Raw genomic sequence first — 227343 nt, 5'->3', positions numbered from 1 at the left:
GACCATCGGCAGCCAGGCGCACGAGGCCGCCGCCCTCACGGGGGAACGGGATGCCGCGCGCCGCCGGGCCGCCATCCTCGAGGTCTTCGAACGCGTGGGCCTCGCCGATCCGGAGCGCGTGTACCGGTCCTACCCGCACCAGCTCTCCGGGGGCATGCTGCAGCGCGTGCTGATCGGGCTCGCCGTGCTCCCCGCGCCCGCGCTCCTCGTCGCCGACGAGCCCACGAGCGCGCTGGACGTCACGATCCAGAAGCGCATCCTCGACCTGCTCACGGAGCTGCGGACGTCGCTGGGAATCGGGCTGCTGCTCATCACCCACGACCTCGCGCTCGCCGCCGAACGCGCCGACGAGCTGGTCGTGCTGCGCGACGGCGTCATCCAGGAGGCGGGTCCCGTGGCGGAGGTGTTCGCCTCCCCCCGGTCCGAGTACGCCGCCGCGCTGCGCGCCGACGTCCCCGCGCTGTCCCCCGACCGATATCGGGCCGTGCTCGCGGAACGGCGGATCGACCCCGCCCGTCCCGCCGTGCAGGTGTCGGACGTCGTGAAGACCTTCCGCGTCGGCGGGGAGGAGCTGCGCGCGGTCGACGACGTCTCGTTCGAGGTGGCGGCCGGCAGCACCCACGCGCTCGTCGGCGAATCCGGGTCGGGCAAGACGACGACCGTGCGGCTCCTCCTGGGGCTCGAGACTCCGGATGCCGGCGACCTCCGCGTCGCGGGGGAGCCGGTGCACGGGCGTTCCCGCACGGACCTGCGCACCGTGCGGCGACACCTGCAGCTGGTGTATCAGAACCCGTTCACGTCGCTGGATCCGTCGTGGCACGTCGAGAGCCTCGTCCGCGAGCCCCTCGACCGCTATCGGGTCGGCGACCGCCGTGCCCGCCGCGCGGCGGCCCGAGCCGCCCTGGTCGCGGTCGGACTGCGCGAGCACCTGTGGCGGCGCCGCGCGGCGGCCCTCTCCGGCGGCCAGCGCCAGCGCGTCGCGATCGCCCGCGCCCTCGTGCTCGAGCCCGATGTCCTCGTGCTCGACGAACCCACCAGCGCGCTCGACGTCACCGTGCAGGCCGAGATCCTCGACGTGCTCGCGCGGCTGCAGGTCGAGCGGGGGCTGACCTACCTGTTCGTCTCCCACGACCTCGCGCTCGTCCGGCAGATCGCGGACACCGTGACCGTCCTCCGTCACGGACGGGTCGTCGAGCACGGTCCCGCCACCGAGGTGCTCGAGAACCCGCAGCACCCGTACACCCGCTCCCTGGTCGCCGCGGTCCCCGATCCGCGCGGCATCCGACCCGCCGTGCCCGTCACGGCCTGACCCCTCCGTCTCCCGCGAAAGGAACTCCCATGCCCGTCGAATTCGTCAACATGGTCGGCAGCCGTCCCCCGGGATCCGTCGCTGCCGGCGGCAGCACCTTCACCACGCCCATCGACGTGGACTGGCTCCGCCACTACGCCCGCACGATCGAGGCCTACGGCTTCGACTACACGCTCATCCCGTACGCATCGGCCAGTGCCGACCAGTACGCGCTCGCCGCGACGGTCCTCGCGGCGACGCGGCGACTCAAGACCGTGGTGGCGGTCCGACCCAACTCGGCGTTCCCGACCGTCGCCGCGCAGGGGCTGTCCACGCTCGACCAGCTGTCGGGCGGGCGCGCGCTCGTCCACATCATCTCCGGCGGCAGCGACCAGGAGCAGGCCCGCCAGGGCGACTACCTCGACAAGGAGCAGCGCTACCGCCGCTCGTCCGAGTTCATCCAGCTGTTGCGGCGCGTGTGGACCGAGAAGGAGCCGTTCTCCCACGACGGCGAGTTCTACCGTTTCGACGGTTTCGGCCCGGGGTACGCGACCCACTCGGGCGGGGCGTTGCCGGTGTCGCTCGGCGGATCGAGCGAGTTCGCCTACTCCTCCGGTGGCGCGCACGCCGACATCTTCGCGCTGTGGGGCGAGCCCCTCGCGCAGACCGCGGAGCAGATCGACCGGGTCTACGCCCACGCCCGCGCGGCGGGACGCACCGACCGCATCCGGTTCTGGGTGACGTTCCGGCCGGTGGTCGCGGCCACCGACGCGCTCGCGCGCGAGAAGGCGCGCGGCATCCTGGAGGCGGCCCGTCCGTTCTACGAGAAGGTCAAGGACATCAACAGCACGAACGTCGGGTCGGTGCGGCTCCGCGAGATCTCGGAGCAGTCCGAGGAGCACGACGGCGGTGTGCTGTGGACGCCCCGCGGCGTCGCCGGATCGGGCGGCGCGTCCTCGCTCCTGGTCGGTTCGCCCGAGACGGTGGCCGAGGCGATCGTCCGGTACGTCGAGCTCGGCGCCGACATCGTCTCGCTCCCGACCCTCGGCGACCTGAACGACGCGGTGGATGCCGGCCGACTCGTCATCCCGCTGGTCCGTGAAGAGGTCGCGCGCCGCGGCATCGATCCCGAGGTCGTGTTCGGGCGGCGGAACGTCGCGTGAGCAGACGTCGACTGATCGTCGGGGCGGGCGCCCTCGGTGCGCTCCTCGCCGCGCAGTGGCGGGCCGCCGGGGTCCCGGCCGTGCTGATCGCCCGAGGCGCCGCACTCGAGGTGATCCGTGAGCGCGGTGTGACCGTCCGACGCCCGCACGGGGACGAGACGGTGCCGGTGGACGTCGTCGGCGCGATCGACGAGACCGAGCCGGCGGTGGGCGACTCCGTCGTGCTCGCGGTGAAGGCGCAGGATGCCGAGCAGGCCCTCGCCGCGATCGCGTGGCGCCCGCTCGCCGGGGGCGGCGCGGTGGCGGACCTGCCCGTGGTGACGCTGCAGAACGGCCTCTCCGCGGAAGCCGTCGCGACGCGACGGTCGGCCGCCGTCGTGGGGGTCTCGGTCGGGATCGCGGCGAGCCACCTGCGTCCGGGCGAGGTCGTCTCGCCGTCGTGGCCGACCATCGGTGTCGCACGGGTGGGCGCGGCGACGGGGGCGGGCGCGCCGTTCGTCGAGGCCGTGCGGGAGGATCTCGCCCGCGCGGGCTTCGCGGCATCCGCGGTGGACGACATCGCCGCCACGAAACGGCGGAAGCTCCTCGGAAACCTCCGCAACGTCGTCGAGGTCTTCGCCGTCGACGCGGCGGAGCGGGATGCCGCGACGGACGCGCTGCGCCGTGAGGCGGAGGCGCTCTTCGCACGGCTCGCCCTGCCCGTCGCTCCGGCGGAGCAGGGGTTCCTCCCGGTCGAGGACGTCCCGGGCCACGTGCCCGGGCGGCTGTCGACGTGGCAGAGCCTCGAGCGCGGAACGAGCGTCGAGAGCGACTACCTCGTCGGCGAACTCGTGCTGCTCGCCCGGCAGGCCGGGACCGCCGCGCCGCTGGCGGAGGCGATCCAGCGCACCCTCGGCATCCTTGCCGCCCGGGGCGGTCGTCCCGGGAGCGCGCCCCTGCCGGCCGAGATCATCCGCGCCGAACGAAAGGTCCGCGCATGACGCTTCCCCCGACCGAGGTCGACCGGGCCCTCGACCGCTCGGGACTCCAGCCGCAGGGGCGGCCCGCCGAGATCGTCCTGGCCCGGGATGTCACGGATGTGCAGGAGACGGTGCGCCGGGCCTCGGCATCCGGTGTTCCCCTCATCACGCGCGGCGCGGGATCGGGCCTGGCCGGAGGGGCGGTGGCGGGGGAGGGGGCGATCGTGCTCGACCTGTCGCAGCTGAACCGCATCCGGGCGATCGACCCGGTCGACGGCACCGCCGAGGTGGAGGCCGGGGTCATCACCGCGGATCTGGATGCCGCGGCTCGCGCGCACGGCCTCCTGTACGCGCCCGACCCGGGCAGCGTCGGCATCTCGACGATCGGCGGCAACATCGCCACCAACGCCGGGGGACTGCGCGGGGCGAAGTACGGGGTGACACGGGATGCGGTGCTGTCCGTCGACGTGGTCCTCGCCGACGGCTCGCTCGTGCGCCTCGGCCGTCCCACGATCAAGGGCGTCACCGGGTACGACCTCGCGGGCCTCGTGGTGGGGTCGGAGGGGACGCTCGGGATCGTGGTCGCGGCCCGCGTGCGCCTGCTGCCGGCGCCGCAGCGGGTGGCGACGGCCTCCGCGTTCTTCGCGACGCTGGAGGACGCCGCGCACGCGGTCGCGGCGATCGCGGTGAGCGGGGCTCGCCCCGCGGTGCTGGAGATCCTCGACGGTGCGACGCTCGCCGCGATCGACGACGCCTCGGGCACGACGCTCCGTGCGCAGGGGGAGGCGCTGCTGCTCGCGCAGACCGACGGGTTCGGTGCCGCGGAGGAGATGGCCGTGGTCCTCGCGGCGGTCGCCCCGACGGCGACCCACCACGAGTGGACCGAGGATGCCGAGCGCGCCGCCGATCTCCTGTCCGCGCGGCGGCAGGCGCTCCCGGCGCTGGAGCGAACCGGTCGACCGCTGATCGAGGACATCGCGGTTCCGCGGAGCCGGCTGGCGGAGGCGATCAGCGGCATCCGGCTCATCGCCGATCGGCACGGGGTGCCGATCTTCGTCTTCGGTCATGCCGGCGACGGCAATCTGCATCCGATCATCGTGGTCGAGCCGGGCGACGGAGACCTGCCCGAGACCGCCGTGCGCGCCGCCGACGACATCTTCGCCCTCGCCCTGTCGCTCGGCGGCACGGTCACCGCGGAGCACGGCGTCGGACGTCTCAAGCGCGAGTGGGCGCGGCGCGAACTGGGAGACGACGTGGTGCGGCTGCACGACGAGATCAAGCGGGTGTTCGACCCCCGCGGCATCCTGAACCCGGGCAGCGCCTACTGAGCGGGCTCGACCGGCGGGCGTGCGCTGGTGCGCCCGTCGGCCGCGCGCGCCGCCGCCCGGTCGTGTCGTGAGCCCACCGGAACGATCTCGGTCGCCTTCGGCAGTCCCATCGGCGGGGTCGCCACGAAGATCGACTCGGCACGGTCGACGAGGTACGTCTCGTGCCAGATGCCCACGGCGCCCGCGGCCTTGCGCGCGCGCCTGTTGAAACGGGTCCAGGCCGGGCGGTGCGCCTGCGCGGGGGCCGACGCGTAGGCGTAGAGCTTCTCCAGCGAGGACCAGTACTGCACGATATAGGGGCCCCGGGCGCCGAAGAGCATCGTGAACCCGAGCAGGCCCGAGTCGGGATCGCTGCTGAGCTCGCGCAGCATCGGCCCCATCTCGGCGGAGATGGGCAGCCAGAGGTCGGGCCGCCACCACCGGTTGATGGTCATGCCGATGTGGAAGACGACGAGTTCGCCGTCGTGTCGGTGGGTCATGCGACCCGGGTGGAGGGATGCCATGGGCTCGTCCTAACTGGATAGTGTCACTATCTAGTGTTGGATAGTAGTGCTATCCAGTCAAGGGGGAATCCATGCGCATCTCGGAACTGTCCGCTCGCAGCGGCGTCTCCGTGGCGACGATCAAGTACTACCTCCGCGAGCGCGTCCTCCCCGAGGGGGAGCGGACGTCGCCGACCCAGGCGACCTACGGCGAACCGCATCTGCGCCGGCTCGGCGTCATCCGGGCCCTCGTGGATGCCGGTGTCGGCATCGCCGGGGTGCGCAACGTCATCTCCGTGCTGGAGAACCCACCCGAGAGCCCCGGTGCCCTCCTCGGCGCCGCGAGCACCGCCGTGAACCCCGACACGGACGACGCACACCTCGACCTGGAGCCGGCGTGCGCGCTCGTCGCCCGCTTCGGGGGCGCGGCGGACGACTGCGCGCCCGGGCAGGTCGCCGCCGTCGCGCGGGCCCTCGCCTCGCTCGACCGTGCGGGGTTCGCTGTCCCCGAGCCGGTGCTCGCCGCCTACGTCGAGCATCTCGCCGCCATCGGGGAGGCGGAGCTCCAGGCCACGCCCGCGGACTCCGCCGAGGAAGCCGTCCGCTATGTCGTCCTCGGCACCGTGCTGGTCGAACCGCTCATCCTCGCCCTCCGGCGCATCGCGGAGCAGACGGCCGCTTCGCGCCGGTTCGGGAGCGGCTGAGCCGTCCGGTCAGCCGTGGGGATTCGTGGCGGCGCCGTCGAGCCAGAGCGTGTCCGTCGGGTCGCTGTGCGTTCCGCCGGAACCGACGTGGGCGGCGCTGATCCGCGGCCCCTTCGTGATGACGTGCACGAGGGCCATCCCGTGCCCGCGTCCGAGGTCGTAGTCCGTCTTCAGCCACTCCAGGATCGGAGTGGCCTTCGTGTCGGGGCCGAACCCCCGTTCCGCCGCGAGGTCGACGAGCTGGCGCGGAGTCAGTCCGGTCTTCTTCTCGACCGCGTCGAGGTAGGCCTGGAAGGACATCGGGTCTCCTTTCTCGGGGGCGGGCGTCGGGGCCGGCGGGCGACCGGCGCTCGGGCTCAGGCTAGCGACACGGCGCGATAGCGTCGAGGGATGGCCGTCACGTTCCATCGCGCGCCCGTCGCCGAGATCGCCCCGCTCACCCTCTACCGCCTGCTCTGGCTGCGCGTGTCGGTGTTCGTGGTCGAACAGGAGGCTGCGTACCCCGAGATCGACGGCCGCGACATCGAGCCCGGCGCCGAACTCCTGTGGGCGCAGGACGAGGCCGGAGCCGTGCTCGCGACCCTGCGCCTGCTGCGCGAGGAGCGCAACACCCGCATCGGGCGGGTCGCGACGGCCGCTTCCGCGCGCGGGCGGGGACTCGCCGCAGACCTCATGCGCGCGGCCGTCGCGATCCTGGACGCCGAGGCTCCCGGCATCCCGATCCTCCTCGACGCGCAGGCGCAGCTCGCCGACTGGTACGGCCGATTCGGGTTCGCCGTGTCCGGAGAACCCTTCTCCGAGGACGGCATTCCGCACCTGCCGATGCGGCGGACGCACCTGACCACGGCGCGGCTGGTCCTGCGGGAGTGGACCCGCGCCGATGACGACCGGGCGTTCCTGTTCGACATGTATCGCCGACCCGAGGTCCGTCGATACATCGGCGACGGTCGGACGATGACGGATGCCACCGAGGTCGACGCCCTGCTCGATCGGTGGAGCAGTCGCGGCGACGGGGTCCTCGGCGTCCGGGCCGTGACCCGCGCCGACGGGGAGCGCCTGGGCGCGATCCTGCTGAAGCCGATCCCGTGGTCGGCGGGGGTCGGCGGCGACCGGGCCGACGACATCGAGATCGGCTGGCACTTCCACCCCGACGCCCACGGGGAGGGATACGCGACCGAGGCGGCCGCCGCGATGCTCGCCCTCGCGCACGCGGCGGGGATCTCGCGCGTGGTCGCGGTGACCCACCCCGACAACCGCGCCTCGCAGGCCGTCGCCGAGCGCATCGGCATGCGTGCTGCGGGAGAGACCGACGCCTACTACGACACGACCTGTGCGCTGTTCGTCTCGGATCGGTCCTCGTGAGACGTATCGCCGCGGCGGCCGCCGCGCTCGTCCCGCTCCTCGTCCTCTCGGGGTGCGGGCTCCAGTTCTCGCTCGGCTTCGGCATCGGGTCGGACGGCCGGTTCGAGGGCAGCGAGATCACCGTGCCCGTGCTGTACGCGAGCGGGAAGAAGGGCGTGCTCGCCAGCCAGCGCATCACCGCGGCCTCGGCCGACGGCGGCGGCCTCAGCGTCGACATCACCGAGAACGACGTCAGCGGTGTCGATCCGGTCACGCAGTCCGCGACCTGGACGGCGGTCACCGCCGCGACCCTGCTCACCGGGGCGCGGCCGGACACCGCGTACACCTTCGGGTTCGACACCCGCCTGGCGACCCCGGCAGCGGGCGCCGTCACCGCGGTCGGCGTGCTCGCGCTCTACTACGGCACCGAGGTCCAGTCGGGAGTCGCCCTGTCCGGCGCCGTCACCCCGTTCGGTGCGATCCGGCCCGTGTCCGGGCTCGCCGAGCAGGTCGCGGCCGCCGTCGACGCCGGGGGGATCGACACGATCCTCGTTCCCGCCGGGCAGCGGACGGTGCGCAACGCCCAGGGCGAGACGGTCGACCTCGACCAGCTCGCCGCGACCGGCGGCATGACCGTGACCGAGGTCGCGGACGTCGCCGGAGCGTACGCGGTGATGACGGGGGAGGAACTGCCCGAGGCCGCATTCCCCACCCCTCCGCCCTCGCCGTCGCCCCTCGCGACGGTGGACGGCGACCCCGCACCCGACGACCCGCTCGGCGTCGCCGCGGGCGACGTCATCGAGACCGCATCCTCCGCCCTGGACGCGGCCGCCGACCCGGCGGTCGCCGACGCGGCCCGGGACGCGCTCGAGCGCGCTTCCGCCCTCCGCTCGGACGGAGTCGCCGGTGCGGCGTTCGCCGCCGCGACGACCGCCGCCGATCGGGTGGCCCTCGCGGTGGCCCCGCAGATCTCCCCCGACGAGGCCGGCGCGGATCCCGCGCGGGTGCGCGATGCCGCCGCGGCGCTGCTCGACGACCTCGACCGCCGTTCGCCCGAGACCCTCGACGACCTCGACGCGGTCCTCCGCGCCGCGACCGCCGCGACCGAGGCCTTCGCCCTCGCCCGCTACGCGGAGGACATGTCCGCCGACCCCGCGGACGACGACTCCGACTCCGTGGCGACGACCGCGGTCGCGCTCGCACGGTCCGCGCTCCGAACGGCCGAGGCCCTCGGCGACCTGCCCGCGGGCGGCGGGGGGCGGCTCGACGGCGAGGCGGACCTCGCCGGGGTGGCCTCGCTGCTCCGACGGGCCGGCATCGCCGCGAGCGACGCCTACCGGTCGCGGGTGATCGCCGCCCGGGCCGACGCCGACGACATCTCCGCCGACGCCGCCGAGGCGCGGGTCGCGGCAGCCGACCCGGCGGCACTCCGCGCGCTCGCCCTCGACCACGCGCGCGACGAGCTCGCCGAACGAGCGCCCGACGACCGCGGATGGGCCGCACTCGGTCTGGCTCTCTCCGGCTACACCCACGTGTCGCCCGTGCTCGCGGCGACGCAGGCCGTGCGCCCGCCCTCGGACGCGGATGCCGCGGACGCGGCGACGCGACGGATCGCCGTGGCCGACGAGTACACGGTGTCCGCCGTCGACGCGCTCCTGGCCACGGGGGCGGCGGTCCCGATCGTCCGCGGCGCACTCGCGGAGGCGGCGACGGATGCGGAGGCCGCGCCCGCCGCGGGGGCGGCCGGCTACGTCACGCCTTTCGTGACCGCCCGCGTCCTGGCCTTCGCCGCCGGGGTCGAGCGTTCCTGAGCCGGAACGCGCGTCAGAGCTCGATGCCGTTGTCCGGGTCGTCGACGCCCACGTTGCGACCGCGGTTCGACTCGAACGCGATGAGCCACCCGAGCGAGATCACCGCGGCCAGCAGCAGACCCAGCCACACGTTCTGCCAGACCAGCCCGAACAGGATGCCGGCGCCCAGCAGCACCGCGCTCCCGAGGAGCCAGTACGTGCGTCCGCGGGGCCAGCCCGTGCCGGGGTTCGTCATCCGGCCAGCCTAGGCGGTCCGCGATCCGCGGTCGGCGACGGTGCTCGACCGCATCCGGGTCGCGATGGCGCAGGGCTGCACCTCACGCCGCGCTGACACCCCGCACGAGCACAGGAGATCGTTCGGAGACAGGATGCCACTGCCGCGGCGGCTCCTGTCCGCGAACGATCTCCTGTGCTCGAACGGCGCGTGGACTCAGCCGAACAGCGCGAGCGGTACAGGGGCACGCTGTTCAGCTCGGCGAGGGCGTCGGCGAACGGCGCACGGGTGATGTCGGTGCCGCGCATCGCGACCATCTGGCCCCCCGCGCCGTCGGCGAGGGCGTCGGCGGCGTGCAGCCTAGGCGGTCGGCGGTCCGCGATCGGGGCCCGGGATCAGCGGTCGCGATGGTCTTCGGGCGCGAGCCGCGGGCCGCGCCGCGGTTCGAGTCCGGCCCCGGCGTAGATGAGACGGATGACGCGCTGGCGGTGCCCGGCGAAGGGCTCGAGCAGCTCGAGCATGCCGTCGTCGTCGGTGCGGTGCCCGGTCAGGGCGTAGCCGACCTGGTGGGCCAGGTGGTAGTCGCCGATGCTCACGGCGTCCGGATCGCCGAACGCGCGGATGCGCGTCTCGGCGCTCGTCCAGACGCCGACTCCGCGGAGGCTGATGAAGACCCGATCGCGGGACTCGCCGTCGGCGGCGTCGGCCGCGGCCCGTGCGATCGACACGCCTCGGCGAGCGGCCTCGACGATCGTGCGGGACTGCGGCGGCTCGAGGCCCGCGCGGTGCCAGGCCCACGACGGGACGTGCCGCCAGCCTTCGATGTCGGGTGGGGCGAACATCGGGCGCGGTGTCGGACCGGGGGCGCGTTCGCCGTACCAGGTGACGATGCTGCGCCAGGCCGAGAACGCCTGGAGGCTCGTGACCTTCTGCTCCATGATCGCGCTCACGAGCGCGTCGAACACCAGGTCGGTGCGCCCGATGCGGAGGTCGGGGAACCGTCGATGCCACTCCGCGACCGAGGGGTGCCGCGTCGCGTCGAAACCGTCCGGCTCGTCACGCGCGCCGCAGAGGGAGGGCAGCTGATCCAGCGCCCACCCGGCGCCCGTCCCCCACGCCGCGGCGTGGACCGCGCCGTCGGCGGTGCGGCGGAGCGCGAGCGTCGCGACGCCCGAGGGGGTGCGACTCGCCCGCCAGATCACGCCCCCCGAGCGGAGCGGGCCGGTAGCCGTGAAGGTCGGGTCGTGGCGTCCGTGGCGTTGCGCACCGACGGCGCGATCGACGTCGACGGGGGACGGCGGGCGGTACTCCGTGCGGAGGGGCTCGACGTCCGGCGGGCGCGGGTCGCGCGACGACGGACGCGCGGGCACCCGGGTCGACCTCATGCCGACACCCTACGTCGCCCCGCCGACATGACGCTCAGCGGGGCCGTCCGCTCAGAAGCGGTCGGGCGAGGGGGTGCCGTGGCCGTAGCGGATGGACACGTCGGCGTGCCGATCGAACCGGTAGCCGACGCCGCGCACGGTGCGGACGATGTCCTCGTAGACCCCGAGCTTCGCGCGCAGGCGACGAACGTGCACGTCGATCGTGCGCTCTCCGGGCGCCTCGTCGTCGGTCGCCCCCTCCCACAGCGACGAGACGAGCTCGGTGCGCTCGATCGTGCGACCCTCGCGGAGCACGAGGTACTGCAGCAGCTCGAACTCCTTGAAGGTGAAGGCGGCGGACTCGCCGTCGATGAGGACGCGCTTGCGCGAGATGTCGACCACGACGCCGCGGGGGGCGCGGTCCTCCTCGGCCGGCTCCTCCTTCGTCCGTGCGACGGCCGAGGGTTCGTGCAGCGCGAGCCGCACCACGTCGACGTCGCGGCCGCCGGCACCGGCCGGAGCGAGCGCGACCGTCGCGTAGGTCTCGGCGGCGGGGGCCAGTTCCCCGAGGGTGCGGCGCAGCGCCTCGACGAGCGTGCCGAGGCTGACACCGGCTTCGGCGGCCTTGGCCTCGTCGATGCCGACGTAGAGGGCGAAGCCGCGGGGAGCGGTTCCGGCGGGCAGCGCCGGACGCGCGGCGGGGGCGGCGGGTGTCGCGGGGGCGGAAGCCGGGGCGGCCGGCCGCACGGCGGCGGCGCGGTGCGCGGGCCGGGGGCCGGCGGCGGTGGTCGAGGCGGCGGTGGCGGGGCGGTCGAGAACGGCGGAGATCGACATGAGGGAGGTGTCCTTCAGTGGTGAACCCGGGCGTCCGAGAGAGCGGGGTTCAGCGGGAGGTGTGTGGCCGAGGGGCCGGAGCACGGTGTCCGGGTGCGCGTGATCGACGCGGAAGGCGGACGACCGGGCGACGATGCCGGCGTTCAGAAGCGCGGGATCGTCGGAGCGAGGGTCGCTGTTAGCGGCACATTCGACAACACAGGACAACGCGGCCGGGCATCATGATGCCGGCAGTTCCGTTCGCCTCCCGGGCGGACAGAGCAAGCGCGTTGACAGTCATGGGGCCGATTATGACCCACTGTGGCGGATCGCGTCAAATCATGACCGCCCGGGATGTGGCATCCTGCTCTGTTTTCGAGAGATCACCGCCCTTCGACCGAGCACTTTGCGTCCTCGGAGCCCGATCCCGGGAAGCGGCGTACCGTGAATGGCATGACCGACCTGCGTTTCGCCGACGATCGCGCCGCCTCGCGGTACACCCTGCACGACGGCGATGATCTGGTGTCCGTGCTCGACTATCGCGACGACGGGAAGACGATCGCGCTCACGCGCGCGTTCACCATCCCCACGTTCCGCGGGCGAGGTTACGCCGCCGTGGTCGTGGAGCGGGCGGTCGATGCCATCGCGCAGGCGGGCGATCGCGAGATCCTTCCGGTCTGCTGGTACGTCGGGGAGTGGTTCGAAGCCCATCCCGAGCGTGCGGACCTCCTGCGCGCCCGCCGCTGAGCGTCCGATAACGACGCCCCCCGCGCCCGTCAACCCCCGGAGGCCGAGGGGGATCGGCGACGAAGCTGGGTGCGTCGAAAGGGGATGCCATGACCGACGACCGCGACCTTCCCGAGGGCGTCATCGATGCCAACCCTCCCGGTGGCTGGGTGAGCGGCGATGTCGCCGACGGCGAGACCGCCGAACAGAACGACCGGGCGAAGGGCTCACCGCGTCTGAACGACGCCAAGCCGTCGGACCCGATCGAGGGCGACGCGGCCGGACAGGGCATCGATCCCGACCTGAGCACGGAGGACTGACATGACCGACCACTCCCACAGCCCGGAGCCCGCGGACGCCCCGCAGGGCGGTGCGGACCCCGCCGATTCCGTCGGCGGTTCGCTGCACGCCGAGGGCAGAGTCCCGCGTCCGGACGAGCAGTCCACCCCCGCGATGGACACGCACCCCACCGACGACGCGGCGCGGATCGCGGGTGTCGTGGCGCAGACCCGCGCCGACGTGGGGGATGCCTCGTCGGAGCGCATCGCCGACGTGCTGCGCCAGCGCTTCGCCGACGTCGGCCTCGACCTCGGCGACGACCGCATCCGTGCCCTCGCCGCGGAGGTGGCCGCCGGCTGACCCGCCGGGATGTGCCGGCGCGGGCGACCCGCGCGCGGGCTGAACGCCGATGTCGGAGGCCCGACGTACCGTGTGAACATGCGGATCCTGCACACCTCCGACTGGCACATCGGGCGCTCGTTCCACGGTCACTCGACGCTCGGCGCCCTGGCCGATGTGCTCGCCGCGCTCGTCGATCAGGTGCGCACGCACGAGGTCGATGTCGTCGTCGTCGCGGGTGACGTGTTCGACTCGGCGGCTCCCGCCGCAGCCTGCTATCCGATCCTGAGCGACACGTTGGCCGCGCTCGCCGACACGGGGGCACGGGTGATCGTGACCTCCGGCAATCACGACTCCGCGGCGCGCCTGGGCTTCCAGTCGGCGCTCCTCCGCGAAGACATCGCCGTCGTCACCGACCCGCTGACCGTCGGTACGCCCGTGACCGTCACGGACGCGCACGGACCCGTCCACTTCTACGGCATCCCATACCTCGAGCCCGCGATCGTGCGTCACCTGTGGGAGGGGGTCGAACTGCGCAGCCAGGCGCAGACCATCGGCCACGCAATGAACCTGGTGCGTCGCGATCTCTCGGCGCGGGGCGGTCGCTCGGTCGCGATCGCGCATTGCTTCGCCGCCGGCGTCGAGGCCACGCCCGGTGTGGAGCGCGAGATCCGGCAGGGCGGCCTCGACAACGTGCCCCTCCCGGTCTTCGACGGTCCCGACTACGTCGCGCTCGGGCACATCCACGGGCGCCAGCAGCTGTCCGACCGCGTGCGCTATGCGGGGGCGCCGCTGCACTACAGCTTCGGCGAGGCCGGCAAGCCGCGCGGGTCCTGGCTCGTCGAGCTGGATGCCACGGGCCTGGCCTCCGTCGAGTGGCTCGCGCTGCCGGTTCCGCGCCCGCTGGTCACGCTCCGGGCCCCCTTCGACGACCTGCTCGGCGATCCCGTGTACGACGCCCACGTCGACCAGTGGGTGCGGGCCGAGTACACCGACGCCACGCCCCAGATCGACCCGATGCGCCGTTTGCAGGCCCGGTTCCCGTGGTGCGCGACGGTCGCGCACACGCCTGCCGAGTCGCGCATCGACGACGGTCTCGGCTACGCCCGACGCGTGCGCGCCGCGCGTGACGAGACCGAGATCATCGACGCGTTCCTCACGCACGTCCGCGAGGGCGAAGGCGCCTCCGACGCCGAGCGCGCCCTGATCCGCGAGGTGCTCGACGCCCGCGCGGTGGCGGAGGCGCACTCGTGAAGCTCCATCGCCTGGAACTGGAGGGCTTCGGGCCCTTCCTCGAGCGGCAGGTCGTCGATTTCGACGCCTTCGCCGACGACGGCATCTTCCTCATCACGGGCCGCACGGGCGCGGGGAAGTCGAGCGTGCTCGACGGAGTCTGCTACGCGCTCTACGGCGGAGTCCCCCGGTACGACGGGGCCGAGCGGCGTCTGCGCAGCGATCACTGCGGACTCGACGACCCCACGACCGTGACGGTCGAGTTCAGCGCCGAGGGGCGTCGGTGGCGGGTCACCCGATCGCCCGAGTACGAGCGCCCCAAGCGCTCCGGCACGGGGACGACGAAAGAGCCCCACCGCGCCGCTCTCGAGGTGCTCGAAGCCGAAGGCTGGACGGGGGTCGCGGCACGACCGGTCGACGTGGCCGCCCACCTGGACGAGATCCTCGGACTCACCCAGCAGCAGTTCCTCCAGGTGATCCTGCTGGCCCAGAATCGGTTCGCGCGGTTCCTCCTCGCCAAGAACGACGAGCGACAGGCGCTCCTGCGCACGCTCTTCGGCACCCGCTCGTTCGAGCAGTACGCGGCGGCGCTCGACGAACGCCGCAAGCGCGCGGCCGAACGTCTCGCGGCCGAGGGCACCGAGGTGTCGACGCTGGTGGACGAGGCCGAGCGCATGGTCGCGGCGTTCGACGCGGCGCGGGCGGGCGACGCCGACGACGACACGGCACCGCCCGCCGTCGCCGCCGGCGCGCCCTCCGACGGCCCCGCCCCGACGATCCACGAGCGACTCGCGCACGTCGTGCGCGGCGTCGAGCGCATGGAGTACCGGGTCGAGGCAGCCGCCCACGAACGCGAGACGGCGAAGCGCGGACTGGATGCCGCACTCGCGGCCGAACGTGAGGCGACGGCGCTCCACGGCCGCCAGGTCGAGCGCCGCGCCACCCGCGAGCGACTCGCGGTCCTCGAGTCCGACACCGAACGGATCGACGCCGCGCGTGCCGAGCTCGGGACGGCGACCGCGGCGGAGGCGCTGCGCGCGCCGCTCGAGGCGGTCGCGCGGGCGGAGCGGTCGCTCGCTCCCGCGGAGGCGGCGCGCGACGACGCGGTGGCCGCGGCCGAGCGACTCGGCGAGACGGGTCTCGACTCGACGCTCACTCTCACCGCACGCGATGACGATCTCACGACCCTGCTCGCCCACGTCGACGAAGCGTTCGCGCTCGAGGACGACCTCGCGGCGATCGACGCGGACATCCGCGCGCGCCAGGTGCAGCTCGACGAGGCGGTCCGTCGGGCGGACGACGTCGCCGCCCGGCTCGCCGACGTTCCCGCGGCGCGCGTCGCCCTCGAGGAACGACTCGCCGAGCTGGCCGACGCGACGGCGCGGCGCGACCTCGCCACCGCCGAACGGGCGGAGGTCGACCGACGCCTCGAAGCGGCGCTCGAGGCGGAGCGTCTTGCCGAGGAGCGCGACACGGCGGATCTCGCGGCCGTCGTCCGGGCCGATGAGCTGCAGCGTGCGGTCGAGGCGTGGAGCGGACTGCTCCGACGCCGGTTGGCCGGAGCCGCGGGCGAACTCGCGCACGCGCTCGTCGAGGGCGAACCGTGCGCGGTGTGCGGATCGACGGAACACCCCGCCCCGGCCGTCGGCGCGGACGACCCCGTCACCGACGCCGAGATCGCGGCGGCGGAGGACCGCAAGAACGCCGCGACCGAGCAGGACCGCCTCGCGTCCGATGCCGCGCGCATCACGCGGGACGCGCACGCGCTGGCTGCCGCGCGCGCCGGCGGCGAGACCGTCGTCGAGCTGCGCCGGCGCCGCGATCGGATCGACGCCGATCTCGCCCGAGCGCAGGCCGATGCGGCCGAACGCGACCGCCGCGCCGCAGAACGGGTGGCCCTCCTCGAGCGAGAGGCGACGGACGCCGCGGAGAGCGAGCGTCTCGGCCGCGAACTCGCCGATGCCCGCCAAGAACTCGCCCTGCGTCGGCAGAGCGCCGAGGCAGCGCGCGCCGCGTTGGTCGAGGCCCGCGCGGAGTTCCCGACGGTCCGCGACCGTCGCCGCGACCTGCGCGCGCGGCGCGACGGCGTGCGGGCGGTCATCGCCGCGCGCGCCGAGCACGAGACGCGCGTGCGTGCCGTCGTCGAGGCGCGCGTCGCGCTCGACGAGGTGCTGGCCGACAGCACCTTCGCGGACGCATCCGAGGTCCGCGCGGCCCTGCGCGAACCCGATGTACGGCGACGGCTGGAAGCCGCGGTCGCCGATCACGACGCCACCCTGGCCGCCACCCGCCGTCGTCTGCTGGAGCTCGAACTCCACCTCGTCGACGCCCCCGACGCGCCGATCGACCTCGCCCCGGTGGCCGCCGCGGTCCTCGAAGCGCGGGGCGCCGTCGAGTCCGCGGCTGCCACGCACGCTGCGGCCGCCGCGGCCGCCACACACGTGCGCGCCCTCGCCGAGCGCGCCGACGCCGGCAGCGCGGCGGTCGCGGAGCTGGCCGACGCGCATGCCGTCGTCGCGCGTCTGGCCGACACGATGGCCGGGCGCGCCCCGAACACGCGTCGCATGACGCTCGAGACCTTCGTCCTCGCGGCCGAGCTGGAGGAGATCGTGGATGCCGCGAACCTCCGTCTCGACCACATGTCCGCCGGGCGCTACCGCTTGCAGCACACCGACGCCCTGGCAGCCCGCGGCGCGGCCAGCGGACTCGGTCTCGAGATCATGGACGCCTTCACCGGCCAGTGCCGGCCGCCGCAGTCGCTGTCGGGCGGCGAGACGTTCCTCGCCTCGCTGGCCCTGGCGCTCGGGCTCGCCGAAGTCGTGACGGCGCGGGCAGGTGGCATCCGTCTCGACACCCTGTTCATCGACGAGGGGTTCGGTTCCCTCGACGACGAGACCCTCGACCTGGCGATGCGCACCCTCGACGAGCTGCGTCAGGGCGGCCGCACTGTCGGCGTCATCAGTCACGTCGCATCGATGAAGGATCAGCTGCCGGCCCAGGTGCGGGTGACGGCGACCCCGCGCGGACCGAGTGTGATCCGTCAGGACTCCGCGGCCGTGGGCGCCCTCGCCTAGGCTGGAGCCATGCGTACGAGCACCCTGTGGACCGTTCTCGGCGTGATCGCGGCCGTGATCATCGCCTGGCTGCTGGTCAACGTGCTCCTGTGGTTCATCGGGTTCGTCTTCCGGCTGCTGCTCATCGCCGTGGTGGCGGTCGTCGTGTTCTTCGTGCTCCGTGCGGTGTTCGCCCGGCGCGACGCGGACTGAGCGGCAGACGCCGCGACGCGGATCGGTCCGCGGGCGCAAGCCCGCCCGCGGTGTCCGCGTCCGCGAGTAGCGTGAGCCGCGATGCCTGAAGAACGCACGTCCCCCCACCCGCCCACGCGCGACATCCAGCTGTCCCCGCGCCATCGCTGGCGCGCCTACTGGATCGCCGTCTCGGTCGCAGCCCTCACCATCCTCGACCTCACCAAGGTCAATGTCGCGCTGCCCTCCATCGAGGCCGCGCTGAATGCCGGACCCACCGAGCTGCAGCTGGTGGTGTCGGGGTACATCCTGACGTTCGGTCTGGTTCTGGTCCCGGCGGGCCGTCTGGGCGATCTGCGGTCGCGGCGGGTGCTCTTCCTCGTCGGGCTCTCGCTGTTCCTCGTCACCAGTCTGGCGTGTGCGCTCGCGCCCAACACCGCCGTGCTCCTGACCGCCCGCCTCCTGCAGGGCGTGGCAGCCGGCATCCAGATGCCCCAGGTCCTCGGACTCGTGCAGCAGTTGTTCCAGGGCAAGGAGCGCGGCCGCGCGTTCGGTCTGTTCGGTGCGACGATCGGCATCGCGACGGCGTTCGGCCCGACGCTCGGCGGACTGCTCATCGCGCTCGGCGGTCAGACCGACGGGTGGCGGCTCATCTTCTGGATCAACATCCCGCTGGTCGCGATCGTGATCGTGCTGGCCGCGTGGCTCCTCCCGAGCACGCGGACGAAGTCGCATCGTGCCCTCGACCTCGATCCGATCGGCGTGCTGCTCTTCGGACTCACGATCGTCGCGCTGATGTGGCCGTTCCTCTTCACGACCGGTTCCCCCGACGACGACCCGCGGCGCTGGTGGCTCCTCGTGGCATCGGTGGTCTTCGCCGCCGCCTTCGTCTTCTGGGAACGTCGCTACGCCGACCGCGGGCGGATGCCGCTCATGCCGTTCGCGATCTTCGCCCTCGGTTCCTACCGCAACGGTGTGCTGATCTCGACCGCCTACTTCGCGGCCGTTCCGGCCATGTTCCTCCTTGGAACGCTCTACCTGCAGGGCGGCCTCGGCCTTCCGCCGGTGTTCGCGGGCATGGTGACGATCGGCTTCGCGGTGGCCTCGGCCTGCAGCGCATGGATCGGCGGCAACCTGGTGACCCGGCTCGGACGCCCGCTCGTCGTGGGCGGGATCCTCGGAATGGTCGCCGCTGCGGGGGCCCTGGCGCTGGTCGCCGTCGTGACGCCGCCCGAATGGACGCCGTGGGCGATGGCCGCGGTCATGGCCGTGGGAGGGTTCGCGGGGGGACTCGTCGTCTCTCCGAACCAGACGCTCACCCTCGCCGACATCCCCGTCTCGCGTGGCGGCGTCGCGGGATCGATCGGTCAGTTGGGGCAGCGCATCGGAACGGCGGTGGGGACCGCGATCGCGCTCGCGCTCTTCTATGCCACCGTCTACCGCGAGCAGGGCGATCGCGAGCAACTCGCGGTGTTCCACGACGCCTACGCCAGCGGGATGATCGCCGTGGGCGTCTTCCTCGGGCTCGCCCTCATCGTGGGCGTCGCCGATCTCGCCGGACGCGCACGTCACGGGTCGCAGACCCCCTGACGCCCGCGGCCGGGCGAGCCGAGGGGGCGGTGGTCAGACGCCGTAGAGTTCGCGGATCTTCGCGCGCAGTTCGTGGCTGCAGCGCTCGACGACGTCGTCCCACAGTTCGGTCGCACCGTCCTGGGCGCGGTCGGACACGGCCCGCAGGATGCGGATCGGCACGTCGAACTGCTGCGCGACCCACGCCAGCGCATACGACTCCATGTCGACCATGCGCGCGTCGAGACCACGGATGAGGGCGACCGCGTCGGCGTCGTCCACGAAGTGGTCGCCGGTGGCGATGACCACACCCTCGGTGGCGATGTCGACCCGCGCGGGCAGCCACACGTGCTGGCCGAACGCGCCGTCCAGGCCCTTCACATCGTGCTGGATCGTCGCGGAGATGTCGTAGATGCCGCCCTCGAGGTCGGGATCGATGGCGCCGGCGGTCCCCACGACGACGATCTCGTCGTAGGTGCTCTCGCAGAGGGCGCGCGTCAGCGCGTAGGCGGCGGGGATCTTGCCGACGCCCGTCAGCAGCCGGTCGAAACCGGGGATGTCGGGCTCGAAGGCGACGAATTCGGACGCGTGGGCGGCGACGAGGAGCTTCACCTCCCCATTCTGACCGACCGCGGGGCCGCGCGACGATGCGCGACCCCGGGTCGGGTGGAGCGATCAGTCCTGCGCGGCCGCGGAGACCTCGTCGAGTCGTGCACGCTCCTCGGCCGACAGCTCCAACGACATGCCGGCGATCAGGTCGGGGACCTGCTCCAGGCGCGACGCGCTCGCCAACGGAGCGACCACGGTCGGCTGCGTGCGCAGCCACGCGAGGGCGGTGCTGGCGATCGACGCGTCGTGGGCGCGGCCGATGTCCTCCAGCGCGTCGATGACCGCGAGACCCGCGGGGGTCGCGAGCTTCGCGGCGCCGCCCGCGCGGGGGGAGTCGCCCGCGGCATCCGTCGTCCGGTACTTGCCGGTGAGGAAGCCGCTCGCGAGGGCGTAGTACGGCACGAGCGACAGGCCGTACTGCTCGGCGACGGGCACGATCTCGCTCTCGACGGCGGTGCGGTGGACGAGGTTGTAGTGCGGCTGAACGGCGACCGGGAGGTCGGCTCCGGCGGCCTCGGCGAGGGAGATCCACTCGCGGATGCGGTCCGCGCTGTAGTTCGAGACGCCGACGTAGCGCACGAGACCGTCCGAGACGAGGTCGGCGAAGGCGCCGACGGTCTCTTCGAGCGGAGTCTCGGGGTCGTCGAAGTGGGCGTAGTACAGGTCGATCGCGTCCACGCCCAGCCGGGTCAGCGACGCTTCGGCCGCGGCACGCACGTTGGCGGCGGCGAGGCCGCGGAACTGGGGGTGGGTGCTGACCTTCGTGGCGACCACCACGTTCTCCGGCTTGCGGCTCGCGAGCCACTCGCCGATGATCGTCTCGCTCTCGCCGCCGGAGTTGCCCGGCGCCCACGCGCTGTACCCGTCGGCGGTGTCGATGAAGTCGCCGCCGCCGGCGTGGAAGGCATCCAGCACGGCGAACGAGGTGTCCCGGTCGGCGGTCCAGCCGAAGACGTTGCCGCCCAGGGAGAGGGGACGGATGTAGAGGTCGCTGCGTCCGATGCGCGCCATGATGCCCTTTCGTTCGGTGATCGATGCCCTCAGGACAACGGCACGGACCGTGGGGAATTCCCGGCGGGCGTCAGTTTCCGGAGCCCCCGGTGAGGATGCCGATGAGGCCGCTGCCGAGCAGCCAGAGTCCCACCGCCGACACGGCGATCCAGATGACGACCTGACCGCGCGGATACTTGCGGGGCTTCTCGCCCTGACCGCCCTCGTCGGGGGCGGTCATGAGCGCACCATCATCACGATCGACACGATGATCACGGACAGGCCTCCGATTCCGGCGATGGCGGCGATCACGGGGCCGCCGCCCGCGAGGAGCGCGGCGATGCCGAGCCCGAGGAACAGCACGCCGAGGACGATCCCGCCCACCTGGTAGACGCGGAACCGTCGACCGGTACCGGTGCCGTGTTCGCCGCTCACTCGTGCCCCTCCTCCGCCCAGGCTATCGAACCGTCGCGCACCCCCGTGCCACGCTTCGATCACGGCCGACCCTCGCGGTGCCGGCGCGGCGTACCGTTGATCCATGGCGCGCCCCGTACCCGACCCCGTCCGTCCCGGCCAGGAATCCGTGTGGGACTACCCCCGGCCGCCGCGCGTGGAGCGCGTTCCGAAGCGCGTGCAGATCGACTTCGGCGGCGTCCGGATCGTCGACACCGACGACGTCGTGCGCGTGCTCGAGACGAGCCACCCGCCGGTGTACTACCTGCCGATCGCCGCGTTCGGCGACGCGCTGACCCCGGGGCAGGGCGCCTCGTTCTGCGAGTTCAAGGGCGGAGCGCGGTACTTCGACGTGCACGGTGGTGACGGTGTCGTCGCCGAACGTGCGGCGTGGAACTACCCGAACCCGATGCCCGGCTACGAGGTGCTCGCCGATCGGGTCGCCGTGTACGCGGCGCCCATGGACCGGTGCGTCGTCGCCGGCGAGACCGTCGAGCCGCAGCCGGGCGGCTTCTACGGCGGCTGGGTGACACGCGATCTCGCGGGGCCGTTCAAGGGCGTCCCCGGCTCGATGGGGTGGTGACGGCGCCGCACCGCGCCTGCGCGCGCCTCAGTCCCCGACGAACGCCTCCGGGAGGGCGGCGTGCAGCTCGGCCAGCCAGGCGCGGGCGTTGCCGTCCGACGGTGCGCGCCAGTCTCCGCGCGGTGACAGCGACCCGGCGGGCGACACCTTCGGTCCGTTCGGGATGGCGGTGCGCTTGAACTGCGCGAAGCCGAAGAAGCGCTGGAGGAAGACCTCCATCCACCGGGCGACGGTGATGAGGTCGTACGACGGCCGCGCGCCCTCGGGGTAGCCCGCGGGCCAGGATCCGGCATCCGGGTCTCCCCACGCGTTCACGGCGAGGAACGCGATCTTCGACGGCCGGAAGCCGAAGCGCAGGACGTGGTACAGCGTGAAGTCGTGCAGGTTGTACGGGCCGATGCGGTCCTCGGTGGACTGCATCCTGCCGTCTTGCCCTGCCGGCACCAGCTCGGGGCTGATCTCGGTGTCGAGGACGGCCTGCAGCACCTCGATCGTGGCCGCGCTGAGCTCGCCCGACGAGATCACCCACCGGATGACGTGCTGGATCAGGGTCTTCGGCACCCCCGGGTTCACCGAGTAGTGGCTCATCTGATCGCCCACACCGTACGTCGACCAGCCCAGCGCGATCTCGGACAGATCGCCCGTGCCGATCACGATCCCGTTGTTCTGGTTCGCCAGACGGAACAGGTAATCGGTGCGGAGTCCCGCCTGGACGTTCTCGAACGTGACGTCGTGCACGGGCTCGCCCGAGGCGAACGGGTGGTCCATCCGGGAGAGCATCTCGGATGCCGCGGGGCGGATGTCGATCTCCTGGATCGTCGCACCGACCGCTTCGGCCAGGGCGATCGCGTTGCGCTTGGTCTTCTCGCTCGTCGCGAACCCCGGCAGCGTGTACGCCAGGATGTCGCTGCGCGGGCGTCCCATCCGGTCCATCGCGCGGGCGATCACGAGGAGGGCGTGCGTCGAGTCGAGCCCGCCGCTCACACCGAGGACCGGTCGCGGTCCGCCGATCGCCTCGAGCCGCTGCACGAGCCCCGACACCTGGATGTTGAACGCCTCGTAGCAGTCCTGCGCCAGACGCGCCGGGTCGTCGGGGACGAAGGGGAACCGGTCGAGCGCGCGCCGGAGGCCCAGGTCTACGGCCGGGGGCGCGAGTTCGAACGGCACCGTGCGGAACGGCGTCCCGGCCGTGCGGCGGTTGTCCTCGAACGTGCCCTGGCGCAGGCGGTCCTGGCGCAGGCGGTCGAGGTCGACGTCGGCGACGCTGCGGCGCGGACCGTCGGGGAACCGTTCGGTCGTGGCGAGGAGCTGACCGCCCTCGTAGATCATCGTCTGGCCGTCCCACGACACGTCGTTGGTCGACTCGCCCTGTCCCGCGGCGGCGTAGACGTAGGCCGCGAGACAGCGGAGCGACTGCGACTGGCACAGCAGGCTGCGGTCGTCGGCGCGTCCGATGGTGATGGGGCTGCCCGAGAGGTTGGCGAGCACCGTGGCCCCGGCCAGGGCCGCGGGGGAGGAGGGCGGGATCGGCACCCACACGTCCTCGCAGACCTCGGCGTGCAGCGTCAGCCCGGGCACGTCGACGGCGTCGAACAGCAGGTCGGTGCCGAACGGCACGGTCTCGCCGGCCACGGCGATGTGCTGGCCGGCCGTGTCGTCGCCGCGCGCGTACCAGCGGTGCTCGTAGAACTCGCGGTACGTCGGCAGGTACGACTTCGGCGCGACGCCCAGGATGCGCCCCCGGTGCACGACGACGGCGCAGTTGTAAAGGCGGTTCCCGTGGCGCAGCGGCGCCCCGACGAGCAGCACGGGCAGGAGATCGACGGATGCCGCGACCACGCGCGCGACGGCGGCCTCCACCGCATCCAGCAGGGGGTCCTGCATCACGAGATCGTCGATCGCGTATCCCGACAGGCACAGCTCGGGGAAGACGGCGATCGCGACCCCCTCGGCGTCGCACTCGCGCGCCGAGACCAGCACCGCTTCGGCGTTGGTCGCGGGGTCGGCGACGGCGACGGGGATCGTGCACGCCGCCACGCGCGCGAAGCCGTGCCGGTAGACGTTCTCGAACGGCAGCTCGGTGATCACCGCTCCAGTCTGTCAGGTGGCGTCGACACTGCGGGGGACGGCTGTGGGACGCGGAGTCCTGTGGACGGGCGACCGGCGATGTCGGCGGCCCCGGTTAGCGTTGACCATCATGCGGTACATCGAGCAAGAGGCCCGGATCGTCTGGAGCGCCAGCGACCTCAAAGCGGCAGCCGAGTGCGAGTTCGCGTGGCTCCGGGCAATCGATGCGAAGATCGGCCGCATCGAGGCCGTGCCCGATCCCGAGGATGCCACGCTCGAACGCGCCGCAGCCCTCGGCACCGCGCATGAGCTGCGCGTGCTCGACGACTACCGCCGCGATTTCGGTGCGGCCGTCCGCGAGATCCCCGCCGCCCGATCCTCGGACGCCGAGGCGCTCGCCGAGGCCGTCCGCCTCACCGACGAGGCGCTGGCCGACCCGACCGCCGAGGTCGTCTACCAGGCGGCCTTCGCGACCGATGAGTTCGTCGGTTTCGCCGACTTCCTCGTGCGCGAGCCCGACAGGGGCGACGGCGGCCCGCGGCCGTGGATCGTGCAGGACACCAAGCTCGCACGCCGTGCCCGCGTCACGGCCCTCATGCAGCTCGCGGCCTACGTCGACCAGCTCGACCGCCTCGGCGTCGCGCGTTCCGACGAGGTCCAGCTGCTGCTCGGCGACGGCGGCACCAGCACTCATCGCGTCGACGATCTGCTGCCGGTGTTCGCCCTGCGGCGTGCGCGCCTGCGCGCCCTCATCGCCGATCGCCGGGTCGGGCTCGGCGTCGCCGGACCCGTGATCCCGTGGGGCGACCCGCGCGGCGAGCTCGCCGTCCTCGCGTGCGGTCGCTGCCCGACCTGCGAGATCGAGGTCGTCGCCCACCGCGACCTGCTCCTGGTGGCCGGCATGCGCCCCGTCCAGCGCGACCGTCTGCGGGCCGGAGGGATCGACACGATCGACGCGCTGGCATCCTCGCCCGTCGCCCCCGCGGGCATGAGCGCCGACACCTTCGCGTCGCTCCGGACGCAGGCCCGCCTGCAGCTCGAGAGCCCGGCCGGAGACGGGGCGGCGGGCGATCACGTCGTGCCGACGTTCGAAGTCGTCGAACCCCGCGCCCTGGGTGTGCTCCCGCGCCCCGACCACGGCGACCTGTTCTTCGACTTCGAGGGCGACCCGCTGTACACCGAGGGCGACCGGGAGCAGTGGGGCATCGACTACCTGTTCGGCTGGGTCGACACGCGCGAACGGTACGGAGCCCTCTGGGCGCACTCGTTCGATGACGAGAGGGCGGCCCTGGAGCGGTTCCTCGACATGGTGGCCGTGCGGCGCGAGCAGTTCCCCGGCATGCACATCTACCACTACGCACCCTACGAACCGACGCACCTGCTGACGATGGCGGCGCGGTACGGGGTGCGCGAGGCCGACGTCGACCGGCTGCTGCGCGACGGCGTCTTCGTCGACCTGTACCCGGTGGTGCGCCGCGCTCTGCGCGTGGGATCCCGGTCCTACTCGATCAAGAAGCTAGAGCCGTTGTACATGGGCGACGAGGTGCGCACCAGTGACGTCCAGCGCGGAGACGACTCGATCGTGAAGTACGTCGAGGCCCGTGCGCTCGCCGCCGACGGCGAGGTCGAGGCCGCTCAGCGGGTGCTCGACGACCTGGCCGATTACAACCGCTACGACTGCGTCTCCACCCGGCGCCTGCGCGACTGGCTCGTCGACCGGGCGCGCGAGGGCGGGGCGATGCCCGCCCGCGGTGCCGAGCCCGACGAGCAGGCCTACGAGCCGTCCCCCCGCGCGACCGCGCTGCAGCGCTGGGCGGTCGACGCCGACGAGCCCGACGCGACGGCCCTGCGTCTCGCGGCGGCCGCGATCGACTACTACCCGCGCGAAGAGAAGACGTACTGGGCGACGCACTTCCTGCGTCTGCGCGAGCCGGTCTCGATCTGGGAGGACACGCGCGACGTCATCGTCGTCGACGCGGCGCGCTCGCGGGTGGTCGCCGACTGGCACATCGCGGAGTCGGGCCGCGGCGCCGAGCGGCGGCTCGTCGAGGTGCGCGGCGAGGTCGCCCCCGGCAGCCGGTTGTCGGTGGATGCCGAGCCCTTCGCCGTCTACGACCTGCCGGCGCCGTTCCCCCTCGATGTCCGTCCCCGCTGGATCCACGGTGCGCGTCGCGTGACGGTGCGCGACGTGCTCGATGACGGCGCCGTGATCGAGGAGATCGCGGTCGACGGGGTCACGTGGGACACGCTCCCGCTCGCCTTGACGCCGTCGGCGCCACCGCGCGCCGGCAACCAGCAGAAGGCGATCGACGCGTGGGCCGACGCGTTGCTGGCCGCGGCTCCCGCGCTTCCCGACGGCCCGGCGGCCGACATCCTCCGGCGGCGCCCCCCGCGCACCCGCTCCGGTGCGCTGGTTCCGGTGACCTCGATCGACGGGGGCGCCGGAGACGACGAGGTGGCCGCGATCGCCCGCAGCGTCGCCGACCTCGACCGCAGCTATCTCGCGGTGCAGGGCCCCCCGGGCACGGGCAAGACCTACGTCGGATCGCACGTCATCGCCCGATTGGTGGCGGAGCGCGGCTACCGCGTCGGAGTCGTGGCGCAGTCGCACGCGACGGTCGAGCACATGCTCGACCGCGTCATCGCCGCCGGCGTCCCCGCGGGGCGGGTCGGCAAGGCTCCGAAAGACCCGGGTGCCGACCATTCGTTCACCGTCCTGCCGAAGAACGGCGTCCCGGCCTTCGCGGCCGAGAACGCCGCTCACGGCTACGTGGTCGGCGGGACGGCGTGGGACTTCAGCCACGAGGGGCGGATTCCGCGCGGGAGCCTCGACCTCCTCGTGATCGACGAGGCCGGGCAGTTCTCGCTGGCATCCACGATCGCGGTGTCCCTCTCCTCCCCGCGCCTGCTCCTGCTCGGCGATCCGCAGCAGTTGCCGCAGGTCAGTCAGGGAACCCACCCCGAGCCGGTCGACACGTCGGCACTGGGGTGGGTGATCGACGGCGCCGAGGTGGTGCCGCCCGAGTTCGGTTACTTCCTCGCCCGAACGCGCCGCATGCACCCGGCGGTCGCGGGCCCGGTGTCGCGGCTCTCGTACGAGGGGCGCCTCGCCGCCCACCCGTCGACGGCGCTGCGATCGCTGGCCGGAGTCGAGCCCGGGCTCCGTGCTGTTCCGGTCCGGCACCACGGCAACACGACGTCCTCGCCCGAGGAGGCTGCGGCCGTGGTCGCGCTGGTCGCCGACCTCGTCGGTCGCGAGTGGACGGGTGCCGAGGGCGGCGTCGGCGACGCCGCCGTGATCCACCCACCGCGTCCGCTCCGCGCCGACGACATCATCGTGATCACGCCGTACAACGCGCAGCAGGTCGAGGTGGAGGAAGCCCTCGCCGCGGCGGGGTTCGCCGATGTCCCGGTCGGGACGGTCGACCGTTTCCAGGGCAAGGAGGCGGTGGTCGCGATCCTCACGCTCGCGGCCTCATCCGGGCGCGAGGCCCCGCGAGGCCTGGAGTTCCTGCTCCTGCGCAACCGCATCAACGTCGCGATCTCGCGGGCCATGCAGGCCGCGTTCGTCCTGTTCTCTCCCGCGCTGTTCGACGACCTGCCCCGCACTCCCGAAGGCGTCGCACGTCTCAGCGCTTTCGCGCGACTGGTCGGTGCCGACGCCTGAGAGTCCGGCGAAGACTCGGCGTCAGGCCGTGCCGTAGAGGCGGTCGCCCGCGTCGCCGAGCCCGGGCACGATGTAGCCCTTCTCGTTCAGACGCTCGTCGAGGGCGCCGAGCACGAGGGTGACGTCGTGTCCCTCGACCTGCTTCTCGATCGCGGCGACGCCCTCCGGCGCGCCGAGCAGGCAGATCGCGGTCACATCCTGCGCGCCGCGGTTGAAGAGGAAGGTGATCGCCGCGCCGAGCGAGCCGCCGGTCGCGAGCATCGGGTCGAGCACGAAGCACTGGCGGTCGCTGAGGTCGTCGGGCAGCCGCTCGGCGTACGTGGTCGGCTGGAAGGTCTCCTCGTCGCGGACCATGCCGAGGAATCCGACCTCGGCGGTGGGCAGGAGCTTCACCATCCCCTCCAGCATCCCGAGACCCGCGCGCAGGATCGGCACGACGATCGGTCGCGGCTCGCTGATCTTCACGCCCTGGGTGGTCGTCACCGGGGTCTGGATATCGATGGGGTCCACCCGCACGTTGCGGGTGGCCTCGTACGCGAGCAGCGTCACCAGTTCCTCGGTGAGCTGACGGAAGACCGGCGACGACGTCTGCCGGTCGCGCAGCACCGTGAGCTTGTGGGTGATGAGGGGGTGGTCGGCGACGTGGACACGCATAGGCTCAAGGCTAGCCGCTCGACCCCGAGACTCCGCCCTCGTCTTTTCGGAGCACCGTGACCCCCACCGCCGCCGACCTCGCCGCGATGCGCCGCGCGCTCGCGCTCGCCGGCGACGCCTCCGCGCACGAGGACGTGCCCGTCGGGGCGGTCGTGCTCGGGCCGACCGGCGAGGTCATCGGCGAGGGCCGCAACCTCCGCGAGATCACGAACGACCCGACGGCGCACGCCGAGGTCGTCGCCCTGCGCGAAGCCGCCGCGCACCTCGGCACGTGGCACCTCGCCGGGTGCACGCTCGTGGTCACCCTCGAACCGTGCGTCATGTGCGCGGGGGCGATCCTGCAGGCGCGTGTGCCGCGCGTGGTGTTCGGATCATGGGATGCCAAGGCGGGTGCCGCGGGCTCCCTCTACGACGTTCTGCGCGATCGGCGTCTGCCGCACCGCGTCGAGGTGGTCGGCGGGGTCGCCGAGGCGGAGGCATCCGCTCTGCTGCGGGACTTCTTCGAGAGCCGTCGCGACTGACCCGGGTCAGCGGGGGAGGAGCGGCAGCAGCTCGGCGCCGACCTCGTCCGCGTGGTCGATGTCGCGCAGGTCGAGGAGTTGGAAGTACACCCGCTCGGCGCCGAGATCCCGCAGCCGCTCGACCTTCGCCGCGATCTCTTCGGGACGCCCGATGAGATTGGCGCCGTTGTCGAACTGCGCGCGCGTCTGGCCGATCGCGGCCGCACGGCGTTCGATCGCGGCGTCGTCGGCGCCGACGATCGTGGGAAGCGCGACCGAGAGCTTCAGCGTCGCGGGGTCGCGACCGATGTCCTCGCACGCCGCGCGCACGACAGCGAACTTCTCGGCGACGACGTCCTCCGGGACGAACCCGATGTTGAACTCGGTCGCGAAGCGCGCGGCGAGGGCGGGCGTCCGCTTCGGGCCACCGCCGCCGACGATGACCGGCAACGGCGACTGGACGGGTTTCGGCAGCGCCGGTGCGGCATCCAGGCGGTAGTTCGCGCCCTCGAACGAGAACGTCTCACCCACCGGCGTGGACCACAGCCCGGTGACGATCGCGAGCTGCTCCTCGAGCAGGTCGAACCGCTTCGGCGGGAACGGGATGCCGTAGGCGGCGTGCTCCGCTTCGAACCAGCCCGTGCCGAGACCGAGTTCCGCGCGGCCGCCCGACATCGCGTCGACCTGCGCGACCTGGATCGCGAGGATGCCGGGGACGCGATAGGTCACCGACGAGACCAGCGTGCCGAGACGGATGCGCGAGGTCTCGCGGGCCAGGCCGGCGAGCGTCGTCCAGGCGTCGGTGGGGCCGGGGAGCGGGTCGCCGTCGCCCATCCGCAGGTAGTGATCGGAACGGAAGAAGCCGTCCAGACCGTGTGCTTCGGCCGATCGCGCGAACGCGAGCTGGTCGTCGTACGTGAATCCCTGCTGGGGCTCGGTGAAGAGGCAGTACTCCATGGCGTACCCCTCAGTCGGCCGAACGCAGGATGATCGCCTCGGTGGGCGGGGCCGGATCGGCGGGGCGACCGACGTAGCCGATCACCGTCAGCAGCGCCTGGCGGAACTGCGCGGGTCGTTCGAGGTGCGGGGCGTGCCCGGCGCCCTCCACGGCGATCTCGGTGACCTCGCCCCCCGCGGCGGCGTAGGCGTCCAGCACGTCGCGCGTCTGCGACACCATGGGCTGGGCGGGGGCGAGCTCTTCACCCGGCCAGCCGGGCACGATGCCGAGCGCGCCGAGGTGGTTGAAGTCGTAGAACGAGGCGTCGGAGACGATGGCGTCGGCCGTCCCGTGGATCCACAGGATCGGGGGCTTCTCGGCGAGGCCGACGATGCCGGAGACGTCGAAGTGCTTCGGCGCCATGGTGTTGAGCACGCCCAGGTTGCCGGCGGCGAACCCCGGCCAGTTCGGCGAGGCGACGGAATCCCCGGGGTAGTTCCCGCCGGCCGTGGAGGTCGTCAGCATCGACTCGACCCAGACGTCCTCGTGCTCGCTCGTGTAGCCGGGGGCGACGTAGCCGGACCGGAAGACCGAGCGCGGAGAGGTGGGGGCCTCGTCGGTGGTGTCGTGGTCGATGAGGCGCTGCACGAAGTCGGGGTTCGCGCCGCCGGCCCCGGCTCCGGCGTCGTCGTCGGTGAGGCGCGACCCGTCGCGGCGTGTTCCGCCGAATCCGTAGGGCGAGACCGGCGCCTGCAGGGTCAGCGAGAGGACGGGGTGGTCGAGGGCGTACTGCAGGACGACGCCGCCGCCCATCGACCAGCCCACGAGGTGTGCGGTCGGGATGCCGAGGGCCTCGAGGGTCGCGTGGAGGTCGTCGCTGAAGTCGCGTACGCCGCGGGTGGCGTCGATCGGGGCGTGCTCGGTGCCGCCGAAGCCGCGGAGGTCGACCGCGAGCACCCGCAGGTCGCTCGGGAGGTCCTGCATGATCTCCTGCCAGAACAGCGACGACGAGACGTTGCCGTGGACGAAGACCACGGTCTGCTCGGGTCCGGTGGCGGAGTCGTCGGCCGCGCGTTGGAGCACGTTGACGCTCAGCCGACCGGTTTCGATCAGGCGCGAGGTGATGCCGTCGAAGAGAGTCATGGGGGTCCTCCGTGTCACTCGCATCCGCTCCGGTACGGACGCGCTCCGACTCTAACGCGCGCCACTATCGGCCGCACTCAGGGTTCGTAGACTTGCCTGCATGACGGATGCCACCCCCTCCCTGCCCCCGCTCGCGTTCCTCGGCGCCGGTTCCATGGGGGGCGCGATCCTGCGGGGGCTCGTCGCCGCCGGCCTCACCGGCGGGGGAGTGACCGCCACCAACCGCTCGGCGGCCAAGGCGGCTGAACTCGCCGAGCTCGAGGGTGTCACCAGCGTCGCGCTGGAGACCGCGCCGGACGCCAACGTCGCGGCCGCGGCATCCGCCGATGTCGTCCTCATCGGGGTCAAGCCCGCCATGGTGCCCGACCTGCTCGACGAGATCGCGCCGCACCTGCGCCCGGGCGCGGTGGTGGTGAGTCTCGCGGCCGGCGTGACCCTGGCGACGTTCGCGAAGCACCTGGGCGAGGGCGTCGCGACGCTGCGCTCGATGCCGAACACCCCTTCCCTCGTCGGCAAGGGCGTCACGGGGCTCGCGGCCGGGGCCGCCGCGACCGCGGACGACGTCGCGCTCGTGCGCGCGCTCTTCGAGACGGTCGGTCAGGTCGTCGAGGTTCCGGAGTCCCGGATCGACGCGCTCTCCACCATCTCGGGCTCGGGCCCCGCGTACGTCTTCCTCCTCATCGAGGAGTTCACGAAGGCCGCCGTCCGCATGGGCTTCGACGTCGACGCCGCGCGCCTGCTGGCGGAACAGACGTTCATCGGGGCGACGGCGCTCCTGGCATCCGCGGACGTCGACCCGGCCGAACTCCGTCGCCGCGTCACGAGCCCGAAGGGCACGACCGAGCGCGCGGTCGCGGTGCTGCAGGCCGCCCGCCTCGACGACACGTTCACCGCGGCGGCCGAAGCCGCCCTCGCCCGCGCGAAGGAACTCGCCGCCGGGGCCTGACATGCGGCTGCGGTTCGAGGGGCCGATCTGGTACTGGCGCGGACCCGCGCCGTACCACTTCGTCACCGTCCCGCCCGCTGAGGCCGCGGCCATCGCCGAGGTGGCTCCCGTCGTCACCTACGGGTGGGGCATGATCCCGGCGGCCGTCACGATCGGCGCGACGCGGGTGACCACGGCCCTCTGGCCGAAGGACGGTGCCTACGTCGTGCCGATCAAGAAGGCGCTCCAGGATGCCGAGCACCTCGGCGTGGACGACGTCGTCGCGGTCGAGCTGGAGATCGCGGTCTGACGGCATCCCCTCCGCCCCCGCCTGCCCGCGATAAACGCCGTCGGCGGCGAGAAACGTGCTGTGCACCCGTGTCTCGCCGTGGATCGCGTTTATCGGCGGAAGGGAGGACGCGCGGACGACGCATCCGGGGGCGGCGCGACGCGGCGCGGGTGTCAGCGATCCAGCGCCGCGAACCGTTCGATGTCGCTGTTCGTGCCCGACACGATGATGAGGTCGTGGTTGGTGACCACGGTGTTCGCCTCCGCGTAGCGGAACGGGCGGCCCGGGCTCTTCACCCCGACCACGGTGACGTTGTACTTCGTGCGCACGCCCGACTCGTTCAGGCCGACCCCCCGCACCAGCTTCGGCGGGTACATCTTGGCGAGCACGAAGTCGTCGTCGAAGCGGATGAAGTCGAGCATGCGTCCGCTCACCAGGTGCGCGACGCGCTCGCCGGCCTCGGCCTCGGGGTAGATGACGTGGTTCGCGCCGACGCGGGCGAGGATCTTCCCGTGCGACTGCGACACCGCCTTCGCCCAGATCTGCGGCACCTTCAGGTCGACGAGGTTCGCGGTGATGAGGACGGATGCCTCGATGAGCGAGCCGACTGCGACGACCGCGACCTGGAAGTCCTGCGCACCGATCTGGCGCAGGGCGTCGATGTTGCGGGCATCGGCCTGCACCGCGTGGGTGACGCGCTCGGACCACTTCTGGACGAGGTCGAGGTTGCCGTCGACGGCGAGCACTTCGCGGTCGAGTCGGTCCAGCTCGCCGGCGCACGCCGCGCCGAAACGCCCGAGGCCGATGACGAGGACGGGCGCGTCGCTGCGGATCCGTTCAACCAACGATCGGCCTTTCGACGGGCAGCGCGTAGAGCTGCGAACGGGAGGACGCCGCGACGGCCGCGGCGAGTGTCACAGTACCAATGCGCCCCATGAACATCGTGAGAGCCAGCACGTAGACGGCGGGGTCGGGCAGCTCGGCGGTGAGCCCCGTGGACAGACCCACCGTGGCGAAACCCGAGATGACGTCGAACAGCACGTGCTCGATCGGTGCGTCGGTGATCCGGCTGATGGTCACGGTCGACAGCGCGACGATCGTGGCGCCCCACGCCACCACGGAGAGCGCCACACGCTGCACGTCGCTCGGGATACGGCGGCCGAACGCCTGCACCGAGGGACGTCCCTTCGCCTCGGACCACACGGCGAGAGCGAGGACCGCGAGGGTCGTGACCTTGATTCCGCCGGCGGTGGATGCCGAGCCCCCGCCGACGAACATGAGCATCGAGCCGACGATGAGCGTCGCGCCGTTCAGGTCCCCGATGTTCACGACCGAGAATCCGCCCGATCGCGTCATGGCCGACAGGAAGAACGCCTGGAACGTCGTGTCCCACGCGTCCATGCTCCCGAAGGTCAGGGGGTTGTCGTATTCCAGCAGCAGAATGACGCCGGCGCCCGCGAAGAAGAGGACGACGGTCGTGATGATCGTCAGCTTCGCGTGCAGCGACCACAGCCGGAACCGCCACCAGTGCCGCCACAGCGTGAAGATCACGGGGAACCCGATCGAGCCGAGGAACACGCCGATCATGAGCACCGTCAGCAGGAAGTAGTCCTGCGCGAACGGGGTGAGACCGTCGGCGTTGGGCACGAAGCCGGTGTTCGTGAACGCCATGGCGGCGTAGTACGGCGCCTCCCAGAGCGCGACGAGCGGGTGGATGCCGCCGATCACCAGGGACGGGTAGATCAGGATCGTGAGACCCGCCTCGATGACGAGGGTGGACAGTGCGACGGTGCGCAGCAGCTGACCGACTTCGCCGAGCCGGATCGTCTGGCCCTCGTTGACCGGTCCGCCGTGCGCGCGGAGCGGGTTGCTGTCGCCCGCGGCGATGAGCTTGGCCCGCAGTCCCAGGCGCTTGGAGATGACGAGCCCCAGGATCGAGGCGAGCGTCAGCACGCCGAGGGCGCCGACGTTGACCCCCAGGTAGGTGATGACGTGTCCGAGCGGCGACCAGTGGCTGTACATGTTGACCGTCGACAGGCCCGTGACGCAGATGGTCGACACCGCCGTGAACAACGCGTCGGCGAGGGGCGTCCGCTGTCCGTCCGCGGCGGCGGCGGGGAGGGAGAACAGCGCCGTGAACAGCAGGATCAGGATGACGAACACCAGCACGGCGAACCGGGCGGGGGATGCCGTGGTCAGGTCACGCAATCCATCCCATGCCCGGAAGGCGATGCGGCGTACGCGCATCGACATACGCGCCTCGTCGGGAGTCGCGGCCATGCGGGACTCCCTTCGCCGACGAACCCGAATCATGGTACTCGGGCGGGCTCGCGGCTAACCTAATGCCATGGCGGACATCTTCGACGTGATCGCTGACGGCACGCGTCGCGACATCCTTCAGCTGCTCCTGGAACGTGCGACCGGCGGTGAGCGGGGCACGAGCGTCTCGCAGATCGTGCACGCGCTCGGAGTCAGCCAGCCCACCGTCTCCAAGCACCTGAAGGTCCTGAGGGAGGCGGAACTGGTCTCGGTGCGGGAAGAGGGGCAGCATCGCTACTACAGCCTCGCCGTCGCCCCGCTCGACCAGGTCGACGACTGGCTCGTGCCCTTCTTCTCGGTGGACGTCGACAACGAGCCGGCACTGCCCGAATCCGCCGTCCACGCGGCCGAGGTCGTCGGACGCGCGGCTGCTTCGGTGAAGCACTCGGTCACGTCGGCATTCCGCAAGCTCCCCGGCCGCTGAGCGCCCGTCGAGCCCGAGGAACACCGCTCCCTCATCTCACTTTCGTCACAGAAGCCCCATAGGTTTACACGCGTCGCGGGCAGACCCTAGAGTGTGTCCACATCAATGGGTGACGGACACCCGCGGCGAAGGGTGATCGATGGCAGAGCTGCCCGACGTGCGTTTCCTGACGGTCGCCGAGGTCGCCGAGCTGATGCGGGTCTCGAAGATGACCGTCTACCGTCTCGTGCACGCGGGCGAGCTGCCCGCCGTGCGGTTCGGACGCAGCTATCGGGTGCCCGAATCTGCCGTCGCCGAGGCCGTGCAGCGGCCGGTGTCCGACGTCGGCTAGACTAGTCCGAGGCCTTTTTCCAACGCCTGCCCGTTCCCGGGAGCCGACATCGGCACCCAGACCCCGACTTAGTGAGGTTTTCCGTGGGTTCTGTCATCAAGAAGCGCCGTAAGCGCATGGCGAAGAAGAAGCACCGCAAGCTGCTTCGCAAGACTCGTCACCAGCGTCGCAACAAGAAGTAACGCGACCACCACACCGAGCGCCTGTCATCCGACGGGCGCTTCGTGTATGCGGCACCCGATCACCGACGTCCTCTCGAGGAGCACACATGCAGTCCATCTCGGTCCACGACCTGCACGCCGGACGCGATCGTCCGCTGATCGACGTGCGCGAGGTCGACGAGTTCGTCGGAGGACACGTCCCCGGCGCCGTCAACCTGCCGATGTCGACCATCGGCGAGAACCTGGACCAGCTGCCCGAAGGGGCGTTCGACGTGATCTGCCAGGCCGGCGGTCGCTCGGCGCGCGTCGTCGAGGCGCTCACGGCCCGCGGTCACGACGCGACCAACGTCGAGGGTGGCACCGGCGAGTGGATCGCCTCGGGCTACGACGTCGAGTCCTGACGCCCCGACGCGCCCTCCTAGGATGGGTGAGGTGACGACCCTCACGCTCATCGGCAAGCCCGACTGCCATCTCTGCGACGTCGCCGAGCAGATCGTCGATGCCGTCGTCGCCGAGCTTCCGGCCGAGGTCGCCGACCGCCTCGTCATCGAGCAGGCGTCGATCGCCGAGGACACCGGCCTGTACGAGCGGTGGTGGGAGAAGATCCCGGTCGTCCTGATCGACGGCGAACTGCACGCGCACTGGCGCGTCTCCGCCGATCGCCTCCGCGCCGCACTTCTCGCGGCCGACCCCGAAGGAGCCTCCGCGTGAGCATCCGTCACATCGTCCTGTGGAAGCTCGCGGCGGACGACGCCGACACCCGCGCGCTGCACGCCGAGCAGATCGCCGAGCGGCTGCTCTCGCTCCGCGGCCGGATCCCCGAGATCGAGCACCTCGACGTGGGGCGCAACGTCGCCTACCCGCAGACCAACTGGGATGTGGCGCTCGTCAGCGAGTTCGCCGACGTGGAGGCCCTCGAGCGGTACCAGGTGCACCCGGCGCATCAGGAGGTCGCGGCGTTCGTCCGCTCGGTCGTCACCGATCGGGCCGGAATCGACTTCCCCGCCTGACCCGCTCCACCGCCTCGGCCACCGACGCCATCTGCGGCGTGGTGACGCGGGAGCCACGGCTCAGCCGAGCGGCCGCACCGTCACGGCGGACGTGGCCAGGGCGATGCGCACCGGCGCCTGCGGGGCGACGCGGTCCTCGACCGAGTGCTCGATCTGCACCACGCTGCCGTCCTGCGCGCGCACCTGCGTGAGACGCATGTTGCCCAGGAACCTGGTCTCCTGCACCACGGCGTCGACGCCGGGTTCCGTCGGGCCGACCAGCACGACCTGATCGGGGCGCACGATCACCTCGCAATGCCCGTCGGGACCGGCTTCCGCGAGGGGGACGTCCTGGCCCCAGACGTCGACCGTGACGTCCTCGACGATCCCGGGCACGGTGCTGACCGGACCGAGCACCGCGGCGACGGCCGGATCGCCCATGTGCCGGAACAGGTCCTCAGGGCTCCCCGAGGCGGCGATCCGCCCCCGCACCATGACGGCGATGCGATCGGCGACGGCCGCGGCCTCGCTGGTCTCCCTGGTCACCCAGACCGCGGTGATCCGCCGATCGCGCAGGTGCTCGACGAGCCGATCGCGCAGGACCGCGCGCTCGTAGTTCTGGAGTCCGTCGAGAGGATCGTCGAGCAGGAGGATGCGCGCTTCCGACGCCAGAGCCCGCGCGAGGAGGACTCGGCGGCGATCGCCCCGGGCCAGGCGATGGGTCGCGGCCTCCGGGTCCGACAGCCCCAGGAGCCCGCACAGTTCGCGTGCGCGTGCGTCGGGATCGGGGTGGCCGGCGCGGCGGGAGACGATGGCCACGGCCTCACCGACCCGGCCGAATCGCGGCACCGCCGTGTGGGCGAAGACCGCCGCCGTGGACAGACCGTCGGCGATGCTCACGGTTCCCGTGTCGGCGCGTTCCAGCCCGGCGATCACGCGGAGGGCCGTCGTCGCGCCACACCCCGACGGTCCGACGATCGCGACGATCTCCCCGACGGCGACCGTGAGATCGAACCCGTCGAGCACACGCTCCCCGGCGCGGGTGCGGCCGACGGCGGCGACCCGGACGCTCCACCCCGCGCTCGATCGGCCGTCCGCAGGGACGGTCACCGCGACGCTGCCTTCGACCATGACGACACGCTAGAGGTCACGGATGACCTCGCCCGGCCCGGTGAGTGAACCTCGGGCGTCGGGCGGAGGAACTCAGGGAGCCAGGCGCGTGGGGCCGCGGAAGAGGTAGGTGACCTCGCGGATCGACGACTCGCCGAGGAGCAGCATCAGCACGCGCGCGAGGCCCATGCCGAAGCCGCCGTGGGGCGGAGCGCCGAAGCGGAAGAAGTCCAGGTAGAAGTCGAGGTGAGCGGGGTCGAGCCCCTTCTCCTTCGCCTGCTCGACCAGGACGTCGACGCGGTGCTCGCGCTGTGCGCCGGTGGTGATCTCGACGCCGTTGAACAGGAGATCGTACGACTTCGTGAGCCCGGTCTCGGGGTCGCGCATGTGGTAGAACGCGCGGATCTCGGGGTGGTAATCGGTCACGAAGACGAACTGGTGACCGAACGCCTCGCGCACGTGCGCGGCGATCTGGCGCTCTCCCTCGGGGTCGAGGTCGCCGTCGGTGCGGGGGATGTCGTAGCCGCGGGCCGCGACGATCTCGCGGGCCTCCGCGAGCGGGATGCGGGGGAAGGGCACCGCGGGCACCTGCACCTCGACGCCGAACAGCTCCTGGATCTCGTCGCCGTGCTTGTCCTTGACCGCCTGGAACGCCGTCTGCAGCAGTTCCTCCTGCATGCGGGCGACGTCTTCGTGCGAGTCGATCCAGCTGATCTCGGCGTCGATCGAGGTGAACTCGGTCGCGTGGCGGCTGGTGAAGGAGGGGTCGGCGCGGAACGCGGGGGCGATCTCGAAGATCTTGCCGAACCCGGCGACCTGCGCCATCTGCTTGAAGAACTGCGGGCTCTGCGCGAGGTAGGCGGTCTTGTCCTCGAAGTAGGGCACCTCGAACAGCTCGGCGTTGGACTCCGAGGGGGATGCCATGAGCTTGGGGGAGTGCACCTCGATGTAGTCGCGCTCGACCCAGTAGGTGCGCATGGCGTGCTCGAGGGTGGTCTGCACGCGGAAGATGAGGTTGTTGCGACGCTGGCGGAGATCGAGGAAGCGCCAGTCCATGCGCTTGTCCAGACCGCTGTCGGCCGCGATCGGGGTCTCGGGGTTCGCCGCCGCGGCGATCTCGAGCTCGCCGATCTTGATCTCGACGCCGCCGAGCTTGACGCGCTCGTCGTGCTTGAGCTCACCGCGGACGGTGAGGAACGTGCCGTTGGCCAGCCCGCCGATCGTCTCGGTGAGGGCCAGGGCCACGGCATCCTGGTCGCCCGCCTCTTCGGAGGGGCGCGTCGCGGGGTTCACCAGCTGTACGGCACCGGTCTCGTCGCGCAGGACGACGAACTGGACCTTCTTCTGATCGCGGACGGTCTCGACCCACCCCGACACCGAGACGGGGCCGGCGGGAAGGGACTTCAACTGCTGGACGAGGACGCGTTCGCTCACGAGGAACCAGTCTACGTGCGGGGCGGGCGCCGCCCGCGCGTCAGCGTCCGGCGCCGGCGCTGAGCCCCGCCTTGACGTGCCGCTGCGCGGCGAGGATCACCGCGAGTGCCGGAACGCTGGCGATGAGGGATGCCGCCATGGTCGCGGCCCACGTGTTCAGGTTCGAGTTCGCCAGGGCCAGGATCAGCACCGACATGGGGTACATCTCGTTGCGGTTGACGAGCGTCAGCCCGAACAGCAGATCGCCCCAGCTGAACAGGAACGCGAAGACCCCGGCCGTGACGATCGCGTTGCGCGAGAGCGGGACGACGATGCGCCACAGCGTGCCGATCGGCCCGAGTCCGTCGACCGTCGCCGCCTCGATGACCTCGGGGTCCAGCCGCAGCATGAACGCCCGCATCACGATCACCGCGAAGGGGACTCCCGCGGTCGCGTTCGCCAGGATCAGTCCGATGAACGTGTTCAGCAGCCCCCACGAGTTGAACATCGCGTAGAACGAGGTGGCGAGGACGACGCTGGGGATCATCTGGGCCAGCAGCAGGAGGATGAGCGCGATGCTCACCGCGCGCGAGCGGAGCCGGCTGAGGGCGTACGCGGCGGGGACGGCCACGAGGAGCGTCACGAGCACCGATCCGAGCGACACCAGGATCGAGACGCGCAAGCCGCCGATGCCGGCGTCGTCGAGCGCTTGCTCGAAGCCCCCGAGCCCGGGGGAGACGGGGAACCAGGCGGTGTCCGCGGAGTTGGCGGACGGCTGCAGCGAGGCCGAGATCATCCAGTAGACGGGGAAGAGGTACACCGCGAGCACGACGACCGTCACGATCGTCCAGGTCCAGCCGCGGCGGCGGCGGCGTTCGGCGATCGGCGCGACCGCCGGTTCGGCGGTCACCGTCGCCGAGGCGGCGGGCAGGGTCGCGGTCATTCGTCACGCTCCTGACGCATCGACATCACGGTGTACACGATCGCGAACAGGATGCTGATTCCCAGCAGCAGCATCCCGTAGGCGCCGCCGAGTCCGAACTGGAACTGTTGGAAGGCCTGGCGGTACGACAGCAGGCCCAGGGTCACGGTGCTGTTGGCGGGGCCGCCGGCGGTGAGCACCAGCACGAGGTCGACGATGAGGAGCGTGTAGACGACGCTCATCACGACGAGCACCGAGATCACCGGCCAGATCGTGGGGATCACGATCGAGACGAGGCGGCGCCACGCCCCGGCGCCGTCGAGCTGTGCGGCTTCGAGCTGTTCCGCGGGAACCTGCTTGAGGGCCGCGCCGAGGATCGTGGCCCAGTACGGCAGGCTCGCCCAGACCGCGACGACGATGACGGCGGGAAGGGCGGTCGCGGGATTGGCGAGCCACGCCTCGACGGGGAGGCCGATCGCCCCGAGGACGTCGTTGATGGGGCCGTCGCCGGCGAGGAGCGACTTCCAGACGGTGGCCACGACGACCGCGGGGAGCAGCCACGGCAGGAGGATCAGGGTCGGGAGCCACCGGCTGCCGGGGAATCGCTTGGCGAAGAGGAGCGCGAGGAGGAGCCCGAGCACCAGCTCGACGACGACCGAGACGACGGTGATCGTGACCGTGTTCGCGAGGGCGCGGAAGGTGATCGGCTCGGAGAGGATCGCCTCGAAGTTCGCGGTCCCGACGAAGGGTGCCCGGCCGGTGATGAAGGTCCCCGTGGTGAAGTTCGTCGTGCTCATGTACACGCCGTACCCGAGGGGGAAGAGGAAGAAGACGACGAAGAACACGATGGCCGGGGTCAGGAAGCCCCACAGCTCGCCGCGCTGGCGCGCCGCCAGAGAACGCCGGAACCGGCCGGGGGTGCGTGCCCCCGGCCGGCCGGTCGTCGTCAGCGTGTCCGCCGTCACTTGCCGCCGGCCTGCTCCAGCGCGGCCTGTGCCGTCTGCCCGCCGACCGTCGCACCCTGGATGGCGTCGACGTACTGCTGCTGCAGCGTGTTCCACTCGGTGCCCAGCTGCGCGGAGTTGTACGCACCGTCGACGGCGTCGACGAACGGGGCCGCGGCGGGCACCTTCTCGACGAAGGCCGCCTGCGCGCTCTTCAGCGCGGGGATGTACCCGCCCTGGACCGCGGTGTCGATCTGGTTCTCCTCCGAGGCGCGGCACTTGATGAGGGCGGCGGCGGCCGCTTCCTTCTTGGCATCCGCGTTCGCGGCGGCGCCGTAGGCGTACCCGAGCAGGTTCACCTTGGGCGACTCGCCCGACGTCGCGGTCGGGAAGGGGAACGTGCCCCATTCGAACGGGATCGAGGTGTCGACGAGGTTCCACGGGCCCGACACCGTCAGCGCGGCCTTCTGCGAGGTCCACTGGTCGATCGACTCCCAGCCCCAGTTGACGAACTCGGGCGAGAGCGAACCGTTGTCGACGAGCTTCTTGTAGAGGTCGACCGCCTCGACGGCGCCGGTGCCGGTCGGGTCGGCGGGGTCGCCCCCGGCCGAGAGGAGGAACGGCAGGAAGTACACGGGCGTCGATCCGTCGCCGCCGATACCGGGGAGCACGATGCCCTTCTGGTCGGCGGTCGTGAGGGACGCGGCGAGCTTCACGAGGTCGTCGAAGGTCTTCGGTGCGGTCTCGGACACCCCGGCGGCGGCGAACGCGGCCTTGTTGTAGAAGATCGCGTAGTCCTCGACCTGCACGGGCAGACCGTAGAGCGTGCCGTCGTAGCGGCCGAGGTCGGCGGCGCTGTCGGCGAGACCGTCCGTGGTGACGTCGTACTGGCTGAGGTCGGCGAGCACGCCCTGCGAGGCGAGCTGCGGCAGCTGGGTGTCGGTGGACAGCAGCGCCACGTCGGGAAGGGCCTTGGCGCCCGCGGCCTGCAGGAGCTTGGTGGTGTAGTCGCCCGACTGGGTCTGGACGTCGACGGTGATGCCGAGGTCGGCGGCGCAGGACTCGAAGTACTGCTTCTGCAGACCCTGGTAGGGCTCGAAGTCGATGTTGTTCCACACGGTCAGGCTGACGCCGTCGAACCCGTCGGTCTGGGCGGGGGCCGCCTGGCCGCCGGCGCAGGCGGTGAGGGCGAGGGCGGCGGTGAGGCCGACCGCGGGGAGTGCGACGCGCCGGAGCCGCTGAGCTGTGGATGCCATGGGGTGTGTCCGTTCCCGACGGCGCCGACGGCGCCGATCGACATGTGCTGTGAGGACACGGGTCGGGGCCGCCCGTGTCATCCCTCACTCTGGGGTCTCCTCGTGACGAACAGGGAACGAACGCGTCACGCGGTGTAACACCGCGCCGTGTCGCGGCGTCCCACCGGGCAGGGTGAGTGCATGGCATCCCCTTCTTCTTCCGCCGTCCGCCGTGTCCTCGTGGACACCGACACCGGACTGGACGACGCGCACTCCCTGATGTACCTGCTGGCCCAGCCCGACGTCGAGATCGAGGCCATCACGACGATCTACGGGAACACCCCCGTGGAGGACTCGGCCCGCAACGTCCGGACCGTCCTGCGGCTCGCCGGCCGCGAGGACATCCCGGTGCACCTGGGCGAGGCGGCGCCGATCGAGGGCGAGGCCTCCATCGCGGACTTCGTGCACGGCACCGACGGTCTCGGTGACCGGTTCGACCGCGCGGAGCTGCGCGTGGAGGACGAGGGAGCAGTGGATGCCATCCTGCGCATCGCCGCGCAGCACCCCGGCGAGGTGGACCTGCACCCGCTCGGACCGCTCACCAACATCGCCCGTGCGCTCGAGCGCGACCCCGACCTGTTCCTGAAGTTCCGGTCGGTGGTCATCATGGGCGGGGCGGGGCCGTACCCGGCGCCGGGCGGCGCGACGCTGACGGATGCCAACACCGCCAACGACCGCCGCGCCGCGGAGATCGTCTTCGGCGCGCGCAACAGCGGCAACGTCGTCATGGTCGGCGTGAACGTCACCGCCACCGCGATCCTCGACGAGCACGTGCTCGCCGTGCTGCGCGGAGCCGGGACCCCGTGGGCGACGTTCGCGGGCGAGGTGCTCGACGCGTACAACGACTTCTACCAGTACAAGTGGGGCCGCCGGATCTCTTCCGCCCACGACGGCCTGGCGACCGTCATCCTCCACCGGCCCGAGATCGTCACCGGCTGGATCGAGGGTCCCGTGGACTACACGCCGTACGCGGACTCCCTCGCGACCCGCATCGCGCTCACGCACGACGGTCTGCCGCTGGTGTGGGGGACGCCCGAGGGCCCGACGATCCGCGCGGTCACGTCGTTCGACGGCACCGAGTTCCTGCGACGGTTCGTCCAGGCGCTCTCGACGGGACCCGCAGCTCAGGGCTGACCGCGGCGCCGCATCCTCACCGGGCGCCGGAGCGGGCCGGGTGGTCGTCGCCGAGACGGTCGCGGCGGTCGCTGCGCAGGCGCGAGCGGAACGTGCCGTCCTGCGGGAAACCGCCGTACAGCCCGCGCTCGCGCAGCGCCGGGACGAGGAGCTCGGCGAAGTCGTCGACGGAGCCGGGCGACAGGAACGGGTGCAGCAGGAAGCCATCCACCCCCGATTCCTCGACGAAGGCGCCGATGGCATCGGCCACGGTGTCGGGGGTGCCGAGGAAACGGTCGTCCGCGAACGCGGTCACTTTCGAGAACTGGCGGCGCACGTCCCCGGCGGTCAGCACGGGCGCGTCGCTCCGGGTCTCCTTCGTCTGGGTGGCGTTCGTCGCGCGCTTGACGAGCGGCTCGTCGTCGGCGTACTGCGAGAAGTCGATCCCGCCCCACCCGGCGTAGGCGGCCAGCTGGGCCTCCGCGGCGTAATGCGCCTGGAGCGAGTCGATCTTCTCCTGCACGGCGATGTCGGTCGGGGCCACGACGAGGTTCATCCCGACGACGGCGCGGATCTGCGAGGCATCCCGTCCGAGCTCCTCGGCGCGGCGACGGATGCCGGCCAGCCCCTCCCGCACGGCGACCGGGTCGGAGTCGCCCACGAAGATCAGCTCGGCGTGCCGGGCGGCGAACTCCCGGCCGCGCGGCGACCATCCGGCCTGGATGATGACCGGGGTGCGCTGCGGCGACGGCGTCACCAGGTGGGGCCCCGCCACGCGGAAGTGCTCGCCGACGTGATCGATGCGATGCACCTTCGCGGGGTCGGCGAAGACCCCGGATGCCTTGTCGCCGAGGAACGCGTCGTCCTCCCAGCTGCGCTCCCACAGGGCGTAGGCGACCTCGAGGAACTCGTCGGCGCGGTCGTAGCGGCTGTCGTGCGCCATCACGTCGAGGCCGAAGTTGGCCGCCGCGCCCGGCAGGTACGACGTCACCACGTTCCAGCCGATGCGACCCGCGGTGAGGTGGTCGAGCGTGGAGAAGCGGCGCGCGTGGGCGAACGGGTGCTCGTAGGTGGTCGACACGGTCGTGCCGAACGCGATCCGGTCGGTGACGGCGGCGAGCGCCGGGATGTGCAGCATCGGGTCGAGCGCCGGGATCTCCACGCCGTGCCGGATCGCCGTCTCGGCTCCACCCCGGTACGTGTCGTAGAGGCCGAGGACGTCGCCGAAGAAGAACAGGTCCATCCCGGCGTCCTCGACGCGGCGTGCCTGGTCGGTCCAGTAGCGCAGCGACGTCGCCGACAACCGGTCGTCCGCGGGGTGGGTCCACAGGCTCGCGGCCGAGGAGCCGTTGCCGACGCAGGCCTGCTCGTAGAGGCCGAAGAGCAGCGGGCGGGGGTCAGACATGGGCGGTGATCCGTTCGTGGTCGGGAGCGGTCGTCCAGCGGACGCGTCCGCCGACGACGGTGAGGGATGCCTCGGCGGGGCCGTTCTCGACGAGCTCGGCGAGCGCGTCGCGGGGCGTGGCCGAGGCGACGGGGAAGACGGCGAGGTCGGCGCGGCTGCCCGCGCGGAGCGCACCGGTGTCGGCCTCCAGGCCCAGCGCGCGAGCGCCCCCGACCGCGGCGGCCGCGAACAGGCGGGCGTGCAGATCCTCGTCGGCGTATCCCTGCGCGCGGGCGATGCCGAAGAGCGCGGCGACGTCCTGCCAGGGGGAGAGGCTCGGCGACGACGAGAGCGAGTCCGTGCCGACGGCGATCGCGTTGCCTTCGCGCAGGTATGCCGCCACGGGGGGCGGGTCCAGGCCGATCACGGCGTTGGAGCGCGGGCACAGCGCCACGCTCACACCCCGGGTGCGCAGGAGCGCCCGGTCGTCGGCATCCACGTAGATCCCGTGCGCGAGATGCGTCGTCGGGGTGAGGGCGCCGAGGTCGTCGAGGTACCGGATGACACCCGTGCCCGCTCCGCCGTCGCGCAGCAGCGCGAACTCGCCGCGGCCGTTCGCCCGCCACCGCTCGGCGAGATCGCCCGTGCCGGAGCGCACGTACGCGTCCTCCCACGCCGATTCGGCCGCGTGGATGTGCTGGCGGACGCCCAGGGTCCGCGCGAGGCTCGAGAGCGCGCGGAGCACGGCCGTGTCGAGCGAGTAGACCGCGTGGGGCGACAGGCCGGTCGCGGGCGGTCCGGGGAGCGCGGCGAGCTCGGCGCGCACGGTACGCTCGCCGTCTTCGGCCCACGCGCGCTCGGTCCACCCGAGCACCTCCCAGAACGTGATGCCGTGCAGGCCCGCGTCGTGGACGGCGGACCCTGCGGCGGCGTCCGTGACGATCTCGGCGACGGCCGTCGTGCCCGAGCGCAGCGCCAGCGCGGCGCCCGCCGCGGCCGACGCGCCCCAGTCGCGGGGCAGGGGGTAGAGCTCCATGAAGGCGCTCATCCACGCCTCGAAGCCGGTGTGCTCGGCGAGCCCGACGGCGGCCATGTCGCTGTACTGCAGGTGGGTGTGCGCGTTGACGAGGCCGGGGGTCAGCGCACCGTCCCACTCGTGCAGCTCGGCGCCGACGCCGGCGGTGGCCAGGACCTCGTCGGCGGGACCCACCGCGCGGATGCGACCCTCCGCGATCGCCACGGCTCCGTCGGTCAGGGGCGCGGAACCGGGCGAGAGGAGGATCGGGGCGCGGTGGACGACGACGGTCACTCCTCGCCCTCCTCGGGATTCCACGCCGCGAGGAACGCCTGCTGCGCCGCCGACGGGGCGTCCAACGACCCGCCGAACGACGACAGGGCGATGGCGGCGACCTCGTCGTCGGCGGCGCGGGGCAGCTCGTGCACCCCGGGCGCGAGATCGGGCGTCGACAGGACGTGGGCGACGGAGGCGAGCTGCACACCGAAGGAGAGGTCCATGATCTCCACCGGGTTCCCCTCGGCGGCGCTGACGTTGAGGCAGTTGCCGTCGTCGAGCACGCGGACCTCCGCACCGCTCGGCATCCGGAGCACCGACACGGGTCCGGTGCGGGCGATCTCGACGGCCCCGGCCGCGCGGGCGGCGTCGAGGGCGATCTCCTGCCCCACGCCGCCGCCGACCGCGACGACCGCCCCGCTGCGGAGCGCGTCGAGGTGCCCGACGTCGATCGTGTGGCGGATGCCGGTGGCCGAGATGACGATGTCGGCGAACCGCACGGCCTCGGCGAGGGTGCGCACCTCGAACCCCGCGAAGGCCGCCTGGAGCGCGGCGACCGGATCGGTCTCGGTCACGACGACGCGCGCGCCGAGGGCGGCGGCGTGCTGCGCGATGCCGGTGCCGACCCGGCCGAACCCGACGACGGCGACGGTCGCGCCGCGGAAGGAGCGGTCCGCGACGTCGGCGACGGCGAACACGACCGACTGCCCGGTGCCGTGCATGTTGTCGAACAGCGACTTCGACCGCGCGTCGTTGGCCGCGACGACCGGGATCCGCAGCGCCCCCTCGGCCTCCATGCGGCGCAGCGGCCGCACTCCCGAGGTCGTCTGCTCGGTGGCCCCGAGCATCCCGGCGACCACGTCGGGGCGCTCGAGGTGGGCCAGGCGGATCGTGGAGGCCCCGTCGTCGACGATCACGTGCGGGCGGTGGTCGAGGAGGGCGAGGGCGTTCGCGCGGTCCTCGGCGCGGTCGGCGGCCGCGCGGGCGTAGGTCGGGATGCCGGCATGGGCCAGCGCCGCGGCCACGGCGTCGTCGGTGTTGCGCCCGGCGGAGGTGACCGTCACCTCGGCCCCGGCCTCGGCGAGGGCCAGCGCGACCGTCGCGGTCTTGGGCTCGAGCACGTCGGAGACGCCGATGCGGACGCCGGCGACGGTGCCGTCGCGGGACAGCCGCGCGGCCAGTGCCGTCGTCACCGGCATGTGGGTCCGTGCCCACTCGATCCGGTCGTGCCCCGCACGCCACAGCCCGGGGTCGGCGATCCGGCCGGTCACGGGGTCACCGCCGAGGCGAACGGGGCGTCGGCGCCGCTGATCAGGGCCGCGATCAGGGCGTCGGCGAGCCGCAGCTGTGCCGCGGTGGGCGGTTCCCCCTCCACCGGGAGGGACGGGGGGATCTCCACGAGCGATCCGTTCAGGGTCGTGCGCACGTGCGGGCGCGAGGAGGGGAGATCGGTGGCATCCACCGGCCGGGGGGAGGCGTCGGCGACGAGGCCCTGCACGTCGAACGCCGTGACGCCGTCGTGGCCCACTCCCGTGAGGACCGTGAGGGGCGCCGCGCCGACGGCTGCGACGGCCTCGACGCGGACGCCGTCGAGACGGGCGGCGAGCCGTTCGGTCGGATCGTCGGTCGCGCGCACGACGGCGGCTCCCAATCGGCGCAGGACCGTCGTCAGCGCGGCGGCGAGGGGGCCGTCGCCGACGATCCGCACGGTTCCGCCGGCGAGCGTCAGGTTCGTGCGGGCGGACAGCGCCAGGACGACCTGCTCGGCGCGCAGGTGGCCGTAGAGGATGCCGAACGCCCGCGACGCGAGCGGGTCCGGCGCTGCGGGCTCGTGGACGACGTCGAGGTTCCAGGCCGAACGGAGATCGGCGCGGAGGGCGGCGGACACGGGGGGAAGAGCGCCGCCGTAGGGGAGCGCGACGGGGTCGGCCGGGCGCGCGTCGAGGAACCCCCGCGCGATCGGGAACACGGCGTCGAGCCCGACGGGGGCGGCGGACGAGGAGGACGACACGGCTCGAACGTAGGGCGCGACGGCCGTTCGACGCGAATCGATGACGCCGCATCTCTAGGATGGCGCGCGTGACCTATTCCCTCTCCCCGGACTCGTACCGGACGCTGCGGCCCGAACAGCCGCCGCGTCCCGCGCGCCGGGGCTGGGACCTCGTGATCACGGTCGTGCTGCTCGTGCTGCTGCCCCTCGCCGCGCTCGCCGGCTCGTACGCCGGTTTCTTCCTCGCGTTCGCGTCGGACGCGTGCGGATCGGTGACCTGCGACTACGGCGTGATGAACGTCGGCCTCTGGTTCGCCGTCGTCGCCCCCTGGGTCGTCCTGTTGCTGACCGTCGTGGTCGCCATCATCCGGTTGGTGCGGCACCGCGTCGCCTTCTGGGTGCCGCTGGCGGGCATCGTGCTCATGGGTGCGATGTGGTTCGTCGCCGCGGCGATCGTCAGCGCCGGGGTCTCGGCATCCTGACCCCCTCCTCCCAGGTGTCACCGAGGCGGCGGCCCTAGGCTTCGGGCGGGCGTCCGGACGGGCGGCCGATCACCGAGCGCGAAGGCACCCGATGACCGACAGCACCCTGACCCTCCGCGGCGCGTCCGCGGACTCCTCCTCCGGCGACGAGTCCTGGCTCACGTCGCTGGCCGACTGGACGGTCTCCCTGATGGAGATCATCGGACCGGTCGGCGCGGGCATCGCCATCGCCCTGGAGAACCTCTTCCCGCCGCTCCCGAGCGAGGTCGTGCTGCCGATGGCGGGCCTCACCGCCAGCCGCGGCTCGTTCACGCTCTTCGAAGCGCTGCTGTGGACCACCCTCGGATCCGTCGTGGGCGCGTTCGCGCTGTACGGGCTCGGCCGCTGGCTCGGCGCCGCCCGGCTGCGTGCGATCGCGGCGAAGGTGCCGCTCCTGCACCCCGAGGACGTGGACCGCACGGTCGCGTGGTTCGAGCGGCACGGCGGCAAAGCCGTGTTCTTCGGCCGCATGGTGCCGATCTTCCGGAGTCTCATCTCCATCCCCGCCGGCGTCGCGAAGATGCCGCTGTGGCGCTTCGGTCTGCTGACCGCCGCCGGCAGTCTCATCTGGAACACGATCTTCGTGCTGGCCGGGTATCTGCTCGGTGAGAACTGGCACGTGATCGAGCAGTACGCCGACATCCTGCAGTACGTCGTGATCGCCGGCGTCGCCGCGGGGATCGCGTGGTTCCTGTACGCCCGCGTGCGGGCGCTGCTGGCGTCGCGCCGCCTGAGCGAGGCCGGCGAATAGGTCGCCGTCGAACCAACGGGGTCCTTCGCTCAGCGCGCCCACAAGACCCGACCGTAGACTGGAGACCGTGCCCGCCGACCGCCTCCATCTCGTGCGCCACGGGGAAGTCCACAACCCGCGCCGCGTGCTCTACGGTCGGCTCCCCGGATTCGGTCTGAGCGTCGACGGTCGCCGCATGGCGCGGCAGGCCGCGGAGTACGTGCACGGGCTCGACCGTCCGGTCGGAGCGCTCGTCGTCTCGCCGCTGCAGCGCACGCGCGAGTCCGCCGAACCGTTCGTGGGGCTCTTCGGCATCGAGCCGTTCATCGACGATCGGGTCATCGAGCCGACCAACGTGTTCGAGGGCCGACGCATGAAGAAGGCCCTCGCCAACCCGCTGAACTGGCGGCATCTCTCGCGCCCCGCGGTGCCGAGTTGGGGCGAACCGTACGAACGCATCGTCGCGCGCATGACCGAGGCGATGACCGACGCCTGGGACCGCGTGCCCTCGGGCGATGTCGTCGTCGTCTCCCACCAGCTTCCCATCTGGGTGACGCACCTCGCGCTCTCCCAGCAGCCCACCCGCCACGACCCCCGCAAGCGCCGGTGCGCGTTGTCGAGCGTGACGAGCTTCGAGCGGCGAGACGGCGCCGCCGGGTCGTCGCGCTGGATCGAGGTGGCGTACGCCGAGCCGGCCGCGACCGCCGGAGCCGTCGACGTAGGAGCCGTGTGATGCGCCGAATCCTCTCCGCCGCCGCCGCCCTCATGCTGGTCGCGGGCCTGGCCTCGTGCAGTGCCGACCCGCTCGCCGAGCAGTACCGGGCGGGAGACAACAAGGGGTACATCGCCGCCAACGGGTTCCAGACGCAGGAGATCGCTCCGGAGAACCGCGGCGAACCCGTCGACTTCGCGGGGACGCTCGACAACGGCTCCGCCGTCTCCAGCGCCGACTACGCCGGCAAGGTGCTCGTGGTGAACTTCTGGTACGCCACCTGCGGCCCCTGCATCATCGAGGCGCCGCGCCTGGAGCAGGCCTACCAGGCGTTCGAAGGCCAGGACGTGTCGTTCCTCGGCGTCAACACCTACGACCAGCCGGCCACCGCGCTGTCGTTCGCGCGCGACAACGGCGTCTCCTACTCGTCGGTCATGGCGGTCGACGATGCCGAGCTCAAGCTCGCGTTCGCCGACAAGACGCCCATCAACGCCACCCCCACCACGCTCGTGCTCGACCGGCAGGGCCGCGTCGCCGCGCGCGTCATCGGCGAGCTGCCCGAGGCATCCATCCTCGAGGCCATGGTGCGCACCGTGGTCGCGGAGAGCGCGTGAACCCGGGCGCCCTCGTCTTCGACGGCGCGCTCTGGCTCGCGATCCCCATCGCCCTGGCCGCGGGGCTGATCTCGTTCCTCTCCCCGTGCGTGCTGCCGCTGGTCCCGGGCTATCTCGGCTACATCGGGGGCGCCGTATCGCCGCGCGGGGGATCGGCATCCGCTCCCGGGCGTTCGCGGCTGGTGTTCGGCACGCTGCTGTTCATCGCCGGATTCACGCTCGTGTTCATGGCGGTCAACGTCTTCAGCGGCACCGTGGGGATGTTCTTCCTGCGCTACGCCGACGTGATCACGCGCGTCATGGGCGTGGTCATCATCCTGCTGGGTCTGGTCTTCATCGGGCTGTTCGGCCTCGCCCAGCGCTCGGTGCGCCTGCAGGCCCGGGGCAACCTGGGCCTGATCGGCGCCCCGCTGCTGGGCATCGCGCTGGGCGTCGGATGGACCCCGTGCATCGGCCCGACCCTCGCCGCGATCCTCTCGGTGTCCTACAACCTGGGAGACCCCGGTCGAGCGGCCCTCCTGGGCCTGGCGTACTCGCTGGGCCTCGGCATCCCCTTCCTGCTCCTCGCCCTCGGCTTCGGGTGGGCGACGCGTTCCGTGGCGTTCGTGCGGCGACACATCCGCGTCGTCAACCTCCTCGGCGGCGCCCTGCTGATCGTGCTGGGCCTGCTGATGGTGACCGGGCTCTGGGGATCGTGGATGTCCACCCTGCAGGGGGTGATGCAGGGTGTCCAACTCCCGCTCTGACCTCTCGCCCGACCGGAAGAAGATCGTGACCGACCCGCTGCGCCCGTCCGACCACGCCGACTCGGCACCCGCCGCGGACGAAGGCCGAGACGACATCACCTCGCCCCGTCTCGGACCCGTCGAGTGGCTGCGATGGGGATGGCGTCAGCTCACGAGCATGCGCACCGCGCTCGTGCTGCTGCTCCTCCTCGCGATCGCCGCCGTCCCGGGATCGCTCGTCCCGCAGCGCGGAGCCGACCCCAACGGCGTCACGCAGTACTTCACCGACAACCCCGACCTGGCTCCCGTGCTCGACAAGCTGAGCCTGTTCGACGTGTACTCCTCGCCCTGGTTCTCGGCGATCTACATCCTGCTGTTCGTCTCGCTGATCGGCTGCGTCCTGCCGCGCACCAAGCACCACTGGAAAGCCCTGCGGGCGCAGCCGCCGCGGACGCCCGCGCGCCTCACGCGCTTGGACGACCACCGCGACGTGACGGTGTCGGTCCCCGGGGGACAGGATGCCTCCGCGGTCGCGGCATCCGCCGTCGAGACCGCCGCCGCGCAGCTGCGCAAGAGCGGCTACCGCGTCGCCCGGTACGACGGACGCGGCGCGTTCTCGGTCTCGGCCGAGCGCGGATACCTGCGCGAGACCGGCAACCTCGTCTTCCACATCGCACTCGTCGGCGTGCTCATCGCCGTCGGCGTGGGCGGCGGCTTCACCTACACCGGACAGCGCGTCCTCGTGGAGGGGCAGGCGTTCACCAACAGCCTGCTCGACTACTCCTCGTTCAACCCCGGGCGTTTCGTGAACACCGACACGCTCGCGCCGTACTCGATGACGCTCGACCGCTTCGACGTCAGCTACGTCCCGCCCGGTCAGCCCGGCTCGGGGCAGGCGGGCGACTTCGCCGCGAACGTCACCACCCTCACCCCCGACGGGCAGCGCCAGGACGGGCAGGTGCGCGTCAACCATCCCCTCGACGTGCAGGGCGATCGCGTCTACCTGCTCGGCAACGGCTATGCGCCCACGGTCACCATCCGCAATGCCGAAGGCGTGGAGGTGTTCCACGACTCCGTCGCCTTCCTCCCGCAGGATGCCAACATGACCTCGCTCGGCGTCATCAAGGTCGCCGACGGCATGCCCGAGCAGCTGGGCCTCATCGGGTTCTTCTACCCGACGATGGACACGCTCACCTCGGGGGCGCTCACGTCCACCTACGGTGACCTCGAATACCCCGTGCTGACCCTGCGCGTCTACGCGGGCGACCTGGGGATCGACGACGGCACCCCGCGCTCGGTCTACACCCTCGACCCCACGGGTATGACCCAGATCGCCGGCGGCGACAGCGGCACCCCGGCCCTCCGCCTGATGCCCGGCGAGACGCAGGAGCTGCCGAACGGTCTCGGCACGATCACGTTCGAGAACGAAGCACCCGCCGGGACGACCGGATACGCGGGGTCGGTCAAGCGGTTCGCCTCCCTGTCGATCCACCGCGACCTCGCCGGCCCGTGGGTGCTCGGCTTCGCCACGCTCGCGACCCTCGGTCTGCTCGCCGCGCTGTTCGTGCCCCGTCGGCGCATGTGGGTGAAGGCGACGCCGCACGGCGACACCGTCCGCGTCGAGTACGCCGGACTCGCGCGAGGTGAGGACCCCACACTCGCCGCCGCGCTCGACCAGGTCGTCGAACGCCACCGCCCCACGCTGCCGGCCCCGACCGACCAGAGCCCTCCCTCCCGCCCGGCTTCCGACGACCAGAGCCGCCCCGACACCGGAAAAGTAGACTGACACCATGCCCGGAACCGATCCGCTCCTCCTCGACGAGATCTCCCTCCTCCTCGTGTGGACGGCCGTCGCGATCTACGTCCTGGCCTTCATCGCGTACGCGATCGACCTGGCCCGACGTTCGGACCTCGCGATCAAGGCCAAAGACGAGGTCGTCGCACGCGAACTCGTCACGGCCGGTGGGGGCGGCGTCATCGACGCATCGCCGCGGCCCGCGGCATCCGGAACCTCCTCCGCGACACCCCGCTACCTGTGGGCGCGCATGGGGACGGCCCTCGTCGCGCTGGGCTTCCTCTTCCACCTCGCCGGCGACGTGCTGCGCGGCGTCGCCGCGGGACGCGTGCCGTGGTCGAACATGTACGAGTTCGCGCTGACCGGCACGCTGCTGGTCGTCGCGGTGTACCTCGTCGTGTTGACGCGCTTCGACCTGCGCTTCCTCGGCGCGCTGATCACCGGCCTCGCCGTCGTGCTGCTCGGGGGTGCCACGCTCGCGTTCCACGTCGAGGTCGTGCCCCTGGCGGATCCGCTCAAGTCCGTGTGGCTCGTCATCCACGTCTTCGTCGCATCGCTGGCCACGGCGCTTTTCGCCCTCGCCTTCGGACTGTCGGTGATGCAGCTGCTGCAGACCCGTCGGGAGCGCAAGCTCGTCCTCGCGGCATCCTCGGACGCCCCCGCTCCGCGCCGCAACTTCCTGCAGACCCTGCCGAACGCCGACGCGCTGGAGTCGCTCGCCTACCGCTTCGCGATCGTCGGCTTCATCTTCTGGACCTTCACCCTCATCGCGGGGTCCATCTGGGCCAACGACGCGTGGGGCCGGTTCTGGGGCTTCGACACCAAGGAAGTCTGGACCTTCGTCATCTGGGTGCTCTACGCCGGGTACATCCACGCCCGCGCCACCCGCGGCTGGCGCGGCACCCGCTCGGCCTGGCTGTCGATCATCGGCTTCGCCGCCGTGCTGTTCAACTTCACGATCGTCAACGTCTTCTTCAAGGGCCTGCACGCCTACTCCGGCCTGACGACCTGACGCCGCGCGCGGACTCGGCAGGGGGTTGAGTGTCCAAGACACGCGGATGCTTTCCTGCGGCATCCGCGTGTTCTGGACACTGAGCCACAAGCCCTCGTTCTGGATCGCAGCCCATGGGGTGAGTGTCTACGACACGCGGATGTGCCGTCTGCGCGTCCGCGTGTTCTGGACACCGGATCGTCGGCGAACGCCGAGGAAGCGCGCGGGAACTCACGCGTCGGGGCGCCAACCCCGAGAGAGCAGCGCGACGCGAACGGGTGCGACGACGTCTCGTTCGGGGTTCCGCATGTGGTGGTCCAGCACTCGGACCAGGATCCACCCCGCGCTCGCGATGGCCGGCCACCGGTCGGCGTCCCGCCGGAACTGCTCCATCGAGGCGTGCTGACGCCCGTCGTACTCGACCGCGACCCGGTACCGGCGGTAGGCGAGGTCGAGGCGCGCGATGAAGCGGCCGCCGTGGATGAGGTCGCCGTTGAGTTCTGGTTCGGGAAACCCCGCCCGCTGCAGGACAAGACGCAGGTCGGTCTCGCGCGGAGACTCCGACCCGGGACGAGCGAGCCCGAGGGCCGCGTCGAGGTCGGCGGCGCCTCGTCGACGCAGCCGCTCGATGGCCGTTCGAAGGTCTTCCGCGTCCGCGTCGCCGCGTGTCAGGATCGCGTCGGCTGCGGTCACGAGCGCGCCGACCGGAACCATCCCGCCGAGCTGCGCCCAGGTCTCGGCGGCAGTGGGAACCGGGAGCCCCGAGCGGAGCGTGAGTCCCGCGGCATCCATCCGTATCCGGTGACCGATGACTCCGGACGTGCGCGGCTCCCTCGCGGGCGGGCTGGCCGAGACGTGGAGATCGCGCGTCGCGTGGAGCGGCAGCGGCAGCTCCCACACGGCGGCCGCCGTGGTGTGACTGAAGAACTGCGGACCTCGCAACCGAGGCGCGTACGCGCGGCATCTCTGGAGAAGGGTCGTGCACTCCTCATCGGCACGCACCCGGATGCCGTGGAAGGGTGCCGCGAGGTCTCTCGCGAACAGCCGGCCCGAGGTCACCCCCGCTCGCCGGGCGCTCGCGACGTCGAAGGCGACCCCGAGGTCGGAGGGAAGCGGTGAGCGGCGCACCGCCTCAGGGAACCCCATTCACGCGGCGCCGCGGGGGTATCGGTGACCGTTCAGAGGAGAACTGCGCCGATCTGGCCCTTGGGGAGGACATGTCTTCCGGCGCCCACCGGCTCCGCCTCCCCAAGTTCACTGTCCACGACACGCGGATGGAGTCGCCGCTCCTCCGCGTGTCTTGGACACTCGACCGGGGCAGCGGCCCGCCCGCTACGCGGGGAGGGCGGCGGCGCGGACCGACGCCGTGCGGCGACGAACCACGATGAGCGTCGTGACCACGAGCGCGAGCACGGCCCACACCGCCAGCGCCACGACCCCGGCCCCGACGCCGCCCGACGAGGCGAGGGCGCCCAGCATGGCGGAGTATGCCGGAGACGTCGGCAGCAGCGTGGCGAAGCCGGCGAGCACGGGCGGCACCGTCGAGACGATGTTGGCCGCGACCGCCAGCGCCCCCACGATCGCGGCGATCCAGCGGCCGGCCCCGCCGAACACCGCGACGAGCGCCTGGTTCACGGCGGCGAACGCGATCCCGGCGGCGATGCACACCAGCGCGAACAGCGCCCAGTCGCTCCAGTCGTACTGGGATGCCACCTGCACGACGCCGGCGACGAGCAGACCCTGCACGGCGCCGATGATCGCCGCCGGAGCGAAGCCGCGGAGGGCGACGAGCCCCGACGCGCGCCGACTGGTCAGCGCCCGCGCCGACACGGCCTGGAACACCACGAACGAGGCGAGACCGCCGAACCACAGCACCGCCATGGCCAGCAGCGGGACCGCCGCGATGCCGAACAGCGAGTCGCTCACCCCGGTGGCCGACACCGGGTCGGCGACGACGTTCGCGAGACTCGTGGCCTCGGCGTCGGTGTAGGTGGGCAGCTGGGCGACCGCGGTGTCGAGTCCGTCCGCGAGCGACGAGGTTCCGGATGCCACCTGCTGTACGCCGTCGGCGAGTTGTCCGGCGCCGTCCTCGGACTGGGACACCCCGGATGCCACCTGAGCGGCGCCCGAGCTGAGCGTCGCGGCGCCCGCCCCCAGCTGGCGCGTGCCGTCGGCGACCTGGCTCGCGCCGCTGCCGAGGCCGTCGATGCCGCCCGCGATCGTGTAGAGGCCGGTCGCGGCCTTCGTCGCGCCCCCGGCGAGGCCTCGGGCGCCGTCCGCGAGCTGCTGGTTCGCGTCGGCGATGGACCGGATGCCGTCGGGCAGCTTCGCGGCTTCCCCGGCGAGGTCGCCGATCTGCGTGACGGTGGCCGTCGCCTGCGGGAGTGCGGCATTGGCGTCGGCCGCCGCCTGGCGCAGGGCGTCGCACTGCGCGGGTGTCCCGGTGCAGTCGTCGGCGGCCGTCTGCAGGGCCGCGGCAGCTCGGGTGAGAGCGTCGTTCACCTGCGGAGCGGCCTTCGAGAGGTCGGTGGCCACCTGCGCGAACTCCGGCGGGATCTGATCGGCGATCTTGTTGACGTTGTCGGCGAGGGCCTGGTTGCCGTCGGCGATGCCGTTCGCGCCCTGTGCGAGGTCGCCGACGCCGGCGGCGGCCTCCCGCGTGCCTCCGGCCAGCGCGGTGGCGCCGCCCGCGACCTGCGACGCGCCTTCGGCGAGCGGAGTCGTGCCCGCGGCCAGCTGCTGCGCACCGGACGCGACCTGATCGGCGCCGTCCGAGAGCTGCCCCAGGCCGTCGGTGAGCGTGGTCGCGCCGGTCGCCGCCTGCCCCGCGCCGTCGGCGAGCTGGTGTGCGCCGCTGGCCGCGTCGCCGAGGTTCTTGCTGAGCGTCGTGAAGCCGAGGAACACGTTGGTCAGGTACTGCGACGACAGTTCGGTGCCGAACACGGACGACGCGGTGGATGCCAGCTGCGCGGTGATCGCGCCGTCGACCACGCGCGCGTCGGGTGCCGTCTGCACGCCGATCGTCGCGCGTTCGGGGGTTTCGCCGGGACGGGTGGACAACGCCGCCGACGTGAAGTTCTCGGGGATCGTGACGACGGCGGTGTAGGTGCCGTCCTTGAGGCCCGCCGCGGCATCCTCGTCGTTGGAGATGACCCAGTCGATGTTGCTCGGCTGATCGTCCGCGCCCTTGACGAGGCCGCCGGTGAGCTGGCGGCCGAGGGGGACGAGCTGACCGTTCAGTTCGACGGCCTTGTCGTCGTTGACGATCGCGGCGGTGATGTTGTCGAGACGGTCGGTCGGGTTGTAGAGCGCTCCGACCAGGATGCCGCCGATGACGGCCGGCAGGAGGAGCACGCCGATGAGGGTCAGCCAGGTCACGGGGCGGCGCGAGCGGGAGCGCTCGACGGGGACGGTCATGCGAACACCTCGGAGAGATCGGTGGAGGACTCGGGGGCCGGGCGGTGCCGGTGGGGGGCGGGCAGCGCCAGCGAGGTCACGTCGGGGCGGTGGGCGTCGGCGAGGAGGGCGAGCGCGCGGCGTTCGTCCCGGGCCGACACCACGAGGGTGAACGCCGATCCGGCGTCGCCGTCGCGCTCGCGCGCCGCGACGGCGGCGCGCCGCAGCTCTTCGGCGACGTCGGCGCGCGCGTCGGCGTCGAGCCGGTCGACGTCGCAGAGCACGGCGAGACGCGTGGGGCCTGCGAGAGCCCGGGCGACCTCGTCGGCCGCGGTGTCGGGATCGTCCAGGAGCGCCAGTCCCACGCGGGATCGGACGGCACCGGCCCGCTCGGGGAGCAGGAGGCCGTCGACGCGGAGGCGCCCCTCGACCGCGGAGAGTCGACCGGCCAGGGCCAGCAGCAGGGGGCGGGTGACCCGCGTCTCACCGGTCACGAGCAGCGTTCCGCCGTAGCCGACCCGCAGCCGCACATCGGCGAACGCCGGATCCTCGTCGTCCGAGGGCGTGGCGGCACGCAGGTCGTCGGCGGCCACGGCGATGGCGGGCTCCGTCGGCCAGTCGCGCAGGCCGATCTCGCGTTCGACGGCTTCCCCCTCGACGTCGAGCTTGGGCAGCAGACGGTCGAGCCATCGTGGCATCCACCACGCCTTGTCTCCGAGGAGCGCCAGGATCGCGGGGACCAGGGTCATGCGCACGAGGAACGCGTCGACGGCGACACCGACGGCGAGACCCAGGGCGATGGGCTTGAGGCTCGAGTCGCCTTCCGGCACGAAGGCGACGAAGACCGAGAACATGATGACCGCGGCGGCCACGACCACACGGGCCGAGCCCATGAAGCCGCTGCGCACGGCCCCGAGCGCGACCTCGCGGGGCGTGCGCCCCTGGCGGTCGGCGTGCACGTAGTCCTCGCGCATGCGCGACACGAGGAACACCTGATAGTCCATCGCGAGGCCGAACAGCACGCCCATGAGCACGATCGGCATGAAGCTGATGATCGGTCCGACCTTCGCCACGTGGAGCGCGTCGGCGAACCACCCCCACTCGAACACGGCGGCGACGACGCCGAAGGAGGCGGCCACCGACAGCAGATACCCGCCCGCGGCGGTGAGCGGCACCCAGATCGAGCGGAACACGATCATCAGGAGGATCAGCGACAGCCCGACGACGAACAGACCGAACGGCAGCAGGGCGGCGCCGAGCTGGTCGGAGATGTCGATGGTGACGGCGGTGTACCCGGTGACGAGCAGACGGACGCCGAACTGGTCGTACAGGCGGTCTTCGGCGGCACGGAGCTCGCGCACGAGGTCGGCGGTGCGGGGGTCTTCGGGACCCGTCTCCGGCACGATCTGCACGATCCCGGTGTCGGCGGTCTCGTTCGGGGTCGCGAGCGCGACCTCCGCGACGCCGGGGATCTTGGCGACCTCGTCACCGATGTCGGTCATGAGGGTCAGCGGATCGTTGGAGGTGACGATCGTGCCGGTCATGATGAGCGGGCCGTTGGCTCCGGGGCCGAAGTACTCGTCGGTCAGCTCGTAGGCGGTGCGCGCCTCGTTGCCGGGGGGCAGCTGGCCCGCGGTGGGGAGGGTGAGGGCGAGGCTCCCGGCGGGGATGGCGGTGACGCCGAGCAGGCCGATCACGGCGACGGAGGTGATCACGGGATGCCGGGTGACCAGGCCCACCCACCGCTTGGCGGGGCCGCTGCGTTCGGTGCGGGCTTTGCGGGCGGCCACCTTCTCGGTGCGTGCGGCCTCCGCCGCAGCGGCGGCGTCGGCGCCCTCCGGCGTCGCCATCGCGCGGCGTCGACGTGCGGACGTCCGCTTGCGGCCGAAGCCCCAGCCCACCACGCGGCCCTTCGCGAATCCGAGGAGAGCGGGGGTGAGGGTCAGCCCGATGCACACCGCGATGGCGACGGCGACGGACGCGGCGACCCCCATGGTGGTCAGGAACGGGATGCCGGCGAAGCCGAGGCCGATCAGGGCGATGAGAACCGTGATGCCGGCGAACACGACCGCGGAGCCGGCCGTGCCGGTGGCGCGGGCGGCGGACTCCTCGGGGTCCATGCCGCCGCGCACCTGATCTTGATGTCGGGACACGATGAACAGGGCGTAGTCGATGCCCACGGCGAGTCCCAGCATGACCGCCAGCAGCGGGGTCGTCGTCGACACCGTCGCGAAACCGGTGGCGATGAAGATGAGGGCGACCGAGAGCGCCACCCCGAGGAGCGCGGTGGCCAGCGGCATCCCGGCCACGAGGAACGAGCGGAACGTCAGCATGAGGACGATCGCCGCGATCACCACGCCGAGCGCTTCGGTGATGCTCGCCCCGGGGATCTCGGTGGCGAAGAGCTGACCGCCGAGCACCGCCTGCGACCCGGCGGGGAGGGCGGCGCCGAGCGCGGTGGTGTCCTCCCGGAGTGCGTCCTCGGTGGCGGTGGGCACTTCGGTGGCCTCGCCCGAGAACTGGATGCGGATGATGGCCGCCCTGTCGTCGTCGGAGACGCCGCCCGAGATGCGTTCGTCGAAGGGGTCGGTCACCGCCTCGACGAAGTCGAGCTTGCCGATGTCGGTGACGGTGGTCTGGATGGTGTCCTGGTAGTCCTGGTCGCGCACGGTCGCGCCGTCGGCGGCGACCACGACGATGTCGGCGCTGGCCCCGCTGACCTGCGGGAAGGTGCGCCCGAGCATCTCGAGCCCGGCCTGGGACTCGGTGCCGGGGATCGCGAAGGTGTTGTCGGTGCCCTTCGCGAAGAGCGCGACCCCGCCTCCGGCGAGCACGAGGATGAGGATCCACGCCGAGAGGACGCGCCACGGGTGGCGGAACGACCAACGGCCCAGGGTGTACAGGAAAGTGGACACGGTGGCTGCTCCCGAGGTCGGCGGTGGGTCGATACAGCACCGTATCGGATACAACAATGTATCGTAGTTGTCCGGGGGAGGCGCCAACCTGAGTCTCGCCCGTGAAGCCAGAGGAGCGCCGCATGACCGACACGGCACCGGCGCCGTCACGACGACGCGAGAACACCCGCACCCGACTGATGGATGCCGCGGCCCAGCTGTTCGCGGAGGAGGGCATCGACGCGACGTCGGTGGAGGCCGTCTGCGAGCGCGCCGGGTTCACCCGCGGCGCGTTCTACTCGAACTTCGCCTCGAAGGAGGAGCTGTTCCTCGCGCTGTGCGAGCGTTCCGCGAACACGACGCTCGCGGCGCTGCGCGAGCGCATCGCCTCTCTCGAGGCCCACGACCTCGACGCGCACACGGAACTGCACAATCTCGTTCAGCAGGTGCTGGAGATCGCGGCGCAGGACCGGCTCGACGTGCTGCTCAACGCGGAGATCCGCACGCAGGCCCTCCGCAACGCGGACTTCGCGGTGGCGTATCGCGCGCTGGACCGGGGGCTGTCCGAGAGCGTCACGCACCTGGTCAGCGACATCGCCGCAGCGCGGGGACTGCGTCTCCGGATCCCCCCCGAGGCGGCCACCGAACTCCTGCTGTCGATGTGGGTGTCGGCGACCGAGCATGCGCTCATCGCCGGCCGCGACCCGCGTGCGGCTCAGCCCGAGCTGGCCGCGCGGCTCTCGCACATCCTGACGCTCATCCTCGAGTGAGGTCGCCCTCCAGCAACCGGTAGCACCGGGTCAGGCGCTGAAGCCACCAGTCGCACCGGTCTTCGGCGGCCTCCACGCGGTCGAGCGACGCCGTGGTCGGCGACACCCGCGTCGGCGTGAGTGCGCCGTCGCGGGGGCGCAGGGGTGCGGGGACGACGTCCGCGGTGAACAGTGCCGCGGTGCCGAGGCCGCAGTCGAACTCCAGCTCCGGCAGAGCGGACGCGAGGGCGAGACCCATCGACAGCCCCACCGACGTGTCGAGGGCGCTGGACACCACCGCCGGGAGTCCCGCTTCCGCGACGATCGCCAGGGCGGCGCGCACGCCCCCGAGCGGTTGCGCCTTGATCACGAGCAGGTCGGCCGCTCCCGCGCGCGCGACGCGGAGCGGGTCGCTCGCCTTGCGGACGCTCTCGTCCGCGGCGACGGGGATGTCGAGGTAGCCGATGCGCTCCCGGAGCTCGGCGAGCTCCTCGACCTCGGCGCAGGGCTGCTCGATGTACTCGAGGTCGAACTCGGCGAGGGCGTGGACGGCGCGCTCGGCCTCGTCGACGTTCCATCCGCCGTTGGCGTCGATGCGCACGCGCCCCTCGGGCCCCATCGCCCCACGCACCGCGCGCACCCTCGCCACGTCGTCGGCGAGCACCTGCCCCGACTCGGCGACCTTCACCTTGGCCGTCCGGCATCCGTCGTAGCGGGCGAGCACGCCCTCGACCTCGGATGCGGGCACCGCGGGGACGGTCGCGTTGACCGCGACGCTCGAGCGCACGGGGGCGGGGGTGGGATGCCAGCCGAACTCGAGCGCGGCAGCGAGCCACGTCGCGGCCTCGGCGTCGCCGTACTCGGTGAACGGCGAGAACTCCGTCCATCCCTCGGGCCCCTCGAACACGACCGCCTCGCGCGTCCGGATGCCGCGGAACCGGGTGGCGAGGGGGAGGGCGACGACGCGGGCCGTGGCGAGGACGTCGGTGAGGGGCGGCAGGGGACTCATCCCCCCATCCTGGCCTCGGTGTCGGACGCCGGGAATAGGCTGGCCGCATGCTCTTCGACACCCCGGTGCGTCTCGGCGTCCAGATCCAGCCGCAGCACGTGCAGTACTCCGACATCCGCGACGCCGTCTTCCGTCTGGAAGAGATGGGCGTCGACGTCCTGTTCAACTGGGACCACTTCTTCCCCCTCTACGGCGACCCCGACGGCGAGCACTTCGAGTCGTGGACGATGCTCGCCGCCTGGGCCGAACAGACCGAGCGCGTCGAGTTCGGCGCTCTGGTCAACTGCAACAGCTACCGAGGCGCCGACCTGCAGGCGGACATGGCCCGGACGATCGACCACATCAGCAAGAAGGGCGGCGACACCGGGCGCTTCATCTTCGGCACCGGCTCGGGCTGGTTCCAGCGCGATTACGACGAGTACGGCTACGAATTCGGAACGGCCGGTTCGCGACTGAACGCGCTCGCGAGCGACCTCGACCGCATCGTCGACCGCTGGGGCAAGCTCAACCCCGCGCCCACCCGCAAGATCCCGGTGATGATCGGCGGCAAGGGCGAGCAGAAGACGCTGCGCATCGTCGCCCGTCACGCCGACATCTGGCACAGCTTCGTCACGCCCGACGAGCTGCCGCACAAGTTCGAGGTCATCGAGCGCTGGGCCGAGACCGAGGGGCGCGACCTCTCGGGCCTCATCGTCTCGAACGAGCTGAAGGACCGCGACGAGACCGTCGCCGACGCGCTGTACGACGCCGGCACCCGCCTGTTCACGCTCGGATTCTCGGGTCCGGACTGGGACTACTCGATCATCGAGCGGTGGCTCGCCTGGCGAAACAGCAAGAACGCCTGAGTCCCGTGAACGTCTCCGACATCTTCGATCCGGCCGAGTGGACCCTCGCTCCCGGCGCCGAGGACTACACCGACATCACCGCCCACGTCACCCATGACGGCCGAGTGGCCCGCATCGCGTTCGATCGGCCGGAGGTGCGCAACGCGTTCCGCCCCCACACCGTCGACGAGCTGTACCGCGCGCTCGACATCGCCCGGCAGGACCACCGCATCGGCGTGGTGCTGCTCACCGGCAACGGGCCGAGCCCGAAGGACGGCGGTTGGGCGTTCTGCTCGGGCGGCGACCAACGCATCCGGGGACGCGACGGGTACAAGTACTCCGACGACGAGACGGCGGTCGCCGACCACGGCCGGGCGGGGCGCCTGCACATCCTCGAGGTGCAGCGCCTGATCCGGTTCATGCCGAAGGTCGTCATCGCGGTGGTGCCCGGGTGGGCGGCCGGCGGCGGGCATTCGCTCAACGTCGTGTGCGATCTCTCGATCGCGAGCGCCGAGCACGGCCGTTTCAAGCAGACGGATGCCGACGTGGGCTCGTTCGACGCCGGTTACGGGTCGGCCTACTTCGCACGGCAGATCGGGCAGAAGTTCGCGCGCGAGGTCTTCTTCCTCGCCGAGGAGTACTCGGCCCAGCGCGCGTACGAGATGGGTGCGGTCAACCGCGTCGTCCCGCACGCCGAGCTCGAGCGCGAGGCGCTGGCCATGGCGCGGACGATCCTGACGAAATCGCCGACGGCGATCCGCATGCTGAAGTTCGCGTTCAACGCGGTCGACGACGGACTCGTCGGTCAGCAGCTGTTCGCGGGCGAGGCGACGCGTCTCGCGTACGGCACCGACGAGGCGGCCGAGGGGCGCGATTCGTTCCTCCAGAAGCGCGACCCCGACTGGTCGGGCGTCCCGTGGCACTACTGATCCCCGGATGCACCCCCTCGGGCGACGCCCCGGTGCGGTCGTGAAGCTGGAGGCGGTGGCATCCGACGATCCCCGCGATGTGCTGCGCGCGCTGCGGCACGCCGTCCTGGGGGCGGGACCCGCGGTCGCCCTGGGCGGTGACGGGCTGCCGGACGAGGTACCGGCCGGGACGGGCGTGGTGATCACGACGTCGGGGTCGACGGGGGTGCCGAAGTCGGTGGCGCTCGGCCGCAACGCGTTGATCGCGAGCGCCTTCGCCACCTCGGCACGGATCGGGGAGGGGGCGTGGCTGCTCGCCGTGCCCGCGACGTACGTCGCCGGGGCGCAGGTGCTCGTCCGCGCGCTGGTGAACGGCCGGGAACCGGCGATCCTCGCGGGACCCTTCCGCCCCGAACCCTTCGCGGCGGCGGCCCTCGGGATGGCGTCGCACGAGAACGGCGAGCGGATTCCCACGTACACGTCCCTCGTTCCCGCACAGCTGCAACGTCTGCTCGACGCCGCAGACGACGACCCCGAGGTGCGGCGGGCGCTGCGTTCGTTCGAGCGCATCCTCATCGGCGGGCAGTCGCTTCCCGTGTCCCTGCGGGAACGCGCGGCGGCCGTCGGCGCGCGGATCGTCCGCACGTACGGCTCGACCGAGACCAGCGGCGGCTGCGTGTACGACGGGGTCCCGCTCGACGGCGTGACGCTCTCGATCGTCGACGGCGAAGTGCGTATCTCGGGCCCGACCCTCGCCGACGGCTACCTCGGTGATCCGGGTCGCACGGCCGAGGTCTTCCCCACGGATGCTTCCGGCACCCGGTGGTACCGCACCGGTGACGGCGGCGAGCTCGCCGACGGGGTGCTGCGGATCACCGGGCGCCTCGACAACGTCATCGTCTCGGGGGGCGTGAACGTCTCGCTCGACCGGGTCGAGGCGGCGGTGCGCGGCATCCCGGGTCTGGAGTCCGCGGTCGTGATCCCCACGGACGATCCGCGCTGGGGGCAGGGCTCCGTCGTCGTGGCGGCCGCCCTGGGGCTCGACGAGCGGGAGACGCTCGAGCGCGTCCGCGCGGAGGTCGCCGCGGCGATCGGTCCGGTCGCGCGGCCCGCCCGCGTCGTCCTCGTCGACCGACTGCCGCTGCTGGCATCCGGGAAGCCCGACCGCGCCGCCCTGCGGCAGCGGTTCGGCTCCGCGAAGAATTAGGCTTTCCCTCCGTGGCAGCACAGTCTCGCAAGCGCTCGCGTCCGGCCCCGAAGCGGCGTCCCGGCGGCAACCCCCAGAAGGCGCACCGACCGGCTCCGCGCGCGGCGACCCGGGCGACCGCGCGCGATTGGATCGGAGCGGCCCGCCTCCGGACGCTGCCGCTCGCGATCACCCCGGTGCTCATCGGGACCGGCGCCGCGACGCTGGTGGACGATCGGTTCCACTGGGTCATCGCCCTCGCGTGCCTCGCGGTCGCCTTCGCGCTGCAGATCGGCGTCAACTACGCCAACGACTACAGCGACGGCATCCGGGGGACCGACGACGTCCGCGTCGGTCCCGGGCGACTGACCGGCGGCCGGAAGGCGAAGCCGCGCACCGTGCTCATCGTGGCGCTGGCGTTCTTCGCGCTCGCCGCGGTCATCGGCCTCGCGCTCGTGATCCGCACCGGGCAGTGGTGGCTCATCGTGGTGGGTGCGGCGTGCATCGTCGCCGCGTGGTTCTACACCGGGGGGAAGCGCCCCTACGGCTACAACGCGCTGGGCGAGGTGTTCGTCTTCGTGTTCTTCGGCCTCGTCGCCACCCTCGGCACGACGTGGCTGCAGGTGCAGGCGCTGCCGCAGGAGGCGTGGTTCGGCGCCGTGGCCGCGGGTCTCCTCGCGTGCGCGGTGCTCCTCGCCAACAACCTCCGCGACATCGACCAGGACCGGCTCGCGCGCAAGCGCACGCTGTCGGTGCTCATCGGCCGCCGGGCGACGCAGGTGCTGTTCACCGTGTTCGTGCTGGTGCCGTTCGGCATCGCGGTGTTCCTCGCGCCGGTGTACCCGATCGCCTGGCTGACGCTCATCGCGCTGCTCGGGGCTCTGTCGGCGATCCTCATCGTCTGGACCTACCGGGCGCCGCGCGAACTCATCGTGGCGTTGCAGGTGACGAGCTTCACGTCCGTCGCGTACGGCGCGGTGCTGTTCTGGGCGTTTCTCGCCTGAGTTCAGCGCTCGCCGTCGGGCCGTTCGTCGCGCGCGGCGTCGACGACCGCGTCCTCGACGTCGGCGTCGCGTTCCGCGGCGGTGCGGCGGTCGGCCGCGCGACGCGTCGTCCGTCGCTCGGCCAGATCGCCCGTGACCCGGTCGAGCGGGCGACGCAGGAACAGCAGAGACAGGCTCAGCCCGATCAGGGCCGCGAACACCGCGGCCAGCCACGGCAGCTCCTGGAAGACGGGGAACAGCAGCAGGATGCCGAGCGGCACCACGAAAGCGAGGAGACGCAGCACCGTGTAGACCAGGGCGGAACGGGCACGCATGCCTCCACTCTACGACCGCGTCGGGGTGACCCGGTGCCCGGCCGCTGCCCAGGCAGCGCCGGTAGAATCACTGCATGGCACGCCTGCTGCTGATCCTGGCGCTCGTGGCGACCGCGTTCTGGGTCTACACGATCGTCGATTGCGCCGTTCAACCGGCGACCCGCCACCGCGGGGTCAGCAAACCCGCGTGGATGGTCATCGTGATCCTGTTGCCCGTGCTGGGCGGCATCCTCTGGTTCGTGATCGGTCGTGGCCGGGCCGGCGGCCCGGTGCTGCGCCGGGCTCCGGACGACGACCCCGAGTTCCTCGGCGGTCTCTCGGCTCGCGCCCGCGCCGATCAGGACGAGCGCATCCGCCGCCTCGAGGAGGAGCTCGCGCAGCTCGACTCCGAGGGGGACGACCCGCGCGACGCGCGGCCGGCGCCCCAGCCGGACACGGACGAGCCCGGCGGCAAACCGGGCGACGACGACACCCGCGGTCAGCGCGGCGCCGTCGGCTGACCGTGGCACCGGCGGAAGGGGGCGCTTCGGCGCCGGCGACGGACGCGGCTGCGGCGCTGCTGGCCGGACTGGTGTCCCGGGGCGTGCGGCACCTCGTCGTGAGCCCCGGGTCGAGGTCGCAGGCGTTGGCCCTCGTGGCGGCAGAGCTGGAGCGCACCGGACTCGTGCGACTGCACGTGCGCATCGACGAACGCGTCGCCGGGTTCACGGCCCTGGGCATCGGGCGCGAGACCGGGATGCCCGCGGCCGTGATCTGCACTTCGGGCACGGCGGTCGCGAACCTGCTGCCCGCGGCACTCGAAGCGCACCACTCCGGCGTCCCTCTCCTGCTCCTCACCGGTGACCGTCCCCCGGAGCTCCGGGGCGTCGGTGCGAACCAGACGACGCGGCAGCCCGGGCTCTTCCACTCGGCGACCCGATTCGAGGCCGATCTCTCCGTTCCCGAGACCGTCGACCCGGATGCCACCGACCCCCAGACCGCCGCGTTCGACGCGGTCGCGGCGACGGCGCTCGCCGCGGCGCTCGGGGAGGGCGCGCGTCCGGCCGGCCCCGTGCACCTCAACGTCCCGCTGCGGGAGCCTCTCGCGGGCGCCGTGCCCGCGTGGCTCACGGATCGTGCGACCCGACGCGCCCCGTCCGGTGATCCCGGCGACGTCGAGGCATCCGGGGCCCTGTACCAGGGCGGTGGGGGGATCGGAGTCGCGGACGTGGCCCCCGAGCCCGAGGCTGCCCTGGTGCTCGAACCGGGGCCGCGGACGATCGTGGTGGCCGGCGCGGATGCCGGTGCCGCCGCCGAGGAGCTCGCCCACCGCGGCGGATTCCCGCTCGTCGCCGAGATCGTCAGCGGCGCGCGGTTCGGCCGCCACGTCGTGCACGCGTATCGCGCTCTCCTGCGCGACCCCGGCCTCGGTGGTCGCGTCGAACGGGTCGTCGTGTTCGGGCATCCGACCCTGAGCCGTGAGATCACGCGTCTGCTCGGCCGCGAGGACGTCGAGGTGATCGCGGTACGGGGTCCGGGCGAGCCCATCAACCTCAACGGCGCGACCCGGGCGGCGGACGCCGTGGATGCCGACGGCCCCGGGGACCGCGCGTGGCTCGGGGAGTGGATGCGCGCGTCGCGTGCCGCCGCGGTCGACCTGAGCCCGCCCGCTCCGGACGCCGACGGGCTGGCATCCGCTGTTCCGCAGGAGCGTCTCGGCGCGATCAACGCCGAGGTCGCGGTCATCCGCGCCCCCGTCGACCGTGCCGCTCTCGTCGATGCCCTGTGGCGCGCGACCTGGCCCCACGACCGGCTCGTGTTCGGCTCGTCGCGTCTCGTGCGCGTCGCCGACGAACTGCTCGGGGGCAAGAAGGTGGCCGTGCACGCGAACCGTGGACTCGCCGGCATCGACGGCACCATCGCGACCGCGACCGGTGTGGCGCTCGCCAGCCAGGACGCCGAACGCCCGGGCGTCACGCGGGTGCTGCTCGGCGACCTCGCGTTCCTGCACGACGTGGGGGCGCTCCTCCTCCCTCCGGGGGAGCACGAACCGCGCCTCCAGGTGATCGTCGGCAACGACGGCGGCGGCACGATCTTCGACGGCCTCGAGGTCGCCGGTGTCGCCGGCGCCGACGCGATGGAGCGCGTGCAGTACACGCCCCAGGACGTCCGGCTCGAGCAGCTCGCCCTCGCGTACGGCTGGGAGTACCGCCGTGTGACGACCCGCGTCGCCCTCGATCAGGCGCTCACCTCGCCCGCGGGCGGTCGCCAGCTGATCGAGGTTCCGCTCGAGCGCTGAGCGGAGTCCGTCAACCTCTTGGCGCGCGCCGCGCGCGCACGGCACGATGTGTCGATGAGTTCGCACACCCACTGGACCACGCCCGCCGCCGAAGCCCTCCGCGTGGGGCCGGGTTTTCGCCTCGCCGACGTCGACCCTCGGTCGACCCCGGGTTACGACGGCGACAAGGCCCGCGGCACAGCCGACCTCGAGTCCGGCATCGCGCCGCTCGCCGACCTGCAGGAGCGTCTCTTCGCGCAGAGCGTCGCGGGTACGGCGACCGGGTCGGTGCTGCTGGTGCTGCAGGCCATGGACACCGCGGGCAAGGGCGGCATCGTCAAGCACGTCGTCGGCGCGGTCGACCCGCAGGGCGTGGAGCTGGCCTCGTTCAAGAAGCCCACCGCCGAAGAGCTGTCGCACGACTTCCTCTGGCGCATCCGCAAGCGGCTCCCCGACGCCGGGCGCCTCGGCGTCTTCGACCGGTCGCACTACGAGGATGTGCTCATCGGGCGCGTCCGTTCCCTCGCCCCCGCCGACGAGATCGAGCGCCGGTACGGGGCGATCGTCGCGTTCGAGACCGAGGCGGCGGACCTCGGCATCCGGGTCGTGAAGGTCATGCTGCACATCTCGAAGGAGGAGCAGCGCGAGCGCCTGGCATCCCGTCTGGATCGGCCCGACAAGCACTGGAAGTACAACCCGTCCGACGTGGATGAGCGCGCGCTCTGGGACGAGTACATGGATGCCTACCAGGTGGCGTTCGAACGGACCTCGACACCCCTCGCCCCGTGGCACGTCGTGCCCGCGGATCGCAAGTGGTACGCGCGGCTGGCGGTGCAGCGTCTGCTCATCGACGCGCTCGCCGGTCTCGACCCGCAGTGGCCCGCGGCCGACTACGACGTCGCCACCGAGCGTCGGCGGCTCGCGGAGTCCTAAGCCAGCGCCTCCACGATCGGGCGGAATTTCACGCGGGTCTCCAGCAGTTCGGATTCGGGCACGCTCTCGGCGACGATCCCCGCCCCGGCGTACGCGGTGATCGTGGCGGTGGGGGCGGTCGGGGCCGCCGGATCGATCTGCGCGCAGCGCAGCGCGATCGCCCACTCGCCGTCGCCCGATGCGCCGATCCAGCCGACGGCCCCGGCGTAGCGCCCGCGGTCGAAGGGCTCGAGGCGGCGGATGACGTCCATCGCGACGGCGGTCGGGGTGCCGGCGACGGCGGCCGTGGGGTGCAGCACCGTGAGGAGGTCGAGGGAGGATGCCGCTTCCGACAGCTCGCCCTCGACGTCGGTGGCGAGATGCCAGACGTTCGGGAGCTTCAGCGTGAAGGGCTGCTCGGCGGCCGCGAGGGCCGAGGTGTGCGGGCGGAGGGCGGCGAGCACGCTCTGCACGGCGAACCGGTGCTCTTCCTGGTCTTTCGCGCTCTCGGTGAGGGCGAGGGCCGCGGCGACGTCGCTGTCGGCATCGCCGCCGCGCGCGGTGGTGCCGGCCAGGACCCGGGCGGTGACCGTGCCGCGGGAGACCGTGACGAGCGTCTCGGGGCTGGCGCCGATGAGGCCGTCGACCGCGAAGACCCAGCAGTCCGGGTACCCCTCGAGGAGCGAGCGGACCAGGCGGCGTCGATCGGATCCGGCGGGGATCGTGCCGATGATGTCGCGCGCCAGCACGACCTTGCGGACGTCGCCCATCCGGATCGCCTCGACCGCCCGGTGCACGGCCTCCTGATATCCCTCCGCGGTCTGCCGCCCGGGACCGAGCGTGGCCGACCAGTGCGGGCCGAAGGGGGAGCGGGGCGGCAGATCGGGTTCGGGTTCGTCGGGGGTGTCGGCGAAGGCCAGTCGCGTGACCCAGGCCCGGCCGCCGTGACGTCCCACGATCGTGCCGGGCACCCGGAGGATGCTCTCGCGCTCCGAGCGGGGGTCGAAGACGAACGAGCCGAAGGCCACGAGTCCCGTGCCGGGCAGGCCCAGCGGGTCGTCGATCTCGGCGGCGGCGGCGATCCGGCGCCACCGGTCGGCGATGCTCGCGTCGCCCGGTCGGGGACCGGTGTAGCGGATCGTCAGCAGATCGCCGAAGCCGGCGAGCGACTCGCCACGTCGGCTCCAGAACAGGGGGTCGTAGCCCGTCGTGTAGTCGAGCACATCGTCCATGGGCGCCAGTTCCCGGGTGACGACGCGCAGACGGGGCACGAGGTCGTCCACCGGTTGCTGCACCTTTCCACAGTAGACCGCCACTGAGACTCGCGGCAGGGAAGCGCCAGGACGCCGGCACCGTCACCTGTCGGGCATGCGCCGCGACGGAGACTCGCGGCAGGGAAGCGCCAGGACGCCGGCACCGTCACCTGTCGGGCATGCCGCGACGGAGACTCGCGGCAGGGAAGCGCCAGGACGCCGGCACCGTCACCTGTCCGGCGTGCGCCGCGACTTAGACTCGCGGCATGACCTCCCGTCCCGCACCCGGCACCCGGCTCGTGTTCCGCTGGCGCAAGTGGGACGGGTCGCCGCACTGGGAGCAGGACTGCGTCTACCTGGGCTCCGACAGCTGGGGGGACTGGTTCGGGCAGCAGGTCGGGTGGCGGAGCGTCCGCCCGGGCCGCGAGTTCGTGTGCCGCGAGCCCAACGTCACGCTCGTGCCGGCCAGCGGCGACTGGGCGTTCACGCACAACGCCGCACCGCATCCGGTGGCCGTCTACATCGATCTCGCGTGGAACGTCGGGTGGGACGACGACGGCACCCCGGTCGGGATCGACATGGACCTCGACGTCGTGCGCCGCACCGACGATCGCGGCACGTGGATCGACGACCGCGACGAATGGGACGAGCATCGCGTGCAGTACGGCTACCCCGCCGACATCCAGACGCACCTCGAGACCGTCGCCGCCGATCTCGAGCAGCGCGTGCGCGACCGGGAGGCGCCGTTCTCGGACGACGTCACCGGCCCGTGGCTGCGACACCTGGCCGACCTCGCGCAAGCCGGGGACGACGGCGCGGCCCGCGCCTAGACTCGACGGGTGAGCAGCGACCCCAACCGCGCCGATCTCGGCAAGGACCCCCAGCGCGTCAGCGGAATGTTCGACCAGGTGGCCGCGGCCTACGACCGCACCAACTCGGTGCTGAGCCTCGGCAACGACCGGTTCTGGCGCGTCGCGACCCTGAAGGCCGTCGCCCCGAAGCGGGGCGAGCGCATCCTCGACCTCGCCGCCGGCACGGGGACGTCGTCGATGGCGTTCGTACCCAGCGGCGCCCACGTCGTCGCGGCGGATTTCTCCCGCGGCATGATCGCCGAGGGGCGCCGCCGCCACGGGAACGTCCCGAACCTCGAGTTCGTCCAGGCGGATGCCACCGACCTGCCGTTCGAGGACGGCGAGTTCGACGCGGTGACGATGTCGTTCGGTCTGCGGAACGTCAACGACCCGCGGCGTGCCCTGCGGGAGCTGCGCCGGGTGACGAAGCCCGGGGGGCGCATCGTGGTGTGCGAGTTCTCGCATCCCCCGTCCCGCGCGTTCAACGGCCTCTACCGCTTCTACAACGACCGGGTGCTGCCGGTGGTGGCCAAGGCCGTGAGCTCGAACGCCGAGGCGTACGACTACCTCAACGAATCCATCCGCGACTGGCCGAACCAGCCGACGCTCGCGTCGTGGATGCGGGATGCCGGCTGGACGGACGTGGCGTACCGCAACCTCACGTTCGGCATCGTGGCCCTCCATCGCGGAGTGAATCCCGGCGCGTGAGGATGTGCGCGCTGTCAACCGTCGAGATACCGTCGGCTGCCCCGGACCGCGCCAGGATAGGCTGAAACCGTGACCCCGAGACCGCCCGCGGCCGGCACCCGCCTGTCGGGCAAGCTGGGCCTGAGTGACCGCATCTTCGGCGGGCTGCGCGCGCGCACCCTGCTGTCCACCGTCGAGGCAGGCCTCGACCTCGTCGAGAGCACCCTCGAACGCGAGGTGCGCAGCGCCGACCGACTCGCCGACGTCACCGCCCGATACCTGTACGAAGCGGGCGGGAAGCGCGTGCGCCCGATGCTCGCCATCCTCACCGCTCAGCTCGGCCGGGGCACGACGCCCGAGGTCGTCGAGGTGGCGACGGCCCTCGAACTGACGCACCTCGGCTCGCTGTATCACGACGACGTCATGGACGGCGCCGACAAGCGCCGCGGCGTCCCCAGCGCGCAGACGGTGTGGGGCAACAACATCGCCATCCTCACCGGCGACCTTCTCTTCTCGCGCGCCAGCCAGCTCATGGCCCGCCGCGGTGAACGGGCGATCCAGCTGCAGGCCGACACCTTCGAACGACTCGTCCTCGGGCAGATGCACGAGACCGTGGGCCCTGCGGAGGGCGACGAGCCCGTCGAGTTCTACCTGCGTGTGCTGGCCGACAAGACCGGTTCGCTCATCGCCGCCGCCGCCCAGTCCGGTGTGATCTACTCGGGCGCTCCCGAGGAGTTCGAAGCTCCGATGGTCGTCTTCGGCGAGAAGGCGGGCGTGGCCTTCCAGCTGCTCGACGACGTCATCGACCTGTCGCCCGATCCGTCCGAGACGGGCAAGGTTCCCGGCACCGATCTGCGTGCGGGCGTGCCGACCATGCCGTATCTGCTGCTCGGTCACCGGTCGGATCAGGCCTCGGCCGACCTGCGGGCGCGCATCGACGAGGGGCAGGATCGGATCGCCGCGGGCGCCGACCCCGCGATCCTCGACGATCCGCTCGCGGAGTTGCGCGAGCACGAGACCACGCGGGAGACGCTCGACCTGGCCCACCGCTGGTCGCAAGAGGCGATCGACGCGCTCGCGCCCCTTCCGGACGGGGCCGTCCGCGAGGCCCTGACGCGGTTCGCCCGCGCCGTGGCCGACCGCTCCGCCTGACCTTTCCCCCCCCCCCCCCCGATCACGATCGAGAGGACCCCCATGACGAAGCTGCGCCTTGCCATCGTCGGCGCCGGCCCCGCCGGCATCTACGCCGCCGACATCCTGTTGAAGGCCGAGCGCGAGTTCGACGTGTCGATCGACCTGTTCGAGCAGCTCCCCGCCCCCTACGGCCTGGTCCGTTACGGGGTGGCCCCCGACCACCCGCGCATCAAGGGCGTCATCACGGCGCTCCGCGAGGTGCTCGACCGGGGTGACATCCGCATCTTCGGCAACGTGAACTTCGGCACCGACATCACGCTCGACGACCTGAAGCAGCACTACAACGCCGTCATCTTCGCCACCGGCGCGATCCGCGACGCCGACCTCGACATCCCCGGCATCGACGCGCACGGCTCCTACGGCGCCGCCGACTTCGTGAGCTGGTTCGACGGGCATCCCGACGTCCCGCGCGAGTGGCCGCTGGAGGCCGAGTCGGTCGCCGTCATCGGCAACGGCAACGTCGCCCTCGACATCACGCGCATGCTCGCCAAGCACGCCGACGACCTCCTTCCCACCGAGGTGCCCGACAACGTCTACCAGGGGCTCAAGGCTTCCCCGGTCACCGACGTGCACGTGTTCGGCCGTCGCGGCCCCGCCCAGGTGAAGTTCACCCCGCTGGAGCTGCGCGAGCTCGGCGAGCTGCGCGACGTCGACATGGTCGTCTACGACGAGGACTTCGACTACGACGAGGCCTCCCGCACCGCGATCGAGACCAACAAGCAGGTCAAGGTCATCGACCGCGTGCTGCAGCAGTGGCGTACCCGCCCGGGCGTCAACAACGCCGGGGGCGAGGCTTCGCGCCGTCTGCACCTGCACTTCTGGGCGAAGCCGCTCGAGGTCGTGACGGATGCCGACGGCCGCGTGGCCGCGTTGAAGTACGAGCGCACGAAGCCCGACGCCGAAGGCGGCGTGGTCGGCACCGGCGAGATCCGCGAGGTGCCGATCCAGGCGATCTACCGCGCGGTCGGCTACTTCGGCTCCCCGCTCACCGACGTGCCGTTCGACGAGCGTCACGGCGTCATCCCCAACCACGAGGGCCAGGTCCTGGCATCCGACTCGAACGAGCGGATCCCGGGCCTCTACGCGACCGGCTGGATCAAGCGCGGTCCCGTCGGCCTGATCGGGCACACCAAGTCGGATGCCATGGAGACGGTGCGCCACGTCATCAACGACCAGGCCGAGTGGTGGCGTCCCGCCCACCCCGAGGAGGAGGCGATCCCCGCCCTGCTCGAGGAGCGCGGCGTCCGGTGGACCGACCTCGACGGCTGGCACCGCCTCGACGAGCACGAGATCGCCCTCGGTGCGCCGCACGAGCGTGCGCGCATCAAGGTCGTGCCGCGCGACGAGATGATCGCGATCTCGCGCGGCGAGTGAGTTTCGGCCCCAGCGGGGCCGGCGAGAAGATCTCGTGCCGCGCGACGAGATGATCCGGATCTCGCGCGGCGAGTGAGCGCCACCGAATCGCCCCGTCTCCGGACGGGGCGATTCGTCGTTCGCGCGAGTATCATCCCCCGATCGGCGGGGGCAACCCTCGTGCCCGGATCCGGCCCTCATCGACAGGATGGAGGTCACGACGCCGGGCATCGATGCTCGCGCACCGAGGCGAGGGGGCCGGATGCGAAACCTGAAACGGATCGTGGCCGGGGCTTCGGCCCTCGCGCTCGCGGGGACGCTCGGTGCTTGCTCGGCGGGCGACGGAGTACCCACCCTCACCTGGTACATCAACCCCGACGACGGTGGCCAGGCCGAGATCGCGGCATCCTGCACCGAAGCCGCTGACGGGGCGTACCGCATCGAGACCTCGCTGCTGCCGCGCGATGCCGCCTCGCAGCGCGAACAGCTCGCCCGGCGGCTCGCCGCGAGCGACCGGTCGCTCGACATCATGAGTCTTGATCCGCCGTTCATCCCCGAGCTGGCCGAGCCCGGATTCCTGGCACCCGTGCCCGACGACCTGCGGAACACCGACGGCGTGGTGCAGGGCGCGGTGCAGTCGGCGAGCTGGAACGACGAACTGGTGACGGTGCCGTTCTGGGCCAACACGCAGCTGCTCTGGTACCGCAAGTCCGTCGCCGAAGCGGCGGGCCTGGACATGACCCAGCCCGTGACGTGGGACCAGATCATCCAGGTCGCCGAGGAACAGGACAAGAAGCTCGGTGTGCAGGGCGCGCTGGCGGAGTCGCTGACGGTGTGGATCAATGCCCTCGTCGCCTCGGCCGGCGGGAAGATCCTCGAGGATCCGGACGCCAAGCCCGACGAGATGCAGCTCGGACTCGACACCGACGCGGGTCGCGCCGCAGCCGACATCATCGGCCGGATCGGCTCCTCGGGCCTCGGCGGCTCGGGCCTTCCCACCGCCGATGAGAACGCGAGCATGAACCTCTTCCAGGGCGAGGAGGGGTCGTTCATGGTCAACTGGCCGTTCGTCTACCCGGCCATGCAGGGGGCGGCGCCCGAGGTGGTCGACGACCTCGGGTGGGCCGTCTATCCGCGCGTGGATGCCGGGACCCCGGCGGCCCCGCCCGTCGGTGGCATCAACCTCGGTGTCGGCGCGTACAGCGCGCACACCGACCTCGCCTGGCAGGCGGTCGCGTGCATCGTGAGCCCCGAGAACCAGGCGCAGTACTTCGTCACCAACGGCAACCCGCCCTCGAACGCCGCGGCCTACGACGACCCGCAGGTGCAGGAGAAGTTCCCCATGGCCGACACCATCAAGGAGTCGCTGGATCTCGGCGCGCCCCGCCCCCAGACGCCGTACTACAACGAGATCTCCATCGGACTCCAGCGCACCTGGCATCCGCCGAACGCCGTGAACCCCGACACGACGCCGCAGGACTCCACCGACTTCATCCTCGCGGTCCTGAGAGGGGAGAGGCTCCTGTGACGACGGTCGAGAACACACCGGTGAAGAGGAAGCGCCGCTCCGACCGGGCTCGCGCGGAAGCGCGACTGGGGTGGATGCTGGCGGGGCCGGCATTCGGGATCATGCTTCTGGTCACGCTGTATCCGATCGTGCAGGCGCTGTGGGACTCGCTGTTCAGCCTGAGGCTCACCGCCCCCGACGACCGCGAGTTCATCTGGTTCCGCAACTACCAGGTGATCCTGGGCGACCCGGCGTTCTGGCAGTCGATGGGCGTGACCCTGTTCATCACGGTCATCACCGTGCTTCTCGAGCTCATCATCGGCTTCGGGTTCGCCCTCGTCATGCACCGGGCGATCAAGAAGCTCCGCGGCTTCGCGCGCACGGCCATCCTCGTGCCGTACGGCATCATCACCGTCGTCTCGGCGTTCGCCTTCTTCTACGCCTTCGACATCAACTCCGGCGGATACGTCAACAACTGGCTGGCGTGGATCCCCGGGTTCGATGAGAACCTCAACTGGTTCGCCTCTCAGGGCACGTCGCTGACCGTGATCATCTTGAGCGAGGTGTGGAAGACGACACCGTTCATCTCGCTCCTGCTGCTGTCGGGTCTCGCGCAGGTGCCGGGAGACCTCGAAGAGGCGGCGAAGGTCGACGGAGCCACCGCGTGGGAGGTTCTCCGCCGCGTGATCCTGCCCAACATGAAGGCCGCGATCATGGTCGCCGTGCTCTTCCGCACGCTCGAGGCGTTCCGCATCTTCGACAACATCTTCATCATGACCGCCGGTGCCAACGACACCGAGGCGCTGTCGCTGCTGGCGTACAACACCTCGATCGGGCGCTTGGAGATCGGTCTCGGGTCGGCGATCTCGGTGCTGCTGTTCCTGAGCGTCCTGATCATCGCGGGCATCTTCATCAAGGGCTTCAAGGTGGATCTGTCCGCCGGGAGGAATGGGTAAATGCGCGCGATGACCTGGCCCCAGCGGATCACCTGGATCGTGATCATCGCGGTCGTCCTCGTGTGGTCGCTCTTCCCGGTCTTCTCGATCGCGATGACGTCGTTCAAGACCCCGGCGGGCCTGTTCTCCGGGACGCTGCTGCCCGAGGAGTGGACGCTCGACAACTACGCCACGATCCTCGCCCCCGGTGGCAGCGCCCAGGACCTCTTCCTGCCGGCGTTGCGCAACTCGATCGGCATCTCGCTTATCGCGACGTTCATCGCCGTGGTGCTCGCGACACTCTGCGCTTACGCGATCGCCCGGCTCGATTTCCCCGGCAAGCGCATCATCCTCACGACGGCGCTTGCGGTGTCGGTCTTCCCGATCGTGTCGATCGTCACTCCGCTGTTCAATCTGTGGCGTGTGGTCGGCCTGTACGACACGTGGCTCGGTCTGATCATCCCGTACCTGTCCCTCACGCTGCCGATCTCGATCTGGACGCTTGCGGCCTTCTTCCGCCAGATTCCGTGGGAGCTCGAGCAGGCCGCCCAGGTCGACGGGGCGACGCCGTTCGAGGCGTTCCGCAAGACCGTCGTGCCGCTCGCTGCGCCGGGGGTGTTCACCACCGCGATCATCGCGTTCTTCATCGCGTGGAACGACTTCGTCTACGGCATCTCGTTGACGTCGACGGATGCCGCCCGCCCGGTGCCGGCGGCCCTGTCCTTCTTCACCGGGGCTTCGCAGTTCGAGGAACCCACGGGTGCGATCTCGGCGGCGGCCATCGTCGTCACCATCCCCATCGTCATCGTCGTCGTGATCTTCCAGCGCCGGATCGTGTCCGGTCTCACGCAGGGCGCCGTCAAAGGCTAAGGAGCGAGTCCATGGCATCCATCACCCTCAACCGGATCGTCAAGACGTACGACGACGGTTTCACCGCGGTCAAAGGCGTCGATCTCGACATCGCCGACGGGGAGTTCGTGATCCTCGTGGGACCGTCGGGCTGCGGCAAGTCGACACTGCTGCGCATGATCGTCGGACTCGAAGACATCTCGGACGGCGAACTGAAGATCGACGACGAGGTGGTCAACGACAAGGCCCCGAAGGACCGCAACCTCGCGATGGTGTTCCAGAACTACGCGCTGTACCCGCACCTGACGGTGTACGAGAACATCGCGTTCCCGATGCGGCTGAAATCCAGTGACCTGGACGACAAGGAGATCGACGAGCGGGTACGGAAGGCCTCGAAACTGCTCGAACTCGACGAGCACCTCGAGCGCAAGCCCGCGAATCTCTCGGGCGGTCAGCGGCAGCGCGTGGCCATGGGACGCGCGATCGTGCGCAACGCCAGCGCTTTCCTGTTCGATGAGCCGCTGTCCAACCTCGACGCGAAGCTGCGCGGACAGATGCGCACCGAGATCGCCCGCCTGCAGCGTTCGCTCGGCATCACCACCGTCTACGTCACGCACGACCAGACCGAGGCGATGACCCTCGGCGACCGTGTGGCGGTGCTCCGTCGCGGCGAGTTGCAGCAGGTCGCAAGCCCGCGCGGACTGTACGACCAGCCGGTGAACCTCTTCGTCGCCGGCTTCATCGGCTCCCCGCCGATGAATTTCCTCAGCGGCACCGTCGACGGAGACATGCTGCGTCTGCCGATCGCCGACGTCCCGCTGGACGACCGACTGCGCGCGGCCGTCGAAGGTCGCGACCTCGTCATCGTCGGCATCCGTCCCGACGCTTTCGAAGACGCGGACGCCACGGAGCGCGACCTCGTGGGGGGAGTGACCGCCGAGCTCGACATCGAGATGACCGAGTGGCTCGGCGAGGTGCTGTACGCGTACGTGCCGTACGACACCGACGAGACCGTGAAGGACAAGCTCTCCGAGCTCGACCGCGACCTCGACGGCGAGAGCCTGCGCACCGAACTCGTCGTGGCCTTGGATGCCATGAGCGCCATCCGCGCCGGGGATGCCGCGCGCCTGTGGTTCTCGCCGGACTCGCTGCACCTGTTCGATCCGGAGTCGGGCGTCAACCTCACGCGCGATGAGACCAAGGCCGAGAAGCTCGAGGAGGACGCCCGCGCGGCGCGTAAGCGTGCGCTGGAACGGGCGAAGGAGCGTCAGGCGAAGGAGCAGCAGCGCGCCTGACGCCGCGTGCCTGTGCCGGAGGCGCCGCCGGTCCTCAGCAGGGTGGGGCGGTGCTGGACGTGGCGAGGATGACGTTCACGTTCTTCTTCTCCGAGCCGTTCACGGTCGTCTGGGTCAGGGCGGTGGCGAAGTCGGCCTTGTTGTTCCACCACTCTCCAGCGGCGGGCATGCCGCAGGCGGTGAACCGGACCTTGACGCTCGCACCGCGGAGACCCTCCACGAGGTACGTGCCATCGGGCCGGACGGCCGCGGTGCCCATCGGCGTGGTGGCATCCTCGGCGGCGAAGACGGCAGCCTCGACACGTCCCTGATCGAAGCTCGCCCCGGGGGGAAGGGTGACGGTGCCGGAGAGTGACGCCGCCCTCTCGAGAACCGCATCGACCCCCTCGCGTGCTTCCCGGACCCCGAGGACGAGGTCCGACGCGCTGGCGAAGCTCGGCCGGTCCTGCCACCACTCGTACGCCACGGGGAGATCGTCGGCGCGGAAGAGTAGGCGGTAGGTCCCCGGCATCAGCCCGCGGATCGCGTACGTGCCGTCCGCCCGGACCGCGGCGGTCCCCACCACTTCACGTGCGGGACTGTAGGCGTCCACGTGGATCTGCCCGGCACCGGCGACGACGCCCGGCGGCAGCGTGACCCGGCCGGAGATCGACGACGGGCGATCGAGATAGGCGTTGAACCCGCTGCGGACCTGCAACACGCGCACCGCGATCGGCGCCGCCGAGGCGTAATCGGCCGCGTTGTTCCACCACTCCGCCGCAACGGGCAATGTGTCGGACGAGAATCGGAGCCGGTACGCGCCGGCGGGGAGCCCGGTGACGGTATACGTCCCGTCCGCGGCGGTGGCGGTGGTGCGGGCCACCGTGTTCGCGGCCGAGTAGGCCGTCACGGTGACCCCCGCGGCGGTGGAGCCGAGACCACTGGGGATCCACACTCGTCCGGAGATGGACGCGGCGGGCGCGAGCGTGGCATCCAGGGCTCGGTCCTCTCCGACCGCGAGCGTGACCGGTGTCGACGAGGCCTCGTCGGGCGCATCCTCCCACCATTCGTCGAGGACGGGGAGGCGCTGCGCGACGAACGCGACACGGTAGGCGATGGGGCGCAGTGAACCGAAGGAATAGGTGCCATCGGGCAGGACGGTCGTCGCCGCGACGCCCCCGCCATCGCTGGCGCGCGTGAGCCGCACTTGGACGGTCCCGTCGGAGAGGCTGACCCCGGCGGGCAGGGTGACCTTCCCGTGGATGCTGGGGGCCTTCGCGTAGGTGACATTCACCCCGGTCCGTTTCTCCCCTGCGACGACGGTGATCGGGGTGGCGGACGCGAAGTCGGGCTTGTCGTCCCACCACTCCGGAAGGATGGGCAGCGATCCGCTTCCGAAGGAGACCCGGTAGGTTCCCGGAGCGACGTTCGGGATGCGGTAGGTCCCGTCGCCGTCGACCAACGCGCTGATCGGGTACCAACTCCCGTCCTCGCGATAGAGCTGCACCGAGGGATTGTTCTCGCCGGGGCGTACTCCCGCCGGCAATCTGAACCGTCCGGAGATGGTGGCGGCCGCGACCATGGTGACGTCGTAACAGGTGGCCACTTCGCCCGCTCCGAGGGCGATCCTGTCCGCGCTTGCGTAGTCCGGCTTCCCGCTCCACCACTGTTCGACGACCGGCAGCTGGTTGCTGAAGAACTGCAGCGAGTACGACCCCTCCGCCAACCCCGTGATGATGAAGCCGCCGTTCCCGGTCGATCGCGCGTTTCCGCGCGGTTGACCGGAGCCGAGGAAGGCGCGGACCGTCACCTCTCCCCGGATGCCGGCGGGGAGGGTGATCTTGCCGGAGATCGAGCCGCTCCGTCGCAGGGTCGCGTCGATGCCGGTCGCCGAGCCGCCGTCGGCGATCACGATCGGCGTGGCCTCGGTTTCGTCCTCCTTGCCCTCCCACCATTCGCCCAGGACGGGGGCGTCGGAGGGGACGGCGAACTTCACCCGGAACGAGCCGCCCTTCGCGGCCGTGATGAGGTAGGAGCCATCCGCAGCCACCGGCGAGGACCCGGCCTGCACCCCCTGCGCATAGGCCTGCACCGCGAACCGGCTCAGATCGACCGTGACACCGTCCGGGATGATCACGCGCCCCGAGATGGTCACCGTCTGGTCCACTCGTTGCTGCGGAGCGGGGGTGAGGGGGGTGGGCTCCGCCGTGGGAGTCGGAGCCAGGGTCGGGTCCGACGGCTCTGCGGGTTCCGCGCTCGGTGTGGGGCTGGCGGCCTCGGATGGGGGCGCACTGGGGTCAGCCGTGATCCCCGGCGTGGGGCTGGCGCTGTCCGCGGGGGTCGCGACCGGTGACGAGGACGGAGTGGATGCCGGATCCTCCGTCGCGGCGGCGGAGGCGGCGCCTGCACCGCTCAGGAGCGACGTCACGAGAAGCGCCGTGACCCCCCAGCCGCTCACGCGACGGACGTGCGATGACAGGACTTTCGCGAACATAGACCGACCCCCGGGTCTCGTCGTGGACAGAGCGCGGACCCATTCCCCCTGGCCCGTCGATGCACCGCTCGAACTGTGTTCACAGACCTATCACAGAATGACAGAAACAATCGAGAAACTTCGCGAATCGTCTCGAGGTCGATCTGCTCTTCAGGGCGCCGGGCGAGGTGTGGGACGGGAGGTCTGAATAGGCTGTGCCCATGGGGGACGCGGGGGAGTGGCATCCGGACATCCTCGGTCCGGGCTTCGAGCAGCGAACTCTGCCGCTGGGCGCGGACGACGAGGGCGAGGTCGTCGCCACCCTGGTGCGCGCGATGCCGCACCCGGGCGCGCGCCTGTTCGGGGCGTGGCGCGATGTCGACGTGCTGTACGTGCACGGGTGGTCGGACTACTTCTTCCAGGCGGACCTCGCGCGGTTCTTCACCGACCGCGGTGCGCGTTTCCACGCGCTGGATCTGCGCAAGTACGGGCGCAGCATCCGGCCCGGGCAGACGCGCGGCTATATCGCCGCGCTCGACGTGTACGACGCCGACATCGAGGCGGCGCTCGAGGCCATGGGGACGCAGGCGCGCGGGCGGCGGCTCGTGCTCCTCGGTCACAGCACCGGCGGACTCACGCTGACGCTGTGGGCGGCACGGCATCCGGGACGCGCGCACGCCGTCGTGCTCAACAGCCCGTGGCTGGAGTTGCAGCTCGGCCCGCTCGGACGTCAGGCCCTGGCCCCGATCCTCAACGCGCGCGCCCGCATCGACCCGCTGGGCACGCACCCGGTCGTCGATCTCGGGTTCTACACGCGGGCCCAACGCGAGGTGGGGACGCTTCCCGACAGCCCGGACGGGTGGCGCCCCGAGCGCGGATTCCCGACCCATCCGGGGTGGCTCGCCGCGGTCGTTGCGGGCCACGCGCGGGTGGCATCCGGGGTCGATGTCGGGTGCCCGGCGCTGGTGCTGTTGTCGGCCCGGTCGACCTCGGCGCTGTCCTGGAGCGATGCGATGCGCGAGACCGACTCGGTGCTCGCCGTGGACGACATCGCCCGCGCGGCGACCCGTATCGCGCGGGAGGTCACGATCTCGCGCATCGACGGCGCGCTGCACGACGTCTTCCTGTCGCAGCGGAACGTCCGGGACGAGGCGTTCGCCGCCCTCGACCGATGGTCGGGGTGGCTAGCCTAGAGGGCTGAGCGAAGGAGCCTCATGACCTCGACCACCCCCACCGAGCAGTACCGCGCCGCCCGCGACCTCCTCCTCGCCGCCCGCACCGACCCGGACCGCGCGGCGGCGTTCGAATGGCCGAGGATCGAGGGGCCGTTCAACTGGGCGATCGACTGGTTCGACCCGATGGCGCGAGGCAACGACGCACCGGCTCTCATCGTGGTCGACGATGACGAGACCCACCACGAGCGGACGTTCGACGAGCTGGCGCGCCGCTCGGATCAGCTGGCCGCCTGGCTGGCATCCCGGGGTGTGCGCGCGGGGCACGCGGTCCTGCTGATGCTCGGCAACCAGGTCGAGCTGTGGGAGTCGATGCTGGCGATCATGAAGCTCGGCGGCGTCATCGCGCCGACCACGACGGCGCTCGGGCCGGGCGATCTGGCCGACCGCATCGATCGGGCCGAGATCCGGCACGTCATCGTCGGATCCGCGGATGCCGACAAGTTCGACGGTGCCGGCCGGGACCTGGGCCGCATCGTGGTCGGCGAAGCGCTGCCGGGGTGGGCCCGCTACGACGACGCGTTCCTCGCGGCGGCGGAACCCGCCCGGCACCCCGGAACCACCGCCGACGACCGCCTGCTGCTCTACTTCACCTCCGGGACGACGTCGAAGCCGAAGCTCGTCGAGCACACGCACGCCTCCTACCCGGTCGGACATCTGTCGACGATGTACTGGCTCGGGCTCGAGCCCGGCGACGTGCACCTCGCCATCAGCTCGCCGGGGTGGGCGAAGCACGCGTGGAGCTGCTTCTTCGCCCCGTGGATCGCCGAGGCGACTGTTCTCGCGCTGAACTACTCCCGGTTCTCGGCCGACCGGTTGCTGTCGGAGCTCGAACGCGATCGCGTGACGACGTTCTGTGCTCCGCCGACGGTCTGGCGCATGCTCATCCAGGCCGACCTGACGGGGCGGCGCGGGGCGCTGCGCGAAGTCGTCTCGGCGGGGGAACCTCTGAACCCCGAGGTGATCGCCCACGTGCAGCGCGCGTGGCAGCTCGACATCCGCGACGGATACGGCCAGACGGAGATGACGGCGATCGTCGCGAACACCCCGGGCGCGGGTCTCGTGCCCGGCTCGATGGGGCGGCCGCTGCCCGGCTGTCCCGTCGTCATCGTCGACCCGCTCACCGGCGAGCGTGCGGACGAGGGCGAGATCTGCCTCGATCTCACGGAGCGGCCGCTCAACCTCATGACCGGGTACGTCGCGGATCCGGAGCGCAACGCGGATGCCTTCGCCGACGGGCTCTTCCACACCGGCGACGTCGCCCGGCGCGACGAGACCGGCAGCATCACCTACATCGGTCGCACCGACGACGTCTTCAAGTCGTCGGACTACAAGATCAGCCCGTTCGAGCTGGAGAGCGTGCTCATCGAGCACCCCGCCGTGGTCGAGGCGGCCGTCGTGCCCGCGCCGGACGCGCTGCGCCTGTCGGTTCCGAAGGCGTACGTCGTCCTGGCATCCGGTCACGAGCCGGGCGAGGAGGTCGCGCTGGAGATCCTGCGCTTCGCGCGGGAGAATCTCGCGCCCTTCCAGCGGTTGCGGCGCATCGAGTTCGCCGAGCTGCCGAAGACGATCTCGGGCAAGATCCGCCGCGTCGAGCTGCGCGAGCGCGAGGAGCGCGCCGCCCGCGGCGAGATCGTCGTCGTGGAGTGGCGCGACGACCGCCTGCGCGGCTGAGAGGAGAACTGATGGAAACCGGCCCCTTCTTCCACGGAACGAGAGCGGACCTCCGGGTCGGCGACCTCCTCACGCCCGGCTTCCGGTCGAACTACCGGCCGGAGGTGGTCATGAACCACATCTACTTCACGGCGCTCCTGGACGGAGCCGGGCTGGCGGCCGAGATCATCCCCGGCGACGGTCCGCCGCGGGTCTACGAGGTCGAGCCGACGGGGGAGTGGGAGGACGACCCCAACGTCACCGACAAGAAGTTCCCCGGGAACCCGACGCGGTCCTACCGCAGCGCCGCCCCGTTGCGCGTCGTGGCCGAGCGTGACGACTGGACCCGGCTGAGTCCCGAGGCGCTCGCCGAGTGGCGCACGCGCCTCACCCGGATGCGCGACGAGAACGCCGAGATCATCAACTGAGGGATCAGCTCGCCGAGTGGCGGATCCGACTCGCCCGCCTGCGCGACGAGAACGCCGAGATCATCAACTGAACTCCTAGCTCGGTTCCGTGGTGCGGATCAGCCCGCAGGTCACGCACGACCACGCCACGAGGAAACGCTCGTCGTCGAGCACCTCGAACCGCAACGGATCGCCGCACGTCGGGCAGGTCGGGAGACCCTCGGGCGTCCTCACCGCTCGAACGTCACGTGAACGACGCCGCTCTCGGCGACTTCCGACGTGACGCGGTAGTCCGTGTGCAGGTGCTCCAGGTCGTCCCACAGGCGGGTGCCGCGCCCCAGGACCACGGGGCGGATGGCGACGTGCAGCCGGTCGACGAGGCCCGCGGCGAGGGCGGAGCGCGCGGTCGAGACGCCGCCGCCCACGCGCACGTCGGCGTCACCGGCGAGTCCGGTCGCCCGGCGCACGGCATCCTCGATCCCCGTCCGGACGAACTCGAATCGCGTGCCGTTCGCGAACTCGATCGGCGCGCGTTCCCGGTGCGTCAGCACGAGTACCGGCACGCGGAACGGCGGCTCGTCGCCCCACCATCCACGCCAGTCCGGGTCGTCGGGGAACGAGTGGATGCCGAACATCCCCGCGCCCAGGACCTCGGCGCCGACGCCCTCGAAGTAGGCGGCGGCGTACCGGTCGTCGATTCCGGTCGTCCCCGCGCCGGAGGTGTCGCCGAACACCCGCGCGCGGAACGTGCGCGTGGCCATGTAGTCCTCGACGAGCAGGCCCCAGTCGGCCCCCATCGGGTTCTCGGGCGAGATGTCGGCGGGCGCGGCGACCCCGTCGAGCGAGATGTTCAGATCGACACGGACGGCCATGGCATCCCCGGAATGTTCTCTTACCGGTAGTTCGTGAACTGCAGGTCGACGTCGAGGTCGGCGGCCTTGAGGAGGCGCTGGACCTCCTGCAGGTCGTCGCGGGACTTCGACTGCACGCGCAGCTCGTCGCCCTGGATCTGCGATTTCACGCTCTTGGGGCCCTCGTCGCGGATGATCTTGCCGATCTTCTTGGCGTTCTCCTGCGAGATGCCTTCCTTGAGCGTCGAGGTGATGCGGTATTCCTTGCCGCCGGCGACCGGGTCACCCGTCTCGAGGCTCTTCAGCGAGATGCCGCGCTTGATGAGCTTGGTCTGGAAGACGTCGAGCACGGCTTTCGCCCGCTCCTCGGAGTTCGCCTTGATGAGGATCGCCTCACCGCTCCACTCGATGGAGGCGTCGGTGCCCTTGAAGTCGTAGCGCTGTTCGACCTCTTTGCGGGCCTGGTTCAGGGCGTTGTCGGCTTCCTGGCGGTCGATCTTGGAGACGATGTCGAATGAGCTGTCGGCCATTCCGTGATTCTAGCGAGCGTCGACGGGCCCGGCCCGGCGCGCCCGGGTCGCTCGTAGACTCGGATGCCATGCGAGCACTCACCGAGAACGAGGTGCGCGATGCGTTCGTCAACGCCGCGCCGGAGGAGTTGCGGGTCGTGGCGCTGCCGCACGACTTCCTTCTCACCGACTGGGATCATCTCGATTTCTTCGCGTGGCGCGACCCGCGCACTCGGGGGCGCGGGTACCTCGTGACCGAGCGCGACGGTGAGCCCACGGGGATCGTGCTGCGGGCTGCGGACGGGCAGTCGCGCGCCCGTGCGGCCATGTGCAACCTCTGCCACACGATGCAACCGGGTGACCAAGTGGCGTTGTTCACGGCGCGGAAAGCCGGGGCGGCGGGGGAACACGGCGATACGGTCGGAACGTACATGTGTGCCGACCTGTCGTGCCACGAGAACGTGCGCCTCGCGATGCCGCTGGCGCCGAGTGAGATCCGCGGGAGTGTGGACATGAAGATCGACGGCACCAAGCGCCGTACCGAGGCTTTCGTCGAGCGAGTGCTCGAGACGGCCGGGGTGCAGCGGTGAGCGGCCGGGTCGTCGTCATCGGCGACGCCCTCATCGACGAACTGCGTGACGACGCCGGTGTGCGCGAGTTCGTGGGCGGGGCCGCTCTGAACGTCGCGGTGGGACTGTCGCGCCTCGGCGTCCCCACCTCGCTCATCGCCATGGTCGGCGACGACGCGGCGGGTGAGCAGATCCGCGACTACCTCGCCGAGTACGACGTCGACCTGCTGCAGAGCCCGTCGGAGCACGGGTCGTCGCGGGCGGTGAGCACGCGATCGGCCGGCGGTGAGCCGGAATACGCCTTCAACGAGGCCGCGCAGAACCGCCGTGTGCGCTACGGCGACGCCGAGCGCGCCGCGCTGGCCGACGCGCCCCTCGTCGTGGTGAGCTGTTTCCCGTTCGACGATGCGGAGCAGACCGAGGCGCTGCTGGATGCCGTGGGGGCGACCTCGCTCGCGATCGACCCGAACCCCCGGGCCGGCATGCTCCATGACCGCGAGGCTTTCGTGCGCGGGTTCGAGAAGGCTGCTGCTCGCGCGCAGCTCGTGAAGGTCGGCGAGGACGACGCGCAGCTCCTGTACGGCGGACCGCTCGAGGACCTCCGCGAGAAGCTCTCGGCCCTGGGCGTCGAGGCCGTGCTGGCCACGTACGGCGCCGGGGGAGCGGCCATCGACGCGCACGGGCTCACCGTCTCGCGCCCGATCGTGGAGCTTCCCGAGCCCATCGTCGACACGATGGGCGGTGGCGACGCCGTGCTCTCGACGACGGCGGCGCTCGTGCGCGGGGGTCTGCCCGAGGACGAGGCGGGCTGGGGCTTCGTGCTCGATCGCGCCATGGAGGTGGCCGCCGTCACCTGTCGCAGCGAGGGCGCGCTGCTCCGCATCCCCGAGTGATCCCGGCCTGAACCGACCCGTGGGGGACGGCTCCGACGGAGGAGGTGCGTGTCACCCCCGGCCCGTGTTGGAACCACCCCCTCGGGGAGGGTAAGGTAGGTGATCGCGCCTCCGGTCGACTGAGAAAGCCGGGCGGGTGCGCACCTGGCGAGTTACCCAAGCGGCCAAAGGGATCTGACTGTAAATCAGACTGCATTGCATTCGGGGGTTCGAATCCCTCACTCGCCACCGAACATCATCGCGAAAGCCCCGGGCAACCGGGGCTTTCTCGTTTCTCACGCCGATTCGCGCCAGACGATGGGGCTCTCTAGCAGGATCGGGGCCGTGAAGGTCTGCCCGTCGAGCTGCGCGAGGACGGCGCGCGCGGCGGCGCTGCCGAGCTGGTCGGCGGGTTGGTGCACGGTCGACAGCGGGGGGTCGCAGCGCAGCGCCCAGGAGCTGTCGTCGAATCCGACGATGCCGACGTCGTCGGGCACCCGGCGCCCCGCCTCGCGGAGCGCTTCGAGCGCGCCGGCGGCGACGGCGTCGCTGGAGGCGAAGACGCCGTCGATGTCGGGGACGCGGTCGAGGAGGCGCTTCATGCCGGCCTTGCCGTCGGAGAACGAGTAGAACGGCACGCGCTCGACGAGCTGCGGGTCGAAGTCGCCGCCGAGCGCGTCGACGAACCCCGCGAGGCGGTCGGCGCCGGAATCGCGGTCGAGGGCGGCGGCGACCATGCCGACGCGACGGCGTCCCGTGCCGACGAGACGTTTCGTGATCTCGCGCGCCGAGCCGCGGTTGTCGATCGCGACGTGGGCGGCGTCCCCGATGTCGCGCGGGTTGCCGACGAAGGCGGCGGGGAGGCCCAGTTCCACGACCGCCCGGGTGATGGGGTCGCCGACGCGGGCCGAGACGATGATCACGCCGTCGATGAGGCCGCCACTGAGGTAGCGCGCGAGTCGGTCCACGTCGCGCGAGGTGTCGGCGATCAGGCACGAGAGCTGGTAGTCGGCCTCGGAGAGCGCGCTGTTGGCGCCCAGGAGGATCGAGGCGATGTTGGGGTCTTCGACGAACAGCGAGTGCGGCTCGTGCACGATCAGACCGATCGCCTGCGAGCTCTGCATCACCAGACTGCGCGCGGCGCGATTGGGGACGAACCCCACTTTCGCGATCGCCGCTTCGATCGCCGCGCGCGCGTCTTCCGAGACGTACGGCTGCCCGTTCAGTACGCGGCTGACCGTCCCCCGCGAGACCCCCGCCTCGAGGGCGACGTCTTTCACGGTGGCGCGACGCCGACGCTCCGTTTCCACGTTCCCGATCCTAGGGGCGACGACCCTGATGTGTGAACGAGCACAGATTGATAACGGTGACTTGACGAGCAAAACAGGGGATGCCACTCTGTGTACGTTCACAGAACCTCGACGGGGAGGCATCCGCTCGAGACTGTGCACGTTCACAGAACGAGGAGCAGGATGACCGGCCGGACCCCCTTCACCCACGAGGGCATCGCCTTCGGGTGCGACTACAACCCCGAGCAGTGGTCGCCCGAGGTGTGGGACGAGGACATCCGCCTCATGCGGGAGGCCGGAGTCGACCTCGTCGCCCTCAACATCTTCGGCTGGTCCCACCTGCAGCCCGGACCCGACGCGTTCGACTTCGTCGCTCTCGACGACATCATCGAACGGCTGCACGCCGCCGGCATCCGCATCAATCTCGGAACCGGCACCGCCTCGGCGCCCGCGTGGCTCAGCCGCGCGTACCCCGAGGTGCTTCCCATGGCCGAGGACGGCACGCGCCGCTACCCGGGCGGTCGTCAGGCGTGGTGCCCGAGTTCACCGATCTTCCGCACGGCATCCCTCCGACTCGTCGAAGCGGTCGCGGCGCGGTACGGGTCGCACCCGGCGGTGGCGCTCTGGCACGTCTCGAACGAACTCGGATGCCACAACGCCCTCTGCTACTGCGACGAGAGCGCCGCCGCCTTCCGGGTGTGGCTGCGCGAGCGGTACGGATCGGTCGCGGAGCTCAACCGGGCATGGGGCACGGCGTTCTGGAGCCAGTCGTACTTCGACTGGGAGGAGATCCTCCCCCCGCGGGCGGCCCTGTCGGCCCGGAACCCGGGGCAGTTGCTCGACTTCCACCGCTTCAGTTCGGACGCGGTCTTCGCGCAGTACCGGGCGGAGGCCGAGGTGCTCCGACGTCTCAGCGACCGCCCGGTGACGACGAACTTCATGGTCACCGCGCACATCGAGAACATGGACTACTGGTCGTGGGCTGACCAGATGGACGTCATCGCCAACGACCACTACCTCGATCACCGGCTCGGCGATCCGCTCAGCGAACTGGCCTTCGCCGCCGACCTCAGCCGCGGGCTGGCCGCCGGGGATCCGTGGATCCTCATGGAGCACTCGACGGGGGCCGTCAACTGGCAGCCGTTGAACCTGGCCAAGGAACCCGGTCAGCTGCTGCGGAACTCGCTCACGCACGTCGCGCGGGGTGCCGACGGCGTGTGCTTCTTCCAGTGGCGCGCCTCGTTGCAGGGCGCCGAGAAATTCCACTCGGCGATGCTTCCCCACGCCGGTACCGACTCCGCCGTGTGGCGCGAGGTGGTCGAACTCGGCGGGATCGTGGACCGGCTCGGCGAGGTCGCAGGTTCCCGCGTCGTGGCCGACGCCGCGGTGATCTTCTCGTGGGAAGCCTGGTGGGCCACCGACACCGAATGCCGCCCCAGCCAGTCGGTCGGCTACCTCACTCAGGTGCACGCCACGTACGCGGCGCTGCACGCCCAGGGGCTGACCGTGGACATCGTGCGCCCGGGGGCCGACCTCGCCGCGTATCGCTTCGTCGTGGTTCCGGGACTGCATCTGCTCCGCGCCGACGAGGCCGCCGTGCTCACCGACTGGATCGCCGCGGGCGGGACCGCAGTCGTCACCTACAACTCGGGCATCGTCGACGAGAACGACCGCATCTGGGCGGGCGGGTACACCGGCCCGCTGCGGGACGCCCTCGGCATCCACGTCGAAGAGTTCGCGCCCGTGCGGCCGGGGGAGACGATCGCCCTCGACGACGGGACCGGCGCCTCCCTCTGGAGCGAGCGTCTGCGCGCGACCACCGCCGAGACCGTCGCGTCGTTCGTCGACGGGCCGTCCGTGGGGTCGCCCGCCGTGACCCGCAACGCCCACGGGCGGGGGAGCGCGTGGTACCTCGCCACGCAGCTCGCGCCCGCGGCGCTGGCCGACCGTCTGGGCGCCATCGCCCGGGAGGCGGGGGTGCGCCCGGCCGCGGACGTCGAGGCCCGGGGCCCGTTCGAGATCGTGCGGCGCCGGGGAGCGGATGCGTCCTACGTCTTCGTCGTCAACCACGGCGACACCGACCTCGTGGCCGACGTGCGCGGCACCGAGCTCATCACGGGAACCGCGGTCGATGACCGACTGCGCGTCCCTTCCGGCGCCGTGCGCGTCGTCCGAGAGGAGAACCACTCATGACCGCTCCCGCCGCCACGGCGCGAACCACCGGAGCGCCGTCCGGGGCAGTGACGCCCCGGGTGCGTCGACGCATCCCCCACAAGAGGGCCATCGCGGCCTTCATCGCGCCCTTCGTGGTGCTCTTCGTGCTCTTCTACCTGGTGCCGATCGGCTACGCGATCTGGAAGTCGTTGCTCGTCGTCGAGCGCGAGGGCACTTTCGGCCAGGCCCGCGAGGTGTTCGGCGGCCTCGCACAGTACGCGCTGGTGTTCCAGAACACCGCGTTCTGGACCTCGGTCGGCCGCGTGCTGCTGTTCGGCGTCGTGCAGGTGCCGGTGATGCTCGGTCTCGCGCTGCTGTTCGCCCTGCTGCTGGACTCGCCGTTGCTGCGCGGCAAACGCTTCTTCCGCCTGGCGTTCTTCGTGCCGTACGCCGTCCCGGGCGTGATCGCCGCCATCATGTGGGGCTTCCTGTACTCGCCCAACCTGTCGCCCTTCCCCGGCATCACCTCGAACGTCGACCTGCTGTCCGCGGATCTCGTGCTGTGGTCGATCGCCAACGTCGTGACCTGGGTGTTCGTCGGCTACAACATGCTGATCATCTACTCGACGCTCCTCGCGATCCCGCAGGAGATCTACGAGGCGGCCCGCATCGACGGCGCCGGCCAGGCCCGCATCGCGTGGTCGATCAAGATCCCGCTCATCCGGCCGGCCCTCGTGCTCACCGGGGTCCTCTCGATCATCGGGACGCTCCAGCTCCTCGCCGAGCCCCAGACGTTCCGCTCGTTCAGCTCGGCGGTGACGAGCACCTTCACCCCCAACATGACGATCTACGCGACCAGCTCGATCCCCAACGTCTCGCTCGCGGCGGCGTTCTCGGTCGTGCTCGCCCTGGCGACGTTCGTGCTGTCGTTCACCTTCCTCCGTCTCAGCCGTCGTGGAGCCCAGTCATGAGCGCGATCGCCCCCACCCCCACCGACACCCGCACGCTCACCACCGGACGCCGCGCCGGCCGGGCACGACCGGCGGCGACCGGCCCCCGCGAGAGCATCGTGTCGCGCACGACCGCCATGGTCGTGATGGGCATCTTCACGCTGTACTTCCTCATCCCGCTGTGGTGGCTCGTCGTGGCTTCCACGAAGGACCGCGGGCAGCTGTTCAGCACCAACGCGCTCTGGTTCGCCGACTTCCGGTTCTTCGAGAACGTCGGGCAGCTCTTCGCCTACCGCGACGGCGTCTACCTGAAGTGGCTCGGCAACAGCGTGCTGTACGCCGGCGTCGGCGGCGTGATCGCGACGGTCATCGCCGCGATGTGCGGCTACGCGCTGGCGAAGTACCGCTTCCCGGGTCGCGAGGCCATCTTCAACACCGTGCTCGGCGGTGTCCTCGTGCCCGCGACGGCTCTCGCGCTCCCGCTGTTCCTGCTGTTCAGCCAGGTGCAGCTCACCGACACGTACTGGGCCGTCCTGCTGCCGAGCGTCGTCAGCCCCTTCGGCGTCTACCTGACGCGCGTGTTCGCCGAGGCATCCGTGCCCGACGAACTCCTCGAGGCCAGCCGCCTCGACGGCGCGGGGGAGGTGCGGACGTTCTTCACGGTGTCGATCCGCCTGATGTTCCCGGCGCTGGTGACGGTGTTCCTCTTCCAGTTCGTCTCGATCTGGAACAACTTCTTCCTGCCGCTGATCATGCTGCGCAGCGAAGAGCTCTTCCCCGTCACGTACGGCCTCTACGCGTGGAACTCCACGATCAACCAGTTCCCCGAACTGCGCACCTACGTGCTGGTCGGGTCCCTCATCTCCATCGTCCCGCTCATCGTGACGTTCCTGCTGCTCCAGAGGTACTGGCGCACCGGGCTCGGCACGGGGGCCATCAAGTAACACACCTCCCGCCGGCACGACCGGCGGGCCAACCGAGAGAAGGAATCATGCAGCACAAGAAGAGAGCGGTCAGCGTCGCCCTGCTCGCCGCGGGCGCCCTGGTCATGGCGGGATGCTCGTCGTCGAGCACCGGCAGCGCCGACGCGGCGTCGTGCGCCCCCGCCGGCGAGAACGTGACCCTCACGTTCACGTCGTGGATCCCCGGCATCGAGGATGCCGTGGCGATCTGGAACGAGAAGAACCCCGACATCAAGGTCGAGGTGCAGACGGGCCCCTCGGGCAACGCCGGCACCTACCAGAACTTCTTCAACCAGCTGCAGGCCGGGAACGCCCCCGACCTCGGCCAGATCGAGTACGACGCGCTGCCGAACTTCCGGGTGCAGGACGGCCTCGCGAACCTCGGTGCGTGCGAGGACGTCGTCAAGGCCAAGGACCAGTTCGTCGACTGGACGTGGAAGCAGGTCACGCTCGGCACCGAGAACGAGGTCTACGGCGTGCCGCAGGACGCCGGCCCCATGGCGCTGTTCTACCGCAAGGACCTGTTCGAGCAGAACGGCATCGCGATCCCGACGACGTGGGACGAGTACCGCGAGGCCGCCAAGAAGATCCGCGCGCTCGGCGGCTACATCACCAACTTCTCGCAGAGCGACATCAACCAGTTCGCCGGCTTCGTGTGGCAGGCGGGCGGCCAGTGGTTCTCCAACGACGGCGACGCCTGGAAGGTCGACCTCACCAGCGACGCCTCGACGAAGGTCGCCGACTATTGGCAGGGCCTGATCGCGGACGACCTGGTCTCGTCGTACCCGGCGTGGACCGACGAGTGGAACAACGCGTACAACACCGGTGAGGTGTGGTCGTGGAACTCGGCCGTGTGGGGTGCCAACTCCATCTCCAGCGGTGCTCCCGACACGTCCGGCAAGTGGGCCGTCGCCGAGGCCCCGCAGTGGCAGGCCGGGCAGTCGTCCGCCGGCAACTGGGGCGGTTCCTCGATCGCCGTGTTCAAGTCCACGAAGCACCTCTACGAGGCGGCGAAGTTCGCACTGTGGCTGAACACCTCCGAGGAGGCGCTGACGTCGCTCAACAAGACCGCGGCGATCTACCCCGCCACGAAGGACGGGCTGAAGCTCCCCGCTCTGCAGGAGGGCGTGCCCTTCTACGGCGACCAGAAGATCTACGACGTCTTCGCCAAGGCCTCCGGCGAGGTCGACCCGAACTTCGTGTGGGGTCCGACGATGACGCAGGTCTACGCGGACGTGTCCGACGGCTTCAAGTCGGCCGTGGCGGGCTCGGGGACGCTGACCGAGGCCCTGGCATCCGCGCAGGACAAGACGATCGCGACCCTCGAGGCGCAGTCGATCCCGGTCGCGAAGTAACCTCCATCGCATGATCCATCACCTCCGCGCCGCGGGCGTCGACTTCATCCTCGACGCCCGCGGCCCGGCGGCGCCGGTCGTGGTGCACTGGGGGCGCGCCCTCGGTGACCTCGACGCCGCCGCCCTCACCGCCCTGGCCGACGCCGCCGCACCGGCCGTCGCTCCGAGCTCGATCGATCGTCCTTTCCGGGTCGGTGTCGTGCCCCTCCTCACGGAAGGCTGGACCGGCCGTCCCCCCGTCGAGATCTCCCCCTTCTCCCCGGTGCTGCGCCACCTCGGCACCCGACGCGACGGCGACGCCGTCGTCGTGACGCTCGCCCTCGGCGACGCGGGGCTCGAGCTGCGGTACGCCCTCACTCCGCAGGGCGTCCTCCTCGTCGACCGTCGCGTGCGCAACGACGGTGCCGCGGATCTCGAGGTGCGCGCCCTGTCCGCGCTCCTGCCCGTGCCCCCTCGCGCCCGCGAGGTGCTCGACTTCACCGGCCGCTGGGCGGGGGAACGCGAACCGCAGCGCTCGCGGCCCGGCCACGGCGTGTGGGCGCGCGACACCCGCCACGGCCGCGGCGGCCACGACGATCCGTTCCTCTTCGCCGTCGGAACGCCGGAGTTCGGGTTCCGTCACGGCGAGGTGTGGGCCACCCACGTCGCCTGGAGCGGCGACCGCTCGGTCTGGTTCGAGCGCGGCGACATGGGTCTCTCGGTCATCGGTGCGGGCGAACGCCTCGACGGCCACACCCTCGCCGCGGGCGACACGTACGAGGCGCCCACCGTGGTCGCCGTGTGGTCGGACGTCGGGCTCGACGGTCTCTCGGCGCGCCTGCACCCGTGGGTGCGGTCGTGGGCGACGCCCCGCGGTCCTCGTCCCGTGACACTGAACACGTGGGAGGCGGTCTACTTCGACCAATCGCTCGAACGGCTCACCCCGCTGGTCGACGCCGCCGCGCGGGTCGGCGCGGAGCGCCTGGTGCTGGACGACGGCTGGTTCCACGGCCGCACCGATGACCGGCGTGCGCTCGGCGACTGGACGGTCGACGAGCGGGTGTGGCCTGACGGCCTCGGCCCCCTCATCTCCCGGGTGAACGGCGACGGTCTCGAGTTCGGCCTCTGGGTCGAGCCCGAGATGGTCAGCGCCGACTCCGACCTCGCCCGGGCGCATCCCGAGTGGATGCTCACGCCGGCGGATGCCGTCTCCTGGCGGTTCCAGCACGTGCTCGATCTCACGAACCCCGACGCCTGGCGGCACATCTTCGACCGTCTCGACGCGTTGCTGACGCAGTACCCGATCGCGGCGCTGAAGTGGGACCACAACCGCGACCTGCTCGTGCCGCGGACCGGGGGTCAGGTGCGGGCGCTGTACCGGCTCCTCGACGCCCTGCGCGCCGCGCACCCGGACGTGGAGATCGAGTCGTGCGCGTCCGGCGGTGCCCGGATCGACCTCGGCATCCTGCGTCGCGTCGACCGGTTCTGGACCAGCGACACCAACGATCCGCTCGCCCGCCAGCGGATCCAGCGGTGGACGGGCATCCTGATCCCCCCGGAGTTCCTCGGCTCGCACGTGGGAGACGAGCGCGCGCACACGACGGGGCGGACGGCGTCGGCGGCCTTCCGCATGACGACGGCGCTGTTCCTGCACGCGGGGATCGAGTCCGACATCTCGCGCCTCGACGACGCGCAGCTCGCGGCGCTCGCCGGGTGGACGGCCCTCTACCGCGCGCACCGAGCGCTGCTCCACGGCGGCACGACCGTGCGCGTCGACGACGCCGACCCGGCTGTGCTGCAGCACGGTGTCGTCGCCCCCGACCTCGGCGAAGGGCTGTTCGCGTACGTCGCACTGGACCGGTTCGATGCGGCCCTCCCGTCGCCGATCGTGCTGCCGGGCCTCGATCCGGATCGGCGCTACCGCGTGAGGGTGCTCGAGGTGGGCGCGCCGGTGCGAGCGATCCAGGATGCCGACCCCGCCTGGGTCACCGCCGGCGGCGTGGTTCTGCCGGGCTCGGTGCTCGCCGAAGGTGTTCTGCCGGCGCCCCTGCTGGTGCCGGGTGAGGCGCTGCTGCTGCACGTCACCGCGGAATGAGATGACAGCGAAAACCCCGCCCCGAAGATGGGGCGGGGTTTTCCTGATCCTGGTTCAGTCCTCGTCGGCCGTGAAGGGCACGCTCCCGGCGCTGCAGTACGAGCCGGGGGAGTGCACGAGGTGCGCGATGCGCAGTTCGGCCTCGGCGTCGTCGGACATCTCCGGTCGCACCTGCGGGGAGGCGTTCCACCGGAACTGCTCCTGCTCGGGGAAGCGGCGGGCGTGCGCCTCGAGTCCGAGCGGCAGCAGCCGCATGCGACGGTCGACCCACTCGGCATCCCACGGGCCCTCCGCCTGGATCTGCTCGGCGGCACGGAATTCGTAGTAGATGGTGCGGCGCAGGCGGTTGCCGGTGACGGCCTCGGAGCCGTGCACCACCATGACGTCGTGGACGAGCACGTCGCCGGGTTCGAGCTCGACCTGCACGACGCCGGGTGCGTCCCACCCGTACTCGTCCTGCAGCTGGCAGACGTCGACGGGGGCGAGGTGCGAACCGGGCGCGACGCGGAGGGCGCCTTCGCCGGCCCTGGAGGCGTCCAGGTACACGTCGACGTTGAAGATCCGGTGCGTGCGGGGGTGCACGGCATCCTGATGCCAGTCGATCGCGGCACCGTCGCCGGCGTCCTTGAAGACGAGTGACTCGTAGGTCGGGACCAGGTCGGCGCCGGCGAGGCTCTCGGCGATCCCGAGGACCGCGGGTGAACCCAGCAGTTCGAGGGAGGCGGGCGAGCCCTTGCCGTGGAGGTAGTCGACGCGGAACATGCGTCGCGCGCCGCCGCGGGTGGCCCACTGGTAGTCGGGGCCCTCCGGGCTGTCGGGGCCGAGCGCGCGACCGGTGGCGATCCACTCGTCGGCGGCCTTCTGCAGGCGGGCCAGCAGGTCCGCGGGGATGCGCCCCGGCAGCACGACGTAGCCGTGCGCGTCGAAGTGCGCGATCTGCTCGGGGGTCAGGTGGTACGGGGCGGTGGACACCGAGGCCGGTGTCGAGGTGAGGGTGCTCATGCCCTCACCGTACGATCGGACGAAGGGCGATCTCATCGTGCTGAGACGGGCGTTCTTCCGGGATACTCGGATCATGGATGCCACCTCCTCGTCGTTCGACCTCGCCTGCTGGCGAGGGGCCGTTCCGCGCATGTCGGTGGCGCACACGCACGACGATCTGGAGTTCAACACCGCGCCGGTGGAGCTGGAGTACCTCGTCGACGGTCGGCAGGTCGTCATCCCGGCGGGGGCGCTCGCGGTGTTCTGGGCCGCCCGACCCCACCAGCTCGTGCGGGACTCCGGCGGCCGGGAGCTCGCGTGGCTCACGGTGCCGCTCGCCGAAGCCCGGGGGTGGCGGCTGCCGGGGGAGTTCCTCGCGCGGATGTTCGCCGGTGACATCGCGGTGTCGCCGGCCGCGAAGGGGCCGCTCGACCTGGCCGAGCGGGTCGGTGCCTGGGGCGAGGAGCTGCGCCCGGGCCATCCGCTCCGCCGCGCGGCGGTGGGGGAGGTGCAGGCGTTCGTGCTGCGCGCCGCGCACGCGACCGCCGCGGTGGCGGCGATGCCGCAGCGCGGGCGAGGGTTGCGGGCGGATGTGGCGGACATGGCCGCCTGGATCGCGGAGCATGCGGCCGAGGACGTCTCGGTCGCCGCGGTCGCCGATCACGTGCATCTGCACCCGCACCACGCGATGGCGGTTTTCCGAGGGGCGCTGGGCGTCACGATCGGCGATTACCTCGCGCAGTGCCGGATCGCGCGTGCACGGGAACTGCTGCTGACGACCGACGAGGCGATCCCCGACATCGCGGCATCCACGGGCTTCGGTTCGCTCAGCCAGTTCTACGCGCGATTCCGCGATCACACCGGGGAGGCGCCCGCCGCGTATCGGCGGCGCCACCGCGGGTGAGGCCCTGCTGCTGCACGTCACCGCGGAGTGAGCTCCGGAGGAGGATCCCGCCCGGGTTCTCAGCCGGCGGCGAGCAGCTCGCGGGACTTCGTCTCGAGGAACGACACGAGGGCGCCGAGCACGTTGAGCTCGTTCCCGAGGTTCACGATCCCGACGGCGGTGAGTTCGATCGTGGTGTCGCGCGCCTCCATCGTCGCCTTCCACCGGCCGTCGCTCCCGGCGATCGGCTGGAGATAGGTGATGGTGGCCGCTTCGCTGAGGTCGACCACGATCAGTCCGCGGGTGACCTCGGTGTCGTCCTGCTGCTCGAGGACCCGCATGTCGCTGCCGGTCAGGTACCCCAGGCCGCGGAACTCTTCGAGCCACCGCTCGAGCAGCTGCATGTCGAGCAGATCACGTACAGGCACAGCACACTCCGTCTCGGCGCGAGGATGCGCTCGAGACATTATCCCGGCTCCCGCGGGGAGGCGGGGCGTGTGCTACCGGATTCAGGCCGCGCGCACGGACCTCGCCGGGCGTCGGGGGGCGACGTGCTGCGCGGGCGTCCGGGGGAGGGCGCTCTCGTCATCCGCCCACGTGCGGAGGTCGACGACGAGTCCGGCGGACGCGTTCGCCTGGTCGGCCAGTGCGCGGAGGTACTCGCCGACGAGGTGCTCCGGTTCGGCGGAATCGAACACGAAGCGCATCGGGATGGACGGGTGCAGCCAGATCGCGGAGCGTCCGGGGGTTTCGGGGTCGCCGGTCCAGGTGAGGGTGAAGGACTCGTTGCGTCGGAGCTTGGTGGAGGCGATCACCTTGACGTAGGCCAGCAGACGGTCGGGAAAGGTCACCGGAGAGGCATCGGTGCCGTAGAAGAGACGGGCCATGTCGCGACCGTAGCACTATTTAACTGAGTTAAATAATGAGATGAAATATTCACAGGTTTAATCAGTGCTGGCTAGGGTGGATGCCATGTCCCTGCGTCCCGCACTGTCCATGGCGCTCGACGCCTACGTCGAGGCGCGTCGCTCCGCGGAAGCGGCCACGCGGGCGGAGTTGCGGCTCAGCGAGACCGAGGTGCGTGCCCTGCTGCGCATCCGCGAGCGGCCCGGCATCCGCCCCTCCGAACTGCGCGACCATCTCGGCGTCACCTCGGCCGGGGTCACGACACTCGTCGACCGCCTCGTCGAGCGCGGACTCCTGCGCCGCGAGCTCGACACCGAGGACCGGCGCGTGAACCACATCCACCTCGAGGTCGACCTCGACGCCGTGCCCTGGTCGCAGCTCGACCGCTTCGCCCGTGATCTGGATCACGCCGTCGACGGGGAGCGGGTCGCCGAGACGACCGTCTTCGCGGAGATGCTCGGTCGGATCACCCGATCCGTCCTCACTCCGCGCTGATCTCCGGGACGCGGGCGAACGCGTTCTCCAGCGCCGCGCGCACCGCGCGGACACCGGGGCGATCCGCCGTTCCGCGTCGCACCGCGGTGAAGATCTCGCGTCGCGGTCGGCCGGGGAGGTCGATCGACCGCGTGGCCGGCTCGTCACCGCCGAAGACGAGCGCGGGGATCATCCCCACCGCATGCCCGGATGCCACGAGCCGCACGTGAGCGGTGAGGTCGGCCAGGGCGAAGCGGACGTCGGGCTCGAACCCCGCGGCCCGGCACTGCTGCGTCGCCCACTGGCGCGCGGCGGTCCCCTCCGGTTCCATGACCCAGGCCCGGTCGCGCAGGTCGGCGAGCGCGGTGGCCCGGTCGTCGTGCGCGACGGCGAGGCGGATGGCATCCCGTCCCAGCGTGCGACGCTCCAGCAGCGCGCGCTGCTCCCGCGTGTGCCCGGGATACTGTTCGGCGACCGCCAGGTCGAAACCGTGGGCGGCGACTTCGAAGAGCCCCTCCTCGGGTGCGAGCTCGGCGATCTCGACCCGGAGGCGCGGCTCGGTCTCGGCCAGGACGTCGAGCGCCCGCGGGACGAGCCCGTGCGCGGCCGACTGCATCACGGCGAGGCGCACCGGGGCGAGCGAGGGGCGGAGCAGCTCCAGTTCGGCACGCGCGGCTTCGTCGGCGGCGAGCATGCGGGCCGCGTGCGCCGCGAGCGCTTCGCCCTGCGCAGTGAGGCGGACCCGCCGCCCGTCGGGTTCGAGAAGCGGGACGCCGGCTTCGCGTTCGAGCTGGGAGAGCTGTTGCGAGATCGTCGAGGGGCTGAACGACAGGGCCTCGGCGACGGCGGAGAGCGTGCCGCGCATCGACAGTTCGTGCAGCAAGCGCAGGCGGCGCAGATCGAACATCGGCATCCTTTCGTTCTGATCGAACAATACCGTTCGTAAATCATCGCTTTTGCTGAAACGTGGCCGGCCGCACACTGAGGGCATCCGAGGAAGGATCCCCATGTCGCTCACCGATGTCCCCGGCACCGATGTCCCCCCGGTGGCGGTCGCCCCGGCCGATCTGGCCGACGACGCCGTCGCCCTCGTCCGTCGCTGGCTGGCCGAGAGCCGTTCCGAACCCGTCGACGCGGCGGCCACGCGGCTGGCCGGTGTCCTGCGCGACCCGAACGGACTCGCGTTCACCGTGGGCTTCGTCGACGGCGTGGTCCGGCCCGAGGATCTGCGTGTCGCCGCCGCGAACCTCGCGGCTCTCTCTCCGCTCGTGCCGGCGTTCCTTCCGCTGCACCTGAAGGCCGCGATCCGCCTCGGCGCCCTGACGGCGCCGATCCTGCCGTGGGTCGTCGTCCCCGCCGCGCGCACGGCGCTGCGGTCGATGGTGCGCCACCTCATCGTCGACGCCGGCGACCGTCGTCTCGGTGAGGCGATCGCGGCGATCCGGGGCCGCGGCGACGGCGTCCGGCTCAACGTCAACCTCCTCGGTGAGGCGATCCTCGGGAAGAAGGAGGCGGGGCGTCGCCTGGAGGGCACGCGCCGCCTGCTCGCTCGGGACGACGTCGATTACGTCTCGATCAAGGTGTCGTCGACGGTCGCCCCGCACACCCCGTGGGCGTTCGACGCTGCGGTCGCCGACGCCGTCTCCGCCCTGCGGCCGCTGTACCGCGTGGCGAAGGAGACCGGCACCTTCCTCAACCTCGACATGGAGGAGTTCAAGGACCTCGACCTGACCCTCGCCGTCTTCGAGACGCTGCTCGCCGAGCCCGAGTTCCACGGGGTCGAGGCGGGGATCGTGCTGCAGGCGTACCTGCCCGACGCGCTGGCCGCGATGATCCGCCTGCAGGAGTGGACCGCCGCGCGGGTGGCATCCGGGGGTGCTCCGATCAAGGTCCGCGTCGTCAAGGGCGCGAACCTGCCGATGGAGCGGGTGGATGCCGACGTGCACGACTGGCCGCTCGCGACCTGGCCCTCGAAGCAGGCGACGGATGCCTCGTACAAGGCGGTCCTCGACTACGCCCTGCGCCCCGAGCACACGGCGCACGTGCGGATCGGGGTCGCCGGACACAACCTCTTCGACGTGGCGCTGGCGTGGCTGCTCGCCGAGCGTCGCGGGGTCACCGGTGGCATCGACGTGGAGATGCTCCTCGGGATGGCGACGGCGCAGCAGGCCGTCGTTCGTCGCACGGTCGGCTCGATCCTGCTGTACACCCCGGTGGTGCACCCGCAGGAGTTCGACGTCGCGATCGCGTACCTCATCCGGCGCCTCGAGGAGGGGGCGTCGAGCGAGAACTTCATGTCGGCGGTGTTCGATCTCGACACGCACGAAGCGCTGTTCGCTCGTGAACGCGACCGCTTCCTCGCGTCGCTCGCCGACATGCCCGAGGGCGTTCCCGCGTCCCACCGGGTGCAGGACCGCGCCGTGGCGCCCGTGCCGGTGCCGCGCGAGGGGTTCCGCAACACCCCGGACTCGGACCCCGCGATCGCCGTCAACCGGGCCTGGGCCTCCGGGATCGTTTCGCGCATGGCGTCGTCACGCCTCGGAGCCGACACGATCGCCGCGCACACCGTCGTCTCCGAGTCGGTGCTCGACGAGCGGATCCGCGCCGCCGCGGCCGCCGCCGCCGCGTGGCGCGACCTCGGGGGCGACGCCCGCGCCGAGATCCTGCACCGCGCGGGCGACGTGCTCGAGGCCCGTCGTGCCGAGCTCCTCGAGGTGATGGGTGCCGAGTGCGGAAAGGTCATCGAGCAGAGCGACCCCGAGGTGTCCGAGGCCGTCGACTTCGCGCACTACTACGCCGAGCAGGCACGGCACCTCGACCGGGTCGACGGGGCGCGGTTCACGCCGGTCGGTCTCACCGTGGTGACGCCCCCGTGGAACTTCCCCGTCGCGATCCCCGCCGGATCCACTCTCGCCGCGCTCGCCGCCGGGTCGGCCGTGGTCATCAAGCCGGCGGCGCTCGCCGAGCGCTCCGGGGCCGTGATGGTCGAGGCCCTGTGGGAGGCCGGGGTGCCGCGCGACGTGCTGACGCTCGTGCAGGTGTCCGAGAGCGACCTCGGCCGGCAGCTGCTCACGCACCCGGCCGTGGAACGCGTGGTGCTCACCGGCGCGTACGAGACTGCCGAGCTGTTCCGTTCGTTCCGTCCCGACCTGCCGCTTCTGGCCGAGACGAGCGGCAAGAACGCCGTGATCGTGACGCCCAGCGCCGACCTCGACCTCGCCGCGAAGGACGTCGCCCTCTCGGCGTTCGGCCACGCGGGACAGAAATGTTCCGCCGCGTCGCTCGTCGTGCTCGTCGGGTCGGTCGCGACGTCGCGTCGCTTCCGCGACCAGCTCGTCGACGCCGTCACGTCTCTCGAAGTGGGGATGCCGTGGGACGACGCCGCGCGCGTCGGGCCGCTCATCGAGCCCGCTCGGGGCAAGCTCCTGCGGGCCCTGACGACCCTGGAGCCCGGGCAGCGCTGGGTCGTCGAGCCGCGGCGCCTCGACGACGACGGGCGTCTGTGGAGTCCCGGCATCCGCGAGGGTGTGCAGCCGGGGAGCGAATTCCACCGCACCGAGTACTTCGGTCCGGTGCTGGGGATCATGACGGCGGAGACGCTCGACGAGGCGATCGAGATCGTCAACGCGATCGAGTACGGCCTGACCTCGGGGCTGCACGCTCTCGACGAGTCCGAGATCCAGCGGTGGCTCTCCCGGATCGAAGCCGGGAACGTCTACGTCAACCGCGGTACCACCGGTGCCATCGTCCAGCGGCAGCCGTTCGGCGGGTGGAAGAAATCCGCGGTCGGAGCCGGGACCAAGGCCGGCGGACCGCACTACCTGTTCGGGTTCGGCTCGTGGACGGATGCCGGATCCCGCGCGCCGCGGGGTGCGGACGCCCTCGTGGGGGCGGCGTCGGCGGCGGTGCCCGCCGAGGACCGCGAGTGGCTGGCATCCGCCCTCGCGTCCGACGCCGCCGCGTGGGCGGGGCAGTACGGGTGTGCCGTCGACGTGACGGGTCTGGAGTCGGAGCAGAACGTGCTGCGGTACGGAACCGTCCCGGTGACCGTGCGGTTCGAGGACGCGCGCGACGTGGCCCTGGTGCGCGTGGTCGCCGCGGGCGTGCGCGTCGGCTCGGTCGTCACCGTGAGCTCCGCGCGCGCGTTGACTCCCGCGGTGCGGGCATGGCTCGAGGGCGTCGGCGTCGCGCACGAGATCGAGGACCCCGCCGCGTGGGCCCGGCGCGCTGCGGGGCTCGCGCGTTCCGGTGGACGGGTGCGCCTGCTCGGCGGCTCCGCCGACACGTTCGCCGCCGTCACCGACGGTTCGCCCGCGGTCGCGTTGTACGCCGGGGAGGCGACGCGTGCCGGCGAGGTGGAACTTCTGACCTTCCTGCGCGAGCAGGCGGTGTCCATCACCGCCCACCGCTTCGGGACGCCGCGGCGTTACGCGGTGCCGCCGCTCGTGGTGGTGTGATTCCGTCGGATCGAGGCGGGGACGGGTGTCCCGGTTTCGGTCTGCGGCCATCACCTGGGCTTCGGTCTGCGGCCATCACCGCGCATCGCTTCGGGGCGCCGCGGTGTTATGCGGTGCCGCCGCTCGTGACGGTCTGACTTCGTCGGACCGAGGCGGGGACCGGCGTCCCGGCCGCGGTCTGCGGCGAGGTGATCGGTTCGCCGGCCGTGACGCGCAGGGGGAGCTCGCCGGCCCAGACCCCGCGGTCTTCGCCGTCGCCGTCCTCTTCGACCTCGGAATCGGCGTTGTCCTTCACGCTGGCCTCGGTCAGGGGCAGACGGAGGACGAGCGTTGCGGCGAGTTCGCGCCCCGTCATGGCGCGGACTTCTTGCGCCCGGCCGGGCATGAGGTGTTCCGACAGCGCCAGCAGGGCGGCCTCCTTCTCTTCCGGAGGGACCACGGATGCCACCCCGTGCACGACCGCGCAGCGATACCGCATCGAGCTGTCGAACAGCGAGCGGGCGTACTTCAGTCCGAGCAGGTGCGTCACGGTGAGGCACACCGGTGCTCCCGCGGCGATCCGCCGGAAGAAGTCGCTCCCCGTCGACCCGTGGATCAGCACGTCGTCGCCGTCGCGACCGATGCCGACGGGCAGGGCGATCGGTCGGCCGTCGCGCACGATGGCGAGGGTGGCCGCGAGGGATCCGTCGAGGATGTCGTACAGGGCTGCGCGGTCGGTGACCTGGTACTGCGGGAGGCGGCGGACGCGCGTGAGCGGGGTGACGGGCAGGTCGGTCATATCTCGATCTCAGTCGATCGAGTGGTCCAGTACATAGGCCGGTTCTCGCGTTTCCATCTGGACCAGTGCAGGCTGGAGCGATGATCGCATCCGGCATCCTGGACCGTTCCTCGACCGTGCCGCTGCACGTCCAGCTCACGCACGGACTGCGGGGCGCGATCGTCGACGGCCGGTGGGTGGCGGGGGAGTCGTTGCCGTCGACGCGGGCTCTCGCCGGCGACCTCGGCGTTGCGCGCGGCACCGTCGTCGCGGCGTACGAGACCCTCGCCGGCGAGGGGTATCTCGTCGTGCGGCCGGGCGGACGGACGACGGTCGCGGCGCTCCCCCCGGGCGGGGTCGGCCCGGTGGACGCGCCGACCCCGCATCGGCCGTCGGATGCCACGGCGATCGATCTCCGCCCCGGGAGGCCCGGCACCCGTGGCCTCGCCGACGCGGCGTGGCGGTCGGCATGGCGGCGCGCGAGCGCCCGCGATCCTGAAGCGGACGTCGACGACGAGACCGGGCTGCCGGCGCTGCGCGAGGAGATCGCCCGCCACCTCAGACGCACGCGCGGGCTGGCCGTGGATCCGACCGACGTGATCGTCACCGCGGGGACGAGCGATGCCCTGCTGCTGGCAGCGCTGGCGCTGTCGACGCCTTCTCATCGGAGGCCCGGGCGCTTCGGGGTCGAGAACCCGGGGTATCCGCGGGTGCGGGCGGTCCTTTCGCGCGTCGGCGTCGAGGCGGTTCCGCTTCCGGTGACCATCGACGGCGGTCTCGACCTCGATGTCGTCGAACGACACCGCGACCTGGACGCCGTGGTCGTCACGCCCCACCACCATTACCCTCTCGGGAGTCGGATGGATGCCACGGCGAGGGCACGCCTGATCGCCTGGGCTCGCGGGACCGGGACGGTCGTGATCGAAGACGACTACGACAGCGAGTTCCCGCACGGCCGGGCGCCACTACCGCCGCTGCGGCTCCTCGACCCGCACGGGGTGGCTCTCGTCGGCACCGTGTCGAAACTGCTGAGTCCCGCGCTTCGCTGCGGCTGGATCATCGCCTCGGGTCGTGTGCGCGAACGGTTGGGGGCCGCGCGCGCCGATCTGGACCTTCCCGTCTCGAGCGTCCTCCAGCACGCGCTGGCGTCGTATCTCGCGGAGGGTTCGCTCGCCCGGCACACCGCCCGTCGGCGTCGCGACTACCGCCATCGTCGGCGACTCGTGCTGGAGGCGCTGGAGCCGGTCGACGGTGTGCAGTTGGCGGCGATGAACGGCGGGCTCCACGCGGTCGTGCTGTTCGGTGAGCGTGAGACGGGGAGCGCCGGCGGATCTCGAGGACAGTCGCCGGAGCCCGGTGCGGTCGTCGCCGCGATCGCCGAACGCGGTGTGCTCGTGTCGGCGCTGTCCGAGTACGCGGTTCCCGGTGCCGCGGCGGATCTTCCCGCCGGCATCGTGCTCGGGTACGCCGAACCGACGACGCCGCAGTTGACGCGAGCGCTCGCCGTCGTCGCGGATGTGCTCGCGGCGGCGAGCCCGAGGGGTGCGCGGACCTGATTCCGGGATCGGCCGGTCGGCCAGGACCGCGGCCGGACGCGCGGCGACCGAAACGACGGGCTGCCGGTGTTGCGGGGCGGGAGACGTGCGGATGCTCGAGTTCCGGGGTGCGAGACGTGCCGGATCGCCGGGCTGCTGGTGTTGCGCGGTGCGAGAGCGGTGGGCTGCCCGCGTCGCGGGAGGGAGAGCTGCCCGCGTCGCGGGAGGGAGAGGTGCGGCGATCAGGCGCCGGGGCTCGTGACGGTGGCGGTCAGGTCATCCGGGTTCAGGCTCGTGGGGGTCGCATCGCGGCGATCAGAACCCGGGCGACCGGGCCGCCCTACCAGACCCGGGGATCAGAGCAGTCGGGGACCCGGAACAGGGGGGGGCAGAACCGCGGGGAACCAGAACCGCGGGGAACCAGAACCGCCGGGGATCGAACAGCGGGGAATCAGAACGGCGGTGGATCGAACGGCGGTGGCTCAGAACTGCGGGGGATCAGAACCGCGGTGGCTCAGAACTGCGGGGGATCAGAACCGCGGTGGCTCAGAACCTCGGGGTGTCAGAACGGCGGCGGATCAGAACGGTGGGGGATCGGCATCCGGCACGAACATCACCCGCGCGGGAACTCGTTCGCGATGCTCCTGACCGAGCGGGCTATGGAATCGCAGCGTGCCGTCGCGTTCCTGCGTGACCGTCCATTCGGTCTCGGTCTTCAGGGTGTGGTGTCGCACGCAGAGGTGGCACAGATTGTCGAGACGCGTGGGACCGCCCTCGTGGGCCTCATGGTTGTGGTCGATCTGGCATCGGGCGATCGGTGCGCGGCAACCGGGTGCGCGGCAATGCCTGTCGCGGGCGGCGAGGAATCGGCGCTGGCATGTCGTCGGTGCGTATCGGTCGACCTCGAGCACGGAGCCGGTGACGGGATCGCAGAGGAGGCGGTCCCAGCCCGGCGCACGCGCGGCCAAGTGTCGCGCGGTGTCGGGGTCGATCGGGGTGAGGCCGTCGATGCTGGCGCCGCCGTCGGTGCGGCCGATGAGCGTCAGGGCGGGCACGGTGACCTGGACGTGTCCCCGGATCGCGCCCAGGCCGCCCGGGCAGACGGTGTCGTCGGTCGGGTCGATCGCGGGAGCCGCGGTGAGCAGCAGGTCGGCGCAGAGGTCCGCCCCGATCTGCGCCAGGGTGCGAGTGTCCGACCAGGTGTCGTCTGAGGGAGCTGCGCTCATGACCGCTTGCGTCTCGGGGGCGGATCGAGCGGTCTCGGACATCGTGGCGGAGGTGTCCGCCTCGTGACTTGTGGTTTCCGCGTGCGCCACGACCTCGTGTCCCGCTGCCGCCTGCGCCACTGCCGTCTGCGCCACTGCCGCCTGCGCCACTGCATCGTGTCCCGCGACTTCGGTTCCGTGCGCCTCGGCTTCCTCCGGCGAATCTCGCTGCTCTTCCCCTGCATCGGCCCCGATCGCGGCGGCGCGAATGGCGGCAGCCTGCCGTCGCAGCCGGTCGCGGATGCCGTAGGCCACCGTTGCGGGGAGGATCACGCTCAGCTCGGCCATGCCGTCCGCCAGGTCGCGAACGCTCACACCGCGCGCCGCTGCGGCGCGCGCGTGACGCGCGGTCATGCCGATCGGGTGGACGCTCTCCGCGAGCTCTCGTCCGAAGGCCTTCACTCTCCCGGGGGAGTCGTGCTCAGCCCTGGTGAGGACGACCTGCTCCCACCCGGCGCGAGTCGCATCGTCGTCGAGGACGATGCCCGTCTCGAGGATGGCCTGCGCGTGCCGCACGCCGATGCGTCCCTCGGCGAGGGCATCCACCGTTGCGGCGAACTTCTCGGTCAGGGTGTGAGCATCGGACAGCTCTTTCTGCACAGTGAGGTCGTGGCTGTGCGTCGCGACGGCGACCTCGAGCGCAAGTGAGCGGATCGGCATCTCCCGTTCGCGGGTGGCGCGGGAGCGGGAGCGCGCGACCTCGTCGAGCGCGATCCGGAGCGCTTCTGCCCGGAGCCTGACGAGCGCGGCATGAACGCGTGCTGCCCGGACCGACTCGTCGCGGATCGCCGCGACGAGCTCCCGCAGCCGGTCGTCGTCAATCGACGACGGTTGCGGGATGGGGATCGGGGGCATGGGTCAAGAGTAGAACGTATGTTCGAATAAATGGGGTGATGTCACCCGGAGAAGTGCAGACAATCACCCGGGTTGCGGGCCCCCTCGGCCCGGTCGTCGGCGAGCCGACGTCTGCGGCACGGATTCCCCGGCGGCACGCACGGTGACCACCTCGCGCCGCGCCCCCAAGAGAACGCGACCCGCCGAGCGGCCGACCGCCGCCCCCAAAGGCGAGACCCGCCGGGCGGCCGATCTCCGCCCCGAAAAACGCGAACTGCCGGGTCGCCGACCCCCGCCCCCGCAAGGCGAGACCCGCCGGGTCGCCCATCCCCGCCCCAAAAGGCGAGACTTGCCGGCCACCTATCCCCGCCCCAGGATCTCCAGTGCCGCCATCGCCGCGTTCTGCCCTCCGATGCCGCTCACGGCGCCGCCGCGTCGAGCCGACGAACCGCAGACCAGGATGCGGCTGTGCTCGGTCTCGACGCCCCACCGCTCGGCAGCCCCGCGCTGATCCGAAACCGCAGCGCCACCGCCCGGAACGCCTCCGCCACCACCCGGCGCCGCCGCACCAGCGCCGCCGCCCGGAACGCCCCCGCCGCCATCCACCGCCGCACCAGCGCCACCCGAACCGACCTGCGAGTCGCCGGAGTCGCCGTCGAGCCACGGCCAGGACAACCCGCCGTGGAAGATGTCGCCGCCGATCATCCCGAGCGAGCGTTCGAGATCTGTCGTGGTGCGCGCCTCGATGCACAGGCGTCCGTCGGGGGCCGTCATGATGCAGTCGCGCAGGGGCTCGGCGAGCACCGAATCCAGCGACTGCTGTGCGGCGGCGAGCAGTCTCGCGCCCGCGGCGACGGGGTCTTCCTCTTCGATGAGTCGGTGCGGAACCTGGAGGCCGAACAGTGTGAGCGTCTGCGCCCCGCTCGCCCGCAGATCGTCGCCGAGGATGGTCGGATCGGTGAGCGAGTGGCAGTAGATCTCGGCCGGGAGGGGCGAGGGCACGAGCCCGGCCGATGCGGCGGCGTAGGCGGCATCCAGTTGGGTCATCGTCTCGTTGACGTGGAACGTTCCGGCGAACGCGGCCTCGGGCGAGACGGACGTGTCCTTGAGTCGGGGCAGCCGCGACAGCAGCATGTTCACCTTGATCTGCGCGCCCTCGGGTCGGGGCGCCGTCGTCGGGGCCCCACCCGCGGTGAGGAGCCGCGCGAGGACGGCGCGACCGACGCCGCTCAGCACGACGTCGCCGATGAACGCCTCGGTCCGGTCGGACACCGCGCGCACCTCGCCGGACGGCGACACCGCGACCACGTCGACACCCGTGCGGATCTCGGCACCCGCTTCGCGGGCCGCCCGTTCGAGCTCGGCCGTGACCGCGCCCATACCGCCGACGGGAACGTCCCAGTGGCCGGTCTCGCCGCCGATGACGTGGTACAGGAAGCAGCGATTCTGTGCGAGCGACGCGTCGTCGGACGACGCGAACGTCCCGATGAGTCCGTCGGTCAAGGCGATTCCCCGCGCGAGGTCGCTCTCGAGCGACGCGCGCAGCAGTTCGCCCAGGGGGCGTCGGGTGACGGCCTCCCACAGCTCGTCGTCGCCCACGCGCGCTCGCACGTCGTCGGCCGTGGGCAGCGGCTCGGTCATCGTCGGGAACACCGCGCGTCCGAGCGGGGCGAGCCGCTCGCCGAACGCCGCGAACCGCTCGGCCTCGCCGGGGTCGCCGAGCGTCCGGGTGAAGGAGGCGGCGGTCGCCTCGGCATCCTGGGTGTCGATCAGGATGCCACGGGTCGGATCGGCGGGATCCGGTGTGTAGGAGGAGTACCGGCGTCGCCGCAGCTCGATGTGCAGGTCGAGGTCGTCGATGATCTTCTGCGGCAGCAGGCTGACGAGGTACGAGTAGCGCGACAGGCGCGCGTCCACCCCCGGCCAGGGGCGTTCGGAGACGGCGGCGCCGCCGACGGCATCCTGTCTCTCGAGGATCACCACCGAGCGGCCGGCGCGGGCGAGGTACGCCGCCGCGACGAGGGCGTTGTGCCCACCGCCGACGATGACGACGTCGTATCGAGTGGTCTCCGGGGGGTTCATGTCCCCACGCTAGCGACGGTCGCCGACATCGCCCAGAGGGTGGCATCCCAGTACCGTGGATGCCATGACATCTGCCGCAGACCTGCTCGAGATCGCCACTCGCATCGCGCGGGAGGCCGGCGACCTGGCCGCGCGGCGGCGGCGCGAAGGACTCGAGGTCGCGACGAAGTCGGTCGCGGCCGACATCGTCACCGCGGCCGACAAGGAGGTCGAGGCGTTCGTCCGCGCCGAGCTGGAGCGGGAGCGCCCCGAAGACGGCTTCTACGGCGAGGAGTCCGACGCGCGGGAGAGCCGCAGCGGCATCACGTGGGTCGTCGATCCGATCGACGGCACGGTGAACTACGCCTACGGGATCCCGGCCTGGGCGGTCAGCATCGCCGCGGTGGAGGGATCCGCAGATCCCGCCACCTGGAGCGCCGTCGCCGGGGTCGTCTACAACCCGGTCTCCGGCGAGATGTTCCGCGCGTCCCGCGGCGGGGGAGCGTGGCTCGGAGAGACCCGCCTCTCGGTCACGGCCGATGTCGGACCCGCCGGCGGGCTGGTCGCCACCGGGTTCGGATACGACCCCGCCACGCACGCGCCGACCCTCGAGCGGCTCGCCCGCGTGATGCCGATCGCGCGGGACATCCGCCGCATCGGCGCCGCGTCGCTCGACCTGGCATCCGTCGCCGCCGGGCGGATGGATGCCTACTACGAGAAGGGCACGAACCCGTGGGATCACGCCGCGGGAGTGCTGCTCGTGGAAGAGGCGGGCGGCAGGGTCGGCGGCGCGCCGGGCGGGCGTCCGGGCAAGGGCATGGTCATCGCGGCGGGCCCCGGGTTCTACCCGCGGCTGGAGGAGATCCTCGAACCGGAGCTGTGAATCTCGGAGCCGCTCATGGCATTCCCAGTGATGCCGGGTTAGGGTAGTTACCTGTTCGTTATTTTCGCGACCCGAACCTGCGGAAATGGCAGAAGCCCGAAAGCCCGAAGCCGTCGCGCCTGCGACATGAACCGAGAGCCCCCGCGCGTTGCCGTCAGAAGCCCCCGAGACTGAGCCCGCCCGCACGCGGCGATCCAGTCGCCCCTCCGCCACGCCCGTCGCCGCCGAGTTGACGCGTGCCGAGCGGCGTCGTCGCACCTCCGTGGTGGTCGCCGAAGACTCGGCCCCCGAGTCGGTCGCACTCGATCCGGCCCCCGTCGACGCGGAGCACGCGTCGCAGCCCGAGATCGTCGAGCAGGTCGCGGCCGCCGTCGTCGAGACGGTGATCGCCGCCACGATCCAGCCGACCCTGCCCGCTCCGCGTGGTCGATCGTCGCGTGCCGCTGCGAGCTCCGCCACCCCCGAGGTGACGGAGGCCGAAGCGATCGCGACGACCGAGACCGCGGCATCCGGTGCCCTCGAGGTGGCCGTCGTCGATGAGCGTCGCTCCGACGACGAGGTCGCTGTCATCCTGCAGAGTTCCGATGCGGCCGAGGCGACCACGCCCGTCACGCTCCCGACGTCGCCGATCACCCTCCCGGTGTCGCGTCGCAGCCGCCGTCGTCCCGTCGCCGCCGAGTCTCCCGAGCCGGTCGCGGCGCCTGAGCCCGCCGAGCGGCCGGCGGCCGTTGACGAGCCCGCCGCCGACGAGCCCGCGCCCCGCTCATCGGCCCCCGCGGACGAGATCGCCGACGAGTTCGAAGCCGCTGCGCGCCTGTTCTCGTTCACGGGCGAGAACGCCGTCCAGCGCCCCGCGGCCGAGCCGGTCGCCGAGGCCTCGCGTCCGGTCACCCAGGGCCTGCCCGTGGATGCCGCCCCCCGCCGTCGCAGTGGACGCCGGGTGGCTGCCGCCTCCTTCTCCGTCGGCGTCATGGGGCTGGTCGGACTTCTGACGGTCGGGATGACGATGCCCGTCAGCGCCCTCGCGTCCGCGAACGGAACGGCCAACGTCGCCGCTCCGGCAGCGGTCGCCACGCAGAACCTCGCCGTCGGCGGCGGAGACGTCGAGGGCGGTTCGATCCAGGCGTATGTCGCTCCGGCGCAGTCGCAGTCCGCGATCGTCGACCGTGCCGACGGGTACTCCGCGGCCACCTACGCCCAGGTCGCCGCCGACACCGGCATCAAGAACCCGAGCGACTTCTACGTCAACGACACCTCTGCGGCCATTCAGTGGCCGTTCGCCGTGGGCGTGGGGATCACCTACGGCTTCGGCATGCGCGACGGTGTCATGCACGAGGGCGCGGACTTCGTCCCCGGCGAGGGCGCCCCGATCCAGGCGATCGCCGACGGCGTGGTCCGCGAGGCGACCGAGGCCGGCGGCGGCTACGGCGTCGTGGTCGTCATCGACCACAAGATCGACGGACAGCTCGTCTCGAGCCGCTACGCCCACATGCTGTACGGCTCGCTGCAGGTCAAGGCGGGCGACACCGTCCACGTCGGCCAGGTCATCGGCCACACGGGCAACACCGGTCACTCGTTCGGCGCCCACACGCACTTCGAGATCCTCATGAACGGGACGGTCGCCATCGACCCGATCGTCTGGCTCCGCGCGAACGCCGGACGCCACTCGCTCGATTAGAAGAGGCCGCCAAGCTCTGATATTCTCTTCTAGTTGCCCGGAGCGATCCGGGTACGCCCCGATAGCTCAGTGGCAGAGCACTTCCATGGTAAGGAAGGGGTCGTCAGTTCAATCCTGACTCGGGGCTCAGAGCATCTCCTTCGCGGGATGCCACGCGGCGGGGTAGCTCAGTTGGTGAGAGCGCACGACTCATAATCGTGAGGTCGCGGGTTCAAGCCCCGCTCCCGCTACATCTCGGACAGGTTAGCTGTCTTACTCGAACAATTGTGCCTCCGGCGGACCGCTTCTGTGTCCCGAGCCCGATGCTCGTGCCTGTCGTCACTGCCGTGAGTTCGGCAGCCGCTTGTCTGTGACGGCAGCTTTGGACAGGCGTTTCCATAGACGTGATCTGCGGACGTTTCTCCGGCGCCGTCTGTGCATGTGGTGCCTCGTGGGCGCTCCGTTTCGGTTCGCGGACTGGCCCTGCGCTTCGCGGCCGACCGTCGTGACTTTCCTGAAACATTTCTATGTGTAGGGTGAGCATCACCTGGGGACCAGGTTCTTGTCGCTCCGTTCGGGCGAGCTAGTCGGGGGTAGGTGTTGCTGAGTCGCGCGCGCATTTTTTGGGTTTCGGCGGTCGCGATTTTCGCGCTTCTCGTGGGTGTGGGGGTTCCTGCGCAGGCGGCTGAGGTGCCGGTGTCGGAGCCCCCGGTCGAGGTGAACGAGCAACCGGCACTCCCGGCAGGCGAGGCCCCTGAGGTGGTGGCTTCCGTGCCGGAGGGGTCCTTCGATGCGCCGACGGAGGAAGTCGCTCCGGAGCCTGTCTCGACGGTCGCGCCTGCCGCGCCCGTAACGACATCGTTCGAGTCGAGCAAGATCGATCACGACAACCTCGAGGTGGTCTCACGGGCGGAGGATTCGACGACGTACCGGACGCCCGATGGTGGGTTGGCGAAGTACCTCACCCCGGGACCGCAGAACGTCGAGACCGACGAGGGCTGGAAGGAGATCAACACTGACCTGTCGTCTGCAGACGATGGGTGGAAGGTGGACGATCACCCGCTGAGCCCGGAATTCGCGGCGTCCGCGGATGATACGGATGTCTTGTCGGTGTCTCGTGGTGGGCACGATGTGTCGATGTCCCTGATCGGGGCGGTCGAGGGGGAGGTGGCTGCGCCGTTCTGGTTCTGGGACGACCACACCGAACTGACCTACCGAGATGTCAAACCGGGGATCGACCTGGAGTACGAGGTGCAGTCCGGTGGGGTCAAGGAGAACCTGGTCCTGAAGACGTTGCCGACGACGAACGCCTGGGCGTGGCGGCTTGATCCGGGCTCGTTGACGCCGACTCTGAGCGAGGACGGCTCGGTCGCGTTGTCGGACGTCTCCGGCAAGACGGTGTTGCTGATTCCGGCGCCGGTGGCGTTTGATTCCTCGGGGGAGCAGGGCCAGCGGGAGCCGGTTTCGATTGCCCCGACGCCGCGGCTGGCGAAGTCGTCGGATGGTACGTGGCGCTACGGCTTGCAGGTCTCCTACCAGTGGCTCACGGACCCTGCGCGGGTGTACCCGGTCACGATCGACCCTGGTATTGCGCTCACGGGCAGCACGGCGTACAAGTCCGACGGGGTGGTGCAGAACAACGCTCTGTATGTCGGAAACACGCGCCAAAGCAACTCGAACGTGTATTGGCGGTCGGTTGTCACCTTCGACTACGGGAGCATCCCGGGCAAGTTCATTGCGGAGTCCCAGCTGCAGTTCGCGTACGCCGATGAGGGCACGACCTCCAGCCAGCAGGGCTGGGTGCACCAGGCCAGTTGCTCCGGCTACGAGTGCCGCTCCCAGCACCTCACCGGGTACAACCTCGGCGATGACTGGGCTCAGACGGACGGGTGGGGGCTTGCGCAGCGTCTGGTCGATCGTTTCCGGGTCAACGATCGACCCGCGTGGTTGGTCGGCGGGAACGAGGACGGCTCGTACTCCTTCAAGAGCCTCGATGTTGGAATGTGGGTGGAGTATTGGGATTTCCCGTCGGTGTGGACGAGTTCTCCCACGAATGGAGCCAAGGGTGTGAGCGTGGCACCCGTCCTCACGCTTGGCGCATCAAACCCGGGAAACCGGACGCAGAACTACGCGTTCGAGATCGCCACCGACCCGGGCATGAGCAACTTTGTCTTCACGAATTCGTGGCAGACGGGCACGAGTGTCCAGATCCCCGAGGGTGTGCTGCGTCCGGGCACGGACTACTACTGGCGAGCCCGTGTAGTTGACGATGCGAACGGTCACCTCGGGCAATCGACGGATAAGTACTCGAGCGTGGTGAAGTTCACCACCAACCAGGTTCCGATGCCCCCGGTGGGTTCGGCGACGCCGGGCGCGTTGCAGACGGAGGCTGTCCCAGCGGTGACGACGCTTACGCCGACGCTGCAGGTCGACCATGTCGCGGACACGGATTCGGTCGGGGGGTCGATGACGTATCAGTTCAAGATCGCGACGGGTTCGGATGGGAAGTCGGGTGCGGTGACCGCGTCGGGGTGGATCGCGCCTGGGGCGGACGGGAAGGTGAAGTGGACCGTCCCGGTGGGTGCGTTGCAGGACGGTGGGGTGTACAGCTGGAAGGTCGCAACCCGTGATGGGGCAGATACCAACTGGTTCAACCCGTGGGTCAAGCGGTTCCGCGCCGACTTGCGGTTGGGATCGTCCGGCCCGTCGCCGTTCGATACCACGGGGCCGGTGACAACCAACCTTGCCAACGGGAACGCGACGGTGTCGTTCGCCTCGCCCACCGTCGATGCGCTCGGCGGCCCGATGGGTATGTCGTTCACCTACAACTCCCAGGAGGTGCCGGGAGCGAACCGTGGCCTGACGGGGGAGTACTTCGATGCCCGCGTGAGCAGCGGAGCCCCGAGCAGTTTCGATCTCACCGGCAAGGTCCCCGTGTTGGTGCGGACGGACCCCGGGGTGTATTTCGACTGGGGAACCCGTGCCCCCGCGGATGCGCTGCCAGCGGACTACTTCATGGGCAGGTGGACCGGGTTCATCACCGTCCCGCCGGCCTTCGTCGGCAAGCAGGTGCAGTTCGGGCTCCGTCAAGACGACGGCGCGCGCCTCTGGGTGAACGGTGAGAAGCTCGTCGACAACTGGGCCCTCTCCTCACCTGCAAAAACATGGGGTCCCGCGCGCCAATTCGGTGGCAACGCGATGCCGGTCCGGTTCGAGTACTTCGAGAACAACGGCACCGCCGTCGCTGAGATGTGGGTCCGGGTCGACGGCGCGGAGTACGTCGTCCCGCCGAACTGGTTCACCAAGAAAGTACAGACCCTCCCCGAGGGCTGGGGTGCGTCCGTCCCAATCGCGGGTGCGAGCTCTAACTGGGTGTCCGCGCAGATCACGGATTCCTCGATCATCCTCACCGACGTCACCGGCCGTGCCCACACCTACCTCAAGGTCTCCGGCGGTGGATATCAAGCCCCGTCCGGTGAATACGGTGTGGCCAGCCTCGACGGCAGCGGACTCGTGGTGTTCACCGACGAAGACGGCACCGTCTACCAGTTCACCAAGGAGGGACGGGTGTCTTCGGCCACTCCGCCGGAGGATGTCCGCAAGGCCGCCGCGCCGCAGACGATCCTGAACGCGAACGGTGTGGCGACGCAGATTGTGGACCCGGTGTCCAAGAGCGGCAGCACCTATCTCCGCCAGGTCACCTTCACCTACCAAGACGGTGGCCAGCAGGCCTGCCCGACGCGGTCCGCGACCGGGTACGCCGCGACTCCGGTGGACATGCTGTGCAAGATCGCCTACCCCGACGGGACGAACACGCAGCTGTTCTACAACACCGAAGGTCAGCTCGCCCTGGTCCTGGACCCGGGCAACGAACGCACCATGTTCGGCTACCAGTCCAACGGGTGGCTCAAACAGATCCGCGACGCCACCGCCAACGACAGCATCCCCGTCGAGGCTGCCTCCGGCACCGACGACGCCGCATCCACCCGCATCACCTACACGGGAGACAAGGTGACCACGGTCACGCTCCCCGCACCCGACGGAATCTCACAAAGCACCCGACCCTCCCGCACCTACGGGTACGAGAGCGGGCGCACCTCTATAACGATCGCCGGACTCACCGATGCCGTGCAGTGGGCGGAGTACGACGCCGCGTGGCGGCAGACCGCTCGAGTGAGCGCGATGGGCGTGCGCACAACCCAAGCGTGGGATTCCGCGAAGGACCTCGTCCTCTCCAGCACGGATTCCACGGGACTGGTCTCCACCCGCATCTACGACACCGTCGACCGGGCGGTAGAGAGCTACGCGGCCGCGCCGGCAGCGTGCTTCGGGAACGATCGTCGACCGATCAGCGACCCGACCTCCGTGTCCGCGTGCGGTGTGGTGCCGGCGAAGTCGTCGACCGTGTACGACGGGGGCCTGAACGGGCTGCAGGTCGCGTGGTACACCAACACCCGCAAACTCCAGGGAAAGCCCACCCACTACACCCTTGGCGTCGGTAACACCGACGGCAGCATCAACATCGACTGGGGAAACAACTCGCCCGTTTCTGGCACCATCTCCGCCGACAACTTCTCCGCCCGCCTGACGGGACTGATCACGTTCCCGCAGGCGGGGACCTTCCAATTGCGCGCGTTCGCCGACGACGGTGTCCGAATCTGGCTCAACGACGTCCTCGTCCTCGACAGGTGGTACGACGGCGGCCAGAACGCCGACAGCAACACCTTCACCGTGACAGCCGGTGAAGTCCGCCGCATCCGCATCGAACACTACGAGAACACCGGCTACGCCGCACTGAAGCTGCTCTGGAAAACCCCCGGCGCCGCCGACTTCACCACCGTCCCCGGGACCCAGCTGCGGCCCGATTACGGCCTCGTCACGAGGTCCCAGGTCGATGACGCGACCTCGGTCTCTGGCGCCGCCGCTCCCACCGTCACCACCACGACCGCGTATCAAGACCCGATCGTCGGTCAACCCACCCAAACCGCTGTCGACCCGAGCGGACTGAACCTCAAGACCACCGCAACCTACGAGACGCTCAACGGCACCGGCTGGCTCCGACAGCTACGCCGCTCCCTACCCGCGGCCTCGGCGGTCGGCCCGACAGACGCCAATAGCACGACCCGCACGTACTTCAGCGACACCGGAACGTGGAGCACAGCGAATTGCGGCGTCCCCGCAGGCACCCCGCAGTTTGGCAAATTGAAGTCCGTCACTGGCCCCACACCGGCGTCCGGTACTCCCATCACTACGAACTACTTCTACGACGTGATGGGACGCCTCGCTGGTACCAAGGTTGACGGTGATACCGCCTGGTCCTGTACCACCTACGATGCCCGAGGCCGCGTCACCAAACAGGTCACTGCCGGACCCACCGGCGTCGCTAGCACGACGGTGAACACCAGCTACAACGCCACGGCGACCGGTCTCACCGTCGCCGTCACCGGACCTACGATCGCGGGCTCGACGAACTCGACGGTCACGACCAAGACTGACCTGCTCGGCCGCACCACGTCCTACATAGACGTGTGGGGGACCACAACCACGCCCACATACGAGGCACTCACGGGTCGTCTGCTCAAGGTCACGACAACAGCGACCGGTATTCCCAGCACGGATACCGAATACACGTACGACCTCGATGGGAAGACCACGCAAGTCAAGAACGCGGGACAGGTCTACGCCACGCCCACTTACGACGCGGTGCAGCGCCTCAGCAACGTTAGCTACCTCGGCGGTGCCACACTCGACGTGACCTGGGACGCCAAACGTGGAAGCGTGCAGAAGAACACCTGGACATTCCCCGGGTCATCCGCGATCACGGACTCGGTCACCCGATCGGTCGCCGGCCGCATCGTGCAGGAGAAGATCGTCCAAGGCGCCAAGACGTACACATCTACATACGGTTACGACAGTGCTGGCCGGCTGATCAATGCGAAGATCCCAGGGCACGACCTGACCTACCAATTTGCATCCACCGGCGGCTGCGGCCCCAACACTGCCGCCGGAGCATCCGGCAACCGCACCGGGTACGTCGACGCCTACACCGCGCCGGGGACAATCACGCCTGTCACCACCACCACGCAATACTGCTACGACTGGGCCGACCGCCTCTTGTCCACGACCGTCGCTGGCGCGCCCAGCGGCGCAACAACTATCGCCGACGGACTCGCGGCCAGCGACATCGCCTATGACTCGCGCGGCAACACCAGCCGGATTGCCGACATGACCCTCGCCTACAACTCGAGCGACGCTCATACTGGTACCACATACGCTGACGGCACTACCGTCACCATCACCCGCGACGCGACTGGGCGCGTTGTCTCGCGCAGCACAGACCCAGCCGGGCCAACCGCCCAAACGACCGTCCGCTATGTCTACGCCGGGGCGGGCGACGTGCCCTGGGCAATGGTGCCAGCCTCTGGTGCAGCAACTCGGACGATCATCCTTCCTGGCGGCGTGAGCGTCGACGTTCCGGGGGCCGGAACGGTGACGTGGGCATACCCATCACTTCAGGGACACACCATCACTACGGGCGACGGGAACGCCATTACTGGCATCCGCCTGTACGACCCGTATGGGCAGCCCCTTGCTCCCGTGAGCTTGGCCATCGGAACCACCGAGGCCGACGATTCGGGTTCCGTCAATGAAACCAGTGGATGGTACGAGGCGGCGCAGAAGTTGACGGAGTCGGTCGGCTCAACCCTGATGGTTGAGATGGGCGCTCGTTTGTACGTGCCCGCGCTGGGCCGGTTCTTGCAAGTCGATCCTGTAGAAGGCGGCGTCGACAATGATTACGTTTGGCCCACCGACCCCATCGGCAAGAATGACCTCACGGGCAACTTCGAAGTCGACTGGCTGACAGTCCTCGATGTGGCATCAATAGCCCTCATGTTTGTGCCGGGAGTCGGAACGGTTGCTGGACTGGGAATTCGCGCAGCGACTTTGGGTGTCCGCTTCGGGATCGCGCTCGCCGCTCGCCCGGTCGTGTCCCTAGCTGTCCGTGCTGCTAGCGGCGGAGTAATTAGAGGAATCTCGATGCACGCAACAGAACAGATGGTGATCAGAGGGGTGAGCGCCACGAGGATGCTTCGAACAGTCGGCAGCGGATCCACTGTTGTCCAGCGTGGCTCGCTCGGAAGATACGGCTGGTCGACCAAGCTAGTTGGAAAACCAGCGACCGTTACCGTTGGAAATCAAAGTCGCGTCATAACCTCTGTCTATCCGACCTCAAGATCCCGGTGGGCCAGACTTGTTCGCTGATTAGCTTGGGATCGTCGCGAATACAGCATGATGTCATCATGATGGAAAAACCGACTCGCGTAAAACTTCATCAGTACCGCGAGGTGAGTCTTCTCGTCGCCACTCTTCGTAATGTGGATGTTTATTGCGTGGTGCGGCCCGATAGTTCTCAAGCCGCGATCCATGCTGCCATGAGCTGCTTGGCGGAAATTGGTGAAGCATCTTTCTTCTCCCCCTGGCGAGTCAAGAGAATCTTGCGCCGGCTCGGCAGAACATGGACAGAGGTTACGGCCGGGGTTGGCTGGACGGAGGACCTGGCTGCGGCAATATCCATGTCCCGAGATCTTCTGGAGGATCTGGATCTAGCGGGCGTGAGCCCGCTAGAGGTGGACCGACGCGATGAGTACGACGACGTTATATTTGCGATTATGGCGAACATAATCGTCGGTGATTCCACATCCATCGTGTCGTGGGTAAAGACCGTGTACGAAATAGGCTCACGCGCGGATCAGGACCAAGCTCTCTCCTCCACCTTGCAAGCTGTCGAAAATTTTCTCGCTGCGACACGTGGGCCCTAGTGTCGCGTGTCGTTAGTTTGTAAGTAGTTGGGTGGTTGAGAGAATTGGCTGTGGCGAATTCTCCGGCTCCGGCGTTGCGGCTTTTCGAGGGTGACGAGTCGGATTTGCGTGGCTGGTTGAGGTCGACGACGGTGTCTGCGGGGGCTGCGCGGAGGGCGCGGATCGTGCTGCTGGCGTCGGAGGGGATCGCGAATACGCGGATCGCGGAGTTGGTCGGCGCGACGGTGGTGACGGTGCTGAAATGGCGCGGGCGCTACGAGGAGGGCGGTATTGCCGGGCTGGAGGATGCGGCGCGTTCGGGTCGTCCGCGCCACCTTGATCATGCCGATATCGTCGCGTCCGACGCTCATGCCGCCGCCGAAGAAGTACGGGGTGACGCATTGGTCGTCCCGACTTCTCGCCGCGCATCTGAAGGTGGGGAACGCGACGGTCGCGCGGGCGTGGCGGGAGTATGGGGTCCAGCCGTGGAAGTCGGAGACGTTCAAGTTCTCCACCGATCCGGAGCTGGTTGGGAAGGTCACCGATGTCGTCGGACTGTATCTCGCGCCGCCGGAGAACGCGGTCGTGCTGTGTGTGGATGAGAAGTCCCAGATCCAGGCGCTGGACCGGACGGCACGATGCTGCCGATGCGTGTCGGCGATGCGGAGAAACGCACGCACGATTACAAGCGGCACGGCACGACGACGTTGTTCGCGGCGTTGGAGATCGCGACCGGGCACGTCACCGGGGCCGTGAAGCCGAAGCGCCGCAGGCAGGAGTTCCTCGCGTTCCTGCGCCAGCTCGACCGCGTGTACCCAGACGTCGAGTTGCACCTGGTGATGGACAACTACGCCACCCACAAGACCCCTGAGGTGAGTGCCTGGCTGGAGAAGAACCCGAGATTCCACGTCCACTTCACCCCGACATCCGGGTCCTGGCTGAACCTCGTTGAAGTCTGGTTCGGGATCATCGACAAACAGGCCATTCGCCGCGGCGTCTTCACCAGCGTGAAAGACCTGAACGCGAAGATCCGACAATTCATCACCGGCTGGAACGACCGCAAACACCCCTTCGTCTGGACCAAAACACCGGAACAGATCCTCGCGAAAGCAAACCCAAAACGAACTTCAGAAACGCGACACTAGGGCGAGTACCGAAGAGTGCCCGAGCCTGGGAAATACTCGGATCCGTGTCGACTGCACCCCGGGGAGGCCTTAGGGTGCGCGAGAATACCGTTCAGGGCGCGCGATATGTCCTGCGGACACCCGTGCTGACGAAAGAACGGTCTGAGGAGCTACCATCGGACCAAGCAGTTACCCACCGCCGCGGCGAGTCGAAGGAGCAGTCAATTCTGCCGCATCAAGTAGGCAGACCGTACGCACGCCTGCAAGTGGATCGAGGGTCAACTTGCGAGGCTGCCGCCGCGTGGGCGGAGCTGGACTCCCTCTTTGATGAGCCGCTGTCGGACGTTGTTGTAGCTGGTGTCGAGGCGGGTTGCGATGGCAGCGATCGGTTGGCCGGACTCGTACATCTTCTTTGCAAGTTCGACCTGGTCGCTTGTGAGCGGCTGGCGGCGCAGCACTACCCCCTCGTCTCGAAGCAGTCGCAGGATGCCGGTCTTCGAGAGCCCATAGGTCTGACAGAGACTCGGCGTCGTTGCGCCGGACTCGTACTCGGCGACGATCCGCCTGACGAGGACCGGTTCGAGACGCCGGCGAAGCGATCGGCTCACCTGCTCGACGGGCATCGCGGAGGTGGCGAGATTCGGCGTCAGATCTACCAGTTTCTGCAGTTCCACTAGGGGCGGCGGTAGGAGCGCCGATTTATTCGAGTAGTGGTGTTCTGGCTCTACATCTCGGACAGCCCGGCTGTCCTGCCCGAACGATCGCGTTGCCGACGGATCGGCCCGTGGCCTCTGGGGCCCGCGCCTGTCGCCTTGCCTTCGCCGGTACCCTTCAGTGAGCAAGAAGGGACCCGCCATCGTGGTCACAGTGGTGGAATGGGCGACGATCGTCCGCCCGGTGGGGCGATTCCCCTGGGTCGCCTACCTGCTCCCAGCCCTCTCGCTGGGGGTCGTCTCTGCTTTCGGTGCGTACTCCGCGCTCAGCTCGCCCGATGGTGGTGGCCTCTGGATCGTCTTCTGGCTCGGTCTCGGGGTGATCCCCATGGTCGGAGCCCTCGGTTTTCTTTCGCGAAGGCTCGTGACCGTTCGCGACAAGGCACGCGAGGAAACTGACCGATCCGCGGCTCTCGCCACCTACCTGTTCTCATCGTCCGCCATCGGGATGAACATCTCGAGTTGGCGGGATTGGACGAGGGGCGACGAGAAGGGGCCGGGATTTCTGCGGCTCGAAGGGTCCGCGCTGCTCGTCTTCACCGCCCGATGACGGCGTTCTGCGACGGTACGCGTGGGACCAGATCGAGCGAGTAGAAGACGTTCGGGTGTGGGGGCGACTGATTTGGTCGCCGCAACTGAGAATTCATTTCTCCGATGGTGCCCAGTTCATGGCCTCGTTGGCTCACGCGGGCATCAAGAGCGTTTGCGGGTTCAGCGGCGCGGAAATGCGTAGCCTGATCGAGCACGTGGAGCGACGGGTCTCCGGCGCCCACAGCTGAGCGAGGCGCGACGGGCACGAGGCGAGCGCGCCGACCCGGCGAAGACGACCCCAGCGGAGCGGACCTCGTTTCAGGACGGACGGGCCGTGCCCCTCCATCCGCGCGTAGCGTGAACCGCATGCCTGAAGAAGTCGCGCGCTGAGCCGTGGCATCCTCCCCTCCCGATCCACGGCGCTGGCGCGCCCTGACGGTCATGCTCCTGGGCCAGTTCGCCTCTCTTCTGGACGTGAGCGTCACCAATGTCGCCCTTCCCTCCATCGGGAGGGCGACCGGCGCCGACGCGAGCCAGTTGCAGTGGATGGTCACGGGCTACGTGCTCGCGTTCGGGCTCGTTCCGGTGATCGGTGGACGGCTCGGGGATGCGCGAGGCCGGCGGCGGATGTTCCTGATCGCGGTCATCGGCTTCGTCACCGCCAGCGTCGCCGTCGGCCTTTCCCCGACTCCCGAGGTGCTCATCGCCGCGCGCGTGGTCCAGGGGGTGTTCGGGGGCATGATCGGCCCTCAGGTCTCGGGGTTCATCCAGAGCACGTTCGCGCGTGAGGAGCGTGGCCGGGCTTTCGGCCGTCTCGGACTCACGGTGGGGGTCGGAACGGCGGCCGGGCCCGTGGTGGCGGGACTCCTCATCGCGGCCGGTGGCCCGGAGATGGGATGGCGGTGGGTGTTCTTCATCAATGTCCCGATCGGGATCGTCGCCGTCGTGCTCGCGCGACGGTGGATCCGCGCCGATCGGCCGTCGACCGAGCCCGGACCGCGCCGACTCGACCTTCTCGGCGCTGTGCTGCTCGGTGGGGGACTGTTCTGTCTCCTGTTCGCGATCGTCGAGAGCGGTCAGGATGCCACTCCGGCCGTCGCACTCCTCCTCGTTCCCGCGGCCGTGCTGATCGCGGCGTTCATCCGGCACGAAGCCCGGCTGACGCGCGCGGAGGCCGGTCCGCTCGTGGACCTCCGGCTGTTCGCGGTTCCGTCCTTCGTCAGCGGCGTCGTCTTCGCCGTCGTCTTCTTCTGCAGCAACACCGGGATTCCGCTGGTCCTCGCGCTGTACTACCAGGACGGTCGGGGGTTCACGGCCCTGCAGTCGGCAGCCGGGGTCACGGCGTTCGCGCTCGGATCGGTGGTGGGCGCGCCGCTGGCGGGACGTTTCGTCTCGCGCGTGGGTCGCCCGCTGCTGGTGGGTGCGGTTCTGCTGTTCTCCGCAGCCACGATCGTGCTCGGACTCCTGATCGGTCTGGCGCCCCTCGACGGCGACCCGCCGGCCGTGATCCTGCGTCTCGCAGCACCGCTCTTCCTGCTCGGGGTGGCCGGTGGGGCGATCGTGACCCCCAACCAGACGCTCACGCTCGCCGACGTGGACCCGGCGCGTGGCGGCGTCGCGGGAGGAGTCGTGCAGACCGCGCAACGGCTGGGCGGCGCCGTGGGGCAGACGGTCCTCGGCACCAGCTTCGTGCTCGCGTTGGGGTCGACCCCGCGGACCGATACACCGGGGGTGCCGGCGCCCAACCTTTCGGTGTTCGACGGAGCCGTGGTCGTCGCACTGGCGGTGTCGTTGGTGTTCTCCCTGGCGGCGCTGGCGGTCAGCGTCGCGGGAGTTCGACGCGCGCGGCGCTGACCGACCCCATCGGTCGGCTCCGCCGAGCGCGACGGCTCATCGGGATCGCCGCGCCCGTGGACGGGGCGGAGCCGTCGACCGCGCCGGCGCCACGGGCGACGGAGCGAAGATGAGAGTCTCCTTAGAGCCGCTCGGCGATCATGCGACCATGACCTCGCACAGCCGACCGACCCGAGTGCCCGACCCTTCGCCGATCTTCTGGGTTGCGAAGGCCGTATCGACGGCGCTGGGGGAGGCGGTGTCGGACTTCTCGATCCGGGCTCTCGATCCGGTGGTCGCCGTGCTGCTGGGGTTCGCGTTCTTCGTCCTGGCGCTGGCCTGGCAGCTCACCCGGCGGCGCTACCTCCCCGGGGCCTATTGGCTCGCGGTCGCGGCGGTCGGGGTCTTCGGGACCATGGCGGCGGATGTCGTCCACGTCGTGATCGGCCTGCCGTACGCCGCATCTGCCGCGCTCTACGCGCTCGCTCTGGCATCCGTCTTCGTCCTGTGGCGCCGTCGCGAGGGCACGCTGTCGGTGCATGACGTCACGACGACGCGACGCGAACTGTTCTACTGGGCCGCGGTCGTGGGCACGTTCGCGCTCGGCACGGCGGTGGGCGACCTGACGGCCGTCACGTTCGGGCTCGGCTATCTCGCCTCGGTCGCGGTGTTCGCCGTTCTCATCGCGGTCCCGATCATCGCCTGGCGGATGGCCTGGTGGACCGGCGTGTTCGCGTTCTGGTTCGCGTACGTCCTCACGCGTCCTCTCGGAGCGTCGGTGGCGGACTGGCTCGGCAAGCCGGTCGACGAAGGCGGGGTGGGCGTGGGCACCGGGTGGGTGTCCCTCGCCCTGACGGCGGTCATGGTGGTGCTCGTCGTCGTCATGCGGGCCCGCCGCGGGTCACCGGCGCCGGCGGCCGCGGCATCCCTCGGAGGACACTCGCGGCAGACTCTGATCTGATGTGCGCACGGCCGGTGTCGGCGTGGGGGAAGAGAGGCGGAGCATGAGCGGATCAGGGAGCGCGCGGCCGCGGCTGCTCCTGGTGGAGGATGACGACCAGCTGGGGCCCGTCATGGCCACAGTCCTCGACGAGGTGTACGACGTGACCCTCGTCGCGGACGGCGGCGACGCGCTCGATGTCGCGACCTCGCGGACCTTCGAGGTGATGATCGTGGACCGGCGCCTCCCCACCGTCGACGGGCTTACCGTCGTCGAAACCCTCCGGCGCTCGGGTGCGGGCGTCCCGATGCTGATCCTCACCGCGCTCGGGGCCGTGCAGGACAAGGTGCGGGGTCTGGATGCCGGGGCGGACGACTATCTCGTCAAGCCGTTCGAGTTCGACGAACTCTTCGCGCGGTTGCGTGCGATCCGGCGGGTGCGGAGCGGGGAAGGGCCGTTCGTGCGCGTCGGCGACTGGGAGTTCTACCCGGAGTCGCGCGCCGTGTACTCGCCGTACGACGGGCGGATCATCCTGACGGAGCGCGAGAGTTCGCTCCTCGCCCTGTTCGCTGTCCACCCGCAACGCACGTTCTCGCGCGACGACATCCTCCGCGCCGTCTTCTCGCCGGATGACACCCCCGGAGCCGTCGACACCTACGTGCACTACCTGCGCAGGAAGACCGATCCCGGCATCGTGCAGACCGTCCGCGGCCGCGGGTACCGCCTGGGGCTGATGTGATGCGGCCGACGCGACCTCGTGACGCCGACAGCGTGCTCGTCCGGTCGGCGGCGTGGCGAGTGGCGCTCACGATCGCGGGCGCCGTGTCGGTCCTGGTGCTCGCCGTACTGGTGGCGGCGTTCTCAGTGGTGCTCACGCAGATCCGCCTCGGCGACCTGCTGCACCCGACCCCCCGCACGACGCTCGTCGACGTGGACGCCGTGGACATCCTGCTCGGCGCGGTCGTCATCGGCGTGTGCGCCATCGCCTCGGCGTGCCTTCTGGGCTTGCTCGTCACTCGCCGGGCGGTGCGTCCGCTCGTGGATGCGCTCCGGCGCCAGCGCGAGTTCGTCGCCGACGCGTCCCACGAACTGCGCACCCCGCTGGCGATCCTGGATGCCAGGATCCAGATGCTCCACCGCTCCGTTGCGGCCACCGACCCCCACGCGCGGGTGGTGGAGGAGATCCGCGCGGACTCGCGGACGTTGAACGCGGTCGTCGCCGATCTCCTGGAATCCGTGGAGATGCCGACGTCCTCGGGCGGCGAACCCACCCCTGTCGTGGGGATCGTGGAGTCGGCGGTGACGGCGATGACCGTCCTCGCGCGGAGGCGCGACGTCCACCTCGTCAGCGGGCCCCATGACGAGGGCCTGCGCGTCGACATCCCTTCGGCGGGCCTCCAGCGGAGCGTCGTCGCTCTCGTCGACAACGCCGTCAAGCACTCGCCCGCCGGCGGAATCGTGGTCGTCGTGGCGCGCCGCGACGGCCGCCACGTGCGCATCGACGTCACCGATGAGGGTCCCGGCATCCGCGGGATCGCCCCCGAGAGGGTGTTCGACCGATTCGCCCGTTCGGCGCACGCCGTGGACGGCGGCGGCTCTTCCCGCACGGGGTTCGGGATCGGTCTGTCGCTCGTCCAGGAGGCGGTGACCCGCTACGGGGGGTCCGCGAGCGTCTCGGACACCTCGGATGCCGGCACCACCATGACCCTCCGTCTCCCCGCCTCGGCTCGACGGCGTCGCTGAACCGGAGCGGGCGAGAGCCTCGTGCTCCGGAAACCGAAGAAGCCCGGCGGCGTCGCTGACGACGTCCGCACGGGCTTCTTCTGCCGCTCGGGTGCGGCTCGGGTACGTGCTATTTAATTAGAGATTCTTACTATTTGCGGTGTTTATTTCTTATTCATCGCGCGGGAATCGGCTGATTCAGCGAAATCTCGCGCGAGTCGAAGAGGCCCCTTTTTGCGATGACCATGGTGTACCCCTGGGATCGCAGTTCCTGTGCCGCCTCTTGCGTCAAAGGACGCCGGTCGATCTTCTCCCACCCATTGGCGAGCCGGTATCCGTGTGTGATTATGCGTGCGCGTGGCATTACAGATTCCTCCCCACGCACATATTTGCATCATGCAGTGCCAGAATGCTAATCCAGTCGGAATATTCGCGTGAATACGCCGGGAACGGTGGGTCTCCGGTCGGTCGATCCCCGGTTTCCGTCGGGCTCGCCTCAGCCTGGCACGCAGCATCCTTCGCTGTGTAGGGACGCGAGGCGGCTCACATGCAGTTGATAACAAACGGGTCCCGGGGTCCGTGGATGTCGCGCGCGCCCGGATTCCCGTGGAGTTTGAATACGCCGTCCAAATTGTGGCTGGGATCGCTCCCAATTGCGTAATGGTGCGGATTTCCGTGCAATCAGAGCCACGCCCGGCAGTGCAAGCGCTCCCACGTGCAGGCTGCATTCCTTCAAAGGCATGACGCGGGGGAGTCTCGAGGATCGAGAATCGCGGATCCGGATGCGGCGGTCCGCGCCCCTCGTCAGGGTCCCCGGGGCGCGTCCGGTCGGTCCTCCACATCCCACAGCGTGTAGGAGGTCACCGAACCGGCCGGAAGCCCGAGATCCTCGTCGGCGGCCCGCAGGCTCGTCTCGACCCCCAGGATCCGACCCGAGTCGAGGGAGACGAGGAGCGTGGCATCCGTGTTCGGTGTGCCCGTCGGGATCCCGCTGAATCCGATGGCGGCGCGCCCGACACGGTCGGTCGTGCGGCCGAGCAGTCGGAGGTCCGACGTGCTGCGCACCACATCGAGGAGGGCGGCCTCCTGCGCGTCACTGAACGTCCACTCGCCCAGCAGGCTCTGCGCCGCGATGATCGCGTCGCCGGACGTCAGGGGAGACGGCGGGTCGACCGCCGCGGTCATGACCTCCCGCATCCCTTCGACCGTCGCGGGTGGCGGCTGGCTCGAGAGCGGGTGGAACTGACCCCGTACGTACGACATGTCTCCCACGACCGTGCCCGGTGCGGGTCCGTCGGCGGGCACCGTGTCGCCGGCGGCGTCGGTCGACTCCGCCGTCGTCGTCACCACGGATCCCGAGAGATCGGCGTTCCACGACACGTCTACCCACTCGCGTCGGAACACCGTCGCGTCGGGGTCGCCGACGGAGACGCTGAAGAACCACCCCAGAGTGAGCGACCGGCGCACCGCGTCGTTGCGCCCGGGGTTCTGCGCGAGGCGATCCTGCGCGGCGGCGAGAAGTGCGGGCACGTCGTCGTCCACCGCCGAATACTGCAGCGGCGCGGGCGTCAGCGCGGTCGCCGTGGGAGCGGGCCACCAGACCACGGCGCCCACCACGAGCGCCACCACGGCCGCGACGGCGGCGGCGAGGCCCGGCAGCACGCGCCGACGCCCGCCGCCGGTCGCGCGCGGAGGGCGGTCCAGGATCTCGCGGAGGCGTCGCTCCGCGGACAGGGGCACGGGCGCGTCCGACGGTGTCCGCGCGGGGTCGAGGGCGCGCAGCGCGCGCACCAGATCATCGTCGGTCACCGGGCACCTCCTCCCACGCGGCGGCGGAGTCCTGCAACGCGGGTCGCAACCGCGCGCGCACCCGGTTGAGGCGTGTCCACACGCTCCCCGGGCTGAGGGACATCACCACGGCCACCTCTGCCGCGGAGAGCTCCTCCCAATAGGTCAGCCAGAGGATCTCCCGATCGCGAACGGGGAGTGCGCGGACGGCCTCCACCAGCCGTCGGGTCATCTCCGACTCGGGTTCCCCGGCGAGAGAGCGCACCTGGTGCTCGATGTGGGTCCACAGCGCCTCCTCCCGGTCCCGGCGTCGGTATTCGTTGGCGATGAGGTTGCGCGCCGTCCGGTAGAGCCAGGGCAACCCGAACGGCTCGGACGGGGTGCGCTTGCGCCAGGCGATCTCGAAACACTCCATCGTGAGATCGGCGGCCGCCTCGCGATCGGAGACCCGGCGCTCGATGAACCGTCGGACGCCGGTGTAATGCTCGCGGAACAGCCGGACGAACTCGATCTCGTCGTTCATGGGCGCGCGTTCCCGTGCGCTCGACGGGGCTGTGTCGCGCGCGCCCGGATCCTTACAGGGCGTCGCCGGGAAAATCTTCTCGAACCGGATGTAAGGAATCGCGGACGACGGACACGACAGAGGTGGGGGCGGGCGTCCGAGCGGCGCCCGACGGCCCGCACCAGGCGGATGTTCGGATCTGAGGCCGGCGGGTGAGGGGTTGCGTCGCATGGGGGTGGCGCAACCCCTCGAATCCTCGTGCACCCCGGGGTCTCGGAGCGCTCGGGTGGCGGTGCCGGCGTCACCGGTCGCGTTCGGGGTCGGTCCGCAGCCCGTCGAGCGCGAGTCGGACGATGTCGCGCCCGAGCCGGTCGCCGTCGACCTCGCCCTCGGGGCGGTACCACTCGACGACCGAGTTGATCATCCCGAAGAGCAGACGGGCGGCCACCGAGGACTCGACGTCGTCGCGGACGCCGCCCTCGGACTGCGCTTCGGCGACGAGGACGCCGATGCGATGGTCGAACGCGCGGCGGCGCACCAGCGCGGCCTGCTCCACCGGTCCGTTGCCGCGCACGCGCAGGAGAAGCGTGACCGCCGGCAGATGCGTCACGAGGACGTCGGTCGCGCGGCCCAGGACGAAACGCAGACGGTCCGTGGCGGACCCCGCGGTGGCACCCGGCTCGCCGAGCACGGCCTCGAGGGCGTCGAGCGCACTGTCCAGCGCGACCGCCAACAGCTCCTCCTTGGACGAGAAGTGGTGGTACAGCGCGGACTTCGTCACACCCAGGCGCGCGGCCAGGTCGGCCACGCTCGTGGCGTCGTACCCCTGCTCGTTGAACAGCCGCACGGCGACCGCGAGCATGCCCTCGCGGTCGTACCCGGGCCGACCGCGCCGCGCCGGGGGAGGAGACGGGGGGAGCGGACCGGTCACGGTGCCCAGTGTGGCATCCGCGGACGTCCGCCGCTCAGCGGTGATCGCGCCACGAGTGCTGCGGCGCGTACCCCAGCAGGCGCCGGGCCTTGTCGATCGAGAGCAGGGTCCGGGTGTCGTCCAGGTCGGTCCGCGTCTCGACGTCGGGGAAGACCTCGGCGACGAGCTCCGCGTTCGGGCGGGTCATCACGGTGTCGGCGGCGGCGATGATGAACGTGTCGAATCCGGCGGGGGCGTTCTCGAGCGCACGTTCAACGGCCTGGGCGCCGTCGCGGGCGTCGATGTAGCCCCACAGGTTCCACTTCCGCGTCCGGGCGTCGGCGTCGAACGGGAACTCGGCGTAGTCCTCCGGCACCATCACGTTCGAGAAGCGCAACGCGGTGATGGAGAGCGAGGGGTGCCAGCGCACCAGCTCGGTCGCGAGGCGCTCCTCCAGCACCTTCACCAGCGAGTACACCGACTCCGGGCGCGGGGCGTACTCCTCGTCGACCGGGATGTAGGGCGGGTCGATGTCGAACGGCAGACCCAGCACCGTCTCGCTGGACGCGTACACGATGCGGTGGATGCCGAGGCGCACGGCTGCCCAGAACACGTTGAACGTGCTGGTCATGTTGTTGTGGAACGTTGCGATGTCCGACCGGATGCCGGGAGCCGGGATCGCGCCGAGGTGGACGAGCGCGTCCACACCGTCGTGCTGGTCGTTGACGCCCGCGAGGGCGTCGATGACCTGACCGTAATCGGTGAGGTCGACCTGGACGAACCCGGGCCCACGCTCGCCGCGGAGGTCCAGGCCGATGACGTCGTGGCCCGCGGATCGCAGCTCGCGCGCGACGACGGTGCCGAGTTTGCCGGATGAGCCGGTGAGAGCGATGCGCATGGGCGTCCTTCGATCGGGGGCGTGCTCACGACGTTACCGGCCGCCCGCCGCGACGAGCTCTTCCGACGGCCGAAGGGCCCGCGCCGTCGCGTGGTGCGGCACGGGCCCGGGGTGGGGACGCGTCAGGCGACGCGGGTCTCCTGCGGCTCCTCGTCGTCGTCGCTCGGGATGTACACGTCCACGACGGTGACGTTGATCTCGGCGACCTTCATGCCGACGAGCTCGGTGATGGCCTGGTGGACCGCGGCGCGGACGTTCGAGGCCACGCGCTGCAGCTGCTCGGGGTAGTCGACCTGGATGTCGATGTCGGCGGCGACCTCGGTCTCGCCCACCTCGACGCTCACGCCCTGGGCGTGGTCCTTGGCGCCGACGGCCTGACGGATGTTGCCGATGACGCGGGCGGCTCCGCCACCGAGGGCGTGCACGCCCGGGACCGAGGCGGCAGCGATGCCGGCGACCTTGGCGACCACGGGGTCGACGATGACGGTCTTGCCGACCTCGGGGGTGGTGGGAGTGGTGGATGCCATGAGTTCGTCCTTTCGTCAACCGTCCGCGCGCTTCGGGCGCGGGGTGTTTCGCTATGTGGACGAGCCGGATTCGCGATTCGTCACGAGCCCGACCTGGAAATCTGCTGACAGGAAAAGGCATGACCTCTTTGTCCACCGCGACCGACGCGTTCCTCGCGTCACGCGCGGCTGACGGTGATCAGATCGCCTTCGGAGTGCTCGTACGTCGCCACGCCCCGTTCCTTGTCGCCTTCGCCACGAAACTGACGGGCTCGCGCGCGGATGCCGACGACTGCGTCCAGGAAGCGCTCATCACCGCGTGGCGGCGACTGCCGGACCTCGCCGACCCCGAGAAGGTGCGCAGCTGGCTCACCACGATCGTGTCCCGCAAGGTGACCGATCGGATGCGCTCGCGGAAGATCTCCGAGCAGATCGACGAAGAGATGGTGTCGGTCGGGGATGACCCGGAGCGCTCGGTTGTGGCATCGTCGCAGATGGACGCGTTGAAGAAGGTCCTGGCCGATCTCCCCGAAGAACTGCGCGTCGTGTGGGTGCTCCGCGAGATCGGCGGCCACAGCTACGACGAGATCGCGACCGAGGTCGGAGAGACCGCCGCCACCGTTCGCGGGCGGCTCGCCAGGGCGCGGAAGACCGTGTTGGAACGCATGCAGGAGTGGAGGTGATCGGATGAGTGAGGACGTGGACGACGTGGACGACGTAGGCGGTTCGGGATACTCGCTCGAGGATCTCTCCGCGTATCTCGATCGAGGGCGCACCCCCCGGATCCCCGCGATCGAGCGCAATGCCGAATGTCAGGCCCTCTTGGCATCCATGGAGCGGATGGGCCGTCTCTCGCGCGAGATCGTCGACGAGCAGGCCACGGAACCGCTCGCGGAGTCCTGGTACGACGAGATCATGCGCGAGGTGATGCGCGAGTTCCGCGCCGGACGGGACATCCCCCTGACCCGCACGGCGGACGGAACGCAGCTCGTCGTCACCGAGGGCGCCCTCTACGAACTGATCCGCACGGTCGGCGACGATGTCGCCGGCGTGCTGGTCGGCCGCGTGCGCATCGATCAGCCGGAGCCCACCGACGCGCTCGACGTGCGGGTGACGGTGAGCGTGCTGTTCGGATATCCGATGCAGCGCACCGTGGACCTGATGCGCGACGGCATCCGTGCCGCGATCGAGCGTCACGGCGAGCTGAGGGTGGGGCGCGTGGATGTCACCGTGGGTGATGTGCACGTCGACGTGGAGGACGAATGATGACGGAAACCGCTGCCGATATCGCGCCGCGCATCGACTTGGCCGTGACCGCTGTCGCCGGCGTCCGGGAGTCCTACTCGGCGCGACCGGTCGTGGCGCGCGCGTACGAGCGGATGGCCGAGGTCGAAGGGTCCCTCTCGGCGGTCGACGAGAAGGACGGGGCGCGCGCGGTCACCGTCTGCATCGGCGTGTCGTCGGACGACGACAGCGCGGCCGTCGCGTCGGCGGTCGCCGACGCCGTGCGCCAGGCCGGTGCCGACGCTCCCGCGGACACCGTCCGCGTCCGCGTCGCGCGCCTCGTGGCACCTCGATCCTGAGCGACCTCGCGGCCACCTCACGGCGCCGCGCAATACGCTGAGAGGACCGAACTCTCTCCCCCCACGGAGGACGCATGCCCACGCAGCCCGTGATCGCCGTCACCGGATCGACCGGAGCCGTCGGAGGGCGCGTGGCGCGCGACCTCGCGGCACGCGGCATCCCGCAGCGTCTGCTCGTCCGCGACGCGTCGCGCGCGCCCGAGCTCGCGGGCGCCGAGGTCCGCGTCGCCGGATACTTCGACGCGGATGCCGCGGCCGCCGCACTCGCCGGGATCGAGACGTTGTTCATGGTCTCGGCGTCCGAGTCCGCCGACCGGGTCGAGCACCACCGGACGTTCGTCGAGGCCGCCGCGCGCGCGGGCGTCCGGTCGATCGTCTACACGTCGTTCCTCGCCGCGGCCCCCGACGCCGTGTTCACCCTGGGGCGGGACCACGCCGCCACGGAAGAGATCATCCGCGCCTCGGGGATGTCGTGGACGTTCCTCCGGGACAACTTCTACATGGACATGATGGAGCTCTTCGCGGGCGATGACGGCGTCATCCGCGGCCCCGCGGGCGACGGGCGCTGCTCCCTCGTGTCGCGGTCCGACGTGGCGGCGACGGCGGTGGCGGTCCTTCTCGACCCGGCCACCCACACCGACACGGCGTACGACCTCACCGGTCCGGAGGCCCTGACGCTCGCCGAGGTGGCGGAGAAGATCTCCGCCGTGCGGGGTCACCCGGTGCGCTATCTCGACGAGACGCTCGACGAGGCGTACGCCTCGCGTGCGGTCTACGGGGCGCCGCCGTGGCAGGTCGACGCCTGGGTGAGCACGTACACCGCGATCGCGAGCGGCGATCTGGCGCGCGTGTCCGGCGACGTCGAGGCCGTGACCGGCCGCCCCGCGCAGAGCTTCGACGAGTTCCTCGGCGCCATCGCGTGAACGGTCGCTGACGCGTCGCCGCATCGTCGGGTATGCTGACGGCGTGCTGACCTGTCGCTGTTGTCGCTGAACGCCCCCGCGTTCTTCTTCGACGACCCCGTCAGCCGCGCCCTCGGGCGCATCGACCCCCAGGACTCCATCGTGCGTTACGCCCAGAGCGTCGCCGACCTCGTCGGCAACACCCCCCTCGTCCGTCTGAACCGGGTGACCGACGGCATCGCCGCCACGGTCCTCGCCAAGATCGAGTACTTCAACCCCGGCGGCTCCGCCAAGGACCGCATCGCGGCCAACATCGTCGACGCCGCCGAGCGCGACGGTTCGCTGCGCCCCGGCGGCACCATCGTCGAGCCGACGAGCGGCAACACGGGCGTCGGTCTCGCCCTCGTCGCGCAGCAGCGTGGCTACCGCTGCGTCTTCGTCGTGCCCGACAAGGTCGCCGAGGACAAGCGTGCGGTGCTCCGCGCGTACGGCGCCGAGGTCGTCGTCACCCCGACGAACGTCGAGCCGGACGACCCGAACTCGTACTACAGCGTCTCCGACCGCCTCGTGCGCGAGATCCCGGGGGCGTTCAAGCCCAACCAGTACGCCAACCCGAACGGGCCGCGCAGTCACTACGAGACCACCGGTCCCGAGATCTGGCGCGACACCGAGGGTGCCCTCACGCACTTCGTCACGGGTGTCGGCACCGGTGGCACGATCAGCGGCACCGGCCGCTACCTGCGCGAGGTCGCCGGTTCCTCCGTGCGGATCATCGGCGTCGATCCGGTCGGCTCCATCTATTCCGGCGACGACATCCACGGCTACGACGTCGAGGGCGTGGGCGAGGACTTCTGGCCGCCCGCCTTCGACCCGACGGTCGTCGACGCCTACGAGCGCGTGTCGGATGCCGAGTCGTTCGCGATGACGCGCCGCCTCGCCCGCGAGGAGGGACTGCTCGTCGGCGGCTCCAGCGGCATGGCGGTCGTGGGCGCCCTGCGCGTGGCGCGCGACCTGCCCGCCGACGCCGTCGTCGTGGTCCTCCTCCCCGACCACGGTCGCGGCTACCTCAGCAAGATCTTCGACGACCAGTGGATGACCGCGCGCGGCTACGCCGTCGAGCCCGTGGCATCCGTTCTTCCCGTTTCGAGCACTCAGGAGCACTCCGCATGAGCACCCACGACGCCGCCCGCGGCTTCGACAGCCTCGCCGTCCACGCGGGTCAGGCCTTCGACCCGACCACCGGCGCGGTGATCCCGCCGGTGCACCTGTCCACGACCTACGCGCAGGACGGCATCGGGGGCCTCCGCGGCGGCTACGAGTACGGACGCAGCGGCAACCCCACGCGTGCGGCGCTCGAGACGCAGATCGCCGCGCTCGAGGGCGGCGCCCGCGCGCTGTCGTTCGCGTCGGGCCTCGCCGCCGAGGACGCGCTGCTGCGCGCGGCCCTCCTCCCCGGTGACGAGGTGCTGCTCGGCAACGACGTGTACGGCGGCACCTACCGTCTGCTCGCGCGCGTGCTCGGTCCCTGGGGCGTGAAGCTCCGCGTCGTCGACATGAGCGACCTGGATGCCGTGGCCGCAGCGATCGAGGAGCGCGCGCCGCGCATGGTGTGGGTCGAGACGCCCAGCAACCCGATGCTGCGCATCACCGACATCGCCGGGCTCGCCCGCCTCGGTCACGCGGCCGGTGCGATCGTCGTCGTGGACAACACGTTCGCCTCTCCCGCGCTGCAGCGCCCGCTCTCCCTCGGAGCCGACGTCGTGGTGCACTCGGCCACGAAGTACCTCGGCGGTCACTCCGACGTCGTCGGCGGTGCGCTCGCGTTCGCCGACGCCGATCTCGCCGAGAAGACGCAGTTCCTGCAGTTCGCCGCCGGCGCGGTCTCGGGGCCGTTCGACGCGTACCTCACCACCCGCGGCATCAAGACCCTCGGCATCCGGATGGAGCGTCACAGCGCCAACGCCCACGCCGTCGCCGAGCACCTGGCCGGGCACGACCGCGTCGCGAAGGTGTACTACCCGGGGCTCCCGTCCCACCCCGGCCACGCGCTCGCGGCGTCGCAGATGAGTGCGTTCGGCGGCATCGTGTCGCTCGAGCTCGCCGACGGCGCCACCGCGCGCCGCTTCGCGGAGTCGACGCGCCTGTTCACCCTCGCCGAGTCGCTCGGCGGCGTCGAGTCGCTCGTGAACTACCCGGATGCCATGACCCACGCGTCCGTCCGCGGCACCGAGCTGGCCGTGCCCGACACGATCGTCCGCCTGTCGGTGGGCATCGAGTCGGCTGCGGACCTGGTGGCCGACGTCGATCAGGCGCTCGCCGCGCTCTGAGGCGTCCCGGGCGCTGCCACGCGTCCCCGCGCCGCGGCGTCTGGCACTGACGCGTCCCGGGCGCTGCGGCGTCCCGCACTGGCATCCAGAAACGCGATCCGCGACGAGAAACGCGCCGGCGTGGCGTGTCTCGTCGCGGATCGCGTTTATCGAGGGTGTGGACCCGGGTCAGCGCTCGGCGCGGGCGAGGTTCTGCTCGAGTTCGTCACGGGTCTGGCGCACGACGTACGCCGGGGTGTCGCGCTCGACACGCCAGCTGTCGGCGAGCGGGCCGACGTTGACGGTGTCGAAACCGAACTCGTCGTAGATGCGCGTCACCAGGGCGACGGCCTCGTCGGAGTCGCTCGAGGTGGCCAGTGCGCGGCGGCCCGGCGTGCCGGCCGGAGCCCCGTCGGTGAGGATGTCGCCGGCCGGGATGTGGTTGAACGCCTTCACCACGGTGCTCTCGGGCAGGTGCTCCTGCAGCATCTGCGCGGTGGTGGTGCGCTTCTCGTCGAGCTCGGCGATGTGCCCGTCGCGCTCCCAGTAGTAGTTGTTCGTGTCGAGCACGGTCTTGCCGCGCAGCGGCTCGACCGGCACCTCGCGGTACGCCTTGAGGGGGACGGTGACGACGACGAACTCTCCCGCCTCTGCGGCTTCCTGCGCCGAAGCGGCACGCGCGTGCTCGCCGAGTGCGCCGACGACATCGGCGAGCGTCTCGGGGCCCCGAGAGTTCGCGATCACGACGTCGTACCCGCGGTCGACGAATCCCTTCGCGACAGCCTGGCCGATGTTTCCTGCTCCGATGATTCCTACGGTGGTCATACCGGAACCGAACGAGCGGGACGCCGAACGCATTCCCGCCCAGATCGACGCATCGAGTTAGTTAGTTAGCAGCATGAGATATCTGTGTCAAGCGGGAGAAGCGTGGGCGTGGTCCCGGTAACTTCTCTTCTGTCGCACCCTCGCGATCGTGGTCGCAGACCGGTGTTCGGGTCACCGCTCCGCTTGACCTGTGAGGGCGACGGCCCCCGGTGGACGCGGCTTCGGACCACCGGGGGCCGCTTTCTTTCCCCGGGGATGCCGTGACGTCGCGGCGCCCACGAAGTGGAAGACTGGTCCGTCGGCGGGCGCCGGCCCGTGCAGCCCCCGTCTCGCAAGGATCTCCGCCCCGTGATCGACACCGCCCGCCCGAAACGTTCCGCTCGCTTCTACGCCGTCTGCATCGGGGTGGGGCTGCTCGCCGGGCTCATGTCCGGCCTCTTCGGCGTGGGCGGCGGCACCGTGATCGTGCCCCTGCTGGTGCTCGCCCTCGGATTCGATCAGCGCTTCGCCGCGGGCACCTCGCTCGCGGCGATCGTGCCCACCGCCTCCGTCGGCGTCATCACCTACGCCGTCGACGGCCACGTCGCGTGGATCCCCGCGCTCATCCTCGCCGTCGGCGCGGTCGGCGGCGCCCAGATCGGCACGTGGCTGCTCCCCAAGCTGTCGCAGACGGCCCTGCGCTGGTCGTTCGTGGCGTTCCTGGTGATCGTGATCGTCAGCCTCTACTTCGTCATCCCCTCCCGGGACGCCGAGCTGGAGCTGACCTGGATCACCGGACCGGGGCTCCTGGTGCTCGGCGTCATCACCGGCATCCTCGCGGGTCTGCTGGGGGTCGGCGGCGGCATCATCGTCGTCCCGGCGCTGCTGCTGCTGTTCGGCACGAGCGATCTCATCGCGCGCGGGACGTCGCTGCTGATGATGATCCCCACGGCGATCTCCGGCACGGTCGGCAATCTGCGCCGCTCGAACGTCGACCTCGTCGCTGCCGCCTGCGTCGGCATCGCCGCGTGCACGACGACCGCCCTCGGAGCCTCGCTCGCGAAGCTCGTCGACCCCTTCGTCGGCAACGTCCTGTTCTCCGTCTTCCTCGTCTTCATCGCCACCCAGATGGCCGTGAAGGCCGTGCGCGGGCGGCACCAGCGCTGAGGCCGCGGGGGAGCGGTCGGTAGACTGACCCGGTGCCCGTGAACCCCGAACTGGTCGGTCGTGTCTTCCCGCCGACCGCGCCGTACCTCGTCGGTCGAGAGAAGGTGCGCGAGTTCGCCCGCGCGGTCTTCGCCGACGCCCCGCAGCACTCCGACCCCGCGGCCGCCCGCGCACTCGGCTACCCCGACGTGGTCGCGCCGCCGACCTTCGCGATGGTCGTGCAGGATCTGACCCTGCAGCAGCTCCTGGGCGACCCGGACTCCGGCATCGTCCTGTCGCGACTCGTGCACGCCGAGCAGCGCTTCCGGTACTCGCGGCCGATCGTCGCGGGCGACGAGCTCACCGCGACGTTGTCGGTCACCGGCATCCGCACCCTCGGGGGCAACGCCATGATCACGAGCGAGGCGGAGATCGTGGATGCCGACGGCGCCCACGTCGTGACGACGACCAGCGTCCTGCTGGCGGGGGAGGGCGACGCATGAGCACGTTCACCGTCGGCGAGGTCATCGCCGAGCGCTCCGTCCACCTCACGCGGGAGTCCCTCGTGCGGTACGCGGGCGCCTCCGGGGACTTCAACCCGATCCACTACCGCGACGACGTCGCCGCCGAGGTCGGCCTGCCGGGCGTCCTCGCCCACGGCATGCTCACGATGGGGGTCGCGGTCGGCACGTTGGCCGAGGCGCTCGGTGACACGGGCCGCATCCTCGAGTACGGCGTGCGGTTCACCCGCCCCGTGGTCGTCGACCCCTCCGAGGGCGCCGAGCTGCACGTCAGCGCGAAGGTGGGTGCCGTCGACGACGAGACCGCCCGTGTCGACCTCACCGTGACCCACGCGGGCACGACGGTGCTCGGCAAGGCGCAGGTGCGCGTCCGGCTGTCCTGATGCCCGAGCTCACCCCGGTCCCGCTCTCCGCGCTCACGACCCTGCGCACCGGCGGTCTGCCCGAGCGGACGATCGAGGCCCGTACCCCCGACGAACTCGTCGACGTGCTGCGTGAGCTGTGGGCGACCGGCGAGCCGTGGCTCGTCGTCGGCGGCGGCTCGAACCTCTTCGTCGGCGATGAGCCGTTCGAGGGCACCGTGGTGCTGGTGCGCACGTCCGGCATCGAGGAGCTGCCCGGCTCCCGGCCCGACACCGCACGGTTGCGGGTACAGGCCGGCCACGACTGGGACGCTCTCGTCGCCGAGACGGTCGCCCGCGGACTCGCCGGCATCGAGGCCATGTCCGGGATCCCCGGGACGGTCGGCGCCGCCCCCGTGCAGAACATCGGGGCGTACGGGCAGGAGATCGTGCAGACCCTCGTCGAGGTGGACCTGATCGACGAGTCCACCGGCGAGGTGTCCACCGTTCCGGCATCCGATCTGGGGCTCGGCTTCCGCACCTCGGTGCTGAAGCAGCACTACGGATCGGTGCCGGCGCGCTCGGCCGTGATCGTCTCGGTCACGCTCGAGCTCGAACGCGTCGGCGACGGTGAGCGCCCTCTCGCGGGTGATCAGCTGCGCGGGGCCTTGGGACTGGATGCCGATGCGGCGGTGTCGCTGCGGTGGATCCGCGAGCATGTGCTCGCCACCCGCGCGCGCAAGGGCATGGTGCTCGACGGCGAGGACCCCGACACCTGGAGCGCCGGATCGTTCTTCCAGAACGCCATCGTGTCGGAGGCGTTCGCGCGGACGCTCCCCGTCGAGTGCCCGAAGTGGCCGCTCGGGCCCGCCGTCGACCCGGTGACCGTGATTCCGCTGGCGGCGTTCAGCGGCGTGGTGCCGCCGCCGATCGCGGAGTCGCACGACGTCAAGGTGAGCGCCGCGTGGCTCATCGAGCACGCGGGTCTGTCGCGCGGCTTCCGATTCCCCCGGTCGCGCGCCGGGCTCTCCACGAAGCACACGCTGGCACTCACCAACCGCGGAGGGGCGACGGCGGGCGAGATCGCCGAACTCGCGCGCTTCGTGCAGAACAGGGTCCAGTCCGAGTTCGGCCTGCTGCTGCAGCCCGAGCCCGTGCTGGTGAACGTCGAGCTGTAGCCGGAGTTCCTGGCATCCGGTCTGCCGTCACGGCATCCGCCGCACCGTCGTGCGGAGTTCTCGGGCGATACGCCGTTCGGCGCTGCCTCGAGCCGGTGCGTCGGTCAGGGACTCCGCGGGACGGTACGGGCCGGCGGGCGCAGGGTCCGGTCGGTCGAGGGCGGAATGGATGCCACGACCCGGGCCGCCCGCCGGCCCGGAGAAGCGGCCGGCCGGCGGGCGCCCGTCAGGAGAACAGACGCTGGAGGCGCTGGACGCCCTCCAGCAGCTCGGCGTCGCCGAGGGCGTACGACAGGCGCAGGTAGCCGCTCGGGCCGAAGGCCTCGCCGGGAACCACCGCGACCTCGGCCTTCTCGAGGATGAGGTCGGCGAGCTCGAGCGAGGTCGTCGGGGTGACGCCGTCCCACTCGCGGTTCAGCAGGCCGCGCACGTCGGGGTACACGTAGAACGCGCCGAGCGGGTTGGGGACCTCGACGCCGTCGATCTTCGCCAGCTCGGACACGATCAGCCGGCGACGTCGGTCGAAGGCCTCGCGGAACTGCTCGGCCTCGTCCTGCGGGCCGTTGAGGGCCGCGGCGGCGGCGATCTGCGCGACGTTGTTGACGTTGCTCGACAGGTGCGACTGCAGGTTGCCGGCGAGCTTCATGGCATCCGCGGGCCCGACCATCCAGCCCACGCGCCATCCGGTCATGGCGTAGGTCTTCGCGACGCCGTTGACGAGGATCGTCTGGCCGGCCAGTTCGGGCACGGCCTCGACGATCGAGACGGCGCGGGCGCCCTCGTACGTGAGGTTCTGGTAGATCTCGTCCGTGATCACCCAGATGCCGTGCTCCAGTGCCCAGCGGCCGATCTCGGCCGTCTCCTCCGGGGTGTAGACCGAGCCGGTCGGGTTCGACGGCGACACGAACACGAGCACGGTCGTCTTGTCGGTGCGGGCCGCCTCGAGCTGCGCGACCGTGACCTTGTAGTCCTGGTCGGCGCCCGCGAACACCTCGACGGGCACGCCGTCGGCGAGCGCGATCGCCTCGGGGTACGTCGTCCAGTACGGCGCGGGCAGCAGCACCTCGTCGCCGGGGTTCACGACGGTCTGGAACGCCTGGTACACGGCCTGCTTCCCGCCGTTGGTGACGATCACCTGCGCCGGAGCGACCTCGAGGCCCGAGTCGCGCAGGGTCTTCGCGGCGATGGCCTCGCGCAGCACCGGGAGCCCGGCCGCGGGGGTGTAACGGTAGTTCGCCGGGTTCTGCAACGCCTCGGCCGCGGCATCCACGATGAACTGCGGGGTCGCGAAATCGGGCTCGCCGGCGGCATAGGAGATGACGGGGCGGCCGGCGGCCTTGAGGGCCTTGGCCTTCGCGTCGACCTTCAGGGTCGCGGATTCGGCGATGGCGGAGAGCTTGCGGGAGAGCGGAGCGCGGTCGGTCACGGCGTAGAGCCTACTCGGCACGCCCGGGATGCCGCGGGCTCCGGGGCGGGCGTCACCGAAGGGTTACACGGACGAGCCGAAGAACACCCAGACGACGGGGAGGACGAGCAGGACGCCGAGAGACGCGCCGATGATCGAGAGGACCGGATTCCGGTTCTGCCGCACGCGCAGGACGATGCCCACCACGCCGATGATCAGCGCGACCAGGCCGAGGAAGCCCATGATCGGGAGGAGGACGATCCCGAGCCACCAGATCGCGTTCATCTCGGGGGCGAGCCCGATGAGGAAGATCATCAGCGCCGGCAGCAGGATGAACGCCGCGAGGATGATCGCGACGATGCCGAAGCCGTCGCTCGCGCGGCGACCGGCCGGTGAGACAGAAGCCATGTCGTCACGGTAGCGCGTGGCGGGCGCGCTGTCGCCGGTGCGTTAGCGTGGCGTCGTGACAGTAGGGGCCCCGGAGCGCACGCGCGTGCATCGTCGGGGGCTCGGCCTCCTCTTCCGGCTGGGACTGGCGACCGCGATCGTCGGGGTCGCGACCGGACTCGCCGTGCTGCTGCTCGTCTGGATCGTCCACACCGTCGAGCACCTGGTCTGGGGGCACGAGGAAGGACCGTTCCTCGACGGCCTCGCCGCCCCGTCGGTCTGGTGGCTGCCGATCGTGACGGTGGGCGGTGCGGGTGTCATCGCGGCCCTGGGCTGGTACCTGCTGCGTCGCTTCGGGCGGAAGATCGCCAGCGTCGAGCAGGGTGTCGCGGGCGCGCACATGCCGTGGTGGGAGACGCTCGCCGACACCGTGATCCAGGTCACCTCCGTCGCCCTGGGCGCCTCGATCGGCAAGGAGGTCGCCCCGCGCGAGCTCGCCGCGATGGGCGGGTCGAAGATCGTGCGATGGTTCCGCCTCGACGCGCGATGGGGGCGCATCCTCATCGCCGCCGCGGCGGGCGCGGGTCTGGCCGCGGTGTACAACGTGCCGCTCGGCGGTGCGCTGTTCGCGATCGAGATCCTGCTCGCGCAGTTCAGCGTCGGCGCCGCCGTGATCGCGTTGTCGGTGAGCGCGATCGCGACCCTCGTCGCGCGGCCGCTGGTCGGCGACGGCTCCCTGTACCACGTGGCATCCATCGACGTGAACGCGTCGCTCATCGTGGCGGCGATCCTCATCGGACCGCTCATGGGATGGGGTGCGACGAGCTTCGGGGCCGTCACGTCGCTCCTGGCCAAGGTGCGCCCGACGGGGTGGAAGCTCCTCGTCGCGCTGCCGCTGACCTTCACCGCGGTCGGTGCGCTCGGCGCGGTGTTCCCCCTGATCCTCGGCAACGGTCGTGCCCTCGCCACCGCCGGCTTCGACCTCACGCAGCCCGCACTGCTGCTCCTCGCGCTCGCCGTGCTGAAGTACGTCGCGACGATCGTGTCGCTCGGTTCGGGGGCGGTCGGGGGCACCCTTCAACCGTCCGTCGCCATCGGCGCGAGCCTCGGTGCCGCGGCCGCCGCGGGATGGGCGTTGATCTGGCCGGGGGCGGATGCCACGGGTCTGGCGATCGTCGCCGCCGCGGCGTTCCTCGCCTCCAACATGCGCGCACCGTTCACCGCCATCGTGCTGGTGATCGAGTTCACCGCGACCGGGTTCGACCTGCTGCTGCCGATCTTCCTCGCGGTCGCCGGATCCCTCGCCGCCGCGCGGTTGACCTCGCGGGCGAGCCTGCGACGCTTCGCGCCCCGCGACCCCGGGCGCGAGTAGATCCGAGCACCACGAAGGGCCGGGACTTCGCAGCCCCGGCCCTTCGTGGTCGGCGTCTCAGTCGAGGTACTTCGCGTACGCCGGCAGGGTGAGGAACGCGGGGAACTCCTCGCGCAGCGCCACCTCGCGGAACACCTCGGCGGCGTCGTCGAAGCGGTCGCCGTCGAAGCGGGTCGCCTCGGCGATCACCTCGCCGAGCAGCCCCTCGACGTACTCCCGCGTGATCCGCGTTCCGTCGGCGGTGGAGCGGTCCTGGTGGATCCACTGCCAGATCTGCGAGCGCGAGATCTCGGCGGTCGCGGCGTCCTCCATGAGGTCGTCGATCGCGACGGCCCCGAGGCCACGCAGCCACGCCTCGATGTAGCGGATCGCCACCGCCACGTTGCCGCGCACTCCGCCGGCGGTGATGGGCAGGCCGATCCGCAGGTCGAGCAGCTGTTCCGGGCGCACCGCGACGTCGTCCCGCAGCCGGTCGAGCTGGTTGTCGCGCTCGCCGAGCACGGCGTCGAACTCCGCGCGGGCCACCGGGATCAGGTCGGGGTGGGCCACCCACGTCCCGTCGAAGCCGTCGCCGGCCTCGCGACGCTTGTCGGCGGCGACCTTCTCGAACGCGGCCTCGGTCACCTCGGGCTTCCGGCGGTTGGGGATGAAGGCGCTCATGCCGCCGATCGCGTAGGCGCCGCGCTTGTGGCACGTCTGGACGAGCAGCTCGGTGTAGGCCCGCATGAAGGGCACCGTCATCGTCACCTCGCTGCGGTCGGGCAAGACGAACCGGGCGCCGCGCCCGCGGTAGGTCTTGATGATCGAGAAGATGTAGTCCCACCGGCCGGCGTTCAGACCCGCGCAGTGGTCGCGCAGGGCGAAGAGGATCTCCTCCATCTCGAACGCCGCGGGCAGCGTCTCGATGAGAACGGTGGCGCGGATCGTGCCGTGGGCGAGGCCCAGGCGCTCCTCGGTGAACGAGAACACGTCGTCCCACAGCCGTGCCTCGTCGGCGGACTCGATCTTCGGCAGGTAGAAGTACGGTCCGCGCCCCGCCGCGATCAGCGCGTGCGCGTTGTGGAACACGTACAGCCCGTAGTCCACGAGAGAACCGGATGCCGGCAGCTCGCGGCCCGTGCGGTCGATCACGGTGATGTGCTTCTCCGGCAGGTGCCACCCGCGGGGACGCATCACGATGGTGGGCGTGCGCTCGGCGGTGACGCGGTACTCCTTGCCCTCGGTGCTGGTGTAGCTGAGCTGCCCGCGGATCGCGTCGAACAGCGAGAGCTGGCCGCCGATGACGTTGCGCCACGTGGGGGAGGTGGCATCCTCCTGATCCGCGAGCCACACCCGCGCACCGGAGTTCAGCGCGTTGATCGTCATCTTCGGGTCGGTCGGCCCGGTGATCTCGACGCGGCGGTCTTCGAGGCCGGGACCGGCGCCGGCCACCCGCCACGACGGATCGTCGCGGATGTGCGCGGTGTCGGAGCGGAAGTGCGGGTCGTCGCCGTTGCCGATCTCGAAGCGGCGGCGCTCTCGCGCGGCCAGGCGGTCGTGGCGGCGCCGGGCGAACCGATCGTGCAGCTCGGTGACGAACGCGAGAGCCGCGGGGGTGAGGATCTCGGCGTCGCGTCCCTCGAGGGGACGCTCGATCCGCAGGCGCGGAGCGGGGGTGGATGCCGAGGGCTCGGGGCCGCGGCGGTCGGTGGTGGGCGGGGGTTCGATGAGGGTCATGATCGTGGCTTTCGTGTCTGCCTCGGTGTCCAAGACACGCGGGCGCAAGGTCGTGGCATTCGCGTGTCTTGGACAGTGAAGGGGCGAGAAGGTGGGGTCAGTGGAACTGCGCGGTCTCGGTGGAGCCGGCGAGGGCGAGCGTGGCGCTGTCGGGGTTGAGCGCGGTCGAGACGACGTCGAAGTAGCCGGTGCCCGCTTCGCGCTGGTGGCGCGTGGCGGTGTACCCGTTCGCTTCGGCGGCGAACTCGGCCTCCTGCAGCTCGACGTACGCGCTCATGGCGCGTTCGGCGTAGCCGCGGGCGAGGTCGAACATCGAGTGGTTCACGGCGTGGAAGCCGGCCAGCGTGATGAACTGGAAGGCGTAGCCGAGGGCGGCCAGGTCGGCCTGGAACGTGGCGATCTGCTGGTCGTCGAGGTGGCGCTTCCAGTTGAAGCTCGGCGAGCAGTTGTAGGCGAGGAGCTTGCCCGGGTAGCGGGCGTGGATCGCCTCGGCGAAGGCGCGGGCGAGCTCGATGTCGGGCTCTCCCGTCTCGACCCAGATGAGGTCGGCGTAGGGGGCGAAGGCGAGGCCGCGCGAGATGACGGCATCCAGGCCCGGACGCACCCGGTAGAAGCCCTCGCTCGTGCGCTCGCCGGTGAGGAACTCCGCATCGCGGGGGTCGACGTCGCTGGTGAGCAGGTCGGCGGCGAGAGCGTCGGTGCGGGCGATGATCACCGTCGGGACGCCCGCGACGTCGGCGGCGAGGCGCGCGGCGTTGAGGGTCCGGATGTGCTGCTGCGTGGGAACCAGCACCTTGCCGCCGAGGTGGCCGCACTTCTTCTCGCTGGCGAGCTGGTCCTCCCAGTGGATGCCGGCGGCCCCCGCCTGGATCAGCGACTGCGCCAGCTCGTAGGCGTTGAGCGGCCCGCCGAAGCCGGCCTCGGCGTCGGCGACGATCGGCGCGAGCCAGTCCTGGGTGATCTCGCCCTCGGCGCGCTCGATCTGGTCCTGCCGCAGCAGGGCGTTGTTGATGCGGCGCACCACGGCGGGCACCGAGTTCGCGGGGTACAGGCTCTGGTCGGGGTAGGTCTGACCCGCGAGGTTGCCGTCGGCGGCCACCTGCCAGCCCGACAGGTAGATGGCCTTCAGGCCCGCACGCACCTGCTGCACGGCCTGGCCGCCGGTGTAGGCGCCGAGGGCCCGGATGTACTCCTCGGTGTGGAGGAGGTTCCACAGGTTCTCCGCCCCGCGGCGGGCGAGCGTGGACTCCTCGCGGACGCTGCCGCGGAGTCGGACGACGTCCTCGGCCGAGTACGTGCGCTCGATGCCGTCCCACCGCGGGTCGTTCTCCCACGCGGCGCGGATCTCATCGGCGGTCTCGGTCTGGTCGCCGGCGCGCAGGGGCTGCTGGGCGGGGGTGGCCTGGATCGTCATGTCGTCCTCCTTCGGGTGTCGGGCATCGGTGCCCGTGGAGACCACTGTCGGCGAAGAACACGGCCTCGACCCGAGATTTTCGCTGTGAAGTTTTGCCGTTCTTCCGTTTCGGTGAGATCATCCCGACATGGACACCGGAGTCTCCCTGACCGCGGCCGCCGCGGCATCCGACGATGAAGGCGTGGACACGCTGACGATCGGCAAACGCATCCGGCAGCTGCGCACGGCGCGCGGCCTGACGCTGGACGAGCTCGCCACCGCGGTCGGCCGCGCCCCCAGTCAGATGTCGATGATCGAGACCGGTCGGCGCGAGGCGAAGCTCACGCTCCTGCAGGCGATCGCGCGGGCGCTCGGGACGGGTCTGGACGCCCTCCTGGATGCCGAGCCCCTCGACGAGCGCGCCTCGCTCGAGATCGCGGTCGAGCGTGCGATGCGCGGGTCGACGTTCCAGGCGCTCGGCATCGCGCCCTTCCGTGTCGGCAAGACCGTGCCGGATGAGGCGCTCGCCGCGATGCTCGCGCTCCAGTCCGAGATCGAACGCCTCCGCGACGAGAGATCCGCCACCCCCGAGGAGGCCCGCCGCGCCAACGTGGCGCTGCGTCGTCTCATGCGCACGCAGGACAACCACTTCCCGGAGCTGGAGCGCACGGCATCCGAGATCCTCGCCGCGGTCGACCACCCGGGCGGCCCGCTCACCCAGCGCGCGGCCAGCGACATCGCCGCCTACCTGGGCTTCTCGCTCCACTACGTGCCCGATCTGCCGCAGACCACCCGCAGTATCGCCGACGTCAAGAACGGGCGCCTCTACCTGTCGACGCGCGTCGCGAAGGGCGATCCGCGCGCGGCCGTGCTGCAGGCGCTGTCGAGCCGCATGCTCGGGCACACCGAACCGAAGAGCTACGGCGAGTTCCTCCGTCAGCGGGTCGAGACGAACTATCTCGCCGGGGCGCTGCTGATCCCGGAGGCGCACGCCGTGGCGGCGCTGACGGAGGCGAAGGCCCGCCGCGCGCTCAGCATCGAAGATCTCCGCGACACCTACTCGGTGTCGTACGAGACCGCGGCGCACCGCTTCACCAACCTCGCGACGGTGCATCTCGGCATCCCGGTGCACTTCCTGAAGGTCCACGAGTCGGGGACGATCACCAAGGCGTACGAGAACGACGACGTGAACTTCCCGACCGACCGGCTCGGGTCGATCGAGGGCCAGATGTGCTGCCGCCGGTGGACGAGCCGCGTGGTCTTCGACGAGGACGATCGCTTCAACCCGTACTACCAGTACACCGACACCGGCAACGGCACGTACTGGTGCACCGCGCGTGTGGAGCAGTCCAGCGAGGGCGCGCACTCGGTGAGCGTGGGCGTGCGGTTCGACGACACCAAGTGGTTCCGCGGGCGCGACACCCCCAACCGTGCCGTGTCGCGGCACGCGGTCGAGACGTGCTGCCGGCGCCCGCCCGCGGAGCTCGAGGCGGCGTGGCGCGACAACGCCTGGCCGAACGTGCGGACGCCCCGCACCCTGCTGGCGACCCTGCCCACGGGGGCGTTCCCGGGGGTCGACACGACCGAGGTGTACGAGTTCCTGGAGGCCCACGCGCCGAGGTGACGGGCCGGCGCCGCGCGTGGGCGTGCCGTGCCGTGGTGCCGTGCCGTCGTGCGGAGTTCGGGGGTGACACGCCGATTCGGGATGCCAGACGGCGGCGTGTCGACGGAGAACTCCGCGGGAGGGTCCGCGGCGCAACCGATCGCTTGCGAAAAAACCTCACACATGTAAGGTTTCTCCCACGAGCTCCGTCCCCCCGGAGCGCTTTCGATGAGGAGAGCCCGTCATGAAGCACACCCGCTTGGCATCCACCGCGATCGCAGGACTCGTCGCGTGCGGTCTCGTCGCAGCCGCTCCGGCGACCGCCGCCCCACCCGGGCCGCCGCCGCACGCGGGGTCGCACGCTCCGACCGGACCCGGCGCCCGCGACCTGCAGCGCTACGCGGAGGACACCTGGGCCTCGATGGCCGCCATGGCCCACCCCGCGACGGGGCTCCCCGACGACAACATCGGGGGAGATCTGGATGCCGCCACGGCATCGGGCTACACCTCGCCGACGAACATCGGCGGTTACCTGTGGTCGACGGTCACCGCGCGCGACCTCGGCATCATCGGCGCCGACGAGGCGCGCGACCGTCTCACCGCCACCGTCTCGAGCCTCGAGCGCATGGAGCGCAACGATGCCAGCGGCATGTACTACAACTGGTACGCGCCCGACACGGGCGCGAAGCTGGAGATCTTCCCGACGTCCGGCGAGGTGATCCACCCGTTCCTCAGCACCGTCGACAACGGATGGCTCGCCGCGGCGTTGCGGATCGTCCGCGAGGCCGAGCCGACCCTCGCCGGCCGCGCCGACGCGCTGTACGAGTCGATGGACTTCTCGGCGTTCTTCGATCCCGCGGGGGCGCCCGGGCTGCCCGCCGGGACGAACCGGGGCGGCTTCTGGGAGGAGCCGCCCGGCGACGGCTGCGCGGTTCCCGCCCCGATGTACAACGGCAGCGGCGCGCAGGCGTTCTACACGTGCCACCATTACGACACGACGGTGAGTGAGAGCCGCATCGCCACGTACCTGGGCATCGCGCAGGGTGGCATCCCGGCGACCGCCCTGTACGGAACGCACCGCACGATGCCCGCCGGGTGCGACTGGGCGTGGCAGGAGCAGCTCCCCACCGGCGAAACCCGCTCATACGACGGTGTCGACGTGTACGAAGGCGTCTACTCCTACGACGGGATGTCGTTCGTGCCGAGTTGGGGCGGCAGCATGTTCGAGTCGCTCATGCCCGACCTGCTCGTCCCCGAGACGAAGTGGGGGCCCCGGTCCTGGGCACTGAACCATCCGATCACGGTGGAGATCCAGAAGCGCCACGGCCTCGACGAGGCCGGATACGGCTACTGGGGCTTCTCGCCCGCCAGCAACCCGTTCGGCGGCTACAGCGAGTACGGCGTCGACATCGCCGGCATCCGCTCGGATGGGTACACCTCGGATGCCGAGAAGACCGACGTCGACATCGACCGCCCCGGCTGCACGACCGGGACGAACCCCGACCCGACCTTCGGTGACGGAGTCGTCACGCCGCACGCAGCCTTCCTCGCCCTGCCGTACGACCGCGCGGGAGTGCTGAAGAACCTCCGCGGCATCGAGAAGAAGCTCGGCGCCTACGGCCCGGGCGGGTTCTACGACGCCGTCGCGGTGAAGAGCGACACCGTCGCGAAGCGCTACCTCTCGCTCGACCAGTCGATGATCCTGGCCGCGATCGGCAACGCCCTCACCGGCGACACCCTCAAGGACTACTTCGTCGACGATGAGCTCGAGCAGCGGTTGCGTCCCGCGATGGAGCAGCAGGTGTTCGGCTCGTCGTGGGGCACGCGCCGCCACTGACCGACTGCCCGACCGATGCCCGGTACCCTCGCGGGACCGGGCATCGGTGCGTGCGGGAGGAGACGGATGACGGACGAGGGGATGCCGCGCGCCCCGCGCGGGAGCTATCCGAAGGGTCTTCAGCGGCGCCAGCGGATCGTCGACGAGGCCATGGTCGTCTTCGCCCGATCGGGGGTGACCAGCGGATCGCTGCGCGAGGTCGCCAAGCGCGTCGGGCTGACCCCCGCCGGGCTCCTGCACCACTTCGCGACGAAGGAGGAACTGTTCACCGAGGTGCTGCGCCAGCGCGACGAGCGCGTCCGCGCCGCCGCCGGAGACCCCGCGGAGCACACCCTCGTCGAGCAGATGGGCAAGGTCGTGGCGCACAACGCCACCGCGCGTGGCCTCACCGCGCTCTACACGGTGGTCGTCGCGGAGGCGAGCGACCCCGAGCATCCGTCGCACGTCGCGTTCGCCGCGCGGTACCGCGACAGTGCGGCGCGGGCTGCCGAGCTGCTGCGGGCGGGGCAGACGGCCGGGGAGGTGCGGGCCGACATCGACCCCGACCGCGCCGCGCGGCTCCTGAGCGCCGTGATGGACGGGCTGCAGCAGCAGTGGCTCCTCGACGATTCGGTCGACATGTCCGCGCACTTCGCCGAATTCGTGCGCGGGTACCTTCAGCCGCGGCCCTGACGGCCGGCATCCGTCCGACGGCGCCCGAGCGTGTGCCGTCGTGCGTGCCGTCGTGCGGAGTTCGTGGGGAACACGCCGGTTCGAGACGTCGTGTGGCGGCGTGTCGGGGGCGGACTCCGCGGTGCGCATCAGGCCGCCCGGGTCCGGCGACGTCGGTCGATCGGGTGGGCGTGTGCCGTCGTGCGGAGTTCGTGGGGGACACGCCGGTTCGGGGTGCCGTGTGGCGGCGTGTCGGGGGCGGACTCCGCGGGACGGTCCCGCGAGTTCGGTGTCGACGCGGTGACGTCACCGATCGGAGAGAGTGCCGACGGGACGGCGTCACCGATCGGAGAGATGGATGCCGCGATCGAGAAGTCCGCGGAGCGCAAGCTCGACGGTCGGCCAGTCGTGGATCACCATCGCGTAGTCGAACCGCAGGGTCACGAATCCCCACGCGGCGGCGTTCGCGTCGCGCACGAGGTCGCGGTGCCGGTGTTCGGGGCTCGCATGGTTCTCGACGCCGTCGACTTCGACGACCAAACGCTCGCCCAAGAGCAAGTCCACACGGCCGACCGAGACGAGATTCTGCTGCGTGCGCACGCGAATGCCCCACGCCCGCAACCGCCATCGAACGAGCGTTTCGAGACCGCTCTCGGCGTCGGCGCGAGCGAAGGCGATCGCCTCACGCCCGGTTTCGTTGGTGTTCGCGGCGAGCCACGTGAGATCTGCGCCGCCGATCCGCCTCTGGTGCAATGCCGATTCGAGCGCGACGAGGAAATCCTCTACCCCGCAGCATCGGAGGATCTGCCGGAGGACCTCGCGGACGTGAGGCGGCCCGAACGCGTCGTGATCGATGCGATCCCAGTGGATCACGGCGCCGTCTGACCGACGGTGACCGTCGGGGCGGACGGCGACGTGCAGCGGTTCTGCAGGGGAGAGCACCCACAGGCCTTCGTGCCGCGCCGCCGAGACGCAGGCGAGCGTCCCTCCGAGGAGCGCTGCGCGTCGTGCGATGTCGCACGTGTTGGCATCCGCGTACACCCCGCGTCGGAGACGCGTCAGCGAGCCATTGCGTTGCGCCGCGTCGAGCCGCCGACGCGACACGCCGCCGGAGAACAGCTCTGCCCGCGTGCGGATGCGGGCGCCCGAGCTGCACATGAGGCAACCCTGGCGAATCCGTCGTCCTCCCCGAGGTGCCCGGCATCCGTTCAGTGGATGGAACCGCCCCCCGGGACTCTGGGGAGGAACCGTGCCCGGGGGCACCGCGCGTGTGCCGTCGTGCGGAGTTCGTCGGGAACACGCCGGTTCGGGGTGCCGTGCGGCGGCGTGTCGGGGGCGAAGTCCGCCGTGTGGATAGGGCCGCCCCGCCGCAGTACCGGCTGTAGACCGGGCAGGGGCGTGTGCCGTCGTGCGGAGTTCGTCGGGAACACGCCGATTCGGGATGCCGCGCGGCGGCGCGTCGGGGCCGAACTCCGCGCGACGGCCCCCCGAATGCGCAACCCCGACCGCCGCAGGGTTGCCGCGGCGGAATTTATGCGCTTAAACTGTGGGGGACACCGCGCCCGACGACGGGCGCCCGTTCGAGGAGGAACACGATGAGAAAGACCCGATGGGGCGCTGTCGCCGTCGTTGCGGCGGCCGCGATCGCGTTGACCGGATGCGGACGTACCTCCGATGCCGGCCCGGGTGCCGCCGAGGCCGGCACCATCGGTGACGCCAAGGCCGAGGGCACGCTCACGATGTGGGCCATGGGCGCCGAGGGCGAGGCGCTGCCCGAGTTCGTGAAGACCTTCGAAGAGGCCAACCCGGGTGTGACCGTCGACGTCACGCCCGTTCCGTGGGACGCCGCGTACAGCAAGTTCCAGACGGCCATCGCCGGCGGCAACACCCCCGACCTCGCCATGGTCGGCTCGACCTGGATGGCCGACTTCGGCGACGCGCTGCAGACGGTTCCCACCGACCTCTCGACCGACGGCATCTTCCCCGGCGCGATCGACTCCACGAAGATCGACGACCGCGCGACGGGCGTGCCGTGGTACGTCGACACCCGCGTCCTCTACTACCGCACCGACGTCGCCGCCCAGGCGGGCTGGAACCAGGCCCCGACCACCTGGGACGAACTCATGCAGATGGCCGCCGACATGCAGTCCAAGGGGGGCGCCGAGTACGGCATCCGCCTCCCCTCGGGCAACGACTCCTTCCAGGGGAACCTCTGGATGCCGTGGTCCAACGGCGCCGAGTTGGAGAACGGCTCGAAGTGGACCCTCGACACCCCCGAGACGGTCGAGGCGCTGGACTACTACCAGAGCTTCTACACCGAGGGCATCGCCAACCCCGCGGCCGATCGCTCGGCCGGGGCGCAGGAGGCGGACTTCGTCTCGGGCACGACGCCCATGTTCATCGACGGTCCGGCGTTCATCGGTCTGCTCAACGACCTGGGCGGCGAGGGCTTCGGCGACAAGATCTCCACCGCGGTGCTGCCCGCGAAGGAGTCGTCCACCTCGTTCAGCGGCGGGGCGAACCTCGCCGTGTTCGACGACTCGAAGAACGCCACCAGCGCCTGGAAGCTCGTGCAGTGGCTGACCGAGCCCGAGACGCAGGCCGCCTGGTACGAGGCGACCGGCGACCTCCCCGCGGTCCAGGATGCCTGGAAGTCCGACGCCCTGGCCTCGTCGAAGACCCTCGCGGCCTTCGGTACGCAGCTGGAGACCGCCCAGTCGGTGCCCGCCGTCACCACGTGGGTGCAGGTCGCCGCCGCCGGTGACGCGATGCTCGAGAAGATCCGCCTCGGCCAGCAGTCACCGGCCGACGGGCTGAAGGAGCTCCAGGCCACCGCCGATCAGCTGGGTCTGGGCTGAGACCATGACGCAGGCAGTCGTGGGTGCGACCGGACGGGCTCCGGCCCCCGGTCGCGCCCGCGCCGGCGGGGCGTCGAGCCGCCGCCGGCGCCAGGGATGGGTCGCGTGGGGCTTCGCCCTGCCGTTCGTCGCGGTCTTCGCGGTCTTCATGGTCGTGCCGATCGTGGGCTCCTTCGCGATGTCGTTCACCGACTTCACCGCGCGCGACATCCGCTCGCCCTTCGCGGTGAACTTCGTCGGACTCGAGCAGTACCTCTCGGTGCTCGGCGACCCGGTGTTCCTCACCTCGCTCGGGGTGACCGCGACGTTCGTGGTCGTCGGCATCCCGGTCACCATGGCGATCGCGCTGGCCCTCGCCCTCGCGCTCAATGCCAGCCACGGGCGGTTCGTCTCGATCCTGCGCGTGGGCTTCTACGCTCCGGTCGTGACGAGCATCGTCGCGGTGGCCGTCGTGTGGCGCTACATCCTGCAGCCGGAGGGGCTGCTCAACTCGGCGTTGGCGCTCATCGGCATCCAGGGTCCGGACTGGCTCAACGACACCCGCACGGCCCTGCCGTCGCTCATCGCGATGGCGGTGTGGCGGAACGTCGGCACCCTCATGGTGATCTTCCTCGCCGGGCTCCAGGCGATCCCCACCGATGTGAAGGAGGCCGCCCTCATGGACGGCGCCTCGTCGTGGCGGCGTCTGACCTCCATCACCCTCCCGCTGCTGCGTCCGACGCTGCTGCTGGGGGCCGTGCTCATCTCGGTCGGGTTCCTCCAGTTCTTCGAGGAGGCGTTCGTGATGACGCAGGGCGGGCCGCTCAACTCCACGCTCTCGGTGGCCTATTACACGTTCAAGCAGTTCGGCTTCGGGCAGTACGGCACGGCCTCGGCCGCGAGCTACCTGCTGTTCCTGGCCATCGCGCTGCTCAGCCTGGTGCAGTTCCGCGTGCTGCGCTCGAAGGATTGAGGGAGGATGCCATGACGCTCACCACCCCCGCCGCCCCGGCCGCGGTCGCAGACCGCACCGAGCAGCCCCGCCGCCGCGCCGAGAAGCGCGTCACCCCCGGTCGTGCGCTGACCTACGGCGTCCTCGTCGTCGGGCTGATCGTGTGGATCCTGCCCTTCGCGTGGATGCTGCTGGGCTCGGTGAAGACGCAGCGCGAGATCCTGCAGCGCCCGCCGACCTGGTGGCCACAGGATTTCACCTGGGAGAACTTCGGCGCCTGGTTCGGGCAGCTGAACTTCGGGCAGTTCTTCGGCAACAGCATCGTCGTGGCGCTGTTCACCGTCGCCGGCAACCTCGTCTTCTGCTCGATGGTCGGCTACGCGCTGGCGAAGATGGACTTCCCGGGCAAGAAGGCCCTGTTCCTCGTCGTCATGCTGACGCTGATGGTCCCGGGTGTCGTCACCTTCGTCCCGCTGTTCGTGATGGTGTCCTCGCTCGGGCTCGTCGACAGCTACGCCGCGCTGATCCTGCCGTTCGTCACCACTCCGCTCGGCGTCTTCCTCATGCGGCAGTTCATGCTCGGCATCCCGGATCCGCTGCTGGAGGCCGCGCGCATCGACGGGGCCGGGGAACTGCGGATCTTCGCCCGGATCGTCATGCCGCTGTGCGGACCGCCGCTGGCGACACTCGGCATCCTGACCTTCCTCGCCTCGTGGAACAACTTCCTCTGGCCGCTCGTGGCGGCGCAGACCGAGGCGAAGTACACCCTCCCCGTGGCCCTGTCGCTGTACTCGACCGGGCAGAGCGCCACGAACTACGGCCTGCTGCTGGCGGGATCGGTGCTCGTGATCGCGCCGATCATCCTGCTGTTCGTCTTCCTGCAGCGGTACTTCATCCAGGGCATCGCCTCCACCGGACTGAAGTGATCCGCGACCGATCCGAAAGGATGCCATGACCTCCGCCCGCTTCCTCACCGCCCCGGACGGGACGCGTTTCCGCGACCTCAACGGCAACGGCGTGATGGACCCGTACGAAGATCCGCGCCGCAGCGTGGACGAGCGCACCGATGATCTGCTCGGGCGCCTCAGCCTCGAGGAGAAGGTCGGTCTGATGTTCCAGACCGTGATCGAGGTCGGCGAGGACGGCGAACTGCTCGAGACGCCGGGGAAGATCTCGAAGTCCCCGACCACCACGGTCGTGGTGCACAAGAACATGACGCACTTCAATGTGCACGCGATCCGCACGGCCCGGCAGGCAGCGGCCTGGAACAACGCGCTCCAGGCGCTCGCCGAGACGACGCCGCACGGCATCCCGGTCACCATCAGCACGGATCCGCGCCACGCGTTCGTCGAGAACACGGGAGTGGGGTTCGCGGCGGGACCGTTCTCGCAGTGGCCGGAAGGTCTCGGACTCGCGGCCCTCGACGACGTAGAGACGGTGCGAGAGTTCGCCGAGGTCGCGCGGCGGGAGTACGTCGCGGTCGGCATCCGCGCGGCCCTGCACCCGCAGATCGACCTCGCCACCGAGCCGCGGTGGGGCCGTCAGGCGCAGACCCTGGGGCAGGATGCCGCGCGCGTCGCGGAGTTCACGGCGGCGTACCTCCGCGGGTTCCAGGGCGAGCGGCTCGGCCCGGACAGTGTCGCGTGCACGACGAAGCACTTCCCGGGCGGGGGGCCGCAGCAGGACGGTGAGGACGCGCACTTCCCCTACGGCCGCGAGCAGGTGTACCCGGGCGGGATGTTCGACTACCACCTCGAACCGTTCCGCGAGGCGATCCGCCGCGGTACCGCGGGGGTGATGCCGTACTACGGCATGCCCGTGGGGCTCGAGCTCGACGGGCGTGCCGTCGAGGAGGTCGGCTTCGGGTACAACAAGCAGATCGTCACGGGCTTGCTGCGCGAGGAGCTGGGCTACGACGGCGTCGTCGTCACCGACTGGGAGCTCGTCAACGACAACCACGTCGGCGATCAGGTGCTGCCCGCGCGCGCGTGGGGCGTGGAGCATCTCACCGCGAGCGAGCGCATGGAGAAGATCCTGGATGCCGGCGCCGACCAGTTCGGCGGCGAGGAGTGCGTCGAGATGCTGCTTGATCTCGTCCGCGCGGGCCGCGTGCTCGAGGAGCGCATCGACGCCTCGGCGCGGCGCCTTCTGCGGGTGAAGTTCGAGCTGGGGCTGTTCGACGACCCGTACGTCGATGTCGACGAGGCCGAGCGGATCGTCGGCAACGCCGAGTTCCGGGCGGCGGGGGAGCGAGCGCAGGCCCGTTCGCTCACGGTGCTGGTGAACGAGGGGGCGACGCTGCCGCTCCGCCCCGTCAGCGCCGTGTACGTCGAGGGTTTCCGCGCCGGCGACGTGGACGAGCTCGGCACGGTCGTCGCCGATCCGGCGGACGCCGATCTCGCCGTGGTGCGCATCGGTGCGCCGTTCGACCCGCGCGACGACCTCTTCCTGGAGGCGTGGTTCCACCAGGGGTCCCTCGAGTTCGCGCCCGGCCTGGTGTACCGGCTGCAGAAGATCGCGGCATCCTGCCCGCTCGTGCTGGTCGTGAACCTCGATCGACCGGCGATCCTCACGCCGTTCGTGGGGCACGCGTCCGCGATCGTCGCCGACTACGGCAGCTCGGCGCGCGCCGTCCTGGACGCCCTCACCGGGCGCGTGGCGCCGCGGGGCCGCCTGCCGATCGAGATCCCCCGCTCGATGGATGCCGTTCGCGCGTCGCGCGAGGATGTACCGTCGGACACCGGCGACCCCGTCTTCCCCGTGCACTTCGGGCTGGAGCTCGCGGGTGTGGAGGACGCGCCGGAGCCGAGCAGGGGGTACGTGCACCGATGAGCGAGACGGACGCGACGCGTCGACCGACCGTGTACGACGTGGCCCAGGAGGCCCGGGTGTCGATCGCCTCGGTGTCGTTCGCGTTCCGGCGTCCCGACAAGCTCAGCGATGCCACGCGCGAGCGCGTGCTCGAGGCCGCGCGGCGGCTGGGCTACGCGCCCAGCGCGGCCGCGCGGGGCCTCGCGCACGGCCGCACCGGCACGCTCGGACTGCACGCGTTCGACCTTCTGCTGGAGCGGGCCGACCCGCTCACGCAGACGCCGTCGCTGACGGGGCTCGCCACGCCTCGGCTCGACGCCGACGGCGTGATCCCGTGGGCGCAGACCGACGACGACGTGCTGTCGGATCCCCGGGCCTTCCCGCTGTACGTCGACGAGGTGCAGCGCGGATTCGAGCTGGAGTGCTGGGCCCTCGGTCGACCCGTGATGCTCAGCAGCGGCGCCGGCACCGACGTCTCGGTCGCCGACACCGCGGGTCGCGTCGACGGGCTGGCGATCTTCCCCTCGCCTCAGACGGCCCCCGCGCTGGCCCGGTACGCCCCGACCATCCCGATCGTGCTCTTCAGCGCCGCCCCCGGCGACGATCACCACCACCGGGTACGCGTCGACAACGCCGGGGGGATGCGCGCCCTCGCCGACCATCTCGTCCGGGAGCACCGCATCCGCGACATCGCCTTCGTGGGGCGCCCCGAGGCCTCCGACACCGCCGAGCGTCTGACCGGGCTGCAGGACGCCCTCGCCGACCTCGGGATGTCGTTGCGCCCGCAGGTGGTGGATGCCACGGTTCGCGGCGAGGACGAACTCGTGCCCCAGCTGCGCGCGCTCCTCGCCGACGGGCGGATGCCGCAGGCCCTCGTGTGCGCGACGGACCAGCACGCGTTCGCGGTGCTCGACGCGCTCGCCGCGGAAGGGCTGCGAGTGCCCGAGGACGTCGTGGTGACCGGCTTCGACGGCACGCTCGCCGCCCGCCTCAGCTCCCCGCCGCTGACGACCGTCCGGCAGCCGATGGAGGCGATGGGCCGCGCGGCGGCGCGCATCCTCGCCGGGGTCGCGGGCCCCGCCGACCGTCCCTTCGACGTGGTGTTCGAGCCGCGGCTCGTGGTGCGCCGCAGTTGCGGCTGCCCGGGCTGATCCCCGACACCGTGGCAGCGGCTGCGGCGCGCGCCGTCGAGCGGACTTCGTCGGCGACACGCGGTGGCCGTGGGGGTGCGGCGGTGTGTGTCGGACACGGACTCCGCGGGACGGCCCGCGTCGGAGAGAAGCGGGATGCCGGAACTCAGGCCTGCTGGACCCGCAGCGCCGCCCACAGTTCGGCGCGGGTGGCGAAGGAGCCGAGGTCGCGGTCGAGCAGACGCTCGGCGAGGGCGAGGCGCGTGCGGACGGTGTGCCGGTGGACTCCGAGAGCCTGAGCGGTGACCTCGTGCGAGCAGTCGTGGTCGAGCCAGGCCCGCAGAGTCTCGACGAGGCGTGATCCCTCGGCGTCGTCGTGCGCGGTCAGCGGCGCGAGTTCGGCGGCGGCGAGGCTCGGCGCTTCGGGCCCGAGGGCGGACAGCACGCCCGATGCCGCCACCTCGCGGAACGTGGTCACGGCATCGCGCCCGCGGTCGCGTGCGACCCGCGCCTGCTCCACCGCCGCCGCGAAGCGGTCGTAGCCGCCGGGATCGGACACCCCGATCCGTGCCCCGAACCGTTCGGCCGCTTCGTCGATCGCCTGCCGCTCGTCGGCCGGCACGACGATGACGACGCCGTCGTCCGCCCGGCCGAAGAACACCGCGCCGCGACGCTCGTCCGCGCGCAGCTCGAGGAGTTCCGCCAACCCGCTGTTGCGGGCGGCGGTGGCGTCGGTGAGGGCGACGACGATGGGGGCGGTCGGGAGCGGTCCCCACGCGTCGCGCGCGATGCGGCGCGCGAGTGTCGGGTCGTCCGTGAGCAGCGATTGGACGAGGCCCGCCCGCAGCGCACCGCGGGCACGGCCGAGGCCCTGGTGCTGCTCGAACGCGAGTCCGGCCATGGCGATGACCGCCGTGACCACTCCGCGCCCCTCCTGGTCGAGCTCGCCGGCGGCGATCGCGATGACTCCGCGGAGATGCCCTCCTCGGCCCAGGGTCTGCAGCGTGAACGGCCGTCCCGCGATCCGCAGCGCCGATGCCGCCCGGGCGCCCCGGCGGAGGACCGCGGCCACCTCGTTCCCGAGCGCCCCGGCGGTCTCGGCATCCAGATCATCGGCGGGATGCTCGCGCATGAGCTCTCCCGCCGCGTCGTACAACCCGACCCAGGTGCCCAGCTGGCGCGCCAGTTCGGCGAGGGTGGCGCCGAGTCCGTCGGGACGGAGCGCTGCGAGCGCGATCGACCGTTGCGCCGAGAGCGCCCAGGTGCGTCGGGCGAAGGCCTCGGCGGCGATGGCCTCCGCGTTGGCGCGGGCGACCGCGATGAACGGCGTGCGGTACGGGACCTCGAACAGCGGCAGGCCCGCGTCGCGGCAGGCGGCGGCGAGTTCGGGAGGGATGCCGTCGCGCACGACCTCCGTGCCGAATCCGAGGCCCGCGACGCCCCGCGCGGTCAGCCTCTGCACGTACTCGGCGGCCGATGTGGCGTCGCGGCCCTGGAACTGGGTCCCCGTCGTGAGCAGGACCTGACCGTCGGAGAGGAACGGCGTCGGGTCGGCGAGGTCGCTGCTGTGCACCCAGCGCACCGGGCGCTCGAGCACCGCCGGTTCGCCGTTCTCCAGGCGGAGGTGCAGATCCGGACGACGCAGCAGTGCGCCGAGAGTGGGGGTGTCGGTGGCGTCCATGGGGCTCCCGCGGAATCCGCTGTACTGGTCGTACAGCCGGGTATCCAGAATGTACATCACGGAGGGTGTCGGGTTTCGGCGCCCTTCCCTACGCTCGCGACATGACCGCACCGCACACCGTCACCGCGCCCCCCGTCGGCGGACCCTCGCTCCCGCAGGAGCGCCGCCTGGTCACGAGCATCCCCGGCCCCCGCTCGCAGGAGCTCCTCGAGCGCAAGGCCGCCGCGGTCTCCGCCGGCGTCGGCCACACCGCTCCCATCCACGCCGTCGCCGCCGGCGGGGGAGTGATCGTCGACGCCGACGGCAACTCGCTCATCGACCTCGGCTCCGGCATCGCCGTGACCAGCGTCGGCAATTCTCACCCGGCTGTGGTCGCCGCCGTGCAGGAGCAGGTCGCTGCCTTCACCCACACGTGCTTCATGGTGTCTCCCTACGACTCGTACGTCTCGGTGGCGGAGGCGCTGAACCGCCTCACCCCGGGCGACCACGCCAAGAAGAGCGCACTGTTCAACTCCGGTGCCGAGGCGGTCGAGAACGCGATCAAGATCGCGCGCAAGCACACCGGCCGCCAGGCGGTCGTCGCCTTCGACCACGCCTACCACGGGCGCACGAACCTCACGATGGCGCTGACGGCGAAGAACATGCCGTACAAGAGCGGCTTCGGGCCGTTCGCCGCCGAGGTCTACCGCGCCCCGCTGTCGTACCCCTACCGTGACGGCCTCTCCGGTGCCGAGGCGGCCGCGAAGGCGATCTCGCTCATCGAGAAGCAGGTGGGGGCCGAGAACCTCGCCGCCGTCATCATCGAGCCCATCCAGGGCGAGGGCGGCTTCATCGTCCCCGCCGAGGGCTTCCTCCCCGCGCTCGTGGACTGGTGCCGCGCGAACGGTGTGGTCTTCATCGCCGACGAAGTGCAGTCCGGCTTCGCCCGCACCGGTGCGATGTTCGCCTCGGAGATCTTCGGGATCGTCCCCGACCTCGTCACCACCGCGAAGGGCATCGCCGGCGGCCTGCCTCTGGCGGCCGTGACCGGTCGCGCGGAGATGATGGATGCCACCCACACCGGCGGCCTCGGCGGCACCTACGGCGGCAACCCGATCGCGTGCGCCGCGGCGCTCGCCGCGATCGACGCGTTCGAGAACGACGGTCTCGTCGAGCGGGCGCAGGCGATCGGCGAAGTGCTGAAGAGCCGTCTGCACGAGCTGCAGCAGGGCGACCCGCGCATCGGCGACGTCCGCGGACACGGCGCGATGATCGCGGCCGAGTTCGTCGACCCCGCCACCGGCGCGCCCGACGCCGCCCTCACCGCGGCCGTGGCCAAGGCCGCGATCGCCGAGGGCGTCATCGTGCTCACCTGCGGGACCTACGGCAACGTCATCCGGTTCCTCCCGCCCCTGTCCATCGGCGACGACCTCCTGAACGAGGGCCTGGACGTGGTCGCGGGAGTCCTCGCGCGCCACTGAGCACCAAGACCCGAGGGGGTGGCATACGACCCGAACGAGCCACCCCCTCGTCCGCACCATCCGGGTCACGAGGCAGAGAGAGAAGATTTCATGGACGAGATCACGCGTGACGTCGTCGTCATCGGGGCGGGAGCCGCGGGCCTCACCGCCGCGAACGACCTGCGCAAGGCCGGTCTGTCGGTCGTCGTGCTCGAGGCACGCGACCGCGTCGGCGGGCGGCTCTGGACCGACGTCGTCGACGGAGCCATGCTCGAGCTCGGCGGCCAGTGGGTCTCTCCCGACCAGCAGGCGCTCATCGACACCGTCGCCGACCTGGGGCTGTCGACCTACAGCCGTTACCGCGAGGGCGACAGCGTCTACGTCGGTCCCGACGGTGTGGCGCGGCGCTTCACCGGAGAGATGTTCCCCGTCGCGGCCTCGACCGAGAAGGTCATCGACGAGATCACCGCGCGCCTGGATGCCATGGTCGCCGAGATCGACCCCGACAAGCCGTGGGAGCACCCGAACGCCGCCGAGTGGGACAAGATCTCGTGGGACGCGTGGCTGCGTCAGCAGACCGACGACGACGAGGCGGTCCGCAACCTCGCCTTCGCCACGGGATCCGCGATGCTCACCAAGCCCACGCACACGTTCTCGCTGCTGCAGTCGCTGCTCATGGCGGCATCCGCCGGCTCGTACTCCCACCTCGTCGACGCCGACTTCATCCTCGACAAGCGCGTCGTCGGCGGCCTGCAGCAGGTGCCCGAGCTCCTCGCCGAGCGGCTCGGCGACGACGTGCTGCTGAACCAGCCGGTGCGTCGGATCGTCTGGGGTCCCGATGCGGTGGCCGCCGAGCGCCCCGCCGACTCCGTGACCGGACGCCGCGTGGACGACCTGCGTGCCCTGACGGCCCGTGTCGAGGCGGCGAAGTCCTCCTCCTCGGGCGTCACCGTCGTCACCGACGACCTCACCGTCCGCGCGCGCTTCGCGATCCTGGCGCTCGCCCCCGTGCTCTACCCGCGCATCTCCTTCGACCCGCCGCTGCCGCGCCGGCAGCACCAGATGCACCAGCACATCTCGATGGGCTTCGTCATCAAGGTGCACGCGGTCTACGACCGCCCCTTCTGGCGCGAGCAGGGACTCTCGGGCACCGCGTTCAGCCCCTACGAGCTCTCGCACGAGGCCTACGACAACACCAACCACGGCGACGAGCGCGGCACGCTGGTCGGCTTCGTCTCCGACCAGAACGCCGACGACCTGTTCCGTGTGAGCGCCGAGGAGCGCAAGGAGCGCATCCTCGAGTCGCTGTCCCACTACTACGGTCCCGAGGCGAAGAACCCGGTCGTCTACTACGAGAGCGACTGGGGCACCGAGGAGTGGACCCGCGGAGCGTACGCGGCGAGCTTCGACATGGGCGGTCTGAACCGTTACGGCGCCGACCTGCGTGAGCCCGTGGGCCCGATCCACCTCGCCTGCAGCGACATGGCGGGTGCCGGATACCAGCACGTCGACGGGGCGATCCGCCAGGGTCACCGCGCGGCCGACGAGATCCTCGAGCGGGCCCGCGGATGACCGCCCCGGTGGTCGTGGGATACACCGCGACCGACACCGGTGCCGACGCCCTCGCGCTCGGCATCCGGTTGGCCCGGGCGATCGGGGCACCGCTCGAGGTGGCCCTGGTGCTCCCCGACGACGCGCGCAGCGTGATCACGCCCCCGGATGCCGCCTACGCGCGGCTCGTGGCCGAGCAGGCGGAGCGATGGCTCGCCGAGGCGGCCGCCACGATCCGGGATGCCGTGCCCCACCGCGAGCATCTCCGGCACGCCGACTCGTTCGCGGAGGGCCTGCTGGGCTTCGCCGACGAGATCGGTGCCGGGTACATCGTCGTGGGGGCCGCGAACGGCGGCCTCCGCGGACGCCACCGCCTCGGCACCGTCGCCTCCGAGCTGCTGCACTCCTCGGACGTGCCCGTCGTCCTCGCCCCCGAGGGCTCACGCCGCGTCGACCCGGCGGTCGGAATCAGCCGGGTCACCGCCGCGATCGGCAGCCGGCCCGGGGCCGACGTGCTGCGCGAGGAGAGCATCGCGCTCTCGGCCGCGGCATCCGTCCCTCTGCGTCTGCTGTCTCTCGTGACCGTCGACCTGCCGCCCGGGCTCGAGACCGGAGCGATCCGCATCGCCGGTGCGCGGCACGCGGAGGAGGTCCTGTCCCAGGCCCGTGTCGAACTGCCCTCCGACGTCGCGGCCGAGGTCGTCGTCGCCGACGGCGACAGCATCGAGGAGGCCGTGCGCGACCTCCCGTGGGACCCCGCCGAGCTCGTCATGGTCGGCAGCAGCCGCCTCGCGCAGCCGCGCCGCCTGTTCCTGGGGTCGACCGCGGCGAAGATGCTGCACGAACTCCCCGTCCCCCTCGTCGTCGTGCCACGCAGTCGTGCCGACGTCTCCACCCCGGAAGGATCGCGGCCATGACCGCCCCCGCACCCACGACCGGCAGCGACGCCGGCGGCCTGTCGAAGAAGGGGTTGAGTGCCGGCACGATCGGACTGCTCGGCGCCGTCGTCATCGGCATCTCCTGCATCGCACCCGCGTACACCTTCACCGCCGCGATCGGCCCCACCGTCGGGGCCGTCGGCGTGCAGGTGCCGGCGATCATCCTCGTCGGGTTCATCCCGATGCTCCTGGTCGCCTTCGGCTACCGCGAGCTCAACAACCGCATGCCCGACTCGGGGACGTCGTTCACGTGGGCGGCCCGCGCCTTCGGCCCGTGGATCGGCTGGATGGCCGGCTGGGGGCTCATCGCCGCCACGGTCATCGTGCTGTCCAACCTCGCCGGCATCGCCGTCGACTTCCTCTTCCTGCTCATCTCGCAGCTCACCGGGCAGCCCGGCATCGCCGATCTGGCATCCAATCTCCCGATCAACATCGTGGTGTGCCTGCTGTTCGTGCTGGGCGCGACCGTGGTGTCGTACCGCGACATGCAGACGACGCAGAAGCTGCAGTACGTGCTCGTGGGATTCCAGGTGATCGTGCTCGTGGCGTTCGCCGTCGTCGCCGTCGCGCACGTCCTGCGGGGGGATGCCTACGACGCGACGCCCTTCGACTGGTCGTGGTTCAACCCGTTCGCGGTGTCGTCGTTCAGCGCCTTCGCCGCGGGGGTCTCGCTGTCGATCTTCATCTTCTGGGGATGGGACGTCACCCTCACCATGAACGAGGAGACGAAGGACCCCGAGAAGACCCCCGGGCGTGCGGCGACCATCACGGTCGTGACCATCGTGTCGCTGTATCTGCTGCTGGCGGTGTCGATGATCATGTTCGCCGGAATCGGCGACGGCGAGTTCGGTCTCGGCAACCCCGAGATCCAGGACAACGCCTTCTTCGCGCTCGCCGGACCCATCCTGGGGCCCTTCGCGGCGTTCGTCTCGCTCGCGGTGCTCACCAGCTCGGCCTCCTCCCTGCAGTCCACGTTCGTGGGGCCGGCGCGCACTCTGCTGGCGATGGGCCACTACGGGGCGTTGCCGCCGAAGTTCGCCGCGGTGAGCCCGCGGTTCTTCACCCCGGGCTACGCCACGATCGTGTCGGCGATCGTGGCCGCCGGGTTCTACGCCGTGATGCGCGTGGTGAGCGTCAACGTGCTCTCGGACACGATCCTCACCCTCGGCATCATGATCTGCTTCTACTACGGTCTGACGGCCTTCGCGTGCGTCTGGTACTTCCGGAAGCAGTGGTTCGACTCGGTGCGCAACGTCTTCTTCACGCTGCTCTTCCCGCTCGTGGGCGGGGTGATCCTCGCGGTGATCTTCGTCACGACGCTGATCGACAGCATGAACCCCGAGTACGGCAGCGGATCCGAGATCGGCGGTGTCGGACTGGTGTTCGTCCTCGGCGTCACCATCATCGTGCTCGGCGCGGTCATCATGGTGGTGCAGTACTTCCGCCGGCCGGCGTTCTTCCGTGGCGAGACGCTCTCGATCGACGCCCCGGCCAGCGCCCGCCGGGGCCGCCGCCTCGCCCGATGACCTCGACCACTCCGACCACGACACCGAACACGGGAGCCCACATGAGTGACTACGCCGTCGTCAACCCCGCCACGGGGGAGACCCTCGCCGAATACGACACCCTGTCCGACGCGGGCGTCGAGGCCGCCCTGACCGCCGCGCACGACGGTTACCGCGTGTGGTCGCGGACCGCTCCGGCCCAGCGTGCGGAGGCCCTGCGCCGCGTCGCCGAACTGCACCGCGAGCGTCGCGACGACCTCGCCGCGATCATCGTGCGCGAGATGGGAAAGCCGCTGGAGGCCGCGCTCGGCGAGGTCGACTTCGCCGCGGACATCACCGAGTACTACGCCGACAACATCGACAAGATCACCGGCGACAGCCCCATCGACATCCTCGGTGAGGGCACCGCGGTCATCCGCCGATCGGCACTCGGTCCGCTGCTGGGCATCATGCCCTGGAACTTCCCCTACTACCAGGTCGCCCGCTTCGCCGCCCCGAACCTCGCGGTGGGCAACAGCATCCTGCTCAAGCACGCGCCGCAGTGCCCCGAGTCCGCCGAGGCGCTGCAGCTGATCTACCGCGACGCCGGGCTCCCCGAGGGGGCGTACGTGAACATCCGCGTGTCCAACGACCAGGCCGCCACGATCATCGCGGACCGCCGCGTGCAGGGCGTCTCGGTCACCGGCTCCGAGCGTGCCGGTGCCGCGGTCGCCGAGATCGCCGGTCGCAACCTCAAGAAGGTCGCGCTCGAACTGGGCGGTTCCGACCCGTTCATCCTGCTCTCGACCGACGACCTGGATGCCGCCGTGCAGGCCGCCGCCGACGCGCGTCTGGACAACAACGGTCAGTCCTGCAACGGTGCCAAGCGGTTCATCGTCGTCGACGACCTGTACGACGCGTTCCTGTCGAAGTTCCGTGCCGCCCTCGGTGAGGCGAAGGTCGGCGACCCGTTCGCCGACGACACCGTTCTCGGGCCCCTCTCGTCGCTCGCCGCGGCGGAACGTCTCGACGAGCAGGTGCAGCGCGCCGTCGCCCAGGGCGCGACCCTGGAAGTCGGTGGCACGCGCGACGGCGCGTTCTACCCCGGCACGGTGCTCACGGGCGTCACGAGCGACATGGACGCCTACGGCGAGGAGTTCTTCGGCCCCGTGGCCACGGTCTACCGCGTCTCGGGCGAGGACGAGGCCGTCGCGATCGCGAACGACACCGGATTCGGTCTCGGCTCGTACGTCTTCACCACGGATGCCGCTCAGGCCGAGCGCGTCGCCGAGCGGATCGAGGCCGGGATGGTCTACGTGAACCTGGTGCTCGCCGACTCGCCCGAACTGCCGTTCGGCGGCGTGAAGCGCAGCGGCACCGCACGCGAGATGGGGCTCCTCGCGGCGGACGAGTTCGTGAACAAGAAGCTCATCCGCACGGCCTGAGTCGTGTCCGTCCCCCGGCGCGGTTCGCCACGTCGGGGGACATGGCATAGACTGGGACGTGCAGTAGAAATCTGCATTCTTTCGCCGTGCCCCGCGCACAGGCGGCATCCCTCCCCGAGAGATTCCTGGCGAAAGCGTGTCGGTTTCGCATCCTGGGCCCCCCGCGGGTCTTAGGGCGGTAGCTCAATTGGCAGAGCAGCGGTCTCCAAAACCGCAGGTTGCAGGTTCGATTCCTGTCCGCCCTGCGCACAGCGCACGCTGGCAACGAGAAGCGACCTAGGTGGTTCGATGACGCAGGACGAGGCGAAGGGCGAGATCGTCGCAGAACGCGGCGCGCCCCGTGAGAAGAAGCTCAACTTCTTCGCACGGATCGCTCTTTTCATCCGTCAGGTCATCGCGGAACTGCGCAAGGTCGTCACCCCGACGCGGCAGGAACTCGTCAAGTTCACCGCCGTGGTCCTCGGATTCGTCGTCGTGATGATGGCTCTCGTGTACGGCCTCGACGTGCTGTTCGTGTGGCTGACCAGCGCCGTGTTCGGCGTCCCCGGCGGCGCCGGCGCCTGACCGGCGCTTCGGCGGACGCGCGGCCCCACGAGCGGCCGCCCCAGAACGGAAGAGATCACCAGTGTCTGAAAGATATGTCGACGACGCCGATTGGGCGCCCACGGCCGAGCAGTCCAGCGAGGACGACGAGGCGCAGGAGGGCGACATCCTGGCATCCCAGGAGCACGCTTCGGATGCGGCCGAGCACACCGCCATCCACATCGTCGACGACGAGAACGACGACGTCGACGACGAGCTCGACGACATCGACATCACCGACCCGGAGGCCGACGCCATCGTGAACGACGCTCTCGAGATCGACGAGGCCAGCGAGGCCGAGGCCGCCGCCGAGGTGCTCAACGAGTCCCTCGAAGAGGAAGCCGCCGAGGAGGCCGCGGAGGCCGCCGACGAGGTCACCCCCTACGACGGTCCCGACATCAACGGCGAGCCCGACGCGCCCGTCCTCGACGAGGAGTTCGTCGAGGAGGTCTCGGCCGCCGCCGGCGTGGTCGACGAGGCCGAGGCATCCCTGTCTCCCGCCGACGCCCCGGTCGACGAGGACTCCGCCGACGACGAAGACCTCGACCCCTACGAGGCGTTCCGGGTCGAGCTGCGCTCGCTGCCGGGCAAGTGGTACGTCATCCACTCGTACGCGGGCTTCGAGCGCAAGGTGAAGGCCAACATCGAGCAGCGCAAGTCGACGCTCGAGGTCGAGGACGACATCTACCAGGTCGAGGTCCCGATGGAGGACGTCGTCGAGATCAAGAACGGCCAGCGCAAGATGGTCACGCGTGTCCGCATCCCCGGATACGTCCTCGTGCGCATGGATCTGAACGAAGACACCTGGTCGGTCGTGCGTCACACCCCCGGCGTCACGGGCTTCGTGGGCAACGCCCACAACCCCACGCCGCTGCGTTTCGACGAGGCGTTCAACATGCTCAAGAGCCTCGTCGAGGTGAAGGAGACCGCACCGGCCAAGGGCGGTGCCGCCAAGGGTGCTCCCGTCGCCCAGCGCGTCATCCCCGCCGAGGTCGACTTCGAGGCCGGCGAGACGATCACGATCAAGGAGGGCTCGTTCGCGGGTCTTCCCGGCACGATCAGCGAGATCAAGCCCGAGAGCGGCAAGCTCACGGTGCTCGTGTCGCTCTTCGAGCGCGAGACCCCGGTCGAGCTGTCGTTCGACCAGGTCACCAAGATGCTCTGACGCCCCGCGCGTTCGTGAACGCCCCGCCCGGCCTGTGCCGTGCGGGGCGTTCGCGGTTTCGCGGCGGGGCGGTGCCCGGCGGGGCGGGTCTGTCGCTGCGGCATTGAGTCGCCGCCCATCGCCGATAAACGCTCTTCGCGGCGAGACACGGCTTGCCGTGCCGTTCCTCGTCGCGGATGCTGTTTATCGCGGAGGCTACCGGGAGCGCGGATTGCGGCCGATGCCGAGCAGCTGCGCGGTGTCGGCCGGGCGGACGAGCGGGAGCCCCGCGGCTCTCAACGCGTCGTAGGGTCCGTCCCCGCGGAGGGCGCCGGCGTAATCCCAGCGCGCGATACGCCAGCCTGCGCGCCGCAGCGCGTCCTCGCGGCGCTTCTCGTTGCGAACGGTCATCGCCGCATCAGCGGGGTCGTCGTCGCTGTACTTCATCCATCCGTCGACCTCGCCGAGCACCCGGAACTCGGGCCAGCAGAAGTCGGACCGGTACACGCGTCCGGCCACGCGGTGCTCCGCCTGCAGCAGCGGTTCCGGGAAACCGTGCCAGTGTGCGACCGCTCGGCTCACGGACTCCGCGACGGACTCGGAGTCCCCGGTCATGTGCTCGCACACCCACTCGACGCGGCGGCGCCCCCGGATGGAGCGCTGCGCGGACATCGTCTCCCGGACCCAGTCCGGTGTCACGTCGAACCGACGCGACGCCGCATCGGCGACCGACAGGCCGAACGCGGGCGGCAGTGCGCGTGCGAGGTCGACCACCGCGTCGACCGGACGGGAGATGCGTCGCCCCTCGACGGTCGTGCAGCGACGTGCGTCGGCGCTGGTGTGGGCGATCACATCCCCATGGGCGAGAGATCGAGAACGTCTGTCGTCGAAGACATGGATGCGAAGGGGGTGCCCGAACAGCGGCAAGCCCAGGAGCGCGGCGGCCGACTCGTGCGAGAAGATCGCGTCCGGCCGGATCAACGCGTACGCGTGCACGCGCGCCAGATACCTGTCCCAGGGGGCGAGGCCGTCCCAGTCCTCCCGCCGGGTGTAGACCCCGGGTCGCACGCGGTGGAGGTCGCCGTCCTTGTGCGGGTACCGGCCCGCACGCTCGGCATCCGCCGTCCGGATGAGCGGCGCGGGGGAGGGGCGGAGGGCGAGAGCGTGCATTGGCCGAGGATGCCAGGTGCGGGCGAGCCCGATCGGCAGCCTGTGGATAACTCGCGCGCGGCACGGCATCCGCCTCTTCGTCACTGATAAACGCGATCGGCGGCGAGAAATTGCTCGTCGCGCCGTGTCTCGTCGTAGATGCCGTTTATCGCGGAAAGGGGCGCGGGCGCAGGGCGCGGAACGCGGCCGGGGAGCGGGGGAACGCGGATGCCGGGACATCGCGTATGATGGGGAGGTTGCTCGTGCGTCTGTACGAGCGCGACCGCTGTCCGGAACGGCCGGACGTGCGGGAGAGAGGGCGCCGCGAGGCGCCCGCTCGAGAGAGGAAAAGGATATGGCACCCAAGAAAAAGGTGACCGGCCTGATCAAGCTCCAGATCAAGGCGGGCGCGGCCAACCCCGCGCCGCCCATCGGTCCGGCGCTCGGTCAGCACGGCGTCAACATCATGGAGTTCTGCAAGGCGTACAACGCGGCGACCGAGGCCCAGCGCGGCAACGTCATCCCCGTCGAGATCACCGTCTACGAGGACCGCAGCTTCACGTTCATCCTGAAGACGCCCCCCGCCGCCGAGCTCATCAAGAAGGCCGCCGGTCTCGCCAAGGGCTCGTCCACGCCCCACACGGTCAAGGTGGGCAAGCTCACCAAGGACCAGGTTCGCGAGATCGCCACGACCAAGCAGCCCGACCTGAACGCGAACGACATCGAGGCCGCGGCCAAGATCATCGCCGGCACCGCCCGTTCCATGGGCATCACGGTCGAGGACTGAGGGAGATAACAATGGCTACCAAGTCCAAGGCATTCCGCGCCGCTGCTGAGAAGATCGCGGCCGACACGTTCTACACCCCCGCCGAGGCCGTCGCCCTGGCGAAGGAGACCGGCTCGAAGAAGTTCGACTCGACCGTCGAGGTCGCGCTGAAGCTCTCGGTCGACCCCCGTAAGGCCGACCAGATGGTCCGCGGCACGGTCATCCTGCCCCACGGCACGGGTAAGACCGCGCGCGTCATCGTCTTCGCCAACGGCCCCGCGGCCGAGGCGGCTCTCGCCGCAGGTGCCGACGAGGTCGGCGGCGCCGAGCTCATCGAGAAGGTCGCCGGCGGGTACACCTCGTTCGACGCCGCCGTCGCCACCCCCGAGCTCATGGGCCAGGTCGGTCGCCTCGGTAAGGTCCTCGGACCCCGCGGCCTCATGCCGAACCCCAAGACCGGCACCGTGACCCCCAACCCGGCCAAGGCCGTCGAGGAGATCAAGGGCGGAAAGATCGAGTTCCGCGTCGACAAGCACGCCAACGTGCACTTCGTCGTCGGCAAGGCCTCGTTCTCGGCCGAGCAGCTCGACGAGAACCTGAAGGCTGCGCTCGAGGAGATCGTCCGCCTCAAGCCGTCCAGCTCGAAGGGCCGTTACATCCAGAAGGGCGCCGTTTCGACCACCTTCGGTCCCGGCATCCCGCTGGACGTCAACTCGCTCGTCTGACATCCCCGTCGAAAGCCCCGCTGCGCCTCGCGCCGGCGGGGCTTTCGCGTGCTCTGCACGAACGTGCAATACGGCGTCATCCGGGAAGGATGCCGCCCCGACCCGTGTTGGGCTGGGGGTGCCTTCGCGCACACCCCCGGACCCCAACCCGCACCACAGCAAGGAACAGCCATGCCCCGTCGTCGTCTTCCCGTCCTCGCCGCCGCCCTCGGCGCCCTCGCGCTCGCGCTCACCGCGTGCAGCGGCGGCTCCACGTCCGGATCGACCGAGCAGGGCGACGCGTACGGTCTCGTGACCGGCGGCACGCTCACCGTCGCCACCGAGGGCACGTACCGCCCCTTCTCGTTCCACGACGAGTCCGGCGCCCTGACCGGATACGACGTCGAGATCGCGCAGGCCGTCGCCGACAAGCTGGGGCTGAAGGTGCGTTTCCAGGAGACCCAGTGGGATGCCATCTTCGCCGGGCTCGACGCGGGACGCTTCGACGTCATCGCGAACCAGGTGTCGATCACTCCCGAGCGCCAGGCGAAGTACCTCTTCAGCTCCCCGTACACGGTGTCGCGCGGTGTCGTGGTGACCACCGAGGACGACTCGTCGATCTCGAGCTTCGCCGACCTCGCCGGCAAGACCACCGCCCAGTCGCTCACGAGCAACTGGTACGAGCTGGCCACCTCCAGCGGCGCCCAGGTCGAGGCCGTCGAGGGATGGGCCCAGGCCGTCGCCCTGCTGAAGCAGGGCCGTGTCGATGCGACGGTCAACGATCAGCTGACCTACCTCGACTACGCGAAGACCAACAGCCCCACGGGTCTGAAGATCGCCGCCGAGACCGAGGACACCTCGGAGAGCGCCTTCGCGACGGTGAAGGACAAGCAGGCTCTGACGGATGCCATCGACGGCGCACTCGAGGAGCTCCGGGCCGACGGCACCCTGGCGGAGATCAGCCAGAAGTACTTCGGCGCCGACGTCACGAAGTAAACCCCGGACGCGCGCCCGCTGCTCCCGCCTAGCGTGGGGGGGCGGGCGCGCCGCGTTCGCCACTGGAAGGAGGCCGAGTGAACGACATCTGGACCCTGCTGCTCGATTCGTTCTGGCCCATGGTGCTGGCGGGGCTGCGGGGCACCATCCCGCTGTCGCTGGCGTCGTTCGCCATCGGGTTGGTCATCGCCCTCGGGATGGCGCTGCTCCGGCTTTCGCGCAACGTCGTCCTGCGCGGCATCGCGCGGTTCTACATCTCGGTCATCCGGGGGACGCCTCTGCTGGTGCAGCTGTTCGTCATCTTCTACGGGCTGCCGGCGGTCGGGGTCGTCATCGACCCGTTCCCGGCCGCGGTCATCGCGTTCTCGCTGAACGTCGGCGGGTACGCCGCCGAGGTCATCCGTGCCGCGATCCTCTCGGTTCCGCGCGGCCAATGGGAGGCGGCGCACGTCGTCGGTCTGTCGCGCCGCAAGACCCTGACGCGGATCATCCTGCCGCAGGCCGCGCGGGTGTCCGTGCCGCCGCTGTCCAACACGTTCATCTCGTTGGTGAAGGACAGCTCTCTGGCATCCCTCATCCTGGTGACGGAGCTGTTCCGGCAGGCCCAGAACATCGCCGCCTTCTCGTACGAGTTCATGGCGGTGTACCTGGAAGCGGCCCTGATCTACTGGCTGTTCTGCCTCGTCCTGTCGGCGGGGCAGGGCGTGCTCGAAAGGAGGCTCGATCGCCATGTCGCTCGGTGACGACGCCCTGACCCCCGTGGATGCCCCGCTGTTGAGGGTGACCGGCCTGCAGAAGAGCTTCGGCTCGAACCGCGTGCTCGACGGCGTGGATCTCGAGGTCCGTCGCGGCGAGGTCCTCGTGCTGATCGGACCCTCGGGCTCCGGTAAGACCACGGTGCTCCGCTGCCTCAACGGACTCGAGACGCCCGACGCGGGTGTCGCGTCCTTCGACGGCGGTCCGACGATCGATTTCGGACGAAAGGCGTCGAAGGCGGATCTCGGCGCCCTGCGCGACCGCTCCGCGATGGTCTTCCAGCACCACAACCTCTTCCCGCACCTCACCGTCCTCCAGAACGTCATCGAGGGTCCGGTGCAGGCGCACGGCGTGCCGAAGGCCGAGGCGATCGTCCGCGCCGAGGCCCTGCTGGCCCGCGTGGGGCTGACGGACAAGCGCGACGCGTACCCCTCCGAACTCTCCGGCGGTCAGCAGCAACGCGTCGGGATCGTGCGGGCGCTCGCCCTGCAGCCCGGCCTCCTTCTCTTCGACGAACCGACGAGCGCGCTCGACCCCGAGTTGGTGGGGGAGGTGCTGAAGGTGCTGCGCGGTCTCGCCGACGAGGGCTGGACGATGGTCATCGTCACGCACGAACTGGGGTTCGCGCGCGAGGTCGCCGACGAGGTGCTCTTCTTCGACGAGGGCGTGATCGTGGAGCGCGGTGAGCCCCAGGTGCTCTTCACCGCGCCGGAGAAGGAGCGCACGCGCCGATTCCTCGACCGTCTCCTCCGGCCGCTGGACTGACCGTGACGCGGCTGGCGGAGCTTCTCGGCATCGACGTCCCGATCGTTCTCGGGCCGTTCGGCGGCCTGTCCTCGATCGAGCTGACCGCGGCGGTGAGCGCCGGCGGCGGCCTCGGATCCTTCGGTCTCTACGGCTACACGCCCGAGCGCATCCACGACACGATCGCCCGGCTCCGGGACGCCACCGATCGGCCGATCGCGGTCAACCTGTGGTGGCCGCGCGGCGACGAGGTGGCCCCGACGGATGTCGACCTGACCCCGGTCCTGGATGCCACGGCCCCGCTCTTCGCCGCTGCCGGTGCCGCACGACCCGACATCCCCGCGGCTTTCCTCCCCGCGGTCGCGGACCAGCTCGACGCGGTGTTCGCGGCCCGACCCGACGCGCTGAGCCTGGTGTACGGGGTTCCGGATGCCGTGACCGTGGCGCGGGCGCGGGAGGGGGGCATCCGTCTCGTCGGCACCGCCACCTCGGTCGCCGAGGCCGTGGCACTCGAGGACGCGGGCGTGGACGCCGTGGTCGCCACCGGCATGGAAGCGGCCGGCCATCGCGTGTCGTTCCTGCGTGATCCCGCCGCGTCGCTCGTGGGCACGTTCGCCCTCGTGCCGCAGGTCGTCGACGCGCTGTCGGTGCCGGTGATCGCGGCCGGCGGTATCGCCGACCGCCGCGGGGTGGCCGCCGCGTTCGCGCTGGGCGCGGAGGGGGTCCAGGTCGGCACGGCGTTCCTGCGCACCCGGCAGTCCGCGGCGACGGCGGCCCACCGCGCGGCGATCGCCGCCGCAGCCGACACCGACACCGTGCTGACGCGGGCGATGAGCGGACGGTGGGCGCGTGGCATCCCGAACCGTGCCGTCCGAGAGATCGAGGCCGCCGGTGCCATCGCGCCCTTCCCCGCGCAGAACTGGCTCACCGGGGTCTTCCGCGCCGCGGCCGCGGCGGCGGGGGAGGGCGAGCTGCTGTCGCTCTGGGCAGGGCAGGCGGCCGGTCTCGCTCGACGCGACGATGCCGTCGAGGTGCTCGCCGAGTTGCGCGCGGGGCTGCCCGGGGCGTCCGGTTAGGCCGAGTCCCGGATCTCGAACCCGTCGCCGTCCGCGGCCCCGGGGGTCTCGGTCACCTCGACGTGCGCGACGCGCGCCAGTGGCGGACCGTGCTGCGCCCACGAGACGAGGGCTGCGACGGCCGCCGCCGTTCCCGCGATGTGCGCCTCGACCGTGCCGTCCCGGCGGTTGCGTACCCAGCCGGTCGCGCCGACGCGTTCGGCCTCGGCGCGGAGGGCCCAGCGGAAACCGACGCCCTGCACGTGACCGCGGACGGTGATCTCGACGGATGCCATGGCATCCATTGTGACCTCACCGGGTGAACACGGGGAAGACGAGGGAGATGGCCAGCCCCCACATCACGAGGGCGATCACGCCGTCGAGCACCCGCCACGCCTTCGGGGAGTCCAGCCAGCGGCCGAGGTAGCGGGCCCCGAAGCCGAGGGCCGCGAACCAGACGAGACTCGCCGCCGCCGCCCCCACCCCGAAGACCCCGCGCTCCGCACCGTGCGTCGCGGCGACGGAGCCGAGGAGGAACACGGTGTCCAAGTACACGTGCGGGTTCAGCCAGGTCAACGCGAGGCAGGTGAGCACGGCGGCGGCGCGGGTGGTCATACGCGTACGCGTGCCCACGGCCGCCCCGCGGGCCGGCGCGGCGGTGTGCGCCTCGACGTGAAGGCCGACCCCCGCGGGGCGCAGCGAACGCCGGGCCGCGACGACGCCGTAGCCGACGAGGAACAGCGCGCCGGCCCAGCGCACGACGTCGAGCAGCCAGGGGACGGCGGTCACGACCGCGCCGACACCCGAGACGCCCAGGGCGATGAGGACGGCGTCGGAAACGGCGCACACGGTCACCACCGCGAGAACGTGCTCCCGGCGGATGCCCTGGCGCAGGACGAAGAGGTTCTGCGCGCCGATGGCGACGATGAGCGACAGGCCGAGCCCGAAACCGGCGAGGAGGGAGGAGAGCACGACGCGACGCTATGGCCCCCACCGCATCAAGTACAGTTCAGGATTCTCACGAACCATTAGCATCGCTTCATGTCGATTCCCCTGGACCTCGCCCGCACGCTTGCGGCCGTCGTGGACGAGGGAACCCTGGATGCCGCCGCCCGCCGTCTCCACATCACCCCGTCCGCCGTCAGCCAGCGGCTGCGGGCGCTCGAAGACCAGCTGGGTCGCGTGGTCCTGGTCCGATCGAAGCCGGTGCGCGCGACCGAGGCCGGCGACGCGGTGGTCCGGCTGGCGCGACAGCTCGCGCTCCTCGAGCACGACGCGCTCACGGCGATCGGAGCGGACGGCGGAGCCGTGGCATCCCTCCCGCTGGCGGTGAACGCCGATTCGCTCGCGACGTGGTTCCTGCCGCCGCTCCAGCGCGTCGCCGAGCGGCACCCCGTCGTGTTCGACCTGCACCGCGACGATCAGGACTTCACCGCCGGGCTCCTCGAATCGGGGACGGTGATGGCGGCGGTCACGTCCCGCGCAGCGCCGGTGGCCGGCTGCCGCGTCCGCCGTCTCGGCGTCCTGCGCTACGAAGCCGTGGCCGCCGCGTCGTTCTGCGCGAGGTGGTTCCCGCAGGGTCCGGACGTCGCGGCGCTTGCGGACGCGCCGGTCGTCGACTTCGACCGCCGCGACGATCTCCAGACGCAGTGGCTCGCCTCCCGGGGGGCGTCGGTCGCGGAACCGCCCCGGCATCGGGTGCCCGCGTCGCAGGACTTCGCGACAGCGGTCCGCCTGGGTCTCGGGTGGGGGCTGCTGCCCGGATTCCAGTCCGCCGACGGTCTCGCCGACGGCTCTCTCGTGCGACTCGGTGGCGATCCGGTCGACGTGCCGCTGTTCTGGCAGCAGTGGAACCTCACCTCACCGCTGCTCGACGAGGTTGCCGACGAAGTCGTGGCCGAGGGACGGCGGGTGCTCGCGGTCGACGGGCTCAGTCGTCGCTGACGCGCAGCACGATCTTCCCGCGGGTGTGGCCCTTCTCGAGCTCGCGGTGGGCGTCGGCGGCATCCTCCAGGTCGAAGACGCGGTCGACGAACACGCGCACGGCCCCCGAATCCAGCAGGCGGGCGATCGTCGCGAGCGCACTGCCGTCGGGGATCACCTTGTACCCGGTCGAGCGGATGCCGCGCGCCGAGGCGGCCTCGCGGAAGCCGGCCCAGCCGCCCGTCGGCACCTCGATGAGCAGCCCGCCGGGACGGAGGACCTCGAGCGACCGCGTCCCGGTGTCGTCCTGGACGTTGCCGATGAGGTCGATGACGACGTCGACGTCGGCGATGGCCTCCTCGAACCGGACCGCGGTGTGGTCCACCACCTCCGCGGCGCCCAGTTCGCGCAGCCAGTCGAGGTTGCGCGGCGACCCGGTGGCGATGACGTGCGCGCCGAAGTAGGCGGCGAACTGCACCGCGAAGTGTCCGACACCACCACTCCCCGCGTGGATGAGGATGCGCTGGTTGGCGTGCGCGAGGGCGGTCTCGACCACGAGCCCCCACGCCGTGAGCGCGGCGAGCGGTACCCCCGCAGCCTCGACGTGCGAGAGCGAGGTGGGCTTTCGGGCGAGCGATAGGGAGGGGACGACCGCGTACTCGGCGTAGGTCCCCGGAGTCCGCGGCGTCGGTGTCATCCCGAAGACCTCGGTCCCCACCGGGAAAGGATGGCCCTCGTACGGGGCCTCGACCACGACGCCGCTGAAGTCGTATCCGAGGGTCGCCGGCCACGCGGTGATCGCGCCGCTCGCGCCACGACCGGCGCGCGTCTTCGCATCGATCGGGTTGATGCCCGCCGCGACGACGCGCACGAGCACCTCGCTCAGGATGGGGCTCGGGGTCGGGACGGTCGCGGTGTGCAGGGCCTCGGGCGCTCCGGGAGCGTCCAGGACCGCCGCGCGCATGGTCTCGGGAAGTGGGGGACCGGGCGCCTCGACGCTGGCCTCGGGACGCGACGATCGGAATCTCATCGGGCGCTCCTCCTCGGGGGTCACGTCGACGGCGGCTCCGCCTCGACTCCCTCAGTCAAGCGCGCCATTGTCTCCGCGGTGTTACACCTCGATCACCGTGTCGCGTCGCCGCGCCGGGAAGGCGCCCCCGCGTCAGTCGCGGTCGGGCACTTCGCCCACGGCGAGGGCGTGGAGCATCACCGAGAGGTGTTGGATGTCGTCCACCGACCAGTCCGCCATCGCATCGTGCAGACGGCTCTCGTGCGGCGCGCGGGCCTCGGCCAGCCGTCCGTGCCCGAGCTCCGAGACGGCGATGAGCCGCGAACGTCGATCGTGGGGATCGGGGGTGCGGGTGACGAGCCCGAGGTCTTCCAACTCGCTGATGGACCGGCTGAGGAAGCCCTTGTCCGCGGCGAGCCGCTCGGCGAGGGCGGACAGGGTCATCGGCCCGAACCGGCTCACCACCGACAGCGTCTTGAAGGTGGCGGGAAGCATCCCGGGGCTGACCCGTTCCGCCGCCTCGGCGACGAAGCGACGGAACACGGTCATCAGCTCCGAGAACGACTGCTCGAGCGCGTGCACGGCGGCTTCGCGCGCGGCGTCGGGTTCGCGGGTCACGTCACCCATCCTCCCCCATCCGCGCGCCGGAGCGCGTGCGACGCCGCGAAGCGGCATCCACGGTCGGCACCGCGCCGGTGGTCGACAGCGTCGCCATGCCGGCGGGGACGGAGACCGTGGCGAGGTCGGCCTCGCTCGCGGCGACCCGCTCGGACGTGGTCATCCGGGTGAGCGGACGGTTGGGCAGGAACAGGATCGCGAGGAGGCTCACGATCGCCACCGGCACCGCGATGAGGAACGCGTGGGCGATGGACTGGGCGTAGATGTCCTCGACGATCACGCGCACGGTGTCCGGCAGCGTCGACACCTGCGGGATCGTGCCCGACTGCAGCGCCTGGGCGACCGGGGCTCCGGCCGCGCCGAGTCCGGCGATCGCCTTCTGCACGTCGGCCGCGCGATCGGTGAACAGGCCCGTCGCGGTGCTGGCCAGGACCGCCCCCATGACGGAGACGCCGATGGTGCCGCCGAGGCTGCGGAAGAACGTCACACCGGAGCTCGCCGCCCCCATCCGTGCGGGATCGGCGGTGTTCTGCACGATCAGGACGAGGTTCTGCATGGTCATGCCGACGCCCGCGCCGAGCAGGAACATGTACACCGACACCAGTGCGAAGTTCGTGTCGTAGTGGATCGTCGACAACAGGTAGGTCCCCGCGATGAGCAGCACGCCACCGACGACGAGGAACGGCTTCCACCGGCCGAAGCGCGAGATGAGCGCACCGACGATGACGGATGCCAGCAGCAGCCCCGCGATCATCGGGATGGTCATGACGCCGGCCTCGGTGGGCGTGGCACCGCGGGCCATCTGCATGTACTGGCTGAGGAACACCGAGGTGCCGAACATGGCGAGGCCCGTCGCGATCGAGGCGATCGTGGCGAGGGTGAACGTGGCATCCCGGAAGAGCGTGAGCGGCACGAGGGGCTCGGACGAACGCAGCTCCACCACGATGAACAGGAGCGCGGCGAGGACGGCGCCGCCGACCATGAGGAGGGTCTCGGTGCTCGCCCAGTCGAACGAGCGGCCGGCGTTGGTCACCCAGATCAGCAGCAGCGACACGGCCGTCGACAGCAGCACGATGCCGAGGTAGTCGATCTTCACCTTGCGCTTCTCGCGCTTCGGGAGGTGCAGCGTGCGCTGCTGGATGAGCAGGGCCGCCACGGCGAACGGGAGGGCGACGAAGAAGTTGAATCGCCAGCCGAAAGCATCCGTGATGACGCCGCCGAGGAGCGGACCGCCCACTGTCGCGACGGCCATGACGGCGCCGAACAGGCCCATGTAGCGGCCGCGCTCGCGGGGGCTGATGATGTCGGCCATGATCACCTGGCTGAGCGCGGCGAGGCCGCCGGCGCCGAGGCCCTGCACCGCGCGGAACGCGATGAGCATGTCGGTGTTCTGCGAGAAGCCGGCGGCGGCGGTGGCCAGCACGAAGATCGCGATCGCGATCTGGATCAGCACCTTGCGGTTGAACAGGTCGGCGAGCTTGCCCCAGATGGGAGTGGAGATCGCGGTGGTGAGCAGGGTCGCGGTGACGACCCACGTGTAGGCGTTCTGGTCACCCGAGAGGTCGTGGACGATGACGGGCAACGACGTCGAGACGACGGTCGAGGCGAGCATCGACACGAACATGCCGAGCAGCAGTCCGGTGAGGGCGGGGAGCACGCGCCGCGGGGCGGCGGTCTCCGGAGGGGATGAGGTCATGCGGGGCTCTCCAGGGGAGGAAGAAGGATGCCGCGACGACGTCGGCGCGTTAGTTGACGAAGATCAACTATACGCCGAATGTTTGATTCAGGTCAACTATCCGTCGAAGAGCGCGAGGGCGCGGTACCTCTCGGTCGGCTCAGGGCGGGGAGCGGGCGCGCGCCCCGCGGTCGTGCGGCGATACAACTCGTCAATGAGGGAAGTGGCCAAGCGCACGAGCGAGGAGATCTCCTTCTCGTCGCGGTCCACCCACTGGCAGCGGGGCTCGTCGCCGATCGGCACGAAACCGTCGTGCTGCTCCCATGCGACCAGCGTGCGCTCCGCCCCGAGGACGTGCTGCTGCCACCACACCTGACGCAGGTACGTGCGAGGGATCGAGCGCCACGCCTTGTTCGTCGTCTTGATCTCAGCCAGGACGATGCGTCCCTCTGCGTCGACGACGACACCGTCCGGTGTTGCGAGATGACGCTTCTCGACGACAGCGTGGTAGAGCGCCGACGACGGCTGGATGCCGTGCGTCGCGGCGACCCAGGCCGCGATCTCGGGCTCGCGCCGGCGGCCGTGCGCCGTGTAGGCGTTGCCCGAGAAGTTCGAGCCGAGGAGCTTGGCATCCGCCGCCCGCGCGATCGCATTGGCGCTCGTGAGCGTGGCGACGTCGGTCGCGGTGATGCCGCGCGAGCGTGCCCGGATCCACGCCACCCGGTCGCGGGAATCGGCGACGATCCGCGACTCGAGGTCGGCGCTGCGGGAGGCGACGAGCTCGGGGGACATGCGTTCGAGACTAACCCCGTCGCGCGGTGTGGCTGCGCGGGCTGCCCGGCGTGCCGGGCGAACGGTGGGCGCCGAGACCGCATCCAATTGCCGAGCACGTAGCCGTTCGGGGCCCATTCGATGCGGTGTCGACGATTCGCTGCGGTTTCGTGGATGCCGTGCGGGCGGGGTGGCCATTCCTCCACAGGGCGTGGGGCTGTGGACGGTGGCGGAGGTGCGTGGCGCTGAGCGGGCAATGTGGAGGGATGCAGGGCGAAACGGATCTCGACCGGGCACGTCGCATGCTGTACCGACGGGCAGATCTTCTCGATCGCGGCGTCGCTGAAGCCGCGCTGCGTCGTGCGGGTGTCGAGGGCGCGTGGCACCGCTTGTGTCCCGGCGTCTATGTTGATCGCCGTCTCTACGCCCCCCTGCGCCCGGCGGAACGCCACCTGCTTTCGGTCGTCGCGGCGGTCGACCAGGCCCGCGGGGCAATCGGCGTCGTGTCACATCTGTCGGCGGCGGTGCTGCACGGCCTGCCGCTCTACCGGTTCGACGCGGAGCGCGTCGCTGTGACGGTCGCGGCCACGGCGCACCCGCCCAGCGGGCCACGCGTGCGCCGGCACACGGATGCCCTCCATGACGGCGATGTGGTCGAGATCAGCGGCATCCGCTGCACGTCGATGGACCGGACGATCATCGACGTCGCGCGCACGGAGCCGCTCGAAGCCGCCCTCAGCTGCGCCGACGCCGCGCTTCGCCGCGAAGTCATGACGGGGCGACGCTTCGACTCGGCCGCGCAGGATGAATGGCGTGAGCGCATGCGGATTCGGACGGCTCGCGCCGCAGGCAGTCGTGGCATCCGCAACGCCCGTCGGATCGTCGAGTTCGCGGACGGGCGCGCCGAACTGCCGGGAGAGAGCGTGAGCAGGCTGCAGCTGCACCGCCTGGGCTTCCGCGACCTCGACCTGCAGGTCCCGGTCGAGGGGCCGCATCGATCCATGTACTACGTCGATCTCGCGTTGCGCGAGGTCAAGACGTTCTGGGAGTTCGACGGCGAGGTCAAGTACCGCGACGCGGCGATGCGAAAGGGGGGCTCGGTGGAGGACGTGCTCCTCCAGGAGAAGCGGCGCGAAGACTGGATCCGCGGCAGCACCCAGTGGCGACTGTGCCGCGGTGGCTTCTCCGACATCGCCACCCCCGAGACCCTCGCTCGACGCCTCGCCGCCTTCGGCGTGCGCTCGCCCAGGTGACCGCGCGACGGTTGTGGCGGTGGCGAAACCGCATCCGATCGTCCAGAACGCATGCGAATGCGGCCCATCGGATACGGTCTCGTCGATCGGGAGCGTTTTCGCGGCCTCGGGCGGGGCGGGGCGGGCGGTTTGGCGGGACGGGGAGGGATCGGGTAGAGTGGGGGCAAGCCAAAGACCGCCGGTCATCGTCGTGCGTGCACGAAGATCGAAGCGTCTGCCGAAAGGCAGAGGACCTGCGCAGGTGTATGTGACTCCTCCCGATCGGGAATCCGAGCTCCGTGCCCTGCGCCGGAGCTCTTCTTTTTTGCCGTCGCCCGGTGTCTTGGCCGGCGCCCCGCTTCCGCGGAGCGCCTCGTACACACAAGGAGTGGCCATGGCGCAGAAGGACGCATCGGTCGCCGAGCTCACGAAGCACTTCGAGAACTCGACTGCCGTTCTGCTGACCGAGTACCGCGGTCTGACGGTTGCCCAGCTCAAGCAGCTGCGCAACGACATCCGTCAGGACGCGGAGTACGCCGTGGTGAAGAACACGCTGACCAAGATCGCCGCCGCCAACGCGGGGGTCTCGGGACTGGACGACGAGCTCAAGGGCCCGTCTGCCATCGCGTTCGTGCACGGCGACCCCGTCGCCGTCGCGAAGAGCCTGCGTGCCTTCGCCAAGGCTAACCCTCAGCTCGTGGTGAAGGGTGGCTACTTCGATGGCGCCCCCCTGACCGCGGATGAGGTCAACAAGCTCGCCGATCTCGAAAGCCGTGAAGTCCTGCTGGCGAAGCTCGCCGGTGCGATGAAGGCGACGATGACCAAGGCGGCATACGTCTTCCAGGCGCTTCCGTCGAAGGCCGTTCGCACGGTCGACGCGCTGCGCGAGAAGCAGGACACCGCGGCCTGACCCGGCCCGGATGACAATCCCGATCAAGGAGAAACACAATGGCTAAGCTCAGCACCGAAGAGCTGCTCGACGCGTTCAAGGAGCTCACCCTCATCGAGCTCTCCGAGTTCGTGAAGGCGTTCGAGGAGACGTTCGACGTCACCGCCGCCGCCCCCGTGGCCGTGGCCGCAGCCGGCCCCGCCGGTGGCGCCCCCGCCGAAGAGGTCGAGGAGAAGGACTCGTTCGACGTCGTCCTCGAGGCCGCCGGCGACAAGAAGATCCAGGTCATCAAGGTCGTCCGCGAGCTCACCTCGCTCGGCCTCGGCGAGGCCAAGGCCGTCGTCGACGGTGCCCCCAAGGCCGTGCTCGAGGGCGCGAACAAGGAGACCGCCGAGAAGGCGAAGGCTGCCCTCGAGGAGGCCGGCGCTTCGGTGACCCTGAAGTAATTCAGTCACCTTCGAGGTACACGAAGGCCCGGATGCCACTGGCATCCGGGCCTTCGTCGTTCCCGCGTGATGGCACCGGGTTTCACGCGGCGCGGCACTGATGTTCACCGTTTCGAAACATCGGAGTCTGGGAAATCGATATGTCTTCCTCTACGGTCGAAGAGACCCCCCCCGTCGATCCCCCCACCCGACGTCGCTCCGTCGCGCGTCGTTCTTTGGAGACCCATGCATCACGCACCCTCCCGCGCGCCCGCGCGCCGATTCACCACCACCCTGAGTGCCGTCCTCGGCGCCGCTCTGCTCGGATCCGCGCTGGTCCCCGCCCCCGCTTTCGCGGCCGACGGCCCCCGGGTGGTGATCAACGAGGCCTACCTGAAGGGCGGGAGCGCCGGCGCTCCCTTCGCCGAGAAGTTCGTCGAGCTCTACAACGCCGGCGACACCGCGCAGGACCTGACCGGGTGGTCGCTGCAGTACCGCTCGGCGACCAGCGTGACGGCGCCCACCGGTGCGAACACCCAGGCGCTGAGCGGCTCGATCGCGCCGGGCGGGTACTACCTGATCGGCCTCCCCGGGAACGGGACGACCGGGGCCGATCTGCCCGGCCCCGACCTCACGAGCGGGCTGAACCCGTCGGGGACGACCGGCCAGCTCTTCCTCGCGAACGTCGCGGAGTCGCTCGCCCTCCCGGCGGGAGACGTCGACGACCCCCGCGTCGTGGACTTCCTCGGATACGGCGGCGCCGTCTCGTTCGAGGCGGCGCCGGCCGTGGTCGACGGCCCGAACGGAACCCCCAACTCCCTCGTGCGCACGGACTTCACCGACACGGGTGACAACTCCGCCGACTTCACCAACGCCACGACGGTCACCCCGCAGTCCTCCGGGTCGACGCCCTCGCCCGAGCCGACGGACGACGCGCCGAGCGACCCCGGCCCCGGGGCTCCCGCCGACACCGTCGCGATCCGCGACATCCAGGGCACCGGTGCGACCACGCCGTACGCCGGCACCACGGTCACCACCCGCGGCGTCGTCACGGCGGCCTACCCGACCGGCGGATACAACGGCTTCTTCCTCCAGACGCCGGGCACCGGCGGCGACATCGACGTCGCGGCGCACACCGCATCCGACGCGATCTTCGTCTTCGGCTCCGCCGCAACCGCCCAGGTGAAGAAGGGCGATTTCGTCGAGGTCACGGGTCCGGCGAGCGAGTACTTCGGGCAGACGCAGCTCACCGTCGCCGCCGATGGCGTGCGGTTGCTGGACGAGACGCCCGCCGCCGTCGAGCCGGCGAAGATCGAGTGGCCCGCGACCGACGAGGAGCGCGAACGCTTCGAGGGCATGCTCCTCGCGCCGCAGGGCGACTTCACCGTCACCAACACGTACTCGACCAACCAGTACGCCGAGGTCGGACTCGCGGCGGGCGCCGGTCCGCTGCGCACCCCGACCGACGTCGCGCGCCCGGACACCGATGAGTATCGCGACGTCGTGAAGGACAACGCCGCGCGCGCGATCGTCCTCGACGACGGGGCTTCGCTGAACTTCCTGTCGACCGCGAAGGACGTTCCGCTGCCGTACCTGTCGCTCACCGATCCCGTACGCGTGGGGGCGGCCGTCACCTTCGAGACGCCCGTCATCCTGGATTTCCGCAACAACGCGTGGAAGTTCCAGCCGACGGAGCAGCTCACCGTCGACAACGCGGACACCGTCCAGCCGGCGACGTTCGAGAACACGCGCACCGAAGCCCCGGCGCCGGTCGGCGGCAACGTGAAGATCTCGAGCTTCAACGTGCTCAACTACTTCACGACCACCGCCGCGAGCGTCGGCTGCACCTCGACGTACAAGGACCGCGCGGGCAACCCCGTTACGGCCGACCGCTGCCCGGACAACGGCCCCCGCGGTGCCGCCAACGATGAGAACCTCCAGCGCCAGCAGGCGAAGATCGTCGCCGCCGTCAACGGTCTCGGTGCCGACGTCGTCTCGCTGGAGGAGATCGAGAACTCGGCCCAGTACGGGAAGGACCGTGACGAGGCCCTCTCGACGCTCGTCTCCGCCCTCAACGCCGCCCTCGGGTCCGAGCAGTGGGCCTTCGTCCCGTCGCCGGCCGCACTCCCGGCGTCGGAGGACGTCATCCGCACGGCATTCATCTACAAGAAGGCGGTCGTCGCGCCGGTCGGCGAGAGCGTCATCCTCGACGATCCCGCGTTCGCCAACGCCCGACAGCCGCTCGCGCAGGGGTTCGCCCCGATCGGCGACACGGATGCCACGATCCTGGCGATCGTGAACCACTTCAAGTCGAAGGGCGACAGCGACCCGAAGGCCACGGGCGACAACGCCAACGGCATCCAGGGTGCCTTCAACGGCGACCGTGTACGCCAGGCGGAGGCCCTCGGGAACTTCGCGGCGCAGCGGTCGGCGGCGCTCGGTACGGACGATGTGTTCCTGCTCGGCGACTTCAACGCCTACACGAAGGAGGACCCGATCGAGAAGCTCCGCTCGTTCGGCTTCGAGCCGCTCGAGACCGGAACGGGCAAGTACTCGTATTCGTACGACGGGCAGTCCGGTTCGCTCGACCACGTCCTCGCGTCGCCGTCGGCGCGGGGGCTGGTCACGGGAACCGACATCTGGAACATCAACGCGGTGGAGGCTCTGGCTCTCGAGTACAGCCGTTACAACTACAACGCGCTGAACTTCTACGAGACCTCGCCCTACCGTTCCAGCGACCACGACCCCGTGATCGTGGGCCTCGACCTGTCGTCGACGACCGACATCAACCTGCTCGGCATCAACGACTTCCACGGCCGCATCGATGCGAACACCGTGAAGTTCGCGGGTACGGTCGAGCAGTTGCGGGCCGAGGGGGGCGACGACCGTACGCTGTTCCTCTCCAACGGCGACAACATCGGCGCCTCGCTCTTCGCGTCGTCGCTGTTCGAAGACCGCCCCACGATCGATGTTCTGAACGCTCTGGAACTGGCCGCCTCCGGCACCGGCAACCACGAGTTCGACAAGGGGGCGGACGACCTCGCCGGACGGGTGTCGGATCGCGCGGACTTCCCGTACCTGGCGGCCAACGTCTTCAAGGACGGGCAGCCGCTGCTTCCCGGCTACGCGATCTTCGAGGTCGACGGCGTGCGCGTGGGCGTGATCGGCGCCGTCACGCAGCAGACGCCGACGCTCGTGTCGAAGGAGGGCATCAAGGGCATCGAGTTCCGTGACCCGGTGGCGGAGGTCAACCGCGTCGTCACGGAGATCGACGACCAGGTCGACGTGATCGTCGCCCAGTACCACGAGGGCACCGAGCTGAGCGGTTCGACCGCCACGCTCGCGCAGGCCGTGGCCGAGGGCGGTGCCTTCGCCGAGATCGTGAACGACACGGATCCGGCCGTGGATGCCATCTTCACCGGCCACACGCACGCCGAATACGTGTGGGACGCGCCCGTCCCCGGCGGCGACGGCACCCGCCCGATCCTGCAGACCGGCAGCTACGGCGCCAACATCGGACAGATCGTCCTGTCGGTGGACGAGGACGGGGATGTGGTGCGGTACACCGCCCGCAACGTCCCGCGCCTGTCTGCACCGGACGCGGCGGCGAGCGCGGCGCTGGACGCGGAGCTCATCGCGACGTACCCGCGTGTGGCGGAGGTGAACGACATCGTCACCGCGGCGCGCGCCGAGGCGGATGTGGTCGGCCGCGAGCCCGTCGGATCGGTGACGGCAGACATCACGACCGCCTTCCAGGAGGGCGGCTACGTCGACGGCGTCTACACCGGCGGCAAGCGCGACGACCGCTCGAAGCAGTCCGCGCTGGGCGGTCTGGTGGCCGACGCGCTGCGCGAGACCCTCGCCGACCCTGAGCGGGGCGGCGCGGACATCGCGGTGGTGAACCCGGGCGGACTGCGGGCCGAACTGTTCCGCGACACCGACGGGGTGATCACGCTCGCCGAGGCGAACGCGGTGCTGCCGTTCGTGAACAACCTGTGGACCACGACCCTCACCGGGGAGCAGCTGCGGGTGATGTTCGAGCAGCAGTGGGGCGATGCTTCGGGTCGCGGCACGACGAATCTCGCGCTCGGCGTCTCGGACAACGTCCGCTTCACCTACGACGCCACCCGCCCCGCGGGGGAGCGCGTTCTCGGCATCTGGATCGACGGCGTGGCCGTGGACCCGGCGGCGGAGTACCGGGTCGGATCGTTCAGCTTCCTTCTCGGCGGTGGGGACAGCTTCTCGGTCTTCCAGGAGGGGAAGAACACGCTCGATTCCGGTCTCGTCGACCGGGACGGCTGGATCGCCTACCTCCGCACTCACCCCGGCCTCACCCCCGACTTCACCGCGCGCGGTGTGCAGGTCACGGGTCTGCCCGCCGAGATCACGCCCGGAGACGAGTTCACCTTCACCGTGTCGAACCTCGATCTCACGTCGCTCGGAGCGCCGCAGAACACGTCCCTCGCGGCCTCGTTCGGCGCGGGTGAGACGACGGAGGCTCCGGTCGCCGGCGGATCGGCGACGGTCACCGCGACGGTGCCCGCGGACGCCCTCGACGTGATCGAACTGCAGCTCACCGCGCAGCCGACGGGCACGCTCGTGACGGTTCCGCTGCGGCTCGCGGACGCCACGGAGGTCGGCGGCGGTGCGGCGGGCGAGGGCGGCGGCGCCCAGGGCGAGGGCGGCGACGCGTCGGCGTCCGGCGGTGCGCTCGCGATCACCGGGGCCGACGGCGCGTGGATGGGGGCCGGCGTCCTCGCCGCCCTCGCGCTGCTCGGCCTGGGAGTGGTGGCCCGACGCCGGTCGCTGCGCCGGATCGACTGACGCGGAACCACAAGGACCCCGGATGCCTGGCATCCGGGGTCCTTCCGCGTCAGGCGCTGCGCGGGGGAGCGGTCGAGGCGCGCACCACGAGGCGCGCCGGGGCGAGCGTACGGGGCGGAGGCGCCTCGCCGTCCAGCATGGAGAGCAGGAGACGCGTCGCCTCGACGCCCTGCTGCTCCGGGTACTGTTCCACGGTGGTGAGGGAGAACATCTCGGCGTAATCGTGTCCGTCGATGCCGACCACGCTCAGCTCGGTCGGCACCGAGATGCCCATGCGGCGCGCGGCGATGATCACGCCGATCGCCACTTCGTCGCACGCGGCGACCACGCCCGTCGGGCGCGAGGCCGCATCGGCGAGGAAGGACGCCGCGGCGGCGTAGGCGTCGGTGATCGTCAGCGTGGAGGGGACGCTGCGGATGCGCACGGCGAGCCCGCTGTCGTTCATCGCGTTGCGGTAGCCGATCGAGCGCTCGTCGACGTCGCGGGCCGGTGCGTCGGTGGGCGGTGTGCTCCCGACGAACGCGATGTCGGTGTGGCCCAGGGCGATGAGATGCTGCGTCGTGATGCGCGTGATGCCGATGTTGTCCAGCCCCAGGGTCGGGATGCCCTGCAGCGGGTTGCCGATGCAGACGGTCGGCTTGTCGATGGCGAGCAGCCGCTCGAGGTCGGTGTCGCCGGGTTCGAGGGCGACGGCGATGATCCCGTCGAACCTCTTCCGGGCGAGGTACTTCGAGTACAGGCTCTCGCGGTCGCGCGACCCGGGCTCAGCGACGTACAGGGTGACGTCGTAGCCCTGCGAGATCAGCGACCGCTCGACGCCCTCGATGATGGCGCCGAAGTACCAGCGGTTGACCTTGGGGACGATCAGGGCGACCGTACGCGTGCGTCCCGTGGCCAGGCTCACGGCACTCGTGGACGGGACGTAGCCGAGGGATGCCGCGGCGTCGGTGACCCGCCGGCGGGTGTCGTCCGAAACGTAGCCGCCGCCGGTCAGCGCGCGACTCGCCGTCGACTTGGACACGCCTGCCAGGCGTGCCACATCGGCGATTCCGCTCATGAGCCGTCTTCCTCGAGGGTCGTCGACGTCCGTGTCGACGTCAAGAAGAGTATCCGACAAATGAAGAATCTGGAACCGGTTCCTCTGCGTGTCGGTCCCGAAAAACCCCGCCATTCCGCCAGTTATGGAGTCGTGATGAAAGTTTGTTGCGGAACTGGTCGTTGTCCCTTACGGTGATCTGGAATCGGTTCCCGACGGGTGCCGGTGCAGCACAGAACTCAAAGAGGAGAAATCACATGGGCATGTCACAGCGGTATCGCCTGCTGGCTCCCGTCGGTCTGCTGGCAGTCGGTGCGATCGCGCTCGCGGGCTGTGCCGAGGGCGACTCGGGCGGATCCGGCAGTGGCTCGGAGGGCACCACGACGGTTCGCATCTCCGGCGGCATCACCGGTAGCGAGGCCGACCTGCTGAACCAGTCCTTCGACCAGTTCACGAAGGACACGGGCATCAAGGTCGAGTACACCGGCGACAAGAGCTTCGAGGGCAACATCGTGACGAAGGTCACCGGTGGCGACGCCCCCGACATCGCGATCGTCCCCCAGCCCGGTCTTCTGCAGACCCTCGTCGGCACGGGTGACGTCCAGAAGGCTTCGGACGCGGTCTCGGCCAACGTCGACAAGTACTGGGGCAAGGACTGGAAGTCCTACGGCACCGTGGACGGCGACTTCTACGCCGCCCCGATGCTCGCCAACGTCAAGGGCTACGTCTGGTACTCGCCGGCGAAGTTCAAGGAGTGGGGCGTTTCGATCCCCAAGACCTACGACGAACTGCTCGCCCTGACCAAGACCATCCAGGAGAAGACGGGCGCCGCTCCCTGGTGCGCCGGCTTCGCCTCGGGCGATGCGTCGGGTTGGCCCGGCACCGACTGGATCGAGGACCTCGTCCTGCGTCAGTCCGGCCCCGAGGTCTACGACCAGTGGGTCGCCAACGAGGTCAAGTTCACCGACCCGCAGATCAAGCAGGCCTTCGACGCCGTGGGGGAGATCCTCCTGAACCCGGCGTACGTCAACGCCGGCTTCGGTGACGTCAAGAGCATCAACTCGGTGGCCTTCGCCGACGTCGCAGCCAAGGTCGCCGACGGCAGCTGCCCGATGACGCACCAGGCCTCGTTCCTGTCGTCGAACTTCCTCACGGTGAAGAACGCCTCCGGCGGCGAGGTCAAGGTCGCACCCGACGGTGACGTCTACGCGTTCCTGCTTCCGGGCATCAAGGAGGGCGAGCAGTCGGTCGAGGGTGGCGGCGAGTTCGTCGCGACGTTCTCCGACGACGCGAACGTGCAGAAGGTCGCGGAGTTCATGTCGAGCCCCGAGTTCGCCGACGCCCGCGTCAAGCTCGGCGGTGTGATCTCCGCCAACAAGGGCGCCGACCCGTCGCTGGCATCCAGCGAGTTCCTGCAGGAGGCCATGAAGGTCGTGCAGAACCCCGACACCACGCTCCGCTTCGACGCGTCCGACCTCATGCCGGCGACCGTCGGTGCCGGTTCGTTCTGGAAGGGCATGGTGAGCTGGATCGACGGCACGCCGACCGACACGGTGCTCAGCGACATCCAGGCCGGTTACAACAACTGACCCCGACCGCAAGATCGGTGGGCCGTCCGCTTCGGCGGGCGGCCCACCGGTACCGTAAGCCCACACGGCGCCGCTGCGCGGCCCGTCCATCGATGAGCACGACGGCGTGTTCGGGAGGGAAGTCATGACACAGATCAGGCAGGCGGAGAGGCCCTCAGCGGCGTCTCCCCGACACGACACGCCGGATGCCGAGACGGCATCCCGCAATCTCGCACGGAGGCACCGGACGACCGTCACGGTCGTGGTCATCGCGCTCATCGCGGTGGTGGCGCTGTTCCTGTTCATGGTCACGCGGGCACCGTCCGAGACCAAGCCCACCACCATCGGGTTCTCGCTGAACAGCTTCTTCAAGACGCTCGGCGAGATGAACCCGCTCGTGCAGATCCCGCTCGTGCTGCTCGTGTTCGGCGCCGTGGTGGGGCTGCTGCTCCTGCTCATCGAGTACGCGCCGCGGTCGGGCAAGCGCTACTTCTGGATCCGCCTGGTCGCGTGCTTCGCGATCCCGGTGATCGCCTTCATGCTGCTGCGTCCCTACCAGAACGCGGTCATCTACGTCCTCGCGATCGCGGTGATCCTGGGCGGCATCCTGTTCTACGCCGACTACCGATCGCGTCAGGGCGCCGGCTACCTCTTCCAGCTCATCCTGTTCGCCGCCCCGGCCGCGATCCTCCTGCTGATGGGCCTGGTCTACCCGGCCCTGTCCACTCTGGTGCAGTCGTTCCTCGACAAGACGGGCCAGAACTTCGTCGGTTTCGACAACTACATCTGGACCTTCACCAACCCCGAGGGCTTCTGGTCGGTCATCAACACCCTCATCTGGGTGCTCCTGGCCCCCACCTTCGCCACCGCGATCGGTCTGGCGTACGCCGTCTTCATCGACCGCGCCGCGGGGGAGCGGTTCCTCAAGGTCCTCATCTTCATGCCCTTCGCGATCTCGTTCGTCGGCGCCGGCATCATCTGGAAGTTCGTGTACGACTTCCGCCAGGGCGACCAGATCGGCATCCTGAATGCGATCGTGACCTCGCTCGGCGGTCAGCCGGTCTCGTGGCTCTCGGCGACGCCGCTGATCAACACGCTGCTCCTCGTCGTCGTGTTCATCTGGAGCCAGACCGGACTCGCCATGGTGATCCTGTCCGCCGCGATCAAGGCGGTGCCGCCGGAGCAGATGGAAGCCGCCGAACTCGACGGGGCGAACGCCTGGGAGCGGTTCATCAACGTCACCGTCCCCGGCATCCGTTCGTCGCTGATCGTCGTGCTCACCACGATCGCCATCGGCGCACTGAAGATCTACGACATCGTCGCGGTCATGACCGGTGGGCGCAACGACTCCACCGTGCTCGCCTTCGAGATGGTCAACCAGCAGCAGCGGTTCCAGAGCTACGGGCACTCCGCGGCGCTGGCCGTGGTGCTGTTCCTGTTCGTCCTGCCGCTGATCATCTTCAACGTGCGTCAGATCCGGAAGCAGAGGGAAGTGCGATGACCACCTCCACCGTGGTGCTCGAGCCCACCGACGACAAGCGCTCGGCGCGTCAGGTCGCCCGCGACACGCGCAAGCACGAGGCGATGGCGCGCAAGCGTCTCACCTCGAAGGGAGCCACGATCGCGGCCGTCGCGATCGCGTTCTTCTGGACCATCCCCACGTTCGGCCTCCTGGTCACGTCGTTCCGTCCCGGTTCCGACACGCAGTCGACCGGATGGTGGACCGTCTTCATCGACCCGGCGTTCACGCTCGAGAACTACCGTCTCGCGCTGACCTCGGGCGGGACGGCGCTGACGTTGGCCGCATCGTTCGTGAACTCGCTGGCCATCACGATCCCGGTCGTGCTGTTCGCGTTGGCGATCGCCTCGCTCATCGCGTACGCGTTCGCCTGGATCGACTTCAAGGGTCGGAACTTCTTCTTCATCTTCATCTTCGCGCTCCAGATCGTGCCGCTGCAGATGGCCCTCGTGCCGCTGCTCAGCCTGTTCTCGCGCGGTCTGACGATCAACGACGTGACGATCTTCCCGGGCCTGGAGCTCCGCGGCGTGGAGCACAGCTTCGCGACCGTGTGGATCGCGCACGTCATCTTCGCGATGCCGTTGGCGATTTTCCTGCTGCACAACTTCATCGCGGAGATCCCGCACGAGGTGATCGAGGCGGCGCGCGTCGACGGTGCCGGGCACGGCCAGGTGTTCTTCCGCCTGATCCTCCCGCTCGCGGCTCCCGCGCTGGCATCCTTCGCGGTGCTGGAGTTCATCTGGGTGTGGAACGACCTGCTCGTGGCCACGATCTTCGCGCCATCGTCGTCGCTACCGCTGACGCAGTCGTTGAACTCGCTGTCGGGCACGTGGGGCGACCAGTGGTTCCTTCAGTCGGCCGGAACGTTCATCTCGATCCTCGTGCCGTTGATCGTGTTCTTCCTGCTGCAGCGGTTCTTCGTCCGCGGCCTGCTGGCGGGCGCGACCAAGGGCTGAGACCCGCACGAACCACGAAGGACGTGGCATCCGTCGATCGGATGCCACGTCCTTCGTGCGTGGGGCGTGGGGGCGTGTGGGTGTCGGGGCGTGAGGGCGTGGGAGTGCGCGGGCGTGGGAGTGCGCGGGCGTGGGAGTGTCTGTGCGATAAACGGCATCCACGACGAGAAACGCGGGGACAGCGCGTTTCTCGTCGTGGATCGCGTTTATCGGGAGGGGTGGGGCGCCGGGGCAGCCGGGGCCGGGGCGCCGGGGCGCCGGGGAGCCGGGGCCGCCGGGGCGGCCGGGGCGCAGGGGCGGCCGGGGCGCAGGGGCGGCCGGGGCGCCGGGGCCGCCGGGGCCGCCGGGGCGGCCGGGGCGGCCGGGGCGGCCGGGGCGCAGGGGGAGGGGGCGTCAGCCGGTGCAGGACAGGCGGGACTGGATGTCGCGCATCGCGTCGATCTCGGCGGACTGGCCCGTGATGATCGCTTGCGCCACGTCCTTCACCCGCGGGTCGCTGCCGAGCTCGATGACGGCCTCGGCCATGGGGATCGCGCCCTCGTGATGCCGGATCATGAGGCCGAGGAAGAGGCAGTCGGCCGGCTGTCCCTCGAGGGAACGGAGCTGGTCGAGTTCGGCCTCGCTCGCCATCCCCATCTGGGAGAGGAGCTCGTCCTGCGAGAGCGCCGACGTGTCGCCGTGGCTGTGTGCGCCGGACGGGGCCATCCATTGCATCAACGGCTGGGAGGACGCCTGCGGCAGCCCCCACTGCACGAGCCACCCGAACATCTCGCCGCGCTGACCCGCCTGGGTGGTGGCGATGTCGTAGGAGAGCGTGCGCAGCTCATCGTCGGAGGTCTTGCGGTAGATCTCCATCGCCATGAGCACGGCCTGCGTGTGATGGACCTGCATGTCCCGCGCGAAGCCGGCGTCCGCGGACGTCGTCGACGGGGTTGCGGGGGCGGCGGTCGCCCCGAACGCGGTGAAGCGTCCCACGGCGAACGCGACCGCCAGCAGCGCGACCACGGCCAGCGCGACGACGATGCGCCGCGCGGCCGGCCGGGCCGCGGTGTCGTCGTCGGTCACGTCACGCCTTGCCGGGGCCGTCGATGGCGCCCGAGCAGGCGGCGTTGGGCTCGGGGGCGTTCTGGCTGCGCCAGTACTCGGTGAAGAACTCGCCGATGCGGGGATCCGTGGGATCGTCGACCTTCAGCTGGTGGTTCCACGCGCTCACCGCGACGGGGGTGTCCATGCCCGGGTAGGGCGAGAGGATCGCGTAGCTGGAGGGCATGACGGCCTTCAGCGCGTCGATGCCGGCCGCGTCGACGCGCTCGGGGTCGTAGGTGATCCAGATCGCCCCGTGCTCGAGCGAGTGCACCGCGTTCTCGTTCTGCTGCGGCTCGGTGTACACGCCGCAGTTCAGCCAGTAGGGGTTGTGCGGCCCGCCGGCCGGGGGTGTCTGCTCGTACGTGACCGCCCCCTGGACGTGGTCGGAGCGGTTCTGGAACGTCTCCACGCCCTCGATCTCGCGACCCGTGGTGTTGCCCGCCTGATAGCTGGGGGCCGGGGCGGGGGCGAGGGCGAAGGATGCCACGACGACGGCGACCACGGCGAGAGCGGCGGTCGATCCCACGACCCACCAGACGAGCTTGCTGCGCTTGCGGCGCGCGATCTGCTTCTGGTACTCCGCGAGCTTCTCCTGTCGTTTCTGCTCGCGTTGCTGCTTCACGGTCAGGTTGATGTCGGCCTGCGTCGCGGGGTTGCCGCTCGTGCGCTTGTCGGGGGAGGGGCTCATGCGGTCTGTGCTGTCTCTCTCTGGGGCGGGAGGCTCGGCGCGGGCCGATTCCGCCCAGCCTATGCGGATGAATGCGGTGGTGGCCTGGGAGGAACCCGCGAGGGGGATGGTGGAGACCCCGGGCCGCGCGATAGTATGACGATGTCGAATCGATTCGAGGTTCGACGATCCCCCCGAATTCACAGCCCGGCTTCGTCCGGGCCGTCCGTGTTGCGAAAAGAACTGACTGACTGACGTGCTCGATACCGCCTCCCAGCCCGTGATCCCCCCGACCGCCCGCGCCGAGTCCTCGGCCACGGGCGCCATCCGCGCGCTCGGAAGCAATCCGGCGACCGCGCCGATCGTGCTGCACCCCGGTGACAGCATCTCCGCGCGACGTCGTGTCCTCTACATCGTCCTGCTGGGCGCGTTGACGGCTCTCGGTCCGTTCACGATCGACCTGTACCTCCCCGCCTTCCCCGTGCTCGAGGCCGACTTCCAGACCTCGGCCGCCGCGATCCAGCTGACCCTCACGGGCACCATGATCGGCTTCGCGCTGGGCCAGCTCATCGTCGGACCGCTCAGCGACAAGGTCGGTCGTCGCATCCCGCTGCTGGCGGTCACGGCTCTGCACGTCGCGGCGAGCGTGTTCGCCGCTCTCGCCCCGACCCTCGGGACGCTGTCGATCGCGCGCGTGCTCATGGGGGCCGGGGCCGCGGCGGGCGGCGTCGTGGCCGCCGCCATCGTCCGCGACCTGTTCGGCGGTCGCCGCCTGGTCGTGATGCTCTCGCGCCTCGCCCTGGTCTCGGGCGTCGCGCCGGTGCTCGCTCCGCTCGCGGGGTCGCTGCTGCTGTCGGTCATGCCCTGGCGGGGCATCTTCTGGGTGCTCGCCGCCTACGGCACGGTCATGCTCGTCTCGGCGATCGTCTTCCTTCCCGAGACGCTGCCCGCCGCCCGTCGTGGGGGCAAGGGCGCGACCACCGTCTGGCAGCGGTACGCGAGCGTCTTCCGCGACCGGGTGTTCATCGGCGTCCTCGTCATCGGGGCGATGACGTTCAGCGGCCTGTTCTCCTACCTGTCGGCGTCCTCGTTCCTCTTCCAGCAGAGCTACGGCTTCGACGCGCAGCAGTACGGCGTGCTGTTCGCCGCGAACTCCGTGGGCCTGGTCATCGGCGTGCAGATCGCCTCGCGCCTCGCCGCGCGGTTCGGCCCCCAGTGGGTGCTGGCTTTCTCGACCGCCTCGCTCGTGCTGTGGGGCGTGGTGATCGTCGTCTTCGACCAGCTCGGTTTCGGCCTCTGGGGCACGATCATCCCGCTGTTCCTGTTCATGACCTCGTGCGGCTTCACGTTCCCGTGCGCACAGGTGCTCGCCCTCGATCGGCACGGCAAGGCCGCGGGCACGGCGCAGTCGATCATCGGTGCGGCGAACTTCGGCATCGCCGGCGTGATCTCTCCCGTCGTGGGCCTGCTCGCGACCGGATCGGGGATCACCGCGACGACCATGGCATCCGTCATGGTGGGCTGCGCGATCCTCGGTGTGCTGTCGCTGTGGCTGCTGGTGCGTCCGCGCACCGTCGAGCGCCTCGCCCCGTGAGGGCCGAACAGTAGCAGAGGGCGAAGCGCCGGACCGGGTGGTGCCGGGAGACCCGGCGGACCGGCATCATGGGGCGATGGACCTGGATGCCGCGCCCCCGCCGTTCGTGACGGTGCGCTCCGAGCGCGTCCGCGCCGTCCTCGGCCTGGTGCTGATCGCGCTGGCGTGCGGGTTGGGGGCCTGGGTCTTCTTCCGCGGGCCGAGCCCGTTCGCGATCGACGTGTGGTGGAACCAGCTGTTCGCCTCGGCGCCGATCCAGCCGTTGCTGACGATCGCCCTGGTCATGAACCAGATCGGCGGGTACGTCACCGCGATCCTCATCGTCCCGCTCGGGGGCGCGCTCGCGCTGTTCCTCACCGGTCGGCGCTGGACGGCGGTGTACTTCCTGGCCGCGTCGGCGGGCAGCGCCCTGCTCGTGCAGGTGCTCAAGCACACGTTCGGCCGCGCGCGACCCGAGGACATCCTCGTGCTCGCCGACTACGGCTCCTTCCCCTCCGGCCACACCGCGAACGCCGCGACGATCGCGGTCGTCGCCGCGATCGTGTTCCCGACCCTGTGGGTGCGGATCGTCGGTGGTGCGTGGATCGTGCTGATGGCGTTCAGCCGCACGTACCTGCACGCGCACTGGCTCTCCGACACGGTCGGGGGTGCGCTGCTCGGCGCGGGTGCAGCCCTCGTGCTCGCGGTGGTGTTCTCCCGTCTCCGGGCCCGCGACGACGATTGGGCGACGCTCCGACGCAACCGTCGGATCCCGGATGCCGCGTCCTCCGCACCGTCCTAGGCTGACGGCATGAGCGACACAGCGCCGTCCGTTCCCGGTCCCGCCGACGACCCCGAGGTCGCCCGACTGCGCGCCGAAGCCGAGGCGGCGGAGGCCGAGCTCCGCCTGGCGCGGGCCCGCGCCGATCTCGCGGCGGCGGAGGCGGCGGCCGCGAAGGCCCGCGCAGCCGCAGCCGGAGATGCCGGGGATGCCACGATCGCCGAGCCGACGCCGGTTGCCGACCCGGCGCCGGCCGCCGCTCCCGCACCGGCCCCTGCTGCCGAGGCCCCGGCGCCGACCGTGCCGCTGACCGAAGCGCAGGTCGCCACGGTCGCCGCGGGATACGCGGGTACCGGCGCGGCCCTCGACCTCGGGGTCCTCGTCAACGGCGGGCCCGTGGCATCCGTCCCCGTCCGGATCCCGCTCGCGATGACCAACCGGCACGGGCTCGTGGCCGGTGCCACGGGAACCGGGAAGACCCGCACGCTGCAACTGCTCGCCGAGCAGCTGTCGGCGAACGGTGTGCCCGTGTTCGCCGCCGACATCAAGGGCGACCTGTCCGGCGTGGCCGCTCCCGGCGCCTCGAGCGAGAAGCTGCTCGCCCGTACGAGTGCGCTCGGGCAGGAGTGGACGCCGCGGGCGTACCCGACCGAGTTCTACGCCCTCGGTGACGACGCGGCATCCGGGATCCCGGTCCGCGCGACCGTGTCGGGGTTCGGGCCGTTGCTGCTCAGCCGCGTCCTGGGCCTGAACGCGACACAGGAATCGAGCCTCGGTCTGGTGTTCCACTACGCCGACGAGAAGGGGCTCGCGCTCGTCGACCTGTCCGACCTGCGCGCGGTGCTGACGTTCCTCACCAGCGACGAGGGCAAGAGCGAGCTGAAGGACCTCGGCGGCCTGTCGGGGGCGACCGCGGGGGTCATCCTGCGCGAACTCGTCGCGTTCTCGGCCGCGGGCGCCGACTCGTTCTTCGGCGAGCCCGAGCTCGACGTGACCGCGTTCCTGCGCACGACCGCCGAGGGCGAGGGCGTCGTGAGCCTCCTCGAAGTGCCGAACGTCGCGTCACGGCCCGAGCTGTACTCGACGTTCCTGATGTACCTGCTCGCGGAGCTCTACGAGGTGCTGCCCGAGGTCGGCGACCTCGACAAGCCGAAGCTCGTGTTCTTCTTCGACGAGGCGCACCTGCTCTTCCGCGAGGCGTCCAAGGCGTTCTTGTCCGCGATCACGCAGACGGTCCGCCTGATCCGCTCCAAGGGCGTCGGTGTCTTCTTCGTGACGCAGACACCGAAGGACGTGCCCGGCGACGTGCTCGCGCAGCTCGGATCGCGCGTCCAGCACGCCCTCCGTGCTTTCACGCCCGACGATGCGGCGGCGCTGCGCGCGTCGGTGCGGACGTATCCGGCGTCGGGCTACGACCTCGAACGGGTGCTGCAGGAGCTCGGGACGGGGGAGGCGATCGTGACCGTCATGGACGAACGCGGCACCCCGACCCCCGTCGCCTGGACGAGACTGTTCGCGCCGCGCGCCTCGATGTCGCCGATCCCCGCCGCCGACCTCGCCGCCGCCGTCTCGGCATCCCCCCTCTTCGCGCAGTACGGGACTCCGATCGACCGCGAGTCGGCCCGGGAGATCCTCGCGGCGCGCATGCAGGCGGCGACAGAGGCGCGCGAAGCCGCCGAGCGGGCGAAGCAGGCGGCCGCGGACGAAGCCGCGTACGCGAAGCAGCAGGCCGCGATCGAGAAGGCGCACGCGGAGGCCCAGAAGAAGGCGCAACGCGAGTACGACCGGTTGCTGAAGGGCACCGCGGCTCCGCGCGCACGTTCCAGCGCGCCGACCACGCCGCTCGACGACGTGCTGGGGCGCGGAGCGACGAAGACGATCCTCACCGGCGTCATCCGGGGCCTGTTCGGCACCGGCCGTCGCCGCTGAACCTCGCGGGGGTCACATCCGACGGACTTCCAACGGCATCGTTGAGGTGTCGATGAGCGGGTCCTCGTCCTGACGGGCGACGACGGCCTCCGCTTCGGCGGGCGTCTCGACCGCGGGCACCGAGCCCAGGAGCGGCCGACGTGCCGTCTCGCGCATCGCGAAGAGCGCGACGAGTCCGAGGGCGGCGAAGAACATGATGTAGAACGCCGGCATGAGGGTGTTGCCCGTCCATTCGATCAGCGCCTGACTGAACAGCGGCGTCGTCCCGCCGAACAGCGACACCGCGATGTTGTAGGCCACGGCCATCGCACCGAACCGCGACGCGGTCGGGAACAGGGCGGGGAGAGCGGATGCCGAGATCGCGACGTAGAACGCCACCGGCACCGCCGCGAGGGCCAGGGCGATCATGACCGCCCACAGCTCGCCGATCTGCATGATGAGGAACGCGGGGACGAGCAGCACGATCGCGGAGCTCGCCGCGATCGCGTAGACCGGCTTCCGGCCGATCCGATCACTGAGCCTGCCGATGAGAGGCAGGGCGGCCGACATCACCAGGAGCACGGGAACCGTGGCCACGGCCGCACCGAGGTTGGAGATGCCCACCTCGGTCTCGAGGTACGTGGGCATGTAGCTGGTGAGCGCGTATCCGGCGGTGTTCGTCGCCGCGACCAGCGCGATGCCGATGAGGAGCGCGCGCCAGTGGTGGCGGACGATGCCCGCGAGTCCCTGACGGGCCATCGGGTCGTCGGAGCCGGTCTCCTGCGCGGCCTCGACCGCGTGGGTCTGTTCGAACGACGGCGTCTCGGGGATGCGGAGGCGGAAGTAGATCGCCACGATGCCGAGCGGGATCGCCAGGAGGAACGGGATGCGCCACCCGTAGTCGACCATGGCGTTCTCGCCCGAGATCGCCGTGGTGATCGCGGTCGTCGCGGCCACCGCGGAGGCGCCCGCCGCGAAACCGACGTACGAGCCCACGTCGAGCCACGACGACCAGAAGCCCCGGGTGCGATCGGGCGAGAACTCCGAGACGTAGGTCGTCGCGCCGGCGTACTCACCACCGGTCGAGAAGCCCTGCACCATCTTGAGCAGGTACAGCGGCACGATCGCCCACAGGCCGATCGCGGAGGAAGTGGGCAGGATGCCGATGAGCGCGGTGGCCGTGGCCATCATCGCCATCGTGAGGAACAGCACCTTCTGCCGCCCGATTCGATCGCCGAGGGGACCGAGCACGAAGCCGCCGAACGGGCGGACGAGGAACGAGATCGCGAAGCCGAGCAGGGTCACCAGCAGGCCCCACGGCTCGGGCAGGTCGGAGGTGAACACCACCGCCAACGTCACCGCCAGGTAGCCGTAGATGCCGAAGTCGAACCACTCCATGAAGTTGCCGACGACGGTGCCGCCGATGGCGGTGCGCACGCGCTTCTTGTCGACGACGATGACGTCGTCGACCTCGAGTCGGGGGGATCCGGATGCCGCGGGGGGATGCTGGCTCATGCTTCCACCCTTACCCCGATCGGCGTGCGTTTTCCAGCCGACGGGGTGCGCGGGGCGGATCTGCTATCCGGCGGCCCGCGCCTCAGGAGAACGACAGGACGTTGTCGCCCCACGCGCGGCGCAGCTCGCCGTCGAGGTCCGACACGACGACATCGTGGCGGTCGATCACGAGTGTCGCGCGCGCGTCGTCGCCGTCGGCGGTGAACGTCGGCCACGCGGGCGCGTCGGGCGCCGACGGCGCATCGCCGCGGGCGAACGCCGTCCACCGCGCCTGCATCCGCGCCGAGATGAGTTCGGCGACGCGGCGACCGCCGAGACGGAACGTGAGGTCTTTCGGACCGCTCACGAGGTTGCCCCACAGATAGGGCAGCTCGGTGGCGTGCGTGGCGCCGAGGCCGATGAGACGCAGGAACGGCGAGGCATGGTCGAAGCGGTAGAGCCATACCGGTGCGACGGTCGAGTGCCCCTCCGCCAGCCACAGGGTGGGCAGGCGGAAGCCGATGTCGCGGGCCACCCCGAGACCGATCGCGCGGTGCCGGACGTGCTCGTACGCGGTGAGCACCTGCTCACGCGTCGGCAGTTCGACCCCGGTGTTCTCGGCCGCCATGTCGGCGAACATCTGGTCGATCCGGTCACCGGTGATGGGGATCAGCGGCGACTTCATGAACGAGAACAGCGACGCCTCGTCCTTGTTGGTGCCGATCATCAGCGGCACCGGGATGCCGCGGCCGGCCCGGAGCGCGGTGATCGGGGCCTCCGGGAGCAGGATGCCGTCGACGACGGGCGCGAAGGCCAGGGTCCCCGGGTCGGTGGTGGGGACCGCCGCGTACACGGCCTTGCCCGCGGCCACGACCGCCTCCACCGGGGCGGCCTGGAGCGCGGCGGGAGCCCCCGCGTCGTCGGGGTCGATGCCCAACTCGCCGAGGAAGCTGCGCGCCACCTTCTCGGCCCGCGCGGTGCCGTACACGCTCGACGCGGGGGAGGACTGCGCGATCGCGCGGTGGAACAGCCCCCGCGCGGACGGCGTCGCGAGGAGGGTGGTGACCAGCCCGCCGCCCGCCGACTCGCCGAACACCGTGACCCGGTCGGGGTCGCCGCCGAAGGCCGCGACGTTGCGCTGCACCCAGCGCAGCGCGAGCAGCACGTCCTTGAGGGCGAGGTTGCCGTCGAAGCCGGCGTCGGGCAGCGCGCCCGAGAGGTCGAGGAAGCCGAGGGCACCCAGACGGTAGTTCACCGTGACCACGATGACCCCGCCCGTCGACACCATCGACGTGGCGTCGTACAGGGGCTGGCTCGACGATCCGAACGTATACGCGCCGCCGTGCAGCCACACCATGACCGGCCGGCCGGACTCCGAGGCGTCGGCCGGCGCCCACACGTTCAGAGACAGGCAGTCCTCGTCCTCCACGGCCTCGTCGCCGAGCGGAACCGCGGGGTTCAGCGGCTGGGGGCAGACGGAGCCGAAGGAGGTGGCATCCACTTCCCCCTCGGCATCCGGGGCGGGGAGCGGGTCGCGCCAGCGTCGATCGCCGGTGGGCGCGACGGCGAAGCGGATGCCGCGCCAGGAGAGCACCGAACGGTCGAGGAGGCCCCGGAAGGTTCCGGCGGGAGCGGTGACGGTGACGGGAGCGTCCATGGGCTCGACGCTACGCGCGGCGACCGGGACGCGCGCCGGGATGTTCGGTCGACACGACAGAACCCGACCGCCCGGTCTCGTCCGCGACGAGGAAGAGCGCCTCGAGCGCCGCCTCTCCGCCCCGGCCGGTCAGGCGCGCACCGAGCCGGTCGGCGCGCGAGCCCGGCCTCAGTCGCGCCCCCGCGACGGGCGCACCGGGCGAGGTCACCCGGACGCGCAGACGGGGGCCGGCGGCCGTCGCCGCCAGACGTATCTCGACGCGCGCAGCTCTCACCCGCGCGTGCTTGGCGGCGTTGAGCAGCCCCTCGGCGACGACGTCGATCACGTCGCCGGCGAGGGCCGGGTCCGCGCGCAGCGCGTCGGCCGCCTCGTCGGCGACATCGCCGTCGACCGGCATCGCCGTCGCCCACGTCTGCAGCAGGGGAGCGAGCGAGGACGCCCGCTCGGCCGGGGAATCGAACACGCCCCGCACGGCGGTCGCCAGAGGGACGAGCCCGGCCCGGAATCCGGCCACGTCGGCGGGAGAGGCATCCGGATGCCGCAGCGCGAAATGCACCGCTGCGCCCTGCGCGTCGGCATGGACGAGGTCGGCGGCGCGGTGCAGACCCGCCCGGACCCGGCGTGTGCCCAGCTCGTCCGCGCGACCCCGGTCCACGATCGCACTCGACAGTCGTCGACGTTCCACCCGGAGTCGGTGCAGGCCGCTGCGCCCCAGGGCGAGGGCGAGGGAGAGGGCCGGATAGGTCAGCGCGGGTACGGCCGCGAGCGGCAGCGGGACGCCCTGCGACGTCGCGATGGCCGTGAGCGCCAGACCGACCAGCACGGACGACGCGACGAAGACCACGGCGCGTGCCCGCGGGCGACGAAGGAGAGGAGGCACGCGCGGGAGCAGGTCGGCCGCCGACCCGCAGACGAGAGCGCCGACCAGTCCGGTGAGGAGATCGACCGGCACGACGGCGCGCAGCGCGTAGGGAAGGACGGCGAGCCCGTAGACCGCCGCGGCCAGGCCGACGGGCGGCAGGCGCAGCGCGAGCGGCGCGCGGGGGAGCCCGGTGACGTCGACGACGCCGCCGGTCACCGCCGCCCCGGGTGTCGCGGCGGCACGCGCCGACAGGTCGCGGGCGCGGTCGCGGAGATCGGATGCCAGGGCGCGGACGTCGGCGACCGTTTCGAGGCGCGCCGCCTCCAGCGCGTCGGCGACCGCCGCGACCGCGGCCCGGGCCTCGGCGGTGTACGCGCGCACGCGCGCGGCGCCGTCGTCCCACTGGGCGAGCACCTGGGCGAGCAGGGCGTTGGTCTCGCGGGTGGACCGGACGATGTCGACGAGGACGGCGGTCCCCACCAGCGCGATCGTCCACACGAGGAGATTGGTGGCGGCGCGCAGCGCACCGTCGCCCGGGGGGAGGACGGGCAGCCCGGCGGCACGCGAGACGGCGTCGAGCAGGAAGGGCCGGGCGAGAGCGGTGGCGGCGAGGGCGAAGACGACCACCGCCGCGCGCGCGCGAGGGCGCCGGAGGGTCCGCTCCGCCCCGGCGATCCCGACCCACACGACGGCGCACACCGCCGCCGTCACCACGGCGACGAGGGCGCGCTCCGCGTCCGACAGCCCCGCGGGCAGCGGGGCCAGGACCGTCAGCGACACCGCGACGATCGTGACGAACGTCCAGCGGGTGACGAAACGGCCGCCCGAGAGCGCGCGGTTCCCCGCGCGCAGCAGCGTCCTCACGCGACGGGGCCGAACTCGGCGAGATAGAGCGCGCTCGCGCGCACGCGCGGGTTCGTCCCCACCGCGCCGAGATCGAGTCGGGCGAAGATGCGGCTCACCGCGCGCTCCACCGCGCGCGTCGTCGTGCCCCGCTCGCGCGCGATCTGCTCGTTCGACCACCCGCGCGCGACGAGGGCGAGCACTTCGATCTGCCGTCGGGTGAGCCCGGCCAGCGGCGAGGTGCGCGGCGATACCGGGGGAGCGGGTGGTGTCGTCGTGCGCAGCGCCGCCTCGATGGCATCCACCACGACATCGGCGGAGCTCACGTCGAGCTTGGACACGAACACGGCGCCCGCCGGGCCGGGGCGCCCGGAGCCGGCGACCGCTCCCGGGAAGCTGCTGAGGAAGACGACCGCGAGGTGCGGGGCGAGACCGGTGAGGATCGTGGCCAGTTCGACGCCCGAGGGGCGCGAACCGAGATCGATGTCGGTCAGCAGCACATCGGGATCGGTTCCGGCGAAGAGGGTCGTCGCCTCGGCGGCGTCGGCGGCGCCGGTGACCTCGAAGCCGCGGTGCGCGAGCATGTCGCACAGCAGGACGCGCATCGCCGGTTGATCTTCCACGACGAGCACGCGACGCACCCACGCGGTCTCCACGCACTCACACTATCCACGTCAAGCCCCCCGCGATGTCGGGGGCCGGGCGTACCTTTTCGGCATGAGCGAGCTGTCCGCCCCCACCGGCCGTGAACCCGCGCTCGTCGCCCAGCCCCGTCCCGACGGGTCGGCGCCGCGTGCCCTCGTCCTCGGCGCCACCGGCTATCTCGGTGGGCGTCTCGTGCCTCGGCTGCTCGCGGCCGGCTACCGGGTGCGGGTGCTCGCCCGTGACGCGCGGCGCGTCGGGGCGTTCCCCTGGGGCCACGACGTCGAGACGATCGAGGGCGACGCGACCGACGCGGCGGCGGTGGCGCGCGCCGTCGAGGCCGTCGACGTCCTGTACTACCTCATCCATTCGATGGGTGGCGGCCGCGACTTCGAGAGCACCGACCGCCGCGCGGCCCGCACGGTCGCCGACGCCGCGGCTGCGGCCTCCGTGTCGCGGATCGTCTACCTCGGCGGTCTCCACCCCGACGACGCCACGCTGTCGGCCCACCTGCGATCGCGTGTCGAGGTGGGCGAGATCCTGCTCGCCAGCGGTGTGCCGACGCTGGTGCTGCAGGCCGGCGTCGTGATCGGCTCGGGCTCGGCGTCGTTCGAGATGGTGCGGCACCTGACCGATGTGCTGCCGTACATGCCGGCACCCAAGTGGGTGCGCAACCGCATCCAGCCGATCGCCGTGCGCGACGTGCTGCACTACCTGCTCGGGGCCGCGCGCATCGCCCCGAACGTCAACCGCGCGGTCGACATCGGCGGCCCCGACGTGTTGCGCTACGGGCAGATGATGAACGGCTACGCCCTCGAGGCGGGTCTGCACCAGCGCGCGATCGCGTCGTTGCCGGTGCTGACGCCCCGGCTGGCCTCGCACTGGGTGAACCTCGTCACCCCGATCCCCAAATCGATCGCCCGGCCGCTCGTGGAGTCGCTGCAGAACGACTGCGTGGTGAAAGACCGGGCGATCGACGATCTCGTGCCGCGCCCCGAAGGCGGGCTGATGCCCTACCGCGAGGCCGTGCGGCGCGCGCTCGGCCGGGTCAACGACGACGCCATCGAGACGAGCTGGCAGGATGCCGAGGTCTCCGGCGCCCCGAGCGACCCGCTGCCGAGCGACCCCGACTGGGCCGGTCGCCTGGTCTACACCGACGAGCGCACGATGCGCACCAGCGCCAGCCCCGCGCAGCTGTGGTCGGTCATCGAGGGCATCGGCGGAGAGAACGGGTGGTACTCCTCGCCGTTGCTGTGGGCGATCCGCGGGTGGATGGATCGCCTCGTCGGCGGCGTGGGCCTCGCCCGCGGACGCCGGAGCCGCAGCGTCGTGACCGTTGGCGACGCACTGGACTTCTGGCGCGTCGAGGCGATCGAGCCGGGGCATCTCCTGCGGCTGCGCGCCGAGATGAAGGTGCCCGGCGGCGCGTGGCTCGAGCTGCGGGCGAGTGCGGACGGTGACGGCGCCCGGTTCGACCAGCGGGCGTTGTTCTTCCCGACCGGCCTCGCGGGGCGTCTGTACTGGCTGTCGGTGCTGCCCTTCCACGGTCTGATCTTCAGCGGCATGGCCCGGCGCATCACCGCCGCCGCCGAACACGTGCAGCGCGACGACCTGGAGCCGAGGGCGAAGGCCGGCCGCATCCCGCCGGAGGTCCCCGAGGTCGAGACGATCCCCTCGGCGGCCGACACGCCCGCCTAGGCTGGGACTGTGCCGTACACCGCCCGCGTGATCACCGTGTCCGACCGCTCCGCCGCCGGTCTCCGCGAGGATCGCGGCGGCCCGCTCGCGGTGTCGCTGCTGCGCGACGCCGGCTTCGACTGTGCCGACGCGGCCGTCGTGCCGGACGGGGCCGACAGCGTCGAGACCGCCCTGCGTGCCGCCCTCGCCGCCGGAGCCGGACTCGTCGTCACCACCGGTGGCACGGGGATCGCGCCCACCGATCGCACCCCCGAGGGCACCGCTCGCGTGATCGACCGCGAGCTTCCCGGCATCGCCGAGGAGCTGCGTCGCCGCGGGCTCGCCGACACCCCGCTCGCGGTGATCTCGCGCGGCCTCGCCGGGATCGCCGACCCCGCGACCCTCGTCGTCAACCTCCCGGGATCCACGCGGGCCGTGGCATCCGGGATCGCCGTCCTCGCGGAGCTCGCCCCGCACGTCCTCGACCAGCTCGCCGGAGGAGACCACTGATGAGTGCCGTCCGCATCGCCCGCCTGTCCGAGGAGCCGCTCGACCTCGACGCTCATCTGCGTGCGGTCGAGGACGACGCCTCGGGCGCCGTCACGACCTTCGTCGGGCGCGTGCGCGACACCGACCCGGATGCCACGGACGCCGTCGTCGCGCTCGAGTACAGCGCTCACCCCGACGCGCCCGCCGCACTCCACCGCATCGCCGAGCAGGCTGCCGCGGGCACCGACGCCATCGTCGCGGTGAGCCACCGCGTGGGGCGGCTGGAGGTCGGGGAGGCCGCCGTGATCATCGCCGTCGCCTCGGGCCATCGCGCGGCGGCGTTCGAGGTGTGCCGCACGGTGATCGAGACGATCAAGACCGACCTGCCCGTGTGGAAGCGTCAGGTCGAGGCCGACGGCACGACCGCGTGGAAAGGCCTGGGCGGCTAGGTATCGGATCTGATACCATATTGACTATGTCGTCGGATCTGCCCACCGGCCTCGAGGAGGTCCTCGACTCCGCCGCGCGGCTGCAGGAGCTGGTTCCGGATGCCGTTCGGGTCGGTGGGTCCGCCGCGGCACTGTACGCCCGCCACCGGATGTCGACCGATCACGACCACGTCCTCGCGGATCTACAGGACCGGTTCGATCTCGTGCTCGACGCGCTGGAGCGGGACGGCGACTTCGTCCTGAACCGCGCCGTGCCGGGGAAGATCATCCTCGGCGAACTGGGGGGTATCGAGGCCGGCGTGCGCCAGCTCATCCGCCGTCGACCGCTCGAGGTCCAGCGCGTCACGCTCCCGTCCGGTGGGGAGATCACGGTGCCGACGCTCGACGAGATCGCCCGCATCAAGGGCTTCCTCATCGTCAAGCGCAATCAGATGCGGGACTACCTCGACGTCGCGGCCCTCTCCGGGGCGTTCGGAGCGGATCACATCGGCGCGGTGCTCGCGGCCATCGACGAGTACTACACCGATCCCTCCCACCCCGAGGACCAGCCGGTGCAGGCGCAGCTGGCGCGTCAACTCGCCGACCCGGCGCCGAAGGACCGTCGCGCGCTCGCCGGTCTGGCTTCGTACAAGGGTCTCGTCCCGCGCTGGCGCGACTGGGAAGACGTCGTCGCCGAATGCCGCGTTCTCGCGGCCCATCTCGTCTGAGGAGAGTCGTGCCGCTGCGTTTCCGGAGCATCGACGCCACCCCTGCCGATCCCGTGGAGTCCTGGGGGTTCGACGGCATGCTCGCCGCGATCGACCGCGGCTACGCGAGCGATTGGCGCAAGCTCATCGACGCCCTCGCCGACGAGCCCGCTCTGCGCGAGATCTACGACGACGCGCGGGACGCCGCCGAGTCGCGAGCCACGGTCGCGCTCATCGACGCGGCGCTGGCGGTCGCGCAGCGCACCGCCGAGCAGGAGGCACTGGAGCGGCTCCGTGCCGCCTTTCGCCAGACCCGGCTCACGCAGGCGGAAGTGGCATCCCGGCTGGGGACGTCTCGTCCGCGGATGACCTCCTACCTGAGCGGTGCGGTCACGCCGTCGATGGACGTCCTCGTCGCGGTGGAAGCCCTCGCGCGCGAACGTCGGGCGCCGTCGCTGGTCGCGCACCTCGAGCTGGTGTAGCGCTCAGCCGCCGGCGAACGGCGGCAGCACGTCGACGTGCGCGACGCCCGCGAGGGGCGCGTCGTCGTCGCGGCGCTCGCCGTCGACGAGCACGGCGCAGCGGTCCAGGATGCCGACGAGCGCGGGGTGGTCCGTGAGCACGGCGGTGCGCAGCGCGAGGAGGGTCGACTCGGCGCGGTCCTCGGCATCCGTCCCCGCGGCCTCGGCGGCGGCGGCGAAGTACCGGACCCGCACGCTCACGCGGGCTCCCCGGCGCGGTGCCAGTCGCCGGACTTGCCCCCGGTCTTGGACACGATCCGCACGTTCTCGATGCTGGTGCCCTTGTCCATACCCTTCACCATGTCGACGATCGCGAGCGCGGCGACCGAGACGCTCGTGAGCGCCTCCATCTCGACGCCGGTGCGGTCGGCGGTGCCGACGGTGGCCTCGATCTCGACGCCGTCGTCGACGATCTCGAGGTCGACCGAGGCGCGGTGCACCCCGATGACATGCGCGAGGGGGAGGAGCGTCGGCGTCGACTTGGCGGCCTGGATGCCGGCGATCCGCGCCACGGCCAGCACATCGCCCTTCGGCGCGGTGCCGCCGCGGAGCGCGGTGACCACCTCGGGGGTGCAGCGCACGAAGCCGCGCGCCGTCGCGGTGCGGACGGTGGGCTGCTTGAGAGTGACGTCGACCATGCGGGCGTGGCCCGCGGCGTCCAGGTGGGTGAAGGTCATGGAATCAGCATGACATCGACGGGGTCGCCGACGGCGACGACCGACACCTCGGCGGGGACGATCGCGAACGCCTCGGCGCGCGCCAGCGACGCCGCGAGGTGCGAGCCGGACCCGCCCGCGGTGGCCGGGCGCACCGTTCCGGCGACGAGATCGACGACCGCCGGGAGGTACTGTCGGCGGCCGGGCGGGGTGCGCCACGACTCGGATGCCGTGAGCCGGGCGTGGCGGCGATCGATCGCCGTGCGGCCCTGGAGGGCGAGGAGTGCCGGGCGCACGAACACCTCGAACGAGACGGCGACGCTGACCGGGTTGCCGGGGAGGCCGAACACGAGCCGACCGTCGTCGACGACGCCGAAGGCCTGCGGCTTGCCGGGCTGCATCGCGACCTTGTCGAACGCGATGCGCTCGGACAGCGCGAGACGCACGGGTTCGTAGGCCCCGGCGCTCACACCGCCGCTGAAAACGACGACGTCGACGTTAGACGCGTGTTCGAGGACGGCCTCGATCGCGCTCGGCTCGTCGGCGACCGAGGCGAGGACGGTGACCTCGGCATCGGCGCCGGTGACGAGAGCGTTCAGGAGCACCCCGTTCGAGTCGGGCGTCTGTCCGCGGCCCGGTGTCGTCCCGGGGGCCACGAGCTCGCTCCCCGTGGACACGACCGCCACGCGCGGACGGCGGCGTACCTCGAGACGATCGACGCCGGCCGCGGCGGCGGCGGCGAGGGCGTACGACCCGAGCCGCTCGCCCGCCGTGAGCACGGCGTCGCCGGTGCGGACGTCACCGCCGCGACGTCGGATGAACGCGCCCGCGGCGGCGGGGGCGTGGAGCACCTCGACGGTGCCGAGGGAGTCGGCGAGGCCGCCGGCGGTGTCCTCGAACGGGACGATGGCGTCAGCGCCCGTCGGCACGGGGGCTCCGGTCATGATCCGCACCGCCTCGCCCGGCCCGAACGCGGGGTCGTCGGCCGACCCGGCCGGCAGATCGGCGACGACGCGCAGCGGCACCGGGCTCTCGGCATCCGCCCCCTCGACGTCGGCGAAGCGGACGGCGAACCCGTCCATCGAGGAGTTGTCGTCGCCGGGGAGGTCGTGCCGGGCGCGGACGTCGGCCGCGAGCGTCCGTCCCGCCGCCTCGTCCAGCCGGACCGTCTCGACGGGCAGGGCGTTCACGGCGGCGAGGATGCGGGCGCGGTGCTCTTCGACGGTCAGCAGCTCAGACACGCGGGGTCCTTCCGGCGAGGGGGATGACGTCCTGGCGGGCGCGCAGCGCGTCGATCACGACGAGACGCCCGAGCAGAGGCTCGCCGGCGCCGGTGATGAGTTTGACCGCCTCGGTCGCGAGCAGGCCCCCGACCTGCACGCACAGCGACCCCAGCACGCCGACCTGCGCGCACGTCGGCGGTTCGCCGACGGACTCGGGCGGGAAGACGTCGCCGAGGGTCACGGGGGCGTGGCCCGCGGGGGGCCGCGACCAGAACACCGTGGCCTGCGCCGACCACTCCTGCACGGCGCCCCACACCAGCGGCATCCCGAGATCGTCGGTCGCGGATGCCACGGCGCTGCGGGTGTCGAACGTGTCGCTGCCGTCGATCACGACGTGCGCGTCGCCGAGGAGGTCGCGGGCGTTGTCCGGGGTGAGGCGCGTCGTCTCCTGCCGCACACGCGTGAGCGGTGAGAGATCGTGGATCGCGCGCGCCGCGGACGCCGTCTTCGGTGCGCCGATGTCGTCCACACGGTGCATCAGCTGCCGCTGCAGGTTCGTGCGCTCGACGACGTCGTCGTCGATCACGATCAGTTCGCCGACGCCCGCGGCGGCCAGGGCCAGCAGCACGGGGGAGCCGAGGCCCCCCGCGCCGACCACGGCGATGCGGGCGGCCGCGAGTCGCCGCTGTCCCTCTTCGCCGATCCCGGCGAGGACGGCGTGACGGGCCGTGCGGATGAGTTCTTCGGGGGCGAGGGCGGCCACCGGGTCGACGAGCGGCCTCATCCGCCGATCGCGCTCATCGTGCGCGCGGGCTGGATGAAGTCGGCACGCGCCAGGCCGACGCGGTCCGAGCCGTGCGCGCGAGGCTTTCGCCACATGGCATCCCGCCAGATCTGCGCCAGCCCTTCGTCGCTCGCGCCGTCGCGCAGCGCCGTGAGCAGGTCGGTCTCCTCATGGGAGAACAGACAGGAGCGGATGCGACCGTCGGCGGTGACGCGTGTGCGCGTGCAGGCGGCGCAGAAGGGCTCGGTGACCGAGGAGATGATGCCGACGTGACCGGCCAGGGTGTCGTCGCCGCGACGACGCACCTCCCAGCGTTCGGCGGGCGCGGCCCCGCGACCGCGGGGGTCGGGCGCGAGATCGAAGACCTCCTCGAGTGCGGCGCGGATCTCGCGCGCCGGCACAACCTGCGTCTCGGTCCAGGAGCGGTCGCCGTCGAGCGGCATGTCCTCGATGAACCGCATCTCGTAGCCGTGGGTCACGGCCCAATCCACGAGCGGAGTCATCTCGGTGTCGTTGATGCCGCGCAGCAGCACCGCGTTGATCTTGATGGGACCGAGGCCCGCGGCCCGGGCGGCGTCGAGCCCGGCCAGGACCTTGTCGAGGTGGGGGCGGCGGGTGAGTTCGGCGAACGTCTCGGGGTGCAGGGTGTCGAGCGAGACGTTCAGACGCGTGAGCCCCGCGTCCTTCAGAGCCTGGGCGCGGCGATCGAGTCCCACCGCGTTGGTGGTCATCGCGATCGGCAGGTCGGGGTGGTCGGCGCGGATCCGCGCGATGACGTCCTCGAGGTCCTTGCGCACGAGCGGCTCGCCGCCCGTCAGGCGCAGCTCCTCGGCGCCGAGCGCGCGGACGGCGACGCGCACGATCCGCGCGATCTCCTCGCCGGTCATGAGCTGCTGCTGCGGCATCCACGGCAGGCCCTCCGCGGGCATGCAGTACGTGCAGCGCAGGTTGCACTTGTCGATCACCGACACGCGCAGGTCGCGGGCCACGCGGCCGAACCGATCGAGCAGCCCGCCCTCGCGGGGCGCCCCGGTCTCGCGCACGGCATCCATGGGTCGAGCCTAGGCGAACGGGGAGTGGGGCGGGCCGCCGCCGGGGCGCTAGCGTCGAGCCATGACCACCACCTTCCGGATCGCGCAGGCCGCGGGGCTGCTCGGCGTCAGCGACGACACCGTGCGGCGCTGGATCGACCAGGGCCTCTTGCCCACGACGGGGGCGTCGCCGGTCGAGATCCCGGGTGCGGCGCTCGCGGAGCGCGCCGTCGCGCTCGCCGCCGAACCCGACGATCCGACCGGGGTCGCGTCGAGCGCGCGCAATCGCTTCGTCGGCATCGTGACGCGGGTGCGCATCGACGGCGTCATGGCGCAGGTCGACCTGCAGTGCGGTCCGCACCGGGTCGTGTCGCTCATGTCGGCGGAGGCCGCCGAAGAGCTCGCGCTCGAGCCGGGTGCGCTCGCCGTGGCATCCGTGAAGGCGACGGTGGTCACGGTCGAGACTCCGCGCTAGCGCCCCCATTCCGTCCCATGATCCGCAGATGCGGAATACTGGATGCCGCGGGCACTCGGCTCCGCGGAAAGGACCCCCGATGCGTCGTCCCCTCGCTGTGCTCGCACTCCTGTCCACCCTGACCCTGGCCGCGGCCGGGTGCGCCTCGTCCGCGCCGACCCCCGCGGCATCCGAGGACCCCGTCTCGGGAAGCATCGAGGTCTACGCCGCGGCGTCGCTGCAGCGCTCGTTCGACGAGATCGCCACCGCGTTCGAGGCCGCGCATCCCGGTGTCACCGTGCAGGCCGTGTACGACGGATCGAGCACGCTGGCCACCCAGATCGGCGAGGGCGCGCCCGCGGACGTGTTCGCGTCGGCCGACGAGAAGAACATGGCGAAGGTGGCCGCGCAGGCACCGGACCCGCGGATCTTCGCGGGGAACACCCTCGTCATCGCGGTACCCGCCGGTGATCCCGGAAAGGTTCGGGGGCTCGCCGATCTCGCCCGGGTGACCACCGTGCTGTGCGCCCCCGAGGTCCCGTGCGGCGCGGCATCGGCGACGCTCCTGTCGAACGCGGGTGTCTCCGTGACCCCCGCCAGCTCCGAGCAGAACGTCACCGCGGTGCTGACCAAGGTCGCCGCGGGGGAGGCGGATGCCGGGCTCGTCTACGCCACCGACGCGGTGGGTCGCGACGACGTGGAGTCGGTCGTCCCCGCCGGCGCCGACGCGGTGGTCAACCGCTACCCGATCGCGGCGCTCACGGACGCTCCGAATCCGACCGCGGCCGCCGCGTTCGTCGCCTTCGTGCTGTCGGCGGACGGGCAGAAGATCCTCGCCGACGCAGGGTTCCGGGCTCCGTGAGAGGGGCGGGCTACGTTCCCCGCTGGCTGATCGTGCCGGCGGTGATCGGGTTGCTCTTCCTCCTCGTGCCGCTCACCGCGCTCGTCGCGCGGGTGGAGTGGTCCACGCTCCTCACCGACGTCACCTCGCCCGCGGCGCTGCAGGCGCTCGGCCTGTCGCTGGCGACCGGCGCGGCGGCCACCGCGGCCTGCGCGGTGGCCGGCATCCCCCTGGCCCTGGTGATCGCGCGCGCCTCGCCGCGGACCGCGGCGCTGCTCCGCGCGCTCGTGACGGTTCCGCTCGTGCTCCCGCCGATGGTCGGCGGCGTCGCGCTGCTGTACCTCTTCGGCCGCAACGGCTGGTTGGGCGGTCTCGGTCTGCCGTTCACGACGGCCGCCGTCGTGCTGGCGCAGGTCTTCGTGGCGCTGCCGTTCCTCGTCCTCGCCGTGGAAGGGGCGCTGCGCAGCACCGGCGTCGATCTCGAACGGACCGCGGCCTCCCTCGGAGCCGGCCGGGCGACCATCCTCCGCCGCATCACCCTGCCGCTCGCCGCGCCCGGCATCGTCGCCGGCGTCGTGCTGTGCTTCGCCCGCGCGATCGGCGAGTTCGGCGCCACTGCGCTGTTCGCCGGCAACCGGCCCGGCGTCACGCAGACGATGCCGCTCGCCATCTACACGGCGTTCAACGGCGGCGGCGTCGCGCAGGGCACGGCCGTGGCGCTGGCTCTGCTCCTCCTGGTGACGGCGATCGCGGTGCTGCTGCTCGTCCGCGGGTGGCGACCGGCCGTGGGGGCGGCGTGAGCGCGGCGCTGTCGGCGCACATCGTCGTGCGGCGACGGGCGTTCCTCGTGGACGTCGCGTTCGATCTCGCCCCGGGCGAGACGCTCGCGATCATGGGTCGCAGCGGCGCGGGGAAATCCACCGTGCTCGAGGCCCTAGCGGGACTCCAGCCGCTCGACGGCGGTGAGATCTCGCTCGACGGTCGGGTGATCGACCGCGCCGCGCGCCCGCGCGTGCGCACCGATCCGATGCACCGCGGTCTCGTGCTGCTGGGCCAGGACGCACGGCTCTTCCCCCATCTCTCGTTGCGGGAGAACGTGGCCTTCGGCCCCCGCGCTGCCGGCGTCGACGCCATCGACGCCCGATCCGAGGCCGACGCGTGGCTCCGGCGCGTGGGGCTCCCGGGGGTCGGCGACCGTCGCCCGTCCGAGCTCTCCGGTGGTGAGCAGCAGCGTGTGGCGGTGGCCCGCGCGCTCGCCGCCCGGCCCCGCGCGGTCCTGCTGGACGAGCCTCTCGTCGCGTTGGATGCCGTGACCGCGGCCGAGATCCGCGCGATGCTGCGCGAGGCGTTGGACGGCGTGACGGCCGTCGCCGTGACCCACGACGCCGTCGACGCCGCGGTCCTCGCGGACCGTCTGCTGATCGTCGAGGCGGGCAGGGCGACGCAGCTCGGACCCGTGCGCGAGGTGCTCGAGGCGCCGGCGACCGATCTGGCCGCCCGCATCGCCGGGCTCGAACGGATCGTCGGCGTCGCGTCGCGCGGTCACTGGCAGTCGGACGGGTGGTGTCTGCGATCGACCGAGCCGTTCGACGGCCGCGACGGCTCCGCGCTCGCGGCGGTCTTCCGAGCGGCGCACGTGCGGCTCGGCGACGGTCCGAACGGGTGGGATGCGGTCGTGCGGCACCACGAGGCGACGGCGACGGGCGTTCGCGTCGTCACCGACCGCGGAGCGGCGGAGGTTCCGACCGCCGACGCGGCGCGGCTCCGGCCGGGCGCACACGTCCGGCTGTCCGTCGAGCCCGGGCACGTGCGGTTCGTCGCGGCATCCTGAACCGGGTCAGCCCGCGACGACCCGCCCGCTCTCCAGTCGCACGATGCGGTCGACGAGGTCGTCCGGAACGTCGACGTGCGACACGAGCACGACGGCCCGCCCGCGGTCGCGCTCGCCGCCGACAGCGCCGAGCAGGTCGCGCAGGAGCGCGTCGGATGCCGCCGGGTCGACGCCCGCGGTCGGCTCGTCGAGCACGAGCACCGGGAAGCCGCGCAACAGCGCGCGCGCCAGGGCGAGCCTCTGCGCCTGGCCGCCCGAGACGAGCCCGCCGCGGTCGCCGACGGGGGCGTCGAGGCCGCCCCGCTCGCGCACCCAGGCGTCGAGACCGACGCGGCTGAGCACCTCGGTCAGGTCGTCGTCGCCGGCATCCTCGCGCGCGAACAGCAGGTTCTGACGCACCGATTCGTCGAAGAGGTACGGCGTCTGCTCGACCAGCCCGATGGTGCGACGGAGGTCGTCGCCCGCGAGGGTCCGCGCCTCGACGCCGCCGATCGTGAATTCGCCGTCGTAGTCGAGGAAGCGCGCGAGGACGTGCGCCAGCGTCGTCTTCCCCGCGCCGCTCGGACCCGTGACGAGGACGCGTTCGCCGGCTGCGACGCGGAGCGTGACGTCGGTGATGCGCCCGGTGTCGTCGAGGCCCGCATCGGATCTCGCCGGCCAGTGCGCGCGCACGTCGCGCAGCTCGATGCCGTCGCCGAGGGCGGGCGCTGCGCCCGTCGCGACGGGTTCGTCGCGGGGGAGTCCTTCGGGGATCTCCGCCGGGACGGCGTCGGCGATGCGCTCGGCCGCCGCGCGCACCTGACGCCAGGACGCCAGGGCCAGCGGCACCGGTCCGAACACCTCGAACACCGCCATCGGCAGCAGCACCACCACGGCGAGGCCGGGGCCGGAGAGCGTCCCGGCCGCGACACCGGGCGCGGCGACCGTGAGCGCGAACAGGGACGCGAGGCCCGCGAGCACCGACACGGTCCCCGACGTGAGTCCCTGGGCGGCTCCACGGCGCACGACCGCGCGGCGCAGGGCCCGGTCGGCGTCGCGCACCCGCGCCTGCGCGGCGTCCAGCGCGCCGTACGCGGTGAGCACGTCGAGGTTGGTCAGGAGGTCGTGGACCGCGTCGGCGAGGACGGCACGCAGCGGGGCGATCGCCCGCTCGGCGCGGGCGCCGGCCGCCCATCCCGCGGCCACCGACACCGCGAACGCCGCGACCAGGCAGGCCAGCAGGACCAGCGCCGCGGGCCACGACACGAACGCCGTGAACACGACGGCCGCGAGCGAGGTGAGCGCGGCGACCGAGAGCGGCAGCACGACGCGCAGCGGGAGGTTCTGCAGTTCTTCGACGTCGTCCACGACGCTGGAGAGCAGCCCGCCCCGCCGCGCGCGGCCCAGCCCGTCGGGTGCCAGCGGCACGAGTTCGCGCACCAGATCCGCGCGGACGACCGCGAGTCGCTCGAGGGCGGCGTCGTGGCCGGTGAGGCGTTCGAGATAGCGGAACACGCCCCGGGAGAGGGCGAACGCGCGGACACCGACAACCGCGACCGAGAGGTACATGACGAGAGGCTGCTCCGCGGCCCGGGCGATGAGCCACGCGCTCGTCGCCAGCAGGGCCACCGCGCTTCCCGCGGTACCGAACCCGGACAGGACCGCCGGGGCGAACCGCCCCCGCGAGGGCATCGCGGAGGCGAGGATGCCGCGGACCCGCCCGTTCACGCGAGCACCCCCAGGTCGACCACGCGGTCGGCGATCTCCCGCGCGGACGGGCGGTGCGACACCAGCAGCACGCCGGCGCCGGCGTCGGCCTCGGCGCGGAGGGTCTCCCACACGCGTGCTTCGGTATCGGCATCCAGTGCGCTCGAGGGTTCGTCGAGGACGAGGATCCGCGCCCCGGCGGTGCGGGAGCGGTAGAGCGCGCGGGCGACGGCGACGCGCTGCGCCTGCCCACCCGACAGCCCCGCCCCTCCCGCGCCGAGCGGCGTCGCGGGGTCGAGGTCGGCGGCTCCGGCGTCGACGAGGGCCTCCGCGATCGCGAGGGGGTCGGCGTCGGATCCGAGCGCGACGTTCTCCGCCACCGTTCCCGAGACGAGTCCGGGCCGTTGTCCGGCCCATGCGACCGCGGCGCGGGCGTGAGGCACCGCGCGTCCGTCCAGGAGCACCTCCCCGCCGTGATCGGCGTAGCCGAGGATCGCGGCGACCACGCTCGATTTCCCCACCCCGCTCGGGCCCGTCATCAGCACGACCGCGCCCGGCTCCACGCGCAGCGAGACGCTCGGCATCCGGTGGACGCCGCGCTCCACGCGGACATCGCGCAGCTCGAGCGTCGTTCCCGTCCCGGCGGCGGTGCCCTCGGACACCGGCGCGGTGCGGGCGGCATCCAGGGCGTCGAAGATCTCCTCGGTGGCGGCGACGCCCTCGGACGCGGCGTGGAACTGCACGCCCACCTGGCGCAGCGGCAGGTACGCCTCGGGCGCGAGCAGCAACACGAACAGGCCCACGAGCAGGGTCAGATCGCCGGAGAGGAGGCGGAACCCGATCGTCACGGCGATGATCGCGACCGAGATGGATGCCAGGAACTCCAGCGCGAAACCGGACAGGAACGACACGCGCAGCACGGTCATCGTCTCGCGCTTGTAGTCGCGCGTCACCCGTTCGACCGTGTCCGCGGCACGGTGCTCGCGGCCGAAGGCCTTGAGCGTCCCGAGGCCTTCGACGGTGTCGGCGAACCGGGCGGCGAGACGCCCGAGGGTGCCGTACTGCTTCTTCTGCACGCTGCGGGTCGCCAGACCGATCAGCACCATGAACAGGGGGATGAGGGGGATCGTCAGCACGACCGTGAGACCCGACAGGGGGTCGGCGAGCGTGATCGCGCCGATGAGGATCGGGGTCGTGATCGCGGTGGCGACCAACTGCGGGAGGTAGCGGCCGAAGTACGCGTCGAGCGCTTCGAGACCGTGCCCGGCGGTCACCGACAGCGACGCGGCGTTGCGGCGCGCGAGCCACCCCGGCCCGAGCGTCGCGACGGCGGCGACGAGGCGTTCGCGCAGCTGGAGCGAGGCGGCCGCGGCTCCCCGGGCGGACACCCGCTCGGATGCCGCGATCAGGAGGCCCCGCACGACCACGAGGGCGACGGCCGCGGCGACGTACCCGGTCAGCTCGTCGAACGGGCGACCGTCGACGGCGCCGACGAGGGCCGACGTGAGCGACCACGCGAAGCCGACGACGACCCCCGTCTGGGCGAGGACGATCGCCGCGCTCACCGCGAAGAAGCCGCGGGAGGCGGAGGCGTATCGCACCAGTCGGGGGTCGACGGGGCGCACCCGGGTCGTGTCGGTCAATGCGCCACCAGGGCTGCCTTCTCGATGCGGGCGCGGGTGACGCGCTTGCGGAACACCCAGTAGGTCCACCCCTGGTAGGCCAGGACGAGGGGAAGGAAGATCAGTGCCGCCCAACTCATGATCGTCAGGGTGTAGTCGGTGCTGGAGGCGTTCTCGATCGTCAGGCCCGACCCCGGCTCGAGGGTCGAGGGCATGACGTTGGGGAAGAGGGCGAAGAACAGCGCCGCCACGGCGGTGACGATCGTGATCGCGCCGAGCGTGAAGGCCGTCCCCTCGCGGTCGCGCAGGTTCGCCACCCACGAGCCGATGAGCGCGAGCGCGGCGATCCCGGAGAGGGCGACGACGCCGAGGAGCAACGGGGCCTGGTTGTTCGCGGCCTGGATGATCGTCCAGACCAGGAACAGGGCGGCGGCGACGATCGTGGCGAGCCCGGACTTCTTCGCGAGGGAGCGGGCGTCCGTGCGCACCTGCCCGTCGGTCTTCAGCGCCACGAAGTAGACGCCGTGCGTGAAGAACAGCAGCAGCGTGACGACACCGCCGAGGAGCCCGTACGGGTTCAGCAGCGTCAACAGGGTGCCCACGTACTCGTGGTCGGCATCCAGCGGAACCCCCTGCACGATGTTCGCGAACGCCACGCCCCAGAGGAACGCGGGGACGGCCGAGCCGATCAGGATCATCCGGTCGAAGCCGCGCTTCCACTTCAGCGAGTCGCGCTGGTGGCGGTACTCGAACGAGACTCCGCGGGCGATGAGCGCCAGCAGGATCAGCAGCAGCGGCAGGTAGAACCCGCTGAACAGCGTGGCGTACCACTCGGGGAAAGAGGCGAACAGCGCGGCGCCCGCCACGATCACCCAGGTCTCGTTGAGGTCCCACACGGGGCCGATCGTGTTGATGATCTGCCGTCGGGCGATGTCGTCCTTGCCGAGGAACGGGAGCGACATGCCGACGCCGAAGTCGAACCCGTCGAGGACGAAGTACCCGATGAAGAGGAATCCGACGATCCAGAACCAGAGGTATGCGAGGTCCATGACTGTGCTCCTAGTAGACGGTCGTCGGGGTGTTCTCGACGGTGTCGGGTTCGTTCGGGGCGTTCGGGTCGGGTAGCGGGTCCGGACCCTTCTGCGCGTACTTCTTGATGAGTCCGAACTCGACGACCGCGAGGGAGGCGTAGACCACGGTGAAGGCCACGAGCGAGATCAGCACGCTCCAGCCGGGGACGCTGGGGGAGACGCCGTCCTGCGTGAGCATCAGGCCGAACACGATCCAGGGCTGGCGGCCCATCTCGGTGAAGACCCAGCCGACGAGGCTGCCGAGCATCGGCAGCGGCGCCGCCCAGATCGCCACGCGCCACATCCACTGGGCGACGGGGCGCTTGGCCTTCTTCCGCGTGACCCAGAGGCCGACGACGCTGATGAGGGTCGCGAGGCCGCCGAGGGCGATCATCCAGCGGAAGGCCCAGTAGGTCACCCACAGGACGGGGGCGAAGTTGCCGTCGACCTGGTCGGCGAACTGCGGGAACATCTGCTGGCTGTACATCGTGTTCAGGTCGTTGATGCCCTCGACGCAGCCGTCCAGCGAGTGCGTGGACAGGATGCTGAGGAGGAACGGCACCCGGATGGAGAACAGCTCGCTCGTTCCGTCCGGCGTTCCGAGCGTGAAGATCGAGAACGAGGCGTTCGCGCCGCACACCGTGTTGAAGGTCGCCTCCGCCGCGGCCATCTTCATGGGCTGCGTGGCCACCATCACCAGGCTCAGCTGGTCGCCGGCGATGGCGACGAGGACGAACGACACGACGGTCGACCAGAGGCCGAAGCGCAGGGGGGCGCGCATCATCTCGACGTTGCGGCCGCGGGCGAGGTGCCAGGCGGACACCGACACGACGATCATGGCGGCGAACATCCAGCCCGAGAAGATCGTGTGGGGGAAGGCCGCGAGCGCCACCGGGTTGGTCAGGAGCTTGCCGAAGTCGACGAGCTCGGCCCGGTTGCCGTCCGCGGACATCTGGTACCCGACCGGGTTCTGCATGAACGCGTTCGCGGCGATGATGAAGTACGCCGACAGGGTCGCGCCGAGCGTCGCCAGCCAGATGCTGGCCAGGTGCAGGCCGCGCGGGAGCTTGTCCCACCCGAAGATCCACAGACCGATGAAGGTCGCCTCGAGGAAGAAGGCGAGCAGTCCCTCGAACGCGAGCGGGGCGCCGAAGACGTCGCCCACGAACCGGGAGTAGGCCGACCAGTTCATTCCGAACTGGAACTCCTGCACGATTCCGGTCACGACGCCCATGGCGAAGTTGATCAGGAAGATCTTGCCGAAGAACCGGGTCAGGTGCAGCCACTTCACGTCGCCCGTGCGGTACCAGACGGTCTGGAAGATCGCCACGACCAGCGACATCCCGAGCGTCAGCGGCACGAAGAGGAAGTGGTACAGAGTGGTCAGTCCGAACTGCCACCGAGCGAGCATGAGGGGGTCGAGCCACTCCACGGGATGTCTCCGATCGACGATCTTCTCTGTGGTCTGACCACAGGCTACTCCCGCGTCACGACGCGGAAAACCGGGTGATTCGGTATCGAACGATATACTCGGAACAGCATTTCGCGGTGGGTCGGAGGTCCCTATGACGGTGCGCCAGAGCCTGCTAGCGATCCTCGATCGCGGTGACTGCTACGGCTCGCAGTTGCGCGCGGAGTACCTGCGCCGCACCGGTGTCGCGGTGAACGTCGGCCAGGTGTACACGACCCTCGAACGGCTCGAGCGCGACGGCCTCGTCGAGCACCGCGGCGCCGACGACGACGGCCGCGTGCTGTGGGGCACGACCGCCGCCGGCCGTTCCGAGGCGCGGGCATGGCTGCGAACCGCCACGATCGTCGAGCGACGCGACGAGGTCGTCCTGCGCATCGCGCTCGCGCTCACCCTCCCCGGCGCGGACGTCGCCGGCATCATCGGCGCCCAGCGCGCGGCCGTGCGCGAGGCGCTGTCGAGCGTCGAGCCCGAGGACGAGAACCTGGACGCCGTGACCCGGGCGATCGTGTCGGCCGCGCGTCGATCGCGGCTCGAGGCCGATCTGCGCTTCCTGGACGAGGCCGAACGTCTGGCATCCGCGGCCGCCCCGTTCGATCTGTCGCACGAGCGCCCGCGTCGCGGACGACCCGTCCGCAGCGCGCCCTGACCGGTATCGCCGCCGCGTCGATTGTCAACCCCGGAACGGGGTCGCGCCGTTCGACGCAGTCTGAGAGCACCCCGCTAGGCGCAAGGAGCTCTCATGGTCATGGATATTCCCCTCAGTCGTCCGGGGCAGCCGAAGGCGGCCACCGAGATCCCGTGGACACGCATCGATCTCGACCTGTACGAGGTCGCGTGCGACGGTCTGATCGTCGGTTACGTCGAGGTCGTCGGCGCGATCTTCGTCGCCCTCCGGGGCGCGAGGTACGACCGTGCGGTGGAGGTGGCGCAGCACGTGACCTTCCACGCGGCGGTCGACACCGTCCTCCGCGGCGCGGGTCGGTGATCCCCCGCGGGTAGCACCGTCGTCGGAAGAGTCAACCCCCTCGGCCGCAGGCCACATCTGACACACGGTGAAGTCACCATGACCGACGACCCCCTCCCCACCGGACCGCACCGTCCCGTGCGCATCGCGTCCCTGCCCCCGTTGCGCGCGCAGGGACGAGAATCGAAGGGTGACGCGAACACTGGCCGCTCTGCCCGGCGCGGCTCGGCGGTTGTGCCTGAGCCGCCGAAAGGGCGAGATCTGCACGCGTGAGAAGGGCCACCGCGGCCTGCACCACCGCCGCGGCGGCTCGCTGCTGTGGAACGACCTGCAGGCCGACCCGCCGGAGTGCCCCGGCACCGGAACGGCGGCCGAGGCGGCTCCGACGCTGGCGGACGGGTTTCCCGACGGGCGCGCGGTGTGCCCCGTCTGCTGGGCCTTCGTCCCCCTCGACCGCGGGGTGCTGACTCCGCACGACACCTGGCGCGGCGACCCGACGCGCGCGGAGGCCGACCGGCGCCGGGAGTGGTTCAACGCGTTCGGCTGGTGACGTCGGAGTCGAGCACCCTGGCGCGACCGTCGATCACCTCGACGGTCTCGTCGAGCGCGTCGCTGTGGACGAGGTCGTGGGTGACCAGCAGCGTCGCCGTCTGCCGCTCCCGCGTGAGCCGCGACAGCAGATCCATGATCGCCGCCCCGCGTTCCCGGTCCAGTGCGCTCGTCGGCTCGTCGACGAGCAGCACGCGCGGCTCGTGCACGAGGGCACGGGCGATCGCGACGCGCTGTCGCTGACCGCCGGAGAGCTGCGCCGGTCGACGGTCCGCCTGGCCGCCGAGACCCACGGCATCCAGCAGCTCGTCCACCCGGGAGCGCACCGCCGCCCGGCGGGACCGCGATCCGCGTCCGCCGAGTTCGCCCATCACGCGCAACTGCTCGCGGGCGGTCAGGGCCGGCAACAGCTGCGGCTGCTGGAACACGATCCCGATCCGCTCGCGCCGGAGCGCGGTCGCCTCGGCGCGCGTGAGCGCGGTGGCATCCGTCCCGTCGATGACCACACGACCCGAGTCGGGCCGGATCAGCGTCGCCGCGAGGGCGAGCAGGCTCGACTTCCCCGAGCCGGAGGGGCCCGTGATGCCGGTCACGAGGCCGGGCCGCCCGTGCAGGGTGACGTGGTCGACCGCCGTGACGCGGCTGTCGCCGTCGGGATAGGTGAGGGTGACGTCGTCGAGCAGGATCATCGTGTGCTCCCGAGAGCGGTGAGGGGGTCGGACTTCGTGACGGTGCGCAGCGACACGGCTGCGCCGAGGAGGCCCAGGGCGATCATCGCCAGGGCGGGAGCGAGGGTCGTGAGCGGGTTCAAAACGAACGGGAGCGCGCCGCCGGCCAGCGCGCCGAGGGTGGCCGTGAGGCCGATCCCGACGCCGACCCCCACGACGAGCACGACGATCGCCTGACCCAGCGCGTCCCGCACGAGGGCGCCCGTTCCGGCTCCTAGCGCCTTCAGCACCGCGATGTCGCCCGCCCGCTGCATCGTCCAGACCGTGAAGAAGGCGCCGACGACCAGCGCGGAGACCCCGAAGAGCATCGCGATCATCAGGGCCAGCGACCCGATCTCGGAGCGGAACGTCGGCAGCGCCGTCAGGCTCGCGAGCGGGCTCGTCGCCGTGGCGCGCGTCTCCGCGGCGACCGCCGACCAGTCGGGGGTGCCGGTCACGGCGAGCACGGTGGGATCCCCCGATCCGCCGAGCTTGGCATCCAGCGCCGTCCACGCCGACGCCGTGAGCACCACCACCGGCGTGTGGCTGTACCAGGAGTCGGCGCCGACGGAGGCCACGCGGTACGTCGACCCGGCCACCGTGATCTCATCGCCGGTCGTGGCTCCGAGGGCGCTCGCCGCGCCCGCCGACAGCCCGATGCCGCTGTCGTCCGACGGTGCGAGGTCGGTGAGGACGGTGGACCCCGCGCCGGCGTCGAGTCCGAGCACCGCGACGCCGTCGCTGCCGCTCGGTCCCTCGGCGCGTCCCTGCACGATGCCGATCGGTGTCACGTGATCCACCCCGGATGCCGTGCGCCACGCGGCGATCGTGGCGTCGTCGAAGGCGGAGTCCGCGAACGTGGGTGCCGCGGTCCCGTCGGCGTGCAGGACGAGCCGGTCGCCGGGGAGCTGCAGGACCGCGGACACGTTCTGCGCCGCCAGACCTCCGGTGAGGCCCGAGAGGAACCCGACCAGCAGGGTGATGAGCGCCACGACCGCCCCGATGAGGGCGAATCGCCCGCGGGCGAACCGCAGATCCCGCCATGCGACGTACACGTCGCCTCCTTCCGTCCGGCGGATCTCGCCGGTGTCTCCACCCTCCTCGGAACGCGTCGGCCGGTCATCGGCGGCGAGGGCGAACTCCCTCTCCACCTTTCGGATGATCCGCGGGGGGCACGGCGTCCGTACGCTGGAACGGAAATGCCGCACCGCACCTTGGCCCCCGTGTTCACCGGGCTGCGCGCGGGAGTCCACGCGCTCTTCGCCGGGCTCCTCGCGCTCGTCGTCGTCCGCGTCGTCTGGACGGGGGGCTCGCCGTGGGCCTTCGTGCTCGTCGCGCTGCTGGCCGCGGTGTACCTCGCGGGGCTGTGGCTGGCGCGCCGCGGGCGGTCGGCCGGCGGCATCGCCTGGGTGTGCGCGTTGACGCTCGTGTGGGCGCCCTTGATGTGGCTCGTGCCCGAGGCCGCGTACCTCGTCTTCCCGTTGTTCTTCCTCTATCTGCATCTGCTCCCGCGGTGGGTCGGGCCGGCGGCGGTGATCGCTGCGACCGGGCTGACGATCGCGGCGTTCGCGGTGCACGGCGGTCTGACGGTCGGCGGTGTGGTCGGGCCGGTCGTCGGAGCCGGAGTGGCCCTGCTCATCGGTCTGGGGTACGGCGCGCTCCAGCGCCGCAGCGTCGAGAGGGAGGCGCTCGTGGCCGAACTCCTCGCGACGCGCGACCGCCTCGCGGCGACCGAGCGCGAACAGGGGGTCCTGGCCGAGCGGGCACGCCTCGCGCGCGAGATCCACGACACCGTGGCCCAGGGGCTGTCGAGCATCCAGATGCTCCTGCACGCGGCGGAACGGGCGGATGCCACGGGCCCCGGCATCGCGCACATCCGGCTGGCGCGACAGACCGCCGCCGACGGCCTCGCCGAGACGCGCCGGTTCATCCGCGAGCTCGCGCCGCCGACGCTGGATCGGGGACTGGGCCCCGCTCTGCAGCGGTGGGCCGAGGGGTGGGCGCAGCGCGAGGGCGTCGACGTCGAGATCTCGACCCCGGGCGATGTGTCCCTGCCCATGGACGCGCAGGCGGCGCTGCTGCGCATCGCGCAGGGCGCCCTGGCCAACGTCTCTCAGCACGCCGACGCGACGCGCGTCCGCGTCGACCTCGCGCAGGACGGCGGCGACGTCCGGCTGACGATCTCCGACGACGGTCGCGGGTTCGACCCGGCGGGCGCCGGGGAGACGGCCTCCGGGACGGACTCGTTCGGGTTGCGCGCGATGCGCGAGCGCGTCGAACAGCTCGAGGGGGACCTGTCGGTCGTCAGCGCCGCGGGTGCCGGCACGGTGGTCGCGGTCACCCTGCGGGGGACCGCCTCATGATCCGGGTCGTGATCGCCGACGATCATCCGGTGGTCCGCGCCGGGGTCCGGGCGCTGCTCGAGGCCGAGGCGGACATCCAGGTCGTCGGCGAGGCATCCACTCCCGACGCGGCCGTCGCCCTCGCCGCCGACCTCTCGCCGGAGCTGGTGCTCATGGACCTGCAGTTCGGTGAACGGGCCGCCGGGGCCGAGGCCACGCGCCGCGTCCGTGCCCTGGCGGCGCCGCCCTACGTCCTCGTGCTCACGAACTACGACACCGACGGCGACATCCTCGGCGCCGTCGAGGCCGGAGCCAGCGGGTACCTCCTGAAAGACGCGCCGCCGCACGAGCTGCTCGCGGGCGTCCGTGCCGCCGCCGCCGGGCAGAGCGCCTTGGCCCCCGCGATCGCGGGACGCCTGCTGGCACGACTGCGCGAGCCCCGGGTGAGCCTGTCGGCACGGGAGATCGAGGTGCTGCGGCTCGTCGCCCGCGGAGCGTCCAACGCCGACGTCGCGGCGCGCCTCCACATCACCGACGCGACGGTGAAGTCGCATCTGGCCCACGTGTTCTCCAAGCTCGGGGTGTCCTCGCGCACCGCTGCGGTGTCGGCCGCCCGCGCCCTGGGGATCGTGCGCTGACCCCGCCGGGTACCCTGGCGTCATGGTCCCGGTTCGCGTGCTCGGCGTGGCCCTGGATTCCGCCCAGCAGCACGTCATCCTCCTCGCGCCGCTCCCCGGTGCCGGAACCGAGGAGGGGATCGTCCTGCCGGTGTGGATCGGGCCGCAGGAGGCGATGTCGATCCTCGTCGCGACGGAGGGGGCCGTGACGCCCCGCCCGCTCTCGCACGATCTGATGGTCGTGATGCTGCGGGGGCTGTCGGCATCCGTCGATCGGGTCGCGGTGACACGC

The 227343-nt window shown here is 71.0% G+C and carries 210 protein-coding genes, 4 tRNA genes and 1 pseudogene (2 of these 215 only partly in view); 135 read left to right on the top strand and 80 right to left on the bottom strand.

What is annotated here, in order from left to right; all coding sequences use genetic code 11:
• The 4 genes in view from BGO45_RS06910 to BGO45_RS06895 are tightly spaced (at most 29 nt apart) and all read left to right on the top strand, a layout consistent with a single transcriptional unit that may run on beyond the window.
• Positions 1-1309 carry the 3' portion of an ABC transporter ATP-binding protein gene (locus tag BGO45_RS06910; RefSeq protein ID WP_292692083.1) on the top strand. It extends 311 nt beyond the left edge of the window, so the window shows 1309 of its 1620 coding nt (coding positions 312-1620); the start codon falls outside the window, past its left edge; it ends in the stop codon at positions 1307-1309.
• Positions 1310-1338: 29 nt separating this feature from the next.
• A complete protein-coding gene (locus BGO45_RS06905; protein WP_292692081.1) occupies positions 1339-2451 on the top strand; it encodes an LLM class flavin-dependent oxidoreductase in 1113 nt (370 codons plus the stop codon).
• The gene (locus BGO45_RS06900) at positions 2448-3431 is read left to right on the top strand and encodes a ketopantoate reductase family protein (protein ID WP_292692078.1); all 984 of its coding nucleotides are present in this window, start codon (positions 2448-2450) and stop codon (positions 3429-3431) included. Before BGO45_RS06905 ends, BGO45_RS06900 begins: the two co-directional genes overlap by 4 nt.
• Positions 3428-4738 carry an FAD-linked oxidase C-terminal domain-containing protein gene (locus BGO45_RS06895; RefSeq protein ID WP_292692076.1) on the top strand — a complete coding sequence of 437 codons (1311 nt, stop codon included), beginning with the start codon at positions 3428-3430 and terminating at the stop codon, positions 4736-4738. The genes BGO45_RS06900 and BGO45_RS06895 overlap by 4 nt, the downstream gene beginning before the upstream one ends.
• Here BGO45_RS06895 and BGO45_RS06890 read toward each other — a convergent pair.
• A complete protein-coding gene (locus tag BGO45_RS06890) occupies positions 4732-5241 on the bottom strand; it encodes a DUF4188 domain-containing protein (RefSeq protein WP_292692074.1) in 510 nt (169 codons plus the stop codon). The two genes, BGO45_RS06895 and BGO45_RS06890, sit on opposite strands and share 7 nt — an antisense overlap.
• 71 nt (positions 5242-5312) lie before the next feature.
• Here BGO45_RS06890 and BGO45_RS06885 point away from each other — a divergent pair, with 71 nt between their 5' ends.
• Positions 5313-5924, top strand: a complete 612-nt coding sequence (locus BGO45_RS06885; RefSeq protein ID WP_292692072.1) for a MerR family transcriptional regulator — start codon at positions 5313-5315, stop codon at positions 5922-5924.
• Positions 5925-5933: 9 nt separating this feature from the next.
• Here BGO45_RS06885 and BGO45_RS06880 read toward each other — a convergent pair whose 3' ends face one another.
• Positions 5934-6224 (bottom strand): DUF4287 domain-containing protein, encoded by a 291-nt coding sequence (locus tag BGO45_RS06880; RefSeq protein ID WP_292692070.1) that lies wholly within the window; start codon positions 6222-6224, stop codon positions 5934-5936.
• Positions 6225-6314: 90 nt separating this feature from the next.
• Between BGO45_RS06880 and BGO45_RS16860 the strand changes: the two genes are divergently transcribed.
• Together BGO45_RS16860 and BGO45_RS06865 are read left to right on the top strand one after the other, a co-directional pair.
• On the top strand, positions 6315-7286 hold the full coding sequence (locus tag BGO45_RS16860) for a GNAT family N-acetyltransferase (protein WP_366515024.1): 972 nt from the start codon (positions 6315-6317) through the stop codon (positions 7284-7286).
• Positions 7283-9076 carry a S16 family serine protease gene (locus BGO45_RS06865; RefSeq protein WP_292692068.1) on the top strand — a complete coding sequence of 598 codons (1794 nt, stop codon included), beginning with the start codon at positions 7283-7285 and terminating at the stop codon, positions 9074-9076. The genes BGO45_RS16860 and BGO45_RS06865 overlap by 4 nt, the downstream gene beginning before the upstream one ends.
• A gap of 13 nt (positions 9077-9089) precedes the next feature.
• On the opposite strand, the gene BGO45_RS06860 is transcribed toward BGO45_RS06865, so the two are convergent.
• The 3 genes from BGO45_RS06860 to BGO45_RS06850 all read right to left on the bottom strand — a co-directional run bounded on the left by BGO45_RS06860 (position 9090) and on the right by BGO45_RS06850 (position 11488).
• Complete coding sequence (locus BGO45_RS06860) at positions 9090-9311, bottom strand: hypothetical protein (protein ID WP_292692066.1); 222 nt, start codon at positions 9309-9311, stop codon at positions 9090-9092.
• Positions 9312-9685: 374 nt separating this feature from the next.
• A complete protein-coding gene (locus tag BGO45_RS06855; RefSeq protein ID WP_292692064.1) occupies positions 9686-10675 on the bottom strand; it encodes a DNA-3-methyladenine glycosylase 2 family protein in 990 nt (329 codons plus the stop codon).
• A gap of 51 nt (positions 10676-10726) precedes the next feature.
• The gene (locus BGO45_RS06850) at positions 10727-11488 is read right to left on the bottom strand and encodes a winged helix-turn-helix domain-containing protein (RefSeq protein WP_292692062.1); all 762 of its coding nucleotides are present in this window, start codon (positions 11486-11488) and stop codon (positions 10727-10729) included.
• Between the two features lie 432 nt (positions 11489-11920).
• On the opposite strand from BGO45_RS06850, the gene BGO45_RS06845 reads away from it, so the two are divergent.
• The 7 genes from BGO45_RS06845 to BGO45_RS06815 all read left to right on the top strand — a co-directional run bounded on the left by BGO45_RS06845 (position 11921) and on the right by BGO45_RS06815 (position 18879).
• Positions 11921-12214: a GNAT family N-acetyltransferase gene (locus BGO45_RS06845; protein WP_292692060.1), complete on the top strand. Its 294-nt coding sequence runs from the start codon at positions 11921-11923 to the stop codon at positions 12212-12214.
• A gap of 89 nt (positions 12215-12303) precedes the next feature.
• On the top strand, positions 12304-12513 hold the full coding sequence (locus BGO45_RS06840; RefSeq protein ID WP_292692059.1) for a hypothetical protein: 210 nt from the start codon (positions 12304-12306) through the stop codon (positions 12511-12513).
• Position 12514: 1 nt separating this feature from the next.
• Positions 12515-12832 (top strand): hypothetical protein, encoded by a 318-nt coding sequence (locus BGO45_RS06835; protein WP_292692058.1) that lies wholly within the window; start codon positions 12515-12517, stop codon positions 12830-12832.
• Between the two features lie 78 nt (positions 12833-12910).
• On the top strand, positions 12911-14065 hold the full coding sequence (locus BGO45_RS06830; protein ID WP_292692056.1) for an exonuclease SbcCD subunit D: 1155 nt from the start codon (positions 12911-12913) through the stop codon (positions 14063-14065).
• Entirely contained in the window at positions 14062-17118 is a 3057-nt protein-coding gene (locus BGO45_RS06825) for an SMC family ATPase (protein WP_292692054.1), read from the top strand. The genes BGO45_RS06830 and BGO45_RS06825 overlap by 4 nt, the downstream gene beginning before the upstream one ends.
• A gap of 9 nt (positions 17119-17127) precedes the next feature.
• Entirely contained in the window at positions 17128-17310 is a 183-nt protein-coding gene (locus BGO45_RS06820) for a hypothetical protein (RefSeq protein WP_076495216.1), read from the top strand.
• A gap of 81 nt (positions 17311-17391) precedes the next feature.
• Positions 17392-18879, top strand: a complete 1488-nt coding sequence (locus BGO45_RS06815) for an MFS transporter (protein ID WP_292692053.1) — start codon at positions 17392-17394, stop codon at positions 18877-18879.
• Positions 18880-18912: 33 nt separating this feature from the next.
• Here the strand turns inward: BGO45_RS06815 and BGO45_RS06810 are convergent, their stop codons facing one another.
• The 4 genes from BGO45_RS06810 to BGO45_RS06795 form a co-directional block, all read right to left on the bottom strand.
• On the bottom strand, positions 18913-19470 hold the full coding sequence (locus BGO45_RS06810; RefSeq protein WP_292692051.1) for a nucleoside phosphorylase: 558 nt from the start codon (positions 19468-19470) through the stop codon (positions 18913-18915).
• 63 nt (positions 19471-19533) lie between these two features.
• A complete protein-coding gene (locus tag BGO45_RS06805; RefSeq protein ID WP_292692049.1) occupies positions 19534-20478 on the bottom strand; it encodes an aldo/keto reductase in 945 nt (314 codons plus the stop codon).
• Positions 20479-20548: 70 nt separating this feature from the next.
• Positions 20549-20698, bottom strand: coding sequence for a hypothetical protein (locus BGO45_RS06800; RefSeq protein ID WP_175611137.1), 150 nt, complete (start codon positions 20696-20698; stop codon positions 20549-20551).
• Positions 20695-20892: a hypothetical protein gene (locus BGO45_RS06795; protein WP_292692046.1), complete on the bottom strand. Its 198-nt coding sequence runs from the start codon at positions 20890-20892 to the stop codon at positions 20695-20697. The genes BGO45_RS06800 and BGO45_RS06795 overlap by 4 nt, the downstream gene beginning before the upstream one ends.
• A gap of 103 nt (positions 20893-20995) precedes the next feature.
• Here BGO45_RS06795 and BGO45_RS06790 point away from each other — a divergent pair, with 103 nt between their 5' ends.
• Positions 20996-21493 (top strand): DUF427 domain-containing protein, encoded by a 498-nt coding sequence (locus tag BGO45_RS06790; protein WP_292692044.1) that lies wholly within the window; start codon positions 20996-20998, stop codon positions 21491-21493.
• 27 nt (positions 21494-21520) lie between these two features.
• Here the strand turns inward: BGO45_RS06790 and BGO45_RS06785 are convergent, their stop codons facing one another.
• On the bottom strand, positions 21521-23581 hold the full coding sequence (locus tag BGO45_RS06785) for an NAD(+) synthase (RefSeq protein ID WP_292692042.1): 2061 nt from the start codon (positions 23579-23581) through the stop codon (positions 21521-21523).
• Between the two features lie 109 nt (positions 23582-23690).
• On the opposite strand from BGO45_RS06785, the gene BGO45_RS06780 reads away from it, so the two are divergent.
• The gene (locus BGO45_RS06780) at positions 23691-27227 is read left to right on the top strand and encodes a bifunctional RecB family nuclease/DEAD/DEAH box helicase (RefSeq protein WP_292692040.1); all 3537 of its coding nucleotides are present in this window, start codon (positions 23691-23693) and stop codon (positions 27225-27227) included.
• Positions 27228-27248: 21 nt separating this feature from the next.
• On the opposite strand, the gene upp is transcribed toward BGO45_RS06780, so the two are convergent.
• Positions 27249-27881: a uracil phosphoribosyltransferase gene (gene upp, locus BGO45_RS06775; protein WP_292692038.1), complete on the bottom strand. Its 633-nt coding sequence runs from the start codon at positions 27879-27881 to the stop codon at positions 27249-27251.
• Positions 27882-27967: 86 nt separating this feature from the next.
• Here upp and tadA point away from each other — a divergent pair, with 86 nt between their 5' ends.
• Positions 27968-28402 (top strand): tRNA adenosine(34) deaminase TadA, encoded by a 435-nt coding sequence (gene tadA / locus BGO45_RS06770; RefSeq protein WP_292692914.1) that lies wholly within the window; start codon positions 27968-27970, stop codon positions 28400-28402.
• 6 nt (positions 28403-28408) lie between these two features.
• Here tadA and BGO45_RS06765 read toward each other — a convergent pair whose 3' ends face one another.
• Entirely contained in the window at positions 28409-29338 is a 930-nt protein-coding gene (locus BGO45_RS06765; protein ID WP_292692036.1) for an LLM class F420-dependent oxidoreductase, read from the bottom strand.
• Positions 29339-29348: 10 nt separating this feature from the next.
• Positions 29349-30461 (bottom strand): alpha/beta hydrolase, encoded by a 1113-nt coding sequence (locus tag BGO45_RS06760; RefSeq protein WP_292692034.1) that lies wholly within the window; start codon positions 30459-30461, stop codon positions 29349-29351.
• Positions 30462-30561: 100 nt separating this feature from the next.
• On the opposite strand from BGO45_RS06760, the gene proC reads away from it, so the two are divergent.
• Complete coding sequence (proC, locus tag BGO45_RS06755) at positions 30562-31407, top strand: pyrroline-5-carboxylate reductase (protein WP_076495235.1); 846 nt, start codon at positions 30562-30564, stop codon at positions 31405-31407.
• A 1-nt stretch (position 31408) separates the two neighbouring features.
• A complete protein-coding gene (locus BGO45_RS06750) occupies positions 31409-31696 on the top strand; it encodes a DUF1905 domain-containing protein (protein ID WP_292692030.1) in 288 nt (95 codons plus the stop codon).
• A 152-nt stretch (positions 31697-31848) separates the two neighbouring features.
• Here the strand turns inward: BGO45_RS06750 and BGO45_RS06745 are convergent, their stop codons facing one another.
• Complete coding sequence (locus BGO45_RS06745) at positions 31849-32520, bottom strand: TrkA family potassium uptake protein (protein ID WP_022877902.1); 672 nt, start codon at positions 32518-32520, stop codon at positions 31849-31851.
• The gene (locus tag BGO45_RS06740) at positions 32513-33922 is read right to left on the bottom strand and encodes a TrkH family potassium uptake protein (protein ID WP_292692911.1); all 1410 of its coding nucleotides are present in this window, start codon (positions 33920-33922) and stop codon (positions 32513-32515) included. The genes BGO45_RS06745 and BGO45_RS06740 overlap by 8 nt, the downstream gene beginning before the upstream one ends.
• Positions 33923-34022: 100 nt before the next feature.
• Here BGO45_RS06740 and BGO45_RS06735 point away from each other — a divergent pair, with 100 nt between their 5' ends.
• From BGO45_RS06735 to BGO45_RS06710, 6 genes are all read left to right on the top strand, one after another.
• Positions 34023-34418 carry a helix-turn-helix transcriptional regulator gene (locus BGO45_RS06735; RefSeq protein ID WP_292692028.1) on the top strand — a complete coding sequence of 132 codons (396 nt, stop codon included), beginning with the start codon at positions 34023-34025 and terminating at the stop codon, positions 34416-34418.
• A 139-nt stretch (positions 34419-34557) separates the two neighbouring features.
• A complete protein-coding gene (locus BGO45_RS06730; protein WP_056224003.1) occupies positions 34558-34749 on the top strand; it encodes a helix-turn-helix domain-containing protein in 192 nt (63 codons plus the stop codon).
• Positions 34750-34832: 83 nt separating this feature from the next.
• The gene (locus BGO45_RS06725; RefSeq protein WP_003792170.1) at positions 34833-34931 is read left to right on the top strand and encodes an AURKAIP1/COX24 domain-containing protein; all 99 of its coding nucleotides are present in this window, start codon (positions 34833-34835) and stop codon (positions 34929-34931) included.
• 86 nt (positions 34932-35017) lie between these two features.
• Entirely contained in the window at positions 35018-35311 is a 294-nt protein-coding gene (locus tag BGO45_RS06720; protein ID WP_292692024.1) for a rhodanese-like domain-containing protein, read from the top strand.
• A 31-nt stretch (positions 35312-35342) separates the two neighbouring features.
• Positions 35343-35621 carry a glutaredoxin family protein gene (locus tag BGO45_RS06715; RefSeq protein WP_083696778.1) on the top strand — a complete coding sequence of 93 codons (279 nt, stop codon included), beginning with the start codon at positions 35343-35345 and terminating at the stop codon, positions 35619-35621.
• Complete coding sequence (locus BGO45_RS06710; RefSeq protein ID WP_292692021.1) at positions 35618-35920, top strand: Dabb family protein; 303 nt, start codon at positions 35618-35620, stop codon at positions 35918-35920. The genes BGO45_RS06715 and BGO45_RS06710 overlap by 4 nt, the downstream gene beginning before the upstream one ends.
• 60 nt (positions 35921-35980) lie before the next feature.
• On the opposite strand, the gene BGO45_RS06705 is transcribed toward BGO45_RS06710, so the two are convergent.
• From BGO45_RS06705 to BGO45_RS06685, 5 genes are all read right to left on the bottom strand, one after another.
• Positions 35981-37030, bottom strand: a complete 1050-nt coding sequence (locus BGO45_RS06705; RefSeq protein WP_292692019.1) for an ATP-binding cassette domain-containing protein — start codon at positions 37028-37030, stop codon at positions 35981-35983.
• 72 nt (positions 37031-37102) lie between these two features.
• Positions 37103-38443: an aspartate--tRNA(Asn) ligase gene (aspS, locus tag BGO45_RS06700; RefSeq protein WP_292692017.1), complete on the bottom strand. Its 1341-nt coding sequence runs from the start codon at positions 38441-38443 to the stop codon at positions 37103-37105.
• A gap of 40 nt (positions 38444-38483) precedes the next feature.
• Positions 38484-39365: a carbohydrate ABC transporter permease gene (locus tag BGO45_RS06695; RefSeq protein WP_292692015.1), complete on the bottom strand. Its 882-nt coding sequence runs from the start codon at positions 39363-39365 to the stop codon at positions 38484-38486.
• Entirely contained in the window at positions 39362-40309 is a 948-nt protein-coding gene (locus BGO45_RS06690; RefSeq protein ID WP_083696779.1) for a carbohydrate ABC transporter permease, read from the bottom strand. The genes BGO45_RS06695 and BGO45_RS06690 overlap by 4 nt, the downstream gene beginning before the upstream one ends.
• On the bottom strand, positions 40306-41544 hold the full coding sequence (locus BGO45_RS06685) for an extracellular solute-binding protein (protein WP_292692011.1): 1239 nt from the start codon (positions 41542-41544) through the stop codon (positions 40306-40308). The genes BGO45_RS06690 and BGO45_RS06685 overlap by 4 nt, the downstream gene beginning before the upstream one ends.
• 180 nt (positions 41545-41724) lie before the next feature.
• Here BGO45_RS06685 and BGO45_RS06680 point away from each other — a divergent pair, with 180 nt between their 5' ends.
• A complete protein-coding gene (locus tag BGO45_RS06680; protein ID WP_292692009.1) occupies positions 41725-42717 on the top strand; it encodes a nucleoside hydrolase in 993 nt (330 codons plus the stop codon).
• Between the two features lie 16 nt (positions 42718-42733).
• On the opposite strand, the gene BGO45_RS06675 is transcribed toward BGO45_RS06680, so the two are convergent.
• The 4 genes from BGO45_RS06675 to BGO45_RS06660 are packed head-to-tail and all read right to left on the bottom strand — an operon-like array spanning position 42734 to position 47382.
• Positions 42734-44101 (bottom strand): NtaA/DmoA family FMN-dependent monooxygenase, encoded by a 1368-nt coding sequence (locus BGO45_RS06675; RefSeq protein ID WP_292692007.1) that lies wholly within the window; start codon positions 44099-44101, stop codon positions 42734-42736.
• Positions 44094-45389 (bottom strand): amidohydrolase family protein, encoded by a 1296-nt coding sequence (locus tag BGO45_RS06670; RefSeq protein ID WP_292692004.1) that lies wholly within the window; start codon positions 45387-45389, stop codon positions 44094-44096. Before BGO45_RS06670 ends, BGO45_RS06675 begins: the two co-directional genes overlap by 8 nt.
• The gene (locus BGO45_RS06665; RefSeq protein ID WP_292692002.1) at positions 45386-46642 is read right to left on the bottom strand and encodes an adenosylhomocysteinase; all 1257 of its coding nucleotides are present in this window, start codon (positions 46640-46642) and stop codon (positions 45386-45388) included. Before BGO45_RS06665 ends, BGO45_RS06670 begins: the two co-directional genes overlap by 4 nt.
• Positions 46639-47382, bottom strand: a complete 744-nt coding sequence (locus BGO45_RS06660; protein ID WP_292692000.1) for a hypothetical protein — start codon at positions 47380-47382, stop codon at positions 46639-46641. Before BGO45_RS06660 ends, BGO45_RS06665 begins: the two co-directional genes overlap by 4 nt.
• A 68-nt stretch (positions 47383-47450) precedes the next feature.
• Here BGO45_RS06660 and BGO45_RS06655 point away from each other — a divergent pair, with 68 nt between their 5' ends.
• The 7 genes from BGO45_RS06655 (at position 47451) to ccsB (ending at position 53470) form a co-directional block, all read left to right on the top strand.
• Complete coding sequence (locus tag BGO45_RS06655; RefSeq protein WP_292691998.1) at positions 47451-47843, top strand: DUF6264 family protein; 393 nt, start codon at positions 47451-47453, stop codon at positions 47841-47843.
• 91 nt (positions 47844-47934) lie between these two features.
• Complete coding sequence (locus tag BGO45_RS06650) at positions 47935-48633, top strand: DedA family protein (protein ID WP_292691996.1); 699 nt, start codon at positions 47935-47937, stop codon at positions 48631-48633.
• A gap of 67 nt (positions 48634-48700) precedes the next feature.
• Complete coding sequence (locus tag BGO45_RS06645) at positions 48701-49345, top strand: histidine phosphatase family protein (RefSeq protein WP_292691994.1); 645 nt, start codon at positions 48701-48703, stop codon at positions 49343-49345.
• Positions 49345-49938, top strand: a complete 594-nt coding sequence (locus BGO45_RS06640; RefSeq protein WP_292691992.1) for a TlpA disulfide reductase family protein — start codon at positions 49345-49347, stop codon at positions 49936-49938. Before BGO45_RS06645 ends, BGO45_RS06640 begins: the two co-directional genes overlap by 1 nt.
• Entirely contained in the window at positions 49935-50684 is a 750-nt protein-coding gene (locus BGO45_RS06635) for a cytochrome c biogenesis CcdA family protein (RefSeq protein WP_292691989.1), read from the top strand. Before BGO45_RS06640 ends, BGO45_RS06635 begins: the two co-directional genes overlap by 4 nt.
• A gap of 25 nt (positions 50685-50709) precedes the next feature.
• Positions 50710-52449 carry a cytochrome c biogenesis protein ResB gene (locus BGO45_RS06630; protein WP_292691987.1) on the top strand — a complete coding sequence of 580 codons (1740 nt, stop codon included), beginning with the start codon at positions 50710-50712 and terminating at the stop codon, positions 52447-52449.
• Positions 52450-52453: 4 nt separating this feature from the next.
• A complete protein-coding gene (gene ccsB, locus BGO45_RS06625) occupies positions 52454-53470 on the top strand; it encodes a c-type cytochrome biogenesis protein CcsB (RefSeq protein ID WP_292691985.1) in 1017 nt (338 codons plus the stop codon).
• Positions 53471-53680: 210 nt separating this feature from the next.
• Here the strand turns inward: ccsB and BGO45_RS06620 are convergent, their stop codons facing one another.
• The 3 genes from BGO45_RS06620 to BGO45_RS06610 all read right to left on the bottom strand — a co-directional run bounded on the left by BGO45_RS06620 (position 53681) and on the right by BGO45_RS06610 (position 59760).
• A complete protein-coding gene (locus tag BGO45_RS06620) occupies positions 53681-54577 on the bottom strand; it encodes an endonuclease domain-containing protein (protein WP_292691983.1) in 897 nt (298 codons plus the stop codon).
• A gap of 204 nt (positions 54578-54781) precedes the next feature.
• Positions 54782-56866, bottom strand: a complete 2085-nt coding sequence (locus BGO45_RS06615) for a YhgE/Pip domain-containing protein (protein ID WP_292691981.1) — start codon at positions 56864-56866, stop codon at positions 54782-54784.
• Positions 56863-59760, bottom strand: a complete 2898-nt coding sequence (locus tag BGO45_RS06610; RefSeq protein ID WP_292691979.1) for an MMPL family transporter — start codon at positions 59758-59760, stop codon at positions 56863-56865. The genes BGO45_RS06615 and BGO45_RS06610 overlap by 4 nt, the downstream gene beginning before the upstream one ends.
• Positions 59761-59882: 122 nt before the next feature.
• Here BGO45_RS06610 and BGO45_RS06605 point away from each other — a divergent pair, with 122 nt between their 5' ends.
• A complete protein-coding gene (locus BGO45_RS06605) occupies positions 59883-60509 on the top strand; it encodes a TetR/AcrR family transcriptional regulator (RefSeq protein ID WP_292691977.1) in 627 nt (208 codons plus the stop codon).
• Here BGO45_RS06605 and BGO45_RS06600 read toward each other — a convergent pair.
• The gene (locus BGO45_RS06600; protein ID WP_292691975.1) at positions 60496-61497 is read right to left on the bottom strand and encodes an o-succinylbenzoate synthase; all 1002 of its coding nucleotides are present in this window, start codon (positions 61495-61497) and stop codon (positions 60496-60498) included. The two genes, BGO45_RS06605 and BGO45_RS06600, sit on opposite strands and share 14 nt — an antisense overlap.
• 47 nt (positions 61498-61544) lie before the next feature.
• Here BGO45_RS06600 and BGO45_RS06595 point away from each other — a divergent pair, with 47 nt between their 5' ends.
• From BGO45_RS06595 to BGO45_RS06580, 4 genes are read left to right on the top strand one after another with little or no spacing between them, the layout of a single operon-like run.
• Positions 61545-62342 carry an LLM class F420-dependent oxidoreductase gene (locus BGO45_RS06595; RefSeq protein WP_292691973.1) on the top strand — a complete coding sequence of 266 codons (798 nt, stop codon included), beginning with the start codon at positions 61545-61547 and terminating at the stop codon, positions 62340-62342.
• 5 nt (positions 62343-62347) lie between these two features.
• Positions 62348-63250 (top strand): 1,4-dihydroxy-2-naphthoyl-CoA synthase, encoded by a 903-nt coding sequence (locus tag BGO45_RS06590; protein ID WP_292691971.1) that lies wholly within the window; start codon positions 62348-62350, stop codon positions 63248-63250.
• 40 nt (positions 63251-63290) lie between these two features.
• Positions 63291-64436, top strand: coding sequence for an AMP-binding protein (locus BGO45_RS06585; protein ID WP_292692908.1), 1146 nt, complete (start codon positions 63291-63293; stop codon positions 64434-64436).
• 11 nt (positions 64437-64447) lie between these two features.
• Positions 64448-65419 (top strand): 1,4-dihydroxy-2-naphthoate polyprenyltransferase, encoded by a 972-nt coding sequence (locus BGO45_RS06580; protein ID WP_292691969.1) that lies wholly within the window; start codon positions 64448-64450, stop codon positions 65417-65419.
• Between the two features lie 2 nt (positions 65420-65421).
• Here the strand turns inward: BGO45_RS06580 and BGO45_RS06575 are convergent, their stop codons facing one another.
• Positions 65422-65733, bottom strand: a complete 312-nt coding sequence (locus BGO45_RS06575; protein ID WP_292691967.1) for a DUF4229 domain-containing protein — start codon at positions 65731-65733, stop codon at positions 65422-65424.
• Between the two features lie 74 nt (positions 65734-65807).
• On the opposite strand from BGO45_RS06575, the gene BGO45_RS06570 reads away from it, so the two are divergent.
• The 3 genes from BGO45_RS06570 to BGO45_RS06560 are packed head-to-tail and all read left to right on the top strand — an operon-like array spanning position 65808 to position 68923.
• Positions 65808-66233, top strand: coding sequence for a PLD nuclease N-terminal domain-containing protein (locus tag BGO45_RS06570; protein ID WP_076495293.1), 426 nt, complete (start codon positions 65808-65810; stop codon positions 66231-66233).
• Positions 66230-68011, top strand: coding sequence for a 2-succinyl-5-enolpyruvyl-6-hydroxy-3-cyclohexene-1-carboxylic-acid synthase (menD, locus tag BGO45_RS06565; protein WP_292692905.1), 1782 nt, complete (start codon positions 66230-66232; stop codon positions 68009-68011). The genes BGO45_RS06570 and menD overlap by 4 nt, the downstream gene beginning before the upstream one ends.
• A gap of 54 nt (positions 68012-68065) precedes the next feature.
• Entirely contained in the window at positions 68066-68923 is an 858-nt protein-coding gene (locus BGO45_RS06560) for a polyphosphate kinase 2 family protein (RefSeq protein WP_292691964.1), read from the top strand.
• Here the strand turns inward: BGO45_RS06560 and BGO45_RS06555 are convergent.
• The gene (locus BGO45_RS06555; protein WP_292692903.1) at positions 68920-70134 is read right to left on the bottom strand and encodes an isochorismate synthase MenF; all 1215 of its coding nucleotides are present in this window, start codon (positions 70132-70134) and stop codon (positions 68920-68922) included. The genes BGO45_RS06560 and BGO45_RS06555 overlap by 4 nt on opposite strands.
• 287 nt (positions 70135-70421) lie before the next feature.
• Between BGO45_RS06555 and BGO45_RS06550 the strand changes: the two genes are divergently transcribed.
• The 8 genes from BGO45_RS06550 to BGO45_RS06515 all read left to right on the top strand — a co-directional run bounded on the left by BGO45_RS06550 (position 70422) and on the right by BGO45_RS06515 (position 78826).
• A complete protein-coding gene (locus BGO45_RS06550; protein WP_292691962.1) occupies positions 70422-70985 on the top strand; it encodes a DUF402 domain-containing protein in 564 nt (187 codons plus the stop codon).
• Between the two features lie 9 nt (positions 70986-70994).
• Positions 70995-71714: a demethylmenaquinone methyltransferase gene (locus tag BGO45_RS06545; protein WP_292691960.1), complete on the top strand. Its 720-nt coding sequence runs from the start codon at positions 70995-70997 to the stop codon at positions 71712-71714.
• A 69-nt stretch (positions 71715-71783) separates the two neighbouring features.
• Positions 71784-72845, top strand: coding sequence for a polyprenyl synthetase family protein (locus tag BGO45_RS06540; protein WP_292691959.1), 1062 nt, complete (start codon positions 71784-71786; stop codon positions 72843-72845).
• A 42-nt stretch (positions 72846-72887) separates the two neighbouring features.
• A complete protein-coding gene (locus BGO45_RS06535; protein WP_292691957.1) occupies positions 72888-74261 on the top strand; it encodes an FAD-dependent oxidoreductase in 1374 nt (457 codons plus the stop codon).
• Positions 74262-74502: 241 nt separating this feature from the next.
• Positions 74503-75768 carry an extracellular solute-binding protein gene (locus tag BGO45_RS06530; protein ID WP_292691955.1) on the top strand — a complete coding sequence of 422 codons (1266 nt, stop codon included), beginning with the start codon at positions 74503-74505 and terminating at the stop codon, positions 75766-75768.
• A gap of 74 nt (positions 75769-75842) precedes the next feature.
• A complete protein-coding gene (locus BGO45_RS06525) occupies positions 75843-76703 on the top strand; it encodes a carbohydrate ABC transporter permease (RefSeq protein WP_292692900.1) in 861 nt (286 codons plus the stop codon).
• Positions 76704-77552, top strand: coding sequence for a carbohydrate ABC transporter permease (locus BGO45_RS06520; protein WP_128217537.1), 849 nt, complete (start codon positions 76704-76706; stop codon positions 77550-77552). It abuts the gene before it with no gap.
• A gap of 11 nt (positions 77553-77563) precedes the next feature.
• Entirely contained in the window at positions 77564-78826 is a 1263-nt protein-coding gene (locus tag BGO45_RS06515; RefSeq protein ID WP_292691949.1) for an ABC transporter ATP-binding protein, read from the top strand.
• 34 nt (positions 78827-78860) lie between these two features.
• On the opposite strand, the gene BGO45_RS06510 is transcribed toward BGO45_RS06515, so the two are convergent.
• A complete protein-coding gene (locus tag BGO45_RS06510; protein WP_292691948.1) occupies positions 78861-81299 on the bottom strand; it encodes a carboxypeptidase regulatory-like domain-containing protein in 2439 nt (812 codons plus the stop codon).
• 200 nt (positions 81300-81499) lie between these two features.
• Here BGO45_RS06510 and BGO45_RS06505 point away from each other — a divergent pair, with 200 nt between their 5' ends.
• From BGO45_RS06505 to arr, 3 genes are read left to right on the top strand one after another with little or no spacing between them, the layout of a single operon-like run.
• Positions 81500-82471 (top strand): alpha/beta hydrolase, encoded by a 972-nt coding sequence (locus BGO45_RS06505; protein WP_292691946.1) that lies wholly within the window; start codon positions 81500-81502, stop codon positions 82469-82471.
• Positions 82472-82492: 21 nt separating this feature from the next.
• Complete coding sequence (locus tag BGO45_RS06500) at positions 82493-84184, top strand: AMP-binding protein (RefSeq protein WP_292691945.1); 1692 nt, start codon at positions 82493-82495, stop codon at positions 84182-84184.
• A gap of 11 nt (positions 84185-84195) precedes the next feature.
• Positions 84196-84591, top strand: a complete 396-nt coding sequence (gene arr, locus BGO45_RS06495) for an NAD(+)--rifampin ADP-ribosyltransferase (RefSeq protein WP_292691944.1) — start codon at positions 84196-84198, stop codon at positions 84589-84591.
• Positions 84592-84666: 75 nt separating this feature from the next.
• On the opposite strand, the gene BGO45_RS06490 is transcribed toward arr, so the two are convergent.
• The 3 genes from BGO45_RS06490 to BGO45_RS06480 are packed head-to-tail and all read right to left on the bottom strand — an operon-like array spanning position 84667 to position 85951.
• Positions 84667-84804 carry a hypothetical protein gene (locus BGO45_RS06490; protein ID WP_022877849.1) on the bottom strand — a complete coding sequence of 46 codons (138 nt, stop codon included), beginning with the start codon at positions 84802-84804 and terminating at the stop codon, positions 84667-84669.
• Positions 84801-85442 carry a dihydrofolate reductase family protein gene (locus tag BGO45_RS06485; protein ID WP_292691942.1) on the bottom strand — a complete coding sequence of 214 codons (642 nt, stop codon included), beginning with the start codon at positions 85440-85442 and terminating at the stop codon, positions 84801-84803. The genes BGO45_RS06490 and BGO45_RS06485 overlap by 4 nt, the downstream gene beginning before the upstream one ends.
• Before the next feature lie 20 nt (positions 85443-85462).
• Positions 85463-85951: a YajQ family cyclic di-GMP-binding protein gene (locus tag BGO45_RS06480; RefSeq protein ID WP_076495316.1), complete on the bottom strand. Its 489-nt coding sequence runs from the start codon at positions 85949-85951 to the stop codon at positions 85463-85465.
• A 68-nt stretch (positions 85952-86019) separates the two neighbouring features.
• Here BGO45_RS06480 and BGO45_RS06475 point away from each other — a divergent pair, with 68 nt between their 5' ends.
• The 3 genes from BGO45_RS06475 to BGO45_RS06465 all read left to right on the top strand — a co-directional run bounded on the left by BGO45_RS06475 (position 86020) and on the right by BGO45_RS06465 (position 87620).
• A complete protein-coding gene (locus BGO45_RS06475; protein ID WP_292691940.1) occupies positions 86020-86520 on the top strand; it encodes an FBP domain-containing protein in 501 nt (166 codons plus the stop codon).
• On the top strand, positions 86517-87392 hold the full coding sequence (locus BGO45_RS06470; RefSeq protein WP_292691937.1) for a PfkB family carbohydrate kinase: 876 nt from the start codon (positions 86517-86519) through the stop codon (positions 87390-87392). The genes BGO45_RS06475 and BGO45_RS06470 overlap by 4 nt, the downstream gene beginning before the upstream one ends.
• Before the next feature lie 146 nt (positions 87393-87538).
• Positions 87539-87620, top strand: a tRNA-Tyr gene (locus tag BGO45_RS06465).
• A 47-nt stretch (positions 87621-87667) separates the two neighbouring features.
• Here BGO45_RS06465 and BGO45_RS06460 read toward each other — a convergent pair.
• Positions 87668-88681, bottom strand: coding sequence for a LacI family DNA-binding transcriptional regulator (locus tag BGO45_RS06460; RefSeq protein ID WP_292691935.1), 1014 nt, complete (start codon positions 88679-88681; stop codon positions 87668-87670).
• Between the two features lie 162 nt (positions 88682-88843).
• Here BGO45_RS06460 and BGO45_RS06455 point away from each other — a divergent pair, with 162 nt between their 5' ends.
• Genes BGO45_RS06455 through BGO45_RS06435 form a run of 5 tightly spaced genes read left to right on the top strand, consistent with a single transcriptional unit; the run spans position 88844 to position 96155 of the window.
• Positions 88844-90853, top strand: a complete 2010-nt coding sequence (locus BGO45_RS06455) for a beta-galactosidase (RefSeq protein WP_292691933.1) — start codon at positions 88844-88846, stop codon at positions 90851-90853.
• Entirely contained in the window at positions 90850-91785 is a 936-nt protein-coding gene (locus tag BGO45_RS06450; protein WP_076495324.1) for a carbohydrate ABC transporter permease, read from the top strand. Before BGO45_RS06455 ends, BGO45_RS06450 begins: the two co-directional genes overlap by 4 nt.
• Positions 91782-92708 (top strand): carbohydrate ABC transporter permease, encoded by a 927-nt coding sequence (locus tag BGO45_RS06445; protein WP_292691930.1) that lies wholly within the window; start codon positions 91782-91784, stop codon positions 92706-92708. The genes BGO45_RS06450 and BGO45_RS06445 overlap by 4 nt, the downstream gene beginning before the upstream one ends.
• 47 nt (positions 92709-92755) lie before the next feature.
• Entirely contained in the window at positions 92756-94081 is a 1326-nt protein-coding gene (locus tag BGO45_RS06440) for an ABC transporter substrate-binding protein (RefSeq protein WP_292691928.1), read from the top strand.
• A 10-nt stretch (positions 94082-94091) separates the two neighbouring features.
• Positions 94092-96155 (top strand): alpha-galactosidase, encoded by a 2064-nt coding sequence (locus BGO45_RS06435; protein ID WP_292691926.1) that lies wholly within the window; start codon positions 94092-94094, stop codon positions 96153-96155.
• 54 nt (positions 96156-96209) lie between these two features.
• Here BGO45_RS06435 and BGO45_RS06430 read toward each other — a convergent pair whose 3' ends face one another.
• The gene (locus BGO45_RS06430; RefSeq protein WP_292691924.1) at positions 96210-97157 is read right to left on the bottom strand and encodes a phytanoyl-CoA dioxygenase family protein; all 948 of its coding nucleotides are present in this window, start codon (positions 97155-97157) and stop codon (positions 96210-96212) included.
• Between the two features lie 73 nt (positions 97158-97230).
• Here BGO45_RS06430 and BGO45_RS06425 point away from each other — a divergent pair, with 73 nt between their 5' ends.
• Positions 97231-98040, top strand: a complete 810-nt coding sequence (locus tag BGO45_RS06425; RefSeq protein WP_292691922.1) for a helix-turn-helix domain-containing protein — start codon at positions 97231-97233, stop codon at positions 98038-98040.
• Positions 98041-98099: 59 nt separating this feature from the next.
• Here the strand turns inward: BGO45_RS06425 and BGO45_RS06420 are convergent, their stop codons facing one another.
• Together BGO45_RS06420 and BGO45_RS06415 are read right to left on the bottom strand one after the other, a co-directional pair.
• Complete coding sequence (locus BGO45_RS06420; protein WP_292691920.1) at positions 98100-98447, bottom strand: hypothetical protein; 348 nt, start codon at positions 98445-98447, stop codon at positions 98100-98102.
• Positions 98448-98528: 81 nt separating this feature from the next.
• Positions 98529-98906, bottom strand: coding sequence for a hypothetical protein (locus tag BGO45_RS06415; protein WP_076495336.1), 378 nt, complete (start codon positions 98904-98906; stop codon positions 98529-98531).
• A gap of 85 nt (positions 98907-98991) precedes the next feature.
• Between BGO45_RS06415 and BGO45_RS06410 the strand changes: the two genes are divergently transcribed.
• Positions 98992-99420, top strand: a complete 429-nt coding sequence (locus BGO45_RS06410) for a MarR family transcriptional regulator (RefSeq protein WP_292691917.1) — start codon at positions 98992-98994, stop codon at positions 99418-99420.
• On the opposite strand, the gene BGO45_RS06405 is transcribed toward BGO45_RS06410, so the two are convergent.
• Positions 99407-100306, bottom strand: a complete 900-nt coding sequence (locus tag BGO45_RS06405) for a LysR family transcriptional regulator (RefSeq protein ID WP_292691915.1) — start codon at positions 100304-100306, stop codon at positions 99407-99409. The two genes, BGO45_RS06410 and BGO45_RS06405, sit on opposite strands and share 14 nt — an antisense overlap.
• 100 nt (positions 100307-100406) lie before the next feature.
• Between BGO45_RS06405 and BGO45_RS06400 the strand changes: the two genes are divergently transcribed.
• The gene (locus BGO45_RS06400; protein ID WP_292691913.1) at positions 100407-103856 is read left to right on the top strand and encodes a bifunctional proline dehydrogenase/L-glutamate gamma-semialdehyde dehydrogenase; all 3450 of its coding nucleotides are present in this window, start codon (positions 100407-100409) and stop codon (positions 103854-103856) included.
• A 106-nt stretch (positions 103857-103962) separates the two neighbouring features.
• Here BGO45_RS06400 and BGO45_RS06395 read toward each other — a convergent pair whose 3' ends face one another.
• The gene (locus BGO45_RS06395; protein WP_292691911.1) at positions 103963-104634 is read right to left on the bottom strand and encodes a pyridoxamine 5'-phosphate oxidase family protein; all 672 of its coding nucleotides are present in this window, start codon (positions 104632-104634) and stop codon (positions 103963-103965) included.
• An 80-nt stretch (positions 104635-104714) separates the two neighbouring features.
• Between BGO45_RS06395 and BGO45_RS06390 the strand changes: the two genes are divergently transcribed.
• Positions 104715-106169 carry a PLP-dependent aminotransferase family protein gene (locus BGO45_RS06390; protein WP_292691909.1) on the top strand — a complete coding sequence of 485 codons (1455 nt, stop codon included), beginning with the start codon at positions 104715-104717 and terminating at the stop codon, positions 106167-106169.
• A 557-nt stretch (positions 106170-106726) separates the two neighbouring features.
• Here the strand turns inward: BGO45_RS06390 and BGO45_RS06385 are convergent.
• Together BGO45_RS06385 and BGO45_RS06380 are read right to left on the bottom strand one after the other, a co-directional pair.
• Entirely contained in the window at positions 106727-108268 is a 1542-nt protein-coding gene (locus BGO45_RS06385; RefSeq protein WP_292691907.1) for an HNH endonuclease signature motif containing protein, read from the bottom strand.
• A 339-nt stretch (positions 108269-108607) separates the two neighbouring features.
• Complete coding sequence (locus BGO45_RS06380; protein ID WP_292691905.1) at positions 108608-110329, bottom strand: NAD(P)/FAD-dependent oxidoreductase; 1722 nt, start codon at positions 110327-110329, stop codon at positions 108608-108610.
• A 64-nt stretch (positions 110330-110393) separates the two neighbouring features.
• Here BGO45_RS06380 and BGO45_RS06375 point away from each other — a divergent pair, with 64 nt between their 5' ends.
• From BGO45_RS06375 to BGO45_RS06345, 7 genes and pseudogenes are all read left to right on the top strand, one after another.
• A complete protein-coding gene (locus BGO45_RS06375; protein ID WP_292691903.1) occupies positions 110394-111191 on the top strand; it encodes an inositol monophosphatase family protein in 798 nt (265 codons plus the stop codon).
• Between the two features lie 265 nt (positions 111192-111456).
• Positions 111457-112869 (top strand): peptidoglycan DD-metalloendopeptidase family protein, encoded by a 1413-nt coding sequence (locus BGO45_RS06370; RefSeq protein ID WP_292691901.1) that lies wholly within the window; start codon positions 111457-111459, stop codon positions 112867-112869.
• A 55-nt stretch (positions 112870-112924) separates the two neighbouring features.
• Positions 112925-112996, top strand: a tRNA-Thr gene (locus BGO45_RS06365).
• 29 nt (positions 112997-113025) lie between these two features.
• Positions 113026-113099: transfer RNA gene (locus BGO45_RS06360), tRNA-Met, on the top strand.
• Positions 113100-113445: 346 nt separating this feature from the next.
• On the top strand, positions 113446-120111 hold the full coding sequence (locus BGO45_RS06355) for a PA14 domain-containing protein (RefSeq protein WP_292691899.1): 6666 nt from the start codon (positions 113446-113448) through the stop codon (positions 120109-120111).
• Positions 120112-120149: 38 nt separating this feature from the next.
• Positions 120150-120668, top strand: coding sequence for a hypothetical protein (locus BGO45_RS06350; RefSeq protein ID WP_292691897.1), 519 nt, complete (start codon positions 120150-120152; stop codon positions 120666-120668).
• Positions 120669-120742: 74 nt separating this feature from the next.
• Positions 120743-121792, top strand: a pseudogene (locus tag BGO45_RS06345) (IS630 family transposase).
• Positions 121793-122049: 257 nt separating this feature from the next.
• Here BGO45_RS06345 and BGO45_RS06340 read toward each other — a convergent pair.
• A complete protein-coding gene (locus tag BGO45_RS06340; protein ID WP_292691895.1) occupies positions 122050-122445 on the bottom strand; it encodes a helix-turn-helix domain-containing protein in 396 nt (131 codons plus the stop codon).
• Between the two features lie 160 nt (positions 122446-122605).
• Between BGO45_RS06340 and BGO45_RS06335 the strand changes: the two genes are divergently transcribed.
• From BGO45_RS06335 to BGO45_RS06315, 5 genes are all read left to right on the top strand, one after another.
• Positions 122606-123034, top strand: a complete 429-nt coding sequence (locus BGO45_RS06335; RefSeq protein WP_292691893.1) for a hypothetical protein — start codon at positions 122606-122608, stop codon at positions 123032-123034.
• 374 nt (positions 123035-123408) lie between these two features.
• On the top strand, positions 123409-124869 hold the full coding sequence (locus BGO45_RS06330; RefSeq protein ID WP_292691891.1) for an MFS transporter: 1461 nt from the start codon (positions 123409-123411) through the stop codon (positions 124867-124869).
• A 148-nt stretch (positions 124870-125017) separates the two neighbouring features.
• Positions 125018-125809 (top strand): hypothetical protein, encoded by a 792-nt coding sequence (locus tag BGO45_RS06325; protein ID WP_292691889.1) that lies wholly within the window; start codon positions 125018-125020, stop codon positions 125807-125809.
• 43 nt (positions 125810-125852) lie between these two features.
• Positions 125853-126527 (top strand): response regulator transcription factor, encoded by a 675-nt coding sequence (locus BGO45_RS06320; protein WP_292691887.1) that lies wholly within the window; start codon positions 125853-125855, stop codon positions 126525-126527.
• 59 nt (positions 126528-126586) lie between these two features.
• A complete protein-coding gene (locus BGO45_RS06315) occupies positions 126587-127531 on the top strand; it encodes a sensor histidine kinase KdpD (protein ID WP_292691885.1) in 945 nt (314 codons plus the stop codon).
• Between the two features lie 783 nt (positions 127532-128314).
• On the opposite strand, the gene BGO45_RS06310 is transcribed toward BGO45_RS06315, so the two are convergent.
• The 5 genes from BGO45_RS06310 to BGO45_RS06290 form a co-directional block, all read right to left on the bottom strand.
• Positions 128315-129319 carry a hypothetical protein gene (locus tag BGO45_RS06310; protein ID WP_292691884.1) on the bottom strand — a complete coding sequence of 335 codons (1005 nt, stop codon included), beginning with the start codon at positions 129317-129319 and terminating at the stop codon, positions 128315-128317.
• Complete coding sequence (locus BGO45_RS06305) at positions 129306-129821, bottom strand: sigma-70 family RNA polymerase sigma factor (RefSeq protein WP_076494417.1); 516 nt, start codon at positions 129819-129821, stop codon at positions 129306-129308. Before BGO45_RS06305 ends, BGO45_RS06310 begins: the two co-directional genes overlap by 14 nt.
• A 280-nt stretch (positions 129822-130101) precedes the next feature.
• The gene (locus tag BGO45_RS06300; RefSeq protein WP_292692897.1) at positions 130102-130662 is read right to left on the bottom strand and encodes a TetR/AcrR family transcriptional regulator; all 561 of its coding nucleotides are present in this window, start codon (positions 130660-130662) and stop codon (positions 130102-130104) included.
• Between the two features lie 103 nt (positions 130663-130765).
• Complete coding sequence (locus BGO45_RS06295) at positions 130766-131608, bottom strand: NAD(P)-dependent oxidoreductase (RefSeq protein ID WP_292691882.1); 843 nt, start codon at positions 131606-131608, stop codon at positions 130766-130768.
• 122 nt (positions 131609-131730) lie between these two features.
• Entirely contained in the window at positions 131731-132135 is a 405-nt protein-coding gene (locus tag BGO45_RS06290) for an Asp23/Gls24 family envelope stress response protein (RefSeq protein WP_292691880.1), read from the bottom strand.
• Positions 132136-132254: 119 nt separating this feature from the next.
• On the opposite strand from BGO45_RS06290, the gene BGO45_RS06285 reads away from it, so the two are divergent.
• The 6 genes from BGO45_RS06285 (at position 132255) to BGO45_RS06260 (ending at position 136926) form a co-directional block, all read left to right on the top strand.
• Positions 132255-132797: a sigma-70 family RNA polymerase sigma factor gene (locus BGO45_RS06285; protein WP_076494424.1), complete on the top strand. Its 543-nt coding sequence runs from the start codon at positions 132255-132257 to the stop codon at positions 132795-132797.
• Between the two features lie 4 nt (positions 132798-132801).
• On the top strand, positions 132802-133380 hold the full coding sequence (locus BGO45_RS06280; RefSeq protein ID WP_292691877.1) for an Asp23/Gls24 family envelope stress response protein: 579 nt from the start codon (positions 132802-132804) through the stop codon (positions 133378-133380).
• The gene (locus BGO45_RS06275; protein ID WP_292691875.1) at positions 133380-133697 is read left to right on the top strand and encodes a hypothetical protein; all 318 of its coding nucleotides are present in this window, start codon (positions 133380-133382) and stop codon (positions 133695-133697) included. Before BGO45_RS06280 ends, BGO45_RS06275 begins: the two co-directional genes overlap by 1 nt.
• 74 nt (positions 133698-133771) lie before the next feature.
• Positions 133772-134620: an SDR family oxidoreductase gene (locus BGO45_RS06270; protein ID WP_292691873.1), complete on the top strand. Its 849-nt coding sequence runs from the start codon at positions 133772-133774 to the stop codon at positions 134618-134620.
• A gap of 60 nt (positions 134621-134680) precedes the next feature.
• On the top strand, positions 134681-135769 hold the full coding sequence (locus BGO45_RS06265) for a pyridoxal-phosphate dependent enzyme (protein ID WP_292691871.1): 1089 nt from the start codon (positions 134681-134683) through the stop codon (positions 135767-135769).
• Positions 135766-136926 (top strand): cystathionine gamma-synthase, encoded by a 1161-nt coding sequence (locus tag BGO45_RS06260; protein WP_292691869.1) that lies wholly within the window; start codon positions 135766-135768, stop codon positions 136924-136926. Before BGO45_RS06265 ends, BGO45_RS06260 begins: the two co-directional genes overlap by 4 nt.
• Positions 136927-137094: 168 nt before the next feature.
• On the opposite strand, the gene BGO45_RS06255 is transcribed toward BGO45_RS06260, so the two are convergent.
• Positions 137095-137730 (bottom strand): NAD(P)-binding domain-containing protein, encoded by a 636-nt coding sequence (locus tag BGO45_RS06255; RefSeq protein ID WP_292691867.1) that lies wholly within the window; start codon positions 137728-137730, stop codon positions 137095-137097.
• A gap of 348 nt (positions 137731-138078) precedes the next feature.
• On the opposite strand from BGO45_RS06255, the gene BGO45_RS06250 reads away from it, so the two are divergent.
• From BGO45_RS06250 to BGO45_RS06235, 4 genes are read left to right on the top strand one after another with little or no spacing between them, the layout of a single operon-like run.
• Positions 138079-138876 carry a sulfite exporter TauE/SafE family protein gene (locus BGO45_RS06250; RefSeq protein ID WP_292691865.1) on the top strand — a complete coding sequence of 266 codons (798 nt, stop codon included), beginning with the start codon at positions 138079-138081 and terminating at the stop codon, positions 138874-138876.
• A 32-nt stretch (positions 138877-138908) separates the two neighbouring features.
• Positions 138909-139358 carry a MaoC family dehydratase N-terminal domain-containing protein gene (locus tag BGO45_RS06245; protein WP_076494439.1) on the top strand — a complete coding sequence of 150 codons (450 nt, stop codon included), beginning with the start codon at positions 138909-138911 and terminating at the stop codon, positions 139356-139358.
• On the top strand, positions 139355-139759 hold the full coding sequence (locus BGO45_RS06240; RefSeq protein ID WP_292691863.1) for a MaoC/PaaZ C-terminal domain-containing protein: 405 nt from the start codon (positions 139355-139357) through the stop codon (positions 139757-139759). Before BGO45_RS06245 ends, BGO45_RS06240 begins: the two co-directional genes overlap by 4 nt.
• Positions 139759-140895, top strand: coding sequence for a UDP-N-acetylmuramate dehydrogenase (locus BGO45_RS06235; protein ID WP_076494445.1), 1137 nt, complete (start codon positions 139759-139761; stop codon positions 140893-140895). The genes BGO45_RS06240 and BGO45_RS06235 overlap by 1 nt, the downstream gene beginning before the upstream one ends.
• A gap of 226 nt (positions 140896-141121) precedes the next feature.
• Here BGO45_RS06235 and BGO45_RS06230 read toward each other — a convergent pair whose 3' ends face one another.
• Together BGO45_RS06230 and BGO45_RS06225 are read right to left on the bottom strand one after the other, a co-directional pair.
• Positions 141122-142321 (bottom strand): pyridoxal phosphate-dependent aminotransferase, encoded by a 1200-nt coding sequence (locus BGO45_RS06230; RefSeq protein ID WP_292691859.1) that lies wholly within the window; start codon positions 142319-142321, stop codon positions 141122-141124.
• A 63-nt stretch (positions 142322-142384) separates the two neighbouring features.
• A complete protein-coding gene (locus BGO45_RS06225) occupies positions 142385-142708 on the bottom strand; it encodes a hypothetical protein (protein ID WP_076494449.1) in 324 nt (107 codons plus the stop codon).
• 55 nt (positions 142709-142763) lie between these two features.
• On the opposite strand from BGO45_RS06225, the gene BGO45_RS06220 reads away from it, so the two are divergent.
• Positions 142764-144059, top strand: a complete 1296-nt coding sequence (locus tag BGO45_RS06220) for a chloride channel protein (RefSeq protein WP_292691855.1) — start codon at positions 142764-142766, stop codon at positions 144057-144059.
• Between the two features lie 57 nt (positions 144060-144116).
• Here BGO45_RS06220 and aceB read toward each other — a convergent pair whose 3' ends face one another.
• Together aceB and aceA are read right to left on the bottom strand one after the other, a co-directional pair.
• Positions 144117-145775, bottom strand: coding sequence for a malate synthase A (gene aceB, locus BGO45_RS06215; protein WP_292691853.1), 1659 nt, complete (start codon positions 145773-145775; stop codon positions 144117-144119).
• Positions 145776-145872: 97 nt separating this feature from the next.
• The gene (gene aceA / locus BGO45_RS06210) at positions 145873-147189 is read right to left on the bottom strand and encodes an isocitrate lyase (RefSeq protein WP_292691852.1); all 1317 of its coding nucleotides are present in this window, start codon (positions 147187-147189) and stop codon (positions 145873-145875) included.
• Positions 147190-147316: 127 nt separating this feature from the next.
• On the opposite strand from aceA, the gene BGO45_RS06205 reads away from it, so the two are divergent.
• The 3 genes from BGO45_RS06205 to BGO45_RS06195 all read left to right on the top strand — a co-directional run bounded on the left by BGO45_RS06205 (position 147317) and on the right by BGO45_RS06195 (position 151280).
• Positions 147317-148792, top strand: coding sequence for a helix-turn-helix transcriptional regulator (locus tag BGO45_RS06205; protein WP_292691849.1), 1476 nt, complete (start codon positions 147317-147319; stop codon positions 148790-148792).
• A 223-nt stretch (positions 148793-149015) separates the two neighbouring features.
• Complete coding sequence (locus BGO45_RS06200; protein ID WP_292691847.1) at positions 149016-150608, top strand: glucoamylase family protein; 1593 nt, start codon at positions 149016-149018, stop codon at positions 150606-150608.
• A 66-nt stretch (positions 150609-150674) separates the two neighbouring features.
• The gene (locus tag BGO45_RS06195) at positions 150675-151280 is read left to right on the top strand and encodes a TetR/AcrR family transcriptional regulator (RefSeq protein WP_292691845.1); all 606 of its coding nucleotides are present in this window, start codon (positions 150675-150677) and stop codon (positions 151278-151280) included.
• 318 nt (positions 151281-151598) lie between these two features.
• Here the strand turns inward: BGO45_RS06195 and BGO45_RS06190 are convergent, their stop codons facing one another.
• Positions 151599-152417, bottom strand: coding sequence for a type IV toxin-antitoxin system AbiEi family antitoxin domain-containing protein (locus BGO45_RS06190; RefSeq protein WP_292691843.1), 819 nt, complete (start codon positions 152415-152417; stop codon positions 151599-151601).
• Between the two features lie 437 nt (positions 152418-152854).
• Between BGO45_RS06190 and BGO45_RS06185 the strand changes: the two genes are divergently transcribed.
• Genes BGO45_RS06185 through BGO45_RS06165 form a run of 5 tightly spaced genes read left to right on the top strand, consistent with a single transcriptional unit; the run spans position 152855 to position 159010 of the window.
• Positions 152855-154117: an extracellular solute-binding protein gene (locus BGO45_RS06185; protein WP_292691841.1), complete on the top strand. Its 1263-nt coding sequence runs from the start codon at positions 152855-152857 to the stop codon at positions 154115-154117.
• 4 nt (positions 154118-154121) lie between these two features.
• Positions 154122-155069, top strand: a complete 948-nt coding sequence (locus BGO45_RS06180; protein ID WP_292691839.1) for a carbohydrate ABC transporter permease — start codon at positions 154122-154124, stop codon at positions 155067-155069.
• Between the two features lie 11 nt (positions 155070-155080).
• On the top strand, positions 155081-155974 hold the full coding sequence (locus BGO45_RS06175) for a carbohydrate ABC transporter permease (RefSeq protein ID WP_292691837.1): 894 nt from the start codon (positions 155081-155083) through the stop codon (positions 155972-155974).
• A 25-nt stretch (positions 155975-155999) separates the two neighbouring features.
• Positions 156000-157880, top strand: coding sequence for a glycoside hydrolase family 3 N-terminal domain-containing protein (locus tag BGO45_RS06170; RefSeq protein ID WP_292691835.1), 1881 nt, complete (start codon positions 156000-156002; stop codon positions 157878-157880).
• Entirely contained in the window at positions 157877-159010 is a 1134-nt protein-coding gene (locus tag BGO45_RS06165) for a LacI family DNA-binding transcriptional regulator (RefSeq protein WP_292691833.1), read from the top strand. The genes BGO45_RS06170 and BGO45_RS06165 overlap by 4 nt, the downstream gene beginning before the upstream one ends.
• Before the next feature lie 145 nt (positions 159011-159155).
• Here BGO45_RS06165 and BGO45_RS06160 read toward each other — a convergent pair whose 3' ends face one another.
• Positions 159156-160727: a PucR family transcriptional regulator gene (locus BGO45_RS06160; protein ID WP_366515031.1), complete on the bottom strand. Its 1572-nt coding sequence runs from the start codon at positions 160725-160727 to the stop codon at positions 159156-159158.
• 44 nt (positions 160728-160771) lie between these two features.
• Here BGO45_RS06160 and gabT point away from each other — a divergent pair, with 44 nt between their 5' ends.
• From gabT to nusG, 8 genes are all read left to right on the top strand, one after another.
• Positions 160772-162130, top strand: coding sequence for a 4-aminobutyrate--2-oxoglutarate transaminase (gabT, locus tag BGO45_RS06155; protein ID WP_292691831.1), 1359 nt, complete (start codon positions 160772-160774; stop codon positions 162128-162130).
• 90 nt (positions 162131-162220) lie between these two features.
• On the top strand, positions 162221-163681 hold the full coding sequence (locus BGO45_RS06150) for an NAD(P)/FAD-dependent oxidoreductase (RefSeq protein WP_076494477.1): 1461 nt from the start codon (positions 162221-162223) through the stop codon (positions 163679-163681).
• Entirely contained in the window at positions 163678-164577 is a 900-nt protein-coding gene (locus tag BGO45_RS06145) for a universal stress protein (protein ID WP_076494480.1), read from the top strand. The genes BGO45_RS06150 and BGO45_RS06145 overlap by 4 nt, the downstream gene beginning before the upstream one ends.
• Positions 164574-166124, top strand: coding sequence for an APC family permease (locus BGO45_RS06140; protein ID WP_076494482.1), 1551 nt, complete (start codon positions 164574-164576; stop codon positions 166122-166124). The genes BGO45_RS06145 and BGO45_RS06140 overlap by 4 nt, the downstream gene beginning before the upstream one ends.
• Positions 166125-166165: 41 nt before the next feature.
• Positions 166166-167527, top strand: coding sequence for an NAD-dependent succinate-semialdehyde dehydrogenase (locus BGO45_RS06135; protein WP_292691830.1), 1362 nt, complete (start codon positions 166166-166168; stop codon positions 167525-167527).
• 172 nt (positions 167528-167699) lie between these two features.
• Positions 167700-167772: transfer RNA gene (locus BGO45_RS06130), tRNA-Trp, on the top strand.
• Between the two features lie 43 nt (positions 167773-167815).
• Positions 167816-168091, top strand: coding sequence for a preprotein translocase subunit SecE (gene secE, locus BGO45_RS06125; protein ID WP_076494485.1), 276 nt, complete (start codon positions 167816-167818; stop codon positions 168089-168091).
• Between the two features lie 61 nt (positions 168092-168152).
• The gene (nusG, locus tag BGO45_RS06120) at positions 168153-169274 is read left to right on the top strand and encodes a transcription termination/antitermination protein NusG (protein WP_292691826.1); all 1122 of its coding nucleotides are present in this window, start codon (positions 168153-168155) and stop codon (positions 169272-169274) included.
• Positions 169275-169469: 195 nt separating this feature from the next.
• On the opposite strand, the gene BGO45_RS06115 is transcribed toward nusG, so the two are convergent.
• On the bottom strand, positions 169470-170423 hold the full coding sequence (locus BGO45_RS06115) for a hypothetical protein (protein ID WP_292691824.1): 954 nt from the start codon (positions 170421-170423) through the stop codon (positions 169470-169472).
• Positions 170424-170757: 334 nt separating this feature from the next.
• Here BGO45_RS06115 and rplK point away from each other — a divergent pair, with 334 nt between their 5' ends.
• The 6 genes from rplK to BGO45_RS06085 all read left to right on the top strand — a co-directional run bounded on the left by rplK (position 170758) and on the right by BGO45_RS06085 (position 175444).
• A complete protein-coding gene (gene rplK / locus BGO45_RS06110; RefSeq protein ID WP_076494491.1) occupies positions 170758-171189 on the top strand; it encodes a 50S ribosomal protein L11 in 432 nt (143 codons plus the stop codon).
• Positions 171190-171200: 11 nt separating this feature from the next.
• Complete coding sequence (gene rplA, locus BGO45_RS06105; RefSeq protein WP_076494493.1) at positions 171201-171893, top strand: 50S ribosomal protein L1; 693 nt, start codon at positions 171201-171203, stop codon at positions 171891-171893.
• A 171-nt stretch (positions 171894-172064) separates the two neighbouring features.
• On the top strand, positions 172065-172868 hold the full coding sequence (locus BGO45_RS06100) for an amino acid ABC transporter substrate-binding protein (RefSeq protein ID WP_292691821.1): 804 nt from the start codon (positions 172065-172067) through the stop codon (positions 172866-172868).
• A 77-nt stretch (positions 172869-172945) separates the two neighbouring features.
• On the top strand, positions 172946-173611 hold the full coding sequence (locus BGO45_RS06095) for an amino acid ABC transporter permease (protein WP_292691819.1): 666 nt from the start codon (positions 172946-172948) through the stop codon (positions 173609-173611).
• Positions 173598-174389: an amino acid ABC transporter ATP-binding protein gene (locus BGO45_RS06090; RefSeq protein WP_292691817.1), complete on the top strand. Its 792-nt coding sequence runs from the start codon at positions 173598-173600 to the stop codon at positions 174387-174389. The genes BGO45_RS06095 and BGO45_RS06090 overlap by 14 nt, the downstream gene beginning before the upstream one ends.
• Before the next feature lie 2 nt (positions 174390-174391).
• The gene (locus tag BGO45_RS06085) at positions 174392-175444 is read left to right on the top strand and encodes a nitronate monooxygenase family protein (protein ID WP_292691814.1); all 1053 of its coding nucleotides are present in this window, start codon (positions 174392-174394) and stop codon (positions 175442-175444) included.
• Here the strand turns inward: BGO45_RS06085 and BGO45_RS06080 are convergent.
• Together BGO45_RS06080 and BGO45_RS06075 are read right to left on the bottom strand one after the other, a co-directional pair.
• Positions 175441-175719, bottom strand: coding sequence for an acylphosphatase (locus tag BGO45_RS06080; protein ID WP_292691812.1), 279 nt, complete (start codon positions 175717-175719; stop codon positions 175441-175443). The two genes, BGO45_RS06085 and BGO45_RS06080, sit on opposite strands and share 4 nt — an antisense overlap.
• Positions 175720-175735: 16 nt before the next feature.
• On the bottom strand, positions 175736-176395 hold the full coding sequence (locus tag BGO45_RS06075) for a LysE/ArgO family amino acid transporter (RefSeq protein ID WP_292691810.1): 660 nt from the start codon (positions 176393-176395) through the stop codon (positions 175736-175738).
• A gap of 69 nt (positions 176396-176464) precedes the next feature.
• On the opposite strand from BGO45_RS06075, the gene BGO45_RS06070 reads away from it, so the two are divergent.
• The gene (locus tag BGO45_RS06070; RefSeq protein WP_292691809.1) at positions 176465-177367 is read left to right on the top strand and encodes a LysR family transcriptional regulator ArgP; all 903 of its coding nucleotides are present in this window, start codon (positions 176465-176467) and stop codon (positions 177365-177367) included.
• Here the strand turns inward: BGO45_RS06070 and BGO45_RS06065 are convergent.
• From BGO45_RS06065 to BGO45_RS06050, 4 genes are all read right to left on the bottom strand, one after another.
• Positions 177354-178310 (bottom strand): NADP-dependent oxidoreductase, encoded by a 957-nt coding sequence (locus tag BGO45_RS06065; RefSeq protein ID WP_292692893.1) that lies wholly within the window; start codon positions 178308-178310, stop codon positions 177354-177356. The two genes, BGO45_RS06070 and BGO45_RS06065, sit on opposite strands and share 14 nt — an antisense overlap.
• A 198-nt stretch (positions 178311-178508) precedes the next feature.
• Positions 178509-178982 carry a MarR family transcriptional regulator gene (locus tag BGO45_RS06060; RefSeq protein ID WP_076494509.1) on the bottom strand — a complete coding sequence of 158 codons (474 nt, stop codon included), beginning with the start codon at positions 178980-178982 and terminating at the stop codon, positions 178509-178511.
• A complete protein-coding gene (locus BGO45_RS06055; protein WP_292691805.1) occupies positions 178975-180669 on the bottom strand; it encodes an MDR family MFS transporter in 1695 nt (564 codons plus the stop codon). Before BGO45_RS06055 ends, BGO45_RS06060 begins: the two co-directional genes overlap by 8 nt.
• Positions 180670-180765: 96 nt before the next feature.
• Positions 180766-181440 carry a YqaJ viral recombinase family protein gene (locus tag BGO45_RS06050; RefSeq protein WP_292691803.1) on the bottom strand — a complete coding sequence of 225 codons (675 nt, stop codon included), beginning with the start codon at positions 181438-181440 and terminating at the stop codon, positions 180766-180768.
• A gap of 26 nt (positions 181441-181466) precedes the next feature.
• On the opposite strand from BGO45_RS06050, the gene BGO45_RS06045 reads away from it, so the two are divergent.
• From BGO45_RS06045 to BGO45_RS06030, 4 genes are all read left to right on the top strand, one after another.
• Entirely contained in the window at positions 181467-182672 is a 1206-nt protein-coding gene (locus BGO45_RS06045) for a hypothetical protein (protein ID WP_292691802.1), read from the top strand.
• Positions 182673-183045: 373 nt separating this feature from the next.
• Positions 183046-183561, top strand: a complete 516-nt coding sequence (gene rplJ / locus BGO45_RS06040) for a 50S ribosomal protein L10 (RefSeq protein WP_022879998.1) — start codon at positions 183046-183048, stop codon at positions 183559-183561.
• Between the two features lie 38 nt (positions 183562-183599).
• Positions 183600-183986, top strand: coding sequence for a 50S ribosomal protein L7/L12 (gene rplL / locus BGO45_RS06035; RefSeq protein ID WP_076494519.1), 387 nt, complete (start codon positions 183600-183602; stop codon positions 183984-183986).
• A gap of 225 nt (positions 183987-184211) precedes the next feature.
• A complete protein-coding gene (locus tag BGO45_RS06030) occupies positions 184212-188789 on the top strand; it encodes an ExeM/NucH family extracellular endonuclease (RefSeq protein WP_292691796.1) in 4578 nt (1525 codons plus the stop codon).
• 49 nt (positions 188790-188838) lie between these two features.
• Here BGO45_RS06030 and BGO45_RS06025 read toward each other — a convergent pair whose 3' ends face one another.
• The gene (locus BGO45_RS06025) at positions 188839-189846 is read right to left on the bottom strand and encodes a LacI family DNA-binding transcriptional regulator (protein WP_076494521.1); all 1008 of its coding nucleotides are present in this window, start codon (positions 189844-189846) and stop codon (positions 188839-188841) included.
• A gap of 236 nt (positions 189847-190082) precedes the next feature.
• Here BGO45_RS06025 and BGO45_RS06020 point away from each other — a divergent pair, with 236 nt between their 5' ends.
• From BGO45_RS06020 to BGO45_RS06010, 3 genes are all read left to right on the top strand, one after another.
• Positions 190083-191414 (top strand): extracellular solute-binding protein, encoded by a 1332-nt coding sequence (locus tag BGO45_RS06020; RefSeq protein WP_292691793.1) that lies wholly within the window; start codon positions 190083-190085, stop codon positions 191412-191414.
• 283 nt (positions 191415-191697) lie between these two features.
• The gene (locus BGO45_RS06015; RefSeq protein WP_292692891.1) at positions 191698-192894 is read left to right on the top strand and encodes a carbohydrate ABC transporter permease; all 1197 of its coding nucleotides are present in this window, start codon (positions 191698-191700) and stop codon (positions 192892-192894) included.
• Positions 192891-193868, top strand: coding sequence for a carbohydrate ABC transporter permease (locus BGO45_RS06010; RefSeq protein ID WP_076494525.1), 978 nt, complete (start codon positions 192891-192893; stop codon positions 193866-193868). The genes BGO45_RS06015 and BGO45_RS06010 overlap by 4 nt, the downstream gene beginning before the upstream one ends.
• 393 nt (positions 193869-194261) lie before the next feature.
• Here the strand turns inward: BGO45_RS06010 and BGO45_RS06005 are convergent, their stop codons facing one another.
• Together BGO45_RS06005 and BGO45_RS06000 are read right to left on the bottom strand one after the other, a co-directional pair.
• Positions 194262-194933 carry a DUF305 domain-containing protein gene (locus tag BGO45_RS06005; RefSeq protein WP_292691790.1) on the bottom strand — a complete coding sequence of 224 codons (672 nt, stop codon included), beginning with the start codon at positions 194931-194933 and terminating at the stop codon, positions 194262-194264.
• 1 nt (position 194934) lies between these two features.
• A complete protein-coding gene (locus BGO45_RS06000) occupies positions 194935-195642 on the bottom strand; it encodes a DUF3105 domain-containing protein (protein WP_292691787.1) in 708 nt (235 codons plus the stop codon).
• A gap of 235 nt (positions 195643-195877) precedes the next feature.
• On the opposite strand from BGO45_RS06000, the gene BGO45_RS05995 reads away from it, so the two are divergent.
• The 3 genes from BGO45_RS05995 to BGO45_RS05985 all read left to right on the top strand — a co-directional run bounded on the left by BGO45_RS05995 (position 195878) and on the right by BGO45_RS05985 (position 199904).
• Positions 195878-197215 carry a multidrug effflux MFS transporter gene (locus tag BGO45_RS05995; protein WP_083696733.1) on the top strand — a complete coding sequence of 446 codons (1338 nt, stop codon included), beginning with the start codon at positions 195878-195880 and terminating at the stop codon, positions 197213-197215.
• A gap of 76 nt (positions 197216-197291) precedes the next feature.
• Positions 197292-197996 (top strand): phosphatase PAP2 family protein, encoded by a 705-nt coding sequence (locus BGO45_RS05990; protein WP_292691784.1) that lies wholly within the window; start codon positions 197292-197294, stop codon positions 197994-197996.
• 9 nt (positions 197997-198005) lie between these two features.
• Complete coding sequence (locus BGO45_RS05985; protein ID WP_292691782.1) at positions 198006-199904, top strand: helicase HerA-like domain-containing protein; 1899 nt, start codon at positions 198006-198008, stop codon at positions 199902-199904.
• 12 nt (positions 199905-199916) lie between these two features.
• Here the strand turns inward: BGO45_RS05985 and BGO45_RS05980 are convergent, their stop codons facing one another.
• The 4 genes from BGO45_RS05980 to BGO45_RS05965 all read right to left on the bottom strand — a co-directional run bounded on the left by BGO45_RS05980 (position 199917) and on the right by BGO45_RS05965 (position 205395).
• Complete coding sequence (locus tag BGO45_RS05980; RefSeq protein ID WP_292691780.1) at positions 199917-201398, bottom strand: MFS transporter; 1482 nt, start codon at positions 201396-201398, stop codon at positions 199917-199919.
• Positions 201399-201480: 82 nt separating this feature from the next.
• Positions 201481-203034 carry a carboxylesterase/lipase family protein gene (locus BGO45_RS05975; protein WP_292691779.1) on the bottom strand — a complete coding sequence of 518 codons (1554 nt, stop codon included), beginning with the start codon at positions 203032-203034 and terminating at the stop codon, positions 201481-201483.
• Between the two features lie 10 nt (positions 203035-203044).
• Positions 203045-204760, bottom strand: a complete 1716-nt coding sequence (locus BGO45_RS05970; protein ID WP_292691777.1) for a hypothetical protein — start codon at positions 204758-204760, stop codon at positions 203045-203047.
• On the bottom strand, positions 204757-205395 hold the full coding sequence (locus BGO45_RS05965) for a response regulator (protein WP_292691775.1): 639 nt from the start codon (positions 205393-205395) through the stop codon (positions 204757-204759). Before BGO45_RS05965 ends, BGO45_RS05970 begins: the two co-directional genes overlap by 4 nt.
• Before the next feature lie 61 nt (positions 205396-205456).
• Between BGO45_RS05965 and BGO45_RS05960 the strand changes: the two genes are divergently transcribed.
• The 5 genes from BGO45_RS05960 to BGO45_RS05940 are packed head-to-tail and all read left to right on the top strand — an operon-like array spanning position 205457 to position 209164.
• Positions 205457-207079, top strand: a complete 1623-nt coding sequence (locus BGO45_RS05960) for an SDR family oxidoreductase (RefSeq protein WP_292691774.1) — start codon at positions 205457-205459, stop codon at positions 207077-207079.
• Between the two features lie 9 nt (positions 207080-207088).
• Positions 207089-207568 (top strand): MogA/MoaB family molybdenum cofactor biosynthesis protein, encoded by a 480-nt coding sequence (locus BGO45_RS05955; protein ID WP_292691772.1) that lies wholly within the window; start codon positions 207089-207091, stop codon positions 207566-207568.
• Complete coding sequence (locus BGO45_RS05950; RefSeq protein ID WP_292691770.1) at positions 207568-207996, top strand: molybdenum cofactor biosynthesis protein MoaE; 429 nt, start codon at positions 207568-207570, stop codon at positions 207994-207996. Before BGO45_RS05955 ends, BGO45_RS05950 begins: the two co-directional genes overlap by 1 nt.
• A gap of 26 nt (positions 207997-208022) precedes the next feature.
• Positions 208023-208703 carry a hypothetical protein gene (locus tag BGO45_RS05945; protein WP_292691768.1) on the top strand — a complete coding sequence of 227 codons (681 nt, stop codon included), beginning with the start codon at positions 208023-208025 and terminating at the stop codon, positions 208701-208703.
• 8 nt (positions 208704-208711) lie between these two features.
• A complete protein-coding gene (locus tag BGO45_RS05940) occupies positions 208712-209164 on the top strand; it encodes a helix-turn-helix transcriptional regulator (RefSeq protein WP_292691766.1) in 453 nt (150 codons plus the stop codon).
• A 3-nt stretch (positions 209165-209167) separates the two neighbouring features.
• On the opposite strand, the gene BGO45_RS05935 is transcribed toward BGO45_RS05940, so the two are convergent.
• From BGO45_RS05935 to moaA, 5 genes are read right to left on the bottom strand one after another with little or no spacing between them, the layout of a single operon-like run.
• Positions 209168-209404, bottom strand: coding sequence for a MoaD/ThiS family protein (locus BGO45_RS05935; protein ID WP_292691764.1), 237 nt, complete (start codon positions 209402-209404; stop codon positions 209168-209170).
• Positions 209401-209880 carry a cyclic pyranopterin monophosphate synthase MoaC gene (gene moaC / locus BGO45_RS05930; protein WP_292691762.1) on the bottom strand — a complete coding sequence of 160 codons (480 nt, stop codon included), beginning with the start codon at positions 209878-209880 and terminating at the stop codon, positions 209401-209403. The genes BGO45_RS05935 and moaC overlap by 4 nt, the downstream gene beginning before the upstream one ends.
• Positions 209877-211100, bottom strand: a complete 1224-nt coding sequence (gene glp / locus BGO45_RS05925) for a gephyrin-like molybdotransferase Glp (RefSeq protein WP_292691760.1) — start codon at positions 211098-211100, stop codon at positions 209877-209879. The genes moaC and glp overlap by 4 nt, the downstream gene beginning before the upstream one ends.
• A complete protein-coding gene (locus BGO45_RS05920; RefSeq protein ID WP_292691759.1) occupies positions 211093-211866 on the bottom strand; it encodes a HesA/MoeB/ThiF family protein in 774 nt (257 codons plus the stop codon). Before BGO45_RS05920 ends, glp begins: the two co-directional genes overlap by 8 nt.
• On the bottom strand, positions 211863-212918 hold the full coding sequence (gene moaA, locus BGO45_RS05915) for a GTP 3',8-cyclase MoaA (RefSeq protein WP_292691757.1): 1056 nt from the start codon (positions 212916-212918) through the stop codon (positions 211863-211865). Before moaA ends, BGO45_RS05920 begins: the two co-directional genes overlap by 4 nt.
• Before the next feature lie 61 nt (positions 212919-212979).
• Here moaA and BGO45_RS05910 point away from each other — a divergent pair, with 61 nt between their 5' ends.
• From BGO45_RS05910 to BGO45_RS05895, 4 genes are all read left to right on the top strand, one after another.
• On the top strand, positions 212980-213372 hold the full coding sequence (locus BGO45_RS05910) for a molybdopterin-binding protein (RefSeq protein WP_292691755.1): 393 nt from the start codon (positions 212980-212982) through the stop codon (positions 213370-213372).
• A gap of 79 nt (positions 213373-213451) precedes the next feature.
• Positions 213452-214213: a molybdate ABC transporter substrate-binding protein gene (modA, locus tag BGO45_RS05905; protein WP_292691753.1), complete on the top strand. Its 762-nt coding sequence runs from the start codon at positions 213452-213454 to the stop codon at positions 214211-214213.
• Positions 214210-214992: a molybdate ABC transporter permease subunit gene (gene modB, locus BGO45_RS05900; RefSeq protein WP_292691751.1), complete on the top strand. Its 783-nt coding sequence runs from the start codon at positions 214210-214212 to the stop codon at positions 214990-214992. Before modA ends, modB begins: the two co-directional genes overlap by 4 nt.
• Complete coding sequence (locus BGO45_RS05895; RefSeq protein WP_292691749.1) at positions 214989-216023, top strand: ABC transporter ATP-binding protein; 1035 nt, start codon at positions 214989-214991, stop codon at positions 216021-216023. Before modB ends, BGO45_RS05895 begins: the two co-directional genes overlap by 4 nt.
• A gap of 6 nt (positions 216024-216029) precedes the next feature.
• On the opposite strand, the gene cydC is transcribed toward BGO45_RS05895, so the two are convergent.
• From cydC to BGO45_RS05875, 4 genes are read right to left on the bottom strand one after another with little or no spacing between them, the layout of a single operon-like run.
• Complete coding sequence (gene cydC, locus BGO45_RS05890) at positions 216030-217730, bottom strand: thiol reductant ABC exporter subunit CydC (RefSeq protein ID WP_292691748.1); 1701 nt, start codon at positions 217728-217730, stop codon at positions 216030-216032.
• A complete protein-coding gene (gene cydD / locus BGO45_RS05885; protein ID WP_292691747.1) occupies positions 217727-219352 on the bottom strand; it encodes a thiol reductant ABC exporter subunit CydD in 1626 nt (541 codons plus the stop codon). Before cydD ends, cydC begins: the two co-directional genes overlap by 4 nt.
• Positions 219349-220380: a cytochrome d ubiquinol oxidase subunit II gene (cydB, locus tag BGO45_RS05880; RefSeq protein ID WP_292691746.1), complete on the bottom strand. Its 1032-nt coding sequence runs from the start codon at positions 220378-220380 to the stop codon at positions 219349-219351. The genes cydD and cydB overlap by 4 nt, the downstream gene beginning before the upstream one ends.
• Positions 220381-220390: 10 nt before the next feature.
• Complete coding sequence (locus BGO45_RS05875) at positions 220391-221833, bottom strand: cytochrome ubiquinol oxidase subunit I (protein ID WP_076494570.1); 1443 nt, start codon at positions 221831-221833, stop codon at positions 220391-220393.
• Between the two features lie 133 nt (positions 221834-221966).
• Here BGO45_RS05875 and BGO45_RS05870 point away from each other — a divergent pair, with 133 nt between their 5' ends.
• The 3 genes from BGO45_RS05870 to BGO45_RS05860 all read left to right on the top strand — a co-directional run bounded on the left by BGO45_RS05870 (position 221967) and on the right by BGO45_RS05860 (position 223386).
• Positions 221967-222518 (top strand): PadR family transcriptional regulator, encoded by a 552-nt coding sequence (locus BGO45_RS05870; RefSeq protein WP_292691743.1) that lies wholly within the window; start codon positions 221967-221969, stop codon positions 222516-222518.
• Between the two features lie 99 nt (positions 222519-222617).
• Complete coding sequence (locus BGO45_RS05865) at positions 222618-222857, top strand: hypothetical protein (RefSeq protein ID WP_292691740.1); 240 nt, start codon at positions 222618-222620, stop codon at positions 222855-222857.
• Positions 222858-223026: 169 nt separating this feature from the next.
• Complete coding sequence (locus BGO45_RS05860) at positions 223027-223386, top strand: hypothetical protein (RefSeq protein WP_292691738.1); 360 nt, start codon at positions 223027-223029, stop codon at positions 223384-223386.
• Here the strand turns inward: BGO45_RS05860 and BGO45_RS05855 are convergent.
• A complete protein-coding gene (locus BGO45_RS05855; RefSeq protein ID WP_292691737.1) occupies positions 223367-224074 on the bottom strand; it encodes an ABC transporter ATP-binding protein in 708 nt (235 codons plus the stop codon). The two genes, BGO45_RS05860 and BGO45_RS05855, sit on opposite strands and share 20 nt — an antisense overlap.
• Positions 224071-225147, bottom strand: a complete 1077-nt coding sequence (locus BGO45_RS05850) for an ABC transporter permease (RefSeq protein WP_292692888.1) — start codon at positions 225145-225147, stop codon at positions 224071-224073. The genes BGO45_RS05855 and BGO45_RS05850 overlap by 4 nt, the downstream gene beginning before the upstream one ends.
• A 144-nt stretch (positions 225148-225291) precedes the next feature.
• On the opposite strand from BGO45_RS05850, the gene BGO45_RS05845 reads away from it, so the two are divergent.
• The 3 genes in view from BGO45_RS05845 to BGO45_RS05835 are tightly spaced (at most 22 nt apart) and all read left to right on the top strand, a layout consistent with a single transcriptional unit that may run on beyond the window.
• Complete coding sequence (locus tag BGO45_RS05845) at positions 225292-226455, top strand: sensor histidine kinase (protein ID WP_292691736.1); 1164 nt, start codon at positions 225292-225294, stop codon at positions 226453-226455.
• Positions 226452-227072, top strand: coding sequence for a response regulator transcription factor (locus BGO45_RS05840; protein ID WP_292691733.1), 621 nt, complete (start codon positions 226452-226454; stop codon positions 227070-227072). The genes BGO45_RS05845 and BGO45_RS05840 overlap by 4 nt, the downstream gene beginning before the upstream one ends.
• Positions 227073-227094: 22 nt before the next feature.
• Positions 227095-227343, top strand: partial view of a bifunctional nuclease family protein gene (locus BGO45_RS05835; RefSeq protein WP_292691731.1) — the 5' end (the start) only. It continues 255 nt past the right edge of the window; only the first 249 of its 504 coding nucleotides appear in the window; its start codon is at positions 227095-227097; its stop codon lies beyond the right edge, outside the window.

The organism is Microbacterium sp. 71-36 (assembly GCF_001898305.1).
GTDB lineage: Bacteria > Actinomycetota > Actinomycetes > Actinomycetales > Microbacteriaceae > Microbacterium.
Note: the sequence above shows the minus strand (reverse complement) of the source record. Positions and strands in the feature narration are given on the sequence as shown.

Bases quoted from the DNA above. Each gene is read 5' to 3' on its own strand.
- BGO45_RS06905 (WP_292692081.1), top strand. From the start codon at position 1,339: ATGCCCGTCGAATTCGTCAACATGGTCGGCAGCCGTCCCCCGGGATCC.
- BGO45_RS06895 (WP_292692076.1), top strand. From the start codon at position 3,428: ATGACGCTTCCCCCGACCGAGGTCGACCGGGCCCTCGACCGCTCGGGA.
- BGO45_RS06890 (WP_292692074.1), bottom strand. From the start codon at position 5,241: ATGGCATCCCTCCACCCGGGTCGCATGACCCACCGACACGACGGCGAA.
- BGO45_RS06885 (WP_292692072.1), top strand. From the start codon at position 5,313: ATGCGCATCTCGGAACTGTCCGCTCGCAGCGGCGTCTCCGTGGCGACG.
- BGO45_RS06880 (WP_292692070.1), bottom strand. From the start codon at position 6,224: ATGTCCTTCCAGGCCTACCTCGACGCGGTCGAGAAGAAGACCGGACTG.
- BGO45_RS16860 (WP_366515024.1), top strand. From the start codon at position 6,315: ATGGCCGTCACGTTCCATCGCGCGCCCGTCGCCGAGATCGCCCCGCTC.
- BGO45_RS06860 (WP_292692066.1), bottom strand. From the start codon at position 9,311: ATGACGAACCCCGGCACGGGCTGGCCCCGCGGACGCACGTACTGGCTC.
- BGO45_RS06855 (WP_292692064.1), bottom strand. From the start codon at position 10,675: ATGAGGTCGACCCGGGTGCCCGCGCGTCCGTCGTCGCGCGACCCGCGC.
- BGO45_RS06850 (WP_292692062.1), bottom strand. From the start codon at position 11,488: ATGTCGATCTCCGCCGTTCTCGACCGCCCCGCCACCGCCGCCTCGACC.
- BGO45_RS06845 (WP_292692060.1), top strand. From the start codon at position 11,921: ATGACCGACCTGCGTTTCGCCGACGATCGCGCCGCCTCGCGGTACACC.
- BGO45_RS06840 (WP_292692059.1), top strand. From the start codon at position 12,304: ATGACCGACGACCGCGACCTTCCCGAGGGCGTCATCGATGCCAACCCT.
- BGO45_RS06835 (WP_292692058.1), top strand. From the start codon at position 12,515: ATGACCGACCACTCCCACAGCCCGGAGCCCGCGGACGCCCCGCAGGGC.
- BGO45_RS06830 (WP_292692056.1), top strand. From the start codon at position 12,911: ATGCGGATCCTGCACACCTCCGACTGGCACATCGGGCGCTCGTTCCAC.
- BGO45_RS06820 (WP_076495216.1), top strand. From the start codon at position 17,128: ATGCGTACGAGCACCCTGTGGACCGTTCTCGGCGTGATCGCGGCCGTG.
- BGO45_RS06815 (WP_292692053.1), top strand. From the start codon at position 17,392: ATGCCTGAAGAACGCACGTCCCCCCACCCGCCCACGCGCGACATCCAG.
- BGO45_RS06805 (WP_292692049.1), bottom strand. From the start codon at position 20,478: ATGGCGCGCATCGGACGCAGCGACCTCTACATCCGTCCCCTCTCCCTG.
- BGO45_RS06800 (WP_175611137.1), bottom strand. From the start codon at position 20,698: ATGACCGCCCCCGACGAGGGCGGTCAGGGCGAGAAGCCCCGCAAGTAT.
- BGO45_RS06790 (WP_292692044.1), top strand. From the start codon at position 20,996: ATGGCGCGCCCCGTACCCGACCCCGTCCGTCCCGGCCAGGAATCCGTG.
- BGO45_RS06780 (WP_292692040.1), top strand. From the start codon at position 23,691: ATGCGGTACATCGAGCAAGAGGCCCGGATCGTCTGGAGCGCCAGCGAC.
- upp (WP_292692038.1), bottom strand. From the start codon at position 27,881: ATGCGTGTCCACGTCGCCGACCACCCCCTCATCACCCACAAGCTCACG.
- tadA (WP_292692914.1), top strand. From the start codon at position 27,968: ATGCGCCGCGCGCTCGCGCTCGCCGGCGACGCCTCCGCGCACGAGGAC.
- BGO45_RS06765 (WP_292692036.1), bottom strand. From the start codon at position 29,338: ATGGAGTACTGCCTCTTCACCGAGCCCCAGCAGGGATTCACGTACGAC.
- BGO45_RS06760 (WP_292692034.1), bottom strand. From the start codon at position 30,461: ATGACTCTCTTCGACGGCATCACCTCGCGCCTGATCGAAACCGGTCGG.
- proC (WP_076495235.1), top strand. From the start codon at position 30,562: ATGACGGATGCCACCCCCTCCCTGCCCCCGCTCGCGTTCCTCGGCGCC.
- BGO45_RS06750 (WP_292692030.1), top strand. From the start codon at position 31,409: ATGCGGCTGCGGTTCGAGGGGCCGATCTGGTACTGGCGCGGACCCGCG.
- BGO45_RS06740 (WP_292692911.1), bottom strand. From the start codon at position 33,922: ATGCGCGTACGCCGCATCGCCTTCCGGGCATGGGATGGATTGCGTGAC.
- BGO45_RS06735 (WP_292692028.1), top strand. From the start codon at position 34,023: ATGGCGGACATCTTCGACGTGATCGCTGACGGCACGCGTCGCGACATC.
- BGO45_RS06730 (WP_056224003.1), top strand. From the start codon at position 34,558: ATGGCAGAGCTGCCCGACGTGCGTTTCCTGACGGTCGCCGAGGTCGCC.
- BGO45_RS06720 (WP_292692024.1), top strand. From the start codon at position 35,018: ATGCAGTCCATCTCGGTCCACGACCTGCACGCCGGACGCGATCGTCCG.
- BGO45_RS06705 (WP_292692019.1), bottom strand. From the start codon at position 37,030: ATGGTCGAAGGCAGCGTCGCGGTGACCGTCCCTGCGGACGGCCGATCG.
- BGO45_RS06695 (WP_292692015.1), bottom strand. From the start codon at position 39,365: ATGACCGCGACCCTGCCCGCCGCCTCGGCGACGGTGACCGCCGAACCG.
- BGO45_RS06685 (WP_292692011.1), bottom strand. From the start codon at position 41,544: ATGGCATCCACAGCTCAGCGGCTCCGGCGCGTCGCACTCCCCGCGGTC.
- BGO45_RS06680 (WP_292692009.1), top strand. From the start codon at position 41,725: ATGGCATCCCCTTCTTCTTCCGCCGTCCGCCGTGTCCTCGTGGACACC.
- BGO45_RS06675 (WP_292692007.1), bottom strand. From the start codon at position 44,101: ATGTCTGACCCCCGCCCGCTGCTCTTCGGCCTCTACGAGCAGGCCTGC.
- BGO45_RS06650 (WP_292691996.1), top strand. From the start codon at position 47,935: ATGACCGACAGCACCCTGACCCTCCGCGGCGCGTCCGCGGACTCCTCC.
- BGO45_RS06640 (WP_292691992.1), top strand. From the start codon at position 49,345: ATGCGCCGAATCCTCTCCGCCGCCGCCGCCCTCATGCTGGTCGCGGGC.
- ccsB (WP_292691985.1), top strand. From the start codon at position 52,454: ATGCCCGGAACCGATCCGCTCCTCCTCGACGAGATCTCCCTCCTCCTC.
- BGO45_RS06615 (WP_292691981.1), bottom strand. From the start codon at position 56,866: ATGACCGTCCCCGTCGAGCGCTCCCGCTCGCGCCGCCCCGTGACCTGG.
- BGO45_RS06605 (WP_292691977.1), top strand. From the start codon at position 59,883: ATGACCGACACGGCACCGGCGCCGTCACGACGACGCGAGAACACCCGC.
- BGO45_RS06600 (WP_292691975.1), bottom strand. From the start codon at position 61,497: ATGAGTCCCCTGCCGCCCCTCACCGACGTCCTCGCCACGGCCCGCGTC.
- BGO45_RS06595 (WP_292691973.1), top strand. From the start codon at position 61,545: ATGCTCTTCGACACCCCGGTGCGTCTCGGCGTCCAGATCCAGCCGCAG.
- BGO45_RS06575 (WP_292691967.1), bottom strand. From the start codon at position 65,733: ATGCGTGCCCGTTCCGCCCTGGTCTACACGGTGCTGCGTCTCCTCGCT.
- BGO45_RS06570 (WP_076495293.1), top strand. From the start codon at position 65,808: ATGGCACGCCTGCTGCTGATCCTGGCGCTCGTGGCGACCGCGTTCTGG.
- BGO45_RS06560 (WP_292691964.1), top strand. From the start codon at position 68,066: ATGAGTTCGCACACCCACTGGACCACGCCCGCCGCCGAAGCCCTCCGC.
- BGO45_RS06555 (WP_292692903.1), bottom strand. From the start codon at position 70,134: ATGGACGATGTGCTCGACTACACGACGGGCTACGACCCCCTGTTCTGG.
- BGO45_RS06550 (WP_292691962.1), top strand. From the start codon at position 70,422: ATGACCTCCCGTCCCGCACCCGGCACCCGGCTCGTGTTCCGCTGGCGC.
- BGO45_RS06535 (WP_292691957.1), top strand. From the start codon at position 72,888: ATGACGAAGCTGCGCCTTGCCATCGTCGGCGCCGGCCCCGCCGGCATC.
- BGO45_RS06530 (WP_292691955.1), top strand. From the start codon at position 74,503: ATGCGAAACCTGAAACGGATCGTGGCCGGGGCTTCGGCCCTCGCGCTC.
- BGO45_RS06525 (WP_292692900.1), top strand. From the start codon at position 75,843: ATGCTGGCGGGGCCGGCATTCGGGATCATGCTTCTGGTCACGCTGTAT.
- BGO45_RS06520 (WP_128217537.1), top strand. From the start codon at position 76,704: ATGCGCGCGATGACCTGGCCCCAGCGGATCACCTGGATCGTGATCATC.
- BGO45_RS06515 (WP_292691949.1), top strand. From the start codon at position 77,564: ATGGCATCCATCACCCTCAACCGGATCGTCAAGACGTACGACGACGGT.
- BGO45_RS06510 (WP_292691948.1), bottom strand. From the start codon at position 81,299: ATGTTCGCGAAAGTCCTGTCATCGCACGTCCGTCGCGTGAGCGGCTGG.
- BGO45_RS06505 (WP_292691946.1), top strand. From the start codon at position 81,500: ATGGGGGACGCGGGGGAGTGGCATCCGGACATCCTCGGTCCGGGCTTC.
- BGO45_RS06500 (WP_292691945.1), top strand. From the start codon at position 82,493: ATGACCTCGACCACCCCCACCGAGCAGTACCGCGCCGCCCGCGACCTC.
- arr (WP_292691944.1), top strand. From the start codon at position 84,196: ATGGAAACCGGCCCCTTCTTCCACGGAACGAGAGCGGACCTCCGGGTC.
- BGO45_RS06485 (WP_292691942.1), bottom strand. From the start codon at position 85,442: ATGGCCGTCCGTGTCGATCTGAACATCTCGCTCGACGGGGTCGCCGCG.
- BGO45_RS06480 (WP_076495316.1), bottom strand. From the start codon at position 85,951: ATGGCCGACAGCTCATTCGACATCGTCTCCAAGATCGACCGCCAGGAA.
- BGO45_RS06475 (WP_292691940.1), top strand. From the start codon at position 86,020: ATGCGAGCACTCACCGAGAACGAGGTGCGCGATGCGTTCGTCAACGCC.
- BGO45_RS06455 (WP_292691933.1), top strand. From the start codon at position 88,844: ATGACCGGCCGGACCCCCTTCACCCACGAGGGCATCGCCTTCGGGTGC.
- BGO45_RS06450 (WP_076495324.1), top strand. From the start codon at position 90,850: ATGACCGCTCCCGCCGCCACGGCGCGAACCACCGGAGCGCCGTCCGGG.
- BGO45_RS06445 (WP_292691930.1), top strand. From the start codon at position 91,782: ATGAGCGCGATCGCCCCCACCCCCACCGACACCCGCACGCTCACCACC.
- BGO45_RS06440 (WP_292691928.1), top strand. From the start codon at position 92,756: ATGCAGCACAAGAAGAGAGCGGTCAGCGTCGCCCTGCTCGCCGCGGGC.
- BGO45_RS06435 (WP_292691926.1), top strand. From the start codon at position 94,092: ATGATCCATCACCTCCGCGCCGCGGGCGTCGACTTCATCCTCGACGCC.
- BGO45_RS06430 (WP_292691924.1), bottom strand. From the start codon at position 97,157: ATGAGCACCCTCACCTCGACACCGGCCTCGGTGTCCACCGCCCCGTAC.
- BGO45_RS06425 (WP_292691922.1), top strand. From the start codon at position 97,231: ATGGATGCCACCTCCTCGTCGTTCGACCTCGCCTGCTGGCGAGGGGCC.
- BGO45_RS06415 (WP_076495336.1), bottom strand. From the start codon at position 98,906: ATGGCCCGTCTCTTCTACGGCACCGATGCCTCTCCGGTGACCTTTCCC.
- BGO45_RS06410 (WP_292691917.1), top strand. From the start codon at position 98,992: ATGTCCCTGCGTCCCGCACTGTCCATGGCGCTCGACGCCTACGTCGAG.
- BGO45_RS06405 (WP_292691915.1), bottom strand. From the start codon at position 100,306: ATGTTCGATCTGCGCCGCCTGCGCTTGCTGCACGAACTGTCGATGCGC.
- BGO45_RS06400 (WP_292691913.1), top strand. From the start codon at position 100,407: ATGTCGCTCACCGATGTCCCCGGCACCGATGTCCCCCCGGTGGCGGTC.
- BGO45_RS06395 (WP_292691911.1), bottom strand. From the start codon at position 104,634: ATGACCGACCTGCCCGTCACCCCGCTCACGCGCGTCCGCCGCCTCCCG.
- BGO45_RS06390 (WP_292691909.1), top strand. From the start codon at position 104,715: ATGATCGCATCCGGCATCCTGGACCGTTCCTCGACCGTGCCGCTGCAC.
- BGO45_RS06385 (WP_292691907.1), bottom strand. From the start codon at position 108,268: ATGCCCCCGATCCCCATCCCGCAACCGTCGTCGATTGACGACGACCGG.
- BGO45_RS06380 (WP_292691905.1), bottom strand. From the start codon at position 110,329: ATGAACCCCCCGGAGACCACTCGATACGACGTCGTCATCGTCGGCGGT.
- BGO45_RS06375 (WP_292691903.1), top strand. From the start codon at position 110,394: ATGACATCTGCCGCAGACCTGCTCGAGATCGCCACTCGCATCGCGCGG.
- BGO45_RS06350 (WP_292691897.1), top strand. From the start codon at position 120,150: ATGATGGAAAAACCGACTCGCGTAAAACTTCATCAGTACCGCGAGGTG.
- BGO45_RS06325 (WP_292691889.1), top strand. From the start codon at position 125,018: ATGACCTCGCACAGCCGACCGACCCGAGTGCCCGACCCTTCGCCGATC.
- BGO45_RS06320 (WP_292691887.1), top strand. From the start codon at position 125,853: ATGAGCGGATCAGGGAGCGCGCGGCCGCGGCTGCTCCTGGTGGAGGAT.
- BGO45_RS06305 (WP_076494417.1), bottom strand. From the start codon at position 129,821: ATGAACGACGAGATCGAGTTCGTCCGGCTGTTCCGCGAGCATTACACC.
- BGO45_RS06300 (WP_292692897.1), bottom strand. From the start codon at position 130,662: ATGCTCGCGGTCGCCGTGCGGCTGTTCAACGAGCAGGGGTACGACGCC.
- BGO45_RS06295 (WP_292691882.1), bottom strand. From the start codon at position 131,608: ATGCGCATCGCTCTCACCGGCTCATCCGGCAAACTCGGCACCGTCGTC.
- BGO45_RS06290 (WP_292691880.1), bottom strand. From the start codon at position 132,135: ATGGCATCCACCACTCCCACCACCCCCGAGGTCGGCAAGACCGTCATC.
- BGO45_RS06285 (WP_076494424.1), top strand. From the start codon at position 132,255: ATGACCTCTTTGTCCACCGCGACCGACGCGTTCCTCGCGTCACGCGCG.
- BGO45_RS06280 (WP_292691877.1), top strand. From the start codon at position 132,802: ATGAGTGAGGACGTGGACGACGTGGACGACGTAGGCGGTTCGGGATAC.
- BGO45_RS06275 (WP_292691875.1), top strand. From the start codon at position 133,380: ATGACGGAAACCGCTGCCGATATCGCGCCGCGCATCGACTTGGCCGTG.
- BGO45_RS06270 (WP_292691873.1), top strand. From the start codon at position 133,772: ATGCCCACGCAGCCCGTGATCGCCGTCACCGGATCGACCGGAGCCGTC.
- BGO45_RS06260 (WP_292691869.1), top strand. From the start codon at position 135,766: ATGAGCACCCACGACGCCGCCCGCGGCTTCGACAGCCTCGCCGTCCAC.
- BGO45_RS06255 (WP_292691867.1), bottom strand. From the start codon at position 137,730: ATGACCACCGTAGGAATCATCGGAGCAGGAAACATCGGCCAGGCTGTC.
- BGO45_RS06240 (WP_292691863.1), top strand. From the start codon at position 139,355: ATGAGCACGTTCACCGTCGGCGAGGTCATCGCCGAGCGCTCCGTCCAC.
- BGO45_RS06235 (WP_076494445.1), top strand. From the start codon at position 139,759: ATGCCCGAGCTCACCCCGGTCCCGCTCTCCGCGCTCACGACCCTGCGC.
- BGO45_RS06225 (WP_076494449.1), bottom strand. From the start codon at position 142,708: ATGGCTTCTGTCTCACCGGCCGGTCGCCGCGCGAGCGACGGCTTCGGC.
- aceB (WP_292691853.1), bottom strand. From the start codon at position 145,775: ATGACCCTCATCGAACCCCCGCCCACCACCGACCGCCGCGGCCCCGAG.
- aceA (WP_292691852.1), bottom strand. From the start codon at position 147,189: ATGACGATCCAGGCCACCCCCGCCCAGCAGCCCCTGCGCGCCGGCGAC.
- BGO45_RS06205 (WP_292691849.1), top strand. From the start codon at position 147,317: ATGGACACCGGAGTCTCCCTGACCGCGGCCGCCGCGGCATCCGACGAT.
- BGO45_RS06200 (WP_292691847.1), top strand. From the start codon at position 149,016: ATGAAGCACACCCGCTTGGCATCCACCGCGATCGCAGGACTCGTCGCG.
- BGO45_RS06195 (WP_292691845.1), top strand. From the start codon at position 150,675: ATGACGGACGAGGGGATGCCGCGCGCCCCGCGCGGGAGCTATCCGAAG.
- BGO45_RS06190 (WP_292691843.1), bottom strand. From the start codon at position 152,417: ATGTGCAGCTCGGGCGCCCGCATCCGCACGCGGGCAGAGCTGTTCTCC.
- BGO45_RS06185 (WP_292691841.1), top strand. From the start codon at position 152,855: ATGAGAAAGACCCGATGGGGCGCTGTCGCCGTCGTTGCGGCGGCCGCG.
- BGO45_RS06180 (WP_292691839.1), top strand. From the start codon at position 154,122: ATGACGCAGGCAGTCGTGGGTGCGACCGGACGGGCTCCGGCCCCCGGT.
- BGO45_RS06175 (WP_292691837.1), top strand. From the start codon at position 155,081: ATGACGCTCACCACCCCCGCCGCCCCGGCCGCGGTCGCAGACCGCACC.
- BGO45_RS06170 (WP_292691835.1), top strand. From the start codon at position 156,000: ATGACCTCCGCCCGCTTCCTCACCGCCCCGGACGGGACGCGTTTCCGC.
- BGO45_RS06165 (WP_292691833.1), top strand. From the start codon at position 157,877: ATGAGCGAGACGGACGCGACGCGTCGACCGACCGTGTACGACGTGGCC.
- BGO45_RS06160 (WP_366515031.1), bottom strand. From the start codon at position 160,727: ATGTACATTCTGGATACCCGGCTGTACGACCAGTACAGCGGATTCCGC.
- gabT (WP_292691831.1), top strand. From the start codon at position 160,772: ATGACCGCACCGCACACCGTCACCGCGCCCCCCGTCGGCGGACCCTCG.
- BGO45_RS06150 (WP_076494477.1), top strand. From the start codon at position 162,221: ATGGACGAGATCACGCGTGACGTCGTCGTCATCGGGGCGGGAGCCGCG.
- BGO45_RS06145 (WP_076494480.1), top strand. From the start codon at position 163,678: ATGACCGCCCCGGTGGTCGTGGGATACACCGCGACCGACACCGGTGCC.
- BGO45_RS06140 (WP_076494482.1), top strand. From the start codon at position 164,574: ATGACCGCCCCCGCACCCACGACCGGCAGCGACGCCGGCGGCCTGTCG.
- BGO45_RS06135 (WP_292691830.1), top strand. From the start codon at position 166,166: ATGAGTGACTACGCCGTCGTCAACCCCGCCACGGGGGAGACCCTCGCC.
- secE (WP_076494485.1), top strand. From the start codon at position 167,816: ATGACGCAGGACGAGGCGAAGGGCGAGATCGTCGCAGAACGCGGCGCG.
- BGO45_RS06115 (WP_292691824.1), bottom strand. From the start codon at position 170,423: ATGCACGCTCTCGCCCTCCGCCCCTCCCCCGCGCCGCTCATCCGGACG.
- rplK (WP_076494491.1), top strand. From the start codon at position 170,758: ATGGCACCCAAGAAAAAGGTGACCGGCCTGATCAAGCTCCAGATCAAG.
- rplA (WP_076494493.1), top strand. From the start codon at position 171,201: ATGGCTACCAAGTCCAAGGCATTCCGCGCCGCTGCTGAGAAGATCGCG.
- BGO45_RS06100 (WP_292691821.1), top strand. From the start codon at position 172,065: ATGCCCCGTCGTCGTCTTCCCGTCCTCGCCGCCGCCCTCGGCGCCCTC.
- BGO45_RS06090 (WP_292691817.1), top strand. From the start codon at position 173,598: ATGTCGCTCGGTGACGACGCCCTGACCCCCGTGGATGCCCCGCTGTTG.
- BGO45_RS06080 (WP_292691812.1), bottom strand. From the start codon at position 175,719: ATGGCATCCGTCGAGATCACCGTCCGCGGTCACGTGCAGGGCGTCGGT.
- BGO45_RS06070 (WP_292691809.1), top strand. From the start codon at position 176,465: ATGTCGATTCCCCTGGACCTCGCCCGCACGCTTGCGGCCGTCGTGGAC.
- BGO45_RS06065 (WP_292692893.1), bottom strand. From the start codon at position 178,310: ATGCGCGCGGCGGTCCTGGACGCTCCCGGAGCGCCCGAGGCCCTGCAC.
- BGO45_RS06060 (WP_076494509.1), bottom strand. From the start codon at position 178,982: ATGGGTGACGTGACCCGCGAACCCGACGCCGCGCGCGAAGCCGCCGTG.
- BGO45_RS06055 (WP_292691805.1), bottom strand. From the start codon at position 180,669: ATGACCTCATCCCCTCCGGAGACCGCCGCCCCGCGGCGCGTGCTCCCC.
- BGO45_RS06050 (WP_292691803.1), bottom strand. From the start codon at position 181,440: ATGTCCCCCGAGCTCGTCGCCTCCCGCAGCGCCGACCTCGAGTCGCGG.
- rplJ (WP_022879998.1), top strand. From the start codon at position 183,046: ATGGCGCAGAAGGACGCATCGGTCGCCGAGCTCACGAAGCACTTCGAG.
- rplL (WP_076494519.1), top strand. From the start codon at position 183,600: ATGGCTAAGCTCAGCACCGAAGAGCTGCTCGACGCGTTCAAGGAGCTC.
- BGO45_RS06030 (WP_292691796.1), top strand. From the start codon at position 184,212: ATGCATCACGCACCCTCCCGCGCGCCCGCGCGCCGATTCACCACCACC.
- BGO45_RS06025 (WP_076494521.1), bottom strand. From the start codon at position 189,846: ATGAGCGGAATCGCCGATGTGGCACGCCTGGCAGGCGTGTCCAAGTCG.
- BGO45_RS06020 (WP_292691793.1), top strand. From the start codon at position 190,083: ATGGGCATGTCACAGCGGTATCGCCTGCTGGCTCCCGTCGGTCTGCTG.
- BGO45_RS06015 (WP_292692891.1), top strand. From the start codon at position 191,698: ATGGTCACGCGGGCACCGTCCGAGACCAAGCCCACCACCATCGGGTTC.
- BGO45_RS06010 (WP_076494525.1), top strand. From the start codon at position 192,891: ATGACCACCTCCACCGTGGTGCTCGAGCCCACCGACGACAAGCGCTCG.
- BGO45_RS06000 (WP_292691787.1), bottom strand. From the start codon at position 195,642: ATGAGCCCCTCCCCCGACAAGCGCACGAGCGGCAACCCCGCGACGCAG.
- BGO45_RS05990 (WP_292691784.1), top strand. From the start codon at position 197,292: ATGGACCTGGATGCCGCGCCCCCGCCGTTCGTGACGGTGCGCTCCGAG.
- BGO45_RS05985 (WP_292691782.1), top strand. From the start codon at position 198,006: ATGAGCGACACAGCGCCGTCCGTTCCCGGTCCCGCCGACGACCCCGAG.
- BGO45_RS05980 (WP_292691780.1), bottom strand. From the start codon at position 201,398: ATGAGCCAGCATCCCCCCGCGGCATCCGGATCCCCCCGACTCGAGGTC.
- BGO45_RS05975 (WP_292691779.1), bottom strand. From the start codon at position 203,034: ATGGACGCTCCCGTCACCGTCACCGCTCCCGCCGGAACCTTCCGGGGC.
- BGO45_RS05960 (WP_292691774.1), top strand. From the start codon at position 205,457: ATGAGCGAGCTGTCCGCCCCCACCGGCCGTGAACCCGCGCTCGTCGCC.
- BGO45_RS05950 (WP_292691770.1), top strand. From the start codon at position 207,568: ATGAGTGCCGTCCGCATCGCCCGCCTGTCCGAGGAGCCGCTCGACCTC.
- BGO45_RS05945 (WP_292691768.1), top strand. From the start codon at position 208,023: ATGTCGTCGGATCTGCCCACCGGCCTCGAGGAGGTCCTCGACTCCGCC.
- moaC (WP_292691762.1), bottom strand. From the start codon at position 209,880: ATGACCTTCACCCACCTGGACGCCGCGGGCCACGCCCGCATGGTCGAC.
- BGO45_RS05920 (WP_292691759.1), bottom strand. From the start codon at position 211,866: ATGAGGCCGCTCGTCGACCCGGTGGCCGCCCTCGCCCCCGAAGAACTC.
- moaA (WP_292691757.1), bottom strand. From the start codon at position 212,918: ATGGATGCCGTGCGCGAGACCGGGGCGCCCCGCGAGGGCGGGCTGCTC.
- BGO45_RS05910 (WP_292691755.1), top strand. From the start codon at position 212,980: ATGACCACCACCTTCCGGATCGCGCAGGCCGCGGGGCTGCTCGGCGTC.
- modA (WP_292691753.1), top strand. From the start codon at position 213,452: ATGCGTCGTCCCCTCGCTGTGCTCGCACTCCTGTCCACCCTGACCCTG.
- cydB (WP_292691746.1), bottom strand. From the start codon at position 220,380: ATGGACCTCGCATACCTCTGGTTCTGGATCGTCGGATTCCTCTTCATC.
- BGO45_RS05870 (WP_292691743.1), top strand. From the start codon at position 221,967: ATGACGGTGCGCCAGAGCCTGCTAGCGATCCTCGATCGCGGTGACTGC.
- BGO45_RS05865 (WP_292691740.1), top strand. From the start codon at position 222,618: ATGGATATTCCCCTCAGTCGTCCGGGGCAGCCGAAGGCGGCCACCGAG.
- BGO45_RS05855 (WP_292691737.1), bottom strand. From the start codon at position 224,074: ATGATCCTGCTCGACGACGTCACCCTCACCTATCCCGACGGCGACAGC.
- BGO45_RS05845 (WP_292691736.1), top strand. From the start codon at position 225,292: ATGCCGCACCGCACCTTGGCCCCCGTGTTCACCGGGCTGCGCGCGGGA.
- BGO45_RS05840 (WP_292691733.1), top strand. From the start codon at position 226,452: ATGATCCGGGTCGTGATCGCCGACGATCATCCGGTGGTCCGCGCCGGG.